The organism is Paraburkholderia pallida (assembly GCF_004524855.1).
GTDB classification, from domain to species: Bacteria; Pseudomonadota; Gammaproteobacteria; order Burkholderiales; family Burkholderiaceae; genus Paraburkholderia; species Paraburkholderia oxyphila.
In genome coordinates this window covers 1-230,686 of record NZ_CP038151.1, presented here as the reverse complement: position 1 = coordinate 230,686, position 230,686 = coordinate 1, and the positions used below count along the sequence as shown (strand labels likewise).

The 230,686-nt window shown below is 61.8% G+C and carries 184 protein-coding genes, 2 tRNA genes, 3 rRNA genes and 3 pseudogenes (1 of these 192 cut by a window edge); 97 read left to right on the top strand and 95 right to left on the bottom strand.

All coding sequences use genetic code 11. The annotated features are described in order from the left end of the window. Positions 1-114, bottom strand: the start of a protein-coding gene (locus E1956_RS35960; RefSeq protein ID WP_335930038.1) for a LysR substrate-binding domain-containing protein. It extends 801 nt beyond the left edge of the window; the window shows 114 of its 915 coding nt (coding positions 1-114); the start codon lies at positions 112-114; its stop codon lies beyond the left edge, outside the window. Between the two features lie 141 nt (positions 115-255). On the opposite strand from E1956_RS35960, the gene E1956_RS35955 reads away from it, so the two are divergent. The 3 genes from E1956_RS35955 (at position 256) to E1956_RS35945 (ending at position 2,227) form a co-directional block, all read left to right on the top strand. After that, the gene (locus E1956_RS35955) at positions 256-1,011 is read left to right on the top strand and encodes an isochorismatase family protein (RefSeq protein ID WP_134758141.1); all 756 of its coding nucleotides are present in this window, start codon (positions 256-258) and stop codon (positions 1,009-1,011) included. A gap of 141 nt (positions 1,012-1,152) precedes the next feature. Next, complete coding sequence (locus tag E1956_RS35950; RefSeq protein WP_134758140.1) at positions 1,153-1,773, top strand: isochorismatase family protein; 621 nt, start codon at positions 1,153-1,155, stop codon at positions 1,771-1,773. A 127-nt stretch (positions 1,774-1,900) separates the two neighbouring features. Continuing rightward, positions 1,901-2,227: a DoxX family protein gene (locus E1956_RS35945; RefSeq protein WP_134758139.1), complete on the top strand. Its 327-nt coding sequence runs from the start codon at positions 1,901-1,903 to the stop codon at positions 2,225-2,227. Between the two features lie 28 nt (positions 2,228-2,255). On the opposite strand, the gene E1956_RS35940 is transcribed toward E1956_RS35945, so the two are convergent. Then, positions 2,256-3,173 (bottom strand): LysR family transcriptional regulator, encoded by a 918-nt coding sequence (locus tag E1956_RS35940; protein WP_134758138.1) that lies wholly within the window; start codon positions 3,171-3,173, stop codon positions 2,256-2,258. A gap of 122 nt (positions 3,174-3,295) precedes the next feature. On the opposite strand from E1956_RS35940, the gene E1956_RS35935 reads away from it, so the two are divergent. Together E1956_RS35935 and fabV are read left to right on the top strand one after the other, a co-directional pair. Beyond that, on the top strand, positions 3,296-4,330 hold the full coding sequence (locus E1956_RS35935; RefSeq protein ID WP_134758137.1) for an NAD-dependent epimerase/dehydratase family protein: 1,035 nt from the start codon (positions 3,296-3,298) through the stop codon (positions 4,328-4,330). A 185-nt stretch (positions 4,331-4,515) separates the two neighbouring features. Then, positions 4,516-5,712 (top strand): enoyl-ACP reductase FabV, encoded by a 1,197-nt coding sequence (fabV, locus tag E1956_RS35930; RefSeq protein ID WP_134758136.1) that lies wholly within the window; start codon positions 4,516-4,518, stop codon positions 5,710-5,712. An 822-nt stretch (positions 5,713-6,534) separates the two neighbouring features. Here fabV and E1956_RS35925 read toward each other — a convergent pair. Then, positions 6,535-8,277, bottom strand: coding sequence for an IlvD/Edd family dehydratase (locus E1956_RS35925; RefSeq protein ID WP_134758135.1), 1,743 nt, complete (start codon positions 8,275-8,277; stop codon positions 6,535-6,537). A 296-nt stretch (positions 8,278-8,573) separates the two neighbouring features. On the opposite strand from E1956_RS35925, the gene E1956_RS35920 reads away from it, so the two are divergent. From E1956_RS35920 to yjfF, 4 genes are all read left to right on the top strand, one after another. Further along, positions 8,574-9,524: an ABC transporter substrate-binding protein gene (locus E1956_RS35920; RefSeq protein ID WP_418789364.1), complete on the top strand. Its 951-nt coding sequence runs from the start codon at positions 8,574-8,576 to the stop codon at positions 9,522-9,524. A gap of 22 nt (positions 9,525-9,546) precedes the next feature. Next, positions 9,547-11,094 carry a sugar ABC transporter ATP-binding protein gene (locus E1956_RS35915; RefSeq protein ID WP_134758133.1) on the top strand — a complete coding sequence of 516 codons (1,548 nt, stop codon included), beginning with the start codon at positions 9,547-9,549 and terminating at the stop codon, positions 11,092-11,094. Beyond that, the gene (locus tag E1956_RS35910) at positions 11,091-12,149 is read left to right on the top strand and encodes an ABC transporter permease (RefSeq protein ID WP_134758132.1); all 1,059 of its coding nucleotides are present in this window, start codon (positions 11,091-11,093) and stop codon (positions 12,147-12,149) included. The genes E1956_RS35915 and E1956_RS35910 overlap by 4 nt, the downstream gene beginning before the upstream one ends. A gap of 81 nt (positions 12,150-12,230) precedes the next feature. Further along, on the top strand, positions 12,231-13,316 hold the full coding sequence (gene yjfF, locus E1956_RS35905) for a galactofuranose ABC transporter, permease protein YjfF (RefSeq protein ID WP_232072412.1): 1,086 nt from the start codon (positions 12,231-12,233) through the stop codon (positions 13,314-13,316). Positions 13,317-13,414: 98 nt separating this feature from the next. On the opposite strand, the gene E1956_RS47445 is transcribed toward yjfF, so the two are convergent. After that, a complete protein-coding gene (locus E1956_RS47445; RefSeq protein WP_256377824.1) occupies positions 13,415-13,537 on the bottom strand; it encodes a hypothetical protein in 123 nt (40 codons plus the stop codon). Between the two features lie 56 nt (positions 13,538-13,593). Between E1956_RS47445 and E1956_RS35900 the strand changes: the two genes are divergently transcribed. From E1956_RS35900 to E1956_RS35885, 4 genes are all read left to right on the top strand, one after another. Continuing rightward, positions 13,594-14,706 (top strand): sugar ABC transporter substrate-binding protein, encoded by a 1,113-nt coding sequence (locus tag E1956_RS35900; protein WP_134758130.1) that lies wholly within the window; start codon positions 13,594-13,596, stop codon positions 14,704-14,706. Further along, the gene (locus tag E1956_RS35895) at positions 14,706-15,716 is read left to right on the top strand and encodes an ABC transporter permease (RefSeq protein WP_134758129.1); all 1,011 of its coding nucleotides are present in this window, start codon (positions 14,706-14,708) and stop codon (positions 15,714-15,716) included. Before E1956_RS35900 ends, E1956_RS35895 begins: the two co-directional genes overlap by 1 nt. Continuing rightward, a complete protein-coding gene (locus E1956_RS35890; protein WP_134758128.1) occupies positions 15,716-16,555 on the top strand; it encodes an ATP-binding cassette domain-containing protein in 840 nt (279 codons plus the stop codon). Before E1956_RS35895 ends, E1956_RS35890 begins: the two co-directional genes overlap by 1 nt. A gap of 97 nt (positions 16,556-16,652) precedes the next feature. Further along, complete coding sequence (locus tag E1956_RS35885; protein ID WP_134758127.1) at positions 16,653-17,378, top strand: FadR/GntR family transcriptional regulator; 726 nt, start codon at positions 16,653-16,655, stop codon at positions 17,376-17,378. Between the two features lie 689 nt (positions 17,379-18,067). Here the strand turns inward: E1956_RS35885 and E1956_RS35880 are convergent. Next, positions 18,068-18,997, bottom strand: a complete 930-nt coding sequence (locus E1956_RS35880; protein ID WP_134758126.1) for a Gfo/Idh/MocA family protein — start codon at positions 18,995-18,997, stop codon at positions 18,068-18,070. Between the two features lie 58 nt (positions 18,998-19,055). Next, positions 19,056-19,994, bottom strand: coding sequence for a dihydrodipicolinate synthase family protein (locus E1956_RS35875; RefSeq protein WP_134758125.1), 939 nt, complete (start codon positions 19,992-19,994; stop codon positions 19,056-19,058). Positions 19,995-20,291: 297 nt separating this feature from the next. On the opposite strand from E1956_RS35875, the gene E1956_RS35870 reads away from it, so the two are divergent. From E1956_RS35870 to E1956_RS35860, 3 genes are all read left to right on the top strand, one after another. Then, positions 20,292-21,149, top strand: a complete 858-nt coding sequence (locus E1956_RS35870) for a class I SAM-dependent methyltransferase (protein WP_134758124.1) — start codon at positions 20,292-20,294, stop codon at positions 21,147-21,149. A gap of 307 nt (positions 21,150-21,456) precedes the next feature. Further along, positions 21,457-22,110 carry a YqiJ family protein gene (locus E1956_RS35865; RefSeq protein WP_134758123.1) on the top strand — a complete coding sequence of 218 codons (654 nt, stop codon included), beginning with the start codon at positions 21,457-21,459 and terminating at the stop codon, positions 22,108-22,110. A 68-nt stretch (positions 22,111-22,178) separates the two neighbouring features. Further along, on the top strand, positions 22,179-23,852 hold the full coding sequence (locus E1956_RS35860; RefSeq protein ID WP_134758122.1) for a flotillin family protein: 1,674 nt from the start codon (positions 22,179-22,181) through the stop codon (positions 23,850-23,852). On the opposite strand, the gene E1956_RS35855 is transcribed toward E1956_RS35860, so the two are convergent. After that, positions 23,849-24,208 carry a glyoxalase superfamily protein gene (locus E1956_RS35855; protein ID WP_134758121.1) on the bottom strand — a complete coding sequence of 120 codons (360 nt, stop codon included), beginning with the start codon at positions 24,206-24,208 and terminating at the stop codon, positions 23,849-23,851. The genes E1956_RS35860 and E1956_RS35855 overlap by 4 nt on opposite strands. Positions 24,209-24,405: 197 nt before the next feature. Between E1956_RS35855 and E1956_RS35850 the strand changes: the two genes are divergently transcribed. Further along, positions 24,406-25,704, top strand: coding sequence for a tyrosine-type recombinase/integrase (locus E1956_RS35850; protein ID WP_134758120.1), 1,299 nt, complete (start codon positions 24,406-24,408; stop codon positions 25,702-25,704). A gap of 19 nt (positions 25,705-25,723) precedes the next feature. Here the strand turns inward: E1956_RS35850 and E1956_RS35845 are convergent, their stop codons facing one another. Continuing rightward, positions 25,724-26,596 carry a LysR family transcriptional regulator gene (locus E1956_RS35845; RefSeq protein ID WP_134758119.1) on the bottom strand — a complete coding sequence of 291 codons (873 nt, stop codon included), beginning with the start codon at positions 26,594-26,596 and terminating at the stop codon, positions 25,724-25,726. A gap of 265 nt (positions 26,597-26,861) precedes the next feature. Here E1956_RS35845 and E1956_RS35840 point away from each other — a divergent pair, with 265 nt between their 5' ends. Then, a complete protein-coding gene (locus E1956_RS35840; RefSeq protein WP_134758118.1) occupies positions 26,862-28,292 on the top strand; it encodes an MFS transporter in 1,431 nt (476 codons plus the stop codon). A gap of 230 nt (positions 28,293-28,522) precedes the next feature. Further along, positions 28,523-31,198, top strand: coding sequence for an ATP-binding protein (locus E1956_RS35835; RefSeq protein WP_134758117.1), 2,676 nt, complete (start codon positions 28,523-28,525; stop codon positions 31,196-31,198). Positions 31,199-31,254: 56 nt separating this feature from the next. Here the strand turns inward: E1956_RS35835 and E1956_RS46415 are convergent, their stop codons facing one another. The 4 genes from E1956_RS46415 to E1956_RS35820 form a co-directional block, all read right to left on the bottom strand. Continuing rightward, positions 31,255-31,425 carry a hypothetical protein gene (locus tag E1956_RS46415; protein WP_167760221.1) on the bottom strand — a complete coding sequence of 57 codons (171 nt, stop codon included), beginning with the start codon at positions 31,423-31,425 and terminating at the stop codon, positions 31,255-31,257. A 280-nt stretch (positions 31,426-31,705) separates the two neighbouring features. Beyond that, on the bottom strand, positions 31,706-31,948 hold the full coding sequence (locus E1956_RS35830; RefSeq protein WP_134758116.1) for a hypothetical protein: 243 nt from the start codon (positions 31,946-31,948) through the stop codon (positions 31,706-31,708). Between the two features lie 81 nt (positions 31,949-32,029). Continuing rightward, a complete protein-coding gene (locus E1956_RS35825) occupies positions 32,030-33,979 on the bottom strand; it encodes an AI-2E family transporter (protein ID WP_134758115.1) in 1,950 nt (649 codons plus the stop codon). 165 nt (positions 33,980-34,144) lie between these two features. Continuing rightward, positions 34,145-34,783 (bottom strand): MlaC/ttg2D family ABC transporter substrate-binding protein, encoded by a 639-nt coding sequence (locus E1956_RS35820; protein ID WP_134758114.1) that lies wholly within the window; start codon positions 34,781-34,783, stop codon positions 34,145-34,147. A gap of 296 nt (positions 34,784-35,079) precedes the next feature. Between E1956_RS35820 and E1956_RS35815 the strand changes: the two genes are divergently transcribed. The 4 genes from E1956_RS35815 (at position 35,080) to E1956_RS35800 (ending at position 40,577) form a co-directional block, all read left to right on the top strand. Continuing rightward, positions 35,080-36,222 (top strand): HPP family protein, encoded by a 1,143-nt coding sequence (locus E1956_RS35815; protein WP_134758113.1) that lies wholly within the window; start codon positions 35,080-35,082, stop codon positions 36,220-36,222. Positions 36,223-36,337: 115 nt separating this feature from the next. Continuing rightward, a complete protein-coding gene (locus E1956_RS35810; protein ID WP_028223355.1) occupies positions 36,338-36,751 on the top strand; it encodes a MarR family winged helix-turn-helix transcriptional regulator in 414 nt (137 codons plus the stop codon). Between the two features lie 5 nt (positions 36,752-36,756). Next, positions 36,757-38,559 (top strand): chloride channel protein, encoded by a 1,803-nt coding sequence (locus E1956_RS35805; RefSeq protein WP_134759532.1) that lies wholly within the window; start codon positions 36,757-36,759, stop codon positions 38,557-38,559. A gap of 437 nt (positions 38,560-38,996) precedes the next feature. Further along, positions 38,997-40,577 carry an isocitrate lyase gene (locus E1956_RS35800; RefSeq protein ID WP_134758112.1) on the top strand — a complete coding sequence of 527 codons (1,581 nt, stop codon included), beginning with the start codon at positions 38,997-38,999 and terminating at the stop codon, positions 40,575-40,577. 155 nt (positions 40,578-40,732) lie between these two features. Here the strand turns inward: E1956_RS35800 and E1956_RS35795 are convergent, their stop codons facing one another. Both E1956_RS35795 and E1956_RS47585 read right to left on the bottom strand, forming a co-directional pair. Beyond that, complete coding sequence (locus E1956_RS35795; protein ID WP_134758111.1) at positions 40,733-41,038, bottom strand: panthothenate synthetase; 306 nt, start codon at positions 41,036-41,038, stop codon at positions 40,733-40,735. 73 nt (positions 41,039-41,111) lie between these two features. Then, entirely contained in the window at positions 41,112-41,288 is a 177-nt protein-coding gene (locus E1956_RS47585) for a hypothetical protein (RefSeq protein ID WP_167760230.1), read from the bottom strand. Between the two features lie 285 nt (positions 41,289-41,573). Here E1956_RS47585 and E1956_RS35790 point away from each other — a divergent pair, with 285 nt between their 5' ends. Then, on the top strand, positions 41,574-42,278 hold the full coding sequence (locus tag E1956_RS35790; RefSeq protein WP_269467649.1) for a carbonic anhydrase: 705 nt from the start codon (positions 41,574-41,576) through the stop codon (positions 42,276-42,278). Then, on the top strand, positions 42,275-43,156 hold the full coding sequence (locus E1956_RS35785; RefSeq protein ID WP_134758110.1) for a bestrophin family protein: 882 nt from the start codon (positions 42,275-42,277) through the stop codon (positions 43,154-43,156). Before E1956_RS35790 ends, E1956_RS35785 begins: the two co-directional genes overlap by 4 nt. Before the next feature lie 88 nt (positions 43,157-43,244). Here the strand turns inward: E1956_RS35785 and fae are convergent, their stop codons facing one another. From fae to E1956_RS35750, 7 genes are all read right to left on the bottom strand, one after another. Continuing rightward, a complete protein-coding gene (gene fae, locus E1956_RS35780) occupies positions 43,245-43,778 on the bottom strand; it encodes a formaldehyde-activating enzyme (RefSeq protein ID WP_134758109.1) in 534 nt (177 codons plus the stop codon). Between the two features lie 225 nt (positions 43,779-44,003). Further along, complete coding sequence (locus tag E1956_RS35775; RefSeq protein ID WP_232072324.1) at positions 44,004-44,741, bottom strand: SDR family NAD(P)-dependent oxidoreductase; 738 nt, start codon at positions 44,739-44,741, stop codon at positions 44,004-44,006. 134 nt (positions 44,742-44,875) lie between these two features. After that, a complete protein-coding gene (locus E1956_RS35770) occupies positions 44,876-46,234 on the bottom strand; it encodes a purine-cytosine permease family protein (protein WP_134758107.1) in 1,359 nt (452 codons plus the stop codon). Between the two features lie 189 nt (positions 46,235-46,423). Further along, on the bottom strand, positions 46,424-47,509 hold the full coding sequence (locus E1956_RS35765; protein WP_134758106.1) for a porin: 1,086 nt from the start codon (positions 47,507-47,509) through the stop codon (positions 46,424-46,426). A 64-nt stretch (positions 47,510-47,573) separates the two neighbouring features. Then, positions 47,574-48,101, bottom strand: coding sequence for a bacteriohemerythrin (locus tag E1956_RS35760; RefSeq protein ID WP_232072322.1), 528 nt, complete (start codon positions 48,099-48,101; stop codon positions 47,574-47,576). A gap of 20 nt (positions 48,102-48,121) precedes the next feature. Next, positions 48,122-48,658 (bottom strand): cupin domain-containing protein, encoded by a 537-nt coding sequence (locus E1956_RS35755; RefSeq protein WP_134758105.1) that lies wholly within the window; start codon positions 48,656-48,658, stop codon positions 48,122-48,124. A 29-nt stretch (positions 48,659-48,687) separates the two neighbouring features. Then, on the bottom strand, positions 48,688-49,803 hold the full coding sequence (locus E1956_RS35750) for an alcohol dehydrogenase catalytic domain-containing protein (RefSeq protein ID WP_134758104.1): 1,116 nt from the start codon (positions 49,801-49,803) through the stop codon (positions 48,688-48,690). A gap of 379 nt (positions 49,804-50,182) precedes the next feature. Here E1956_RS35750 and E1956_RS35745 point away from each other — a divergent pair, with 379 nt between their 5' ends. Genes E1956_RS35745 through E1956_RS35730 form a run of 4 tightly spaced genes read left to right on the top strand, consistent with a single transcriptional unit; the run spans position 50,183 to position 55,356 of the window. Continuing rightward, on the top strand, positions 50,183-51,532 hold the full coding sequence (locus E1956_RS35745; RefSeq protein WP_134758103.1) for a Rieske 2Fe-2S domain-containing protein: 1,350 nt from the start codon (positions 50,183-50,185) through the stop codon (positions 51,530-51,532). A gap of 24 nt (positions 51,533-51,556) precedes the next feature. Then, positions 51,557-52,579: an FAD-binding oxidoreductase gene (locus E1956_RS35740; protein WP_134758102.1), complete on the top strand. Its 1,023-nt coding sequence runs from the start codon at positions 51,557-51,559 to the stop codon at positions 52,577-52,579. Positions 52,580-52,606: 27 nt separating this feature from the next. Continuing rightward, entirely contained in the window at positions 52,607-53,932 is a 1,326-nt protein-coding gene (locus E1956_RS35735) for a M20 family metallopeptidase (protein WP_134758101.1), read from the top strand. A 26-nt stretch (positions 53,933-53,958) separates the two neighbouring features. Then, entirely contained in the window at positions 53,959-55,356 is a 1,398-nt protein-coding gene (locus E1956_RS35730; RefSeq protein WP_134758100.1) for an amidase, read from the top strand. Between the two features lie 38 nt (positions 55,357-55,394). Here E1956_RS35730 and E1956_RS35725 read toward each other — a convergent pair whose 3' ends face one another. Beyond that, positions 55,395-55,988, bottom strand: a complete 594-nt coding sequence (locus tag E1956_RS35725; protein WP_134758099.1) for a winged helix DNA-binding protein — start codon at positions 55,986-55,988, stop codon at positions 55,395-55,397. Positions 55,989-56,330: 342 nt separating this feature from the next. Beyond that, entirely contained in the window at positions 56,331-57,263 is a 933-nt protein-coding gene (locus E1956_RS35720; protein WP_134758098.1) for a LysR family transcriptional regulator, read from the bottom strand. A 224-nt stretch (positions 57,264-57,487) separates the two neighbouring features. Between E1956_RS35720 and E1956_RS35715 the strand changes: the two genes are divergently transcribed. The 6 genes from E1956_RS35715 (at position 57,488) to E1956_RS35690 (ending at position 62,214) form a co-directional block, all read left to right on the top strand. Continuing rightward, positions 57,488-57,814 carry a DUF4148 domain-containing protein gene (locus tag E1956_RS35715; protein WP_134758097.1) on the top strand — a complete coding sequence of 109 codons (327 nt, stop codon included), beginning with the start codon at positions 57,488-57,490 and terminating at the stop codon, positions 57,812-57,814. A 129-nt stretch (positions 57,815-57,943) separates the two neighbouring features. After that, positions 57,944-58,810 carry an NmrA family NAD(P)-binding protein gene (locus E1956_RS35710; RefSeq protein ID WP_134758096.1) on the top strand — a complete coding sequence of 289 codons (867 nt, stop codon included), beginning with the start codon at positions 57,944-57,946 and terminating at the stop codon, positions 58,808-58,810. A 169-nt stretch (positions 58,811-58,979) separates the two neighbouring features. After that, positions 58,980-59,405: a nuclear transport factor 2 family protein gene (locus E1956_RS35705; RefSeq protein ID WP_134758095.1), complete on the top strand. Its 426-nt coding sequence runs from the start codon at positions 58,980-58,982 to the stop codon at positions 59,403-59,405. Between the two features lie 3 nt (positions 59,406-59,408). Next, entirely contained in the window at positions 59,409-60,266 is an 858-nt protein-coding gene (locus E1956_RS35700; RefSeq protein ID WP_134758094.1) for an SDR family NAD(P)-dependent oxidoreductase, read from the top strand. Positions 60,267-60,402: 136 nt separating this feature from the next. Beyond that, positions 60,403-61,239 carry an SDR family NAD(P)-dependent oxidoreductase gene (locus E1956_RS35695; protein WP_134758093.1) on the top strand — a complete coding sequence of 279 codons (837 nt, stop codon included), beginning with the start codon at positions 60,403-60,405 and terminating at the stop codon, positions 61,237-61,239. 66 nt (positions 61,240-61,305) lie between these two features. Next, complete coding sequence (locus E1956_RS35690; protein WP_134758092.1) at positions 61,306-62,214, top strand: NAD-dependent epimerase/dehydratase family protein; 909 nt, start codon at positions 61,306-61,308, stop codon at positions 62,212-62,214. A gap of 181 nt (positions 62,215-62,395) precedes the next feature. On the opposite strand, the gene E1956_RS35685 is transcribed toward E1956_RS35690, so the two are convergent. After that, positions 62,396-63,892 (bottom strand): FAD-dependent oxidoreductase, encoded by a 1,497-nt coding sequence (locus E1956_RS35685; RefSeq protein ID WP_134758091.1) that lies wholly within the window; start codon positions 63,890-63,892, stop codon positions 62,396-62,398. 204 nt (positions 63,893-64,096) lie between these two features. Further along, positions 64,097-64,609: a nuclear transport factor 2 family protein gene (locus E1956_RS35680; RefSeq protein WP_134758090.1), complete on the bottom strand. Its 513-nt coding sequence runs from the start codon at positions 64,607-64,609 to the stop codon at positions 64,097-64,099. Between the two features lie 128 nt (positions 64,610-64,737). Between E1956_RS35680 and E1956_RS35675 the strand changes: the two genes are divergently transcribed. From E1956_RS35675 to E1956_RS35665, 3 genes are read left to right on the top strand one after another with little or no spacing between them, the layout of a single operon-like run. After that, positions 64,738-65,211 carry a nuclear transport factor 2 family protein gene (locus tag E1956_RS35675; RefSeq protein ID WP_134758089.1) on the top strand — a complete coding sequence of 158 codons (474 nt, stop codon included), beginning with the start codon at positions 64,738-64,740 and terminating at the stop codon, positions 65,209-65,211. A gap of 37 nt (positions 65,212-65,248) precedes the next feature. Then, on the top strand, positions 65,249-65,965 hold the full coding sequence (locus E1956_RS35670) for an EthD domain-containing protein (RefSeq protein WP_134758088.1): 717 nt from the start codon (positions 65,249-65,251) through the stop codon (positions 65,963-65,965). Positions 65,966-65,981: 16 nt separating this feature from the next. Next, positions 65,982-67,364, top strand: coding sequence for a DUF1329 domain-containing protein (locus E1956_RS35665; protein ID WP_134758087.1), 1,383 nt, complete (start codon positions 65,982-65,984; stop codon positions 67,362-67,364). A 29-nt stretch (positions 67,365-67,393) separates the two neighbouring features. On the opposite strand, the gene E1956_RS35660 is transcribed toward E1956_RS35665, so the two are convergent. Beyond that, positions 67,394-68,584, bottom strand: a complete 1,191-nt coding sequence (locus E1956_RS35660; protein WP_418789352.1) for a helix-turn-helix transcriptional regulator — start codon at positions 68,582-68,584, stop codon at positions 67,394-67,396. 603 nt (positions 68,585-69,187) lie between these two features. On the opposite strand from E1956_RS35660, the gene E1956_RS35655 reads away from it, so the two are divergent. Further along, positions 69,188-69,772, top strand: a complete 585-nt coding sequence (locus E1956_RS35655; protein ID WP_134758085.1) for an ANTAR domain-containing response regulator — start codon at positions 69,188-69,190, stop codon at positions 69,770-69,772. Positions 69,773-69,843: 71 nt separating this feature from the next. Further along, complete coding sequence (locus tag E1956_RS35650) at positions 69,844-70,968, top strand: CmpA/NrtA family ABC transporter substrate-binding protein (protein WP_134758084.1); 1,125 nt, start codon at positions 69,844-69,846, stop codon at positions 70,966-70,968. A gap of 77 nt (positions 70,969-71,045) precedes the next feature. Here the strand turns inward: E1956_RS35650 and E1956_RS35645 are convergent, their stop codons facing one another. The 3 genes from E1956_RS35645 to E1956_RS35635 form a co-directional block, all read right to left on the bottom strand. Beyond that, positions 71,046-71,339 carry an antibiotic biosynthesis monooxygenase family protein gene (locus tag E1956_RS35645; protein ID WP_197733008.1) on the bottom strand — a complete coding sequence of 98 codons (294 nt, stop codon included), beginning with the start codon at positions 71,337-71,339 and terminating at the stop codon, positions 71,046-71,048. Positions 71,340-71,406: 67 nt separating this feature from the next. Then, on the bottom strand, positions 71,407-72,513 hold the full coding sequence (locus E1956_RS35640; RefSeq protein WP_134758083.1) for an NAD(P)/FAD-dependent oxidoreductase: 1,107 nt from the start codon (positions 72,511-72,513) through the stop codon (positions 71,407-71,409). 96 nt (positions 72,514-72,609) lie between these two features. Beyond that, a complete protein-coding gene (locus tag E1956_RS35635; protein WP_134758082.1) occupies positions 72,610-73,674 on the bottom strand; it encodes a lysozyme inhibitor LprI family protein in 1,065 nt (354 codons plus the stop codon). Positions 73,675-73,973: 299 nt separating this feature from the next. On the opposite strand from E1956_RS35635, the gene E1956_RS35630 reads away from it, so the two are divergent. From E1956_RS35630 to bcsR, 10 genes are all read left to right on the top strand, one after another. Further along, on the top strand, positions 73,974-75,245 hold the full coding sequence (locus tag E1956_RS35630) for a LysR family transcriptional regulator (RefSeq protein WP_134758081.1): 1,272 nt from the start codon (positions 73,974-73,976) through the stop codon (positions 75,243-75,245). Positions 75,246-75,545: 300 nt separating this feature from the next. After that, positions 75,546-77,993 carry a cellulose biosynthesis cyclic di-GMP-binding regulatory protein BcsB gene (bcsB, locus tag E1956_RS35625; protein ID WP_134758080.1) on the top strand — a complete coding sequence of 816 codons (2,448 nt, stop codon included), beginning with the start codon at positions 75,546-75,548 and terminating at the stop codon, positions 77,991-77,993. 2 nt (positions 77,994-77,995) lie between these two features. Beyond that, entirely contained in the window at positions 77,996-79,333 is a 1,338-nt protein-coding gene (gene bcsZ / locus E1956_RS35620) for a cellulose synthase complex periplasmic endoglucanase BcsZ (protein ID WP_134758079.1), read from the top strand. Further along, positions 79,303-83,319: a cellulose synthase subunit BcsC-related outer membrane protein gene (locus tag E1956_RS35615; RefSeq protein ID WP_232072320.1), complete on the top strand. Its 4,017-nt coding sequence runs from the start codon at positions 79,303-79,305 to the stop codon at positions 83,317-83,319. Before bcsZ ends, E1956_RS35615 begins: the two co-directional genes overlap by 31 nt. Before the next feature lie 49 nt (positions 83,320-83,368). Further along, complete coding sequence (gene bcsE, locus E1956_RS35610) at positions 83,369-85,327, top strand: cellulose biosynthesis protein BcsE (protein WP_134758078.1); 1,959 nt, start codon at positions 83,369-83,371, stop codon at positions 85,325-85,327. A gap of 47 nt (positions 85,328-85,374) precedes the next feature. After that, the gene (locus E1956_RS35605) at positions 85,375-85,641 is read left to right on the top strand and encodes a hypothetical protein (RefSeq protein WP_134758077.1); all 267 of its coding nucleotides are present in this window, start codon (positions 85,375-85,377) and stop codon (positions 85,639-85,641) included. Beyond that, entirely contained in the window at positions 85,638-86,447 is an 810-nt protein-coding gene (gene bcsQ / locus E1956_RS35600; protein ID WP_134758076.1) for a cellulose biosynthesis protein BcsQ, read from the top strand. Before E1956_RS35605 ends, bcsQ begins: the two co-directional genes overlap by 4 nt. Further along, positions 86,444-89,047 (top strand): UDP-forming cellulose synthase catalytic subunit, encoded by a 2,604-nt coding sequence (bcsA, locus tag E1956_RS35595; protein ID WP_335930037.1) that lies wholly within the window; start codon positions 86,444-86,446, stop codon positions 89,045-89,047. Before bcsQ ends, bcsA begins: the two co-directional genes overlap by 4 nt. A gap of 103 nt (positions 89,048-89,150) precedes the next feature. Further along, on the top strand, positions 89,151-90,740 hold the full coding sequence (gene bcsG, locus E1956_RS35590; protein WP_134758075.1) for a cellulose biosynthesis protein BcsG: 1,590 nt from the start codon (positions 89,151-89,153) through the stop codon (positions 90,738-90,740). Continuing rightward, a complete protein-coding gene (bcsR, locus tag E1956_RS35585; RefSeq protein ID WP_134758074.1) occupies positions 90,741-90,947 on the top strand; it encodes a BcsR/BcsP family cellulose biosynthesis protein in 207 nt (68 codons plus the stop codon). Positions 90,948-90,995: 48 nt separating this feature from the next. Here the strand turns inward: bcsR and E1956_RS35580 are convergent, their stop codons facing one another. The 3 genes and pseudogenes from E1956_RS35580 to E1956_RS35570 form a co-directional block, all read right to left on the bottom strand. After that, positions 90,996-91,862 (bottom strand): SAM-dependent methyltransferase, encoded by an 867-nt coding sequence (locus E1956_RS35580; protein ID WP_134758073.1) that lies wholly within the window; start codon positions 91,860-91,862, stop codon positions 90,996-90,998. 39 nt (positions 91,863-91,901) lie between these two features. Continuing rightward, entirely contained in the window at positions 91,902-92,159 is a 258-nt protein-coding gene (locus E1956_RS35575; protein WP_134758072.1) for a hypothetical protein, read from the bottom strand. 160 nt (positions 92,160-92,319) lie between these two features. Then, positions 92,320-93,249 (bottom strand): annotated as a pseudogene (locus E1956_RS35570) (hypothetical protein); the annotation flags it as partial. A gap of 79 nt (positions 93,250-93,328) precedes the next feature. Between E1956_RS35570 and E1956_RS35565 the strand changes: the two are divergent. The 4 genes from E1956_RS35565 to E1956_RS35550 all read left to right on the top strand — a co-directional run bounded on the left by E1956_RS35565 (position 93,329) and on the right by E1956_RS35550 (position 97,638). Beyond that, the gene (locus E1956_RS35565; RefSeq protein ID WP_028221778.1) at positions 93,329-93,664 is read left to right on the top strand and encodes a helix-turn-helix domain-containing protein; all 336 of its coding nucleotides are present in this window, start codon (positions 93,329-93,331) and stop codon (positions 93,662-93,664) included. Positions 93,665-94,005: 341 nt separating this feature from the next. Next, complete coding sequence (locus tag E1956_RS35560; RefSeq protein WP_134758071.1) at positions 94,006-94,434, top strand: GFA family protein; 429 nt, start codon at positions 94,006-94,008, stop codon at positions 94,432-94,434. A 528-nt stretch (positions 94,435-94,962) separates the two neighbouring features. Beyond that, positions 94,963-96,939 carry an RNA polymerase sigma factor RpoD gene (gene rpoD, locus E1956_RS35555; RefSeq protein WP_232072316.1) on the top strand — a complete coding sequence of 659 codons (1,977 nt, stop codon included), beginning with the start codon at positions 94,963-94,965 and terminating at the stop codon, positions 96,937-96,939. Positions 96,940-97,062: 123 nt separating this feature from the next. After that, positions 97,063-97,638 carry a plasmid pRiA4b ORF-3 family protein gene (locus tag E1956_RS35550; RefSeq protein WP_134758069.1) on the top strand — a complete coding sequence of 192 codons (576 nt, stop codon included), beginning with the start codon at positions 97,063-97,065 and terminating at the stop codon, positions 97,636-97,638. A gap of 180 nt (positions 97,639-97,818) precedes the next feature. On the opposite strand, the gene rrf is transcribed toward E1956_RS35550, so the two are convergent. From rrf to E1956_RS35515, 6 genes are all read right to left on the bottom strand, one after another. Beyond that, positions 97,819-97,932 (bottom strand): 5S ribosomal RNA (rrf, locus tag E1956_RS35545). A 193-nt stretch (positions 97,933-98,125) separates the two neighbouring features. Then, a 23S ribosomal RNA gene (locus tag E1956_RS35540) occupies positions 98,126-100,991 on the bottom strand. Between the two features lie 304 nt (positions 100,992-101,295). After that, positions 101,296-101,371 (bottom strand) — tRNA-Ala (locus E1956_RS35535). A 48-nt stretch (positions 101,372-101,419) separates the two neighbouring features. Next, positions 101,420-101,495: transfer RNA gene (locus tag E1956_RS35530), tRNA-Ile, on the bottom strand. A gap of 65 nt (positions 101,496-101,560) precedes the next feature. After that, a 16S ribosomal RNA gene (locus tag E1956_RS35525) occupies positions 101,561-103,087 on the bottom strand. The 16S, 23S and 5S rRNA genes sit together here with 2 tRNA genes alongside, the layout of an rRNA operon. A 218-nt stretch (positions 103,088-103,305) precedes the next feature. Next, positions 103,306-103,692 (bottom strand): hypothetical protein, encoded by a 387-nt coding sequence (locus E1956_RS35515; RefSeq protein WP_134758068.1) that lies wholly within the window; start codon positions 103,690-103,692, stop codon positions 103,306-103,308. On the opposite strand from E1956_RS35515, the gene E1956_RS35510 reads away from it, so the two are divergent. Both E1956_RS35510 and E1956_RS35505 read left to right on the top strand, forming a co-directional pair. Then, a complete protein-coding gene (locus E1956_RS35510; RefSeq protein WP_134758067.1) occupies positions 103,691-104,146 on the top strand; it encodes a hypothetical protein in 456 nt (151 codons plus the stop codon). The two genes, E1956_RS35515 and E1956_RS35510, sit on opposite strands and share 2 nt — an antisense overlap. Positions 104,147-104,325: 179 nt before the next feature. Next, the gene (locus E1956_RS35505) at positions 104,326-105,687 is read left to right on the top strand and encodes an MFS transporter (protein ID WP_028223642.1); all 1,362 of its coding nucleotides are present in this window, start codon (positions 104,326-104,328) and stop codon (positions 105,685-105,687) included. 134 nt (positions 105,688-105,821) lie between these two features. On the opposite strand, the gene E1956_RS35500 is transcribed toward E1956_RS35505, so the two are convergent. From E1956_RS35500 to E1956_RS35460, 9 genes are all read right to left on the bottom strand, one after another. Beyond that, positions 105,822-106,175 carry a DOPA 4,5-dioxygenase family protein gene (locus tag E1956_RS35500; RefSeq protein WP_134758066.1) on the bottom strand — a complete coding sequence of 118 codons (354 nt, stop codon included), beginning with the start codon at positions 106,173-106,175 and terminating at the stop codon, positions 105,822-105,824. Between the two features lie 91 nt (positions 106,176-106,266). Beyond that, positions 106,267-107,043 (bottom strand): ATP-binding cassette domain-containing protein, encoded by a 777-nt coding sequence (locus tag E1956_RS35495; protein ID WP_134758065.1) that lies wholly within the window; start codon positions 107,041-107,043, stop codon positions 106,267-106,269. Further along, positions 107,040-108,014, bottom strand: a complete 975-nt coding sequence (locus tag E1956_RS35490) for an ABC transporter permease subunit (RefSeq protein ID WP_134758064.1) — start codon at positions 108,012-108,014, stop codon at positions 107,040-107,042. Before E1956_RS35490 ends, E1956_RS35495 begins: the two co-directional genes overlap by 4 nt. A 30-nt stretch (positions 108,015-108,044) precedes the next feature. Next, entirely contained in the window at positions 108,045-109,034 is a 990-nt protein-coding gene (locus E1956_RS35485) for an ABC transporter substrate-binding protein (RefSeq protein WP_134758063.1), read from the bottom strand. 170 nt (positions 109,035-109,204) lie between these two features. Then, a complete protein-coding gene (gene ilvA / locus E1956_RS35480) occupies positions 109,205-110,728 on the bottom strand; it encodes a threonine ammonia-lyase, biosynthetic (protein ID WP_134759520.1) in 1,524 nt (507 codons plus the stop codon). Between the two features lie 607 nt (positions 110,729-111,335). After that, positions 111,336-112,367 carry a ParB/RepB/Spo0J family partition protein gene (locus E1956_RS35475; protein WP_134758062.1) on the bottom strand — a complete coding sequence of 344 codons (1,032 nt, stop codon included), beginning with the start codon at positions 112,365-112,367 and terminating at the stop codon, positions 111,336-111,338. Then, the gene (gene parA / locus E1956_RS35470) at positions 112,357-113,097 is read right to left on the bottom strand and encodes a ParA family partition ATPase (protein WP_232072313.1); all 741 of its coding nucleotides are present in this window, start codon (positions 113,095-113,097) and stop codon (positions 112,357-112,359) included. The genes E1956_RS35475 and parA overlap by 11 nt, the downstream gene beginning before the upstream one ends. Before the next feature lie 1,179 nt (positions 113,098-114,276). Next, positions 114,277-115,653, bottom strand: a complete 1,377-nt coding sequence (locus E1956_RS35465; protein WP_134758061.1) for a replication initiation protein — start codon at positions 115,651-115,653, stop codon at positions 114,277-114,279. Between the two features lie 1,484 nt (positions 115,654-117,137). Further along, positions 117,138-117,464, bottom strand: coding sequence for a DUF4148 domain-containing protein (locus E1956_RS35460; RefSeq protein WP_134758060.1), 327 nt, complete (start codon positions 117,462-117,464; stop codon positions 117,138-117,140). Here E1956_RS35460 and E1956_RS35455 point away from each other — a divergent pair. The 6 genes from E1956_RS35455 (at position 117,463) to E1956_RS35430 (ending at position 123,354) form a co-directional block, all read left to right on the top strand. Then, complete coding sequence (locus E1956_RS35455) at positions 117,463-117,795, top strand: hypothetical protein (protein WP_134758059.1); 333 nt, start codon at positions 117,463-117,465, stop codon at positions 117,793-117,795. The genes E1956_RS35460 and E1956_RS35455 overlap by 2 nt on opposite strands. A 245-nt stretch (positions 117,796-118,040) precedes the next feature. After that, a complete protein-coding gene (locus tag E1956_RS35450; RefSeq protein WP_134758058.1) occupies positions 118,041-119,594 on the top strand; it encodes a sensor histidine kinase in 1,554 nt (517 codons plus the stop codon). Further along, complete coding sequence (locus E1956_RS35445) at positions 119,591-120,280, top strand: response regulator transcription factor (protein ID WP_134758057.1); 690 nt, start codon at positions 119,591-119,593, stop codon at positions 120,278-120,280. The genes E1956_RS35450 and E1956_RS35445 overlap by 4 nt, the downstream gene beginning before the upstream one ends. A gap of 204 nt (positions 120,281-120,484) precedes the next feature. Then, the gene (locus tag E1956_RS35440; protein WP_028220534.1) at positions 120,485-121,159 is read left to right on the top strand and encodes a response regulator transcription factor; all 675 of its coding nucleotides are present in this window, start codon (positions 120,485-120,487) and stop codon (positions 121,157-121,159) included. Positions 121,160-121,165: 6 nt separating this feature from the next. After that, positions 121,166-122,614, top strand: coding sequence for a sensor histidine kinase (locus E1956_RS35435; protein WP_232072311.1), 1,449 nt, complete (start codon positions 121,166-121,168; stop codon positions 122,612-122,614). A 44-nt stretch (positions 122,615-122,658) separates the two neighbouring features. Beyond that, entirely contained in the window at positions 122,659-123,354 is a 696-nt protein-coding gene (locus E1956_RS35430; RefSeq protein ID WP_134758056.1) for a response regulator transcription factor, read from the top strand. A gap of 212 nt (positions 123,355-123,566) precedes the next feature. Here E1956_RS35430 and E1956_RS35425 read toward each other — a convergent pair whose 3' ends face one another. After that, positions 123,567-123,842, bottom strand: a complete 276-nt coding sequence (locus E1956_RS35425; RefSeq protein ID WP_232072309.1) for a DUF4148 domain-containing protein — start codon at positions 123,840-123,842, stop codon at positions 123,567-123,569. Positions 123,843-124,018: 176 nt separating this feature from the next. Continuing rightward, complete coding sequence (locus tag E1956_RS35420; RefSeq protein WP_134758055.1) at positions 124,019-124,429, bottom strand: Rap1a/Tai family immunity protein; 411 nt, start codon at positions 124,427-124,429, stop codon at positions 124,019-124,021. A gap of 250 nt (positions 124,430-124,679) precedes the next feature. Here E1956_RS35420 and E1956_RS35415 point away from each other — a divergent pair, with 250 nt between their 5' ends. Then, the gene (locus E1956_RS35415) at positions 124,680-125,639 is read left to right on the top strand and encodes a sulfonate ABC transporter substrate-binding protein (RefSeq protein WP_134758054.1); all 960 of its coding nucleotides are present in this window, start codon (positions 124,680-124,682) and stop codon (positions 125,637-125,639) included. Positions 125,640-125,708: 69 nt separating this feature from the next. On the opposite strand, the gene E1956_RS35410 is transcribed toward E1956_RS35415, so the two are convergent. From E1956_RS35410 to E1956_RS35380, 7 genes are all read right to left on the bottom strand, one after another. Beyond that, positions 125,709-127,394: a purple acid phosphatase family protein gene (locus tag E1956_RS35410; protein WP_134758053.1), complete on the bottom strand. Its 1,686-nt coding sequence runs from the start codon at positions 127,392-127,394 to the stop codon at positions 125,709-125,711. Between the two features lie 234 nt (positions 127,395-127,628). After that, positions 127,629-129,101: an efflux transporter outer membrane subunit gene (locus tag E1956_RS35405; protein ID WP_134759514.1), complete on the bottom strand. Its 1,473-nt coding sequence runs from the start codon at positions 129,099-129,101 to the stop codon at positions 127,629-127,631. A gap of 73 nt (positions 129,102-129,174) precedes the next feature. Further along, a complete protein-coding gene (locus E1956_RS35400; RefSeq protein ID WP_134758052.1) occupies positions 129,175-130,446 on the bottom strand; it encodes an efflux RND transporter periplasmic adaptor subunit in 1,272 nt (423 codons plus the stop codon). After that, a complete protein-coding gene (locus E1956_RS35395; protein ID WP_134758051.1) occupies positions 130,436-133,714 on the bottom strand; it encodes an efflux RND transporter permease subunit in 3,279 nt (1,092 codons plus the stop codon). The genes E1956_RS35400 and E1956_RS35395 overlap by 11 nt, the downstream gene beginning before the upstream one ends. 249 nt (positions 133,715-133,963) lie before the next feature. Then, positions 133,964-134,638: a response regulator transcription factor gene (locus E1956_RS35390; RefSeq protein WP_134758050.1), complete on the bottom strand. Its 675-nt coding sequence runs from the start codon at positions 134,636-134,638 to the stop codon at positions 133,964-133,966. 58 nt (positions 134,639-134,696) lie between these two features. After that, positions 134,697-135,644: a LysR family transcriptional regulator gene (locus tag E1956_RS35385; protein WP_134758049.1), complete on the bottom strand. Its 948-nt coding sequence runs from the start codon at positions 135,642-135,644 to the stop codon at positions 134,697-134,699. Positions 135,645-135,850: 206 nt separating this feature from the next. Continuing rightward, positions 135,851-136,243 carry a hypothetical protein gene (locus tag E1956_RS35380; RefSeq protein WP_134758048.1) on the bottom strand — a complete coding sequence of 131 codons (393 nt, stop codon included), beginning with the start codon at positions 136,241-136,243 and terminating at the stop codon, positions 135,851-135,853. Positions 136,244-136,774: 531 nt separating this feature from the next. Here E1956_RS35380 and E1956_RS35375 point away from each other — a divergent pair. After that, positions 136,775-137,881 carry an HPP family protein gene (locus tag E1956_RS35375; RefSeq protein ID WP_134758047.1) on the top strand — a complete coding sequence of 369 codons (1,107 nt, stop codon included), beginning with the start codon at positions 136,775-136,777 and terminating at the stop codon, positions 137,879-137,881. Positions 137,882-137,910: 29 nt separating this feature from the next. Here E1956_RS35375 and E1956_RS35370 read toward each other — a convergent pair whose 3' ends face one another. Together E1956_RS35370 and E1956_RS35365 are read right to left on the bottom strand one after the other, a co-directional pair. Further along, positions 137,911-138,906, bottom strand: coding sequence for an alpha/beta fold hydrolase (locus tag E1956_RS35370; protein ID WP_134758046.1), 996 nt, complete (start codon positions 138,904-138,906; stop codon positions 137,911-137,913). 97 nt (positions 138,907-139,003) lie between these two features. Continuing rightward, a complete protein-coding gene (locus E1956_RS35365; RefSeq protein WP_232072307.1) occupies positions 139,004-140,005 on the bottom strand; it encodes an alpha/beta hydrolase family protein in 1,002 nt (333 codons plus the stop codon). 132 nt (positions 140,006-140,137) lie between these two features. On the opposite strand from E1956_RS35365, the gene E1956_RS35360 reads away from it, so the two are divergent. From E1956_RS35360 to E1956_RS35345, 5 genes are all read left to right on the top strand, one after another. Continuing rightward, positions 140,138-141,070, top strand: coding sequence for a LysR substrate-binding domain-containing protein (locus tag E1956_RS35360; RefSeq protein ID WP_134758044.1), 933 nt, complete (start codon positions 140,138-140,140; stop codon positions 141,068-141,070). A 172-nt stretch (positions 141,071-141,242) separates the two neighbouring features. Then, entirely contained in the window at positions 141,243-142,472 is a 1,230-nt protein-coding gene (locus tag E1956_RS35355) for an MFS transporter (protein ID WP_134758043.1), read from the top strand. Beyond that, positions 142,469-142,645, top strand: coding sequence for a hypothetical protein (locus E1956_RS46405; protein WP_167760229.1), 177 nt, complete (start codon positions 142,469-142,471; stop codon positions 142,643-142,645). The genes E1956_RS35355 and E1956_RS46405 overlap by 4 nt, the downstream gene beginning before the upstream one ends. A 117-nt stretch (positions 142,646-142,762) precedes the next feature. Further along, a complete protein-coding gene (locus E1956_RS35350; RefSeq protein ID WP_232072305.1) occupies positions 142,763-143,293 on the top strand; it encodes a histidine phosphatase family protein in 531 nt (176 codons plus the stop codon). Between the two features lie 186 nt (positions 143,294-143,479). Next, positions 143,480-145,300, top strand: coding sequence for a phospholipase D-like domain-containing protein (locus tag E1956_RS35345; protein ID WP_134758042.1), 1,821 nt, complete (start codon positions 143,480-143,482; stop codon positions 145,298-145,300). Positions 145,301-145,334: 34 nt separating this feature from the next. Here the strand turns inward: E1956_RS35345 and E1956_RS35340 are convergent, their stop codons facing one another. From E1956_RS35340 to E1956_RS35325, 4 genes are all read right to left on the bottom strand, one after another. Beyond that, positions 145,335-146,738 (bottom strand): sensor histidine kinase, encoded by a 1,404-nt coding sequence (locus tag E1956_RS35340; RefSeq protein ID WP_134758041.1) that lies wholly within the window; start codon positions 146,736-146,738, stop codon positions 145,335-145,337. Beyond that, a complete protein-coding gene (locus E1956_RS35335; protein WP_134758040.1) occupies positions 146,719-147,396 on the bottom strand; it encodes a response regulator transcription factor in 678 nt (225 codons plus the stop codon). The genes E1956_RS35340 and E1956_RS35335 overlap by 20 nt, the downstream gene beginning before the upstream one ends. 40 nt (positions 147,397-147,436) lie before the next feature. Beyond that, positions 147,437-148,741, bottom strand: coding sequence for an MFS transporter (gene tcuC, locus E1956_RS35330; RefSeq protein WP_167760228.1), 1,305 nt, complete (start codon positions 148,739-148,741; stop codon positions 147,437-147,439). Between the two features lie 149 nt (positions 148,742-148,890). Continuing rightward, positions 148,891-149,910, bottom strand: coding sequence for an ABC transporter substrate-binding protein (locus E1956_RS35325; protein ID WP_134758038.1), 1,020 nt, complete (start codon positions 149,908-149,910; stop codon positions 148,891-148,893). A 239-nt stretch (positions 149,911-150,149) separates the two neighbouring features. On the opposite strand from E1956_RS35325, the gene E1956_RS35320 reads away from it, so the two are divergent. The 6 genes and pseudogenes from E1956_RS35320 (at position 150,150) to E1956_RS47110 (ending at position 159,963) form a co-directional block, all read left to right on the top strand. After that, positions 150,150-150,929, top strand: coding sequence for a DeoR/GlpR family DNA-binding transcription regulator (locus E1956_RS35320; RefSeq protein ID WP_134758037.1), 780 nt, complete (start codon positions 150,150-150,152; stop codon positions 150,927-150,929). Positions 150,930-153,135: 2,206 nt separating this feature from the next. Further along, positions 153,136-153,990, top strand: a complete 855-nt coding sequence (locus tag E1956_RS35315; RefSeq protein WP_134758036.1) for a hypothetical protein — start codon at positions 153,136-153,138, stop codon at positions 153,988-153,990. A 248-nt stretch (positions 153,991-154,238) separates the two neighbouring features. Beyond that, positions 154,239-157,283, top strand: a complete 3,045-nt coding sequence (locus E1956_RS35310; RefSeq protein WP_134758035.1) for a hypothetical protein — start codon at positions 154,239-154,241, stop codon at positions 157,281-157,283. Between the two features lie 116 nt (positions 157,284-157,399). Continuing rightward, entirely contained in the window at positions 157,400-158,599 is a 1,200-nt protein-coding gene (locus tag E1956_RS35305; protein WP_134758034.1) for a hypothetical protein, read from the top strand. An 8-nt stretch (positions 158,600-158,607) separates the two neighbouring features. After that, a pseudogene (locus E1956_RS47780) lies at positions 158,608-159,045 on the top strand (TniQ family protein); the annotation flags it as partial. Between the two features lie 198 nt (positions 159,046-159,243). Next, positions 159,244-159,963, top strand: a complete 720-nt coding sequence (locus tag E1956_RS47110; RefSeq protein ID WP_232072303.1) for a hypothetical protein — start codon at positions 159,244-159,246, stop codon at positions 159,961-159,963. Between the two features lie 270 nt (positions 159,964-160,233). On the opposite strand, the gene E1956_RS47775 is transcribed toward E1956_RS47110, so the two are convergent. Continuing rightward, the gene (locus E1956_RS47775; RefSeq protein ID WP_418789351.1) at positions 160,234-160,692 is read right to left on the bottom strand and encodes a DUF6471 domain-containing protein; all 459 of its coding nucleotides are present in this window, start codon (positions 160,690-160,692) and stop codon (positions 160,234-160,236) included. Between the two features lie 543 nt (positions 160,693-161,235). On the opposite strand from E1956_RS47775, the gene E1956_RS35295 reads away from it, so the two are divergent. From E1956_RS35295 to E1956_RS46400, 4 genes are all read left to right on the top strand, one after another. Then, positions 161,236-161,982 (top strand): metallophosphoesterase family protein, encoded by a 747-nt coding sequence (locus E1956_RS35295; RefSeq protein WP_134758032.1) that lies wholly within the window; start codon positions 161,236-161,238, stop codon positions 161,980-161,982. Between the two features lie 23 nt (positions 161,983-162,005). Then, positions 162,006-163,325 carry a TniQ family protein gene (locus E1956_RS35290; protein ID WP_134758031.1) on the top strand — a complete coding sequence of 440 codons (1,320 nt, stop codon included), beginning with the start codon at positions 162,006-162,008 and terminating at the stop codon, positions 163,323-163,325. A 5-nt stretch (positions 163,326-163,330) separates the two neighbouring features. After that, the gene (locus tag E1956_RS35285) at positions 163,331-163,693 is read left to right on the top strand and encodes a hypothetical protein (protein ID WP_134758030.1); all 363 of its coding nucleotides are present in this window, start codon (positions 163,331-163,333) and stop codon (positions 163,691-163,693) included. A gap of 2,520 nt (positions 163,694-166,213) precedes the next feature. After that, positions 166,214-166,492 (top strand): excisionase family DNA-binding protein, encoded by a 279-nt coding sequence (locus E1956_RS46400; RefSeq protein WP_167760227.1) that lies wholly within the window; start codon positions 166,214-166,216, stop codon positions 166,490-166,492. Positions 166,493-167,304: 812 nt separating this feature from the next. Here E1956_RS46400 and E1956_RS35270 read toward each other — a convergent pair. Continuing rightward, positions 167,305-168,114, bottom strand: coding sequence for an H-NS family nucleoid-associated regulatory protein (locus tag E1956_RS35270; RefSeq protein WP_134758028.1), 810 nt, complete (start codon positions 168,112-168,114; stop codon positions 167,305-167,307). A gap of 319 nt (positions 168,115-168,433) precedes the next feature. On the opposite strand from E1956_RS35270, the pseudogene E1956_RS47770 reads away from it, so the two are divergent. After that, positions 168,434-168,658 (top strand): annotated as a pseudogene (locus E1956_RS47770) (nuclear transport factor 2 family protein); the annotation flags it as partial. A gap of 208 nt (positions 168,659-168,866) precedes the next feature. On the opposite strand, the gene E1956_RS35260 reads toward E1956_RS47770, so the two are convergent. From E1956_RS35260 to E1956_RS47765, 14 genes are all read right to left on the bottom strand, one after another. Next, a complete protein-coding gene (locus tag E1956_RS35260) occupies positions 168,867-170,273 on the bottom strand; it encodes a CBASS cGAMP synthase (protein WP_134758026.1) in 1,407 nt (468 codons plus the stop codon). Next, positions 170,273-171,271, bottom strand: coding sequence for a CBASS cGAMP-activated phospholipase (locus E1956_RS35255; protein ID WP_134758025.1), 999 nt, complete (start codon positions 171,269-171,271; stop codon positions 170,273-170,275). The genes E1956_RS35260 and E1956_RS35255 overlap by 1 nt, the downstream gene beginning before the upstream one ends. 34 nt (positions 171,272-171,305) lie before the next feature. Next, positions 171,306-171,785: a Mov34/MPN/PAD-1 family protein gene (locus E1956_RS35250; RefSeq protein WP_134758024.1), complete on the bottom strand. Its 480-nt coding sequence runs from the start codon at positions 171,783-171,785 to the stop codon at positions 171,306-171,308. Then, positions 171,770-173,464 (bottom strand): ThiF family adenylyltransferase, encoded by a 1,695-nt coding sequence (locus E1956_RS35245; protein WP_232072301.1) that lies wholly within the window; start codon positions 173,462-173,464, stop codon positions 171,770-171,772. Before E1956_RS35245 ends, E1956_RS35250 begins: the two co-directional genes overlap by 16 nt. After that, a complete protein-coding gene (locus tag E1956_RS35240) occupies positions 173,461-174,624 on the bottom strand; it encodes a CBASS cGAMP synthase (protein ID WP_134758023.1) in 1,164 nt (387 codons plus the stop codon). The genes E1956_RS35245 and E1956_RS35240 overlap by 4 nt, the downstream gene beginning before the upstream one ends. After that, entirely contained in the window at positions 174,624-175,649 is a 1,026-nt protein-coding gene (locus E1956_RS35235; protein WP_134758022.1) for a CBASS cGAMP-activated phospholipase, read from the bottom strand. Before E1956_RS35235 ends, E1956_RS35240 begins: the two co-directional genes overlap by 1 nt. A gap of 517 nt (positions 175,650-176,166) precedes the next feature. Then, positions 176,167-177,534, bottom strand: a complete 1,368-nt coding sequence (locus tag E1956_RS35230) for a thiamine biosynthesis protein ThiF (protein ID WP_134758021.1) — start codon at positions 177,532-177,534, stop codon at positions 176,167-176,169. A 5-nt stretch (positions 177,535-177,539) separates the two neighbouring features. Then, positions 177,540-178,055, bottom strand: a complete 516-nt coding sequence (locus tag E1956_RS35225; RefSeq protein ID WP_134758020.1) for a hypothetical protein — start codon at positions 178,053-178,055, stop codon at positions 177,540-177,542. Next, the gene (locus E1956_RS35220; RefSeq protein ID WP_134758019.1) at positions 178,009-178,494 is read right to left on the bottom strand and encodes a DUF7665 family protein; all 486 of its coding nucleotides are present in this window, start codon (positions 178,492-178,494) and stop codon (positions 178,009-178,011) included. Before E1956_RS35220 ends, E1956_RS35225 begins: the two co-directional genes overlap by 47 nt. Before the next feature lie 3 nt (positions 178,495-178,497). Continuing rightward, positions 178,498-178,977 (bottom strand): hypothetical protein, encoded by a 480-nt coding sequence (locus tag E1956_RS35215; RefSeq protein WP_134758018.1) that lies wholly within the window; start codon positions 178,975-178,977, stop codon positions 178,498-178,500. Between the two features lie 102 nt (positions 178,978-179,079). After that, entirely contained in the window at positions 179,080-182,511 is a 3,432-nt protein-coding gene (locus tag E1956_RS35210; protein ID WP_134758017.1) for a UvrD-helicase domain-containing protein, read from the bottom strand. An 8-nt stretch (positions 182,512-182,519) separates the two neighbouring features. Next, positions 182,520-183,158, bottom strand: coding sequence for a hypothetical protein (locus E1956_RS35205; protein ID WP_134758016.1), 639 nt, complete (start codon positions 183,156-183,158; stop codon positions 182,520-182,522). After that, complete coding sequence (locus E1956_RS35200) at positions 183,155-183,916, bottom strand: RNA polymerase sigma factor (RefSeq protein WP_134758015.1); 762 nt, start codon at positions 183,914-183,916, stop codon at positions 183,155-183,157. The genes E1956_RS35205 and E1956_RS35200 overlap by 4 nt, the downstream gene beginning before the upstream one ends. 898 nt (positions 183,917-184,814) lie before the next feature. Continuing rightward, positions 184,815-185,216, bottom strand: coding sequence for an alkaline phosphatase family protein (locus E1956_RS47765; RefSeq protein WP_134758014.1), 402 nt, complete (start codon positions 185,214-185,216; stop codon positions 184,815-184,817). 400 nt (positions 185,217-185,616) lie between these two features. Between E1956_RS47765 and istA the strand changes: the two genes are divergently transcribed. Beyond that, entirely contained in the window at positions 185,617-187,158 is a 1,542-nt protein-coding gene (gene istA / locus E1956_RS35185; protein WP_134759508.1) for an IS21 family transposase, read from the top strand. Positions 187,159-187,173: 15 nt separating this feature from the next. Beyond that, positions 187,174-187,932, top strand: coding sequence for an IS21-like element helper ATPase IstB (gene istB / locus E1956_RS35180; RefSeq protein WP_134758013.1), 759 nt, complete (start codon positions 187,174-187,176; stop codon positions 187,930-187,932). A 562-nt stretch (positions 187,933-188,494) separates the two neighbouring features. On the opposite strand, the gene E1956_RS35175 is transcribed toward istB, so the two are convergent. From E1956_RS35175 to E1956_RS35160, 4 genes are all read right to left on the bottom strand, one after another. Then, positions 188,495-188,797, bottom strand: a complete 303-nt coding sequence (locus E1956_RS35175; RefSeq protein WP_134758012.1) for a hypothetical protein — start codon at positions 188,795-188,797, stop codon at positions 188,495-188,497. A gap of 922 nt (positions 188,798-189,719) precedes the next feature. Then, positions 189,720-189,950 carry a tetratricopeptide repeat protein gene (locus E1956_RS35170; RefSeq protein WP_134758011.1) on the bottom strand — a complete coding sequence of 77 codons (231 nt, stop codon included), beginning with the start codon at positions 189,948-189,950 and terminating at the stop codon, positions 189,720-189,722. Positions 189,951-190,037: 87 nt separating this feature from the next. Beyond that, complete coding sequence (locus tag E1956_RS35165; RefSeq protein WP_134758010.1) at positions 190,038-190,310, bottom strand: DUF1488 family protein; 273 nt, start codon at positions 190,308-190,310, stop codon at positions 190,038-190,040. Positions 190,311-190,668: 358 nt separating this feature from the next. Continuing rightward, positions 190,669-191,142, bottom strand: coding sequence for a hypothetical protein (locus tag E1956_RS35160; RefSeq protein WP_134758009.1), 474 nt, complete (start codon positions 191,140-191,142; stop codon positions 190,669-190,671). A 162-nt stretch (positions 191,143-191,304) separates the two neighbouring features. On the opposite strand from E1956_RS35160, the gene E1956_RS35155 reads away from it, so the two are divergent. After that, positions 191,305-191,520, top strand: coding sequence for an AbrB/MazE/SpoVT family DNA-binding domain-containing protein (locus E1956_RS35155; RefSeq protein WP_134758008.1), 216 nt, complete (start codon positions 191,305-191,307; stop codon positions 191,518-191,520). Positions 191,521-191,600: 80 nt separating this feature from the next. Here E1956_RS35155 and E1956_RS35150 read toward each other — a convergent pair whose 3' ends face one another. Both E1956_RS35150 and E1956_RS35145 read right to left on the bottom strand, forming a co-directional pair. Then, complete coding sequence (locus E1956_RS35150) at positions 191,601-191,942, bottom strand: H-NS histone family protein (protein WP_134758007.1); 342 nt, start codon at positions 191,940-191,942, stop codon at positions 191,601-191,603. A 114-nt stretch (positions 191,943-192,056) separates the two neighbouring features. Continuing rightward, complete coding sequence (locus E1956_RS35145) at positions 192,057-193,037, bottom strand: RNA-guided endonuclease InsQ/TnpB family protein (protein WP_335930036.1); 981 nt, start codon at positions 193,035-193,037, stop codon at positions 192,057-192,059. A 342-nt stretch (positions 193,038-193,379) separates the two neighbouring features. Here E1956_RS35145 and dcm point away from each other — a divergent pair, with 342 nt between their 5' ends. Both dcm and E1956_RS35135 read left to right on the top strand, forming a co-directional pair. Further along, positions 193,380-194,741, top strand: a complete 1,362-nt coding sequence (gene dcm / locus E1956_RS35140) for a DNA (cytosine-5-)-methyltransferase (protein ID WP_134758006.1) — start codon at positions 193,380-193,382, stop codon at positions 194,739-194,741. Between the two features lie 439 nt (positions 194,742-195,180). Further along, positions 195,181-195,618, top strand: a complete 438-nt coding sequence (locus E1956_RS35135) for a hypothetical protein (RefSeq protein WP_134758005.1) — start codon at positions 195,181-195,183, stop codon at positions 195,616-195,618. A 251-nt stretch (positions 195,619-195,869) separates the two neighbouring features. Here E1956_RS35135 and E1956_RS35130 read toward each other — a convergent pair whose 3' ends face one another. Both E1956_RS35130 and E1956_RS35125 read right to left on the bottom strand, forming a co-directional pair. After that, positions 195,870-196,766 carry a GIY-YIG nuclease family protein gene (locus tag E1956_RS35130; protein ID WP_134758004.1) on the bottom strand — a complete coding sequence of 299 codons (897 nt, stop codon included), beginning with the start codon at positions 196,764-196,766 and terminating at the stop codon, positions 195,870-195,872. Positions 196,767-196,868: 102 nt separating this feature from the next. Then, a complete protein-coding gene (locus E1956_RS35125; RefSeq protein WP_134758003.1) occupies positions 196,869-197,459 on the bottom strand; it encodes a hypothetical protein in 591 nt (196 codons plus the stop codon). Positions 197,460-197,869: 410 nt separating this feature from the next. Between E1956_RS35125 and E1956_RS35120 the strand changes: the two genes are divergently transcribed. Then, complete coding sequence (locus E1956_RS35120; protein WP_134759506.1) at positions 197,870-199,048, top strand: DNA cytosine methyltransferase; 1,179 nt, start codon at positions 197,870-197,872, stop codon at positions 199,046-199,048. Between the two features lie 68 nt (positions 199,049-199,116). Here the strand turns inward: E1956_RS35120 and E1956_RS35115 are convergent, their stop codons facing one another. Further along, on the bottom strand, positions 199,117-199,932 hold the full coding sequence (locus E1956_RS35115) for an RNA-guided endonuclease InsQ/TnpB family protein (RefSeq protein ID WP_232072299.1): 816 nt from the start codon (positions 199,930-199,932) through the stop codon (positions 199,117-199,119). Between the two features lie 600 nt (positions 199,933-200,532). Here E1956_RS35115 and E1956_RS35110 point away from each other — a divergent pair. Next, on the top strand, positions 200,533-202,017 hold the full coding sequence (locus tag E1956_RS35110) for a hypothetical protein (RefSeq protein ID WP_197733007.1): 1,485 nt from the start codon (positions 200,533-200,535) through the stop codon (positions 202,015-202,017). Between the two features lie 128 nt (positions 202,018-202,145). On the opposite strand, the gene E1956_RS35105 is transcribed toward E1956_RS35110, so the two are convergent. After that, positions 202,146-202,622 carry an RNA-guided endonuclease InsQ/TnpB family protein gene (locus tag E1956_RS35105; RefSeq protein ID WP_232072297.1) on the bottom strand — a complete coding sequence of 159 codons (477 nt, stop codon included), beginning with the start codon at positions 202,620-202,622 and terminating at the stop codon, positions 202,146-202,148. A 305-nt stretch (positions 202,623-202,927) separates the two neighbouring features. On the opposite strand from E1956_RS35105, the gene E1956_RS35100 reads away from it, so the two are divergent. The 7 genes from E1956_RS35100 (at position 202,928) to E1956_RS35070 (ending at position 212,504) form a co-directional block, all read left to right on the top strand. Then, positions 202,928-203,920 carry a helix-turn-helix transcriptional regulator gene (locus E1956_RS35100; RefSeq protein WP_232072295.1) on the top strand — a complete coding sequence of 331 codons (993 nt, stop codon included), beginning with the start codon at positions 202,928-202,930 and terminating at the stop codon, positions 203,918-203,920. Positions 203,921-203,993: 73 nt separating this feature from the next. After that, the gene (locus tag E1956_RS35095; RefSeq protein ID WP_167760225.1) at positions 203,994-204,272 is read left to right on the top strand and encodes a hypothetical protein; all 279 of its coding nucleotides are present in this window, start codon (positions 203,994-203,996) and stop codon (positions 204,270-204,272) included. 20 nt (positions 204,273-204,292) lie between these two features. Then, entirely contained in the window at positions 204,293-204,472 is a 180-nt protein-coding gene (locus E1956_RS35090; RefSeq protein WP_134758000.1) for a hypothetical protein, read from the top strand. A gap of 436 nt (positions 204,473-204,908) precedes the next feature. Further along, positions 204,909-206,384 (top strand): hypothetical protein, encoded by a 1,476-nt coding sequence (locus tag E1956_RS35085; RefSeq protein WP_134757999.1) that lies wholly within the window; start codon positions 204,909-204,911, stop codon positions 206,382-206,384. After that, positions 206,371-207,111 (top strand): hypothetical protein, encoded by a 741-nt coding sequence (locus tag E1956_RS35080; RefSeq protein ID WP_134757998.1) that lies wholly within the window; start codon positions 206,371-206,373, stop codon positions 207,109-207,111. Before E1956_RS35085 ends, E1956_RS35080 begins: the two co-directional genes overlap by 14 nt. After that, positions 207,104-211,471, top strand: a complete 4,368-nt coding sequence (locus tag E1956_RS35075; protein ID WP_134757997.1) for a coiled-coil domain-containing protein — start codon at positions 207,104-207,106, stop codon at positions 211,469-211,471. Before E1956_RS35080 ends, E1956_RS35075 begins: the two co-directional genes overlap by 8 nt. After that, positions 211,464-212,504: a hypothetical protein gene (locus E1956_RS35070; protein WP_134757996.1), complete on the top strand. Its 1,041-nt coding sequence runs from the start codon at positions 211,464-211,466 to the stop codon at positions 212,502-212,504. The genes E1956_RS35075 and E1956_RS35070 overlap by 8 nt, the downstream gene beginning before the upstream one ends. 162 nt (positions 212,505-212,666) lie before the next feature. On the opposite strand, the gene E1956_RS35065 is transcribed toward E1956_RS35070, so the two are convergent. The 4 genes from E1956_RS35065 to E1956_RS35050 all read right to left on the bottom strand — a co-directional run bounded on the left by E1956_RS35065 (position 212,667) and on the right by E1956_RS35050 (position 221,292). Further along, complete coding sequence (locus E1956_RS35065; RefSeq protein ID WP_232072293.1) at positions 212,667-215,357, bottom strand: AAA family ATPase; 2,691 nt, start codon at positions 215,355-215,357, stop codon at positions 212,667-212,669. A gap of 186 nt (positions 215,358-215,543) precedes the next feature. Beyond that, positions 215,544-217,751, bottom strand: a complete 2,208-nt coding sequence (locus tag E1956_RS35060) for a DNA recombination protein RmuC (protein ID WP_134757995.1) — start codon at positions 217,749-217,751, stop codon at positions 215,544-215,546. Between the two features lie 1,904 nt (positions 217,752-219,655). Further along, positions 219,656-220,465, bottom strand: a complete 810-nt coding sequence (locus tag E1956_RS35055; protein ID WP_134757994.1) for a hypothetical protein — start codon at positions 220,463-220,465, stop codon at positions 219,656-219,658. Then, a complete protein-coding gene (locus E1956_RS35050) occupies positions 220,462-221,292 on the bottom strand; it encodes a nucleotidyl transferase AbiEii/AbiGii toxin family protein (protein ID WP_134757993.1) in 831 nt (276 codons plus the stop codon). Before E1956_RS35050 ends, E1956_RS35055 begins: the two co-directional genes overlap by 4 nt. Positions 221,293-222,513: 1,221 nt before the next feature. Here E1956_RS35050 and E1956_RS35040 point away from each other — a divergent pair. The 3 genes from E1956_RS35040 to E1956_RS35030 all read left to right on the top strand — a co-directional run bounded on the left by E1956_RS35040 (position 222,514) and on the right by E1956_RS35030 (position 226,816). Then, positions 222,514-224,808, top strand: a complete 2,295-nt coding sequence (locus E1956_RS35040) for a patatin-like phospholipase family protein (RefSeq protein ID WP_134757992.1) — start codon at positions 222,514-222,516, stop codon at positions 224,806-224,808. 269 nt (positions 224,809-225,077) lie between these two features. Beyond that, positions 225,078-225,557, top strand: a complete 480-nt coding sequence (locus tag E1956_RS47575; RefSeq protein ID WP_134757991.1) for a transposase DNA-binding-containing protein — start codon at positions 225,078-225,080, stop codon at positions 225,555-225,557. A 437-nt stretch (positions 225,558-225,994) separates the two neighbouring features. Further along, on the top strand, positions 225,995-226,816 hold the full coding sequence (locus E1956_RS35030) for a hypothetical protein (RefSeq protein ID WP_134757990.1): 822 nt from the start codon (positions 225,995-225,997) through the stop codon (positions 226,814-226,816). A gap of 127 nt (positions 226,817-226,943) precedes the next feature. On the opposite strand, the gene E1956_RS35025 is transcribed toward E1956_RS35030, so the two are convergent. From E1956_RS35025 to E1956_RS35015, 3 genes are read right to left on the bottom strand one after another with little or no spacing between them, the layout of a single operon-like run. Beyond that, a complete protein-coding gene (locus E1956_RS35025) occupies positions 226,944-227,348 on the bottom strand; it encodes a hypothetical protein (RefSeq protein WP_134757989.1) in 405 nt (134 codons plus the stop codon). A gap of 7 nt (positions 227,349-227,355) precedes the next feature. Continuing rightward, a complete protein-coding gene (locus E1956_RS35020; RefSeq protein WP_167760223.1) occupies positions 227,356-228,879 on the bottom strand; it encodes a UvrD-helicase domain-containing protein in 1,524 nt (507 codons plus the stop codon). Then, entirely contained in the window at positions 228,872-230,422 is a 1,551-nt protein-coding gene (locus tag E1956_RS35015) for an ATP-dependent nuclease (protein WP_335930047.1), read from the bottom strand. Before E1956_RS35015 ends, E1956_RS35020 begins: the two co-directional genes overlap by 8 nt. Positions 230,423-230,686 lie beyond the last annotated feature (264 nt).

Sequence of the window (230,686 nt, the reverse complement as noted above, 5' to 3'; positions counted from 1 at the left end):
GATGCGACGGCTCAAACTCGACTTGGGCACATCGAGCGCATGGGCCGCCGCGGTGATGCCTTTGTGTTCGACCACTTGCACAAAGTAGTAGACATCGTTCAGATCGAGCATCATCCCCCCTTTTAGGCACAAAGTCTCATGGATGGGATGATAAGTCCATTTTTCCTGGATTGTTCGGGGTTTGTCCCATGGCTATAGTCCATTCAAGCCCGAGACGTTGATCGACCGACCACGTGGACGGGCACGGAGCCCATCATGGATCGACGCCAATTCCTGAATCAGTCGAACGCCGCTGTCGCAGCCACCGTGCTCGCCGCGGGCACGAGCCTCTTCGGCGCAACGCAAGCCGCAGCCGCAACCCAACCTTCCAGCGGAAACAAGATCATGAACTCGACCTCATCTCACGTCCTCGAACGCCTGACCCGCGATAACGCAGTCCTGCTTCTCGTCGATCATCAGGTGGGCCTCTACACTGGCGTGCGCGACATCGAAACCCTGCAGCTCAAGCACAATGTCGTCGGGCTCGCGAAGGCGGCCCTCGCGCTGAAAGTGCCGGTGATCGTCACCACCACGACGGAAAAGATGTGGGGGCCGCTGATCCCCGAGCTGGCCGCGGCGCTGCCGGGCATCCGGCATATTGAACGGACCACCGTGAATGCCTGGGACGACCGCCGTGTGGTCGAAGCGATCAAAGCGACCGGCCGCAAGAAGCTCATCATCACCGGCATCTCCACGGACGTCTGTCTCGCGTTCCCGGCGATCTCGGCAGTCGCCGACGGTTATGCGAGTTACGCCGTCATCGACGCATCGGGTGGCTTCAGCCAGACGCAAGTCGATATGGGCGTGCTGCGCATGCAGCAAGCGGGCGTGATACCGGTTGGCTATTCGAATGTGGCCGTCGAGATGCTTGCCGACAATGCGGCGCCCGAAGCACAAGCCGTCTACGCCGCACTGGGAATCCCGTTCGCGGGTCTCGTCTTCGATCTGAAGCAGGCCTTTTCCAAAGGCTAAACGTGGTCGTCATGCACGGATGTGTCCGCATCGTTTGTCCATGAGCCGGGAGTCTGAATCCAGCACGCCAGACGACAAAAACACCGTCGAGTCCAAGCCGTAGTGTCAGAATAGATTTCCCGACAACTGACGGAGTGTGAAATGACCAGACCGCTCTCCTCCGAGGAAAGGCTCACCAGGCACAACGCAGTTTTGTTTCATGTAGACCATCAAGAAGGCCTCTACACCGGGGTGCGAGACATCGCCACGCTTGAACTGAAGCACAACGTGACCGGCCTCACCAAGGCGGCGCTCGCGCTCGGCATTCCTGTCGTGGTGACCACCACTACGGAAGGCATGTGGGGGCCCATGATCCCTGAACTGGCTGCTGTGCTGCCAACGCACAAAGTCATCGAACGAACGACCGTCAATGCCTGGGACGACCCACGGGTCGTCGAGGCCATACACGCGACGGGCCGAAAACACCTCATCGTGACCGGCATCTCAACTGACGTCTGCCTGGCTTTTCCCGCCATTGCGGCGCTGCGAGATGGCTATACGTCGTACGCGGTCATCGACGCCTCGGGAGGGTTCTCGCAAACTCAGGTGGACCTTGGCGTCGCCCGTATGGTGCAGGCCGGCGTGATCCCGGTAGGCTATTCGACCGTTGCCGTCGAACTGCTTGCCGAGAATGCGGCGCCCGAGGCGCAAGCCGTGTACGAAGGCCTCGGTATCCCGTTCAGCAATATGGTGTTTGGTCTGAAGCAATACTGGCAATCGTAAGCCCCAGTCCACCTGGCAGCCGATGGACACTGGCATTACACCGGCGAGCTTTTTGTGCAATGCGCTCGCCGGCTTCCTTTATCGCTCGTATTCGGCGCCCAATGCCGGCATGCGCTCGTTTTGAAACATGAAATACGTCAATCTGATTATCGTCTGTGCTTTCTTTTCCGCGGGAATCGTGAATCTGGCCGGACCTTCATTCATCCGCGCCGAATTTGCAAAATGGGGCTACCCGAACGGGTTCAGAGTCGCCATCGCGATCATCGAGTTGATCGGGTCGCTTGCCCTCCTCTTCGCAACGACGCGAATCGCCGGCGCTTCCATTCTGCTTGTGGTTATTTTGGGCGTGCTGGCTTCATTCTCCCGCTCGAGAGAATGGATGAAGATGCAGTATCCGCTCGTATTGCTCCTGCTTTTGATTGTCACTCTGAGCCAAACTTTTCCGTTGGGCTGACTGGCTCAGCTTCAATGCTTGCGAGGCGCTAACTTTCGGTTTCCTGACTGACGCCGCCCTCTATATAAGCTTTGAGTCCCGAAGCCAGCGCCGCAAACGTCACGGCGCAGCGAGCGCTCCCGCGCAAATCTTCATGCATGGCGACCCAAGTGTCCATCGTGAATGAAAACTCACTCGCGAGAATCCGGACCAGCCTCGGATCTTTTGCCGCCAGCGGCGCCTGGCACGCACCAACACCAAATCCAGCGCGAATCGCGCCCAACTGAGCCAGGTCGCTATCGGCTCGAAATGCAAAGCGGCTCCGCGAAAAATCTTTGACTTTCCCCTGGACCGAACGAATAAATGCGGTCTCCTTATCGAATCCAATGATCGTGTGGCGAGACAACTCGCTCATCGACTTCGGCACACCCTGTTGCGCCAGATACCGTTCATGGGCGTGCAGACCGACTTCGATCGCGCCGACGCGCTGCGCAACCAGCGCCTCCTGGACGGGCCGGAACATGCGTACCGCAATGTCCGCCTCACGAAGCAGAAGGTCCTCCACCTTGTTCGACAGAACAAGTTCAATGCTCAGCTCCGGCTGCTCGTTGCGCAGTGCGGCCAGTATCGGCGGCAGAACCTCGACGCCGATCACCTCGCTCGCCGTCACCCGCACCGTGCCGCGGACCCCGGTTCCGTGACCGCTCGCCACCCGGCGCAATGCGGCCGTTGTCGCAGCAAGACCGACGGCATAGGGCCTCAGCTCGTTGGCCGCATCGGTTGGCGAAAACCCGTCGAACGAGCGCGTAAACAGCTTGAGTCCCAGCGCCGCTTCGAGACTTTCGATGTGGCGGCCGACGGTGGGCTGCGTGAGGCCCAGCGCGCGCCCGGCTGCCGATAACGAACCCGTTTCCAGCACTTGCAGAAAACTCCGGTACCACTCCCAGTTCGGCTCGGTTTCGCTCATGATCCCGTTCAGATTTGATGCCATACATAAATGTATAGCCGGTACGCGCTTTTCGCCAATTTTTTATGCTCCGCGAGACGCGCAGAATGACGCCATCGACACCTTTGAAGCGGAGAATGGACATGGCGACGAGAACTCTCGAAACGGGCCGCACGGCGCTCGTGCTGGGCGTGGGCGGCGGCATAGGCGGTGAGGTTGCACGGCAGTTGGCAGGCGCTGGCTGGCGCGTTCGCGCGCTGCAGCGCGGGGTTGGCGCGGCGGCGGCAACAGACGCGACGGCCACCGCGAGCGCGGAGCGCGCCATCGAACGGCTGCGGGGCGACGCCATGGACCGCGAGGCCGTGCTGCGCGCCGCCGAGGGCTGCGACGTGATCCTGCATGCGGTCAACCCGCCGGGCTACCGACGCTGGGCCGATCTCGTGCTGCCGATGATCGACAACACGGTCGCCGCGGCCCAGGCCGTGGGCGCGACCGTGGTGCTGCCGGGCACCGTCTACAACTTCGGTCCGGAGACGCTGCCGCTCGTCGGCGAGGATGCGCCGCAGCGGCCGCGCACGCGCAAGGGCGCGATCCGCGTGGCGCTGGAGCAGCGTCTGGAAACCGCCTCGGCCCGTGGGGTGCGTTCGATCATCGTGCGCGCTGGCGACTTCTTCGGCCCGCGCGTGGGCAATAGCTGGCTCGCGCAGGGCCTCGTGAAGGCCGGACAGCCGGTGCGTACGGTACGCGAACCGGGCCAGCGCGGGGTGGGCCACACGTGGGCTTATGTGCCCGACGTCGCCCGCGCGATACGCGAGCTGATCGAGATGCGCGCCACGCTTGCGCCCTTCGCGCGCTTTCATATGACTGGCCATTGGGACGCGGACGGCACGCAAATGGCCGCCGCCATCTGCCGCGTGGCGCAGCGCCATGGCCTGCACGCGCAACGCAAGCCGTTCCCGTGGCCGCTGATCTACGCGTTGGCGCCGTTCGCCACGACGCCGCGCGAGATGCTGGAGATGCGCTATCTGTGGCGCGAGGCGCTCCAGCTCGACAACGCGAGGCTCGTGGCGACGCTCGGCCGCGAGCCGCATACGCCGCTCGATACGGCCCTCGAGGCGACGCTGGCCGGTCTCGGCTGCCTTGGCGAGACCCCGCATGGACTGGCCGCCGCGCAATGACGCTCGCGAAACAAGCGGCCGCGCGCCGCGTGGATCACCCATTCGCGACGCTCCATACCCATACTGCAAGCAGGCATACGCCCCTTGAGCCGACCGGGCAAAACCGGGCGGCATGGCCTGGATTATTGGCTCGCGCTAAAATGCGGCCCGTTCCTGCATGCATCTGCGAAATACGGAGAAGTCTGATGATTATCGAACCGCGCGTCCGCGGCTTCATTTGCGTGACGGCCCATCCCGTGGGATGTGAAGCCAACGTTGCGCAGCAAATCGAATACGTCAACGCGCAAGGCGCGATTGCCAATGGCCCGAAGCGCGTGCTGGTGCTGGGCGCGTCCACGGGCTACGGCCTTGCCGCGCGCATTTCGGCGGCGTTCGGCTCGGGCGCGGACACGCTGGGCGTTGCTTTCGAGCGCGCCGGCACCGACACCCGCCCCGCCACCGCGGGCTGGTACAACACCGCCGCGTTCGAGAAGTTCGCAGCGCAAAAGGGGCTCTACGCGAAGACCATCAATGGCGACGCGTTCTCTGACGCCGTGAAGCGCGAGACGATCGACACCATCAAGCGCGATCTGGGCCAGGTCGACCTCGTGGTCTACAGCCTTGCTGCGCCGCGCCGGACGCATCCGGTAACGGGCGAGGTGCACACGTCCACGCTCAAGCCCGTGGGCAAGACGCTGCGCATGCGCGGCATCGACACCGACAAGGAAACCATCAAGGAAACGGTGCTCGAAGCGGCAACGCAGAGCGAGATTGACGGCACGGTGGCCGTGATGGGCGGTGAAGACTGGCAGATGTGGGTTGATGCGCTGCTCGAAGCAGGCGTGCTGGCCGATGGCGCGAAGACGACGGCGTTCACTTATCTTGGCGCGGAAATTACGCACGATATCTACTGGAACGGTTCTATTGGCGCGGCCAAGAAGGATCTTGATCAGAAGGTGTTGGGTATACGCGCGAAGCTCGCGGAGCGTGGTGGCGATGCGCGTGTGGCGGTGCTCAAGGCCGTGGTCACGCAGGCTAGTTCGGCTATTCCCATCATGCCGCTGTATCTTGCACTGCTTTTCAAGGCGATGAAGGAAAACGGCACGCATGAGGGCTGTATCGAGCAGGTTTATGGGCTCTATCGTGATTCGCTCTACGGCGCAGCGCCGGTGCTCGATGAGGAAGGGCGTCTGCGCGCCGATTATAAGGAGCTTGCGCCGGAGATTCAGGCGCGTGTGAAGGCGGCCTGGGATCAGGTCACTGAAGAGAATCTTTATGCCACTACGGATTTCGTGGGGTATAAGGCAGAGTTTCTGCGTCTTTTTGGGTTCGGGGTCGAAGGTGTCGACTATGGCGCCGATGTTAATCCGAATGTTGCGATTCCGGGTATTGTGGAGATTTGAATTTTGGCGCTCGAGGCGCCTGATTTTGGTTGGTATGGCAACTAGTTAGGTCGGCGCGTTGGCTACGTTGGCCTTAACTTGTTTTCGCGGCGGGCCGCGGGCGTTGCCCCTGTGCGGGGCGGCACCTACTTTTCTTTGCAGCCGCAAAGAAAAGTAGGCAAAAGAAAGCGGCTCACACCGCTAGTGTGACGCAGGCCCCCACTGCCCTTCCAATCGGAGCGGCTCCGGGGCATCCGTCGCCTCGCACACTCCGCCTTAGTGACAAAGGACTCATTCTTCCCGCCGCGCGCTACGCGCGGGCGGAAGGGTATGCAAGAAAAACCGGGCGGGCTTGCCGGCGAATGCACTGAGGGTGCCGTCCGGTAAGTGCGCGGAGGTGCGGACCGGTAAATGCGCGGGAGTGCTGATCGGTAAATGCGCTGGGGTTCTCCCGGTAAATGCATTGGGGTGCTGACTAGTGAATGCACAGGCGTGATGGCTTGCGAATGCATGGGCGATCCGCCGATTGAATACGTTGGAGTCCTACGAATACGCGTGCATCCCACTGGTTTTGGTTATGCCCAACGGCGCGCGCAGCGCCGCCGGATGAATGAGCCCTTAGTCACTCCGCTATACGTCGCGTGATGGCAAACGCTCCGGAGCCGCTCCGATATACAGGGCAGTGGGGGACTGCGTCACACTGGCGGTTTGAGCGGCTTTCTTTTGCCTACTTTTCTTTGCCGCGGCAAAGAAAAGTAGGTGCCGCCCCGCACAGGGGCGACGCTTGCGGCCCGCCGCGAATACAAGTTAAGGCCAACGAGCCAGAATCGCGCCCCCGCACTATCAATGCGAATGCCTGGGCACCTCGGCTCCCCGGCAGCCGACCAGAAAATCGAAATCGCACCCTTCATCGGCTTGCAACACATGCTCGACATAGAGCTTGCGATAGCCGCTCGCATCAGCCGGCACAGCCTTGCTCGAAGCAGCCCAAGCATCGAGCCGCACACCAATCTCCGCATCGCTAATATCCACGCGCAGCGTACCCTTATCGCAATCGAGCTCGATCCAGTCGCCGTTGCGCACGATCGCAAGCGGCCCGCCCGCGCGCGCCTCGGGCGCCACGTGCAGCACCACCGTGCCGTAAGCCGTCCCGCTCATGCGCGCATCCGAAACGCGCACCATGTCCGTCACGCCCTGCGCGAGCAGCTTCGGCGGCAGGCCCATATTGCCCACCTCGGCCATCCCAGGATAACCCTTCGGCCCGCAGTTCTTCATCACGAGCACCGAGTCGGCCGTGACATCAAGCGCCGGGTCGCCAATGCGCGCCTTGTAGTCGTCGAAGTCCTCGAACACCACAGCGGGGCCGCGATGCTTGAGCAGCTTAGGCGAGGCCGCCGAAGGCTTGAGCACCGCGCCGTTCGGCGCAAGGTTGCCGCGTAGCACGCACAAGCCGCCATCGTGCACGAGCGGATTGCCGAGCGGACGGATCACTTCGTCGTTGTAGTTCGGCGCTTCACGCACGTTCTCCCAGATCGTGTGCCCGTTTGCAGTGAGCGCGTCGGGATGCGGCAGCAGCTTCGCTTCGCCCAGTTGCCTCAGCACCGCCGGCAGGCCGCCCGCGTAATAAAACTCCTCCATCAGGTAACGGCCCGAGGGCTGCAAATCGACGATGGTCGGCGTGTTGCGGCCTATGCGCGTCCAGTCGTCGAGCTCCAGCTTCACGCCAATGCGCCCCGCAATCGCCTTCAGGTGGATCGCCGCATTGGTCGACCCGCCAATCGCGGCGTTCGTGCGGATGGCGTTCTCGAACGCCTCGCGCGTGAGCAGCTTCGAGAGCTTGAGGTCTTCGAGCGCCATCTCGACAATTCGCATTCCTGATAAATGCGCGATCACGTAGCGGCGCGCGTCCACGGCGGGAATCGCGGCGTTGTGCGGCAGCGTCACGCCCAGCGCTTCGGCCATGCACGCCATCGTCGAAGCCGTGCCCATGGTGTTGCAGGTGCCCGCCGAGCGCGACATGCCCGCCTCCGCCGACATGAACTCGTGCATCGAGATCTTGCCTGCCTTCACCTGCTCGCTCAATTGCCATACCACCGTGCCCGAGCCGATGTCGCGCCCCGCGTGCTTGCCGTTGAGCATCGGCCCGCCGCTCACGACGATCGCGGGCACGTCGCAGCTCGCCGCGCCCATCAGCAACGCCGGTGTGGTCTTGTCGCAGCCGCACAGCAGCACGACAGCGTCCACGGGGTTGCCGCGGATGGCCTCCTCCACGTCCATCGACGCAAGGTTGCGCGTGAACATCGCCGTGGGACGCAGGTTCGATTCGCCGTTGGAGAACACCGGGAATTCGACGGGAAAACCGCCCGCCTCGTACACACCGCGCTTCACGTGCTCGGCCAGCTTGCGAAAGTGCGCGTTGCAGGGCGTGAGCTCCGACCAGGTGTTGCAGATGCCGATGATCGGCTTGCCCGCGAACTCGTGCTCGGGGATCCCCTGGTTCTTCATCCAGCTCCGGTACATGAAGCCGTTCTTGTCCGTGGTGCCGAACCACGCGGCCGAGCGGAGGCTGGTTTTGCGAGTGTTCATGGCGTTGCCCACTTAGTGAGAAAAACCCATAAATAACATGACTATATTAGCGTCGATGATCGGGAAAACGCTAATAAAAACGGCCCATACCGTTGCATATAGTTTGGCTATTCAAGCTTGCAAGGTGAGTGGCCGGCGGATTTAACCATAGCGGATAAACGCTGGCCTGGGATGGCGCGACCGACTCGCGTCACGGTCCGGCCTGTCCGGACCGGAGGGACGCGGGCGCAAGCGTCATGAATTAAACGAAGAACTACTAAGCGACATCGGAGACTCGCATGAAACTGGCTACTCGCATGGCAAGCGGCTTGATTGCCGCTGCCGCGGCTTTTTCGTTTGCGGCGGGCGTCGCGCACGCCGAGGACAAGCAAATCACGCTGGGCTTCGCCCAGGTGGGCGCGGAAAGCGCCTGGCGCACCGCCAACACCGTTTCGATCAAGGCCGCCGCGAAAGACGCCGGCATCAACCTGAAATTCTCGGACGCCCAGCAGAAGCAGGAAAACCAGATCAAGGCGATCCGCTCGTACATCGCGCAAAAGGTCGACGTGATCGCGTTCTCGCCCGTCGTGGAGTCGGGCTGGGAGCCGGTGCTCCAGGAAGCGAAGCGCGCGAAGATTCCCGTGATCCTCACCGACCGCAACATCGACGTGAAGGACCAGTCGCTCTATGTGACGATGATCGGCTCGGACTTCATGGAGGAAGGCCGCCGCGCCGGCAAGTGGCTCGAGGACCATTACAAGAACAATCCGGGCCCCATCAATATCGTCGAATTGCAGGGCACGGTGGGCTCCGCGCCCGCGAACGACCGTCACGCGGGCCTCATCGAGGTGATCAAGAACGATCCGAAGTTCAAGATCATCGCTTCGCAAAGCGGCGACTTCACACTCGCGGGCGGCAAGCAGGTGATGGAGGCGTTTGCCAAGACGTATGGCAACAAGATCAACGTGGTCTACGCGCATAACGACGACATGGCGCTCGGCGCGATCCAGGCCATGGAGGAAGCGGGCATGAAGCCGGGCACCGATGTGAGCGTGGTCTCGTTCGACGCCACCAAGGGCGGCTTCCAGGCGATGATCGCCGGCAAGATGAACGTGGATGTGGAATGCAGCCCGCTGCTCGGGCCGCAACTCATGAGCGCCGTGAAGGACGTGGTGGCGGGCAAGCCCTTGCCCAAGCGCATCGTCACGAACGAAACGGTGTTCCCGGAGAATGTGGCGGCGCAGGTGCTGCCGTCGCGCAAGTACTAACCGCAAGCAGGCGCCAGCACGCATGAGCCCCACGCCGTTGCTTGAAACCGTCGGCCTCACGCGCACGTTTCCTGGCGTGCGCGCGCTCGACGGCGTCGATTTCCGCCTCTTCCCCGGCGAGATCCACACGCTGATGGGCCAGAACGGCGCGGGCAAGTCCACGCTCATCAACGTGCTCACCGGCGTGCACGAGCCCGAGGCCGGCGAGATCCGCCTCGCCGGCCAGCCGGTGCGCTTCGCGACGCCGCAGGAAGCCGAGGCCGCGGGCATCCAGACGCTCTATCAGGAAGTCAATCTCTGCCCGAACCTCTCGGTGGCGGAGAATATTTTCGCAGGCCGCCAGCCGCGCAAGCGCGGCCTGATCGACTGGAAGACGATCCACCGGCGCGCGGCGGAGGCGCTCGCCGGGCTCAATCTCTCGCTCGACGTCACGCAGTCGCTCGACACCTACCCTATCGCCATGCAGCAGATGGTGGCGATCGCGCGCGCCGTTTCCGTCGATGCGCGCATTCTGATTCTCGACGAACCGACGTCGAGCCTCGACGAAGGCGAGGTCGCGCGCCTCTTCGGCGTGCTGCGCAAGCTGAAGGCGTCGGGCATCGCGATTCTGTTCGTCACGCATTTTCTTGAGCAGACCTACGCGATCTCCGACCGTATCACCGTGATGCGCAATGGCGAGCGCGAGGGCGAGTATCTCGCCGCCGATTTGCCGGTGCAGACGCTGGTCGCCAGGATGGTGGGCGTGAGCCATGCCGATGAGCGGCTCACCCACGGCGACGCGCCACCGCGCGAGCCCGGCACGCCGGAGGCGCACGCACAGGACGCCGCCGCGCGCACCGGCGAGCCGTATCTCGCCGCCGAGGGCATCGCGCGCCGCGGCGTGCTCAATGCGCTCGATCTCGAAGTGCGGCCTGGCCAGATTCTTGGCCTTGCGGGCCTGCTGGGCTCGGGACGCACGGAGACCGCGCGCCTCCTGTTCGGTGCGGAGCGCGCCGACGCGGGCGCCGTGCGCATCCACGGCAAGACCGTGAAGCTCGCCTCGCCGCGCGACGCGGTCCGTCACGGCATGGCGTATTGCCCCGAGGACCGCAAGAAGGAAGGCATCGTCGCCGATCTCTCGATCCGCGAGAACATCGTGCTCGCGCTGCAAGCGCGGCGCGGCTGGTGGCGCATGATCGGGCGCGCACGGCAGCGCGAGCTGGCCAATGCCTATATCGCACAGCTCGGCATCAAGGCGCGCGATGCGGAGCAGCCCATCGGCCTGCTCTCGGGAGGCAATCAGCAAAAGGTGCTGCTCGCGCGCTGGCTGGCGACCGAGCCGCGCCTCCTGATTCTCGACGAACCCACGCGCGGCATCGACGTGGCCGCCAAGTTCGAGATCATGGACCGCGTGCGCGCGCTCTGCGCGAAGGGCCTCGGCATTCTCTTCATCTCCTCGGAGATCAGCGAGGTAGTGCGCGTGAGCGACCGCATCGCCGTGCTGCGCGACCGGCGCAAGGTGGCCGAGTTATCCGGTGAGGCGCGCTCGGAGCGCGAGGTCTACGGCCTCATCGCTGGAGATCGCAAATGAATGTGCGCCCGCCTTCCGCGCTGCCGTCCGGTCTGCCCGCGTGGCTCGCGCTCGTGCTCAAGCATCCGCTCGTCTGGCCCGCGCTCACGCTCGTGGCCTTGTTTGCCGTCGACGTCGCGCATCGCGCGAACTTCCTCGCCATCACGCTGCTGGGCGGGCATCTGTTCGGCGCACCCGTCGACATCCTCATGCGCGCCGCGCCGCTCGTCGTGGTCTCGCTCGGCATGACGCTCGTGATCGCCACGCGCGGCATCGACATTTCGGTGGGCGCCGTGGTCGCGATCGCCGGCGCGGCGGCGGCCACCGTGCTCGCCGACGACCCCTCGCGCGTGGCCGCCGCGTTCGGCGCGGCGCTCGCCGTGGGCCTGCTCGCGGGCATGTGGAACGGGATGTTGGTGGCCTTCGTCGGCATGCAGCCGATCATCGCGACACTGATCCTCATGGTGGCCGGGCGCGGCGTCGCACAATTGCTCACGGGCGGCCAGATCATCCCGATCGGCGCGAAAGGCTATTTGTACGCGGGCGGCGGCTACTTCGCGCTGGTGCCCTGCGCCGTGTGGATCGCCATCGCCGTGACCGTGCTCACCGTGCTCATCGTGAACCGCACGGCGCTCGGGCTCTTCATCCGCTCGATTGGCGTGAATCCCGTAGCCGCGCGGCTCGCGGGGCTTTCTTCGCAGGCCGTCGTGTTTGGCACCTATGCGTTTTGCGGCGTGACGGCGGCCATTGCCGGCATCCTCATCAGCTCGAACGTGCGCAGCGCCGATGGCAACAACGCGGGCCTCCTGCTCGAACTCGATGCGATCCTCGCCGTGACACTAGGCGGCACCGCGCTCTCGGGCGGACGCTTCAGCCTCGCGGGCACGGTGCTGGGCGCGCTCATCATCCAGACGCTCACCTACACCACTTATTCGATCGGCGTGCCGCCCGAGGCCACGCTCGTCGTCAAGGCCGTGGTGGTGCTGTGCGTGTGCGTGATCCAGTCGCCCGCCGCGCGCGCGTTCGCCGCCCAGCAACTCAAGCGCATCGCGTTCGCGCGGCGCGCGCGGGCCTGAATAACGACTTCGGGACAACCGAGCATGAACCGCCCACCGCCCGCCAACGCCCCCCAAGCCCATGCAGGCACGCTCGCCGCGTTGCGGCGCGGCGTCTCGCGCTTCGTCGATCCGCGCGTGCTGCCCATCTTCGTCACCGTGCTGCTGTTCGTGGCGCTGTTCGGCTTCGGCTCCGTGATGTACACCGGCTTCTTCTCGCTACAGGTTTTGTTCGGACTCCTCGTCGACAATGCGTTCCTGCTGATCGTGGCCATCGGCATGACGTTCGTGATCATCTCGGGCGGCATCGATCTTTCCGTTGGCGCCGTGGTCGCGCTCACCACCATCCTGTGCGCCGTGGGCACCGAGAAACTACACTGGTCCGTGGCCGTGGTCGTGCCGCTCGTGCTGCTGTTCGGCGCCCTCTACGGCGCGGCAATGGGCGCGCTCATCCACTGCTTCCGGCTGCAGCCCTTCATCATCACGCTGGCCGGCATGTTCCTCGCGCGCGGCACCTGCTTTCTCATCACGACCGAGTCCATCCAGATCAGCGACCCCGGCTTTCACGCACTCTCGGAGTTCAGCATCCCCGTGGGCAGCGGCTCGCTCACCACGGGTTCGCTCACCGCGCTCGCCATGCTCGCGGCGGGCATCGTCATCGCGCATTTCACGCGCTTCGGGCGCAACGTCTATGCGATCGGCGGCAACGAGCGCTCGGCGCTGCTCATGGGCCTGCCCGTCGCGCGCACCAAGATTGCCGTCTACGCGCTCTCGGGTTTCTGCTCCGCGCTCGGCGGCGTGGTATTCACGCTCTACGTGCTCTCGGGCTACGGCCTGCAGGCCCAGGGCATGGAACTCGACGCCATCGCCGCGACCGTGATCGGCGGCACGCTGCTTACGGGCGGCGTGGGCTACGTGATCGGCTCGGTGTTCGGCGTGGGCATCCTCGGCACGATCCAGACCCTCATCACCTTCGACGGCACGCTCAGCTCATGGTGGACGCGCATCGTGATCGGCGCCCTGCTCTGCGCGTTCTGTCTGCTGCAGCGCGCCACCGAGCGCCACGCCGCGCGCCGCAAGTCCACCGGCGGCGGCAAGGGCACGGCGCATGCGCCCCGCGAGCGCGTGCAACCAACAGCGCCGCTCGATCAAACCAGGCTCACCGCCGCGCCGCCACGCGAGGCGTGAAGCCCAGCAAGCAGCGTCGTAAGCGCTTTGTTACCCATGCGCCCAATAGTCCGACTAGTTAGGGGTATACATGGATTAGGAGGCGCAACCGCGCTGCACTACCATTTTTGCGGTACCGCACGGCGCGTATCGAGCGCTTCCGGATCGGGGTTGCACATCGTCACGCCATAGCCCCATGCTGCGCCGCCCGGCGCACTCCCGGTGCCGTCCAGCATCTGCACGCGATCGACTCAACGTCGACCACATCGACCAACGAAGAAGAGAGCCGGAGGAAGACATGGCACAGCAACGGGATGACGACAAGGCAGGCAACAACAACGGATTGAACGCCGCGCGGCGGGGGCTGATGCAGGGCGCCGGGCTAGGCGCGGCGCTCTCTCTCATGAGTGCGCTCGGAGGCGGCGCGGGCGGCCTGATTTCGCAGGCGCAAGCGGCGGAAATGGCGTTTCCCTCGCACAAGAAATGGAAGATCGTGTTCGTCAATCACGTCACCACGAACCCGTTCTTCGTGCCCACGCAATACGGCATTCAGGATGCCTGCTCATTGCTCGGCATGGACTACCAGTGGACCGGCTCGGCCACCTCGGACGCGGGCGAAATGGTGCGCGCCGTGAATTCGGCGATTGCCGCTAAGGCCGACGCCATCGCCGTGCCGATCGTCGACCCAGGCGCCTTCGACAAGCCCATCCAGGCCGCGCTCGACGCCGGCATTCCGGTGTTCGCCTATAACGCCGACGCGCCGCGCGGCAAGCATAATCCGCGCCTCGCCTATATCGGCCAGGACCTGTATCTCTCGGGCTACCAGATGGGCGAGCGCATCGTGAGCCTCATCGACAGCGGCATGGTCGCGCTCTTCATCGCGACGCCGGGGCAGCTCAATATCCAGCCGCGTCTCGATGGCGCGAGCGACGCCATCAAGAAGTCCGGCAAGAAGATCGATATCCAGACCGTGGCCACGGGCGCGACCGTCAACGAGGAGCTTTCGAAGATCAAGTCGTTCTATCTGGGCCACCAGGACCTGAAGGGCATGTTCGCCGTGGACGCGGGCAGCACGCAGGGCGTGGCGCAGGTGATGAAGGAATCGAACCTGCCTTCGAAAGGCGTGCACGGCGGCGGCTTCGACTTGCTGCCGACCACGATCGAGCTGATCCACGAAGGCTTCCTCGACTTCACCATCGACCAGCAGCCCTACGTGCAGGGGTTCTATACGGTGATGGAGGCATTCGTGTTTCTCGCCTCGGGCGGCCTCGTCGGTCCGGCCGACATCAACACGGGCCTGAAATTCGTGACGAAGGCGACCGTCGATCCGTATCTGAACACGTCGACGCGCTATGAAGGCAAGACCACCAAGCCGCAAATCGTCCCGATGAACGGCGCAATCAAGTCGTGATGGATACAGTGAACGAATCAGGCAAGATCGAAGCGGTCCGCGCGCCCCGGCGCGCGGGCGTTTCATTCGCATCGCAATGGGCGCCCGAGCTGCGCATCCTGCTCGTGGCCGTGCTGCTGGCCGCCTATTTCGAATTCGCGAACCACGATTTCCTCCTCACCAACGCGAGCCTCGTCAACCTCTCGCAGTTCATCGCGCCGGTGGCGATCATCGCGTTCGGCGAGATCATGCTGATGATCGGCGGCGACATCGATCTTTCGGCGGGCATGGTGTTTGCGTTCGCGCCGTTCATGATGGTGTTCGCGAACGATGCGGGCGCGCCCATGTGGCTCGCCGTGATGGCGGGGCTCGTGGCCGCCGCGGTCATCGGCTTCGTGAACGGCGCTGTGACCGTATGGCTGCGGCTGCCCTCGTTCGTCACCACGCTCGGCACGCTCTTTCTCATCAACGGTATCACGCTCACGGTCTCGCGCGGCACGCCCGCCGCCACGCCGGGCTCGCCCACGTTCTCCGGCTTCATGGGCGCGTGGGGGTATAGCGAGATCCTCTGGACCGTGGCCATCGCGTTCGCGATGCACGTGCTCTTGCGGCACACCCGCTGGGGCCTGCACACGCAGGCGGCGGGCGCGAACCCGCTTGGCGCGAGCGAGGCCGGCATTCATGTGAACCGGCTGCGCCTTGGCAATTTCATCCTCGCCGCGGTGCTCGCGGGCTTCACCGGCATGCTCGAAGCCTTTCGCATCACCTCCATCGACCCGCAGGCCGGCGGCAACCAGATCATGTTCCTCGCCGTGGCCGCCGCCGTGATCGGCGGCACGCCGCTCACGGGCGGCTCGGGCACCATCGTGGGCGGACTCATCGGCGCGGCGGTGCTCGGCATCCTCAACGACGGCTTCACGCTCATCGGCATCAACGCGTTCACGTTCAACATCATCCTGGGCGCCGCGATTCTGGCCGCCATGATCTTCAACATCCACGTCGGACGCATTCGCCGCAAGGGAGGACGCTGATGGACGAGTCTCAAGCCGCCTCTTCCGGAACCGGCGCAGCCCCCGGTGCTACCGGTGGCACCAGCGCCCCGGACGCGCCGCTCGCGGTGCGCGGCGAGCGCCTCGTGAAGCGCTTTGGCGCGGTAACGGCGCTCGACGGCGTCTCGCTCACGCTCGGCCGTGGCGAGATTCTGGGCATCCTCGGCGACAACGGCGCGGGCAAGTCCACGCTCGTGAAGATTCTCACGGGCTTTCATCAGCAGACGGCCGGCACGCTCCATATCGACGGTCAGGAGACGCTGCTGCGCTCGGTCGATCATGCGCGCTCGCTCGGCATCGAATGCGTCTATCAGGATCTCGCGCTCGCGAATTCGCTGAGCATTTACCACAACATGTTCCTGAACCGCGAGATCGTGCGGCGCGGGCCGTTCAGGCTGCTCGACCACAAGCAGATGCGCGAGCGCGCCGCGCAGTGCCTCGACGACATCGGCGTGCATGTGCCTTCGGTGGACTTGCCTGTCGAACGCCTTTCGGGCGGTCAGCGCCAGGCCATTGCCGTGGCGCGCGCCGTGCATTCGAACGCGAAGATCCTGCTGCTGGACGAGCCGCTCGCCGCCATGGGCGCGCGCGAGGCGGGGCTCATCATCGACCTCGTGATGCGGTTGAAGGAAAAAGGCGGCCTATCCATTATCATGATCATGCACAATTATGCGCAGACGCTCGATATCGCGGATCGCATCATGTTGATGCAGCGAGGCCGCGTGACCTACGAACAGAAAAGTGCGCTCACGTCGGTGGCGGAGCTCATGGACATCGTGCGGCGGGAATACCGGGCCATGCGCGCCAACAGTACACACTGAGCGCACCGGGTCCGTTGATCCTATTGAGCGCACCGGGCCTACACAACAGGGGGAGTCGGAGCGTGCTGCCCACACCGGGCGCTCCGGCGGGACAAACATGGATTACCGCAATCTAGAGAAACGCAAGAGCATGCACGGACGCATCGTGCAGGAGCTCGGCATGCAGATCGTGAGCGGCAAGCTCGCTCCGGGGCAGCGCCTGCCCGCCGAGCCCACGTTGTGCGAGACCTATGGCGTGAGCCGCCCGGTGCTGCGCGAGGCCACGCGCGTGCTGGTGGCCAAGGGCCTCGTGGTGTCCAAGCCGCGCGTGGGCAGCGTGGTGCGCAAGCGCGAAGAGTGGCACATGCTGGACCCCGACGTGCTGTATTGGACCGTGAACAGCATTCCCGAAGGCGAATTCTTCCGCTCGCTCATGACGGTGCGGCAGATCATCGAGCCTGCGGCGGCCGCGCTTGCCGCCATTTCCGCCAACGATGAAGACCGCGTGCGGATTGCCGCTGCCTATGCACGCATGGAGCAGGCCAAGACGGCGGCCGATCTGCTCGAGCCCGATCTCGAGTTTCACCGCGCGGTCATGGCAGCCACTCATAACGATATGCTTGCGTATATCGGGAACATGCTGTCGCTTGCGCTGACCGAGTCGATCAAGCTCACGAGCCGGCATCCTAATACGCATGCGCTTTCGTTGCCGAGGCATAAGGCGATACTCACGGCGATCGAGAACCGCGACGCACTCGCGGCCAGGCAGGCGAGTGTCGTGCAGCTCGATAATGCTCGGGCAGATGCCAATATCATCTTGGGTGGCGCTGCGCTGGAGACCTGAGTGAGTGCTATCGTGGATTTTTTTTGGCGCGTTGGCCTTAACTTGTATTCGCGGCGGGCCGCAGGCGTTGCCCCTGTGCGGGGCGGCACCTACTTTTCTTTGCCGCGGCAAAGAAAAGTAGGCAAAAGAAAGCGGCTCACACCGCCAGTGTGACGCCGTCCCCCACTGCCCTTCCAATCGGAGCGGCTCCGGGGCATCCGTCTCCTCGCACACTCCGCCTTAGTGACAAGGGGCTCATCCTTCCCGCCGCGCGCTACGCGCGGGCGGAAGGGTATGCAAGGAAAACCGGGCGTCTTGCCAAGCGAATGCGCGGGAGTTCTGCAGTCTAATATGTTGGAGTCCTACCGATAGCAGCGGTTGCTTCCTTCAGGTGAATACGTTCGAGTCCTACGAATATGCGTATATCCCAATGGTTTTTGTTATGCCCCACGGCGCGCGCAGCGCCGCCGGATGGATGAGCCCTTAGTCACTCCGCTATACGCCGCGTGGTGACAGACGCTCCGGAGCCGCTCCGAAGGACAGGGCAGTGGTGAACTGCGTCACACTGGCGGTTTGAGCGGCTTTCTTTTGCCTACTTTTCTTTGCCGCGGCAAAGAAAAGTAGGTGCCGCCCCGCACAGGGGCAACGCCTGCGGCCCGCCGCGAATACAAGTTAAGGCCAACGCCACAAGGCACCACACCAAATCCCACTCAGCGACCGAACGCCTCGACTTCAACAAGCCGCCCAAGCAGAAATGCATCACCCACAAGCCGCAGCGGCCGCACATCCACATCTTCAGCCCCATGTGCGATAAGCCAGTAAAAGCGCTCATAGAGCGCCGCATATTCGCGCTCCGCCTCCAACTCGACCGGTTCACCGGCAACAACAAGGCGCTTGCCGCCTTCCACAATCGAGAGCAGCCCGTCCGTGGTTTCCACATCGATTTCCCATTGCTCGAACGGGCCGTGACGCCAGTCGAACTCGGCGCGCACCGGCACGCCGTCGGTATCAACGCAGTCGAGCTCAGCGGCAATAGGCGTCGCGCAATCGCCAGGCACATGCAGCGTCGCGCCGCGCAACACCACTTCGCGCGGCAAAATGCGCGTGACGATGGAAAGCGCATTAATACCGGGATCGAACACGCCGAGGCCACCCGGCTCCCAGATCCATTGCTGGCCCGGGTGCCAGCGCCGCACGTCTTCTCTCCAGCGCACGTGCACGGCGCGGATCGTACGTTGCGCAAGCCACGCACGCGCCGGCTCGACGGCGCGCGCGCAGCGCGAATGCCACGTGGCGAATAGCGTGCGGTTGTGCTGGCGCGCCAGCTCGCGCAGCGCTTCCACTTCGCTCACGCTCGCACCGGGCGGCTTTTCGAGCATCACATGCTTGCCCGCTTCGAGCGCGGCGCGCGCCTGCTCGTAGCGCACCTGCGGTGGCGCACAGAGCGAGACGGCGTCGAGCCCGGACTCGGCCGCGAGCAGCGCACCGATATCGGTGTAGTTGCGCACGTGCTCGACCTGCGCGTTGCGGCTCGCGCTCGCCACGAGCTCGAAGCCGGGATTGCCCGCGATGGCAGGCAAATGCTGGTCGCGTGCGATCTTGCCGACGCCGACGATGGCCAAACTATAGGACGCGTTCATGACGAGTCTTGCCTCTCTATCGAAATCATCCATTAAATTAATCTCGATGCCGAATCTATTATTTCCCCCAGCGCAGCACGAGCGGATCGAGCCGCCGTGCAATGGCGATCAGTTCGGCGCGCGCTTCGGGATGCATCGCTGGCAACGGATGGCGCGGCAGCTCGCATGCGATCACGCCCCCCTCCTTCATAAGCGCCTTGCAGGCCAGCAGCCCCGCCTGGCGGTTCTCGTGATTGATGAGCGGCAGCCACTTCTGATAGAGCGTGAAGGCTTCGTCAAGGCGGCCCGCGCGATGCGCCTCGATGATCGGGCGGATGCCGTCCGGGAAACCGCCGCCCGTCATCGAACCGGTCGCCCCGGCATTGAGATCCGCCAGCAGCGTGATGCCTTCTTCGCCGTCCCACGGCCCCTCGGCCGCTTCGCCCGCGAGGCGGATCAGCTCGCGCAGCTTGTTCGCCGCGCCCGGCGTCTCGATCTTGAAGTACGCCACCTGCTCGATCTCGCTCGCCATGCGCGCGAGAAACGCCGCGGAGAGCACTGTGCCGCTAGCGGGTGCGTCCTGAATCATGATGGGGATGTCAATGGCGTCCGACACGCGCGCGTAGAACTCATAGATCTGCTGCTCGGGCACGCGAAAGGTCGCGCCGTGATACGGCGGCATCAGCATGACCATCGCCGCGCCCTGCTCGTGCGCGCGCCTGCTGCGCGCCGCGCACACGTTGCTGCCGTAGTGCGTGGTGGTGACGATCACCGGCACGCGGCCCGCCACGTGCTCGAGCACCGTGCGTGTGATGGTTTCGCGCTCATCGTCCGATAGCGAGAACTGCTCGGAGAAGTTCGCGAGTATGCACAGGCCGTCCGAGCCCGCGTCGATCATGAAGTCGACGGCGCGCTTCTGGCTCTCCAGATCGAGCTCGCCGGTCTCGGTGAAGGTGGTCGGGACCACCGGGAAGATGCCGCGGTAGCGCGGCTCGATGCTTGAAAGACTCGTATTCATATCGTCAGTCCTGCCAGAAGGAATGCATGGGCTGTGGGATCGCTCACGCCGAACGCCTTGATAATGGTAGGCAACCAGAGCGACAAACCCTTCGATTTCAGCATTGGTATAAACACTGAAAACTATTTGGGATGGCAGGCGAAACAGGCTCGATTCGAGCCCCTGGTACGTGCGCACGCGGCTCAAGACGCGGCAATCGAGCGCCCGAGCCGGATACACTTGTCCGGCGTTGCGCCAGGCGGGCGGCTGATTACGCCCAATAGCACGCCGCGTTGCCCGCGAAACCGGAGAACCCTCATGCAAGACCCGAAAACGGCCACACCCGATTCCAGCGCCATCCGCGTCGCGCTCTGGCGCGCGCTGCATCTGGAAGTCGATGCCGAACCACACGTGCTCAACGACGCAATCGGCATGCAGCTTGCCGCGCCGGACGCGAACTGGCGCAATCGCCCCGACATGCATCCCGATGGCACGCGCGGCTATCGCGCATCCATCGTAGGCCGGGCGCGGTTCATCGAGGATCTCGTCGCCGCGCAGGCCGATGCAGGCGTCGCGCAATACGTGATTCTGGGCGCGGGCCTCGACACGTTCGCGCAACGTCGGCCGGAGATTGCGTCGCGGCTCCATGTGTATGAAGTGGATCAGCCCGGCACGCAGGCGTGGAAGCGCCAGCGGCTCGCCGAACTCGGTTATCGCGAGCAGGCGTGGCTGCGCTTCGTGCCCGTGGATTTCGAGGCAGGCGAATCGTGGTGGACGTTGCTGGCAAACGCAGGGTTCGATGCGAAAGCGCGCGCCGTGGTGGCGTCCACGGGCGTGTCGATGTACCTCACGCGCGAGGCGAATCTCGCCACGCTGCGCCAGATCGCGCAGCTCGCGCCGGGATCGATGCTCGCCATGACCTTCACGCTGCCGCTCGATCTCGTCGACGCTGCGGAGCGCGCGCAACACGAGGTCGTTTATGAACGCGCGCGCGCCGCGGGGACGCCGTTTCTCAGTTTCTTTCGTCCCGAGGAAATGCTTGCGCTTGCGCAGGAGGCCGGTTTTTCGAAGGCCGAGCATGTGAGCACCGCTGATATCGTTGCAAGGTATTTTGCGGGACGTAGTGATGGGTTGCGGCCGTCTACGGGCGAGTCGTTTTTGGTGGCGACGGTTTAAGGCGAAGCTAATCCGCCATATCGAGCATGAGAAAACCAACTTGCCGGAGCGAATATAGGCATTTGCGCCGGCTTGCCAACATGGCATTCGATCTTCGAAATAGATTTCCACTCTCAAGTTTCAAGATAAAATCTCTACGCGACAAGTGTTGCCATTCTTTGACAATCTTCCTCGCTTAATCCAATACATTTTCGATTCCCAAGCTCCCAAGGCATCCACACATCGAGTGTGCACCTGAAACATCCCGCATAATTCATGGAATCGATATAGACTCGAACCTGAATATCGCAGAGACAGAAAACAACTCATGACCTCATTGCTGCAACCGGGATATGCGCCATTCATAATGGCAATCGGGATAATGATCGCAGTCGGCGTGCTGGAAGGCCTCACGCTGTTGTTCGGATTCAGCGTAACCGGGCACGCAGGCAATTTCATTGAACACCACTTCGAGATCGATCACACGGGAGCTGGTGCCGAAACTGGCGTCGTCGCGCAGTTTCTGGGCTGGCTGCATATCGGCCGGGTGCCGTTTCTGATCCTGCTCGTTCTCTTCCTCACGGGTTTCGCGGTTACAGGCCTGTTGCTGCAATCGATCATGCAGGCGCTGTTCCACTTCATGCTGCCGCCCTGGCTCGCCGCCTGCCTGGCACTGCCCCTGTCCTTGCTGTTCGTGCGCAAGATGGGCAAGCCGATCGGCCGTCTCGTGCCGCAGGAAGAATCGAGCGCGCTATCGGAAATCGACTTTATCGGCCGGGCGGTGCGCATTGTCACAGGGCAAGCCTCGCAAGGCAATCCGGCCGAGGCGCGTTTCGTCGATGAATTCGGTCAGGCGCATTACGTTCGCATCGAGCCGGACGATGCAGGGCAGGTATTTGTACGCGGGCAAACGGTATTGATCGTCGCCCGCGTCTCGGGATCGTTGTTTCGGGCCATCAAGAGTCCGCGTCACGATGGATGAAGCGCGGCCGGCGGCGTATGCACGCCGGATTTCGTTGTTGCCATTTACGTTGAGAGTCGAATAAAGCAATGGATACGATCATATTCTGGGGGGCCATCGGATTGGCGGTGGTTGTCGGGCTGTGCCTGATCGGGCTGATCTTCGCGCGCCTTTATGTGCGGGCGTCGGCCGAGCGGGCGTTTGTGCGCACGGGCCTGGGCGGCCAGCGGGTCATCATGAGCGGCGGCGCCGTGGTGCTGCCGGTGTTCCATGAGGTCATTCCGATCAACATGAACACGCTGAAGCTGGAAGTCAGCCGCGCCTCGCGTGACAGCCTGATCACGAAAGACCGCATGCGCGTCGACGTCGTGGTCGCGTTCTTCGTGCGCGTCAAGCCCACGGCGGAAGGCGTGTCCACCGCGGCGCAAACGCTGGGCCAACGCACGCTCGCGCCCGAGAATCTGCGCGCGCTCGTCGACGACAAGTTCGTGGATGCGCTGCGTTCGACCGCCGCGCAAATGACGATGCAGGATCTGCAGGATGCTCGCGAAAAATTCGTGCAAGGCGTGCAGAACACGGTCGCCGAGGATCTCACCAAGAACGGGCTGGAACTCGAAAGCGTTTCGCTCACCAACTTCAACCAGACCTCCAAGGAGTATTTCGATCCGAACAACGCGTTCGACGCGGAAGGTCTCACGAAGCTCACGCAGGAAACCGAGCGCCGCCGCAAGGAGCGCAACGAGGTCGAGCAGGATACCGAAGTTTCCGTGCGTGAAAAGAATCGCGATGCGCTTTCCAAACGGCTCGAGATCGAGCAGCAGGAAGCCTTTATGAAGCTCGATCAGGAGCAGCAAGTGAAAACGCGCGCTGCAGAGCAGAGCGCGCGCATTACCGCCTTCGAGGCGGAGCGCCACCAGGAAGCCGAGCAAAGCCGCATTGTCGCGGAGCGTCAGGTGCAGGAATCGGAGATCGAGCGCGAGCAGGCGGTGCGTTCGCGCAAGGTGGAAGCCGAGCGTGAAGTTCGCGTGAAGGAAATCGAGCAGGCCAAGGTCACGCAGATCGCCGAGCAGGAAAAGGCGATCATCATCGCGCAGAAGTCCGAGGCGCAGTCTCAGGCCCAGGCGCGCGCCAACGAATCGCTTGCCGAGGCCGTGAAAGCGGAGCAGTTCGTCGAAACCACGCGCCGCACGGCGGAAGCCGACCGCACCAAGCAGGTCGCCCTGATTGAAGCGGCGCAGGAAGCCGAGACGAATGCCGTGCACATCACGACCAAGGCGCGGGCCGAACGCGAGGCGGCGCAGATGCAGGCCACCGCGATCGTCGAGTTGGCAGAGGCCCAGCGCAAGAAGGGGCTGGCCGAGGCCGAAGCGCAGCGCGCGCTGAACGACGCGATCAATACGCTGTCGTCGGATCAGACCAGCCTGAAGTTCAAACTGGCGTTGTTGCAGGCGCTGCCGGCGATCATCGAGCAAACGGTCGAGCCGATGAAGTCGATCGACGGCATCAAGATCATCCAGGTCGACGGGCTGAACCGTCAGGGTGCATCGTCTGCCGATGGCACGCCAGGCGCAGGCGGCGGGGCCGGCGCCGGCAATCTCGCCGAGCAGGCGATGTCGGCTGCGCTGTCGTATCGAGCGCACGCGCCGCTCGTTGATTCACTGCTCAAGGAAATCGGCCTGGCGGGAGATTCGCTGCAGTCGATGCTGCCGGGTGTGACGGGTGCACCGTCCGTTTCTTCGGCCCGCGACGCGCTCGACACCTAACTCAGCTCGCAAAACCGCAGCATATTCCCGAACGGATCGGCGATCTGCATCTGGCGGCCCCATGGCATCTCCTCGATGCCGGGCCGCGCGTAAGCGTACTGCTTCGCGGAAAGCTCGCGATGAAACTCGCCAATATCCTCGACTGGCAAGAAGAGCGCCGTGCCCGGCGTGCCGTCACCGTGATGCTCGCTCAGATGCAGGACCAGTGCGTCGCGATGGACCTGCACGTAAAGCGGCAAGTCCGGCTCGAAGCGATGCTCCCAATCGGCCTTGAAGCCCAGAAAGTCGATATAGAACGCATACGCTTTCTCCACCGAGAACATGCGCAGGATCGGAATGGGGGCAAGCAGTTTCATCGCGAAGCGCCATAGGGTGAGATCAAGCCCGCGCCGGGCGGCGCGGGTCTGCGCGATTATCGCCGTTGACGGCATTTCGCGGCGCGCGGTTGCCGCGCTATAGTCCCCACCTGAAGCGCACGTGCACTTCGCCGCCGCATCGACACACCCGCGCTTGAGCGCATCGCCGCTCGATCGCACCGCCGCACTGACTGCCCATGCAAACCGCTCTCCTCGCTCCGCGCCCGCTGGACGCGCTCGAACTTCCCGCCGATCTCGACGGCCGTGACGGCGCGAACCGCGCGCACGGACGCATGCAGATCGCAGCGGCGAACGACCTCGACGCCATCCGCGCATGGCTCGCGCGCGTCGCGGACTCGAAGGCGACCTTCGAGACCTATCGCAAGGAGTCGGAGCGGCTGCTCCTCTGGGCGATCGTGCAGCTCGGCAAAGCGCTTTCGTCGCTCACGCACGAGGATCTGGTCGCGTATCAGCACTTTCTCGCCGATCCCCAGCCCGCCGCGCGCTGGGTCGCGGGCGGCGGGCGCAAGCACGCGCGCGACGACGCGCGCTGGCGGCCCTTCTACGGCCCGCTCTCGGCGGCCAGCCAGCGCCAGGCCATGGTGATCCTCAACGCGCTGTTCTCCTGGCTCGTGAGCGCCGGCTATCTCGCGGGCAATCCGCTATCGCTCTCGCGTCAGCGTTCGCGCCGCGCGCAGCCGCGCATCACGCGCTATCTCGAACGCGAGCTGTGGGAGGACGTGAAGGCCTACGTCGAAAGCCTGCCGCGCGAAAGCGAGCGACAGCGCGAACGCCACGCTCGCACGCGTTGGCTCCTCACGCTGCTTTATCTGGGCGGCCTGCGCATTTCCGAAGTGGGCACGAACACGATGGGCGACTTCTTCGCGCGCCGCGACGGCGCGGGCGCGCAGCGCTGGTGGCTGGACGTGCTCGGCAAAGGCGAGAAACGGCGGCTCGTGCCCGCCACCGCCGAGATGATGGCGGAGCTCGCGCGCTATCGCCGCGAACGCGGTCTGCCCGCACTGCCCGCGCCGCAGGAAACGACGCCGCTCGTGCTGCCGCTCGGCAAGTCGACAAAGCCGCTCACGCGCGCGGCGCTGCATACCATCGTCAAGGAGATCTTCGCGGGGGCGGCGCAACGTCTGCGCGAGGCTGCTGCGCGCGAAGCGCAGGCCGATGGAGCGGCCGACGCGGAACACGCGATGCAACCGGCCAATGGCGTAGCCGATCCGGAACGTGCAACGCAAGCGGCCAAGCGAGCGCAAGCGTCAACCCGTGCCGCCGCCAGCGCGGCGCGCGCGGCGCGGCTCGAAAGCGCGTCGGCGCACTGGCTGCGGCACAGCGCGGGTTCGCACATGGCGGACGGCGACGTCGACCTGCGGCTCGTGCGCGACAACCTTGGCCATGCCTCGCTCAGCACGACGAGCCTTTATCTGCACAGCGACGACGACCATCGTCATCGCGAAACCGAAGAGAAGCACCGCATCGAGTGGTGAGCGCGCGGCCGCGCGTGCTTCAGACCAGCAACTGCCGCGAGAGCACCTCGCGCGCCTGGCTGACCGTCTCTCGCTCGCCCGGCAGCGGCGGCGTGAGCGAGAACACCGCCTCCGGCAGCGCGGGCAAGCGGTGCCGCGCGCCCAGCTTGACGAGCCCGTCCGTGATCGCCGACGCGCACAGGCAGCCCACGCCCAGCCCCGCCGCGAGCATCGACTGCAGGCCCGCCACGCCCGAGGCGCTATGCACCATCACATACGCGCGGCCCTGTTCTTCGAGCGAGCGCACGGCCACCTGATGCAGCATGCAGTCGCCCGGCAGCAGCACGAGCGGCAGCGGATCGGGCAGCGCTTCGGCAAGCGCGGGCGACGCAACCCATTGAAGCGGCTCGCGGCGCAAAACCCAGCGCACCTCGCCTTGCACCGGCCGGAACGGCCCGAGCGACATGTTCATCACCACGCCCAGATCGATCTGGCACCTCGCGTGCGCCAGCTCGATCTCGGTGCTCTTCATCGTGCTCACGTGCAGGCTCAGCTGCGGATAGCACTCGCGCAGGCGCGCGAGCATGCCCGCCACTTCGTTGGTGCGGAAGTAATCGGTGATGGCCACGCGCAGCTCGCCCTTGATCGCCTGGCCGCGCACTTCGTCGAAGGCGGCCTCGTTGAGCGCCACGATGCGCCGCGCGTGCTCCAGCAAGCGCGTGCCGGCAGGCGTGGGCTCCACGCCGCGCTTGCTGCGCACGAATAGCGGCACGCCCGCGCGCGCCTCGAGCTTGCGCATCTGCTCGCTAACGGTGGACTGAGAGAGGTGCAGCGACGGCGCGGCCGCCGTGAGGCTGCCTGCCTCGGCCACCACCGTGAAAGTCCGCAACTGGTCGAGTTCGAAGCCGCGCATGGTGCTCACCTATCCATCGAATAACTCGATGGATAGTACCACCTATTCCCGCTTTTCCGCTTGACGCGCCGGGCAGACAATGACGCTTCGAATGGTGCGGTGCGTCACCTGCAATCCGCTCCGCCGCTCTGTGCATGGCGCTGCGATTTAGCCCTCTTTTTCACAGGTCCATCATGACTGACGACACTCTCGCCGCCGAGCCGCGCGTTCTGTCTCCCGCGGCTACTGCGTCTCCCCCGCCGCCCCCGGCTCAGACCGGGGCCAGATTCCTGGCGCGCCCACGCGTGCCGATGCGCGCCGTCATGGCGGCTGGGCGCTCGTGGTCCTGCTGATCGGCGCGATCCTGCCGCCACTCGACTACTTCATCGTGAATCTCGCGCTGCCCGCGATCCACGAAGGCCTCGCGGCCAGTTCCTCGCAGCTCGAAATGGTGGTCTCCGCCTATGCATGCGCCAACGCCGTGGCACAGATCACGGGCGGGCGCCTCGGCGATCTCTACGGCCGCAAGCGCATGTTCATGATCGGCATGGCGGGCTTCGTGCTCGCCTCCACGCTCTGCGGGCTCGCAGCGAGCGGCACGATGCTGGTGGCGGGGCGCATCCTCCAGGGCCTCTTCGCGGCAGTGCTGGCGCCCCAGGTGCTGGCGACGATCCGCAGCGTCTATACGCCCCACGAGCAGGTGCGCGTGATGGGCCTCTACGGCTTCGTGTTCGGCGTCGCGGCGGTCGTCGGCCAGCTCGGCGGCGGCGCGCTCATCAGCCTGCATCCGTTCGGCCTCGGCTGGCGCGCGATCTTCCTCGTCAATTTGCCGATCGGCGTGCTCGCCCTCCTTGGCAGCTGGCGCTTCATTCCAGAGAGCCGCCCGCCGCGCGGCGCGCGGATCGACGTGCCGGGTACGCTCCTGCTCTCGCTGTTCCTGCTGATGCTCGTCTATCCGCTCACGCGCGGACGCGAAGAGGGTTGGCCCGCCTGGATGCTGCTGTGCCTCGCGGCCGCGCTGCCCATGCTCGGACTTCTGCTGCGCGTGGAAACGCGCAGCCTCGCGGCCGGCCGCGATCCGCTGCTCGACGTGCGGCTCCTGCGCAATCCGGTCGTGGCGCTAGGTCTCGCGCTCGCGTTCCTGTTCTATATGCTGAGTGCGTTCTTCCTCACTTACGGCATCTATTTGCAAAGCGGTCTGCAGTGGTCGCCGCTGGCCTCGGGGTTCGCAATCCTGCCGTTCGGGCTCGGCTTTCTGTCGAGCCCGCTCATCACGCCGCGTCTCGTTTTCCGCCTCGGCGGCTACCGCGTACTGACGCTCGGCTTCGCGCTCATCGCGCTCGGTCTTGGAACGGCGGCGGCGCTCGCGAACAGTGTGGCGCCGGGGCCGGGCTTCTACCTCGGACTCGCGGCGATGGGGATCGGCCAGGGGCTCGTGCTGCCCTCCGTGGTGCGCATCGTCCTGGCGGAAGTCGATCCCGCGCGTGCGGGCGTGGCCTCCGGCATGGTGACGGCGACGCTGCAGATTGGCGCGGCGGTGGGTGCCGCGACGCTCGGCGGCGTGTTCTTCGCGCGGCTCGGCCTGCATCCCGGTGCGGCCGATTACGTCGCCGGGTTCAGGACCACGATGTTCGCGCTCGTTGCGATTCTTTGCGCTTGCGTCGCGCTCTCGCTGGCGCTCGGGCCGATGCACCGGCGCTTGCATGGAATCGGGTAGCGGGCGCTGGCGGCATGCCATCCGGAAGTGGCATCCGCGGCCCAGGGCGGCAGGTCCGCTGCATCCGATATGTGCGCTAGCGCACATATCGCTCGTATGACGCGAGGATCAAATGTGAAACTGGAACCTCCCTGAACCGCGTTTTCGCACGTGCGGCTTCTGGCTGCGGCACGGCGAAAAACTTGCGCGACCACCCCGGTGGCTGGGCCATGTCGCATTCGAGGTCTGAAATGATGGACGAAGACTTATCCGGATTCGTCGATGAGCATGGCAAGACTCACGACCTCGAAGAACATATCGATGATCTCAAGAAAATCGATGGATTCAGACAGGAAAGCGCCCTGTTCCGTGCGAAAGGCAACGACGCGCTGAAGGACCTGATAGACGAGAAGGTGAAAATCAGTGACCCGACTCGCTACGAGCAAGCCAAAGCGGTGAGGGTCGCCCTTCAGGTCTCCCGTGCATTTGAGGAGCCTCCCCCATTTCTCAAGAAACTGACCTGGGTCGACGACTTCGTCACGTTAAGCAAAGACAGCCGGTCTGTACTGGTCGCGGCAGAATCGATGCGAGCGTTTGTCGCGACCAATGAACATACCTTGTCGAAACCCGTGATGCGCTGCTGGTACTGGATCGTGCGCGAGCTATTCACCGCTGCCGAACCTGACTGGGCAGTGGGCGGTGCAAGAGCAGGAGAAGGAGCAAAACAAGAAGCAAAAAAAGAAGAAAAAGAAGAAGAAAAAGCGAGTGCAAAAGCAGAAGAAAAAAAAGTCCCTGACGGGATAGTGACCGGTTATACGACTGCGCACTGCGTCTACGCGGTCATGGAATTATCGAACTCGCTGATGGCAACCTATGAAGTGTGCCGTTACCTGTCGGACGTTTCAAAGAAACTGAAAGACATCGCGGCGTCGAACGTTCCCCCTCAGTGGCAGGCCATCGAGAAGCAAAGGATCGCCGTGTCGTGCGAGAACACCTTGAAGCGGCAAGTGCCCTTTCTCGCTTTCAAGCTGGTCAAGTTCGATGATGGTAAAGGCAAGGAATCACTCACTGGCGAAACCGTTGCGCACTACGTTGACACGACCCTAAAGACTCACGTTGTACAGGCCTTGACCGATGTTCAAGAGGAACTCAAAGCGTTGGTGTGCGAGATCGAGAACTATCGGCAATCCGAAGGGAAACAGCAAAGCCGCGCGCAATCCGAATTGGGACATAGCATGGCTTTTGCGGGCATTCGCAATGCGGCGATCCGGGCAACCAAGGCGGTACGGGCGCTGAATGCGTGTGACAACCAGTGGGCCGTTGCGGGGGAGCAGTTCAGACTCGCAGGCCGCGCGCTAAAGGATCAATTGTCCGCGGCGAAGAAGTACCTTTCAGGCGTCATCGATCAACAGCTGGCCGCGAGCGCCCTGGGCGACGGCAGTCAATGGGAGCCTGCGGAGCTTGCGTTCGCAGCCCATGCCTATGTCGTTTTGACAAAGGATGAGCCGACACGTGACGATGAGCGGCTCCACAAGGCAGCGGCACTTCTGCAGCGCAGCTTCGCCGCCGACGGGACAGTCATGATCCGGCGGAGTTACCACTTCAACGGAACCACGGGCTTCCGGCCAGCCAATAGTGCCGTTGTAGCCGCCGCCGCGGACCTCCTGCGGGAGGTGAATTTTCCGCTCGATGTCAAGTTCGTCCCTCGCCTTTCGCGCTCGCTCATTCCACGTGCGACAACGACGAACGACGCCATTGACGGTTGGCGAGGTCGAGGCGGCAGGCTCGACATGCTCGAAACGGCATCCGCCGTCGAAGCGCTCGCATCGGTCAACCGCCTGCTTGACGACGGCATCAATCAAATCATCCTCGATCACTTTTCGGTGAAGTATCCGCAGCAAGCGGGATTGAAACTGGACGATTTGTTCTATCCGGATTACGGCCTCGCTTGCGACGCGCCCGAGGGCGCTCCCGTCAGCCCATTGGTCCGCCCGAGTTGCGCAATCGTGTTTCAGCAGATGCACGCCCATGTCAATCGCACGGGCAACAAGTCGCTGCACTCGCTCGTTTTACACGGCCCTGCGGGAACCGGAAAAACCACGCTCGTTGAAGCGCTTGCGCAGACCTGTGGTGTGCCCATGGTCGAGGTCACGCCTAGCGATCTGGCCAAAGGTGGCGAAGCGAAACTCGAACGGCGAGCGCGAACCGTTTTTGAGGCGCTTTCATTGCTGACCCATGTTGTCGTTCTCTTTGACGAATTCGATCCAATCTTGCGTCGACGAGATCCAACCGGGAAAGAGAAGTTCACCTACTTCTCTTTCCTTACGCCGGGCATGCTGCCGAAACTCAAGAACCTCAGTGAAAAGGGGAAAAAGCAGTCAGTCGCCTATGTATTGATTACGAATTTGCTGGGCACGCTCGATGAGGCGGCCGTCAGGAAGGGCCGCTTTGAGGAGAAGCTGGCGGTCTTTTCGCCGGATCCGCTCTCCCGGCTGGGCCGATTGACAATCCTGACCAACCAGCTGGCGGCCGCCAATGCCAAAGCTGCGCCTTTGCCGAACGAGATCAGATTGCGGGAAGTCGTCTACAAGACCGGAGGGCTTGGAATGCCCGCTTTGACCGAGGCTGGCTGGTACGTAAAACCTCGCAAAGGCAATACCGAAGACAGGTGTCCAATCAATTACATATTCGGGCACATCGACAAAATCGATCGATTACGTCTGGATACCACGGAGCCGGAAGACCGGTTTACCGGCGCGTTGCGGGGCGAGGGCAAGGCAGCCGAGCGCGAACGCGACCAGTGGCAATGGCTGCACGATTGGGACGTGGCCGTCGAGAAACTATCACCGGAGAAGGATCACGACGTTTTGGAGGAGAGGCCCACAAAGCTCACGCCTCCGGTGCGCTCAAAGGAAGACGGGAGATAGGCCATTGCCGCGGTGCGCGCCTGATCCAGGACGAGGCCAAACGACTCCGCCGCCGCTCAGCCCTGCTCGCGGGCCAGCGCCGACCCAATCTTCTCGCGATCTTCCGCGGTTGCCGGGTTGTAGACAACCATGCTGAGGTCCGGCCACCCATCCACTGCAAACGCCGAGTATTCGAACGAAAGCGGGCCCAGATGCAGCAGCGATGCCGTATCTTTCGCGGCCAACATTTGCATCCAGGGTTGCCGAGAACGGGTTTGTCCGCATTCAACGCGGCGCGCGGGCGGCCGTTAATCAGGTCATGGAGCAACGCAGCGGGTCAGATGACTTGCGGTCCCGCTCGCCGAGCACCATACCCTGTCCCCGTTCATTCTGGGACCATGCAGAGTCGAAGTTATGCGCGCCGGCGGGCAACTGTCGGCGCATTTTTTTTGCGCGGCGGGGTGTGCGGCACGGATGGCCCAGCCCGGCCCGGCTAGGCCTGGCCGTCAAAGAACGTCGGCGTGCGCCTCAATGCGCGTCGCAGCTGCCCATGTCCTCGTGCGCGAAATAAGGGGGCTCGACGCGTCCGAGCGCGTCCAGCAGCGAGCGTCCCGCCATCGTGAGCGACGGCAGGCGGTGGCCTTCGCCGCGCTGGACGAGCGCGACGAGCTGGCGTTCAAGCAAGATGTCGAGTTCGTGGCGGTTCATGTCGATCTGCTCCGGCGCGTGGCGGATCAGCATCAGCGTTGCAAACTCGTGAGGGCTCAGCACTTCATGTCTCCTGGCAATGCCGCAACCAGAGGGGCATAGGGCCGCATATGATCGTGCCTCAATGTGACATCCGCGTGACTGTCACATTCTCACATCCGCCTGCATTTGTGCGTGCATCTCCGGCCGTGCGGCGAGCGCCGCGCCGCATTCCTCCACGAGGTCGCGCAGCGTGGCGGCGTAGTGCGTGCCGGGATCGTCGGAGAGGCTCGGACCCTCTTCGCGCCGCACCGCCCTCACGCCCACGATGATCGGCACGGCAGGCGCGCGCTCGCGCAAGCGCCGCACGAGATTGCGCAGGTACGGCGGCGACTCCTGGGCGTCGAGCGACACCACGCAGATCGCGTGCGTCGCCTGCGCGTCCAGCATGGCCCCGCGCGTCGCGCGCATCTCCTCGTAAGTCGTCGCCGTGCAGGGGACGTTGCTGCGCGCGAGCAATTGGCAGACGATCGCCACCACCACTTCGTCGAAGGTGCCGCGCCCCGGCACGCACAGCACGATGCGGCCGTCTTTGGGAATCACCATGGGCGCCTCGTCGCCGCCATCGGCGGACGGGTGCCCGCTCGCGTCGCCGCCGGCGGCATGGCGCGAGTCGTCCACCGCTTCCAGATCCTCCACGATGTCGAGCAGCGCCTGATTGATGCGCGCGAGCTGCTCGGCGGGCAGCACGCCGCGCAGCACGTCGTTGCGCGCGAAGCGCAGGCCCTCGAACACCACCTGCTCGTAATAGTCGATGAGCGGCATCTCCACGAGCAGGCGGTCGGCCTGCACCAGCGCCTCGTGCGGGTCGTCGGCGAGCAGGCGCTGGTAGCAGGTCTGTGCGGGCGTGAGCGCCGGCTGGTCGCCGAGCAGGATGGTCAGGAAGTTCAGGCGGTCCACGTAGCGGCCGAGCGTGACGATGCACAGCGTGAGCGGCGTGGACAGGACCAGCCCGACCGGGCCCCAGAGCCAGGCCCAGAAGATCGCCGCCACCACCACCGCGAGCGGCGAAAGGCCCGCGCGGCGGCCGTAGAGCATCGGCTCGGCGAACTGCCCCGCCACTACGTCGACGACGATGAAGAAGATCAGCGTCGACACCGCCATGGTCCACTGCGGCTGAATTGCGGCGCCCAGCAGCGTCGCCAGGACCGCGGCGATCCAGATGCCGATGTAGGGCACGAAGCGCAGGAGCGCCGCGAGCGCCCCGAACAGCAGCGCGCCCGGCACGCCGATGCCCGCGAGCCCGATCGCGATCACGCCCCCCACCGAGACGTTCACCCCCAGTTGCGCGACGAAGTAGCGCGAGAGCCGTTCGGAGGCGTCGTTGATGGCCGTGGTGGTGCGGTGCAGGTCGTCGGAGCCGAACACGCTGATGAGCCGGTCGCGCAGGTCCTCGCGCTGGAACAGGATGAAGATGGTCACCACGAGCACGATGAAGCCCGTTTCGAGCGGCGCGATGGCCGGCGCGAACGCCCGGCGCGCGAGCTGCAGCGGCGTGGGCGCGGGCGTGTGGACCTCGACGGGCATCGGCTGCTGCGGCTGGTTGCGCGCGGCGCGCCCGCGCGGCTGCGGCGGCGCGGGCGGCGGCGTGGGCGTGATGCGCTGGAGCGCGGTGGCCGCGCGCGTCATCAGCGAGTCGGCGCGGCCCACGGTCTTTTCCTGCACCGTTTCCGCCTTCTCCATGATGGCTTCCTGGTACTGCGGCAGGTCGGCCGCAAGCTGCACGACCTGCGCGGCGATCAGCGCGCCCACGCCCGCCAGCGCGAGCACGGTGGCGAGCACCGCGATCATGATCGAGAGGAACTGCGGGATGTGCAGCCGGCGCAGCGCGTTCACGAGCGGCGCGAGCAGGAAGCTCAGCAGCACCGAGAGCGTGATCGGGATGAGCATGGGGCGCCCGAAGTAGAGGCCGGACACCACCACCACCCCCGTGACGAGCGCGGCGAGCGTGTGCAGCGTGGGCGTGCTCGACGCGAAGACGCGGTTGCGGCGGCCCGGCGTCAGTCCGTTCGACTGCTCGGGGTATGGCCTCTCAGGCGGGCTCTGGAAATTCATGGCGAAGCGTTGGCTGGTCCGGCGATCAGGTCAGACGCGCATCGGGCGCGCCTGAGTTCAGGGTAGTGCGTGCGGCGCCAGTCGGGCGAAAACTGGGCAACAGCAGACAAATAAATGCGGGCGAGTAGCGTAGCGCAGACGCGGCCCTGCTGAAAGGGGCCACGTTCAAGGCTTGCCGGCCTCCAGTTCCTGATTGTGCGAGGTGAGGAACTGGATCAGCCCATCGATGCCCGATTCCTGAATCTTGTCGTTGAACTGCACGCGATAGGTCTGGATCAACCATGCGCCCAGCACGTTCAGGTCGTAGAGCCGCCAGCCCTGGGGCGTCTTGTACAGCCGGTAGTCGATCTCGACCGGCTTGTCGCTCGTCTGCGCGAGCGTGCGCACGACCACGTCGGTGTCGCCCGGCGCGTTGCGCATCGGCGGGTACTCGATCTGCTGGTCAGGCTTGAGTTGCGCGAGCGCGCCCGCGTACAGGTGGATCAGCAGCAGCTGAAACTGCTCGGCGATCTGTTGCTGCTGCGCCGGCGTGGCGGTGCGCCAGTGCCGCCCCATCGAGAGCTGCGTGGTGCGGCGGAAATCGACATAGGGCAGGATGTCCCGGTCGACGATGCTGCGAATGCGCGGGATGTCGTCCGGCGCGATGGCCTTCGTGCGCACTTCGTCCAGCACCTGCTGCGTGGCCGTCTTGATGAGGGCCTGGGGGTCCGACTGGTCGACGCCCTGCGCGAACGCGCCCGCGCTGAAGGTGAACCCCACGGTGAACCATGCGAACAGCGCGCCCAGCAAAAAGAGCTTCTTCATGCGATTTCTCGTCCGTGTCGATTTTTGGGAGGCGGTGCTGCCGTGCGAGGCGCGCGCACGCCTGCGCGTCATGCCGGCCGACACTCAGTCTAATGCGTTGGCGCGCGCAAGGTGACGAAGCCGGAACAGGACGGGCCCGCAAGGATCAAGCCCCAAATTGCGGGTATCAGCGAAGATGCGTCGCAATATATATCACGTTGCGATACAATCCCGATCTCGAAAAATCCCCGGCACCTCGCCAGGGACGCAGATTCGCCCCTCCTTTTATCGCCATTTCAGCCGTGTCACGCTTCAGTATGCTTCGCTGGCTTATGCGTTTCGTCCCGTCTCCCGTTACCCTGCGCTGGCGTGAGCGCCTGCGCTCCGGCCTGGGCGCGCTGGTCGGCATCGCGGTCACCGGTGTCGTTTCGCACTCCCTGCTCGGCAACGCCTCGACCATCCCCTTCCTGATCGCACCGATGGGCGCCTCGGCCGTGCTGCTGTTCGGCGTGCCCGCGAGTCCGCTCGCGCAGCCGTGGTCGATCATCGGGGGCAATCTCGTTTCGGCCACCGTGGGCGTGACCTGCGCGATGTTCATTCATGATCCGGTGGAGGCGGCCGCCGTCGCCATCGGCGTGGCGGTCTGCGCGATGTTCACGCTGCGCTGCGTGCATCCGCCCTCGGGCGCCGTCGCCCTGACCGCCGTGCTCGGCGGCCCGGCCGTGCACGCGCTCGGCTACGAGTTCGTGCTCGAGCCGGTCGCGCTGCAATCCTTCACGCTGCTCGCCTCCGCGCTCGTCTATCACACGGCCACCGGCCACCGCTATCCGCACGCGGCGATGCAGCCCAAGGCCGCGCAGCCCGCGACCGCAGCGGGCGGCTTCTCGCGCGCCGATCTCGAAGCCGTGCTGCGCGAGCGCGACGAGCTGCTCGACATCGACACCGACGACCTCGAGGCGCTGCTGCGCGAAACGGAGATCCGCTCCTATGCCCGCAGCTTCGGCGAGCTCAATTGCGCCGATGTCATGACGCGCGATGTGGTCAGCATCACGCCGGCGACGACGGCGGGCGTTGCGCGCACGCTGCTCAAGCGGCACGACATCAAGGCGCTGCCCGTCGTGGATGCACACGGCCACGTGAAAGGCATCGTCACGCGCGCGGACCTCGCGGAAGAAGGCCTCGGCCGCCACCCGCTGCGCGCCCTGCTGCATACGCTCCGAAGCGGCTTCGCCGCGCATCCCGCCGATTGCGCGCTCGTGAGCACGATCATGAGCACGCACGTTCGCACCATTTCTGGCGCGACCCCGATCGTCGAGCTGCTTGGCGTCTTCGCGGGCCGGGGCCACCACCATGTGCCCGTGGTGGATGGCGAGCGGCGTCTCGTGGGCATCGTCACGCAGGCGGACCTGATCTCGGGTCTGTACCGGCAGGCCCAACCGCTGCAACGTCAGAGCGCCTGAGCCTCACGCAACCCGCAACGCGGTTACGCGTTGCGCAAGGCCCTCGGATGAGTCCGGCCACAAATATCACGTTGTGATATATTCGCATCTCGAATCGTAACGAGTTGAATTTCCAATGAAAAACCCATCGCGCAGTCTGACCAAGACCGATTTCGAGCAACTGTCCGAGTTCCGCTATCAGATGCGCCGTTTCGAGCGCTTCTCGGAACAGGCCGCCCAGGGCGAAGGCATCACACCGCTGCAATATCTGCTGCTGCTGCACGTGAAGGGCTATCCTGGCCGCACGTGGGCGACCATCGGCGAGATTGCCGAGCGGCTGCAGGCGCAGCATCACGGCGTGGTGGCGCTCGTCTCGCGCTGCGAGGCACTCGAACTGGTCGAGCGGCGCGTGAGCGAGCGCGATCGCCGCCAGGTGGAAGTGCATCTGCTCGACGCCGGCGAAAAGCTGCTCGCGCGCCTCGCCGAACTCCACCGCGCGGAGCTGCAATCGCTCGACGGCACCTTCACCGTTCCGCAAATCGATCTTTGACGACCATGCATCTCGACGATTCCCACAAGCGCGACTTCTCGACCAACGCGCGCCTGCCCGGCATCAGCGCGCTCGCCGCCTTTATCGGCGCACTGGCCACGCTCGCCGCGTTCGTGCTCCTGAGCCTCATCCACTGGTTCACGAATCTGTTCTTCTACGGCCGCTTCTCGTTCGCCGATCACTCGCCCGCGCTGAACACGCTTGGGGCCTGGGTCATCGTCGTGCCGGCGGTGGGCGGGCTGATCGTCGGGATGATGGCGCGCTTCGGCTCCGACAAGATCCGGGGCCACGGCATTCCCGAAGCCATCGAGGCCATCCTGTTCGGCAAGAGCAAGATGTCGCCGAAAGTGGCCGTGCTCAAGCCGCTTTCGTCGGGCATCGTGATCGGCAGCGGCGGGCCGTTCGGCGCCGAAGGCCCGATCATCATGACGGGCGGCGCGATTGGCTCGCTGCTCGCGCAGTGCGTGCGGCTCACCTCCGCCGAACGCAAGACGCTGCTCGTCGCGGGCGCCGCCGCGGGCATGACGGCCGTGTTCGGCACGCCGGTCGCCGCCGTGCTGCTCGCGGTCGAGCTGCTGCTGTTCGAATGGCGCCCGCGCAGCTTCCTGCCGGTCGCGCTCGCCTGCGCCGTGGCGGGCTTCGCGCGCGCCGCGTTCTTCGGCACCGAGCCGCTCTTCGCGATGCAGACCCCGACGCCGCATGCGCTCGCGCTGTTCTCGTGCGTGATCGCGGGGCTGCTCTCGGGCGCGCTCGCCTCGGGGCTTTCCGCCGCGCTCTACAAGGTCGAGGACCTGTTCGCGCACCTGCCGCTGCACTGGTCCTGGTGGCCCGCGATCGGCGGCATCGTGGTGGGCATCGGCGGCTTCATCGAGCCGCGCGCGCTGGGCGTGGGTTACGACGTGATCGGTGACCTGCTCCATCAGCACATCGTCCTGCAGGTGGCTATCGCCATCCTCGTGGTGAAGGCCGTGATCTGGGTCGTCGCGCTCGGCTCGGGCACCTCGGGCGGCGTGCTCGCGCCGCTGCTCATGCTGGGCGCGGGCCTCGGCTGTGTGCTGAGCCACGTGCTGCCCGGCAGCGACCCCGCGCTCTGGCCGCTCGTGTGCATGGCGGCGACGCTCGGCGCCACGCTCGGCGCACCGCTCACGGCCATCGTGTTCGCCTTCGGCCTCACGCACGACACCAACGCACTGTTGCCGCTGCTCACGGCCACGCTGTTCGCGCACGGATTCGCCACGGTCGTCATGAAGCGCTCGATCATGACCGAGAAGATCGCGCGGCGCGGCTATCACATCTATCGCGAGTACGGCGTCGATCCGCTCGAGCGCCATTACGTCGATGAAGTCATGACGCGCAGCGTCGAGACGATCGACGCCGCCGTGAGCGTGCGCGATGCGCTCGCGCAGCACTTCGGCCCCGCGCAGAAGCGCCGCGCCTGGCCGGTGGTGCGCGATGGCGCCGTGCTGGGCATGGTGGACCGCGCGATGCTAGAAGCGGTGCGCGCGGGCGATGCCGGCGACGCGCTCGACCAGCCGCTCGGCACGCTGCTCGCGCTGCGCGCGCCGGACGTGGCGCTGCCCGAGGAAACCTGCCGCCGGATCGCCGCGCGTCTCGCGGTGCATGGGCTCGAACGCCTGCCCGTGGTGTCCGATCGCGAATCGATGCGGCTCGTGGGGATCGTTTCGACCGCTGACCTCGTGAAGGTCTCGCTGTCGCATTTCGAGGAAGAGACCAAGAAGGAACGCTTCCGCCGCATCAGCATCGGCAACGCCAAGCGGCGCTTTCCGCCCGTGCGAAAGGCGGGTTGAGTGTTGGTAGATTCTTCGCGCCGGCGATGTCGGCGCGAATGAGATGGCCAGCCTGACCGAAACGGCCCGATCGGCTTACGCTGATCGGGCCGTTTCCTTTTTCGGGCGGTCATTGTGAGTCCACCGCGCTGCGCATCCCGCCAGCCGGCGTCGCTCAAGCCGCCCGTGCCTCGCCTGCCTCCGGCCTCCGAAAACGCTTTTCACATTACGGAATTCGCTGCGAATTTTCGCCGCAGAACTTTTCCGCCCCTTGAAAACATGTTTTACATGGCAAAATTTTACGCGCATCTCATTGAAAAATAAGCATAAATTGCGTCTTATGTCTTATATAAGACATAGCGCGAACGGCGCTACTATTTAGTCATGCAGTTCGCTTCGACAAGCGTGGCGGCACGCTCAACCTTCTATCAAACGCGCTTTGCTCCCAGGAGAGACACATGGCCCAGTATCAAGACGACATCAAGGCAGTTGCCGGTTTGAAAGAGAACCACGGCAGCGCCTGGAACGCGATCAATCCCGAGTACGCCGCCCGCATGCGCGCCCAGAACAAGTTCAAGACGGGCCTCGACATCGCGAAGTACACGGCGAAGATCATGCGCGCCGACATGGCCGCCTACGATGCCGACCCGTCGAAGTACACCCAGTCGCTGGGCTGCTGGCACGGCTTCATCGGTCAGCAGAAGATGATCTCCATCAAGAAGCACTTCAACAGCACCGAGCGCCGCTACCTGTACCTCTCCGGCTGGATGGTGGCCGCGCTGCGCTCCGAGTTCGGCCCGCTGCCGGACCAGTCGATGCACGAAAAGACCTCGGTGAGCGCGCTGATCCGCGAGCTGTACACCTTCCTGCGCCAGGCCGACGCCCGTGAGCTGGGCGGCCTGTTCCGCCAGCTGGACGCCGCCGCTGGCCCGGCCAAGGCCGCCATCCAGGAAAAGATCGACAACCACGTCACGCACGTGGTGCCGATCATCGCCGACATCGACGCGGGTTTCGGCAACGCCGAAGCGACCTACCTGCTGGCCAAGCAGTTCATCGAAGCGGGCGCCTGCTGCATCCAGATCGAAAACCAGGTGTCCGACGAGAAGCAGTGCGGCCACCAGGACGGCAAGGTCACCGTGCCGCACGAGGACTTCCTCGCCAAGATCCGCGCCATCCGCTACGCGTTCCTGGAACTGGGCGTGGACGACGGCATCATCGTGGCCCGTACCGACTCGCTGGGCGCAGGCCTGACCAAGCAGATCGCCGTGACCCACGCAGCGGGCGACCTGGGCGACCAATACAATTCGTTCCTCGACTGCGACGAAATTTCGGCCGACGCGCTGGGCAACGGTGACGTCGTCATCAAGCGCGACGGCAAGCTGCTGCGTCCCAAGCGCCTGCCGAGCAACCTGTTCCAGTTCCGCGCCGGCTCGGGCGAAGCGCGTTGCGTGCTCGATTGCATCACCGCACTGCAAAACGGCGCCGACCTGCTGTGGATCGAAACCGAAAAGCCGCATATCGGCCAGATCGGCGGCATGGTCAGCGAGATCCGCAAGGTCATTCCGAACGCCAAGCTGGTGTACAACAACAGCCCGTCGTTCAACTGGACGCTGAACTTCCGCCAGCAGGTGTATGACGCGATGAAGGCCGCGGGCAAGGACGTGTCGGCATACGACCGCAACCAGCTGATGAGCGCGGAATACGATCAGACCGAACTGGCGATCGCCGCCGACGAGAAGATCCGCACCTTCCAGGCCGATGCGGCGCGCGAAGCCGGTATCTTCCATCACCTGATTACGCTGCCGACGTACCACACCGCCGCGCTGTCGACGGACAACCTCGCCAAGGAATACTTCGGCGACCAGGGCATGCTCGGTTATGTGGCTGGCGTGCAGCGCAAGGAAATCCGCCAGGGCATCGCCTGCGTCAAGCACCAGAACATGTCCGGCTCGGACATCGGCGACGACCACAAGGAGTATTTCAGCGGCGACGCGGCCCTGAAAGCGGCGGGCAAAGACAATACGATGAATCAGTTCTGATACCCGCAGCACCGCAGGCAAAACGCCAACCTGGAAAGGTTGGCGTTTTTTTTTACCCGGTGAGGTGGCTTGCGGGGTTTGGATCGAAAATGGTCGGCGCTATCCCTGTTTCCAGACCCATGCCGCAGCCCGGCTGCCGCGGCGTGCAGCTTGTGTTATTTCCACTTTGAACCGATTGCCTCCAGCCCGGCCTTCTGCAGGTCTTCCGGCCCCATCACGACGCGAAACTCACAGTCGGCATTGAACGTGAGAAACCACGGCTCCGCGAAGGCGGGAATCTGGGACGGATCATCCAGGTTGATCACGAGGATGGCTCCGCGTCCTCCGCTTTGCTCAGTGAAATAGGCCGCTTCCGGTTTCGCTTCTTCAAGTATTTTCGCCATCACGGCCCCGATGGTGCCGTCGCGCACGAAAGCATTGAATGGCTCGTGGGGAATTCGTATGTTCAGAAGCATGCGCATGGACAGTCTCCTGGTTTGAGGTACGGAGAAGAGCCTTTCGAGCCTAAGCGATCCCGGCCATACCTTCAGTGGCTTAGGCAACACTCCTCACGCATTGCTGTGCAATGTGCGGCGCGCTGCGCCAGTGATCGCGGTCCTTGTACCAGGGGTGTCCGCGATAGTACCGACCCCAATAGGCTTCGATCGTGAACACCACGACCGGAACGCCGATCACCACGCTATAGCCGGGCAGGGGCTGGGTTCGTGACATTACACGACATAAATCGTCGATAGCGTTTATGCAGCGTCACCACGATACTCACATCCGTGGTACGGAAAACCATCCGTCGACGGGATAGCAGACTCGTCGCAAGACACCACAAGCTGCCGCGAAGCGATGGGCCGATGCGCGTGCCGACCAGATCCATACGGTAAGTAGTACCAACCATTGAATTCCGGAGTGGCGCGCTGACTGAGCCGTTAAGCGGCAGACGATAGCCGGAACGGATGCGCAGTCGGCAAATTTTCATCCATATCATTTAATCAGGAATACAAAGTGAAATCGGAAGACATATCGAATACGTTGCGTGCTTATGTTCGGCGCGACCTGCCGCAGCTCCTCTCAGGCGTCGAACGCTTTCGCCGCGACGTTTTTCCGTCGAGTCAGGCGCTGTTCGAGCAACTCGCACAGGGACAGGCGCCGCATACGCTCTTCATCACCTGCGCGGATTCGCGCATCTCGCCGGAGACGATCACGCAGAGCCAGCCGGGCGAGCTTTTTGTCTGCCGGAATATCGGCAACATCGTGCCGCCCTATGGCGAGACGCTCGGCGCCGTTTCCGCGGTGATCGAGTACGCCGTGCTTTCACTCAACGTGCAGCAGATCGTCGTCTGCGGCCATACCGATTGCGGTGCGATGAAAAGTCTGGCGGCAGAGGCTGCTCCATGCTGCCAGATGCCGAACGTGCACGCATGGCTGCGCAACGCCGAGGCCGCGCGCAGCATCGTCCGCACGAGGAGCAAGAGTGTCAGGCAGACGATCCGGGATATGGCCGAGGAGAACGTCCGGCTCCAGATTGCGCATCTGCGCACGCACCCCGCCGTCGCCGCACGACTCGCCCAACAACGCCTCGCCCTGCAGGGGTGGGTCTACGACATCGGTCATGGCGATATTGCGGTCCTCGACGCGCAGTCCGACCGCTTCATGGCGCTCGACGAGGCGCGCGAGCGCCTGGTGCGCAAGCAAAAGGTGGCGGCGTGATTATCCCGGGCCGCGCGTGTGTCGGGCAGCTCGTCCGCTATGTCGGACGGCCACTTGCGCTGTTGTGCATGTGGGATGTCGTCGTGACTGTCGCTTATCTCTGTGCGCCGGAATGGATCACGTTCCCGGCGTTGCCGCTGTCGCTGTTCGGCTCGGCGATCGTGGTCTATCTGAGTTTTCGCAATAGCGCCGCCTATGCGCGATGGTGGGAGGCTCGCACGCTCCTCGGCGCGATCGTCAACTACTCGCGCAGCTTCGCGCGAGAGCTCGGCGTCGTGCTCCCGGCACATGCGCATGCGCTGCGCAATACGTTGATCCTGCGTCAGGTCGCTTACGTGCACGCGCTCAGGATGCATTTGCGTCGCGAGCCGCCATGGAATGAGCTCAAAACACGGCTGCCCGCCGCCGAGGTCGAACGTTTGCTCGGTGTGGCCAATGTACCGCATGCCATCCTCTCGGAGACTGCGCGGATCATTGCGCACGATCTGGCGCTAGACGCCATGAGGCTTTCGATCATCGAGCACACGCTGCGCGAGCTGTCGAACGCACAAGGCGGCATGGAGCGCATCAGAAATACGCCGATTCCGCAGCAGTATGCGACCTATCCCACGTTGTTCACGCACGCGTTCTGCCTGTTGCTGCCGCTTGGGCTCGTTCAGACGCTCGGTGTGTTTACGCCAATCGGCTCAACGGGGCTCGGCTTTCTGTTGCTCGCATTGCTGCGCATCGGCGACGACATCGCCGAGCCATTTTCGAAGACGGTGAACGACGTGCCGCTCACGGCCGTGACCCGCACGATCGAAATCGATCTGCTCGACAGCCTCGGTGATGACCATGGCTTGAAGTCTCTGCATCCCGAAGACGGTGTGCTGTGGTAGCGCCTGCTGAGCATGAATGGGCAAATCTTGATCGGCCATTCAAGCGGCCGCGCCACCCAAAGTACGGACCTTCATGCCGTGTCGCCGTTCAACTCCAGTCGTCCATATCGTGCTTGATGGTGTGCCGGTTCGCGACGAGTGCGTCGACGCTCGGCTCGTTGTTCATCGCACGCTGAATGGCGAGTTTGGTCGCCTCATAGTTCGTGCGATACATGTCCTTCTTGTCGAGGTTCGTCTCGGTGGCACAGCGCGGATCGATCCATACGAGACTGACGATGCATAGCTCGTTGGCCTGGTCTTTTGGCAAGATGCCCTCGATCAGGCAATCGACGATCGCATCCGCCGTCGCCGATTGCACGACGCCACCGAATAGTTCGATGGTCGCCATGTCCTTGAGCGTCACCTTGGGAACGACAATCGTGGCCGGGCGCACCATCTGATTGCAGGCGCGGATCGCAAACATGGCCGTGTGCCCCTTGCTCTGCGCCATCATGTTGGCGAACGCATGACCGACGGGGCCATCGACACGCCCGATCAGGATTTCGGGCATGGCGTCAGTCACCTGGCCTGGCGCTGCGAAGACAGTGGCTTCACCAGCACGGAACGTCAAATCGAGACTCATCGTCAATTTTCCTGGAGTTGGAGATGGAAAATTTTTGGCATGCAAGGACGATGCCACTCGATTCAACGCGGTTAAACGTCGATAGCGATGCGCAATATGTATCGTCTTCGTGACAAAGTGACAAACGTGGATCCACAACCCGCGCTCGCCGGTAATTTGCTACGTGGCGATTACGACTGCGTTCTGGATTTGCCCGTCAACGTTCTGTTTCACCACCCATCCGGCTCAGGCTGTCATTCCTCCATCCACGGACAGCGTGGTGCCCGTGACGTAGGCCGAACTCCCCGACAACAGATAGACGACTGCCTTGGCCATCTCCTCCGGACGACCGATCCGGCGCATCGGAATCATGTCGTCGAGCAGATGCACGTCACCGCCCGCCACACGCATATAGTTGGGCGTCTCGGTGGCGCCCGGACAGATTGCGTTGACGCGGATATTCCGGTCCGCGTACTCCTTGGCGACCGCGCGTGTCAGACCGACCACCGCGTGCTTGGCCGCCACATAGTGTGCGATCCCGTTCATGCCGCGCAAGCCGAAAATAGAGGCGTTGTTCACGATCGCACCGCCACCCGAGCGCAGCATGGCCTGGACCTGATACTTGACGCCGTAATAGACGCCCTTGAAATTCAGATCGATGACCCACTCCGCCTCCTCTTCCGGGGTTGCATCGATCGGCTTGAAATCGGCGTGTCCTCCCGCGTTGTTGAATGCGAAATCGAGGCCGCCGAATCGCTTCTCGACAAACTCCACGAGCGCCTGCTGATCCTCGCGTCGCGCCGCATCCATGACCTTGATCTCGGCCCGTCCACCGATCGCTGCGATCTCGCTCCTGACGGCGATCAGTTTGTCTTCGCTACGACCGGCCAGCACCACGGTCGCGCCTGCTTCGGCAAGCGCCAGCGCGGCCGCGCGCCCCATTCCCGAACCACCGCCCGTCACCAGGCCGACCTGCCCCTTCATCAACATAGGTTTCCTTGCCATATCACTCGGTCACGGTTGCGCGTTCCACCTGCATTTCAGATAACCACGCGCATTCCGAATACGCCGCCCGCAGACAGGCCACGCCTGCGCGGGCGACACCTGTTTCAACTCACTCAGGCACGGGTAGCCGACGACATGCGCCCCGGGCTGCGGGCAAGCAGACAGTAGGTGAACGCGGAGACGACGAAGGTCATGATCGACGAGAACGAACTGTATGGGGCAGACAGGTTCATGACGATCATCCCGACCACCACACCAAACAGCCACGCGACCAGTCCACCAACGTTGAAGGCCGGCACACGTTCGAGCGCGGTGTCGATCTCGCTATCGCCGAACGATTCGGGCCGCTCCGACAGGATATGAGCGAGCGCGACGGCGACCCAAGCCACCACGAATACGCCCTGATAGGCCAACGCCTGCAACAGCCTCTCGAAAACGCCCGCCAGCATCAGTACGTACACCACCGCGCCAACCACGATCGTCCATGCGAATTTTGGCAGTTTCAGGCCAGCGGCCTTTTCGAACAGGGCCTGCGCGTTGACGGTCGCCAAATAGTAGTTGGCGGTATTGATACGCGTCTGGGTGACCACGAGGAATGCGAACCCCCACCAGCCCATCAACTTCAGAATTGCCAGAACGACCGAGATTTCGGACAAGGCGCCCGCATCGTGAATGGTGCTGACCAGATAGACACCCGCCAGACCATTGATACCGAAGATCACCGTCCAGAACGGCGCACCAAAGTTAAAGCGGCTGTGATACTCGATATCCCGCTTTCCACCGAAACGCGCAAAGTCGAAGGCCGCCATCATGAACACCCATACGCCCATGTAATACACGAAGCAGTTCCACCAGCCGCTCGTCGAAATGCCGCTCTGTGGCGGGCCGAAATGCAGCCACGCGTCGCTGTAGCCGAAGGTACGGGTAGCCAGCACGATAGCCGCGATCATGCCGATCAAGTAGAACGGCAGCAACACGCCGTTCAGCTTGTCGAGCCACTTCTGCACGCTACCGAATACGAGCGGCACGCTATAGATCACCACGAGCAGCGAAGCGAGCGGATACGAGATCGATGGCACCAGGCTGTGCAGCGCCACAGCGATCACCGAACTCTCGAACACCGCGTAATAGATCACGGTCGCCGCGAACACCAGTGTTGCCAGGGCTGCGCCTGCACTGCCGAACAACAGACGCGAAAACAAGGATACCGACAAACCGGTACGCAGCGCATAGCGCGTGAGCACGTAGTTCACGGCGGAATACACCAGCACCGAAAGCCCCATCCCGATCGCGGCGTTCGCAGTGCCGTAGTAAAGCGCGAGTGTGGCACCAATGATCAGATACACCATCGCACTGCATAGCGCCCACCACGCCATGGTGAGCGCGAACTTGGGCATGCGCGCCTGCTCGGGCAGGCGGACAGTCGACACATCCAGTTCGGCATTGCCGACCGGGTCAAGCGCTCCAGCCATCACTGTCTCCTATTCGGTCTTTGATAGACCAATTATTTCGTCATACGAACTAATTTGATGAAAACAACCCCAAAGGGCTCGAGCAATACAATTGCTATTTCGATTCACCGGGACTGCTGCGGGAAAACGTCAGCAGCCCAAGGGAGGCGCAAGGTCGCCCAGGGTTCCGGCCTTATGCGGCCGGATCAGTCAGAACACGTGGTGGATACCGACGTCGACACCGACAGTCGTGCCGGACGGTGCGTACAGTGAACTCGGCGTGTTGCCGCCATCGCCGATTTCAAGGCCGAGATTCTGGCCGCCCGTGTTGTTGACCACACCGACCTGCACATAGAGCCCAGTGGCCTTCGACAGGCTGTAGTTGACCCCGAGCGCACCCATCAGCGACTTGCTGGACATATCATCGCGGTTGACCATGTACCAGACGCCGCCATTCACGTCGATCGTGGGCGTAGCCTGATAGTCGAGACCGCCGTTCCACACGTCGTTGTTGATCCCGCTTCCAGCCATCTTGTAGTTCGTAAACGAGCCCTTGGCCGTCACCGAGCCGAACGTATAGCTGGCGCCGAGGGTGCGGCCGATCATGCCCAGCGTCGAGGGCAACGGCGATACGGAGGGCCCCTCATTCCCGTTGTAGTAGGCTGCAAATACACCGAGGCCATTCCAGTGGTACGACAGGTTGGCCGAATACACGCGCCCCGCCTGGAAGTCCCCCGCTACCCCGCCCAGCGCATACATCAGGCTGCCTTGAAATCCTGCCAGAACCGGACTCGTGTAGGTCACCGCGTTGGCGCTGAAGATGCCAGTGACGACCGTATTGTTGATGAACGGCACCAGGGAGCTACCCAGCTGTGACATATTGCGCGGATCGAGCGCGTATATCGCATCGAAGAACGGTGAATACTGCAGACCCGCGCGCACCGTACCGAAGTTGCCTCGCAGACCGACCCATGCCTGACGTCCGAAGAAGTTTCCGTTCGAATCGTTGAAACCACCGTTGGCGATGTTGATGCCGCTTTCCAGTTTGAACTCGGCATGCAAACCGCCGCCGAGATCCTCATCTCCCTTCAGGCCAAACAGCGATGGCATCTGGCCACTGTCGGTAAAACCGAAGAATTTGCCGCCATTGCCGCCCGTGGCATCCCGGGTCTTGCTCAGATACAGCACGCCGGCGTCGACGATACCGTACAGCGTCACACTACTCTGTGCTTGCGCCGCGACGGCGAAGCACAGGACCGAACCAGCCAGCGCCGTTTTCACAAGCTTCTTTTGCATATTCAACTTTTGTCTCCGTGTTTCATCTATATCTAAAAACTGCGCGGGTATGGATGTCCCGCCTTTAGAGCGTGGCGGCCGGCGTTTCGACCCGTAGATCACGACGTAGCACGACAGGCGCACCGCCATGCAACTTCTTGTTGACCCACGCCGATAATGCGGAATCCATATAGTCCGCATGCCCCGGGAACCAGTCGATCAATGCCTGAGCAAGTCGCCTGACGTCCGTTAATCCCACGTCGCCGACCGCCGCCAATGCATTCACCTGCTGCACCGCATCGAGCACCTTTTGATGCTCGTCCAGATGGCACTCCATGGCCGGGAAGTCGGTCTTCTTCATCCACTCGTGCTCGGTCGCGAAGTGGGACAGCAGATGTGCCTCCACGGCCTGCAGGCGGACCCATGCAGTCTGCTGGGTGCATTCCCGCAAGGCCATGACCACTTCGACGAATTCCTCATGGGCGTCGTCGATCGGCGCGTGACCAAGCAGCATCGCACTGCTCCATTCCAGCTTGTCGACTACGGCGCGCGGCGGGTTCCGCGCAGGGTGTGGACGGTGTTCGGCCGGTTGACTCATCGTTTGCGTTCCCACTTCATTTCTCCTGCCGAGCCTTACTTGCGGTCAGCGCCAATCAGGATCGCGGCCATCACGGCCGGCTGCTCGCTGCTATTTCGCCATGCATGACGGGTACCGTTCTGGATCACGATATCGCCCGCCTTCAGATGGCGTACCTGACCATCGTCCAGTTCGAGCGTCAGTTCTCCGGCCAGGAGGATGTCGTAGTCCACCGAGGTGGTGCGATGGAAGCCCGAGCCATCGGGCTCGAAGCATTCAGCCAGGCCTGGCAGATTTGCCGCGTACTCGGCACCCGCAGCAGCCGGATCGAAATCCGGCGTGGTCATCACGCTGTCGGGCGGAAATTGCACGATCATGAAGCGCGTGCCGTGCGGGTCGGGAATCACCGAATCCAGGCTGACCACAGGATCGCCGCCGGCATGCGGCAGCGAAGCGACACCATGAAGGGTCGCCCACACTTGCGTGGTCTCGAAACCCGGGACCGCCGCATAGGCATGCCGCGTTTCCGCTTGACCATCTGATAGGATTACTGATTTACCATTTTTCTCTCCGGTCACGATACGTCTCACCACGGTGTTCTCCTTGATATTCGTGCAATGGGTTATTGGCAGATCACGACGTTGACAAAGCCGCCCGAGCGCTTTTCCGCATCCGACAATGCTTCATTGGCCTGATCCAGCGGGTAGCGGTGGTGCTCAAACATGTCGAGATCAAGCGTGCCGGCCGCGATCATGTTCGCGAGATCCTGCCCCTCCCCCACCGTGAACCAGACAGAGCCAATCAGGCTGATCGCCGAGCACATCATCTCGTGCATATTGATCGGCAACGGATCCGTCATCGAACCGATCTCGACCAGTTTTCCGCCACGACGCAACGTGCCGATCGCGTCGCGCGTGACCTGGTGCGGCGAGCCCGGCCCAATGGCGTCGATCACGACATCGACACCCATGCCGTCTGTTTCCTGGTGAGCCCATTCAGCCATCGATCCTGTTCCATAGGAGAACGTACGGATGCGACGAGGATCGAGTGCCTTAACACGAGCCAGCAGCGCTTCGTTGCGCGCCACGCACAAGACGCGGGTCGCCCCCATGGCACGCGCAATCTGCGTGGCGCCGAGTCCCAGCGTGCCGGTTGCCCCGACGATCAGCACCGTGCGTCCCGCACCGGCACCGCCCTTGCGCAAACCGGCGTACGCAGTGCCGAGGTAGCCGAATCGCGCAGCCGTCTCAAAGCTCACCGCTTCGGGCAGCTTGACCAGACCATCGGCGGGCGCCGTCGCGTACTCGCAAAAGCCGCCATATGGATATTGCTCGTAGATCTTTTTCGATTTCGGGCCAAAGCCGAAGTAGCCCTGGAACGTATACGCCTCGCAATGGATCGGCTCTCCGACACGGCATGCATGGCACGAACCGCACGAACGTCCCGGATTGATATAGACGCGATCGCCCGGCGTCAGCCCTGTCACCGCACTGCCGACCTCCGCCACGACACCGGCAGTGTCCAGGCCATAGATTGCCGGCAGGTCCGGCACCGTGAGATAGGCGCGATCGCCGTAATGGCTCATCACGTTGCGCAGATTCGGCACCACGCCGGATGCTTTCACCTGAACCAGCACATCGGTCGGGCGCAGCAGCCTGGGACGGGGAATCGTGTCAAGGACAAAACGTCCGCTTGAATCATGAACGCGCATGGCGCGCATGGATTGGGTCGTGCTCATTGGGTGTCTCCTGTTGTTTGATTGGGGTAAATCCTCATCGGTGCCGGGTGCTCCGACCCGCCCAGAGTCTTCACATGCCCTCGGGATAAACCCCGACGCCACTTGTGCCCCTGCTTGCGGAAGAACCTCACCGCGTCGCTGCCAACGCCGTCCAGCAAGGCTTTTCGACGAGCGTATTTTGTATGATCAATAGATTTCTCATTGAACATGCATCGCAGATTGATTGAACACAAATTGACTGTCAATTTATTTTTTCGTAGTCTTCGCCACAGCCTCGAACATGCACCGCGTCAGCGGACGTGTTCAGCTATCCGGAAACAGGCGCTCGTCGCCAGCTACGAAGCGCCGCCCAATCGAGAAAAGTGAGGAGATACACGTCATGAGCGATACGCCCATCGTCCGCCGTCGCAGCAGCGGCCCGCGTCTGAACGACATCAGTGATTCACGCGTCAACGACGCCAAGGTCCAAAGTCAGTACCAGCCCTACAAGGACGCCGCCTGGGGTTTCGTCAACCACTGGTATCCGGCGCTGTTCAGCAACGAACTCGCCGAGGATGCCGTCGAAGGCATCCAGATTTGTGGCATCCCCATCGTGCTGCGCCGTGTCGACGGCAAGATCTATGCACTGAAGGACCAGTGCGTGCACCGCGGCGTGCGTATGTCAGCCAAGCCGATGTGCCTGACGAAGGACACCATCAGCTGCTGGTATCACGGCTTCACGTTCGACCTCAAGGACGGCAAGCTCTCGACCATCGCTGGCAATCCCGATGACAAGCTGATCGGCACCACCGGCGTGACGACCTACCCGGTTGAGGAAGTGGCCGGCATGATCTTCGTGTTCGTGCGCGAAGACGACTTCCCGCTCGACGATGTGCCGCCGCTCTCCGAAGACCTGCCGATCCGCTTTCCGGACAACGACGAGCGCTTCCCGCACCCGCTGTGGCCTTCGGCCCCGAGCCTGCTCGACAAGGACGTGGTCGTGCGCGGCATGCACCGCACCGGCTTCGCCAACTGGCGAATCGCCTGCGAGAACGGCTTCGATAACGCCCACATCCTCGTCCACAAGGACAACGCGATCATTCACGCCAAGGACTGGGTGCTGCCGCTCGGCATCGTGCCGACCGCGGACGACTGCATTGCCACCGTCGAGGACGAGAGCGGACCGAAGGGTCTCGTGCAGTGGCTGTTCACCGAGAAGTGGAACCCCGTTCTCAAGAACGAGAAGGTCGGCCTCGAGATCGACAACCCGGTGGCCCGTCCGTACCGCACCTCGGTGTTCCTGCCGGGCGTGCTGATGGTTGAGAACTGGCCGGAAGAGCATGTCGTGCAGTACGAGTGGTACGTGCCGATCACCGACGACACCTACGAATACTGGGAAGTGCTGGTGCGCGTGTGCCCGACCGAAAAGGAGCGCAAGGCGTTCGACTACCGCTTCGAACACTTCTACAAGCCGCTGTGCCTGCACGGCTTCAACGACTGCGACCTGTATGCGCGCGAAGCCATGCACGACTTTTACGCCGATGGAACGGGCTGGGACAACGAGCAGCTGGTCGCCACCGATGTTTCGCCGATCACGTGGCGCAAAGTGGCCTCACGCTGGAACCGCGGCATCGCCAAGCCGGGCCGTGGCGTCGACGGCGCGATCAAGGCGGGCAGCATCCGCATGAAGCGCACTGCCGAAGGCAAGGCGCCGGCCTACTTCGTCGAGAAGATCGAAGAAGAGAATTAATCCAGCTTGTACTAAGGACTCCGTATGTCATCCATTCATCATGTCACTCTGAAGTTCCGCGACGGACAGGAGACATCGGTTCCCGTACAGCAGGGCGAGAGCGTGCTCGATGCCGCTCTCGCCGCCGGAGTTCCGGTCCTCCACCAGTGCCGCTCGGGCTCGTGCTCGAGCTGCACGGGCCATCTGGTGGAAGGCCGGGCCGGCATGCGCGCCGGTGCGAGTTCGACCTTGCTGAAGAGCGAATTCGACGCCGGCGAGCGCCTGTTGTGCCTGACCGAACCTCAAACCGACTGCACGATATCGCTCAACTACGAGAGCGATGTCGGCGCGACCAGCGCTGTCAAGGCGCATGCCTTCGTCGATCGCATCGAGAAGATCGCCACCAATGTCGTGCGCGTCACCCTCGAACTGGCCGAAGGCGCGTGGCTCGACTTCCGTCCGGGCCAGTTCATTCAGGTTCGCGTGCCGGGCACCGACGTGACGCGCAGCTACTCGCCGTCCAGCACTTCGGCCGATCTGCCGAAAATCGAGCTGATGGTGCGCCTGCTCGAGGACGGCGTGATGTCGTCGTGGCTCGAGAACGAGGCACAGCCCGACAACGTGCTCGAGATCGAAGGCCCGTTCGGCAACTTCTATCTGCGCGAAAAAGTGCCTGCGCCGCACATCATGGTGGCCGGCGGCACCGGCCTCGCACCGATCCTGTCGATGATCGACACGATCCGCCGCAAGCCGGGACGCAAACCACCTGTAATCCTAAGTTTTGGTTGCGCGACAGCCGACCAGTTGTTCGGCATCGACGAGATCGAACTGCGCAAGCATTGGCTGCCTCAGCTCGATGCGCGCATTTCGGTCGACCGCGGTGAGGGCAGCGAATACCTGATCGGCAATCCGGTCGACGCGCTGCGCGCCGACGACGTGCTGCATGCCGATGCCGTCGCCTATCTGTGCGGCCCGCCGCGGATGATCGAAGCGGCCACGCACCGGCTCACCGAACTCGGCCTGCGACCGGAAAACATTTACGCCGAACAGTTTTCGCCGTCGAACTGACCGCGATCCCGACTCCTGAGACTAGCCGTGCTGACAACGACACCATTACCCTTCTCCGCAGAACAGCAGACCTGGTACGAGCGTGCCTGCGCAAAGCTCGATCCGCGTCGCCTGCAACAGCTGCTCTACGAACTGACCAACATCCACAGTCCAACCGGCGCGGCCCGCGAGGCCAGCGAATTCATGTCCCGCCATCTTGGCAATATCGGCATGAACGCCAGCTACCGCCGCATGAACGAGCGCACTGGCAACGTGGTCGGTGAAAAGCGCGGCAGCGGCGGCGGCGCCTCGCTGATGCTGTATGCGCCGATCGATACCCACCTTGAAGGCGACGAGAGCGATAGTCCCTGGGTCGGGCCCACCGACCCGGTCGATCTGAAACCCAGGGCACGCATGGACGGCGACTGGGTGTTCGGACTTGGCGCGTCGAATCCGAAGGGCATGATCGCCACACTGACCGAGGTCGCGAACGCGCTGATCGAAGCCGATGTGCCGCTGACGGGCGACCTGCTGGTCGCGATGGCCGACGGCGGCATGCCGGTCGACGTGGCGGCGCGCGATCAGGCGGGCATGTCGTCCGGTGTCACGCATCTGCTGAGCCGCGGTGTGGCGCCGGACTTCGCAATCGTGATGAAACCGTGGAACTGGGTTTATCACGAGGAGCCGGGCATGGGCTGGTTCAAGGTCAAGGTCAAGGGCACGCTGGGCTATGCCGGTGTGCCGCGCGGCACACCGGGCTTCCGCAGCTCGGTGGTGCCGGCCGCGCAGGTCGTTCTTGAACTCGAGCAGTGGCTGATCGAGTACGCCGAACGCAATACCTCCGGCGTAGTCAAGCCACATGGCTGGATCGCGGGTGTCCAGGGCGGCTGGCCCGAGCGGCCGGCCTTCCCGTCGGCGGTCACGGAAATTTTCTTCGATGTGCGTATCAATCCGCGCACGAGCCCGGGCGAGGTCAAGGCACAGTTCGCAACGTTCATGGAGGGACTGCAGGCGCGCCACCCCGATTTCGATCTGGATTGGGAAATGTACGGCTCGGTACCGGGCGGCACCACCTCGCCCGACAACTGGATCATCCAGTCTGCGCGACGCGGCTGGGAGCACATCGAACAGCGCATGCATCCCACGCCCGACTATCTGGGCGGCCAGACCGACGGCGCCGCGCTGCGACGCTTCGGCATCCCGACCGCGCGGATCGGCTGGCCGTGGCCCGCCGAGGGTTCGCCCGAGCCGCTCGCCGAAGGCCTGGGCGGCATGGGCGCCACCTATATCCCGGATCTGATGCCATGTGCCCGAAAGATCATGTACGCGGTGATCGACACGCTGACCCGTCCGCGCGCGGAACTCGGCCTTTAACCTTCAGTCCGGAGTCTCATCCGATCATGTCAAATTCTGATCTGCACTATCTGGACATCGGCACGCTCGCGCAGATGATTCGCACTCGAGACGTTTCGCCGGTCGAAGTCACCCAGGCGATGCTCGAACGCATCGAGCGTCTCGATCCGATGCTGCACAGCTATGCGCGAGTGATGCGCGAGCAGGCGCTGGCCGACGCCAGAGCTGCCGAGCGCAAGGTCATGGCGGGCGAGGCGGTCGGCCCGCTGCACGGCATCCCGCTCGGCATCAAGGATTTATTCTGGGTGGCCGGTGCGCCCACCGCAGCAGGCACCACCATTCATAAAGACTTCGTCCCGACAGAGGACGCGACTGTGGTCCGGCGGTTGCGCGAAGCCGGCGCCATCGTGCTGGGCAAGCTGCAGATGACCGAGGGCGCATTTGCTACGCACCACCCGAGCATCGTGGAACCGGTCAACCCGTGGGGGGCGAACCACTGGGCCGGCGCCTCGTCGAGCGGCTCGGGCGTGGCCACGGCCGCCGGCCTTTGCTACGGCGCGCTCGGCACCGATAGCGGCGGCTCGATCCGTTTTCCGTCGGCCGCCAGCGGCCTGACCGGCATCAAACCGACCTGGGGACGAGTCAGCCGTCATGGCGCCTTCGAACTGGGCGCCAGCCTCGATCACGTTGGGCCCATGGCGCGCAATGCCGCCGATGCCGCGCTGATGCTCGGCGTAATCGCGGGCTACGATGCGCTCGACCCGACCTCACTGCCGCAAGAGCACCTCGCATTGCCCGAACCGGCCGGGGACCTGCGCGGCCTGCGCATTGGCATCGATCCGGCCTGGAATACCGAGGGCACCGATACGATCATCGTCGAGGCACTCGAGCGCGTGCTCAAGGTGCTTCTGGATCTCGGCGCCGAGATTCGCGAGGTGCGCTTCCCGGCGGTCCGCACGGTGGTGGACGAATGGCAGGAAGATTGCGGCGTACAGGTCGCGCTCGCGCACGCCGACACCTTTCCGCGCCTGGCCTCGGAGTACGGTCCGGCGTTGACCCGCCTGATCGAGTTAGGGCACGAGACCAGCGCCGCGCGGTATCAGCGGGTACTGTTGAATCGTGCAGCGCTGCGTGGCAGGGTCAACAAGGTGATGAGCGAGATCGATCTGCTGGTCGCACCCGTGCAGCCGTTTGCGGCGCCGACGCACGAGCAACTCGGGGCGCTGGCACAGGACCCGGATCTCAATGCACGCCTGATCCAGTTCACCGCGCCGTTCAATTCGACGGGACACCCGAGCATGGCGCTGCCGTGCGGCCTGACCTCCACAGACATGCCGATCGGCTTCCAGTTCATCGCGCCACACGGCGGCGAAGCCGCGCTGTGCCGCGCAGGCATGGCGTTTCAGCGCGCCACCCAGTGGCACAACGCCCATCCGGACATCTGAGCTGCAGCCGGAGGACTCGGCGCCGCAGACAACGCGCGTCAGTCCTCCGCTGCCTTGCGCGTCTTGCGAGCGGGCTTGGGTTTAGGTTTGGGAGCCGTTTCGATGATCTGCGGCGTGATGGTCGCTGAATCTCGCGCCGCCTCTTCGTAGATACCCGTGAGCAGCGACATGAAGCGCGCGCCTTTTTCGAACTTCTCCTCGACATCGGCAATTTCCTCGAGGCGCTTAACGAGGATTTCCTGGCGGACCTTGTAATACTCGTCGGTCAGCTTGACACCCAGTTCGCTCGCCACGTACGAGTAGGTTTTGCCGTTGTTGTCCTTGTGCTTTTCGATCAGGCCGGCCGATTCGAGCTTTCTGAGGCTGTACTGGATGTTGGGGATGTCATCCCGGTTCATGAGACGCGCGATCGTTGCGCTGTTCTTGGGCCGCTCCTGCATGCGAATGACGTGCAGGATGACGTGCTCCTGATACTTGATGTCGACGTCTGCCGCGATCGTGATCATGCCCGTCGTTAGCACGAAGCGGGAAAACGCCTCGTAAAAGCGTATCAGCGACCACTCGAATTCGGTCGCCTGGTACTCCATGTCCGACTTTGCGAGATGCCACCCGCGATAGAATTTTGGTTCCATTCCTCGATCCGAATAACGATACGTCCCACCTGCCCGGTCACCGCCTATCCGATGGATATGGCTTTCACGCCCATCAGTAGTGTCTGCTTGAGCAGAAACCGTCAGGCAATATTAAATCGATCATCCACTGATTTGCGATCGATAGTTTATCAATCATTCGGTCTCGGGGCGCGGTTTCAGCAACAATCGCGTATTGCATCAGGTCCGGGCTCATTCGCCTCTTTGGCCGCGGCGACCAAGGGCCGACCGTTCGCGTCCGGATTTACAGGAAATTATGCCAACACCATCATTATGGCCATCACATGATTTTCCCCGTCGCCTCGGCAGTTCGCCGCAGCAGCACTAGCTTGTGCCGACGCGCTGGTTATTGCCCGCCAGCTCGACAACGAAGTCCAGAAAAGCCCGCGTCTTTGCCGGCACATGATGCCGCGATGGGTAGTAGGCGTATAAGGGATACCGCTCGTCCGCCCACTCGGGAAACAGATTGATCAATCGGCCGTCGGCAATCAGAGGCTCGGCGCCGAGAAGGAGCATCTGCGCAATCCCGGAGCCGGCGAGGCATGCGTTCAGCAGCGCACTGGGATCGTTGACCGTGAGGCGTCCCCGGGTTTCAACCACAACGCGCTTTCGCTTGCGATGGAATTCCCAGGGAAACGGCTTGCCCGTCTCCGGATTGCGGAATTCCAGGCATTTGTGGCTTCCGCCTTCGAGGTCCTCGGGTTTTGCCGGGCGTCCCCAACGCGCGACATATGAGGGCGCAGCAACCGTAACAACCGCGGTATCGAGCAGCTTTCGCGCAATCAGGGTGGAGGCTTTGGGCTCGCCGAATCGCACGGCGAGGTCAAAGCCGTCCATGACGAGATCGCCAAGATTGTCTCGCGCGATGAACTCGATTTCGAGGTCGGGGTGCGCGTCCATGAACCCATCGAGTTGCTGCCCGAGGATGGTCCGGTAGAAGACGGGATCCAGATTGATTCTCAGCTTGCCGCGCACAGCCGACGCGCCACCTGCCGCTGCAGCAGCGGCTTCTTCCAGCCCGGCGAGGTGCGGCATGACCTGCTCGTAAAAGCGACGGCCCTCCTCCGTCAGCGAGACGGAGCGCGTCGTCCGGTTGAAGAGCCGGATCTTCAGCTTCTTTTCCAGCCTCGCAATCGCCCGGCTGACGCCCGGCGGCGACATGCCGATCACTTCCGAAGCGGCCGCAAACGTCCCCGCATCGACTACGGCGGCGAACACGCTAATGCTGCCGGACAGCTTCTCGCTACTGGGTCTCATGGGCGCGCGGGTGAATAAGGGTGACGGGTCGCAATCGATCCATTGAAGGCCAATGCAGCCAGGCTCCAGCGGTCAGCGGCACCCGGCCATCTGCGTCCATCTTGCCGCATTGGTGACTCGTTGTCATTTATCTAGTGCCATCCATGTCATTTTGTTTCGACTGACGCTTGTCCAGAATGCCTCTCAACGAGACATTCCGTCCCGCCGATCGAAAGGAGATTGCCATGCATAGCCGCATTTTCATCGTTGCCATCGCGACCGCCATTGTGCTTCCGGCCGCCGCCCATGCGCAGAGTGACGCTTCGCGCGTGACGCGCGAGCAGGTCCGCCAGGAACTCGTGCAACTCGAGCGCGCCGGGTATCGACCGGGGCGCGCCAACGACCCCCATTACCCGGACGACCTCCTCGCTGCCGAGGCGCGGATTCGCACGGCTGCCAGTACCGACCCGTACGCCGTTGGCGCCGTAGGCGGCGTGACGAATGATCGGTCCGCTTCAGGAAGCCGCGTGGGCGTGAATGGCGCACAGAACGCATTGTTCGCGCATCACTGAGGCCCGTGCCGTGAATCTCTGCGGGCAATTCGAGCTTGCGCTCCATGACGGTCTTCAGCGCGCCTGAGTGCCCGGGAGCCGCTAATTCGATGCGGCGCCACTTTATTTACCATGTAAGGAAAACGAACTATGTATGCAATCACAGGAATCACAGGCAAGGTCGGCGGCACACTAGCCCGCCACCTTCTGGCGGCAGGTCAGCCGGTGCGTGCGGTCGTGCGCGACGTCGCACGGGCAAGCTCGTGGGCCGAGCGCGGCTGCGAACTCGCGACGGCCCGGATGGAAGACGCCTCGTCGCTCGCCGCCGCGTTCGAAGGCGCGGCGGGTGTCTTCATCCTGCCCCCCTCGGAGTTCGATCCTGAGCCGGGCTTTCCCGAAGCGCATGCGGTGATCGATGCCGTGTCCACGGCACTGTTGAAGGCGAAGCCCGAGAAGGTGGTTTGTCTGTCGACGATCGGCGCACAGTCCAGTGAGAGCAATCTCCTCACTCAACGCACGCTGATGGAGCAAGCTTTGCGCGAGATGCCGATGCCGGTGACCTTCCTGCGGCCCGGCTGGTTCATGGAAAACGCCGCATGGGATATTGCGTCCGCGCGTGACGAAGGTGTCATCGCCAGCTACCTGCAGCCGCTCGACAAGCCCGTGCCGATGGTTGCCACCGCCGACGTAGGGCGCGTCGCCGCCGAACTGCTCCAGCAGACGTGGAGCGGCGTGCGCGTCGTCGAGCTCGAAGGTCCGCGCCGGGTGAGCCCCAGCGACCTCGCGGCGGGCTTCGCACGCGTGCTGGGCCGCCCCGTCCGTGCCGGGGTTGTCGACAGGCAGACCTGGGAAGAACTATTCCGCTCGCAAGGCATGAAGCATCCGGTGCCACGCATGCGCATGCTGGATGGATTCAACGAAGGCTGGATCGATTTCGAAAGGCATCCTGACGAAATCATCCGCGGTCAGGTCGAGCTGGACACGGTTCTGGGCGAGCTGGTGTCGCGCCCGGTCTGAGCCGAACCGGTTGGGCGCGGCGGGCAACTGCGCATCGCCCCACCATTTTCCGCATGCTCCGTATGGATGATTTGCCCCGCCGCGTTCGATGCGAACCTGCGTGTAGCAGGACTGCCGCGCCCGCCTGGCGGCGCGGCCGCCCTCCTCCATCCTTTCACTGGAGCACCGCATGACCGATCCCAATCCCCGTCACGCGTTGTACGAGCTCGCGTGCCGCTACGCGCAGGCCGTCGACCGGCGCGACTGGCCGCAGCTCGCCACCCTCTTCACTCCCAACGCGCAACTGAGCGGCCCCGCTTTCTCGTTCGACAGCCGCGACGCGATCATCGCCGGGATGGGTGCGCTCGCGCATTACGAGCTCACCCAGCATCACGTCCACAACCAGCTCGTGACGCTCGACGCCGGCGAGGCGTCGGTCGAGACCTACGGCATCGCGTCCCACATCTACGTGCGAGACGGCCAGAAACGCAAGCTCGACTGGGGCCTGCGCTATCACGACCGCTGCGTGTTCGACGATGGCGACGACGGCACGTGGCGCTTCGCGTCACGCACGCTGCTCGTCGACTGGACGCAAGACCTGCCGCTGGAGGGCTGACTCATGCGCACATCGCTCCCCCTCGAAGGCCGGACCGCGCTCGTGACAGGCAGTTCCGCCGGCATCGGCGCCGCGTGCGCCCAGGCGCTGCTCGCAGACGGCGCGACGGTCGTGCTGATGGGCCGCCGCCCCGACGCACTCGAACGCGCACGCCAGCAACTCACCGACGCAGTGCCGGGCGGCCGCGTAGAGGCCCACATCGGCGACGCCTGCGTCGCGGCCGACATCCAGAGCGCGCTGCAATTCGCGTGGTCGTTGCACGAGCGTCTCGACATCGTCGTGCCGACGGTCGGCGGCGCCGCGTTCCGGCCGCTGCTGATGCACGACGCCGACAGCTTCCGCGCAGACCTCGACCTGAACATCACGAGCGCGTTCCTCGCGATCCGCCACGCGGCGCCGCTGCTCGCGGCGAGTGGCGGCGGCTCGATCGTCTGCATCTCGTCGACCGCCGCGCGCATCAATTTCCGCTGGCTGTCCGGCTATTGCACCGCGAAGGCGGGACTCGAGGCGCTGGTCCGCGCAGCAGCCGAGGAGCTCGCCGGCGCGAAGATCCGCGTGAACTCGGTGCGCCCCGGTCTCACGCGCTCGGAAGCGACCGGGCCGCTGTTCGACAACCCCGCGATGCTGGAGGGCTTTCTCGAGCAGGTGCCGCTAGGCGTGCTCGGCGAGCCGGACTACATCGCGCGGGCGGTCCGTTATCTCGCCGGTCCGGAATCGGGCTGGGTGACGGGTCAGAGCTTCGCTGTCGACGGCGGCCACGAGCTGCGCAAGAACCCCTGTGTCGACGACGCGATCGGTCAAATGTTCGGCATGGCCGCGCTCGAAGCCGTGAAGGCTGGCCGCGCGCCGAGCGACACCTGAACCGCTCGGCGGCGCCTTCTTCGCGCCGGACGAGTCGCGCTTCGTCAACGGCGCCCCGAGCTGCGGATCGACCACGCGCAGCGGGTTGCGTCGCTTCGACGAAGCGTCAACGCTTATCACCCACTGGAGGACATCGATGATTTCATTGACTGGCAAGAACGTGCTGATCACGGGCGGCGGCGCGGGCATCGGCCGCGCGTGCGCGACGGCGTTCGGCGCGGCGGGCGCGCGCGTCGTCGTCGCGGAAATCGACGCGGCGCGCGCGCAGGACGCGCGGCAGGCGTTGGAGGCGGCGGGCGTCGAGGCGCTCGTCGAGATCGTGGACGTGACGCGCACCGATCAAGTGAGCGCGCTCGCGCGCACGATCGACGCACGTTTTGGCGGGCTCGATGTGCTCATCAACAACGTCGGCGATTTCCTGCAGATCGCGAAGCCGTTCGACGACCACACCGACGACGACATCGCCCGCCTCTTCGACGTGAACCTGCGCCAGGTGTTCGTCGTCACGCGCGCGATGCTGCCGCTGCTGCGGCGTCGCGGTGCGGGCGGCAGCATCGTCAGCGTGTCGTCGATTGAGGGGTTTCGCGGGATCCCGAACTGCTCGGTCTATGCGTCGTTCAAGGCGGCGCTCAGCGGATTCACGAAGAGCCTCGCGCTCGAGCTGGGGCCCGCCGGCATCCGCGTGAACCAGATCGCGCCCGAAACGACCGAGACGCCGCAGGTGCCGGTCAGCGCGATGATCGCGGCCGAGCATCATCCGCACATCGAGCGCTGGATTCCGCTTGGCCGCTTTGGCGAAGCCGGCGACATCGCCGGCGCGGCGCTGTTCCTCGCCAGCCCGCTCGCCGCGTGGGTCACCGGCACGACGCTGCACGTCGACGGCGGCGCGCTCGCGGCGGCCGGCTGGTATCGCGACCCGAACGGCTTCTGGACCAACATCCCGGTCGTGACCGGCAACGGCTTCAATGCCTGAGCGGCCGCGTGCCGGCTGGACTTCATTTCAATTTCAGGCGGTCCACGAACCGCCAACGGAGACTTCATGAACATCCTCGTCATCGGCGGCACCGGCCTTATCGGCGGCCATGCTGCGCTGTACCTGCACGCGCAGGGCAACACCGTCACGCTTGCGGCCCGCAAGCCGCCCGCGCCGGGCTCCGCGCTCGCGCAATTCGACGTGCTGGTGCGCGACTACGTCGCCGGTAACTTCACCCGCGAGGACCTCGCCCGCTTCGACGCGGTCGTATTCGCAGCAGGCAACGACATCCGCCACCTGCCGACCGACACCGACGAGGCAGCGCACTGGGAGCGCGCGAACGTCGAGGCCGTGCCGCGCTTCTTTGCGCTCGCGCGCGAGGCGGGCATCAAACGGGCCGTGCTCGTCGGCAGCTTCTATCCTCAGGTGGCGCCGCACCTCATCGATACGATCCCCTACGTGCGTTCGCGCCATCTCGCCGACGAGCGCGTGCGCGCACTCGCGACGCCGGCGTTTTCGGTGTGCAGCGTGAATGCGCCGTTCGTCGTGGGCTCGGTGCCGGGGCTGCGCAACGACATGTTCGCGGCCTATACGGGCTACGCGCAAGGCAAGCTGGCCGGTCTGCCGGTCTTCGGTCCCGCGGGCGGCAGCAATTTCATCTCGACGCAATCGCTGTCGGAAGCGATCTGGGGCGCGCTGCAAGCGGGAGAGGCGGGTAAGGCCTATCTCGTCGGCGACGAGAACCTGAGCTTCGCCGACTATTTCGCGACGTTCTTCCGCGCGGCGGGCAATCCGCAGCCGGTCCCCGCGCTCGACCAGGAGCACCCTCTACTGCCGGACATCGCGATCTACACGGGGCGCGGCAACGTCGTGTCATACGAGCCGGATGCGGCCGATCTCGCGTTGCTCGGGTATCGGCGCGGCGACGTGCAGCGCGCGGTCAATGAAGTGGTCGCACACTGCCTCGCGCAGTAAGTAGCAGTAGCAGGCAGTGAAGGCGCGTCGGGTAACCCTACCCGACGCGCGCGGTTCGCGCCGCTTCAAAGCCGGCGTGCAATCAGAAGAGATTAGTAATGCTGACGAGCAAACCATCGAATGTGGGCAGGTCGAACATATAGTCGCCTGCGCCCCCGCATGCGTTGAAAGTCGCCGCCGGTCAGTCGGTATTGGATGGCAAATTCAACGCATTCGACGCGGCGTGCCGCCCGGCCTGACGCCCAAAAAACGTCGCATCCGCCAGCGAAAGCCCCGAGCTATAACCGGCGCCCCAACGCGGCAAGCCGCAAGCCGTGCGGCCGGCAGCAAACAGTCCCGGCACCGGCTCGCGCATTTCGTTCACGACCTGCCCGCTCGGCAGCGTGTCCAGTCCGCCCAGCGTGAAGTGCGGATAGAACGCGTAGTCGATCCGGCAATCGAGCGCGACGAACGGCGGCTCATCCAGCGGCTTCAGCCATTTCGCCGCTTTGTGGAAGGCCGGATCGCTGCCTTGTGCCGCGTGGCGGTTATAGCTCTGCACGGTCGCGCTGAGCGAGCCCTCCGGCATGCCCAGTTCCTGTTCGACTTCCTCCCAGCTTTCTCCCGCAGCCGCGATACCGATGCGCGTGAATTCAGGTGGCGGCGCATAGGCCGCGTTGTCGACCAGCAGAAAGATCCGCTCGCCCGCCTGCTGGAGCGCATGCCATCCCGTGCGGCCGTGATAGCCATCTTCGTTGATGAAGCGCTGGCCGCGCTCGTTCACGAAGATGCCCTTGATCAGCGATTCGGGTGCATAGAACGGCAGGCTCACGAAGCCCTGATCCATATGGATCGCGGCGGCGCCCACGCTCTGGCCCAACAGGATGCCCGTGCCGTCGTCGCCGGGATTGCCGATCGGATCGGCCGAACGCAGCAGCATGGGCGCGTGACGGCGCACCATCTCGCGGTTCATCGCGAAGCCGCCTGCGCAGAGGATCACGCCGCGTCGCGCACGCACGTACGTGTCCGCGCCGCACGAACGCAGCACCACGCCGCATACCGCGCCCGCTTCGTCGACGATCAGCGCCTGCGCGCGCGTGTCGTAGCGCACGGCCACGCCTGACGCCTCCACGCGCGCGGCCAGCACGCTCATCAGCATCTGGCCGCCGCCCCAGCCCGGCCATTGCGGCGTGTGCCCGCGCGGGCACGGCTTCGCCGCGGCGCTGAACGGCCAGGCCTCCTCGCTGCCGGACCAGATCAGGCAATCGTCGGTCTCGGGCTCGACCATGCGCTCGGACAGGAACGTGTTCTTGTATTGCAGCCCCTGCGCAACGAGCCAGTCGTGGTGCGCGAGGCTGTGCTCCGCGTAGAGGCGCACTTTCGCTTCGTCGGCATCGCGGCCGCCAGCGAGCATCAGATAGCGGTACAGGTCGGCGGTTTCGTCGCTGAAGCCCGCCGCGCGCTGCGCGGGCGTGCCGCCGTTGCCGCCGAGATAGATCTCACCGCCCGAGAGCGCGCTCGAGCCACCATAGCCTGACGCGCGCTCGACGACGAGCGTATCGGCGCCGGCCGCGACCGCTTCGATCGCGGCGCACGCGCCCGAAGCGCCGAAGCCGACGATCACGACATCATGTTCGGCGTCCCAGCGAGGCACGGCGCGCGAGGGTAAAGGACGGTTCACTGAGCAGTTTGACGACATGTGAGAAGCAGGACAGAGGTTGGGCGCGGATAGGCCATGACCGGGCCACACGACGCGGCCCAGATCGAGATAGCTCCAAAGGTAGCGTCTCGCGGCGCGCGTACCCTCATCCGTTTGGACCAGGTGCAAACACTCACAGGCGCCGCATAGGCGCCCATCATCGAGGCGGACGGTGTCCTGTTGTACGTGCTGTGAACCGCGCGCTCAGGCGCCAGCCTGCGGCGCATCGGCCGGGCGCCCGCCGAAGCGCACGCCCGGCGTGGCCCCGGTGTAATGCCCGACGAGCATGGAGGTCACGACGCAGCGCGTCGAAGCAATCTTCCATTGGCCGTCGATCTTGCGGTACGTGTCGTCGTAGTACGCGCCGAGTTGCGTGAAGGCACCCTCGCGCGTATCGAGCATCTGGTAGTGCAAGCCCCAGCTGCCGCGCGCATGGTGACTGTCGAGCACCTCGATTTGCGGATTGACGCCGTGATGCATCTCCACGATATGGGGATGGCAGCCCAGCCGCCCGAACACCTCAACCAGTGCGTCACGATCGTCGAACACACCGATCGCGCCATAGTCGATGCGCACGCGGCCGGGCGCGAAGCAGTCGCGCATGCCCTCGGTGTCCTTCATATCGCAGCAGGCGAAATAACGCGCTTTCAGGCTGCGGATTGCGTCGGCGTCTTCGAGCGCGCGCAGGCGCGCTTCGAGTTGATCGATCGGGTTCATCGGGTCTCCTTTGCGGTTGTCCGGTCGTTACGGTACAAGCGCCGCCGCGTCGCCTCATCATCCAGTCGGATGATGTGCGCGGGCGGTTCGCTTTCTACGATCCGGTATCACCAAGGAGACACTGGACCATGGAAGACGCCACCCGCACGCTCTGGGCATTCGAAGAGATCCGGCAGCTCAAATACCGCTACTTCCGCGCGGTCGACACCCACGACTGGGCGCTGCTCGCGCAATGCCTGAGCGAGGATTGCCGCGCGCGCCTGAACGGCGGCCAGTACGCCTTCGACGGCCGCGACGCCTATGTCACGACCCTGCAAGCGCTGCTCGACCGGCCGACCTTCCTGACGATGCATCACGGCCATCACCCCGAACTCGAACTGCTCGCCGCCGATTACGCGCGCGGGACCTGGTATCTGGAAGACCACGCGATCGACCTCGAACACAACACGCTGCTGCACGGCGCCGCCTTCTACGAGGACGAGTACGTGAAGCGCGACGGTGTCTGGCTCATCGCGGCCACGTCCCACGAGCGCCTGTTCGAAACCGTCACCTCGCCGATTCCCGCCTCGTTCAGGCTCACGGCGAACCGCTTTCAGACGTAACCGCACTGCTCAACGCTTTCAACCCGGAGACAAGTCGATGGAAAAAGTGATTTACGTGCTGTGGCGCGATGCGCAGACATCGCCCGACGCATGGCGTCAAACCTTACGCGCGGCGCTCGCCGACAAGCTGCTCTCGCTCGGCGCCCATGGCGTGCAGGTCAATGTCGCGGACAGCGATGTCGAACCGGCGACCGCGCTGCGCCAGCAGAACACGCAGCCCGGCATCGCGGGCACCGTGTCGGTGTGGATCGACAGCGCGGTCGCCATGCTGCGCCAGCCGTTCGACGACGCCGTGCGCGCCGTGGCCCCGCATCTCGCGGCGTATCTGGTGACCGAATCGCAACCGATCCGCAATACGCGCTTCGTGCCGAGAGCCGGCGAACGCACAGCCGGATTCTCGCAACTGGCGTTTCTCACGCGCCCGCCGCGCCTCACGCCCGAGGCCTGGCTCGACGTGTGGCACAACCACCATACGCGCGTCGCGATCGATACGCAGGACAACTTCCTTTACGTGCAGAACGTCGTCGTGCGGGCGTTGACGCACGCGGCGCCGCGCTACGACGCGATCGTCGAGGAGTGCTTCCCCGCCGCCGCGATGACCGACCCGCTCGCGTTCTTCGACGCGGTGGGCGATGAGGAAAAATTCCAGCGCAACCTGCAGGCAATGATGGAAAGCTGCGCGCGCTTCATCGACTTCGACAAGATCGACGTGCTGCCGACGAGCCAGTACATCGTGAAAGCGGTGCACGACTAACAACAAGAGGATAGTCATGAAGCGAATTCATCTCCCCTTCCTGCGCGTATCGGCGCTGACCGCGTGCGCAATCGCCACGACGGCGGCGTTCTCGATGGTCTCTCAGGACGACCTGACTGCGCTCGACACCACCCTGACGCCCATGGGCGCGCAGCGTGCCGCGAGCAAGGACGGCGCCGTGCCCGCCTGGGGCGGTAAGTGGCTCGGCACGCCGCCGGACCTGAGCTACAAGCGCGGCGAGCGCTATCGCGATCCGTATGCGGACGAGAAGCCGCTCTTCGTCATCACGGCGCAGAACATGGAGCAGTACGCGGACCATCTGACCGAAGGCCAGAAGGCGCTGTTCAAGCACTATCCGGCCACGTTCAAGATACCGGTCTATCCGAGCCATCGCGACTTCCGCTATGACGAATCGGTGTACAAGGCGATCCGCGCCTACGCGCCCGACTCCACGCTGACCACCGACGAGAACGGCCTCACCAACGCGCCGCCGCAGGTGCCCTTCCCGATTCCGAAGACGGCCGCGCAACTGCTGTGGAACCAGCGCATGTCGTCGGCGATCGGCACGGAGCAGGCGACCTACGATCAGGGCGTGGTCTACCCGGACGGCAACATCGCGTGGGGCAAGGTGCGCTACGACATCTACTCGCCGCGCAACGACGGCAAGTACGACGTCAAGGACGACCTGAACAACCGCTCGTACTACCGGATCGCCACGGAACTGCCGCTGAGCGACCGCGGCACGTTGACCGTCGGCTACACGAACTGGGACAAGGCCGGCGCCGACAACTCGTCGCGCACCTGGGTCTACAACCCGGGCACGCGCCGCGTGCGCCAGGCACCCGAATTCGGCTACGACCAGCCGTTCGGCGCCGGGGGCTTTCGCACCGTCGACGACGATCGTCTCTACAACGGCCCCGGCGATCGCTACGACTGGAAGATTCTCGGCAAGCGCGAGATCTACGTGCCGTACGACAACTACAAGCTGATGGACGGCTCGGTCAAGTACAGCGACCTGCTGGCGAAGAACCACGAGAATCCGGCCTACATGCGCTACGAGTTGCATCGCGTCTGGGTCCTGCAGGCGACGCTCAAGAACGGCTACCGCCACGAGTACGCGAAGCGCGTGCTGTACCTCGACGAGGATTCGTGGATCACGCTGCTCGCGGACAACTACGACGCGCGCGGCGAGCTCTGGCGCACCAACATCGCCACGACGGTCTATGCGTACGACGCGAAGACGTTCTATCCGGCCGCGGTGTTCTATCACGACCTGATCTCGGGCGCGTACCTCGCGGACCGTCTGACGAACGAGGAGCCGATGCCGAAGCTCGACAGCAGCCCGCAGTTCAACGAAGCGTATTTCTCGCCGGACGCGATCCGCAGCTCGGGCAACTGAGCTTCCGGTCGATTCGTCGATTGCGACGCTCAGCCCATTGGCACGACGCTGCCGAGCAGAATGCGCACGAGCGTCGCCTGGCGCGCCACGCCAGTCTTCGAGAAGATCGCGCGCAAATGCGTGCGCGCGGTGTTCTTGCTGATGCCCGACTCTTCGGCCGCCTCGTCGAGCGTGAGCCCGTTGGTGAGCATGAGCGCGAGCGACGCCTCGGCGGGCGTGAGGTCGAAGAGCTTGCGGATGATCTCCTGCGCGCCCTGCGGCTTGCGGTCGGGATCGCGCAGGAAGAGCGCGACGGCAGCGCGCCGCTTGTTGTCCTCCGACCAGTCCGAGAGCAGGATCGTGCGCACCAGCAGCCCGAGGCGCGGCTTGTCGTAACTGCGCGTGATGGGGATCGCCTCGACGATCGGCGCTGCCGTGCCGAGGTGCCCCATCACCGCCTGCCGGATCAGCCGCTGGAGCGTACGGTTCTCGGCCGCATTGCTCGCCTCGACGGTGCCGCGCGCGATGCACAGGCCGTTGTTCTGCGCGAGGATCTCGTTGGCGACGCCGTTCGCGTCGATGATGACGCCGTTCATGTCGAGCGTGATCGTGCCGACCTGCATCCGGTTGATGGCGTTCGCGTACATCGAGCGCTCGACCTCGACCGTGTCGAGCCGCGAATGCAGTTCGACCGCGCGCTTCAGATGCGGCAGCAGCAACGTGCAGAACGCCTTGTCGGCCGACGAAAAGGGCTTTTCCGCGTGACCGCGGCACACGCGCAGACGGCACTCGACGCCCGACTGCGTACGCAGATCCGCGCCGAGAATATGGCGCACGTCGGAGGGTTTGAGGAACTGCTTGTAGAACTCGCTCGAGAGCCAGCCCGTGTCGCCGAACACCTCGTCCACGGTGACGACGCGATCGGCGGGCAGGCCCACGAACGGGTCGATCGAATAGTAGTAGTCGTTATACGAGGCCGCGTCGGGCACCTCGGGGCCGAACTCCGACGCGTGCACCGAAAGCGGCGAGCGGCGGTCATTGCCCGCGACGCGCAGGATCAGCGTCACATAGTTGGCGCGCAGGCGCCGCCGTATCAGGTCCAGCGCGCCCGTCCACGGCCGCGTCTCCAGCGGCCCCTGATAGATGCGGTCCGCCAGCTCGCTGAACTCCGCCACGCAGACGCCTGCCTCCTCGCTCATCAACTGGCTCTCGTGCTGAGCCCATTTTGTCTCCATCAGCATGCTCCGGCCTCCATCCGGCTTCCCCCGTCTGGGCGAGGCACCCAGCTTAAGGAACGCGCCGGACGCTGCCATCGGGATCTTCACCAAACGAAGAGCCTGCTCGATTCAGGTGCGCAAACCATCGTCCATGTGGATGATGCGCGCACCGCTGCGGTGCGCTGCAAACCCCTTTACGTGGCTGCATGGGCGCTTGCGGCGGCCAGGGAAAACACGAACGCGGGTATACCTGCCGCGCCGGTGTTGAGGAACGGCCCCGTTTCGTCATCTCGTGCGTCTGTTTGGAGAGGGTTGGCGGGCTGGGCTGTTAGTTGCAAATTAAGCCTTGAAGCGTCATGGCTGCCATATCGCTTGCGTAGCGGCGTTGCGCCAGTTGAGTGCGGCCAGTGGCACAGCGCACTGCTGAAGTGCACCACGCCGCCATCCACGTACGCCCGTCGATCGGTGGCTGCGGGCGCCCCGCATTGTTCGAGTGCAACTTCAAAACTGGCACATCATTTGCTTGAACGATGCATGTTCGCACGCACCGTCAAATCGCGGCTTACTCTTAAAAAGAATCGACCGATCACCCGTCGAAGTTTTCATGCCGCCGACCACCGAAACATCATGCTGCGTGTCCTGCTCGTAACCGATACCGACAAGCCCATCGGCGATCTGCGCGACGCGCTCGCGCGGCTCGGCTACGAGATGCTCGCCAATCCCGCGACGCCGCAGGCGCTGCATCGCGCCGTCGAGCTCGAGCGGCCCGACGTGATCATCGTCGACACCGAATCGCCGTCGCGCGACACGCTCGAGCAGCTCGCCGTGATGAACGCCACGGCGCCGCGCCCCGTGCTGATGTTCAGCAACGACGCGAACCAGCAGCTCATTCGCTCGGCCGTGCAGGCGGGCGTGACCGCGTATCTCGTGGAAGGGCTCGCGGGCGAGCGCATTGCGCCCATTCTCGAAGTCGCGCTCGCGCGCTTCGCGCAAGAGGCGCAATTGCGCGAGCGGCTGACCCAGGCCGAGAACGAGCTGGCCGAGCGCAAGCTGATCGACCGTGCGAAGCGCATCCTGATGGAGCAGCAGAAGATGTCCGAGCCCGCCGCCTATGCGACGCTGCGCAAACGCGCGATGAACCAGAGCCTGAAGCTCGCCGAGGTCGCGCGCCAGATCGTCGCGACGTTCGAGCCGCCGGAACCCCGCAAATGACCGATGCAGATCACCGCGACGGTTCGCACCAGCCAGATTGAGCACGAACGAGCACGAATGAAGCGCCGACCATGAACGCCACCTCCCCCCCGCCCGCCGCGCCAGAGAAGACGCACCTGAAGATAGGCTTCGTGCCGCTCGCCGACGCGGCACCGCTCGTCGCCGCGAAGCTGCTCGAATTCGGCCACGCGCACGGTCTCACGCTGGAGCTTTCGCGCCAGCCCTCGTGGGCCGCGCTGCGCGACAAGCTGCTTGCGGGCGAGCTCGATGCCGCGCATACGCTCTACGGTCTCGTGTACGGGGTGCAGCTCGGCATTGGCGGACCGCAGCAGGACATGGGCGTGCTGATGGTGCTCAACCGCAATGGCCAGGCAATCACGCTATCGAACCGCCTTGCCGACGCGCTGGCCGAACACGGCACGCTGCCGCGCGCGCTCGCGACGCTCGAGCGCAAGCCCGTGTTCGCGCAGACCTTTCCGACCGGCACACACGCGATGTGGCTGTACTACTGGCTCGCCGCGCAGGGCGTGCATCCGCTGCGCGACATCGAGAGCGTGGTGATTCCGCCGCCCCAGATGGTGGCCGCGCTGACCGAAGAGCGGCTCGACGGCCTGTGCGTGGGCGAGCCGTGGTCCGCGCTGGCGCAGCAGCGCGGCGTGGGGCGCACCGTGATCCGCAGCGGCGAAATCTGGCCCGCTCATCCCGAGAAAGTGCTCGCATGCCGGCGCGATTTCGTTACGCGCTACCCGAATACGGCGCGTGCGCTCGTGCAGACGATGCTGGAGGCGTGCCGATGGCTCGATGGCGCGGGACATCGCAGGGAAATCGCGCAATGGCTCGCGCGGCCGGAAATGCTGGGCGTGGATTCGGCGTTGATCGCGGAGCAGCTCGAGGGCGCTGGCGTTCCGGATGGGATGCGCATGAAGTTCTTCGAGGACGGCGCGGTGAACGATCCGTTGGAGTCCGAAGGAGTCTGGTTCCTGACCCAGTTCGAGCGCTGGGGGATGATGGCGCGGCGCGACGATTATCGGGAGATCGCGCAGGGGGTGAATCAGACGGCGCTGTATCGGGAGGCGGCGCGGGCGATGGGAGTTGAGGTATTTGAGGCCTTGCGCAAGCCGGCTTTCGTCGATGGGAAAGTTTGGGATGGAATGAATCCCGCGGCTTATGTGGAGGGGTTTGGGGTGAGAGTTTGAGCAGGTGCCGATCCCTCACCCCAGAGGCATGCAAGCGTCGTGCGCCACGGCAAGCGCGCGCGCAACTCGCTCGCCGCTTACTTCACCACCACCTGCGTATGCCCCACAACCGGCGGCTTCTCGAAGTACGGACCCACGAGGCTCCGCCACACCTGGAAGTCGGCCGACTCGCGAAAGTGGACCATATGGTCTTCCACAGTGTCCCATTGCACGACGAGCACGTACTGATTCGGCTCCTCCACACTGCGCTGCAATTCGACACCGGTGCAGCCGCGCGCGCGATGGAATAGCGGCAGGGCTTGCCCCACGGCAGCTTCAAATTCGGCGTTCTTGCCGGCCAGCACGGAGATGTGCGCCATTTCGTAGACCACGTTCTGCTCCTTTCTCTTCGTTCTTTTGCTTCATGAATGCGCGCACAGTTGCGGCACGCGCCTAACGTTACCACGCCTCGCCGTTCAATCGCGCGACCACTTCTTCCGCAATCGCGAGCGAGGCCGTCAATCCCGGCGATTCGATGCCGTAAAGATTCACGAGCCCGCGCACGCCATGCTCGCGCGCATCCTGAATCAGAAAGTCACTGGCGCCCGCCAGCTTCGGGCGGATGCCCGCATAGCCCGGCTGCAACGCGCCATCGGGCAAGTCGGGCCAGTAGCTGCGGATCGCCTCGTAGAATTTCGCCGAACGGCTGGGATCGACGGTGTAGTCGATCGTGTCGATCCACTCGACGTCGGGGCCGAAGCGCGCCTGGTGACCAAGATCGATCGTCAGGTGGACGCCCAGGCCGCCCTCTTCGGGAATGGGATAAATAAGGCGCGAGAACGGCGAGGCACCCGAAAGCGAATAGTAATTGCCCTTCGCGTAGCGCCCCGGTGCAATCGAGCCAACCGGGATGCCGTCGATCGACGCCGCCACCTGTTGCGCGTAAAGCCCTGCGCTATTGATCACACGCCGCGCGCACAGCTCCATCGGTTCTTCGCCGCCCACCTTCAGCAGAATCGGCTGCCCGGCTTGCGTCACGCCGCCCGTCACCGGCGAGCAGAACGCGAGCATGCCGCCGGCCGCCTCAAAATCGCCTTGCAGCGCGAGCATGAGGCCATGGCTGTCCACGATGCCCGTTGAGGGCGACTCGAGCGCCGCCACGCAATGGAGCGCGCGCTCGCGCGCCTGCGCTTCGCCGCGTTCGAGCCAGCGCAGGTCGTCCACGCCGTTGGCCTCGGCGGCGGCGCGTATTGCTCGCAGCGCATCGAGCTGCCCTTCGTGCGTCGCGACGATGAACTTGCCGCAGCGCTCGTACGGCACGCCCTTCTCGTCGCAATACGCGTAGAGGCGCTGCTTGCCCTGCACGCATAGCCGCGCCTTGAGCGAGCCCTGCGGATAATAGATGCCCGCGTGAATCACCTCGCTATTGCGTGAGCTGGTGCCCGTGCCGATGGCGTTCTCAGCCTCGACGAGCACGGTCTCCCAGCCTTGCAGCGCGCACGCTCGTGCGATCGCCAGGCCAACCACCCCCGCACCGATCACGACGCAATCGACCGTGTCAGTCATCGAAATTCACTCCTCTTCACGCGAACGCTTTAAAGGTGGCGTTATTGTGCCTGTTTCGCGCCCACGTCCGCGCGCGAGCGTGGGCGACGTGCCGTATCACGGCATCATCCGCACGACCTCCCGCTCCGAGGGGCACACCTGGTTGCGTTGCGCGTCGATCGGCTTCGGCAGCGCCTTTTTGTCGGCGGCCACGTTGGTGTAGTACTTCAGCTCCGTGATGCTCGTGCCGTCCTTGCCCGCTTGCGCCTGCGGCGACCACAGCGCGATCCAGTAGTGGCCGCTCGCGTCGTACATCACGATCGATTTCGTATCGCACGCGATGCCGCGCACGAAGGTGCTGACCACCGTGACGCCCGGCATGCCGGCAGCGGCGCCGTCGTCGCTCACGGAGCCGGCTGTAGCGAGCAGCGCATCGTAGTCGCGGCCCAGCAACTTGCGGATGCCGTCGTCCTGCGCGGACGTCTTCACGACACCGAGGGTGAGCAGATCCGCCTTCGCGTTCGGGTCCTGTGCGGCGCTCACGTAAGTGCCATCGAAGAGCACGCCCGCACCCGCGCCGCAGTCCCCCGAATCGCCCTTCTGCGCGACCTCGATGCGGTTGATCTTGCGCCTGAAGGTCAGCTCGCAGTTTTGCGTGAAGTCCTTCGCGTTGCCCGTGTAATGCGCCGCCTGGTCCTTGCCGAATGCCGCGCTGCCTTCGAGCGCGCCCGAGTTGGCGCCCGCATACGCGTCGAATCCGAACTGCAAGCCATGCGGCGAAACATGCTTGATGGTGAGCGCGGAGCCATAGTGGCCGCTCGCATCCACGCGCCACCACTTGCCTTGCCAGTGGAACGGACCCGCGCCGTTCGCTAGCACGACGAGGCGCTCGCTATACGCCTGGGCGAGGCAGGCCGCGTCGCCGCATTGATCGCGCTCGCGCAACCACGCGCGTTGATCGTCGCGCCATGCCGCCGCGTCCGCGCCGGCGGCGCGCTTCTGATAGAGCACGGTGAGTTGCGTATCCATGCTGCTGAGGCGCGGCGAAGCGCAGATGCGCTTTTCGGTCGCCGAAGCCGCCTTGCTGCAATCGAAGCTGGCCGCCGCCGCGAGGCCTGGTGCGAGTAGTGCTCCGGCCAATGCAAGCGCGCCCAATACGGTATGCAAAATAAATCGATTCATCGCGTTTTGCCTGGAAGAGTTGTTCTGGACGGTCCGCTCACTTGCCGTGCTTCGCCCATATTGAAGGCCGCCGCCGTGACACACGCGGGCGTACGGTCCGACAAAGTGCGATGGAGGATACAGGAAGGCGGAGCGTGACGGCCGGTCTCTGCCTGTATGGCCCGCTTACAGACGCCAATTGCGGAAGCAGCGCAGAATCACGCAGTCAGCGTGGAGACCCGCATGAAAGAGCACACCCCCAACTCGAAGGAGCGTCTCGATCTACCGGCCGATCATGCGTATTGGATTGCGGGGACCGCATGAATCCCGTCGATCTGCTCAACCTCGCGCATCTGCACGCGTTCCGTCTCGTCGCCGAAACGGGCAGCGCCACGCGCGCCGCCGCCTCGCTCTACCGTGCGCAATCGGCCGTCACGCGCTCGGTGCAGGAACTCGAAACGGCGCTCGGCGAGCCGCTCTTCGAGCGCAGGGCCTCCGGCATGCTGCCCACCGCCGCGGGGCGCGTCGCGCTTGATCGTTGCGCGCGCATCTTTATCGAGCTCGAAACGCTTGCGCAATGGTGCAAGTCGCGCCAGACGCACCGCCGCGCCCTGCCCGAAGGCACCCTGCCGCCGTGGCTGCTCAATACGCGGCGCCTGCAACTCTTCGTGGCGCTCGCGCGCCACCGTCACATGCCGAGCACGGCCGGCGCGTTCGGCATCAGCCAGCCCGCTGTGAGCAGCGCCATGCGCGTGCTCGAGAGCGGCTCGGGCATCACGCTGTTTCACCGCAGCCCGCTCGGCTTGCAGCTCACGCCCGAGGGCGAGATTTTCCTTCTGCACGTGCGGCGCGCGCTGAACGAACTGCGCCATGTGCCCGACGATATCGCCGCGCTGCACGGCAGCATTCAGGGCACGGCAACGGTGGGCGCGCTGCCGCTCGGCCGCACGCTGATGCTTCCCGGCGCCATTGCGCGCATGAGCGCGCTGCATCCCGGCGTGCGCGTGGTCACGGACGAAAGCGCCTATGACGTGCTGGTGGCGCGCCTGCATGCGGGGGACATCGATTTCATGCTCGGCGCGCTGCGCGAAGACGATGCGGCGAGCGGGTTAGCCAATGAGCGCCTTGTCGCCGAAGACATGGTCGTGCTCGCACGCAGCGGCCATCCGCTCGTGCGGCAGAAAGGCATGAGCCTGAGCGACCTGCGCGATGCGCAATGGATCGCCCCGCGCATGCATTCGCCCGCGCACGCGCTCTTCGAAGCGCAGTTCAGGCGCCTGAAGCTCAAGCCGCCGATGCCGAGCGTCGAGACCGCCGACCTCGCGGTGATTCGAGGCGTGCTGATGGGCACGGACATGGTCGCCGCGGTCTGCGCGCAACAGTTGCACTACGAGATCGCGTCGGGCCAGCTCGCGGTGCTCGACGTGCCGCTCTCGAGCACGCGGCGCGAGATCGGCCTCACCTTGCGCGCTGATAGCGCGCCTTCACCGGCCGCGCGCGCATTGATCGATGCGATCCGGCTCGCGGCCACCGATGCCCAACCCTCCACACGCGGGGCGGAAGGCCGCATTGGCAAACTGGCCGCGCGATGAAAATGCGCGCCGTGCACGCGGCGCGCATTCGCAACGCATAACGCTGCACGAGGGTCCCAGCAATACGAAAGCGGGGCTGCCGTCAATACTTATCTGTCACGTAACAATAATTAACGATTAGGTTGCAATAAACGGTGAGCAATCATCTGCCGCGATTGATGAGAGTCAGATAAACTCCGACGAATTTCGAGATGTGTCAGCGCAGTGCCCGGCGGGCGACGCTAGACCGCCAATATCACCAGACGGCTGACTGTGCAGATCGGAGGTAGCCGTCGCGAACAAGACAAGGGGCCGTTTGCGATGCGAGTTTCCGTACCTGTCCGCCTTGGCGCGTTGACGGCTGGCCTGCTGTTGACGTCCAGCCTCCTTGCAGCCGACAAGCCGGCTGCCAAAGCGACTCCCGGCGCGGCATCCGCCGCGGCGCCCGTCGCGCCGCCTTTCGTCGCCTCGGGTGCCACGACCGGCTCCCCCGATGCTTCGCTGGGCGGCGTGCCCGGCACCATCGCGACCACCGCGGACGGCAGCGGCCCCGCCGTCATCCAGACCGCGCCCGGCACGATCGCGATGCCCGCCGCCAATCCCGCGTCCGCCCCGATGGGCCTGCCGCGCACGCACGTCTTCACGCTGCGTCAACTGGGTTCCTACGGCCCGCTGCAACTGCGCGGGCTCGACCCCACGGGCTACATGAATGTCGAGGTGCGCACCGACGAGGTCGTCACCGGCGCAAAGCTGCGGCTCATCTATACGTACTCGCCGTCGCTCATCTATCCGCTGTCGCATCTGAAAGTGTTCGTGAACGGCGAAGTGGTCGCCACCATTCCGCTCGTGAAGGAAACGGCCGGCCAGCTCGTGACGAGCGAGATCAATCTCGATCCGCGTCTCTTCACCGACTTCAACCGCATCAACGTGCAGATGATCGCGCATTACACGCTCGATCACTGCGAAGACCCGTATCACTCGGCGCTGTGGGCCGACGTCGCGCCCGAAAGCACGCTCACGCTCAATACGGCGGCCATCGACCTGCCCAACAGTCTCGGGCTGCTGCCCGCGCCGTTCTTCGACAAGCACGACCAAAGCCTCCTGCGCCTGCCGTTCGTGCTCGCGGCCAACGCGGGCGTGCCCACGCTGCGCGCGGCGGGCGTGGTCGCGTCGTGGTTCGGCGCGCTCGCGAGCTATCGCGGCGCACGTTTTCCTGTCTCGCGCACCGTCCCCGCCGACGCCAATGCCATCGCGCTCGCGCTGCCGGGCCAGGTGCCCGAGGGCATCACGCTGCCCGAGATCAAGGGTCCGACGATCACGGTGATGAACAATCCCGCCGCCGATCCGCAATCGGGCCGCAAGCTGCTCGTGGTCGCGGGCCGCACGCCCGAGGAGCTCGAGAAGGCCGCCGACGCGCTCGTGCTCGGTCAGGCCGGCATGGCGGGCAGCAGCGTGGTGGTGCAGTCCGTGGATCTCGGCCCGGCGCGCAAGCCCTATGACGCGCCCAACTGGGTGCCCACCGACCGCCCCGTGATGCTGCGCGAACTCGTGAGCGACCCGCAGCAGCTGCAGGTCTCGGGCTACAACCCGCCCGCGATCCGCGTGAACATGCGCGTGCCGGCCGACCTCTACGCGTGGGCGCACAGCAACGTGCCGCTCGACATCCGCTATCGCTACACGGCGCCGTCCACGTGGAACGACTCGATCCTCAACGTGAGCATCAACGAGCAGCTCGTGCGCTCGCAGCGCCTGAAGCCGATCACGCGCGCCTCCGACGAGACGCGCATCGCCGTGCCGCTGCTCTCGGGCACCGATGCGCGCGCCACGAGCAACCTCGAGATTCCGGCGTTCCGCGTGGGCTCGAACAACCAGTTCCAGTTCCAGTTCCATATCGACTCGCAGAAGGCGGGCCTGTGCTCGTCGACGGCCGCCGACATCGCGCGCGCCGCCGTCGACCCCGACTCGGTAGTCGACTTCAGCGGCTTCGCGCACTACACGGCGCTGCCGAACCTCGCCTACTTCGCCAACAGCGGCTATCCGTTCACGCGCATGGCGGACCTCTCGGACACGGCCGTGGTGATTCCCGACGCGCCCGACGTGAAGGATCAGGAGGCCGTGCTCACGATGCTCGGCCACATGGGCCAATGGACCGGCCTGCCCACGCTGCGCGTGAAGCTCACGCCCGCCAGCCAGATCGACAGCGTGAGCGGCGACGACCTGCTCGTGATTGGCTCGGGCTCGGCCGCGAATCTGCTCTCCAAGTGGGGCAAGGACCTGCCGCTGCTCATCGAGCAGGGCAAGACCGAAGTGGCGACGCGCGACCAGAAGGGCGGCTGGCCGGGCTGGCTCGGCGGCACCGAGGACGACGACGATGAAGCCACGCCCAAGGGCCGCTCGATCGTCTCGCTCGGCGGGCCGATGGCCGCGCTGATTGGCTTCGAGTCGCCGCTCACGTCGGACCGCAGCGTCGTGGCGCTCACCAGCACGTCCTCGGCGCAGCTCGGCGACGTGCTCGACGCCCTGGAGGACAGCACCAAGATCGCGCTCGTGCACGGCGACCTGAGCGTCGTGCGGCACGGCGAGGTGGAAGGCCTGCGCGTGGGCGAGCGCTACTTCGTCGGCGACCTGCCGTGGTATGCGCGCCTGTGGGTGCACATCTCGCGCTATCCGTCGCTGATGGCGCTCGCGGGCATCCTGGCGGGTCTCATCGTCGCATTCACGGTGTTCTGGGCGCTGGGCCGCATGGCCTTGCGCCGCACCGGAGACTGATCATGCGTCGCGCATCGTCCAGCCTCGCGCGCTGGCTCGCGGCCAGCGCCTGCGTGCTCGCGCCGCTGTTGCCGACGCTGTTGCCTCTCGAGGCGGCCCATGCGGCCGGCACGGCGGCGGCGGCGGGCACGGGCGGCGCGGCGCAAGCGCCGTCTGCGCCGGCGGCCGCCTGTGCATGGCCCGACTGGAACACCTTCAAGCACGACCTCATCAGCGCCGACGGCCGCGTCATCGACGCGAGCACGCCGCGCCAGGTCACCGTGTCGGAGGGCCAGTCCTACGCGCTGTTCTTCGCGCTCGTCGCGAACGACCGCGCGAGCTTCGACAAGGTCCTCACATGGACCGAGAACAACCTCGCCCAGGGCGATCTCGCGACCCACCTGCCCGCGTGGATCTGGGGGCGCACCGATATCGGCGAGGATGGCGCGGCGCTGCCCGCCTCCGCAGCATCGAGCGCCGCGGCGAGCGACGCGGGTGGTGCGCATGCGCAAAAGCCCGCGTGGGGCGTGATCGACGCGAACTCCGCCAGCGACGCGGACCTCTGGATCGCCTACACGCTGCTCGAAGCGGGACGTCTCTGGAACGAGCGCCGCTACACCGCGCTCGGCACGCTGATGGCGCGCAACATCGTGCGCCAGGAGAGCGCCGAGTTGCCGGGCCTCGGCCGCACCGTGCTGCCCGGGCCGGTGGGCTTCAAGCTCGACAAGAACACATGGCGGCTCAATCCGAGCTATGTGCCGCTGCAACTGATGCGGCGCTTCGCGCTCGCGCTGCAGGCCGCGCCGGAAGCGCCTGAATGGAAGGCGATGCTCGACAGTTCGACGAAGCTCGTCAACGGCACCGCGCCGCACGGCTACTCGCCGGACTGGGTGGAATATCGCGCCCAGAGCGGCGGCAAGGGCACCTTCGCCCCCGACGCGCAGACCCACGCCGAAAGCGCCTACAACGCGATCCGCGTCTACCTGTGGGCGGGCATGCTCGCTTACGACGATCCGTTGCGCAGCGCCACGCTCGCGACTTTCGCGCCGCTCTCGAGCTTCGTGGCGGCGCACGGCTTCCCGCCCGAGCGCGTGGACACGCAAACCGGCACGCCGGGCCCGAACGAAGGCAACGGCGGATTCTCGGCGGCGGTCGCCCCGTATCTTTCGGCGCTGGGCCGCACCGACCTCGCCGACGCGCAGATCCAGCGCAGCCGCGCGCTCGCGCAGAAGTCGCCGCCCGGCTACTACAGCAGCGTGCTGATGCTGTTCGGCCTCGGCTATCTGCAAGGCCTCTACCATTTCGACGCGCAAGGCCGCGTCGCGCCCGCATGGACGACCCGATGCCCGGCACCGCGCTGACCCTCCGCGCGAGGCCGCCGCGCCGCGCGCCCTCGCTCACGCCGCTGCTAGCGCTGCTGATCGCGGCGCTGCCCTGCGGCGCGCGTGCGCAAAACGCAGCGGGCGCACCGGGCGCACCGTCCGCGCAAAACGCCCCGCAACCGGCCGCGAACGCCGCCGCGCCCTCGGCGCAGGCCGCGCAGCTGCTGTCGGCGGCGCGTATGTGGATGACGAAGAACCGCCCCGACGTCGCGCGCGGTCTCGTGCAGAAGGCCCTGCTGTTCGATCCGCAACAGGCCGACGCGCTCGCGCTGATGGGTCAGATCGAGTTGCGCCTGAACCACACGGCCGAGGCGGCGAAGATCCTCGCGCAACTGAAAAAGACCGCGCCGAACGCGAGCGCGACCCAGGAGCTCGCCGACGCCTACCGCCTCGCCACGACCGACAAGAACGAGCTTGCACAGATCCGTCTGCTCGCGAACGCGGGCAAGGGCGAGGAAGCCGCGGCGCGCATGCGCAAGCTGTTCCCGAACGGCGCGCCCAAGGGCGATATCGAGCGGGACTACTACCGCATCATCGCGGGCTCGGCCGACGGCCGCGTGCAAGCGATCAACGAGCTGCGCGCGCGGATCAAGCAGAACCCGAACGATACGGTCGCTGCGCTGACCCTCGGCGACCTGCTCACCGACCGCCCCAACACGCGCATGGAAGGCCTGAACCTGATCTATGGCGTGTACCAGCGTCAGGACAGCAACCGCGCGCGCGCACTCGACTACTGGCGTGCCGCGCTCAACAGCGCGGGCCGCGACGATCCGGCCTACTACGTCTGGTATCAGCGCTATTTGCAGGAAGTGCCCGACGACACCGACGCCCGGCAGACCGTGGCCGACCTCGCGCTGAAGCTCGGGCCGAAGGGCGTCGCGCAGGCCAACGCGGCAGCGGCGAGCGGCAAGGGCTACGTGCCGCCGGCGAGCATCGAGGCGGGCAACACGTCGGGCGGCGCATCGACCGCCGCGCGCGCGCGTCCGGCGGGTCCCGGCGCGGCGGCGCGCGAGCGTGGCCTCGCGCAATTGCAGCGCGGCGATCTCAAGGATGCCGAAGCCTCGCTGCAGACGGCCCAGCGCGCGGACCCGAACGACGGCGCGACGCTGGGCGCGCTCGGCCTCGTGCGCCTGCGCGAAGGCCGCCACGACGAAGCGCGTGAACTGTTCGCGCGCGCGCTGAAGCTCGACCCCGACAATGCCGGCAAGTGGCGCAGCCTCGAAAAGACGGCCACGATCTGGGGCACCATTGCCAAGGCGCGCGCGGCCAACTCGCAAGGCCAGCCCGAGCAGGGCGAGGCCCTCGCCCGCGAGGCGCTCAAGCTCGATCCGGGCAACACCGACGCCGAGCACATCCTCGCCGACTCGCTCATCGCGCAGAAGAAGTGGACCGAGGCCGAAGCCGTGCTGCGTCCGCTCGTCGACGCGAAAACGCCCGACATGGACGCGCTGCGCAGCCTCGTGACGGTGCTGCGCGCCACCCATCGCGACAACGAGATCGGCCCGCTCATCACGGCGACGACGCCGCGCCTCACGGGCTCCACAGCGGAGCTCAAGCGCCTGCACGCCGAGCTGCTCGCGATCCAGGCCGACCAGTTGCTGGCCGAGAACCTCAAGAGCCCGGCCATCGCCAAACTCGAGGACGCCGTGCGACTCACGCCCGACGACGCCTGGCTGCGCTTCACGCTCGCGCGCCAGTACCGCGATCTCGGGCTGCCCGCGCTCGGCCGCACGGTGATGGAGGACGGCCTGAAGGTCTCGCAGTCGCCCGACATGCACTACGCCACGGCGCTCTATCTGAATTCGGTGGACGACGTGGACGGCGCCATCGCGCAGCTCGACGCCGTGCCGGCCGCCGAGCGCAGCGACAGCATGCGCAGCCTGATGGGCAACCTCGCGGCACAGAAGAAGCTCGCGCAGGCCCGCCAGCTGATCGCGCAGGGCAAGGAAGACGAGGCGCGCGCCGTGCTCGATTCGGCCGCCGCCGACGCCAACGCCACCAACGACCCGCAAATGCTGGCCTCGGTGGGGCGCGAATGGATCGCCATCGGCGAAACGGACAAGGGCCTCGCGCTCGTGCAGGACTGGCTGGCGGCGCACCCCGACGACCCGGCGGCCAACGGCGCGCGCGTGCGCTACGGCGAGCTGCTCGCCGCCGCCAATCGCGACGACGACTGGGCCAAGTGGATCGACGCCACGCGCGCGCGGCCCGGACTCACCGACGAGCAGCGCGCCGACCTCGACGACCAGGAGCTGCGCCTAGCGGTACGCGCGACCGACCGTCTGATCGAAAGCGGCAACTTGAGGAGCGCGCAGCGCACGCTCGACGCCGTGCCCGAACGGCTCAAGTCGAGCCGCCGCTGGCTGCTGGAGCAGGCCGACCTGCTCGAGGCGAAGGGCGACTACAAGGGCGCGATGGCGTCCGCGCAACAGGTGCTGGCGCAACAGCCCGGCGATGCCGATGCGCGTCTGACGGTTGCGCGCATGCTGGAGCGCATGGGCCGCGACCGGGAGGCCGCCGAGATGGTGCGCGGCGTATTGGCCGACACCCCCGCCGACGACGTCGATACGCGCCTGGCCATCGCGCGGCGCTTCACGGCGCAGGGGCTCGACCAGGAAGCGCAGGACGTGATCGACCCGCTGCGCGCGCGCTACCCCGACCGCTCGGACGTCACCACCCAGGCCGGGCGCGTGGCGCAGTCGCGCGGCGACTACAACGAGGCCGCGAGCCTCTACCGCAACTCGCTCACGCAGGAGCAGGCCGAAGGCGAGCAGCCCGGCCCCGACGGCCTCACGTCCGCGGGCCGCGCGCTGCAAGGGCTGGAGGACCGCCGCCAGGGGCAGGTCGCAACCGAGTGGTATCAGTCGAACCTCTCGGGCGACCCCGGCATCTCGGAGCTGCACGCCACGGAAATTCCGCTCTACGTGCGCATTCCGGACGGCTACACGGGCCACTATTTCTTCCACGCCGACACGGTCTATCTGAACGCCGGCGCGCTGCCCGCGGGCAGCCTCGGGTCCTACGACTACGGCACGGTTCCGGCCGTCGACGCCGCGACCAGGAACAGGATTCCGTCGATCAACGAGACCGCCACGGGCGTCGCGCTCGCGGCGGGCTACGAGTACAACCGCGCGAACACCAACTGGCGTGCCGATATCGGCTCCACGCCGCTCGGCTTCCCGATCTCGAGCGTGCTGGGCGGCTTGTCGTACCGCTACGACTTCTCGCGCGCGTCGGTGTCCGTCGACGTCTCTCGCCGCGCCATGACGAGCAGCCTCGTGTCGTACGCGGGCGGCCGCGACCCGGTCACCGGCGAGACCTGGGGCGGAGTCGTGCGCAATGGCTTCACGGTGCGCGGCGCGCACGACTTCGGCCCCGGCACGCTGTTCACGAGCCTCGGCTTCGGCCTCCTGACCGGCTCCAACGTGCCGACCAACCAGGAGTTCAAGGTGCGCAGTGGCTACGACTGGACGGTCTGGAAACGGCCCGACCAGGACGTCTCGAGCGGCCTCACGATCAACTACTGGCAGTACTCGAAAAACGAGCACTTCTACACGTTCGGCAACGGCGGCTATTACAGCCCGCAGAGCTACCTCTCGTTCGGCATCCCGCTCGACTGGAAAGGCCGCTACCAGAAGCTCTCGTGGGAGATCGACGGCTCCGTCGGCGTCTCGTTCACGAACGAGGACCGCTCGCCGTACTTCCCCACGAATCCGGCGTTGCAGGCCGCGGCCGGCAATCCGTACTTCGGCGGCGGCTCGGGCGGCGGCTTCAGCTATGCCGTGGAGGCGGCGCTCGAGTACCGCATCACCCCGCATTTCGTGGCGGGCGGGCGCTTCCGGCTCGACCGCTCGCGCGACTACGCGCCGAATGTGGGGCTCGTGTATCTGCGCTATTTCTTCTCGCCACAGCATGGCCCGGTACCTTACCCACCGACGCCAGTGAGGCCATACTCAGATTATTGAGACGTCGTATGAAGATTTCGATGCAAACCGCGCTGCCGGAGACACGACGATGAACGAGCCCGCACGCGACTCCGCCTCTGAACCGGCGCCGTCCGCACGGCCGCCCGCTGGCGCCCACGCGTCCGCGGCGGGCGCTGCTGCGCCCGGCGTGGCGACGCCCGCCACGGGCGCTGGCCGCGAGCCGCACCCGTCACTGCTCGCGCGCCTCTCGCGGCGCGAGCCGCTCGCCATCGAGGGCCTGCCGCCCGCGCTCGCCGCGCTGGGCCCGGGCCAGGTGCACGTCGTCTATGCCAGCGCCTCGCCGGCGCGCGACGCGCTGTTCTGGCAGACCGCCGCCGCCGCGCTCGAAGGCCCCGCGACAGTGCTCTCCACGCGCGACGGCGCGAGCATCGCGGCCACGCTGCGCGATCACGGCATCGACATCGACCGGCCCGGCGCGACCCATCACTGGGCCAACGTCTGCTCGCTCGTCCCGCTCGCGGACCGCGATGGCGCACAGGTGCTGATCGAGGCGCTCGACGCCCTCGCCAACCAGTGCGCGGCGCCCGCGAGTCATTTCTACATCGAGGGCGCCGAAGCCTTCTTCGCCTGGCACGACGCCGCCACGCTCGCGCGCCAGGGCGCGCAGCTCGCGAACTGGTGCACCCAGCACCGCCACGGTGTGCTGCTGGTGGCCGAGCCGCCGGGCCTTGGCGATGAAGAGGCCCACCCCGAGCTCGCCGCCTTCCAGGCGCGCTTCGCCGGTGCCGCGCAACTGCTGCAGACGCAAGGCCAGTTCCATTGGGAAGTGGCGTTCTGGCGCGCCGGCGAAACGGTGCTCGGCAGCCAGTCGCTGCCGCTGCGCTTCGCGGCGGTCGATCACCGGCTCATGGTCACGAGCACGAGCGGCACGGTCGAGCGCTCGATGGACGTGGTGGGTCTGCTCGCGCCCGACGAGGGCCGCGTGATCACCTCGCGCGACGCCGTGCTCAACGAGCGCGTGCTGCCGTCTAGCTGGCAAGTGGTCGACGACAACGAAGCCGCGCTTGCCGCCGCGCGCACCGCCGTCGCCGCCACCGTGATCCTCGACTTCGGCGCGAGCCGCCAGCTCGAATCGCTCGCCGAGCAGGTCCACACGCTGCGGCTGCAATGCGGCAACGCGCTCAAGATCATCGTGCGCGAGGAAGCCGTGGCGATGCGCTACGAATCGCTGATGCTCAACCTGGGCGCGAACCGCGTGGTGCCGCGCCACACGACGCTCTCCCAGGTGGAGGCGATCGTCGAGAGCCTGCAGGGCCAGGTGTATTCGCGGCCCGTGCCCGCCGACTACCGCCAGGCGCTCGCCGGCGTGATGCACGGCGAGGAGACCGGCTACGTGGGCGCGACGCGCTTCGTCGAGCTCGTGGGCGCCGCCGTGGAGCGCAGCCGCGTGATCCAGCTGCCGAGCGTGCTGATCCGGCTCGCGCTGATGCCCGAAGTGGCCCACGTGGACGCGCTCAAGGCCTGCGTGCTGCGGCGCGCGGGCGACATCGTGACGGCGGCGGGCGACAGCCTCTATGTGTTCTTCTTCGCCTGCCGCCTCGGCGACGCCGACGCGGTGCTCCAGCGCGTGTTCAAGCGGGCGCTCGCCGAGCTCTTCCAGGGCGAGCAGCGCTGCGGCGACCCGAAATCGATCGCGGCGCTGCTCGAAACGCTGACCGACGAGATCGAGACGCAGACGCCTCCCGATTATTCGGGCTGGCTCGCCCTGAATGCGCCGGACGCGCCGCAGGCGTTGGCGGGCGAACAGGCGGCGGCACGCGCACCGGATGGAAGCGCCGCTGGCGCCCGTGCTACCGCTAACGCTGTCGCCGCGACCGGCAACGGTGCCACGCCCGATGCGCCCCAAGCCGGCGGCCTGTTGCCGACGCTGCCCGCATTCGCCACTGCCGTGCCGGCACCCAGCACATGGCAATCGGACGGCAGCGACGCGCCGCGCGCCGAGCCGCGCCCGGTATCGCTGCCGCTCAAAGCCCAGGGACGCCGCTGATATGAAGACCTCACGCTCACTGCGTTCGCTGCCCGGCGGAGACTGACATGAACATCTTCCTCGGTTATTTCGTCTGGGGGCTGATTCTCGCCGCGCCGCTCTGGTGGCTCGCGTGGCGGCTGCGCCTCGGACGCTTCGTGCCCAATTGGGCCAAGCCCGTGCGCTCGCGGCCGCTCGAATTGCCGCCGCAGTTGGGCGCCCTCGTGATTCGCGGCAAGCGCCGCACCGATGTCGTGGTGCGCCGGCCTTCGTCCGTGCCCCCCGCTGCGGCCACCCCGGCCGTAGCGGCCAACCTTGCGGAGCCTCGCTCATGAGAACTGTCGCGATCGTCTCCGCCGTGGGCGGCGCGGGCCGCACGACGCTCACCGCCGCGCTCGCGAGCCTGCTTGCCGCGCGCTCGCACGCGACGCTCGCCGTCGAATGCGATCCCCGCAACGTGCTGGCGCTGCATTTCGGCCTGCGCGAAAGCGCGCGCGAAGGCCTCGTCACGAATCTGCGCGGGACGAATCCGGCCGGCGACGGCTGGGCCCGCGCCGCGCTGCAAAGCGACGACGGCGTGCTCGTGCTCCCCTGGGGCAGCGCGCCACAAGACGACGACGACGACGGCGCCGCCCACCTCGACAGCCACCGCACCTGGCTGCGCGAGCGCCTCGCGCGCGTGGACCTGCCGGCGAACGGCATCGCGGTCATCGACGCCGCGCCCTGGCCTTCACCGCACGCGCGCCAGGCGATCGACGCCGCCGATCTCGTGCTCGGCGTGCTCACGCCCGACGCCACCGCTTGCGCGACGCTGCCGCGTTTCACCGCGGCGCTCGCGCGCGCGGGCAAACGCGCAGCGTTCGTTGCGAATGCGGTCGTCCCCGCGCGGCCGCTGCACACCGATCTCGTCGTGCTGCTGCGCGCGCGCCTCGGTGCGGCCATGCTGCCGTATCTCGTGCACGCCGATACCGGTGTGCCCGCCGCGCTCGCGGGCGGCGCCAACTTCTGCCGCAGCGCACCCGCCTCGCAAGCCGCGCATGACCTGAACGGCATTGCCTCGTGGATTTCGCACTGGGCGACGAACGCGCGCGCCGAAACGCCGGAGAACGTGCCCGAAGGCGCAACGGGGGCCGGCCGATGATGCGCGCGCAGGCGATCGGGCTATGGACGTCGTTCTGGGCGCGCCTGCGCCGGGTGGGCGCGCGCGAACTGAGCGTCGCCGCCGACGCCGCGTTCGGCCTGTGGCTGCTGCGCCTGTTCTTCCGGCCGCCGCGCCCCGGCAAGCGCGACTGGCCCGCGCTCGCGTTCGCGGCGCTGGGACGCGAGATCGCCGACCAGCTCGACGTGGGCGACGACCGCAGCAAGGGCGCGTGGCTCCTGCGCCTGTTCCTGCGCCCGCGCCGCGCGCGCCGACGCCTCGCCGCCGACCTGCGCAAGCAGCACACCGACCCGCATCCGCACCGCATCGCGCTGCGCGTGTGGCTCGACAAGCGTCTCGAGCCCGTCTACCGGCGCGTCGCCAAAGGCCACGCGGCACTGACGGCACGGCTGCCCGCCATCGACTGGGACAGCGTCCGCGCGCGCCTCGAACGGGGCTCCGCCGCGCTCGACCGCGTGCCCTTCCTGCGCCAGTGCCTGCTGTGGCTCGCATTCGTCGCGGCGATCGCGATCTGCACGACCCCGCTGCCGCTCGGCAGCCAGATCCTGCTGTTCTTCCTCGTGTGGCTCATGGTCATGGTCGCGCGCCGCATCCCGGGGCATCTCGCCACCATGCTCATGGTGATGCTCTCGATCCTGATGACGGGCCGCTACGTCTGGTGGCGCAGCACCCAGACGCTGCATCTGGCGAGCCCCGCCGAAGCCATCGTCGGCTACGTGCTGTTCGCCGCCGAGCTCTATACGTGGGTCGTGCTCGTGTTCGGCTACGTGCAGACGGCGTGGCCGCTGCGCCGCAAGCCGAGCGCGCTGCCCGACGATCCCGCCGACTGGCCGACGGTCGACATCTACATTCCGACCTATAACGAACCGCTTTCGGTCGTGCGTCCGACCGTATTCGCGGCGAGCACGATCGACTGGCCGCGCGACAAGCTGCGCGTCTACCTCCTCGACGACGGCGACCGCGACGAATTCCGCGACTTTGCCGCGCAGGTGGGCGTGGGCTACATCCGCCGCGAAGAGCACACGCACGCCAAGGCCGGCAACATCAATCACGCGCTGCCGCTCACCGATGGCGAGCTGATCGCCATCTTCGACTGCGATCACATCCCCACGCGCTCGTTCCTGCAGACCACGGTGGGCACGTTCCTCGCCGATCCGAAATGCGCGGTGGTGCAGACGCCGCACCACTTCTTCTCGCCCGATCCGTTCGAGCGCAACTTCGACACGTTCCATCGCGTGCCCAACGAAGGCAGCCTGTTCTACGGCCTGATCCAGGACGGCAACGACTTCTGGGACGCCACCTTCTTCTGCGGCTCGTGCGCGATCATCAAGCGCAAGCCGCTCGAGTCGATCGGCGGGATTGCCGTGGAGACCGTCACCGAGGACGCGCATACCTCGCTGCGCCTGCACCGCGAGGGCTACACCTCGGCGTACCTGCGCACCGTGCAGGCCGCGGGCCTCGCGACCGAGAGCCTCGCGGGGCATATCGGCCAGCGCATCCGCTGGGCGCGCGGCATGACGCAGATCTTCCGCGTCGACAACCCGTGGTTCGGCAAGGGGCTCTCGTTCTTCCAGCGCCTGTGCTACAGCAACGCGATGCTGCACTTCTTCTACGGCATCCCGCGCCTGATCTTCCTCGTGATGCCGTGCGCGTTCCTGTTTTTCGGGCTGCACGTGATCAACACGGCTGCGCCCGTGATCCTCGCCTACGTGCTGCCCTACCTGCTGATTTCCGCCATCGCCAACTCGCGCATCCAGGGCCACTATCGCCATTCGTTCTGGGCCGAAGCCTACGAGAGCGTGCTCGCCTGGTACATCGTGCTGCCGACCACGATGGCGTTCATCAACCCGAAGCTCGGCAAGTTCAACGTGACCTCCAAGGGCGGCCACATCGAGCGCGACTATCTCGACTGGACCATTTCCACGCCCTATCTCGTGCTGCTCGGCCTCAACGCGATCGGCATCCTGGTAGGCATCGGGCGGCTCACGATCTGGCAAAGCGACGAGCCCGCCACGGTGTTCATGAACCTGTTCTGGGCCTTCGTGAACCTCACGGTGCTCGGCCTCGCCGTAGGCGTGGCGAAGGAAGCGCGCCAGGTGCGCGTCGCGCACCGCATCCCGCTGCGCGTGCCCGCCATGCTCACGCTGCCCGACGGCCGCACGCTCGCCTGCAAGACCGAGAACTATTCGATGGGGGGCCTCGGCCTCGTGCTGCCGCCCGAAGCGGCCGCGGAAACGCTCGCGACCGGCGAGCGCGTGAGCGTGTGTCTCTCGCGCGGCACGCTCGAGCACGACTTCCCGGCCGTGGTCGCGCGTCTGGTCGACGGGCACCTGGGCGTACGCTTCGAAGACCTGACGATCGAGCGCGAGCGGCGGCTCGTCGAGTGCACCTTCGGCCGCGCCGACGCCTGGCTCGAATGGGAAGACGTGCCACGCGAGGACGCCCCGCTCAACGGCCTCGTCGAACTGATCACGCTGAGCTGGCAGGGCTATCTGCGTCTCGTCGATGCGTTCTTCGACGCGCTCGAGAACCTCTTCACGCGGCGCCGGCCCGAGCGGGGCGACCCGGCACGCCAGCCGTGAGCGAGACGACGCAACGACAACACGGCTGGCACGCTGCGCGCGACGCACACACAATGCACGCACACCATAACGACACGGAATTCACGCTGGAACGCGACTGAACATGGGCCTCTGGAATCTCTACTTCTTAGCCAAGCTGTACCTCTTCTCGGCCGGCAAGCTCACGGCGGACTGGGTGCTGAACATCCTGTTCGCGTTCGCGCTGCTCATACCGGTGAAGCAGCGCTGGCTACGCATCGTGCGCAACGTGCTGGCGATCGTCGCGGGCATCGCGCTCGTCTACCACGAGTCGGGCATGCCGCCCATCGAGCGCGCGATCTCGCAGATCCCCGTGCTGTTCACCTTCCAGGCCTCATACATGCTGGAGCTGATCGGCCGCGTGGTGTCGCTGTCGATGGTCGTGAGCGCGGCGCTCGCCCTGCTGCTCTACTTCCTCATCAATCGCTGGATCCGCGTGACGACGCTCGTGCTGATCGCGCTCATCGCGGTGCCGCTGTGGCAGGGCGCGGGCACGCTGATCGCGAACGCCACCACCGCGCTCGCCCAGAACGGCGACCAGGGCGACAACACCAGCAGCAACGAACCGCGCAACGATCAGGTGGGCGACTACGACCAGCAGCTCGCTGCGTTCCGCTCCAACGAGGAAGGCCGCCATGTGAACTTCACGCCGCTCACGAGCGACGCCAGCGCGCAGTTCGACATCATCGTCGTGCATATCTGCTCGCTCTCGTGGGACGATATGGACGTCGTGAAGATGCGCAACAACCCGCTCTTCTCGCGCTTCGACTACATCTTCACGAACTTCAGCTCCGGCGCGAGCTATAGCGGTCCGGCGGCCATCCGCGTGCTGCGCGCGACCTGCGGGCAAGAGCCGCACAAGGCGCTTTACGACCCGGCGCCGCCCGAATGCCATCTGTTCGCGCAGCTCGCGCAGGCGGGCTACACGCCGAACGCGCTGCTCAACCACAATGGCCGCTTCGACGACTTCCGCGGCACCGTGCTCAAGGAAATCGGCTTGCCGGGCGTGACGATCCCCCCGAACGACGGCCTGCCCGTGGTCATGAAGGAGTTCGACGGCTCGCCGCTCGTGGGCGACTACGACGTGCTTTCGCGCTGGTACAAGCAGCGCGTCGCCGCTGGCGGCGGCCCGGTCGCGCTCTACTACAACACCGTGACGATGCACGACGGCAACCGCCTGCCCGGCGCCAACGCCAATCTCACGAGCCTGCGTTCGTATCCGATCCGCCTGCAGTCGCTGCTCGGCGACGTCGACAAGCTGATCGACCTCGTCGCGCAGTCGGGCCGCAAGGCCGTGATCGTGTTCGTGCCCGAGCATGGCGCGGCGCTGCGCGGCGAAGACAACCAGATCGCCGGCATGCGCGAGATCCCCACGCCGAACATCGTGCACGTGCCGGTGGGCGTCAAAGTGGTGGGCCTGCGCGCGGGCACGGAACGCGCGGGCGGGCCGGTCACGGTCGATACGCCCACGAGCTATCTCGCGCTCGCGCAACTGCTCTCGAACCTCGTTGCGAGCAGCCCGTTCCTGCCGGGCGCCCAGCCGCTCGCGCAATATGCGACGAACCTGCCGCAAACGCGCATGGTGGGCGAGAACGAGGGCACCGTGATGATGACCACGCCCACCGGCTACGTGATCCATACGCCGGACGGCGTCTGGGTGCAAGGAGGCAAGTAAATGGCGCTGGGACGCTGGCTGAACGGGCGGCGCGCGCGCAACGTGGCGCGCCTGCCTGGCGATATCGACGCGCTCGCGCGACTCGTCGAGGGCGTGGATGCCGAGCGCTATTTCGACGTGCAGGCCGAGGACGCCTGGCAGGAAGCCGCCGGGCGCTGGCCGCTCGTCGCGCAACTGCTCGATCTCAAGGCGGAGCCGCGCAAATAGTCGCGGCGCGTGCCGCGGTGCCAGCGGGGCCCAGAGTGCGTAGAGGGGCTAGACGCGCTCGGCATAGACCGTGCGCTCGATCGGCATGCAGGTGAGCGGGCGGCCGGTGGGCGCGATGTATCGGCGTGCGAGCGCCTCGGGTTCGGGCTGCTCGATCGCACGCCAGCCGTAAGGCGCGAGAAACGCGCGCACCGCTTCGGGATCGAGGCCGAAGCGCCAGATCGCCTGCCGCGAGACAAAGCGCTCATGCAGCGCTTCCTGGCCGGGCGGCACATGTCCTTCGAGAAAATCCTTGCTCACGTACGTGAACGCGAGACGGCTGCCGGGCGCGGCCCGTGCCAGCATCTCGAGCGTGGCGCGCACGGTCGCCTCGTCGAGGTATTGCGTGACGCCCTCCCAGACGAAGAAGGTGCGCCGGCTGCGCGTATAGCCTTGCGCGGCCAGCACGGCATCGAGCGCGAGATGCTCGAAATCGACCGCCACGAGCGTCGCGAATGACGGTATCGCGCCGAAGCGCTTCGCGAGGCGCTTGCGTTTGGCCGCGATATTGACCGGCTGATCCAGCTCCCACGCATGCACGGAGGTGCCGCGCAGCAGCCGGTAGGCGCGCGTATCGAAGCCCGCGCCGAGGTTCACGAACGCTTCCATCTGCGGGAGCGCTTCGAGCAGCTTTTCGTCGATATAGCGCTTGCGGCACAGCATGCCGCCCCACAGGCCCGGGTACTTGCGCTCGGCCATCGCGGCCATGTGCGCCGCCGTGCGCTGGCCCATCAACGCGATGAGCCAGCGGGCGGGAGCGGGCAGCAGCGCGGCGGCGAGATCGTCTTCAACGATGCGCCGATGAGGCGCGAGCCGTTGCTCGACGGCCACCAGCGCCATGGAGCCCACGCCGGTTTGCGCGGCCTCGCGCGTCATTTCGGCATGTCAGTCATGGGAGCCGCCTGGCGCGATCTTTCAGGCATCCATCCCACCCCGGACGCGCCGCCGCCCCTGCACGCGCGCGACCGAGTCGAACAACGCCTGCGCGCGAGCCAGCTCGTCCAACGCGAAGTCCAGACGCGACTGGGCCTCGCCGCAAGCCAGCGTGAGGTCTGAGTCATCGGCTTCATCGTGTACTGCGCGCATGGCGCGGAATGCCTGATCGACGTTGCGGCTGGCCTCAAGAAAGCGTCGGGCGGCCTCGGCCTCGCTTGAACGGGTGTTGATCGCCATGGATGAGTTCCATTGTTAATTGCGTCCAGTCTGTGCCGCGTAGCAAATCCCCTTGGGGGATGCAGTGCAGCAAGTCCCCCTGCACCCCAAAAGTGCTCCCCTTGGGGGACGCCCCGAATGACGCGCCCCTGGCGCGAGCGCCACCACCTCGCCGCGCGGGCGCCGTGCGCTCCGCCGGCGCCATATCGAAGAGGTCGCGCGCAAAGAGCTCGCGCGTGACACCGCACGCCGGCAGCGCCGAAGTCTCACCGCAGCGGCTGCGCGCCCGCTCGGGATAGGCGTCGAAGTCGATGTCGCGCGCAATCGAGCGCATCGCGGCAAGGTCGCGCGCCTTCGCCAGCAGGTCGAAGAGATCGCTCGTCACGCCGCGCGCGTGCTGCGCCGGCGCTTCGCTGCGCAGACGTTTCGTGAGCTCCAGATACGCCTCGAAGTCGGCATTGCGCACCGCCTCGTGGAGCGCCGCCATGTCGCGCGCCTTTACGCGCGTGGGCTGGGCAAGACGCACGAAATACGGCGCCTCGAGCTCCACGCCGAACGCGACGGGATACCCCTTCGCGCCGAATTCCGCACCCGCCTTTGGCGCCGCGCGCTCGATGCGGTCCACCACCACCGTGCCCTGCGACGCACACGGCGCCTTTGCCGTGCTCACGCTGCGCAGGCGCTCGGGCTGCACGCGCAGGCTGCTGCCGATGCTGAGCTCCGTGGGCGACGCGCACACGAGCGCGTAGTGATGATCGCGCGGCTTGCCCGAAGGAAAGCGCGTGCGGCTCGTGACGAAAACATGCTGCGGCAGCGGCCGAACCTGGCCGCTCGCGTCCACCCACGCGTTCCAGACGAGCGCGTCCTCACGCTTGACGTCGGCAGCCCGCGGACGGCTGGCCGCCGGCGAAAACAGCGCGAGGAGCGAGCCCGTGCGCAGTGCGGCGACCTGCGCGCTGCTGCCGAGCGACTGGTTGATGCTCCACAGAAACCGCCCGCCCCCCAACCGGCGCTCCCATTCCTTGCGAAGGACGATCGTGGGGAGATCTTCTCCCGTCTCCGATCCGATCCTGGACCAGCAAAACGTGGGCGGTAGGTGTTTCAGTGCCATCGACTTCCTCGGAATGCAGCGCGCCCGCCAGTCCGGCGAACAATTCAATAAACGTTACTGTATAGGTATAATGCATGACATGGAAGCCCCAGACACTGATTTTCCCGTGCAGGAACTGCTGCGCCGGCTATCGGCCGACGCACGCTCGTCCAGCGAAATTGCGCGGCTTTCCGGGGTCAGCCAGCCAACGGTCTCACGGCTTCGGCTGTCGAACGGCCGCAGGCTGCGCCGGAGTGCATCATTCAATAAGCTATGCAGTTTCTACGGTGTGAAGCCCGCCTCGCGGCACGCGGCCGCCTATAACGAGCTGCTGCGCAACGCCATCGTCGACGTGTGGGACGGCTCGGAGGAGCACGGCCGCGCTTTGCTCGTCGTGATCAAGGGATTGAAGGAGTTGAGAGAACGGCCGGGATAAGCGCGGCCGTTGCGGTTGGCTGGTCCGGCCATCGCCGTGAATGGCTGTGAGTGAGGTAACCGGATTTGGGACCGGGCGCAGCGCGATGGGTCCCAATTGATGAGCGCCAACAGACTAAAAAGCGCGCTGGATGGGGTTTGAGGGGCTTCTATGGGCCTTGCAGGGCGGTCGCAGCGCGCGGCAAGCCAGTTGGCGGGGTGCAAAATCCCATAAGCGGTTACCTTTCGCCGCGCACGGACTGCTGCACAACGAGGCACGCCTTTTCGCGACGCCCGTCTATAAACAAGACGGCAACGCGCAATACGGCGCATTGGTAACGTTTCGTTTGCTTTCTGGCTCCCATGAGTTCAACGCCGGCTGAAAATACCCACGCCACGCTGCGCAGCCAGTGCCTGTGCGGCGCCGTGCGCTACCGCGTCGCGGACGCATTCGGCTACGCGTTCAATTGCCATTGCTCGCAGTGCCGGCGCGCCACGGGCTCGGCGTTCAAGCCGTTCGCGGGCATCGAGCGCGGGAGCCTGCGCCTGGAACAAGGCGAGGGCAATCTGCTCGTCTACGGCGATCCGGACGCCGCGCACGATGTTCATTGCCGCCACTGCGGCTCGCTGCTGTATTCCGTGGTTCGAGAAGGGGCGTTCGTCCACGTCACGATGGGGACGCTCATCGACACACCATCCATCCGGCCTCAGGGACACATCTTTGTCGGCTCCAGGGCGCCATGGCACGAGATTGCCGATGCGCTGCCGCAATACGCCGAATTTCCGCCATAACGCGCAGGAGGGGGCACGACGGTCAACCCAGACGCCTGTCCGGGCGTTCTACTTATATTGCGGCGCACTGCAATCGGCACAGCGGGGATCGATCGCAGCGCGTCTCGTGCACCCAGGCGTCACTTTGGCGCAATTCCAGGCAGCGCGGCCGTCTTATCCGGCGATATGAAACGTGCGAACCATCGTCCTGGAATTGGGTCTAATCTGCCGCGTGGAAAGCCGCGAAGCACCCAAAAACGCCACTTTGACGACCTTTCAATTACGTTTCGACCCCGGGCAACGCCGCCAGGTGCGCCGAAGCGACGATTACGGTTGCCTCACGTGGCGGAACGCACTACCATACGCGATCTTTCTGCATTGCACGAAAATCCAGGCCGCCACGCCATTGTGCGTTTGGCGCTTGCTCGGCGGGACCGGCATTCGCCCCCGCCCATTCCCCTGCATTTTTTCGTCATCGCCAGGACGCCACGCCGCTGGCGCGTGACCCTTTTTTGCCCTCGCTGGGCAAATCCTTTCGAGGAGATTGTATTGACAAGCCATGACCGGGAAGACGCGCTGCCCTCGTCTGCCCGCCCCGCCCGCCGCGCAGCCAAGGACAAGACCGGCGACACGACTCAGATGGACGGTGGCTCGCAACTCGAAAAGCGCCAGCATCAAATGCGCGCGCTCATCAAGCTCGGCCGCGAACGCGGCTATCTGACGCACGCCGACATCAACGACCACCTGCCCGACAACTTCGCGCAGACGGCCGCGCTGGAAACCATCGTCGCGACGTTCAACGACATGGGCGTGCAGGTCTACGAGCAGGCGCCCGACGCCGACACGCTGCTGCTGAACGAAGATACGCGCGCAGACTCGCAGGCTGACGACGAAGCCGACGAGGAAGTCGAAGTCGCGCTCTCGACGGTCGACTCGGAATTCGGCCGCACGACCGACCCCGTGCGCATGTACATGCGCGAAATGGGTTCGAGCGAGCTGCTCACGCGCGCCGGCGAAATCGAAGTCGCCAAGCGCATCGAAGACGGCCTCCAGGAAATGATCCAGGCGATCGCGGCTTGCCCGTCGATCGTCGCGACGATTCTCGCCGACGCCGACCGCGTCGCGGCCGAGGAAATGCGCATCGACGAGCTCGTCGACGGCATTGGCGGCGATGAAGCCGCTCAGGAGCCCGCCGCGGCCGACGCCGACGCCGATGAAGAGATCGAAGCGCAGTCCTCGGAGGAAGAAGAGTCAGACGACTCGGACGGCGACGACGACGATGGCGACAACAGCAAGGCCAATGAAGCCCTGCTCGCGCAGCTGAAGGCCGACAGCCTGGCCATCTTCGCCCGTGTGCGCACGCTCTTCGAACAGATGTCGTGCACGACGGACTCCAACGCACGCGCGTCGGCCGCCGAAATGCAGATCTGCGCGGACATCCAGACCGAGCTTGCACCGATCCGCTTCACGGCCCGCACCATCGACCGTCTGTGCACGCTGCTGCACGAGCAGGTTGCGCAGATCCGCGCGATCGAGCGCAACGTGCTGGCGATCGTCGTGGACCGCTGCGGCATGCCGCGCGAAGCCTTCGTCGAGCAGTTCCCGGGCCACGAGACGGACCTCGATTGGGGCGTGCGCGCCGCCGCTGCCTCGAGCAAGTACGGCCCCGCCATCGAGCGCAGCCTGCCGGCCATCCACGCCGAACAGCGCAAGCTCGCCGAGATCGAAGCAGCCGCGTCGCTCTCGCTGCAGCAGATCAAGGCGATCAACCGCCGCATGACGGCCGCCGAAGCGAAGATGCGTCAGGCGAAGGGCGAGATGGTCAAGGCCAACCTGCGTCTCGTGATCTCGATCGCGAAGAAGTACGTGAACCGCGGCATGCAGTTCCTCGACCTGATCCAGGAAGGCAACATCGGCCTGATGAAGGCCGTGGACAAGTTCGAATATCGCCGCGGCTGGAAGTTCTCGACGTATGCCACGTGGTGGGTGCGTCAGGCCGTGACGCGTGCGCTCGCCGACCAGGCGCGCACGATCCGCGTGCCGGTGCACATGATCGAAACGATCAACAAGCTGAACCGCATCTCGCGCGAGATCCTGCAGCAGACCGGCATGGAAGCGCATCCGGCCGATCTCGCCGCGCGCATGGGCATGACCGAAGAAAAGGTCCGCGGCATCCTCAAGATCGCCAAGCAACCAGTCTCGCTCGAAAGCCCGGTGGGCGACGATGGCGACGCGACGCTCGGCGACATGATCGAAGACGCGGGCTCGGCATCGCCGGCCGATGCGGCGATCCACGCGAACATGCGCGCCGCGATCGACGAGGCGCTCAAGGCACTCTCGCCGCGCGAAGCGAAGGTGCTGCGCATGCGCTACGGCATCGACACGACCTCGGATCACACGCTCGAGGAAGTGGGCAAGCAGTTCGACGTCACGCGCGAGCGTATCCGCCAGATCGAAAGCAAGGCGATGCGCAAGCTCATGCACCCGAGCCGCGCCGACAAGCTGCGTCCGTTCCTGGAGCGCTAAGCGGTTTTATCGCTGAAATTTGGCGATAAAATAAGAAAGCCCGTCACTCGCGTGACGGGCTTTTTGTTTTGTCGGTTCCCCGGAATATCGAAATGCAACCCGTCCTGCAAGAGGCCGCGTGAGATGACTGCACGAAAAACCATCTCCCGTTCGTCGCGACAACTGCTGCAACTGAAGATCGAGCTGTCGGGAATCAAGCCGCTGATCTGGCGGCGAGTTCTGGTACCAGAGACGATCACGCTCGCCAAATTACATCGGGTCATACAAGCCGCGATGGGCTGGTACGACTACCATCTGCATGAGTTCGAAATCGCCGGAGAGCGCTATGGCATCCCCGATCCGGAGTTCGACGACAAATCGGTAGTCTCTGAAGTAAGAGTGAAGCTGAGCAAGAGCCTGGGCGGTGCCGCTTCATTGCGATACGTCTACGACTTCGGCGACGATTGGGAGCACAAGATCAAGGTGGAAAAGGTCTTGCCGGCGGATGCCTGCCCGACTCCCGTATACCTCGGCGGCGCCAATGCTTGCCCACCCGAAGATGTAGGTGGCCCATATGGCTACGCTGGGTTCCTCGAGGCGATTGCCGATTCCGCCCACCCGGAGCACGAACGCATGATCGACTGGTACGGCGGAACGTTCGACCCCACCGCAATCGACCACGATCTGATTCAGGCAGAGCTTCAACGCATCAAGCTCTGAGCATCAAGACGGCCGGAGTTGGACGGATATGCGGACTGCACACCGCACGAGATCTGCTTGCGTGGCTGCAAGCAGACGAGGGCTAGAAATCTCTCTTGGGGGTCTCGTTTCGGCCGCGTAAACGCCAGAACCCCGGTGCTCTTTCGGAGCCACCGGGGTTCTGGACGTACTGCATAAGGAGCCTGACGATTACCTACTTTCACACGGGCAATCCGCACTATCATCGGCGTAGAGTCGTTTCACGGTCCTGTTCGGGATGGGAAGGGGTGGGACCGACTCGCTATGGTCATCAGGCTTGACGGGTTGCTGCGTCGCCTTATGGGCGCCACAGCCAATCTGGAAGAAGCGTAAAGAGGTTTTGCTGAATTGGGGTTGTGTTGTTTCCGGCACAACACGCGATCTCTCAACCTGTGTATTTCGTGCCCCCTTCGGGGGTTGCACTGAGTAAGCGCTGAAGCGCTAACTCATTGCGAAACACACCTGTTATAGGATCAAGCCTTACGGGCAATTAGTATCAGTTAGCTTAACGCATTACTGCGCTTCCACACCTGACCTATCAACGTCCTGGTCTCGAACGACCCTTCAAGGGAATCTGGTTCCCGGGGAAGTCTCATCTTGAGGCGAGTTTCCCGCTTAGATGCTTTCAGCGGTTATCTCTTCCGAACATAGCTACCCGGCGATGCGACTGGCGTCACAACCGGTACACCAGAGGTTCGTCCACTCCGGTCCTCTCGTACTAGGAGCAGGCCCCCTCAAACTTCCAGCGCCCACGGCAGATAGGGACCAAACTGTCTCACGACGTTTTAAACCCAGCTCACGTACCTCTTTAAATGGCGAACAGCCATACCCTTGGGACCGGCTACAGCCCGGGATGAGATGAGCCGACATCGAGGTGCCAAACACCGCCGTCGATATGAACTCTTGGGCGGTATCAGCCTGTTATCCCCAGAGTACCTTTTATCCGTTGAGCGATGGCCCTTCCATACAGAACCACCGGATCACTATGACCTGCTTTCGCACCTGCTCGACTTGTCAGTCTCGCAGTCAAGCACGCTTATGCCATTGCACTATCAGCACGATTTCCGACCGTACCTAGCGTACCTTCGTACTCCTCCGTTACCCTTTGGGAGGAGACCGCCCCAGTCAAACTGCCTGCCATGCACTGTCCCCGATCCGGATAACGGACCAAGGTTAGAACCTCAAACAGATCAGGGTGGTATTTCAAGGACGGCTCCATGCAGACTAGCGTCCACACTTCATAGCCTCCCACCTATCCTACACAAACCGGTTCAAAGTCCAATGCAAAGCTGCAGTAAAGGTTCATGGGGTCTTTCCGTCTAGCCGCGGGGAGATTGCATCATCACAAACACTTCAACTTCGCTGAGTCTCGGGAGGAGACAGTGTGGCCATCGTTACGCCATTCGTGCAGGTCGGAACTTACCCGACAAGGAATTTCGCTACCTTAGGACCGTTATAGTTACGGCCGCCGTTTACCGGGACTTCAATCAAGAGCTTGCACCCCATCATTTAATCTTCCGGCACCGGGCAGGCGTCACACCCTATACGTCCACTTTCGTGTTTGCAGAGTGCTGTGTTTTTATTAAACAGTCGCAGCCACCAGTTTATTGCAACCCCTTCACCCTTCTGGCGCGAGCCAGTCAAGCTACCAGGGCGTACCTTATCCCGAAGTTACGGTACCAATTTGCCGAGTTCCTTCTCCCGAGTTCTCTCAAGCGCCTTAGAATACTCATCTCGCCCACCTGTGTCGGTTTGCGGTACGGTCACTGTTGAACTGAAGCTTAGAGGCTTTTCTTGGAACCACTTCCAGTTGCTTCTCCACCTAGGTGGATGGCCTCGCACCCTTGAATTCCGCGCCCGGATTTGCCAAAGCGCCTTCTCCAATGCAAGGACCGGGACTTCCAACACCCGGACAACCTTCCGCGATCCGTCCCCCCATCGCATTCAACAATGGTGCAGGAATATTGACCTGCTTCCCATCAGCTACGCATTTCTGCCTCGCCTTAGGGGCCGACTCACCCTACGCCGATGAACGTTGCGTAGGAAACCTTGCTTACGGCGAGGGGCCTTTCACCCCCTTTATCGCTACTCATGTCAGCATTCGCACTTCTGATACCTCCAGCACACCTTCCGATGCACCTTCGCAGGCTTACAGAACGCTCTCCTACCATGCGAGACTAGCTCGCATCCGCAGCTTCGGTATATGACTTAGCCCCGTTACATCTTCCGCGCAGGACGACTCGATCAGTGAGCTATTACGCTTTCTTTAAAGGGTGGCTGCTTCTAAGCCAACCTCCTGACTGTTTTAGCCTTCCCACTTCGTTTCCCACTTAGTCATATTTGGGGACCTTAGCTGGCGGTCTGGGTTGTTTCCCTCTTGACACCGGACGTTAGCACCCGATGTCTGTCTCCCGTGATTGCACTCTTCGGTATTCGGAGTTTGCTATGGCGAAGTAATCCGCAATGGACCCTTCAACCATGACAGTGCTCTACCCCCGAAGGTGATACACGAGGCACTACCTAAATAGTTTTCGGAGAGAACCAGCTATTTCCAGGTTTGTTTAGCCTTTCACCCCTATCCACAGCTCATCCCCTAACTTTTCAACGTTAGTGGGTTCGGTCCTCCAGCACGTGTTACCGTGCCTTCAACATGGATAGATCACCGGTTTCGGGTCTACACCCAGCGACTGAACGCCCTGTTCGGACTCGCTTTCGCTACGCCTGCCCTATTCGGTTAAGCTTGCCACTGAATGTAAGTCGCTGACCCATTATACAAAAGGTACGCCGTCACCTTGCGAGGCTCCGACTGTTTGTATGCATGCGGTTTCAGGATCTATTTCACTCCCCTCCCGGGGTTCTTTTCGCCTTTCCCTCACGGTACTGGTTCACTATCGGTCGATCACGAGTATTTAGCCTTGGAGGATGGTCCCCATCTTCAGACAGGATTTCACGTGTCCCGCCCTACTTGTCGTACACCCAGTTCTTCCATACTGCCTTCGCCTACGGGGCTATCACCCACTATGGCCGCACTTTCCAGAGCGTTCGGCTGACAATACAGATAAAGAGTACAGGCTGGTCCCATTTCGCTCGCCACTACTCTGGGAATCTCGGTTGATTTCTTTTCCTGCGGCTACTTAGATGTTTCAGTTCGCCGCGTTCGCTTCACATGGCCTATGTATTCAGCCATGGATACTCCATACGGAGTGGGTTTCCCCATTCGGACATCTACGGATCAAAGCTTGTTTGCCAGCTCCCCGTAGCTTTTCGCAGGCTACCGCGTCCTTCATCGCCTGTGATCGCCAAGGCATCCACCACATGCACTTGTTCGCTTGACCCTATAACGGGTGTGTCTTGCGGCGATTGCTCGCGTCGGACCACTCATTACAGGTTGAGTATTCGTGTTGCGCCGTATTTCAAGGCAATCTTTCGATCACTTAAAAATACATTGATACAATCACAACCCTGATTCATCTACTCGACGGTCATCTCTGCCCGCTTTCGAATGAATCTCTTTACTACTTCTTCCTGATTGTTAAAGAACGACAGCCGATATGGTTTTACTCACATCGCTCTGACTGGCTCAATCGCCAATGCGTAATACCCGGTTTGTGTTTCTACCGGACACTAGGCATTGAGGATTGGTGGAGGATGACGGGATCGAACCGACGACCCCCTGCTTGCAAAGCAGGTGCTCTCCCAGCTGAGCTAATCCCCCAGTCATGCAACTTCAGGGGTTTTGATCAGTCAGCCACCGCAGACAAATTGGTGGGTCTGGATGGATTCGAACCATCGACCCCGCCTTATCAAGACGGTGCTCTAACCGACTGAGCTACAGACCCTGAGTCTGTCTTTTCTACAGCCGACAAGTGTGAGCGCTTTAACAAGCTTAAGCGATGAGCTCTGGAAAGGAGGTGATCCAGCCGCACCTTCCGATACGGCTACCTTGTTACGACTTCACCCCAGTCATGAATCCTGCCGTGGTGACCGTCCTCCTTGCGGTTAGACTAGCCACTTCTGGCAAAACCCACTCCCATGGTGTGACGGGCGGTGTGTACAAGACCCGGGAACGTATTCACCGCGGCATGCTGATCCGCGATTACTAGCGATTCCAGCTTCACGCAGTCGAGTTGCAGACTGCGATCCGGACTACGATCGGTTTTCTGGGATTGGCTCCACCTCGCGGCTTGCAACCCTCTGTTCCGACCATTGTATGACGTGTGAAGCCCTACCCATAAGGGCCATGAGGACTTGACGTCATCCCCACCTTCCTCCGGTTTGTCACCGGCAGTCTCCCTGGAGTGCTCTTGCGTAGCAACTAGGGACAAGGGTTGCGCTCGTTGCGGGACTTAACCCAACATCTCACGACACGAGCTGACGACAGCCATGCAGCACCTGTGTTACGGCTCCCTTTCGGGCACTCCCACCTCTCAGCAGGATTCCGTACATGTCAAGGGTAGGTAAGGTTTTTCGCGTTGCATCGAATTAATCCACATCATCCACCGCTTGTGCGGGTCCCCGTCAATTCCTTTGAGTTTTAATCTTGCGACCGTACTCCCCAGGCGGTCAACTTCACGCGTTAGCTACGTTACCAAGCCAATGAAGGCCCGACAACCAGTTGACATCGTTTAGGGCGTGGACTACCAGGGTATCTAATCCTGTTTGCTCCCCACGCTTTCGTGCATGAGCGTCAGTATTGGCCCAGGGGGCTGCCTTCGCCATCGGTATTCCTCCACATCTCTACGCATTTCACTGCTACACGTGGAATTCTACCCCCCTCTGCCATACTCCAGCGATGCAGTCACCAATGCAGTTCCCGAGTTAAGCCGGGGATTTCACATCGGTCTTACATCACCGCCTGCGCACGCTTTACGCCCAGTAATTCCGATTAACGCTCGCACCCTACGTATTACCGCGGCTGCTGGCACGTAGTTAGCCGGTGCTTATTCTTCCGGTACCGTCATCCCTCTCGGTATTATCGAAAGGATTTCTTTCCGGACAAAAGTGCTTTACAACCCGAAGGCCTTCTTCACACACGCGGCATTGCTGGATCAGGGTTGCCCCCATTGTCCAAAATTCCCCACTGCTGCCTCCCGTAGGAGTCTGGGCCGTGTCTCAGTCCCAGTGTGGCTGGTCGTCCTCTCAGACCAGCTACGGATCGTCGCCTTGGTAGGCCTTTACCCCACCAACTAGCTAATCCGCCATCGGCCGCCCCTATAGCGCGAGGTCTTGCGATCCCCCGCTTTCATCCGTAGATCGTATGCGGTATTAATCCGGCTTTCGCCGGGCTATCCCCCACTACAGGACACGTTCCGATGTATTACTCACCCGTTCGCCACTCGCCGCCAGGATTGCTCCCGCGCTGCCGTTCGACTTGCATGTGTAAGGCATGCCGCCAGCGTTCAATCTGAGCCAGGATCAAACTCTTCAGTTCAAACCTGTTACTGTTTTCGGTTCTTTCGAACCGGTCGCTCACTCAAAGCTGACAGGAATTTGAATAAATTCAAAAACCTGACTTACTTTAGTGTGAGACTCTTGATACTTTCGCTACTCCTGTCCGGCTCCGAAGAACCAGTCAGGCCGCTGAAACTCATCAAGCGCCCACACTTATCGGCTGTAAATTTTTAAAGATCAATCGCGAAACTCACCGGCTTACTGCGTTACTGCCCGGCGTTTTCTGCGTTTCTGCGTCAGCAGCAGAGAAACGAGATTATGCAGACTCTTTCGCGCTTCGTCAACATCTTTTTTAACGTCACCGTTTAAAAACTGTCGACTCCCCGCACCCCGCCGTTTCTCGCGGCGGCCTTCGCTGCCGGTACCGCAGGAAGCGAAGGGGGCGAATCTTAGCGCGCACACCCCTGCTTGTGCAAGCGAGAAATCGCGGTCGGCTAAAAGAGCCTCTTTCTTCAGCTCAAAGTCCTCTTTGGCAGCCAGTTCCCAGGATGCGGCTCCGCCCGGATCGCTCCCGGCATGTCGTTTGCGGCACATGTCCGTCGATCGCCCTATGAGGCGCTGCGGCAATCGCAGCGATTCAATCATGAGACCAGAGATCGCCCGGATCGTGATTCGTGCGTCGGCTTGCTTCGCCGCCACGCTCTCACTCTTCGCGCCGCTTGCCGCCCACGCGGACGACAGCGCAAGCCCCTGTGCCGCGCTCAAGCGCATAGTCGCGGCGGCGCCGCAGCACTTCGCGTCGCTGAGTCCCGAGGACGGGCGGGCCGTTGCCCAGCCCTACGGAGACGATGCCCAGTGCGCGACGAATCGCGGCAGCTATCAATGCACATGGAGCACGCGTGACGCCCAGACCGGTTCGGGCACAGACGCCCTCGAAGGCGTAGGCGCCGATATCGCCGCCTGCCTGCCCGCCGCCACCCACGATGGCAATTCGCCAGGCCGCCAACACTTCTATCTAGGCGAGCGTGGCAGCCGCATCGAGATCACCGCACAGACAGTCGGCGCGAACCGTGTGAAATTGACGATCGCGCCGCAATAGGCGGCGCCCACGCAAAGGCGAGCGCTCGAAGGGCGCTGCGCGCCACCCTCGATAATGTCCCCGATATCCGCCGCAACCGCACGCGCGTACGATTCGTGTGCGGAATTCAAAGCATAAGAATCGCGAGCCACCCTGGGCGCACTGCCCACACGCGCCCGCGCAACGTCAGGAGACATTCCATGAGCCGCAGTTCAGCTGTCGACGTCCAGACGTTCATCAACGAGCATCCGTTCTCGCCGTTTCAGGGGTTCATCTTCCTGCTCTGCTTCGCCATCGTCCTGCTCGATGGCTTCGACACGGCGGCCATCGGCTTCATCGCGCCCTCGCTGCTCGGCGAGTGGGGCCTCAGCAAGCCCGCCCTCGCGCCGGTGTTGAGCGCCGCGCTCTTCGGCCTCGCCTGCGGTGCGCTTGTCTCGGGTCCGCTTTCCGACCGGCTCGGCCGCCGCACCATGCTGCTCGGCGCGGTGCTCGTGTTCGGCGCGGCGTGCCTCACGTCGGCGTTCGCCTCGAGTATCGACCACCTCGTCTGGCTTCGCTTCGTTACAGGCGTGGGCCTCGGTGCGGCCATGCCGAACGCCGTCACGATGATGGGCGAATACTGCCCCGACGCCCGCCGCGCGACGATCATTAATCTGATGTTCTGCGGCTTTCCGCTGGGCGCAGCGCTCGGCGGGTTTCTCGCCGCGTGGATGATTCCGCACCTCGGCTGGCGCAGCGTACTCCTGCTCGGCGGCGTCACGCCGCTCGTGCTCGCCATTCCGCTCGCGCTGCGCATGCCGGAGTCGGTGCGCTACATGGTGGCGAACCAGCGGCCCGCCGAGCGTATCCGGGCCGCGCTCGCCCGCATTTCCGCCGACGCGCAAACCGCGCAGTCGTTCACCATGACCGAGAGCGCGCCACACGCCGACGGCAAGGGCCTCGGCGTGGTGCTCTCGGGCCGCTATGCGATCGGGTCCGTGATGCTGTGGATCGCCTATTTCATGGGCCTCGTGATCTTCTACGCGTCGATCAACTGGATGCCGCTGCTGCTCAAGGACGCCGGCCTGCCGCCCGCCCGCGCGACGCTGATCTCGGCGCTGTTTCCGCTCGGCGGCATCGGCGCCGTGCTGTGCGGCGTGCTGATGGACCGTTTCAACGCCAACCGCATCATCGCCGCGTGCTACGCGCTGACCGCGCTCTCCGTCTGGCTCATCGGCCAGGCCGTGGGCAATGTAGGCGCGCTCGTGATGGCCGTGTTCGCGGCGGGCGTGCTCATGAACACCGCGCAATCGTCGATGCCCGCGCTCGCGGCCGCCTTCTACCCGACTCAAGGCCGCGGCACCGGCGTCGCGTGGATGCTCGGGATCGGCCGCTTCGGCGGCATCGCCGGGTCGTTTCTCGTGGCTGAGCTGGCGCGCCGGCATTTCTCGTTCGCGGGAATCTTCGCGACGATTGCCGTGGCCGGTCTCGTGGCCTGTGCGGCATTGCTCGTGAAGCAGGTCGCGCGGCCGCACGTCATGCAAGCCGGGCCGGGCGCCGAGAAGGAGTCGTTCGGCCACTGAGCGCGAGACTGAGCGCTGCCGCGTGACGGCGCGTCGAGTACGGTGCCTCAAACAATACGGGCCGCAAAATCGAATTGCGGCCCGCTCATCTTGTGTATCGGGCCGATTCAGCGATCAAAACTTCGGCAGCGGGCTCAGCCGCCAAGCACGGCAAGGTTGAGCGTGTGTGAATGGCCGATCCATACAGCGGCATCGCGATGATCGCGCAACGCATCGTCGGTATTGGGATGCACGAACACGTCGAGCGCGCCGTGATTGAGCACGAGCCACGCGAATACCGCGGCAAAGCGCTCGTCCGGAATGGCGAGCTGGTACGACCACATCGGATGCGGGCCGACCGGACGCTCGTGAAAACGCCCGATCTCCACGGCGTCGCCCAGTTGCGCCGCGATGGTTTCGCGCAACGCCCACGCAGCGTCGCGCGCGCTGGCGTCGAAATAGATATGGGCGTGCCAGCCCGAGATATCGGCAGGATCGAGATGCGTCATGGCAGTGCGGTTGAAAAACAGAAAGATGGCTGAGGCTGATATTGTGCCGCGAAATCCACCGTGGCATGCGCCTGCCACATGCACGCCGGCATCAGCGCGCGCCGTTCGCGTAGCTATCGCCCACCATGAGCCTCACGATCTCGTCGCCGTTCGTATACTGAATCTGGCGCTCGCCGGCCACCTCGCCCCTGCGCAGCACGACGATGCGGTCGGAGACCGCAAAAATATCGTGCAGGTTGTGTGAAATGAGCAAGACCGCCACCCCCTGTGCCTTGAGCGAACCAATCAGCGCCATCACCTTGCGCTGCTCCGGCACGCCGAGCGCGGCCGTGGGTTCGTCCATGATGAGCACGCGCGCATTCCAGTAAATGGCACGGCCAATGGCGATAGCCTGGCGCTGGCCGCCCGAGAGCATCTTCACGGGGCCGCCGAGCTTGCGCGGCGGAATCACGATATCGAGCCGCTCCAGCACTTCGCGCGCGACCTGCGCCATGCGCGGCCGATCGATCACCTGAAAGCCCAGCTTGCGGCGGGTGGGTTCGCGGCCGAGAAAGATATTGCTGCCCACGTCGAGATTGTCGGCAAGCGCGAGGTCCTGATAAATCGTTTCGATGCCCTGGGCGCGCGCATCCTGAGGATCGCGCAGTTGCATCGCACGGCCGTCGAAGTGCAGCTCTCCCGAGTCGGCACGATAGACACCCGAGAGAATCTTGATGAGCGTGGATTTGCCCGCACCGTTGTCGCCCGCGAGCGCGAGCACTTCGCCAGGCATCAGGCGCAGCGAGACACGCTTGAGCGCCTCGACGCCGCCAAAGCGAATCGAAATGTCACGCGCCTCGAGCACTGGCGTTGCGGGCGCAGGGCTCATTGCGCGCCTCCGAGCCGTTCCTTGTACTGATCGATCAGCACCGACACGATGATCACGATCCCCACCACGATGAACTGCCAGAACGCGTTGACGTCGATAAAAACGAGGCCGAATTCGATGACGGCGATGATGAGCGAGCCGATCAACGTGCCGACCACCGTGCCCGTGCCGCCAAAGAGGCTCGCGCCGCCGATCACGACCGCCGCGATCGAGTCGAGCAGCATCGGCTCGCCCGCGTTCGCGGCGCCGGCCGCGAAGCGCGCGGTATAGACGATGCCCCCGATCGCGGCGAAGGCGGCCGCGATCAGATAGATCGCGAACAGATGGCGGCGCACGTTGATGCCCGCGCGCACGGCCGATTGCGGGTTGCCGCCGATTGCATAGGTGTACTGCCCAAACTTCGTTTGCGAGAGCACGAAGTGCATGAAGGCGAGCAGCACGGCTGTGAGGACCACAGGCGCCCAGCCCTGGCCGAGCCATGCGAGGCCGGCATTGTCGACGGCCACGGTCATGCCGCTGCCAGCCGCGAGAAACCCCGCGCCGCGCGCCACGCCGTACATGCCGAGCGTGCCGATGAACGCGGGCACGCCAAGGCGCGCGATCAGCACGCCGTTGACGAAGCCGGGAATCAGGCAGACAAGGATCGTAAGCGGAATCGACAACAGCAGCACCCACGGCGAGCCGCCGCCCGGAATGGTGAACTGCGCCACGCACACTGCGGCGAGTCCCATGACGAATCCCACCGAGAGGTCGATGCCCGCGGTCACGATCACGAAAGTCTGACCGATGGCGAGCAGCAGCGGCGCGCTGGCCGCGAGGCCGATCGATTGCAGGTTATAGGCGTTGAAGACGAACGAACGATGCGCCGAGATGCGCGCCCATATTTCGAAGAAGACGAGCAGCGCACCCAGGAACAGCCACGGCCAGACCTTGCTGACGAGCGCGAGGCGATCGAGCCGCTTGTCGTTCATGGCGCGGGTCCGTCCCGTCGGTCGGCCCGATCAGTTCGAGTAGATGTAGACCTTCATTTCCGGCATGTCGATGTTCGACTTGTCGAGCACCACGAAACCGGTGCCCCGGTAGACAGGAATCTTCTTGCCGTGGATTGCGTCGACGGCCGACTTCACCGCGTAGTAGCCCATGTCGTACGGACGTTGCGCAATGGCGATCGAGACGAGGCCGCTACTGATCTTGTCGTCGATGCCCGGCACGGCGTCGAAGACCACGACCTTGACCTGGCCTTGCTTGCCAGCGGTCTTCACGCCTTGCGCGGCACCGCTGCCCGAGAAGGTGTTCGCTCCGAACACGCCCGCGAGATCGGGATTGCGTGCGAGCACGGCAGCCACGTGCGCAGCGGCACGATTGGCGTCGTCCTCGTTGTATTGCGTTTCGAGCACCTTGATGTTCGGATGCTTTTTCATCTCGTCCATGAAGCCCTGCACGCGCGCGTCGGTGCTGGAGATGCCCGGCTTGTTGTCCTCGCAGTAGACCGTGCCTTGGTCGCCGATGGCTTTCGCAAGCGCACGCGCCGCCACGCGGCCGCCTTCCAGGTTGTCCGAAGCAATATAGGCAAGCGGGAAATCAGCGTCGCCCTTGCCGGTCTGGTAGTGACCGTCGCCGATATAGGTATCCACGGTGATGACCTTGATGCCGGCGTCGGCGGCTTCCTTGAGCGGGGCAATCATCTGCTGCTTGTCGACCGGCGAGACGAGCAGCACATCGGGATGCTTCGCGATCAGGGCCTTGAGAATCGGCACCTGCTCGGTCGTATTCCAGGCCTTCGGAACCTGGAACAGCAACTGCACATGCTCTTCCTTCGCCGCACGCTCGGCGCCGCGATACATCGTGAAGTAGAAAGGATCGGTCACGCCGGGCAGCAGCGCGACCACGGGATGCGCGGCGTCGGCATGCGCCAGGCCGGGTAATGCACCGAGCGCAGCCAGGGCGATCGTGGAAAGAGCCATCAGACGGCCAAGTACGATGCGCAGCATATTCGTCATCCTCCAGGTGAGTCCGACGCACGGCGCCCAATCTTCCTGAGGCGACGACGCCCGGCAGCAGTGGCTCAGTATACTGACGAGCACTCTGGCCGGGCCTGGTGTTTTCCAGCAGTTTTATCGCGCCATGCCTCGCGCGAGCCGTGCGGATGGGTGCATACGCATCATTGCAGGAACAACCGATAGGCCGGATTCTGCGTCTCTTCCCAATGCGGATAGCCAAGCGTCGCGAGGAAACGGCGGAACTCCGCGTCCTCGGCCGACGGCACCTGAATGCCCACGAGGATCGAGCTGTAGTCCGCGCCCTGGTTGCGGTAGTGGAACAGGCTGATGTTCCAGTTCGGCGCCATCGACGAGAGGAACCGCATCAGCGCGCCCGGGCGCTCCGGGAACTCGAAGCGGAACAGGCGCTCGTCGTGCGCGAGCGGCGAGCGCCCGCCCACCATGTAGCGGATGTGCTGCTTGGAGAGTTCGTCGCCGGTGAGATCGACGCACGGGAAGCCGTGATCGACGAAGGCCTGCGCGATGGTCTGGGACTCGCCGCGGTTGCGGATCTGCACGCCCACGAAGATATGCGCGCGCTCGGCGTCGTCGATGCGGTAGTTGAATTCGGTCACGCTGCGCGTGCCCACCAGCTCGCAAAAACGCTTGAAGCTGCCGCGCTCCTCGGGGATCGTCACCGCGAACACCGCCTCGCGTGCCTCGCCCACCTCCGCGCGCTCGGCCACGAAGCGCATGCGGTCGAAGTTCATGTTCGCGCCCGAGGTGACCGCCACCAGCGTCTTGCCCTCGATGCCTTCGCGCTCTGCGTACTGCTTCGCGCCCGCCACGGCCAGCGCGCCCGCCGGCTCCAGCACGCTGCGCGTGTCCTGGAAGACGTCCTTGATCGCGGCGCACAGCGCGTCGGTGTCGACCGTGAGCACGTCGTCCAGATACTGCTGGCACAGGCGGAAAGTTTCCTCGCCCACGAGCTTGACCGCCGTGCCGTCCGAGAACAGGCCGACTTCGCTCAGCTCGACGCGCTGGCCCGCCTGCATCGACTGCGCCATCGCGCACGAATCATCGGTCTGCACGCCGATCACGCGGATCTCGGGGCGCACCGCCTTCACGTAGGCGGCCACGCCCGCCGCGAGGCCACCGCCGCCGATCGGCACGAAGATCGCGTGAATGGGGGCCTGATGCTTGCTGAGCACCTCCATCGCCACCGTGCCCTGGCCGGCGATCACGTGCGGATCGTCGAACGGATGCACGAAGGTCAGTCCGCGCTCCTCCTGCAGGCGCACGGCGTGCGCGTAGGCGTCGCTATAGGATTCGCCGGCCTGCACGACCTCGACGGTGGGGCCGCCATGGGCGCGCACGGCATCGACCTTGACCTGGGGCGTGGTGATGGGCACGCAGATCACGGCCTTCACACCGAGCTTCGCCGCCGACAGCGCCACACCCTGGGCGTGATTGCCGGCCGAGGCGGTGATCACGCCGCGCTCGAGCTGCTCGGGCGTCAGGTGCGCCATCTTGTTGTAGGCGCCGCGCAGCTTGAAGGAGAACACGGGCTGGTTGTCCTCGCGCTTGAGCAGGACGGTGTTGCGCAGGCGTGCTGAGAGGTTCGGCGCGCGCTCCAGCTCGGTCTCGCGGGCCACGTCGTAGACGCGGGCGGTGAGGACCAGGCGCAGGTAATCGGTCTGCGGCATGTTGCCTGGCTGGCCTCTGACCGGAGCAGCATTGGCGGTGTTGGCTTCGACTACGGTACTGCTCGATTCGACCTGCATGACAGCTCCTGTGCTTTCTCTTTGCTCTTGTTTGCCAGGAGGCGGAAACAAAAAACCCGCCTCGTGGGGCGGGTTGTTGTCGCTATTGCCAGACGTACGCTAACCCACCATTCGATGAATGGTGCGAATAATCAGCGTAATCGGGCAGTGGCGGTAATTCATTCGCACAAGCATGGCGTAGGCGGCGGCGATTGTCAATCCGTCTCGGGATCTGTTGAAATGTTCCAATAACTACGAATTACATTTCATACGATACGTTTTGAGTCGGAAAATGTTCCTGGCACCGCAATTGAGGTGGCAAGCATCATTTAGCCCCCAATCAAATACACCTAACCGTGAAACATTCTATGAATTGTCGCACATCTCTTTGATTTGAAAGCCGATTTTTGTCGCGGCGACAATTCTGGCGGTGTTTCACGGTTTCGACCCTAGCTGCGTTCATGAGCGACCAGGCCCAATTTCGGAGCCCCAAAAGCAAAGGGCAGGCGCCCTTCCGGCCCTGCCCTTTCCGACTTTCAGATGCGTGATCTCAATTTGTCTCAGCAACCGTATCCATCTCGGCCGCCCATTCGTCGATCACGGCCTTCATTCGCTCGGCCAAACGCTGCTGATCTGCCGCTGCGATGCCCTTCAGGCTGAGCTCCGCGCGACCGTCGCCAAAAAGCTTCAGTTCGCCGAGCGCAATACCATCCGGACGGCTGAATTGCACACGTGACTGATAGTGCGTGCGGCGCGGTCCGATACGGCGTGCGCCCGCCTCCGCCGACGCAGCCGCCTCGAGCTTGCGCACACTCGCCTTGCCTTCGATGACCTGCCCGAGCCAATGCTCGGCAACGCTCGCGCCAGCACGATCGAAGATCAGCTTGATGTTGTAGGCGTGGCCGAGGCCTATGTCCTTGCGATGCTGCGCCATGCGCTGCAGCAGATACGGCGGCAGCGACGTGAGCGAAATCACCTTGCTGATGTGCTTCGGATCCTCACCTACCGCAACGCCCAATTCGACCTGATCGACATAAACGCCATCGTCGAGCAACTTCTTCCAGGCCAGCGCGTCGTCGAAGACCGTCTGCTCCTCGCGCTCCTTGTTGGCGTGGTAGGCACGCAAGTAGAGGTTCTGGTTATCGAGACCGTCGCGGACATCGGCATCGATATGTTTGTCGCCACGCGAGCGCGCCGCCCTGATACGGCGCTCACCGTCAACGATCACGTACTTGCCAGGAAACTCGGGCAAGCGCGTGACGAGAATCGGCGTGATCTGGCCTTGCTTGGCAAAACTTTCCGCAAGTTCGTCGATTGTCTCCGCACTGTAAAACGCGCGCGGATTGTACGGATTCGAGACGACGTCCTCGACCGGGATCTTCGTCACCGCGTGAACGTCGAGCGCAACGGGTTCCACCGGTGCTACGGGTGCTACCGGTGCCACTTCGGCGAGCGTAACCACCGATGCGTCGCGCTGCGCAATGCCGACAACGTCGCCATCGGCAAGACGCTCGCCTGCGGACACGCGCTCCACCGCCATGCCCGCCCTGACCTTGCTGGTGAAATTGAGCTTAGTTGCCATCGACGATCTCCTCTTCTTCCTGAACGAGCGCAATGATTTCGCTGTAGACCGCTGAGATTTCGTCCTTCGCGACCTTCGCACCACGCACGCCCTTTACGTCGAAGACCGTTCGGCCAAGCGCCGCCGCCTGACGATACAGTTCGCGTTGCTTGACGGTGGATGCGAGCACGCGGACATTGCTCTCGGCGAGAATCGCGCTCATCTGTGTGTGGAGGAGCGTCTTGGAATTCGATTTATTCAGCAAAATTGCGAATTTTCCCGCGGGATTGGCTACTCGCGTGCGCTCGACCAACTCCATCATCCCTTCGCTACTCCAGATGTCGATCGGCGATGCGTCGGTCGGGATGATGGTTGCGTCGGCAACGGCGAGGACGCGGGCGGTGGTCAAATCGTTGATATTCGGCGGGCAGTCGACAATGACGACGTCGTAGTCGTTCGCGAGCGCGGCAATCTCCGGCCCAATCATCTTCTCGAGCTTGTTGATGCTACCGACGCGGAATGGAAGCGGTGTTTCCGGCCCGGCCGCCGCGCACCAGCTCATGCACGATTGCTGGCCGTCGGCGTCTGCGACGTAGACCTTATAGCCTTCGGACTGAAACGCACCCGCCAGATTCATGCTGGTCGTGGTTTTGCCCACCCCGCCCTTTTGGTTTGCTACCGCTATGACCAGTCCCATTCGGTTCTCCATGCAATGTTCAACGCCGGCACCCGCTTCACGCGCGATCTCCACGTGGAGACTCTCCAGCGAGTCAGTTGGCAGTCTAGCGGCAAGTTAAAGTAAATTCTAGCTTCAGCGCCGAAATCGTTGTCAGCTCACAACCAAACTGGCCATTTGGACAAGAGATTCGATGTGACGAGCCGTTATAAAGAGACAACTACAGAAAATCTGTGATGGGACGATGGCAGTCCCGGAGGTGTGATCTCCACGTGGAGACTTCATCGGGACTGAGTATGGCAATTCAAACCCACCCGGTTTCAAAGATTTTGTGGACGTCCTCAATCCCGCTCCGGATGTGGACATAGATTCGATTCAGGAATCGGGCGATAGGGAGAGCATCCCAAAGGCGGCGCGATTGAAGTGATGGCTCGAACCGCTATGACTAGCCAATACGCGATCTCCACGTGGAGATCGTGACATCTGATCAGCTCAGAGCAATCTGCCCTGATTCAGCCGCGTTCAGACAGCATGCCGTTGCTCACGAACGGTCTTATCTCCGCGTGGAGAGACATTCCTATAGGAGCGGGTTGCGTGGTCATGCCTGTAGATCACTCCTTTGTGCTGCCACTCCGTGAGTCTCTCCGCAAGAAGACAGGTGTGCTCCTGAGTTGCTACGTCTCTAGCATCTTCAGTCTCTGTGGCATCAGGGGCGTTGGCCTAGTCTCCACGTGGAGATCCTCGACTATTGAAGCAGGTAAGAAGGCTCACTCTGTTGTCGATGACCAAGGCTTCTGCACAAGCGTTTGTCCGTTGCTTCTAGCAAGGTGCCTGACATAGAAGCATTACTCACTACGGCAGCAATGGTTACGCTATCGGCGCTACATCAAGGTTTGCTTGATCGCTGCAAATCCAGCTGTGTCCCAGCAAGAGACAACTAATTCGGACGCGCGTGTGTAGACCTGTGGCTCACTGGGCCACAATCGACATTCATCAATCCGCTTAACACTATGTCTGCACCACCAGCACGCGCAGCTACGCGATCTCCACGTGGAGACTACGAAACAATGAAGAGGTGAATGAATCGAGCCAGTCCGGTACTCACTGGCAGTGGAGAAAACAACACCGCTGAGTCCCGCGCCGAACATCAATAGTTCGGCGCTGCATCGATGTTTGAGGAAAACTGGGGAAGCGAAATTTATCTACTATAAAAAGATAGGTAAATTTCGCCAAATTGTCAGAGAGGCCGCGCAATCACTCAGCGCGCGTCTTCAACGCAAGCTCGACATCGCCCATGGCCTGGAGATCGCCAGCGGCCGGCGCCTGTTGTCCGCTCAGCAGGAATTCGAGCAGATCGGCGGCAGTGGGTTGGCCCCATGTGTCGAGAACCACCCAGCGGAAGAAGTTCGTCGACGCCATCTTGCTCGGCACCTTGGCCGTCGAGACCTTGAGCTTGTCCATGCCGACCGTTTCGTTGTACCGCTTGATCAGCGCCGTCTGATCGTCGTACTCGAGCTCGTTGAAGTAGGCCCGCGCCTCGGCGATCTTCGCCGCGATATACCGGTCCTTCACCTGATCCTGGCTCTCGCGCGCCTTGCCCGTATCGGTGCTCGGACTGCCTGCCGCGTTGGCACCCGGCAGTTGATAACCCTGCATCAGCGCCTTGCGGAAATAGGCCGCCACATTCGCAAGCGGCGCCGCATTTTTCTGGGCGACGCGCGCGGCCGTATAGGCCACCGCCGTGCGAATCTTTTCCTCGCCGTACTGCTTCAAAAGCCGTCGCGCCTCCGAGACCGGCACGCTGAATTTCGACATCTCGCCGATGAGCACGGTCTCGTTCGCACGCAGCTCCTGGGACGGATCCGTCTCCGGCTTGCGCGTCACGCGAAACTGCAGGGCAACCACCGAGCGGCCCACCTTGTGCTCGATGAGCTCGAAGTTATGGTCCGAGATCTCGTTGACTTCCTTGATGCAGGGAATCAGCACGCGGCTCTTGAACTGCTTGTAGAGCTTGTACGACTGCGCCGAGGTATCCTGGCCGAGAATCAGGTCGCGCAGCGTCGCAAGGGGAAAACGCGCCGTTACGCCAACCGCTTCGTAGCGCACGACGTTTTCCCACAGGGCGAGCGAATGTGCTTTCCTGAATTGACGCGTGATCCGCATGTCGATCATCGCGTAGATTTCGGGATTCAGGAGTTCGCCGCGAATCTGCTCGGAGAACGTATAGCGCAGCACCGAGCGTTCGAGTTCGGCGCCGGCGAGCAAGCCCGACGCCTTCCAGATACTGCGTTTGTCCTGCGTGAGATAGTCCCAGTTGACGACCGTGCTGATCAGCGAGTTGATCGTCTCCTTGACGTACTCTGTATTGTTGCTGTTCAGATCGACGTCCTGCGAGAGGGCGGAGATCGTGATCTCGAACGAAGAGCGGCCGGCTTCGAGAGAATCCTGGCGGATCGCGTTCTTGATCAGCGAACTGAACATCTTGCGCTGCTGGAGGCTGATCGATCCGGATTTCGGCGCGATGTGAATCGCGGGAACCGCCTTGCGGAAGAGATCAGGCGGCTGGCCTTGTTGGAATACGAGTGCACCTTGCTTGTCGGCATCGCCGGCATCGGCCTTTTTTCTTGCCATATGAGCCACGTTAAAAGGGAACCTGGTCGGTTGGTAACTGTATACCAACCCATCAGGTGACTCAAGGCTACGCCGCGCGCGTATGCGGGAGCACGACACCGCACGCAGGAAAAGTTGACAGCCCGTGCTTTTGGCCGCGGTGCCGGGCATCCAGTGCCCATCGAAGCACGTTCCGGCGGGCCAGGTGCGATCCCATATTCGGTAACCATTGCGCCTCGACACTCCGAATTAGCTCCCATAACACGTTACCTGAAGCTAACAAGTGAGTACTCACTCTCGATCAGGTTACCCACAGGTACCTGTTTATGGGGGATTTCAGTGAACCGCCGCTTCGTGGACTTTGGCCAAGCAGCATGGAAAAAATGTCCCATTACCGGTGACCTGTTGGCTATCCCATAAATGGCCACCTGAAATAGCCCGCAATATGCACATCCGGGGGCGATGGCCGCGAGAAAACTCCCATAACCGGGTACTCTCGATTGATCCCATAGCGCGTTACCTGAGCGTCGTGATCAGAGTCCCGGCCAAGCATTCGCAGGGGTCTCCTATCCAATCGCGAATGGTTACCTCCAGAACGCCTTGCAGCGACGCCCCATAACCGGTTACCTCCAAAATTCCCCATAAATGGCGACCTTTTGGCAGCGCAAATGGCCTTCAGATCAGGCAGAAGCGGTCTTCGCGTCCCATAGAGCGCTACCTATCTGTGTTCCCATAGAGGGTGACCTCAGTGGGTTTCGGCAATTTCTCCCATACAGAGCGACCTTTTCCCCATATCCACAGACCCGAATCCCCATGCGAAGCTACCGAACCCCCATATCCACAACCCCGAGCTCCCATAGCCGGGTCCCCGGGTCCCATAAGTTGCCACCAAATCGCCCGCAAACCCTTGCCAGATAAGGCTTTGCGACGCCTAAAGGTTTACTAAAGATTCTAAAGCGTAAAAGGTAAACACTGAAACAGGCGTCCGATGAGAAAGACGTCTCCCAAAACCGGGACCCTATAGAGATGTAAGTGGTCACCAACCCATGCTGTCCCAAACCCGGTGACCTATTGGACAAAGCGCACGAAAACGGCTCCCAAAACACGGAACCTATCCACCAAATCTTGAGAATTGACATTGAGTGTGTACCTTAACCCAATGATTTTTATAATAATAACACTCAAGGGTGTCTGGCTATGGGACAAGCCAAAGCTAAAAGGTAACCGTCTCTGGGATCCGAATGCAGCCTGAGGGGCTCGTTGCTTTGCTAGACGCCTGGCGTCCGAAAAACCGCAATCCGTCTGCCCTGTCCTCGCTGCCCCGCGACTGTATGACCTTCGAGGGCATTTAGCGAAAGGTCCCCACCTCCCATATCGGGTTACCTACAGCAGGTCGCCAAATATGGGAACCGAGCGCGTAAGTCACCTTCACGTTCCTGGCCAGTGCGCCAAGGTGCATTGCAACATTGCACACTGGGGACCTTTACGCACGCGCGTCACGGTCGTCACTCAGCCTGCGCCTGTGTCTGCGTAGCCTGCTGTGCCGGGGACGCCGTAGGTGATCCAAGGCAGTCGTGACGATAGAGGCTGCTGAGCCGTTCCTGAGCCGCCTGGAGGTCGGACGGGTAATCGTTGTCCACCGCATGCTCCTGGTAGCCAACCAGCGAGAGGTCCTTCAGTTCCTGCATGAGTTCACGGTGCGTCACCTCGTGGCTGGGCCGCACGAACGGATAGCTGTGACACGCGTGCGGCGTGAGCTGGGGTGCAGCGAACGCGCTTGCGCTTGCGACGCCAAGGAAAGGGATCAATGCGAACTTGAGCCAACGCTTCATGGTGACCTCCGACTGTCTATGGACGAATGCGTCGGCACAGGTGCCGACGAACCAGCGACATGCCGGCGACGCGAAACGACATCGCACGCATGGCATGCCAACGAGCGTCGAGCATAAGCAGCGGGGAGATCTGGAAAGCGCTCAAGAGGATGAAACAACTTTCATCGATGCAACGGGCCCGGTGAACGAGATGGGTCCGATGGTTCGCGCGGTCGTCAGAGGCATGCGATGGTGGCTCGCTTCAATCCCGCGCCGCGCCATTCCGAGCCTCTTCGCGTTGGCCCGAATTGACAAACTGACAGCCAGCCGTCATCAGCCGGTAAGAACATGACCCGCTCTTCATCGTGCTGATGCCGTTGCAGCGCATCACCCCCCCTATCATGGCGAGGCGCGCGTATTGGTCCATCGTGGGTCCTCAATGGGTCGTCGCTGCGCGCATCGTTCATCGTCGGCGGGGTTAGCCATCGGGAGAGTCATGTCAGTCAGCGAAATCACGGCGCACCTGCATCAAACTTCGCCGCGGCGCGTGTGCGGCATGGCGCCTTGCGCCCTGCCGCAGCCGGTGCGAGGCGCACAATGAACCTGCCAGGCTGGGTGGCGGGCCGCACAGGCGCGTTCGTGCCTGAGGCGCCGCGGGTGCGGGCGCAGGCGGGCGATATTGGCCACGACCGCTGGCAGACCACGACCTTCCGGTGGTTCGCCGCCTACGCGGCGATCTTTTCGGTGTCGTTCATGGTGCTGCTGGGCTTCATCCAGTATTCGGTGACCCACGCGATGATCCGCGAGACCGACAGCGGCCTGCGCTGGCAACTGCGTTACTTCGACTCGCGCAGTGACGCGTCGCTCGGCGCCGCCATCGACGCGCGGCTGCGTCGCGAAAACCGGCGCCAGAACTTCTACGGCCTGTTTTCCGCCGATGGCCACTGGATCGCCGGCGATATCCATGCCATGCCGGCCGAACTCGCGCTCGACCCCTGGGGCCGCTCGCACGAGCACATGCGCGGGCAAACCATGATGCTCGACATCGGCCCTGCGCAGCCTCCGCTACGCGCGATGGGCGAAGTGCGCGCGGACGGTTCGCGCCTCGTCGTGGCGCGCACGCTGTCCGATGTGCGTCACGTGCACGGCGAGCTGTTGAAGGCGCTATACGGCGGCGGCCTGTTGTGCCTGTGCGGGAGCCTCTGCGCCGGGCTGCTGCTGAGCATGAGGCAGATCCGTCGCGTGGCGGAGATTCGCCGCGCGACCGGCCGCATCGCCGGCGGCGATCTCGGCGAGCGGCTGCCCGTTGCCGGCCGCGACGAGCTCGATATGCTGGCCCATCTCGTCAACCGCATGCTCGACGAAGTCGAGCGGCTGATGGGCGAGGTCAAGAGCGCGTGCGATGGCATCGCGCACGACCTGCGCACGCCGCTCACGCGGCTGCGCCTGCGCCTTTCACACGCGGCCGACGCACTCGAGCGGCGCGGCGAGCCCGCGATGGCCGCTGTGCTCGTGAGCGCGCGCGAGGAAGCCGACACCGTGCTCGAACGTTTCTCTGCACTCCTGCGCATCTCCGAGATTGGCGCAATCAAACGGCGCAGCGCGTTCGCGCCGCTGGCGCTTGCCGATCTCGTCACGGAGCTGTGCGAGCTGTACGCCCCGCTCGCCGAAGAAAAGGCCATCGAGCTAAGCATCGCGCTGGCTGACGTTGCCCCTGTTGACGCCGACCGTGCGCTGCTCTTCGAAGCCTTCAGCAATCTGCTCGATAACGCGATCAAGTTCGCGCCTCACGGCGGCGCGGTGTGCGTCGCGCTGCACGCGACCTATGCGGGCGCGCAATTCAGCGTCACCGACAACGGCCCCGGCATCGCGCCCGAAGAGCGCGATGCGGTGCTCGGCCGCTACTACCGCAGCGACGCAGCCCGCCATGTGCCGGGTACGGGCCTCGGACTCGGGATCGTCGCCGCGGTCCTGCGGCTGCACGACTACCGGCTCGCCATCGGCGCGGCGGTGCCCGACTTCGCGGCCGCCTTGGTACCCGAGTTCGCTCATGGCGCCGCGCCAGGCTCAGCCGGGCATGCGAGCACAGGCACGACCGTCACCATCGACTGCTGGCCTGCTCATCCCTGGCACAACACGCGTTATCAATGAGAGTCCTGCTGTGCTCCTCCTCCGACGCGGAGCGGAGCTATCTATACAAGGCGCTGAGCGAGAGCCTCAATAGCGTCGAGGTTGCCGACAACCTTCAATACGCCGTCTACCTCGCCTCCCAGGAGTCGTTCGACACGGTGATCCTGTGCACCAGTGGCGCGACCGCGCACGATGGTTTCATCGATGTGCTCGGCTCCATCACGCGTCTGCCTGATGCGCCGGCGATCGTCGTCGCGCTCACGCGCGCGACCCCCGCCGACTGCGCGCAACTGTTGCGCGCGGGCGCTGACGCCTGCTTCGTGCAGCCCTGGTCGATTCTCGAGATCCAGGAGCGCATGCTCGCGCTACGGCGCACCGCGCTCGTCCAGGCGGGGCCGTGCGCGGCGCGGCTCGATCCGCTCACGCGTGACCTGGTCGTCGATGAGCGGCGCATCTCGCTCACCACGCGCGAATATCTGCTGGTGGAATGCCTGCTGCGCCACGCGAATGCGCCGGTCGCGCGCGAGCAGCTGATCCGCTATGCGTGGCCTGAGAAAGGCGATGTCGAGCCTTCGAGCGTCAATCTGGTGGTGTCGCGGCTGCGCCGCAAGTTCATCACGCACGGCGCGCGCGCGCAGATCGAGACCATCAACCGCTACGGCTACCAGCTCGATTTGCGTGCCGGTCCCGCTCGCAGTGCCGAATGACGATGCCAGGCGCCGCCGCGCCAGGCTGCGGCCCGCAAGATAACTGAAAGCATGCGGTGCATGGCCAAAGCGTTGGCAGGCGTTTGCAAACCTAAATTTAATTTCATGAAAGCAAGCGCGGCACGGCGGCCTTACGACGGTAAACTTGCACTTCGAAAGAGGCCGCGCATGTGACGCGCGGCGGAGTGCGAGGAAATGAGCCAGGTGCGCGTATTGACGGTGGAAGACGATGCCGTCACAGCCAATGAAATCGTCAGCGAACTGACGCAACGCGGCTTTGCCGTCGATTGGGTCGACAACGGCCGCGACGGCATGGCGCGCGCGATGAGCGACGAATACGACGCCATCACGCTCGACCGCATGCTGCCGGGCGTCGATGGCCTGTCGATCCTCACGGCCATGCGCACGGTCGGCATCCAGACGCCGGTGCTGATGCTGAGCGCGCTCGGCGACGTCGACGAGCGCGTGCGCGGCCTGCGTGCGGGCGGCGACGACTACCTCACGAAGCCTTTCGACCCCGAGGAGCTCACCGCGCGCCTCGAGGTGCTGCTGCGCCGCCGCCAGGGCGCGAGCGTCGCGCGCGAGACCGCGCTGCGCGTCGGGCCGCTCGAGCTCGACCTCATCTCCCGCAAGGTGCGCCGCGACGGCGAAGAAGTCGCGCTCCTGCCCACCGAATACCGCGTGCTCGAATTCATGATGCGCCACGCGGGCAAGACCATCACGCGCACCATGCTGTTCGAGGCAGTCTGGGGCTACCACTTCGATCCGGGCACCAACCTGATCGACGTGCACATGGGCCGCCTGCGCAAGAAAATCGATCCGCCGGGCGTGCCGCCGCTGATCCAGACGGTGCGTGGCTCCGGCTACATTCTCGGATAATCCCGCGTGACGAGCCGTCTCTCCTCCTCCGCGCCCGCGATCCCGCGCCGGCGCTGGCACACCACGACGTTTCGCTGGTTGTGCGCCTACACCGCGCTGTTCGGCGTGTTCCTCACGCTGCTGGTCGGCTCCATCGCGTGGGTCGCGACCACTTCGATCGAGCGCGACGCCGACACCATCATGGGCTGGCAGCTCATCTACTTCGACTCGATTCCCGATGCGCAACTGCCCGCCGCGATCTATCAACGGCTCGAGCACGAGCGCATGCACGTGAACTATTACGGCCTCTTCACGAACGACGGCCGCTACGTGGCCGGCGACATCCTCGAGGCGCCGCCGAACCTGACCTATGACCGCGTGGGCTCGACGCTCAAGCATGTCCTGAAGCCCGACGATCAATCGCAGTCGCCGATCGTGCGCATCGTGGGCGAGCTGCGCCCCAATGGCATGCACCTGGTCGTCGCGCGCGACATGACGAGCGTGCTGCGCATCCGCGAGATCGTGGTGCGCGCGCTGTCGCTCGGGGCGGTGCTCGCGCTGTGCGCCGCGCTCGCGGGTGGTCTCGTGCTCGGCATGCGGCAAATCCGGCGCGTGCGCGAGATCCGCCGCGTCACGCAGTGCATCGCGCGCGGCGACCTGGACCGGCGCCTGCCTGTGGGCGGCGACGACGAGCTCGACATGCTCGCGCATCTCGTGAACCACATGCTCGACGAAGTCGAGCGCCTGATGGGCGAGGTCAAGGGCGCGTGCGATGGCATTGCGCACGACCTGCGCACGCCGCTCGTGCATCTGCATACGCTGCTCGCGCGCGTGGCCGAACGCGAGAGCCTGCGTGGCGACGAAGCGGGTGCGGACCTCGTCGAGCGCGCGCGCGCCGAGACGGGCCAGTTGCTCGAGCGTTTCCGCGCGATGCTGCGCATCTCCGAGATTGGCACGCTGCACCGTCGCGGCGGCTTTGCGACCGTCGACCTGCAGGCGCTCGTGCAGGAACTGGCCGAACTCTACGAACCGCTTGCCGAAAGCCGCGAGATCGAATGGCGTGTGAACACCGCGCCGGTTAGCGAGATTCATGGCGACCGTGCGCTGCTCTTCGAAGCCTTCAGCAACCTCATCGACAACGCCATCAAGTTCGCGCCCGAGCATGACGGGATCGTCAGCGTGACCTTGCGCGGCACGGCGCTCGGGCCGCTGCTCGAAGTGGCCGACAACGGCCCGGGCATCGCGCCGGGCGAGCGCGCCGCCGTGCTGCAACGCTTCTATCGGGGCGACGCCGTGCGCCATACCGCAGGCTCGGGTCTGGGCCTGAGCGTCGTGGCGGCGGTCATGCGCGTGCACGACTTCACGCTGCGCATGGACGACGCATGCGATCTCACGAAGACCGCGAACGAAACGAATCAAGCGGGCGGGCCAGGCACGCGCATGAGCGTCGAATGCTGGCCGCGCGCACTCACCTGACCAGAACCCACTGAGGCAAATCGAGCCAACCGACACAAGAGCCTATGCGCATACTCCTCATCTCGCCCTGCCATGCCGAAGGCGCATGGTTGCAAAAGGCCCTGCAGGAAAGCGCCCACAGCCTGCAACGCGCGCACGAGCTGCGCGACGGCGTCTATCTCGCGGGCGAAGAGCCTTTCGATGCGGTGATCGCCGTCGCGCTCGACGGCGCCTTGCTGCCCGAACTGCTGGCCTTGCTGCCTGGCCTCGCCAAGGCGACGAACGGCGCGACCATTATCGCGGTGCTCGGCATTGAAGCCGGCGCGCACGAGCGCTCGGAGTTGCTGCGCGCGGGCGCCGATGCGTGCTTTCGCTATCCGTTCTCGTTCATCGAAATGCACGAGCGCATGCTCGCGCTGCTGCGCACCGGCGCGACTGTCGCGCCGCCACCCGAGCAAGGCGCCGCCGCCGCGCCGCTGCTCGACGCGAGCACGCGCGAGATCGTGGAAGGCGCGCGACGCGCGGAACTCACGCGCCGCGAATACCTGCTCATCGAATGCCTGCTGCGCCAGGCCAACATGCCCGTGCCGCGCGACCAGATGATCCGCTACGCGTGGCCCGAGAAAGACGATATCGATCCGTCGACCGTGAACCTCGTTGTCTCGCGGTTGCGCCGCAAGCTCGAGCGCGAGGCTATCGAAGTGCGCATCGAGACCATCAGCCGTTACGGCTATCAAATCACGCTGCCCAAGTCGGCTTGAATGTCACGTGAGTGTCACCTGAGCGAGCGTCACACGCAGCGCTCAGGTCACGCGTCATGCGCTGCGCGCCGAAGGTAACCGTTTGTGGGATTTCAGGTCACATGCGCGGCAACGCGCGTGTACCTGTCGCGCCAAAAACAGCAACGGCACGCGCATGGCGTGCCGTTCTCCTGTGACCTGCTTGCAGGCTGCGCGCCAGGCGCAGCAAGGCTTCAGTGTGCGTAGAGGGTGGAATTCAGGTACGCGAGTTGACCGTCCTGCTCCGCCTGCACGAGTTCGTGATAGACCTGCGCGCGCGTCTTCGGGGCGACCTGCACACCATCGGGCGCTACCCAACCGCCTTGCTGGAAAGCCGTGGCCGTGTTGTTCATGGCGACCGTCGTGGTGTTGGCCGGGTAGGTGTTTTGCGCGGGCGCCGTGGTTTGAGCGAAAGCGGACGTGGTGACAACGGCGCCGGCGAGAGCTGCAACGATCATGAGCGACTTCATGGAACTATCCTCCAGAGAACATATTTGGTTGGCCGGTTAGCGAATGCGATAAATCGCATCCCGGTATTGAGAGAATAGTTAGGTCAGCCTATCGAACCCGATGCAGGAATATGAAGAAATGTTTATCGAGGCGCGAGATTTCGTTGAATGAAGAACGTCGTCTCGCGCCGCCGCGCCTAGCGGCAGGGGAACGTGCCGATCAGCGCCTTGTAGATGACCGCGCCGGTGGGTTCGAGAACGTATTGAAGGTGACCTTTCATCCAGGTCACGATCGCGCTGAGCTGTTCCTTGCGCGGGAGATTGGACGGGACGCAGTAGCGCGGCGGCTGCTTGTCGATCAGGGTCTGAACCAGCGCGCCGTTGGTGTAGCCCGCGAGATACATGACGCAGGCGTCGTGATTTTCCGGCTGTTGGCAGACGCTCAGAAACACATCGGCCTGGTCGATCGAACGGGCCGGAGCGGCTGGGGCCGTCTGCGCTGCTTGCGCGGGGCGAGTGGTCTGGACGGGCTGAGTGCTCTGAGCGGCCGCATGGCCGGCGCCAAGCATGGCAACGAGTGCCAGCCCGGCAAGAAGAGGTTTGTTCATTTGAGCGTGGGTGGAGAGGTTCTGTAGGAGGAGCTCGGACGCCGCATCTGCACAGCGTGGTACACATGCGCGCCGGCCGTAAGCTTAGCGGCCGGGCGGTCTCATAATTTGCTTTGCATCAAATGGGGTAAGGGCCGCCCACGCCCTTAGTCCTGTAACTGATTTGAATCCGAAAACTCCATCGTTCTGATTTGCCTGGGCGCTTCGTAGAATCGGTTGAACTTTCCGCCACGACCGTTGATACGAACCTATGAGCACACGCCGCGCATTTCTCAAACTTTCGCTGGGTGCGGCTGCCGTCGCGCTGCCCGCCCTGAGCGCGCCTCGCGCCTTTGCGGCGAACGCCGCGCGCACCCTGCGTATTGGTAACCAGAAGGGCGCGCTGAGCCTCCTGAAGGGCCGTGGCACGCTCGAGCAGCGGCTTGCGCCGCTGGGCGTCAAGGTCACCTGGACGGAGTTCAACGCGGGCCCTGTGCAGCTGGAGGCGCTCAACGTGGGCTCGATCGATTTCGGCGACGTGGGCGAGGCGCCGCCCATCTTCGCGCAGGCCGCGGGCGCGCCGCTCGCCTATGTGGCGGCCACGCTGCCGCGGCCGCAATCGGAGGCGGTGCTCGTGCCGCGCAACTCGCCGCTGCGCGAGGTCGCCGATCTGAAGGGCAAGCGCGTCGCGTTCAACCGGGGCAGCAACGTCCACTATTTCCTCGTGCAACTGCTGCGCAAGCACGGGCTCGATTACCGCGACGTGCATCCGGTGTTCCTCGCGCCGGCGGATGCGCGCGCGGCGTTCGAGAATGGCTCCATCGACGCCTGGGTGATCTGGGACCCGTTCTTCGCGGCCGCGCAGTCAAGCTTCGGCGCGCGCGTGCTCGCCGATGCGAGCGGCGTGGTGGTCAATCGGGGCTTTTACTTTTCGTCGCGCGACTACGCGAGCCAGAACCCCGACGTGATTCGCGTGGTGATCGAGGAGGTCGCCAAAACGGACGAGTGGGGCAAGAACAATCGCGCGTCGTATGCCGCCGAGCTTGCGAAGCTCTGGGGGCTGCCCGCGCCCGTGGTCGCGCAGGCGGTCGACCGCACGGCGTTCGGCACGGTGCCGATCACGAAGACCATCCTCGGCGAACAGCAGAAGATCGCCGATACCTTCCTCGATCTCGGCCTCGTGCCCAAGCGCGTGGACGTCCTGCAAGCGGCGGCGCCAGGGCTTGCCTGAACGCCGCCAGTCATCAGGGTCACCAGAGTCACCAGGCCGAGGCGCTTGTAGCCGCACCTCGCCAGGCGCTCATTTGCGCGACTTCGCGAGCGTGACCGTCTCGAAGAGCTCGTAGTTCGGCGTGGGCGTCTGATCGGCGCCCGGCGCGTGATAGTAGTTCATCGTGATGGTCATCTTGCCGCCGTGCTCGCCCGGGTCCACGTCGAACACGGCGATCCCATAACCGGTACCCGTATCGCGCTGCGCGGACCAGATCGCGTCCTCGAGCGCATCGGCGCCCGCGCGCACAAAAGTCCCCCCCGTCGTGCCAGGCACGGGCCGGTTCGGCTTCGTGAACACCTTCGCCTGCGGATTGCCGTTGCCGACGTCCACGCCGTAGACGTCAAGCGGCGCGCTCGTGCCGCCGCCGCCCAGGATCAGATGAATCGTGCCGTGGCTCGTGTCGAACGTGTTGGTGCCCGCTTGCGCGTTCGCCGAAGGCTTCGGCTGCAGCGTATCGACGGGCGTGCCCGTGGCCGCATCCACGCCCGCGTGATGATTGCAGCCGCGCACCGGGTAGCTGCGCTCGTAGTCGTGGTCGTGTCCGCACACCACGAGGTCCACGCCGTAGCGGTCGAACAGCGGCAGCCAGGCCTCGCGGATGCCCTTGTCCGAGCCATTGCCCGTCTTCGAGGAGCTCAGCGCGTCCTGATGCATCTGCACGACGATCCAGTCGATGTCGTCGTCGTGCGAGGCGTGGTGCAGCGTCTTTTCGAGCCAGCGCGTCTGCTCGCCGTTGCTGTAGCCGCGCACATAGAACGACGAGCCCGCCGCGATGGGCGCGTTGCCCGTGCTGGCCGCGGGCACGAGCGGCGCGGGGCCGGCCACGAAGGCGGCGGCGTCCTGGTACACGACGTCGTCGGCGTCGAGCGAGACGAACAGCACGTTGCTCACGCGGAAGCTGTACCAGCGGCCCGCAAAGCGCGTGCCGTTCTCGGGCAGCGTATAGCGCGTGAGATACGACTCGAGCCCCTGCGGGCCGTTGTAGAACTCGATTTCATGGTTGCCGGGGCAGGGCATCCACGGACGGTTCGACGACGAGCTCTGGTTGTTGTTCGCGAAGTCGCGCCACACGTCGGTCTGATGCGCGGGATTCAGGTTCGCGTAGCAGAGGTCGCCGTTGAGCAAATGGAACAGCGGCTGGAAGCGCTCGACGGCCTCCACGGCGAAGCGGCTTTGCGGCGACGAAAGCACCCAGCCGGTATTGGGCGTGGCGAGGTCGCCGTAGCTCGTGAAGCGAAACGGCTTGCGTCCGTGCGGCGCGGTGGTGAAGCTCGCGCTGAACGGGCTGCCCGCGTGGCTGTCGTTATCGGCGGTCACTTCGTAGCGATAGGTCGTGTCGGCGTGCAGGCCGGAGAGGCGCGCGTGATACGTGAACACGACGACGCCCGTGAGGCCGTCCGTATAGGTGCGCTGAACCGCGTTCACGACTTCGCGGCGGCCACGGTCTGCGGCGTACGTGACGCGCGGATGCGTGGCGGCCGCGAGCGATGCCCACGAGACCACGACTTCGCTGCGCGGGTCCGCGCCCCAGGTGAGGTGGATCTGCTCGGGCGTGCCGTCGGGCGTGGTCGTGCCGGCCTTCGCCACGCCGGTGAGCGCAGCGGCCGCGCCTGCCGCGCCCGCGAAGCCGGAGGCGCCAGCGAGCTTGAGGAAGCCGCGGCGCGAGACGCCGGCGGCGGTGTCGTTGGTGTCGGGAGTGTTCTTCTTCGTCATGTCGAATCGCCTCGTGACTGCCTGGCATGCGCAAGCGCGCACGGCTTGCCGCAAGCGTTGCAGGATGGGTGTAGGCGAAACGATGGCTTCCTTACATGACCCTGCGATGACATGGATGCCGCAAGCCTGGCCTCCGAAAATACACGCGAAGAACGGCGCCCGGCACGCGCGTAATGCGTGTGCCGGGCGCCGTGCGAGGCGATTCAGGTACGCCATCGTGGCGCGCAGGTTACCTTATGACGTTGCCGCTGCCTTTGTGCTTGTCGCTGCGGTGTCCGTTTGCGGTGCTGCCGTGGCTCCTGCGGCCTTTGTAGCCGATGCCGTGTCGTCCCCGAGCTGCCGGGTGCTCCAGCCGCCGCCGATCGCCTGGATGAGGCCCACGGTGGCGTCGAGGCGCCGCGTGTCCAGCTCCAGCGACGAGATCTGCGTGGAGAGCTCGGTGGTCTGCGCGGTCACCACGTCGAGATAGCTGACCACGCCGTCGCGATACTGCGACATCGAGAGCGTGAGCGTGCGCTGCGCCGCCGTGAGCGCCTCGTCCTCTCGCTGTGCCTCGTCGCCCAGGTGATGCAGGAGCGCGAGGTTGTCCTCCACCTGCTGGAACGCGTTGAGCACGGTGGCCTTGTAGTCGGCGCCATTCTCGGCGAGCTTCGCGCGCGCGCCGCGCACGATCGCCTCGCGGCGGCCGCCGTCGAAGATCGTCATCATCAGTTCGGGGCCGATCGACCACATCTCGTTGGGCGCTGCAATCCATGGCGAGAACGTGTCGCTCTGGTAGCCGCCGTCCAGACCCAATGAGAGGTCCGGGAAGAACGCGGCCTTCGCCACGCCGATTTCCGAGTTGGCGGCGGCCACGCGGCGCTCGGCAGCGGCGATGTCGGGACGCCGCTGCAGCAGCGCGGAGGGCAGCCCCGCAGGCAGGTTCGGCAGATGCGGGCGGATCGTGTCGGGCGCGACGTTGAATTCCGACGCGGGCACGCCGACGAGCGTGGCGATCGCGTGCTCGTAGAGTGCGCGGCGCGCGCTCACATCGTCATAAGAGGCCTGTGCGGCGGCGAGCTGGTTCTGCGCGCGCGAGACGTCGAGCGACGAGGCGATGCCGCCGCGATGGCGGCTCTCGGTCAGTTCGAGCGCGCGCTTGTAGGTGGCAATCGTGTCGGACAACAGTTTGGATTGCTGATCGAGTCCGAGCAGGTTGAACCAGGTGGTCGCGAGCTTTGCCTGCAGGCTCAGTTGCAGCGAGGCGAGATCGGCTTCGCTCGCTACGCTCGACGCCTCGTTCGCCTTCACCTCGTTGCGTACCTTGCCCCACAAGTCGAGGTCGTAGCCGATCCCCACGTCGAGCGTGTTCGAGTCGTACACGTTGGGCTGGCCGCTGCCACGCAGCGGACGCAACGCCGATTGCCGCTCGCGGTCGACCTGGGCGTCGACGCCCACGGTGGGTAGCAGCGCGGAGCGGGCTCGCGCGGTGAGCGCATCGGCTTCGTCGTGACGCGCGAGCGCGGCAGCGACGTTCGGATTGGCCTTGGCCACCTGGGGCTCGAGCTGGTCGAGCACCGGATCCTTGAACACCTTCCACCAGCCGTCGCGCGGCAACTGATCGGCCGGACGCGCGAGCTGCCAGTCGCCGGCCTCCTTGAAGTGCGTGGGGATGGCCGCAGCCGGTGCGTGATACGTGGGCGCGAACGAGCAGGCGTTGAGCAGCATGGCGGCGGCGATCGCCGTGAGGCCTACGCGCACACGCCACCGCCCGCCCGCGCGTGAACGTTGAGCAAACCGCTTACCCATGCGCACGCTCCGGATTTTGCGCGGGACTGGCCGAGGCCGTTTTCGTTGCCGTGTGCGTGGGCGTGCTTGCTGACGCGTTGGCCACCCCCGCGCGGGGCGCGTTCGTTGCGGCGGTGGCCGCGAGCCGGATCACATCGCCGTTCGTGAGCGAATCGGGCGGATTGTCGATCACGGGCTCGCCCGCTTTCAGGCCTTCGGTGATCTCCACGCGCGTGCCGAGATCGGTGCCGATCGTCACGTCGTGCAACTGCACGCGATGGTCGGGACCGGCCACCGCGACCTGCATGCCGTGCGAGCGGAAGATCAGTGCGCTCGCGGGCACGAAGAGCGCGTGCGCGTCGCCGGGCATGTCGAGATGCACCTCCGTGTACTCGCCGGGGAACAGCAGCCCCGCCTTGTTGTCGACGGCGAGCTGCACGAGCATCGTGCCCGAGGCCTGCGAAATCGACTGGTCGGTGTCCACGAGCTTCGCGTCGAACGTCATGCCAGGCCGCTCGGGCACCGTGAGCGTGGCGTGCATGCCGGGCTTGATCGAGGCGGCGTCGCTTTGCGGCACGCTCACGTAGACGCGCAACTGGCTCGCGTCGGAGACCGTGAAGAGCTCGGGGCCGCTGCCGCTGCCCGCGTCGATGAGCGCGCCCACATCGGTCTTGCGCGCCGTGACCACGCCGTCGAACGGCGCCGTGAGGCGCTTGAACGATTCGAGCGCTTCGAGGCGGCGCACGTTCGCCTCGTTGGCCTCCATGGTCGCCTGCTTGGCGATCAGGTCCGAGGTCTTTTCGTCGGCGTCCTGCTGCGAGACCGAATCCTGCTTGAGCATCTCGGTCCAGCGCTTCGCGGTGGTGGCCGCGAGCTTCTCGTTGGCAATCGAGTTCTGCAGATCGGCGCGCGCCTGCTGCAATTGCTGGTCGAGATCGGGTGTGTCGATCACGGCGAGCAGCTGGCCCGCTTTCACATGCGTGCCGATATCGGCATACCACGCATGCAGATAGCCGGAGACGCGCGCGTAAATGGGCGCGTTGATATAGGCGGCGAGGTGCCCCGGCAGCACGAGCGGCTGCGAGGCCGGCGTGGGCTCGGGCATGACCGTGACGACGGTGGGCACGGCCTGGGCGTCGGTCCAGGACGTGAGCTCCTGATGCGCATGCACGCGGCTGAAGAGACCGCCGGAGACGATGCCGGTGGCGACCAGCAGCGCCACGGCGGCGACGGCCTTCAGGTGGCGAAGCGCTTGCGGCGGGGCGATGTCGACTTCAGTAGACATGGGATTCTTCCTCAAGGGCAAGTTGATCCGGATGATGGGAATCGCTGGGCGTGGCATGGCCGTCGGCGTCGTCTTGACCGCCACGGCTGTCGCGGCGATGCACGAGGCTGAACACCACGGGCACGAACAGGAGCGTGGCGCAGGTCGCGCAGATCAGGCCGCCGATCACGGCGCGGCCAAGCGGGGCGTTCTGCTCGCCGCCGTCGCCGAGACCGAGCGCCATCGGCGCCATGCCGATGATCATGGCGAGCGCGGTCATGAGCACCGGGCGAAAGCGCGTGAAGCCCGCTTCGAGCGCGGCGCGCATGGCGTCGCCGGTGACGGCGAGGCGCTCTCTCGCGAACGACACCACCAGAATGGCGTTCGCGGTCGCCACGCCCATGCAGAGAATCGCGCCGGTGAGCGCCGGCACCGAGAGCGGCGTGTGCGTGGTGAACAGCATCCATACGATGCCCGCGAGCGCGGCGGGCAGCGCGCAGACGATCACGAACGCGTCGGCCCACGAGTGGAAGTTCACGACGATCAGCAGATAGATGAGCAGCACCGCACCCGCGAGACCGAGCAGCAAGCCCGTGAACGCGGTGTTCATGGTCTGCACCTGGCCGCGCATCGTGACCGTGGAGCCCTTGGGCACGTCCTTCGCGGTGGCGTGGATGGCCTTCTGGATCTGCGAGGAGACCGAACCGAGGTCGGCGCCTTGCGTGGTCGCGTAGATGTCGAAGAGCGGTTCGATGTTGTAGTGCGAGATCACGGCGTCGCTTACGCCGCGCGTGATGGTGGCGATGCCGCCGAGAATCTGCGAGGCGCCGCTCTTGTCCGTGACCGGCAGGTTCTGCAGGTCGGAGAGCGTGGACATGCGGTACTGCGGCGTCTGGGCGACGATCGGATACGAGACGCCATTCTTCGGATTGAGCCAGAACGTGGGCGACACCTGGCTCGTGCCCGAGAGCGTGGCCACCACGGAGTTGGTGACGTCCTGCTCGGTAATGCCGAGCTCGTCGGCGCGCGAGCGGTCCACGGCCACGGAGAACTGCGGATACGTCGAGGCCTGCTGGATGCGCGGATCGGCAATGCCCGGAATCTTGCTCACGCGGTGCAGCAGTTCGTTGGCGTACCGCTGGTTCGCGCGCATGTTCGGGCCGCTCACCTGCACGTCGATGGGCGCGGGGGCGCCGAAGTTCAGGATCTGGCTCACGATGTCGGCCGGCAGGAACGAGAACGTCGTGCCCGGGAACAGACGCGGGAGTTGCGTGCGCAGTGCCTTCACGTACTGCGCCGTGGGTGCGTGGTCCTTCGCGAGCGAAATCATGATGTCGCCGTCTTGAGGCCCGATCGTGCCGCTGTTGTTGTACGTGAGGTTGATGCCGCTATTGGGCAGGCCGATGTTGTCGATGATGCTCGTGAGCTGATCGGCGGGAATCGCCTCGCGCACGGTGTCTTCGATATGGTCGAACAGGTCGGCGGTATCCTCCACGCGCGTGCCAATGGGCGCGCGCACGTGAATCTCGATCTCGCCCGAATCGATATTCGGGAAAAAGTTGCGGCCAAGGAAGGGCACGAGCGCGAACGACGCCATCACGATGATGAGGAAGCCCACGATAAAGCGCTTGCGATGCATGAGCGCGAGGCCGAGCACGGCGCGATAGCCGGCACGCACGCGCTCGAAGCGCGCCTCGAAGCCGCGTTGAAAGCGCACGAGCGGGTTGCGCGAACGCACGACGTGGTCGTGTGCGCCATGCGGCGCCATGATGGCGGCGAGCTCGCCCGACGCATGCCCTTGCGAGGCGTGCGGCTTGAGCAGGTAGCCCGCCATCATCGGCACGAAGGTGCGCGAGAGAATGAACGAGGCGATCATCGCGAAGATCACGGATTCGGCCATCGGCACGAACAGGTAGCGCGCGATGCCGTCGAGCAACAGCATCGGCACGAACACGATGCAGATACAGAGCAGCGAAACCAGCGCGGGCATGACGATCTGCGCGGCGCCGTCGAGAATCGCGCTTCTCACGTCCTTGCCCTGCTCGAGGTGCCAGTTGATGTTTTCGATGGTGACGGTCGCGTCGTCGACGAGGATACCCACGGCCAGCGCGAGGCCGCCCAGGGTCATCACGTTCAAGGTCTCGCCACACGCGGCCAGCCCCGCAATGGCTGCGAGCACGGCGAGCGGAATCGAAGCCGCGATGATGAGCGTCGAACGCCAGCTGCCGAGAAACAGCAGGATCATGGCCGAGGTGAGCGCGGCGGCGATGATGCCTTCGCGCGCGACGCCGCTCACGGCCGCTTTCACGAACACCGATTGATCGGAGAGCGGCACGAGCTTCAGGCTCGGCGGCAGCGATTGCTCGATGAGCGGCAGCTTGGCTTTCACGCCCGAGACGATGTCGAGCGTGGAGGCCGAGCCGTTCTTCAGGATCGACATGAGCACAGCGCGATGGCCGTCCACGCGCACGATGTTCGTTTGCGGCGGATTGCCGTCGCGCACGTGGGCAACGTCGCGCATATAGATCACGGCGCCGTTCACGGTCTTGATCGGCAGATCGTTGATGGCATTGATCGAGAGCGGGCTGTTGTTCAGCGTGATGTTGTATTCGAAGCGGCCGATCTTCTGCGTGCCCGCCGGAATGATCTGGTTCTGCTGCGCGAGCGCATCCGCGACGTCCTGCGGCGAGAGCTTTTTCGCCTGCAACGCCTGCGGGTCGAGGTCGATCTGCACCTCGCGCACCTTGCCGCCGTACGGCGTGGGAATGGCGACGCCCGGCACCGAAAGCAGTTGCGGACGGATGAAGTTGGCCGCGTAGTCGTCAAGCTGTTGCTCGTTGAGCTTGTTGCTCGTGAGCGCGAGCTGCAGCACCGGCACCGTGGACGCGTTGTAGTTGAGAATCTGCGGCGGCGTGGTGCCGGGCGGCATCTGCTTGAGCACGGTCTGCGAGACCGAGGTCACCTGCGCCGTGGCCGTGCGGATATCCACGTCCGGCTGGAAAAAGATCTTCACGATGCCGTAGCCGCGGAACGACTGCGACTCGATATGGGCAACGTCGTTGACGGTCGTGCCGAGCGTGCGCTCGTAATAGGTGACGATACGGCCCGACATATCATCGGGCGAAAGATTCGCGTAGTTCCAGACGACGCTGATAACGGGAATGCGGATATCTGGAAAGATATCGGTGGGCGTGCGTAACGCAGCGAGCGGGCCCGCGATCAGGATCAGGAGGGCCAGCACGATGAACGTGTACGGACGGTTCAAGGCCAGCCGGACGATTTTCAACATCAGAAGGGGCTCCGTTCAGAACATCGGCGCCGGTTCCCGCGGCGTACTGGCGCGCCGGCGTGGCGCGAAAATAAGGCCTGAAAAGTACGGGAGAACATTCGGGAAACCGACGCCGGTATTGTGGCCGGCGCGGTCTAACGTCCAGCAACCAGGCAGATGAAACAAGTTTTAGTCTGCAGCGGGATTTTTTAACAAAAAGGACTACGAAGTTACAAAGCGGCAACTTTGCTTGCAATCGTCGTGGCTATGTCAGCCGAGCAGATAGCCCGAACCGCGTATCGTGCGGATCAGCGACGGCTGGCCCGGCGTATCGACGCGGTTGCGCAAGCGCCCCACATGCACGTCCACAAGGTTGGTGCCGGGGTCGAACCGGCCGCCCCAGACGCCTTCGAAAATCATCGTGCGCGTGAGCACCTGGCCCGCGTGGCGCATCATGAATTCCAGCACGCGCAACTCGGTGGGCCGCAGTCGCAAGACCGCATCGCGGCAGGTGAGCTTGCGCTTGACGAGGTCGAGTTCGAGCGGCCCCACGCGCAGCACGGTTTCCGCGGCCACGGGGCGCGTGCGGCGACGCACGAGCGCCTCGACGCGTGCCGACATTTCGTCGATGGAAAACGGCCGTGTGAGATAGTCGTCGCAGCCGGCGCGCAGGCCCTGGATGCGCTCTTCCACGCCGGTGGTCGAGCTCATGACGATCACGGGCGTTTCGATGCCCACGCCGCGCATGGTGGTGACGATGGTGAGGCCGTCGAGATCGGGCAGGCGCCGCTCGAGCGCAACGACGTCATAGTCGCCGGCCATCACCATGGCGATGCCTTCGCGGCCGGAGCGGGCAACGTCCACGGTAAAGCCGGTCGAGGCGAGCGTGGGGACGACGCTTTGCTCCGTGGCGGCGTCGTCTTCGATGGTCAGTATTCTGGGCATGGCCTTCCAGGGGTCTTGACGGTGAAACAAAGATCTAGCGTGTCATGCGACATGCGCGTTATGCAACGGCGCGCAGCGCGACCGGCGCGCTGTGTGCGCCATTGACCGCATGCGCGGAATGCGTGCGGAACTGCTCGACGGCGAAGTCGATGAAGCTGCGCACTTTCATCGTGAGGTAGTTGCGGCCGGAATACACGATCGAGACGTGCTGCATGCCGCCGTTCACGTCGAAGGTGTTGAGCACGGGCAGCAAGGTGCCGCGCGCGATGTCGTCGGCCACGAGTGGCAGCGGCAGGAGCGCGATGCCCATGTCGGCGAGCGCCGCGGCGCGCACGGTGGCGTAGCCGCTCGCGGTGAGCGGGCCGTTCGCGTTGACGCGCTGCAGGCCTTCGGCGTTGGCGAATTCCCAGTTGCGCGGCGAGTCGGAGACGGCAAGCAAATCGTGCTGCGCGAGATCGGCGGGCGTGCGCGGCACGCCTTTGCGCGCGAGGTAGCCCGGCGCGGCCACGACGATCTCCTTCACCGATGTGAGCTTGCGGCTCACGAGCGAAGCGTTGACCTGCTGGCGGTCGGTGGCGAAGCACACGTCGAAGCCGCCCTCGATCATGTCGATATGGCTGTCGTAGGCGGTGACGTCGAAGTCCACGCGCGGGTTCACGTCGCGGTACGCGCCCAGCAACGCGGTGAGCGCGCCGCTCGCGAAAACCGAAGGCGCCGCGATCCGCAGCACGCCGCTCGGGTCGCGCGTGGCGCGCACGAGTTCGGACTCCACTTCGTCGAGCTTCTCGATCACGGCCCGGCAGCCGTCCAGATAAAGACGGCCCGCCTCGGTTAGCGAGAGGCTGCGCGTGGAACGGTTCAACAGGCGCATGTTCAGATGCGCTTCGAGCATGCCGACGCTGCGCGTGACGGCCGCGGCGGACATGCCGAGCTGCTTGCCCGCGAGGCTGAAGCTGCTCAGGTCGACGACGCGCGTGAAGACGCGCATGGCTTGTAGCTGGTTCATGTGAGGAGTCCGTGCCGGTGAGGGCGAAAAGCTCAGGGCCGCGCGCAAGACGCCCTGAAGGGAAGGGACGAGCGGGCGCGGCGCACGCTTTTCGCGTGACGCGCTGGCCCGCTCCGCGCTTGCGCGCGAGCCTGAATTCACGGGTGAGGCGTGGGTTGCACGCCTGGCGCCGGGTGCCGGCGCTTCAAGTGGTCGGGTTCGGTGGCCTAGTTGGGCAACGCGTGCACCGGCAGATGGTGCGCCTCGCGTTTCGCGGCGGCTTCATGCGCGCTCAACGCTTCCTTGAGGCGATGCATGCTCTCGGTGGGAATCGCGAAGCCGGCCCAGCCGAGGCCGGTATGGCGCAGGAATACCACTGCGCCGTCGAACAGCGGATTGCGCTCGGTGTACCAGCACGGGTCGATTTCGAGCACATATTGATGCGTGCGCAGGGGCTGCTCGGGCACGGCGGGGCGCATGGTTGCGCGCAGCTTGCCGAGCTCTTCGATGAGCGCGTCCACCTCGGGCGCGTCGAGCAGTGCGGCGTGCCCCTCGACGTTCACGCGCACCGCGTGCTCGCCATATTCGTTGATGAGTTCGACCGACATCGGCTTGTGCATATTACGTTCCTCGCAATGCTGAAACTGGAGGGAATTATCGGTTCCGGACCGGCATCGGTGTTTTAAGTTGGCGCTCACTCAACATGAAAACTAATTTAGAAAATCGCGAGGCGCGTGTGCATTTGCGTGACAAGCTGCGAGGCGGGGCTTCTGTAACAGGCCAGGTGTACGCGTTGTTTCATGACATCGATGTCATGTGCCAGTCCCACGCATCGCGTGGATTGCCAATGGCTGACAAATCGGTTTCATTGCTGGAATTGAATAACTCGCCGGCCGATTATTGCTCGGACGGTCGAGAGTGCAAATAAATCAGGAATGCAAATTAAAATATCGGAGCCAGGATACCTTGCTCAAGGGAAGGGTGCCACTAAAGATGCATAGAGAATGAATTATATATGAGCGAAGAATTCTCAATTGTTGTTCCTGGAAGCGCCTGGGTAACCTCAACGGACGCAAATCGCCAGAGGCGCTGCGCGGGCCTGCAGCAAAGGCTCGCGCGGCGCACAGTCCACCCCAGACGCGCCGACGCCCATGCCCCGCCTCGCACTCCACGACTGGTTGACGAATTTCATCCCACATCCCGGCGCTCCCGAGTGGCGCGAGCGCGTGCGCCGCGCCGGGGGCGCTTTGCTTGGCATCGCGTTCACGGGGATCGCCACGCATCTGCTGTTCGGCAGTGCGGGCGACATTCCGATGCTCGTCGCGCCCATGGGGGCCTCGGCCGTGCTGTTGTTCGGCGCATCGGAAAGCCCGCTCGCGCAGCCGTGGTCCATCGTGGGGGGCAATCTCGTTTCGGCGCTAGTCGGTGTGGCCTGCGCGCAGTGGATCTCGACGCCGGTGCTCTCCGCTGCCGTGGCGGTCGCGCTTGCCATCAGCGCGATGTTCCTGTGCCGCTGCGTGCATCCGCCTTCGGGCGCCGTCGCGTTGACCGCCGTGCTCGGCGGGCCGGCGGTGCATGCGCTCGGCTATCGCTTCGTGGCGGTGCCCATCGTGTTCCAGTCGTTTGCCTTGCTGAGCGCGGCGCTGGTGTTCCATGCGCTCACGGGGCACCGGTATCCGCGCGCCGCCTGGCGATCGGCTGCGCAGGCGAGCGCATCGGGTGCACCGGTGCGGCCGGCGCAACAGTTGAACGCGGGTGACGACCCGCAGCGCTTGTCGTCCGACGCATTCGATGCGCTCACGTGCGAGGAATTCATGTCGAGCGCGGATCACGCCGTGCCGTTTACGATGGGCAGGCATGCCGCGTGGGAGACGCTGCGCCGTCACGGCGTCCATGCGTTGCCGGTGGTGGACGGCGCGCATCGCCTCGTGGGCACGGTGACGCATCACGAACTGGCGAACGGCCGGCGTGCGGGGTTCGCGCGCAGGCTATGGCGCGGGTTGTGGCGCAAGACCGTGCAAGTGGAGGAGACGGTCGAAGCCGTCATGGCATCGGGCGTTCAGGCGGTGCACCGCGCCACGCCGCTCGCCCACCTCGCATCGATCTTTGCCGATCACGCGTGCTACGAAATTCCGGTCTTTGACGACGCACGGCGGCTGATCGGTGTGGTGAAGCACTCGGACATGATCCGCTGGCTTCACCAGCATGCGGGTGCCGCATACCGGGATGCAGCCCGGCCGCTAGCCGACGCGCGCTGACTGCGCCCGGTCCGCGATTCAAGGCCGATTCAAGCGCTGTCGCGCTGCACGGCCGGATCGCGGAGGAACTCGAGCAGCAGCGTGTTCACTTCGTCCGGCCGCTCCTGTTGGATCCAGTGCCCGGCCTCGGGTATGAGCACCTTCTTCGTGAGACGCGGCACATTGCTCTCCAGACGCTCGTAGGCCTTCGCCGTCATATGGATGACGCCGTCGACTTCACCCGCGACGAACAGCGTGGGCTGCAGGATGCGCGCGCCGTCCAGAAATGGCGTGAGCGCCCAGTTGCGGTCGAGATTGCGATACCAGTCGACCGTGCCGCGAAACCCGCTCTTCGCAAACTGCGCGGCAAAAACGTCGAGATCGGCCGCCGGCAGCCACGCCGGCAGCGTGTCGGGATACGCGAGGCTATCGACAAAGCGCGCGTTCTTGTCGAAGCCGATGAAACCCTGGTGCCGATGTTCAGGATGCCGCCGGCTTTCACCTCCCGCCGTGTAGTAAATGCCGAGCAGCGAGCGGCGGATATCTTCTTCCAGCTCGCGTTCGACCCGGCCCGGCTGCTGGAAGTACTCCTGATAAAAATGCTTGTCGACGGCGCTAGTCTGCAGATGCACTGCGGGGCGAATGCGCCCGCGCGGCAAGTACGGCACGCTGAGGAGCGCCAGCGCGCGGAACATGTCTGGCCGCAGCAACGCGGCCGTGGCCGCGACGATCGAGCCCCAGTCGTGTCCGACGAGAATCGCCTGCGTTTCGCCGAGCGCGTTGACGAGTCCGACCAGGTCGCCCGTCAGGTTCGCGATGTCGTACGAAGCCGTTTCGAGCGGCGCTTCCGTGTCCGCGTAGCCGCGCTGGTCGGGGGCGACCACGCGGTAGCCGGCGGCGGCGATTGCTTCGATCTGATGGCGCCATGAGTACCACGACTCCGGCCAGCCATGACAGAGCAAGACGAGCGGCCCCTCGCCATACTCGACGTAGTGCATGCGAATGCCGTTGGTGTAGGCGTAGCGGTGCTCGAATGAGGTGTTCATGGGGTCCTCGGAGGGCGCGGGATCGACGTGAGCCGGTGACTTGCGAGTATAGGCGGATCGGGCACGCGGGGTCGTCCGTCCGCGAGAGTGCGGTGCCTCAGCCGGGCGCGCCGCGCGAAGAAACGATGGCGCCGGGTGTCGACGGCTCGAGTTGGCCTGTGCGCAGCCAGCCGAGCGCGATCGGCCACAGGCTGGTTTCGAAGCGGCTGTGGAAGAACGCGAAATGGCCGATGCTTTCGGCGCCGATCGCCGCGGGCGCGATCCGCAGATGGAGGGTGTCGCTGTGGGTGAAATAGCCGAGCAGCCGCTCGATGGCGGCAACCGTGCCGAATGCGTCGTCGGTCACGCTTGCGGCGAGGATCGGTGCGCGCAGCGCCGCGAAGCGGCTCGCGAGCGCTTGCCGTTGTGCGTGCCCGCGCGCGATGGGCGCATGCCGGTACGTCTCCTCGAAGCGTGCGCGGCTGCGGCTCCACGCAATCGCGACGCCGCGCGGCGTGTCCTCCATCCAGCCCAGCCGGCCGGCGGGAAAGTAGCCGTAGAGCCTCGTGAGCGCAGGCATGACCACGTGCCATTTCCATAGCATCGCGGCCCTGCTGCGCCGCGCGTAGTCGCGCCAGTGCGCATACTGCGCCCCCATTGTGAACACGCGGCGGACGAGGGCGTTCGACGGCGCGAGGCCGATCACGAAGCCGCCGATGCTGTGCCCGACCACGTCGATCGGCTGTCCCGCGAAGGCCTTGTGCGCATAGCGCAGCACCGCCTCGAAATCGCGCTCGCCCCAGTCGAGCCAACTGGCGTCGAGCGCCGAGAGATTCTCGGGCCGCGATTCACCGATGCCGCGATAGTCGTAGACGATCGCATCCCAGCCGTGCCGATGCAGCCAGGCGGCGAAGCGGAAGTAGTAGCGGCAGCGTACCGAGGTCGCCGCGTTGACGATAACGACAGGGCGTGGCGCCCCGTGAGCAGGCGGCTCTCGATGGCGCCAGACGAAGCCGCCGAGGGGATAGCCATCGTCGGCCCTTAGCGTGACCGGCTGGGGCTCCGATGGTTCGCAGCCCTGGGCGGCAGCCGGGGGCTGTTCGGCAGTGTGCGTATGCATAGGTCTCATCAGTGGATTGCGCCCTGCGCAGAGCGCCGTAAGTCGTTCGCGCGATGGCTCCGCACTGCATTTCACTTGACCTTGGCGATGGGCTCAATCAATCTTCTTGCATTGCTCGCATGAGGAAGGCGCATGTCAGTCCCGCTCGTCAAACTTCCGTCGCTCGATTTCATTCGCGGCTTCGTCGCGGTCGGGCGCCGCATGAGCATCACGCTCGCCGCCGATGACCTGTGCCTTACGCAGTCCGCCGTCAGCCGCCAGATCAACGCCCTTGAGACGATGCTGGGCGTGCGTCTGCTCAATCGCGGCTACCGTTCGATCTCGTTCACGCCCGAAGGCGAGCGCCTCTTTCGCGCCGCCGAAGGCGCCGTCCAGCAGTTGCAGGAAGTGGTGGACACGCTGATGCAGCCCGGTGCGCGCCAGCCCGTGACCATCACGGCGAGTCTCGGCGTGGCGGGGCTGTGGCTGCTGCCGCGCCTGGGCGCCCTGCAGCAGCGGCACCCCGACATCGACCTGCGCGTGGCGGCGACCGACAAGGTGCTCGACCTGCGCGCCGAAGGCATCGATCTCGCGGTGCGCTACGCGAGTGCGAGCGGCGCGCCGCCCATGGCGCACCGGCTCTACGAGGAATTCGTCGTCCCCGTGGCGCATCCGTCGCTCGGCATCGCCGCGCTCGACGCCGCCACGCTCGCGCGTCACGTGCTCCTCGAATTCGACGGCCCGCGACGCCCGATGCTGCGCTGGCCCGATCATCTGCACGAACTCGGCCTCGAGGAACAGCAGGCGCGCGGTGTTCTGCGTTTCAACCACTACGACCAGGTGATCCAGGCAGCGCTGGCGGGGCGCGGCATCGCACTCGGCCGCCTCGCGCTCGTCGGACCGATGCTGGCGGACGGCCGTCTCGTCGCGGTTGGCGAGACGGGGCCGCGGCGCCCGACCGGCTACGCCTACTGGCTGTGCCAGGCCGACGAGGCGCCGCGTGCGGACGTGGCCGCGGTCGTCGAATGGATGCTGGACGAAGCGCGTTCGGACGCCGCCGGCATGACTTCGTCCGTCACTGCCTGAGCCGCCCAGGTTGCCGCTGTGGGTCACTCGCATGCGTGTGGCGCATGCGAAGGCTGCCAAAAACTCACTTGAGCGTTGCTGGCCGCTCGCGCTTTACTGCGCACATGGCGGCTCAGTTTGGCAGGCGTGCGCGGCACGCTGGACGAGCCGCGCCCGACAAAGGAGTGCGGCGGTGACATCAACCGATGAGGCATGGCGGCGGCGCTGGCTGCTGGTGATCGCGGGCGGCATCGTGATGGGGGCGGCACTGGGTGTGCGCAACGTGCAGGGACTTTTCCTGTTGCCGGTGACGCTCGACAGGGGCTGGTCGCGCGAAACGTTCGGTTTCGCGCTCGCGTTGCAGAACTTGCTGTGGGGCTTCGCCCAGCCGCTCACCGGCATGATTGCCGACCGCTATGGCTCGGCGCGCGTGATCTTTGCGGGCATCGTGCTCTATGCACTCGGCCTCGCCATCATGGCGCACGCGGCTACGGTCGGCGTTTATACGCTCGGCGTAGGCGTGCTGGTGGGCATTGCGCTTTCGGGCACGGCGTTCGGCGCCGTCTATGGCGCGCTCTCGCGCCTGTTTCCGGCCGAGCGGAGAAGTTGGGCGCTGGGGATGGCGGGCATGATCGGCGGATTCGGGCAGTTCTGCATGGTGCCGTTCGCGCAAGACATGATTGGCTCGATTGGCTGGGCGGCAGCCATTGGCGTGCTTGCCGCCGTGATGCTCGCGATCGCGCCGCTCGCGGCATGGCTGCGCGACCGGCCGGCAGCGCACGGCAGTGAGGCCGGCGCAAACGAAACCGTGCGCGCCGCCGTGAAAGAGGCGCTCTCGCATCGTGGCTTCTGGCTCCTCAATCTCGGCTTCTTTTCGTGCGGATTCCAGCTCGCCTTCATCGGCACGCACATGCCCGCGTGGCTGCTCGATAGAGGCATGAGCGCGCGTCAGGCCAGCATGGCGCTCGCGATCATCGCGCTGGCCAATACGGTCGGCACCTTCCTGTGCGGCTATGCGGGCGGATTCCTGCGCCGCAAATATCTGCTCTCCGGCATTTACTTCGTGCGCGCCGGCGCGATGGCGCTGTTCGTGACGTTGCCGCTCACGCCCGCGAGTCTGTATGTTTTTGCGTTCGTCATGGGGCTCACCTGGCTCGGCACCGTGCCGCTCACGAACGGGCTGGTTTCGCAGGTGTTTGGCGTGCGCTACATCGCGACGCTGTTCGGCTTCGTGTTCTTCGGACACCAGCTCGGTGGGTTTTTCGGTGTGTGGCTCGGTGCAGTGGTATACGACGCTACGCATTCCTATGCAATGCTCTGGAACGGGTCTATCATGCTCGGCGTGATCTCGGGGCTGCTGCACTTGCCGATCGACGACCGGCGTGTCGATCGCGTTGCCATCCAGGGCGTGCAGGCCGCATGAGCGCGAATCGGCAGCATGGCCGCGCGGGCGCACGGCACGTACGCGCGGTGCGCACGATCGCCGCGACGGCGGCATGCGCAGCTCTCGCGGCGCTGGCGATGCTCGCGTTTGCGGGGTATCTCACGCCCTCCGCGTTGCTGGCCTTGCTTTCCGGCCTGACGTTTTGCGGGTGAACGGCGCCAGGCATCCGAAACCCTCGACGCCCAAACGGGTCAAACACGGACGTTGACGCCGGGCATGACCATTGCACCCGTGCGCGCGCACAAAGGATGCCATCCGAGAGGGCGAGAATGAACGGAAGAACGTACCCGAAAACCATCTTCATCATCCGGCACGCGGAAAAGCCCGGCAGTCCCGCTTTGGATTCGCAGCACGACGGTATCCATCTTTCGACGCACGGCTACGAGCGGGCAGCGGCGCTGGCGCCATATTTCCTCGCCACGTTTCCCCGGCCGCACGCGCTGTTCGCGGCCGCCACTTCGAAGCACAGCGACCGTCCAGTCGAAACGATTACACCGCTTGCTCAAGCGTTGAAGCTGGATATCAAGGCCGATATCGCGGATGCGGACTATGCCGCGCTCGCCGACAAGATCCTTTCAGACGGCAAATATGAGGGAAAGGTGTTGCTGGTCTGTTGGCATCACGGCCATATTCCCGCGCTCACGCAGAGTCTCGGTGGCCAGCCGCCGCAGGATCCCTGGCCCGCTCAGGCTTTCGATCGCGTCTGGCAACTGGATTATCCCGCCGGCAGCACGCAAGCCTCGGGTCTGCCAGTCCGCAACATTGCGCAGCAACTGATGTTCGGCGATCAGCCGGATTGACCAGGGGCTCATGCCCGCACGAGTCGCGTACCGCCTTGCTGTGACGATGGCGTGACATTCGTCTCATTGCGCGACCTTGAAACACAACGCAAACCCGCGCGGCGCCGTGCCGATCATGCATGCGATCATGTGAGCGCAAAGCCCGGCGACGTGCCGCGCATTGGACTATCTCGAGGAGCGAAACCGATGACGATCGAGTTGCGATGCCATGCCAACTGCAACGACGTATTTCTGGCGTGGCAGGTGACGAGCCCAGCAGACGGCGAGATAGCGGGTTGCCTGGGATTCGCAATCGAAGTGAAGGACGCCACCGGCAAGATCGAGGCCATTTCGAATCTCAAGGGTTTCGAGCAGGACAAGCCGACGACCGGCGAAACCAAGCCCAGCACCGAATGGCCGCTGCAGACCTACACGTGGACCGCGCATTCGATTCTGGTCGGCACGCGGGTCTCGTTCCGCGTTACGGCAATGACAGGCTCGCCCGGCGCGCTACAGCGCGGCGATTCGAGCGGCTGGTCGGATTGGGTGGTGCTCTCGCCGCAGGCGGATGCGGGCACGGCGGCCTTCTTCAATCGCGGCATGATCTTGTCGCAGTTCGTCGCGCGGTACGCGAAGGAACACAATCTCACCACGGTGCCCGAGCTCAAGCGCAACTTGACGAGCGTCGTCGGCGGGCCGCTCATGCAGTTCCTGACCGGCGAATTGGGCAAGGCCATTCGCGGCATCCTGCAGCGTGCGCAACAGGACACGTCCATCGAGCTGTATTGCGCGCTCTTCGAGCTGGATCTCGACGACCTGATCGAAGGGTTGATTGCTGTCGGCGAGCGTGCGCATGTCATTCTTGCTAACGGCTCGGTCAAGCACGCCGGCGAAGACGAGAACCAGGCCGCGGCGGCCCGGCTCGCGGGCAAGGTCGACTTGCACCGGCGCATGAAGGCCCCCGAGGCGCTGGCTCACAACAAGTTCGTCGTGGTCTGCGAGAACGGCAAGCCGACGGGCGTCTGGACGGGCAGCACGAACTGGACGCTCACGGGCCTGCATACGCAGGTCAACAACGGCATCGCCGTGCAGAATGCTGCGCTAGCCGCGTTCTATTTCGACCACTGGCACGAGCTGGCCGCGGCGGGAAATACCTTCCCGGCTTCGCTCGTGAGCGGTGACGCCACAGTGCGCGGGCCAATCCCGCTCGCCGGTGCGGACAACGGTTCAGACAGCGGTGCGGATCACGGCGCGGCCACTGGCGCGAAGCAACGTGCGAACCTCGCGAGCGCACCGGCCGCGCGTGTCTGGTTTACGCCCATCAAATCGCAGAAGGGCGGCTCGGGCGGCCCCGACATTGCCAATCTGATCGATCTCGTGAACGCCGCCCAGCAAGGCATTCTCTTCGTGATGTTCATGCCGGGCCAGGAGCCGCTCGATTCGATCATCAAGATGCAGAAGAAGGGGATTTACGTTCGCGGCGTCGTCAGCACGCTGCCTCTGGGCAAGCAGAACGACCGCTCAGCGACATTCCAGCTGCTCACATCGTCGGATTTCAAGCAGTACTCCTACGATATCGTTCAACCGCAGGGCGTGAGTCCCGTGGGCGATTTTCTCGCGACGTTCACGCGGCAGGAGTTTCTGAGCGGCATGGGGTATGCGATCACGCATTCGAAAGTGATCGTGATCGATCCGTTTGGCGCGCGGCCGGTGGTGGTGACGGGCTCGCACAATCTCTCCGCCACGGCGAGCCGCAAGAACGACGAGAATCTGCTGATCGTCGAGAACTGTCCGGAGCTTGCCCGCGCCTATGCGGTGAACTGCATGAGCGTCTACGCGCACTATCGCTGGCCGGCGTATCAGCACGACATGGCCACGCGGGCCGCAGCGGGCAAGCAGGGGAGCAAGCAAGCGGGCACGGCGGGCGACTGGCTCGATACCACGGGCGCGTGGCAGGCGCGGCGCGAGCAGGCGTCCACGCAGGCCGACCTCAAGTTCTGGCTCGAGGACTCAGGGTCAGCGCAATGACGAAGGGCAGAAAGGAACGCCAACACCGAACGCGTCATGCGGGCGCGAACTGAACCACCGCCACCGTACCGCGCCCATCCACGCCATTCGCGAGCCTCACCTCGGCCCGATGCGCACGCGCGATCTCGCGCACGATCGCGAGCCCGAGGCCGCTTCCAGGCTGCGTCGATGCCCTGAAAAACGGCTCGAAAACCTTGTCGCGCAACTCGTGGGCGATACCCGCGCCCTCATCGGCCACGCTCAACATGACGCCCCCCGCCGCCACGGCGAGCGTCACCATGACCACACCGCCCTCGGGCGAGTAGCGGATGGCGTTATCGACGAGATTGAACACGAGCACCGAGAGCAACTGTTCGTTGCCCATGACTTCGGCGTGCTCGGCGAGCGTGGCCACGATCTCCACGCGCCTGCGCTGCGCGAGCAGCGCGAGTTGCTCGATCACGCCCGTCGCCACCGCGCGCATGTCCACGCTCACGCCTTCGAATTGCGTGTAGTCCGCCGCTTCGGCTTGCGCGAGCGTCAACAACTGATTGGTGAGCCCCACGAGCGAGCGATTGCTCTGATGCATGGCCTTGAGCGTCTCGTGAAGCAGCGCGGGATCTTGCTGGCGGCGCGCATATTGGAGCTGCGTGCCGAGCAGCGTGAGCGGCGTGCGCAACTGATGCGCGGCGTCGGCGACAAAGCGCCGTTGCATCGCGGTCTGCCGCTCGATGATGTCGAGGCACTCGTTGAACGCGCTCACGATCGGGCGCAGCTCGCTGCGCAGCGGCTCGACGTCGATGCGCACCGAAGACGTGCGCACCCGTTGCGGCAGCCCGCGCGCGAGCCGCGTGAGCGGCCGCAATTCGAGCGTGAGCGCGATGCACACGAGCACGACGGCCACCGTGACGATGGCCGCGAAATAGAACATCTGGGGCCGCCAGAGCGCGGCGACCATGGCGTCGCGCTCGTGCAGCGTGCGGCCCACCGAGACGATCACGCGGCGCGTCGCGCCCGCGTCGTACATTTCGCGGATCAGCGAGACCGCGCGAATGGGCATGCCGCTCACCTGGGCGTCGTACCACTGGGGGGAAGTCTCGGGAATGTGCTGCGGAAAGTCGGAGGTGCCCGCGATGATGGGGCCGCCGATCTCCTGGATGCGAAAGAACACCTGGTCGCGGTGAGGCGTGCGCAGGATCTCGATGGCGCTCGGCGAGACCGATGCGCTCAGGTCGTTGCCTTCCCAGCCGATGTCGCCCGCCATCACGTGCGCCGCCGAGAGCAGCGCATCGTCCTGGAGCAGGTTCGCGGTGCGCCATGCGTTGCCCCGCGTGATGAACCCTGCCGCCGCGATGAATACCGTCATCGGCAGCACGAGCCAGAGGAGAAGCCGGACGCGCAGGCTGTTGGTCGGCCAGCGCCTCGGCTTGTCAGTCGGGCTATTCTTCGGCTTCGGCATCTTCGAGCAGGTAGCCCAGCCCTCTGAGCGTGATGATGGTTGCCGTGCTCTTCTCGAGTTTCTTGCGCAGCCGGGAGACGTAGATCTCGATGGCGTCTTCGCTGGTGGGCGCGTCGGCATCGCTCACGGATTCCGCGAGCGTCGCTTTGGACACGGTCTTCTTCGCGCGCAGGATCAGCGTCTCCAGCACGGTGTGCTCGCGCGGCGTGAGCGTGAGCGGCTCCTCGTCCACGTAAAAGCGCAGCGTATCCATGTCGTAGAGCAGGTTGCCGCAGCGCACGCGGTTCGTGCGCGAGGGTGCCTGGCGGCGCGCCAGCACCTTCACGCGCGCCACCAGCTCGCGCGCGTCGAAGGGCTTGACGATGTAGTCGTCGGCACCGGCGCCCAGGCACACGACCTTTTCGTCGATGGCGCCGGTGGCCGTGAGGATCAGCACAGGCGTGGCGTCGCCGCGCGAGCGCATGCGGCGCAGCAGCGCCTTGCCCGACATGCGCGGCAGATTCAGGTCGAGCAGCACGACGTCGTAGGGCGAGGCGCGCAGCGCGTCTTCGGCCGCTTCGCCGTCGCCTACGTGGTCGAGCATGAAACCGTCGTCGGTCAACGTGCGGATGAGCCAATGCGCGAGTTGTTCGTTGTCTTCGACGAGCAGCAGTCTCATGCCTTTTCCAGTCCGGTCAGCCGGCCTTGCAATTGCACTATCAGGCGGTCTTGTACTGTTCGCGTGCGACGCGCGTGCGGTACAGGAACAGGGTCGCCACGAGGCCGCACGCGGCGGCGATGCTCAGCCATGCGCCCGGCGCGGCCTTGTCGCCGGTGACGTGAATGAGCCACGTGGAGATCGCCGGCGTGAAGCCGCCCACGAGCGTGGCGAGGCTGTAGGCCATCGAAAAGCCCGTGGTGCGCACGTGCACCGGCATCAGCTCGGTCAGCGCGACGACCATCGCACCGTTGTACCACGCATAGAGCGTCGAAAGCCACAGTTCCACGACCAGCAGCGTCGCGAACGAGGGCGCGCCCACGAGCCAGCGCATGGCCGGATACGCGCTGAGGATGGCGAGCACGGTGCAGGCGATCAGCACGGGCGCGCGGCCGACGCGGTCCGACACGGCGCCCGCGATCGGCAGCCAGATGAAGTTCGAGACGCCCACGCAGACGGTCACGAGCAGCGCGTCGAGCGACGAGAGGTTCAGCTCGACCTTGCCGAAGGTGGGGGTGTAGGCGGTGATCAGGTAGAACGAGGTCGTCGTCATGATCACGAGGCCCATGCCCGCGAGCACGATGCCGTAGTTGCTCGCGATGGCGCGCGTGATTTCGCCGAGGCTCGGGTGATGGCGGCGCGCCGTGAACTCTTCGGTTTCGCGCAGCGTGCGGCGGATATAGAACAGGAAGGGCACGATCATGCAGCCGATCACGAACGGCACGCGCCAGCCCCAGTCCTTCATTTCCGGGGCGGGCAGGAGGCTGTGCAGCACCACGCCAAGCGCCGCGGCGAACACCACGGCCACCTGCTGGCTGCCCGACTGCCACGAGCAGTAGAAGCCGCGGTTGCCCTTGGTGGCGATTTCCGCGAGATAGACGGACACGCCGCCGAGTTCCGCGCCGGCCGAGAAGCCTTGCAGCAGACGGCCGACCAGGATGATGAGGGGGGCGGCCAGGCCGATGGTGGCGTAGCCAGGCACGAAGGCCACGCACATCGTGCCCACCGCCATCAGCCAGAGCGAGAGAATCAGGCCCTTGCGGCGGCCATGACGGTCCATGTACGCGCCGAGCACGATGGCGCCGAGCGGGCGCATCAGGAAGCCCGCGCCGAACACGGAGAGCGCGAGCATCAGCGAGGCGAATTCGTTGCCGGCGGGAAAGAACGTGCTGGCGATGGCGGCGGCGTAATAGCCGTACACCATGAAGTCGTACATTTCCAGAAAGTTGCCGCTGACCGCGCGAAACACGGTGCGGGCTTTCGATTCTCCCGGTGCGGCGGAGATGGCTGAAGTCATGTTGGACATCCTTGCATGTTGGACGAGCGCACCCCGGCGGCCGTGTGGGCTGCCATGCTGCTCGCCGTGGCTTGATCCGTGGGTGAAAACGCTGTTGAAAACGCGGTTTAAAACGCAGTTCGAAAATAAGCGGCTGTTACTGATCGGGGCGCGCTTCGCTACTGCAAGCCCTTCACGAATTCGTTTGTGTAGGTCTTCGAAAGATCGACATGCCGGGCCGTGAGTCCCGAGCCTGCCGTCATCAACACCTTCAGCACGGTTTGCGGCGCGCCGTCGGGCATCAGGCCGTCCTGCGAGAACCCGCCCTGTGCCGAGGCCAGCGCGCGCACGTAACCCGCGCGATCGTTGCCAACGACCTCGGGCGGCAGCACGGCGGCGATCTGCTCGGCCGAATGCGTGCCGATGAAGCGCAGCGCGCGCGTGAGCGCCTGCACCATCTGCCCGGTCTCGCGCCGGTGCTCGAGCATCCAGCTGCGCCGCAGATAGAGGCACGCGCCGGCATACGGGCCGCCCAGCCAGTGCTGCGTCTGCTCGACCGTGCGCATGTCGACCACCACCCTGGCGGCGCCGCTCGTCAACAGACGCGTGGCCGTGGGTTCCTCGACCATGCCCGCGTCGATCGTGCCTTGCTCGAAGGCCTCGACGAAGCGCGTGTCGGACGCGAGCGGCACGACCGTGTAGTCGCCGGGCGCAACGCCCGCGCGGGCGAGCAGGAAGCGCGTGATCATCCACGTGGAGGCGCCAAATCCCGTCACGCCGAGGCGCTTGCCGCGCGCCGCGTTCATCGCGGCTGCGCTGGCCAGTTCGCGGCCGCCTTCCGCGCGCGTCGAGGCGAGCTCGGCAAGTCCCGTCGCGCGCTGCAAAACCACCACCGAGAGCACGTCCTGACCGCGGCTTTGCAAGTCGAGCGTGTGGTCGTAGAAGCCCACCGCGCCTTCGATCGCGCCGGCGATCAGCTCCGTCGAGGTATCGATGCCCGCGGGCCCCGAGACCACCTGCACGTCGAGCCCCTCGTCCTTGAAGTAGCCCAGTTGCGAGGCGAGCACGGCTGGCAGATAGACGATCTTCGACATGCCTCCCATCATCAGCCGGATCGGCTCCGCGCGCGCCACCGGGGCGGCCCCGAGCGCGATGCAGAGCAGTAGAGCGCGGCCGAGATGCTGGGCGCCGGAAAGCATGTCTGCGTGACTCCTCGTGACCGGCGGGTTGCCGGAATGGGTGGAAGTATAAGAAAGCGTGGCCTTCTGATTGCTTTCCGGCCTGAAGGGATTTTCTCCGTATTTACCCCCGTACGACCGTTCGGTGGGCGGTGCGAACGAGGCGCGGCGGCCGCGGACGGCCACTGCCGGGGCGCACGATACCCGGCGCGACACCCCTTACAATAGTGCCAGTCCTCATCCGCACCCATTACGAGACCATGACACGAGACCCCCGCCTCACCCTCAACGCGCGCCAGCAGGAGTTGCTCGAATGGGTGCAGCGCGACGGCTTCGTGACCGTGGACGATCTCGCCGCGCACTTTGGCGTCACGCCGCAGACGATCCGCCGCGACGTCAACTGGCTCGCCGACATGAACCTCCTGCGCCGCTACCACGGCGGCGCGAGCCTGCCCACGAGCGCGGAAAACGTCTCCTACAGCGCGCGGCAGCAGATGTTCCATGAGGAGAAGCGGCGCATCGGGGCGCTCGCCGCCTCGCACATCCCCGATCAGGCCTCGCTCTTCATCAACCTCGGCACCACGACCGAGGAGGTCGCGCGCGCGCTCAATCACCATCGCGGCCTGCGTGTCATCACGAACAACCTGAACGTGGCGAGCATGATGAGCGGCTACCCCGAATGCGAGGTGCTGATTACGGGCGGCATCGTGCGGCCCTGGGACAAGGGCATCGTGGGCGAGCTCACGATCGACTTTATCCGCCAGTTCAAGGTGGACTACGCGATCGTCGGAACCTCGGCGATCGAGCTCGACGGCACGCTGCGCGACTTCGACACGCGCGAGGTGCGCGTGGCCGAAGCGATCATCGAGCACGCGCGCACCGTTTATCTGGTGACGGATCATTCGAAATTCGGCCGGCCCGCGCTCGTGCGCCAGGGGCACTTGAGCCAGATCCACGCCCTCTTCACCGACAAGCCGCTGCCCGCCGAAATGAGCGACACGGTTACGCAGGCGGGGACGGCCGTGTACGTGGCGGACTAGGCACGCTTCACCCTTTCGCTCGCATTTCAGTCCCTGGCTGGCGTTCCCGGGTGCTCGCCGAATCGGCATGTGCCGATACCGCTCGAGCATCGGGTGAAGCGGTTCGCGCGCCAAAACGAAAACGATACGAACATCATTCGAAGATTTCCGTGTTCGTTTCTGCCTCTTCGGGCCGCCCGCCGACGCCCCTCCCTACCTGAGTTCCTGCTCTAAACTTCGGGAAAACCCCCTTTACTTCGGGCGTTTTCGCTCCGAAATGACCCTCTTTCGGACTTGCTGAGGGAAGCTTGATTTGAATTGACGCGGCAAGTTGATTTGATCTCATTTCGCAAAAACTGGCCATTTCTCCGAAAAAATGCCCGCCTTGGGTCAGTTGATTTGATCTCGTTTTATTGGGGGTTAGATCATTTGTGCAAGTGCGCTTCCCTTCAGTTGGTGATAATCGTTTGCAAACGATTTCCCTGCGTGCTGCAATGTTGGGAGCCTTTGTTGAGGCCAGTACTAGTTAGCAGGGCGGTGCGCTGGTTCTTCTTACGAAGCGAGAATATCCGCATGACTCCCTTGATGCGGGTAAGGGACATCAAGGCAATGCTTCGAACGCTACCGATGGCAACCCTGTTTTCCCATGCGTGGCGGTCGGGTACCAAAACGGCGTCCAAAATGTCATGACGCTTGCTCGTAGCAGTTTTGGAACGCGACCGGGTGGCGATTTGTCGACGCTCGCAGATGATTTCATAACCGACGACACAGCCTCTGTGCGACAGCCGGGTGGCATGCCCTCAGGGATCGGGACCCGTGAGAAGGTCAAATGTCGCGTGACGAAGTGCTCGCTATAGATCATGACCTTCCCGTTGAAGTATCCCAATGTAAGGCTAGGGGTGAAGCCGCAGGAGAAACTTGGCATTGAATAAATCGCGATTCAGTGTGGAACAGATGGATTTGAGCTCATGTCTGCAAAAAAATCGCCAGTTCTCTCATATGAGTCACACCCGTGATCAACCAACTTGCTCTCGCCTTATTGGGGTTCGATCATATATAAATCTCCACCTCTATCTCCACCTCTATCTCCACCTCCGCATCTCTCTGCTCCCGGGTCGGCTACAATCGTTTGCAAACAATTTTCCTACTTTCTTGGCTTTGCGATTCGTTGTTGACCTTCATGATTTATGTTTGTATATTTGTTCCAGCATCAGGGGTGCTGGATGCCGCTGATGGCAAGGGTCGAATTCCTTAGCTGAGAGGCGAATCGGAGTGCGGCAATGAAAAGAGGAAGCAACGCCTTAGTAGTTAGGATTGCAGATCAGCGCCGAGGCGGGCCGTTTTGTCTCGCAAAGTGCGTTCGAAATCGACCGTTTTCGGATGTACTTCCGATGCCGGTGAAGGGTCTCGGGGCAAAGCTTCGACGGCTACCGACTGCAATCTATATGGGTGCGCTCGCCTTTAGTTTAGATATCGAGACTCGCGTTCCGATCTCGCAAAGGAGTGAGCATCCCCCCTCACGACGCCCGGGTCTATCGGTGTGTTGCTGTATTCCTGCGAACCGGCTATCCGGACTGAGCAAAGCGGGCATGGCGGTTCCATCGCCGAGAGCGTGGCAGCCTCCGTTCCCAGGTATGGCCACGTGGATTGCAATGGTGCACGCGTGGAGCCGGCGCGGTTGCCAATGACGAGAATGGGCAATGTATGCAGGGAGTGACCGCACCGTTCCAACGCCTCAATTGCAGATACTCCGGGTCTCTGTCGACCGTTGACCGGTATGCCGAGTGCGCCACGAGGCGAGATATTCGCTCCATTGCAGTGCTGTTGAAGTGTGCTGCAAATGCGATCAAAAGTAGTTCACTGGAAGAATCATCTAAGCAAGGCTCGCGTAGAGTGCACGACGAATACCGTCGTACACCAACTCGTCAATAGAGGGGGGTATTGCGACGGCGCCGGGCTCAAGTGAGTCCATAGCCGAACTCTTCGGGGCTTGCCAACTTACTGATGCGTTGAGACATAGCAGGTTCTACGCATCTGCCATTTGCTGGCCAATGCGAAGCGGCTAAGTCGTTGTCCAGATGGGGAATTTAGGAGGGGCGGAACTTCGTCGAGGTATGAAATGTGCGCTAGAGAATTGCACGCCTACTTATTTGGTATTCAATTAGGACTATAAATTAAATATCGTGCGTAACTCACCCAATGTCAGCGCAAGGAGAGGGCTCGTACCATGGATGACGATCAAACGCTTGCCGAACTTCTGTCTGTAGAGGGGGCTGATGAGTTCGCTTACGACTCAGGTGTGCCGTATGACCGTCTCAACGATGAGTCGATTGCCGTCGTCGCAGCCCGCTCGGGCCTGCCCGAAATCGGCAAGGCGCTAGTCAACGACATCAGGAACTCACCACCTGTGTTTGGGCCCAAGGCCTCGCTGGAACTGTGGCACATCGTCGGCTGGCTTCCGCCTCGAACTATGCGGCTAATTATGCGGTTTGCTAGCCTTGGTGTTCAGTACCTCATTTTTCTCCACCCCGACAGTCCCATTTCTAATCGACACGTTCACGAGATATGGAATAGCGCATACATCTACGACGTCGAATACCAACAGACCATAGTTCGCCATCGCGTTCATGCATTGGTTGTCGAACCGGATGCGTTCGTCTTTTTCGAGTATCGCACCGTAGAAGAATTACTAAGGAAACCAGAGCTGTATGTCAAAGTTGATGATCATTGGGACGCACCGAAGCTCAGGGAGGCCGCCACACGATACGGTATTGGCTATCGTTTGGTCACAGACGATGATATCGGACAGGTCGCACTCGCTAATCTGACAGATTTGCAGAGTTGTTACCGGTCAAACTATCAGATGCCACCGAAAACAGCGCTCGCCTATATCGCGAAGCGAGTGAAAAGCGAACGTGTTGTAAGTTGGCGTTCTCTGAATGATGCTGGAATATCTGGCGAAGCGATAAAGTGCGCGATAGCGCTTGGCCTAATCTGGTATCCAATTCGTGATTGGGACATGTCGCTGGAATGGTATTCACCTACGCTGATGAAGATACATATCGGCAGCAGCGACATCTGATGCAATGGTCCGTCGTATCAAGGCGAAGATTGAATTAGCTAGGACACTCGGTGTCTCTCCGCTTAAGACGCTTGCGCGGAATCATAAATCTGTGGGCTCAGTACGAAAACACGATGTCGTTGGTTCCTTGGGTCGCACAGGCCGAAGCGGGAGACGCAGGAGGACGAGCAATTTTCATTGAGCAGGGCTCGAATAGTTCATTCGCAGCATGAGTCGTGCTGCATTAGCGCAAGGAGACGATTCGAACCATGGCTGACGATCAAAAGCTTGCTGAACTCAGGTCTATAGAGGGGGCCGAAGAGTTCTCCTATGACACGAGCGTGCCTTATGATCGTCTCAATGATGAGTCTATTGCCGTCATTGCAGCCCGCTCGGTGCTGCCCGAAGTCGGCACGGCGCTAGTCAATGACGTCAGGAACTCACCACCTGCGTTTGGGCCGAAGGCCTCGCGGGAACTGGGGAACATTGTCGGCTGGTTTCCGTCTCGAACTATGCGGCTAATTATGCAGTTCGCCAGCCTTGGTGTTCAATACCTCGCTCTCCTGTTCCTTGATAGCCCAATATACAATCGACGCGTTCTGGAGATATGGAATAACGTATTAATCTTCGACGTCGAATATGAAAAAACTACGACTACCCATCGCGCTCACGCGTTGATTGTCGAACCGGACGCGTTTCTCTATTTTGAGTATCGCACCGTAGAGGAGATGTTAAAGAAGCCGGGGCTGTATCACATAGTCGACGGTCGCTGGGATGCACCAAAACTTAGAGTTGCCGCCGCTCGATATGGCATTGGCTATCGCCTGGTTACCGACGACGATATTGGGCAGGTCGCGCTAGGAAATCTGAAGGATCTGCAGAGATGCTACTGGCCGAACTATCGGGCCCCATCTGAGTCAACGCTTGCCTATATTGCCCAACGTGTCGAGGCAGAGCGTGTTGTAAGTTGGCGTTCTCTGAACGATGAGGGAATATCCGGCGACGCGATAAAGTGCGCGATTGCGCTGGGCTTGGTCTGGTACCCAATTCGCGATTGGGATATGTCGCTGGAAATTGCGTTCATCTACGCCGATGAAGATGCATATCGTCAGCATCGCGAGGAGCGTAGAAATCTTGATGCTTTGACGGCTATTCCCGTACCGAAGCTGCTTCCCGCTGTCGGGGATGAAGTGGAAGTTGATGGAGCCACTTACACCGTCGTTCGAGCAGACGCGGTATTTCGACTTGTCTGCCTAGGGCTGGACGACAAATATGCGACGAGGCAGCAGGCAGAAGAAGAGTGTCGCAGTCTCCGATGGATATTTAAGGACCAGGCCGCCGGGTTAATCTACCAATTGTCCAAAAAGCAAATCTGGGAGGGCACGCTTACTCTTGCAGAATTCTCGCAGAATCGGGAAATATATCGTTGGCGGTTTGGCGTCAAGGAAGGCTCGATCATGTCTGACGCAACTGTGCGTCGGATCAAAGCAAAAATTGAATTAGCTAAGCTGCTCGGAATCTCTCCACTTGTGACACTCGCTCGAAATCATGGCGGTAACCCCGGGGCTCGCTCATTTGGAGAGGGCTTTGCATGGCGGAAGGTGCTGTACAACATCTTCCTTACAGCTACAGCCCCGACGGTATCGAATATAAAGAGGCCGTATGAGATCGAATGCGAAAAGCAAGGGCAGAAGCCGGTCTCATTGCGAACGCTTAGAAATCGTTTAAAGATACTCGGAGAATACAACGTCGTCGTTCTCCGAAAAGGTGAGTTCGCGGCGTACAAGTACGGCGCGTTCGTTCCGGGGGAGCGGGTCTGTCTTCTGGTCAAAGGGCGGTATCCGGGAGAGGTCGGTCATATCGATTCAACTCCTTTCCCTAATGTGGCGATTGATCCATTTACACAGGAGCCGGCCACCCGTCGACTGTCTTTGACGATTATGGTTGACGCCAACACTGATGATGTCGTGGGATTCGTCCTTTATTATGGATCTCCTTCGTACCGCGCAATATATCGTCTTCTGCGGCAGATTGTGAATAAGACTGGGCAACTACCTGAGTTTATCGTTGTCGACCGTGGTCCGGAGCATCTGGCGAAACAATTGCAAGTTAATCTTGCGCGCTTTCGTGTCATCACACTTCTGCGACCTGTGAAAAAGGCTCGCGCTGGGCAGACGGTTGAGGGAAAATTCAGTGCTTTGATCAGAGGTCTCCTCAAAAATTTACCAGGATTTCGCGATCCGAATGATAATTATCGGGAGATTCCTGCGTCCTTCACGCCGAAGAGTCAAGCGAGGCTGACTCTGACTGAGTTCAGACATAAGATTGCGTCTTTTTTTCGTCTCGCTCGGACCAAGCCATCAGCAAAAACCGGGAGCGAATCTATCGAACGCTTCGCGGCGCGCCGGGAGTTCGAGAAAGGGCCTCATTGGATCGCGATCGACGATATCAACGAGTTTCTCTTCACGATGATGCCGTTGGTCGAGGATGGTGGCAAACGTAAAGTCTATGAGGGTTGCATACGCAATCAGTACGTCACCTACAGCCATGAAATTTTTCTAGACCCGCGAGTTGACGGGCAGGATGTCTCTGTCCGTGAGGATCCGGACAATATCGGGCACGTGATTGTCGATCTCGACGTCGATAAGTTGAACGTGCCCGGATCGGACCTGCCCCCGTTGCCGAGCCGAGTCATCGCGAAATGTGCATGGTACGAGCGTTACAGCGTTTTCACGGTTGAAGAGCGGGAAGAGTACTTCGAGCACAGGAGAAAGACTACGCAGCTCAGCGACAGGACTGTGGCGATGTCGCAAGATTTCGAATTGCTCTTGGAGCTCGAAGCTCGTCGGCGAACGCCAGCCGGCGCCCAAGCGTATGCGATAGCCCTGCAAAACCGGGAAATCGACGTTAGCCGACAATCTCTCGTCAAGCTTGGCATTCTCAGGCCGGACGGCACAGTGAACCCTGACTTTGTCGTGCCTCCCTTCGATTCCTCCGCAGCGGCAGGATTCGCATCGGCAGCGGATCCTGATGGCAGCGCAAACTTCACCGAACCGCCAACAGCAACCGCCCCTGTCGAGCAGAGTGTCAGGCAACCAGAACAAGTTGCGACGTCGAAAGAAGAAGAGGTCGTCAATGGCTCGCGCAAACAACGCACTCAAGGTGCTGCGACGAAGGAGACCGCTCGGCCCCGGGCCACGCCTGCGACAACACCGGTGCCGACGGATTTGGGTGCGCAGGAAGTCGAGCCCAATACTCCGGCCGAGCCGCCGGCGAAGCCCACGTCCGAGCCACGGATCTTGGACGATATTTGAACGAATATTTCGGCGTTCCTCGATCCAAAAGCGCGACTTGAGGGGGACGATGGGCGTGAGAAACGTATCCGCGTTCAGATGGCTCAACATGTTCCACTAGATAGTTGGAGGGAGTGATGCGCGATATCAGCACATTGTTGGATTCGAGCTTCTGCCTCGAGCAGGGCGACCGCGAGATCTTGGCTCATGTCAGATATGACTGGCGTAGCGGCCATCGAAATTACAAGCAGGCGCTGGGCGAACTCAACGCCCGCACGCTCCTGCCGTTTGGGCGTACACCTATAACCATAATTGGGCCCACCGGAGTCGGTAAGACCTGCGTAATGAAAGACCAAGACGCTTTGCTCGTTTCCCAATCTATCAAAGAGGGGATTCCCGTTCGGGGATCAGGCTATTCCCCCTTGGGGGCGCCGGTCGCTGGCAAGATGGATGTCTCAACCATTTACTCCGACATCGTGCGGCATGCACTTGAGCCTCTTGTCGGCTACAAAATTGCCTATCCTCCTGCTAAGGAGGGAGCACCGGAGGCACGTCTGTCGAGGACAGTAGCCCAAACGCGTGCCGCGAATTTGCAAGTTATCGAGAAGATGGCAAACAGCGGGCACTATAAGGCTCTTTTTCTTGATGACGCGGGCCCGAGCGCGACACTTTTAAAGGCAAACCGCGCCTTGGAGGCGCCGACTGTATTCAAGGAAATCTGTGACCGGGCACGGAAATGCACGGTCGTATTATCAGGCGGCCCGGAGATTTATAGCTTCTTGAGGCAAAACGACCAGCAGTCTGCGCGATTTAAGATTATTTGGATGCCCCCGTATTACTTGAGAGAAACCGAGGATGTGGAAGAGTTCAAGTCATTCCTCCGTACGCTTGAAGAAAAGAAACTTGGCAAACGGTTGATCGTACCGGGTACCCTGACGGACCACAGCTTTGAAGTGATGGCGTTCTGTTACGGGACTGTTGGAATGACGGTGGACATGGTCATCTCCTGCACGATCTTGGCAAGGATGGAGGAACGTGCGCTAGATTGGAAGTTGCTTCGGGAGCATTTGGAGAACAACGCGAACCATTGCGGGGAAATGATGGCACTTGGGCAGAGATTCTTTGATGCGGCGCGGGAGAGGAGAATGGATGAGTACCAGATGCTTTTTAGCTTCTTTGCCAAACGCGAGAAGGAGGGACACGATGTGCGTAAAGTACCTTCTCCATCAGATCAAAAAGCGACAGCCGGGGAGGCGGGTTCTGCCGAACCGAAGGGCAAGAACTCCCCCAAAGGTCGAAATCGCTCGAAAGCTAAGCCGACACGTGAAACCATGTGAGGGTGCAAATGGACGTCATTCGTTGTCCGAAGCCACAAAGGCGAGGCACATGGGAGCGCGAGTCGCTCAGCAGTTACTACTTGCGGTGGGCCGAAGATTTGAACCTGTCGGTCACGGTGCTGTTGTCGCATATCATTCGCCCTGCCATCGCTGATTGTGTCGTCCCAACTTCTCCGAATACGAGACCGATGGTTGACCGGCCGCACTCAATCAATGCGCACTGGATTCGGGCAACTGAGCGTATAACCGGTCGTGACGATATTGAGGACATGTCGTTGTGGGGAGTATCCAATTTCTTTACACGCTCGCCCGTACGGCAACACTATGCATGGTGCCCGTATTGTCTTGAGGAGTTCGCAGACATGGCGCATTGCGACGTCGATAGCCCCAATCAGATGGCGTTTTCTCCGCTCGTATGGAGGCTACCTGACTACACAATCTGCATCCGGCATGAGACGCCAATGGTCGTCAAATGTTCCGAGTGCGGACAAGGACGACAACGCCTGCTTTGGGCGGGTGCTCGTGTCGGATGTTGCTCGCATTGTCGACGCTGGATGGGGAGACCTTTCAGTGAGTCCGAGCCGGTTGCAGACCTAGATGGCCTTGCGCTCTCTGTCTGTACGGCAGAGACTCTCGAACTGCCCATGTTATATCCGGACTGTGTTAAGCAACTCGATGGACTAATTCGCGAACTCGTCGTAGACCGCGTCATCGACCGCGATGTCTTGCGCCAAATCCTCGGACTTTCATCTTGCTCGATAGACTTCAGGGTACGACGAATGCGTCGACCTTCTGTTCAAGACGTCGTTCGTTTGGCAGTTGCAGGCAACCTGAGCGTATACGATCTATGCCTTCTGCGCCCGTTTCCGGCGCAACTGAGAGAACGGTTCGTTTCGGTAAGCTTGGATTCGCTCACCTCAAACAAGCGTGCCCAGCAGCGGCACATGGTTAAAGGTGCGATAGCGAAGCGGCTGGGCGAGAGCATCTCAGAGGCGGACGTTGCATCTTCGACATCCTTTTGCGCGGATATTGGCGTACATCCGCAAATTGCTCAGAGGGCTGACCCGGAGGGTATGGCATTGCTCTCGAGGAGATATCACGACAAATTGAAAAAACGCAGCTCCTTTTTCCAGCGTCTTTCCGAAGCGATGGATAGACTCATACTTTCTGGATGTTTTCCGACCTCTGTTCGATTGTGGGAGCAAGAGAGGATCTCTTTGATATCAGATGAGGCGAAGCAGAGATTTAAAGAAGAGCGCAGCCGACGTGGGCTTCCGATCAATATTTCGGCCGACCCTGTTGCGAAAGAGAGAGCAATGAGCGCTGAAATCGAAAGACTCAGAGCGCTCAAGAAAGCGAGCTAGTCTCGTGCGGTAAGCTCGACTTGACCGTAGGTCTTGGAAGTTCAGCTTCTGTATTGACGGCGTACCTGAGCAATACCCTGAAATTTTTGCAAGCCGTCAATGCGGGGCCGAAGGGCCGTCCAACCGTTCTTGACGACCGCCGGCGAAAGGTCGAATCGTGAGGGAGCACGGCACAGCTAGGGCGTTGGTGGGGCCGACACGATGCGGTGCTCCCGCCTGCGTATCGCGACGTCATCGCGCGGTATGGGGAATGGTCTGGGTAGGTGAGCGTCAGTTGCCCTTCTTTTGACGGCGGCTATTCGTGGGGGCCGGCGGGGCTATATCGGTGGTCTCCCCGGTGCTGGCCGCTCTAGGCCGGCCTCTAGGGCGCCGTGGAGTTCCTGGTTCTGCATTCCGGCGTCCCAAGGCTCCCGACGCCTTCCGGCGACGATCAAGTGCTAGCTTATTTTCGTCGATTGAAGTCTTTGCTGTTTCGAAGGACGGAAGCTCTAGCTCGACGCGCCGGGCATCCTCGGAGTTCACGCCCCCCTTCATGCGTATGGCGGATAGGCACTGGAGGAAAAAGGCTGCCTGAAACGTCCCCCGCCAAATCTTCTGGTAGAGGCAAGCTTGATTTTCCTTCAAGCCAAAATGCATTAGAAGGTCAGACAGTTCACCAAAGGTGACACCCTGACTCTCCATCTCTCTGCGAATGATGGCTCGAGCCTCATCATGGAAATCGGTGGCCACGTCAATCCTCGCAATGCAATCAGTCAGTAGACATAATCCGTTGGAGCGTTCGCCCCGATTTATACCGCAGTGAGACAGTTCTACACAATCCCTCTCACGGCCGCCGCGAATTCGTGTAAATATTACAAAACTAGGTTCATAGCTCAGCCAAATCAATCTCGGGATGAATTAGTTCGGCTATATCGATTTGATAACACCTGTTTGCGTCAGACCGCAGTTATCAATCACGCGGAGAGACTGAGGAACGTCGTCATTTGCCCCCGCAGACTCATGCTGCACAACGTGCCAAGAGGAAGGGCGGAGGGTGTTTTCAATAAATTTATCTATGCATTTGATAACACGTCCTTCTGTATTGTCAATAGTCACTGGGAATACCGGATTCGTTACGGTAAAAGGGGCCTGATATATCAGTGGAGCCTGGCCCTTTGCCGCATGTGCTAGTTTTATAGTACGGGTTAACCTGCCTTGATGGCTGCGAGTTTTATAGTACGTTTACTCGTGCGAGCAGTCGACTGAGTTTCGGACCTCAAGGATGGAGCTATCATGAAATTGCACATCGCGTCAGACATGCATATGCACACCAACCGTTCAGCGGGACCGGACGAACGTGTTCAGCCCGTGGACGCTGATGCCCTCATTCTTGCCGGAGACATCGACTGTGTAGAACGTGTCGGCGAGAGATATGCTGATTGGCCATACGAGGTGCTCTACGTTCGGGGCAATCACGACACATATCTGCGCTGCTATGAGCAGTCGATTGCACAGGCGGTACTCAACTGCGCTACGGGCCGGGTCAGATTCCTCGAACGGAGCTGTATCTCATACCCTGGCGTACGTGTGCTCGGATGTTGCCTCTGGACTGATTTCGAACTCATCCATAGGCAGCACGACGCTATGATTCTTGCTGGCTTCTCCGGACGAGACTATCGGCTGAATTTTCGAGCCGATGGGAAACGCTTGGCGCCAGCCGATACTTTGACTGAGCATCGGTTGTCGGTCGAGTGGCTCGAGCGCGAATTGAAGGCAAAGTTTCGCGGTACCACGGTTGTGGTAACGCACCACGCTCCTCACGTGCGCTCACTCGACCCGTCGTACGGGGTGAATAGCTACAGTACGGTGTTCGCTAGTGACCTGACGAGGTTGCTACGCCATACATCACTATGGATTCATGGTCATACCCACTTTTCGTCTGCCTATAAAGTTAAGCACTGCAGAGTTATATGCAACCCTGCCGGATCAATATCGAGGCCAAATCCCGATTTCGTTCCCGATCTTCTTGTTGAAATCTAACCGTAGAAAGCTCGGAGAACGTTATGTCACGGATTAACATCGGTGGGTTCGGGACTGGGAATGTCGAACAGGCGTCAAGCTTGGCTATACGGTACGCCGAAGCCCTTAACGTGAGGTTCATCGACTTCTACCGCTATGCAATCTTCCCTCAATCAGGGCGTCATGCGAAAACTGCGTACATGCAGATACCTCGACGGCTGTACACAGAGGGCATGACAACCACAGCCTTGGAGTGGGTGTTGGCATTGGCAACGCTCATGAGGACCTCCGACGTCCAATACTGCACGACGTTGCCGCTGCAGGGCGCAATTTCTGGACGCGGACTGAATACAGATGAGCGGAGATGGTGCCCGCAATGCCTCGATGAGATGGCGGATAGCGGCGAGGTTATTTACGAACCGCTGGTCTGGCGCATGTGCGACGCGTGCTGCACTGTCCATGCCACGGCATTGGCTAGCGTGTGTCCCTTATGCAAGCGCGGAGCGCAGACATTCCTCGTGCCCAACGCTCGTGTTGGCTGCTGTCGGCACTGTGGTGCATGGCTTGGACATCCCAAGGCTGCGATGGAACGCGCGGTTGACGAAAGGCAGATCAGCGCTTCGCGCCTATGCAGTGAACTTGTGCTTCTTCCACAGCTTCTCGGTGAACACGAGGCATTGGTTCCATCAAAGGTCGCCGTACAGGCACTCTGGAGCCACTTCTTTGATGCGAGCAGCGAGCGCATGGGCCAGGCAATTGGCGAAACGGCGGCACGCATCCGCTGTTATTTGCGTGGGGACCTCACAGCACCGCTATCGGTGATAGTACGCTTGGCGTTGGTAACTCAAACGACAATGCGGCAAATCTTCGTTACCCAAGAATTTCTTGACTCAGGTAGTGGCGTTACGGTCGAGCCGTCGGTTGTTTCGTCCCTACACGTGCTGGAGTCACCGAGTGCCGGACGCCTCGTGTCTGACGCGCGTAATGTTGACGACGGAACGCAGGGTAACCCTCCGTCCTCGGGTGACAGTTCCACGAGCCGAAAGATTTGGCGCTGGCGTCGTCGGAATGCTCTGGGTGAGCAGGCACAAGTACGTGCAAGGAACGCCGCGCGGCAAGCCGTTGAGAAGAAGGTCTCATTCGCCCATAAAGTGAAAGTGATCGTTGCTGATTTGAAGACCTCTGGTGCGCCTCAGCCTTCAATAAAGGCCGTAAAGCAACTGATTAGTAGTCGCGGGCCACTGCTCAATCCTTGGGAGCGAATGATTATCGCGAGCAGAATTTCGCAGGTTTACTCGGTGGGGGAAAGCGCTATATCGGATGGGCCGTCGGGTGATTCATATGTTCAACACGTCAATGGGTGAGAAGAATGGCCACGCACGATAACTGCTTTAGCCTCGCGGAGGCTGCGCGAATTCTTCAATGTGACGACAAGTACATTGAGGCAATGGCCACGCTTGGGCGAATAAGAACCCACGCTTCACCGAATGGCGACCTCCACATCAATGCCGACGCGATAGCCGCATTCCGCGACGAGACTTGGGACGGAATCAGAGACATGATGCTGGGGCTTCTTGATACCCTTCAGGAGCAGCATATCGACATGATCAACGAAAGTCTGCAATCCGCCGTAGCCGAGAGGAGCAAGCGGAGCGCTCGTCGGACCACTGCAGGTTGTGAGCGCTTCACACTGCCGCTATCGTTGGTCGATGTGCAGAAGCGGCGAAGATGAAGACGGACGGGTCCAGTCCTCAAAACCTTGCTTTTGGCTCGTAGATCGAGCGGCGCAATCAATACGGGACACTTCTACAACGAGGCAGTGGCGTTGCGTTAATTCAAGCAATACCTCCGTTTCGAGGGGTAAGACGAAAGCGACGTGCGAGCCCTGGTTGCAACCTCATGCGCTAGTTGCTCGCCGTTGGCTCCGGAGAACGTTTCCATGAATGCGCGTGAGCTACCTCGACGCTTAAGTTCTGCGGAACTCGAGGCTGAGGTTCCTTTTTTCCAAATGTATGGCGACCCGTCTGAGGGAGAGGCGCTAGGAGCGTTAATTGTCCCGGCCATCCCTTGGGTGCGAGAGTGAAGCAGCAATCCGGACGAGCCCTGTGAGGTCTGCGTCGTCGCGCGCGAGAGGCGCAGGATGCGAAACACTAGTTTGTGACGCGAGAGCCGGTCAAAGTTGTTCCCTTTGGCCCAGAGCTCGGGAATTACAGGATTGCCCTTAGCGTGGAGCACCCTTGAGGATAGCCCTTCACGTTTTCTTCGGTGGGCCGGACAACGAGCAAAGAAGGCAATGCGTATTCATTGCGGTCAGCGGAGGGCGTGATGTCTATCTACAAAAGTGCGCCGGTGGAAGAAGTACCTGACGTGATTCTGTCGTGTTGGTCAATCCGTGAGGACAGCGCGGGTCTACGGTATTTTGTGGGCTTCAACGAGAACAGCGGCGACGGTCGGGTAAGCACGCCAATCCAAATACTTGATGCCGAACAGCGTATCGGCTTCACGACGAGCGGGCGACGATACATCCTTGTTGGATGCGGAGGTTCGCATCGGGATTCGGAGTACGTCTGGAACCTGGTGGTCTACGTCCGGAGTTTGGGGCTATGGCGCGACGTGACCGCCGAACTTGTGCCCGATTGGCGTACATCAATACGAAGTACGACCCTCTTACGGGCCGCCGCATCAGAAAGCGCACCTATGCCAATCTTCTGGTCTGCACGTGCATATGGATTGGCTACGGAGGGCGCACCGGCGAAGCTGCAACTTTTGTCTGAAGTGCGTGGAGAATGCTCACATCCACCCCTGAAGATAAAAGGCAGCACATCCGAAACTTATCTCTGCGCTGCTCGCGCGACGCTACGCTCAGTGGAGAGTCGAGAAGTGAGTATTGACCCCCAAGCTCGTCTTCCGGGGCATTTGAAAATCTGGGTCACCGCGCTCGGCACGTTCGAAGAAAGGCTAGGGCGGCCAGTCGCTCGCCTTGACGCCTACTGTGGCCCTCAGTGGGTGAACGCGACGGTTCGTTCGACGGACTGGAGCGGTCACAAGATTAGGCCGTTTGAGCTAGCGCCCACTGATGGAGTCTGGGAGGTATTCCTGCGAGCAATTGCGGCTCACGAGCGATCACGGCAATGACCCGTCGACCACAATCGCGCAGCACGGTGCTTTGATGGAAGATGGCCTCGAATTACCTGACCGGTCATGCGTTGTTATCTGACATGCCCGGCAGACAGGAGCACGCGTTTGGCTCTCTATCGATGACAGGGCACATGGGGTTCCGTCGGAATACGAGTGCCATTTCCTTACGACCAATCCGCAAGAAGGGTCGGGCGCGAAACTCAAAGGGCACTGAGATATGGCTCGCAAAGAACGGCGCGTGAGCACCGCTGACCGGTCAAGCTCTGCATCGACGCGAGCCGGGCATATCGTACAGCCTCGGACAGAGGGTGGTGGACGAGTGGAGCGAAACGTCGATGCGAACATCAGTCCTGCCGTGGACGTGGCTCTCCGCTACATGGCACAACATATGAGTAGTCTGGCGCCCAGACATATTGTAGATATCCTGACGAGCCCGAGTTGGGAAATCGGGCATATGGTCAAGGCAGCGCTTCTCGAAGCTGCATATCACAGAAAGACTGGCTTTCTACCAGACGTGCCGCTGACACCCGCGAATCAACATGGCGTCCAGACCCACCGGCGAAGGGGGCCTGACATGGTATGACCGCTCGTTGAGGAACGAAGTTACCGATGCCTACTTTCATACCCGACAAACGTCAGCGCCGAATCTTCGAAGAGGCCCTGGCAGCACACCGCGAGGCGCAGGTGCTCGGCGCGCCGCTCCGGGTGGGCTCGTCGAAAAGTGGAGCAGCGAAGTGGGAATCGTAGGACCTGAAGGCTGGAAGTTCAGAGATAAAAGGAAGAGCAGGATGACTAAGCGATGAGCAACCCGGAGGCTTCATGACAGTATCAGAATTGCTAGAGGCGCTCGCCCGGGTCGACCCCAGGAGTCACGTCTTATATATGTCACAAACCGCTGATGCCGATGAGGCCGATGAGGTGCTTGAACTGCAGGCCTACCAGGCGTGGACCTATGAACGGGGTTGCTACGGGAGACACCCGTACAGCGTTTGGTATCCCTTCGAGCCTGAACCACGGAAAGAGGGCTATCACAGCGTCGTCTACCAATCGGTATCAGTTGTTGTCCTCTCGGATGGCCAAACGAACCTCAGATTTCCCCTTAACGGAGGGCCAGATGGTGATCAAAGAAGATAACGATGTGTTCATCTCGATTGCTGCCGCCGCAGAACTGCTGTTTGTATCTCGTCAGCATGTGGCCAAGTTGATTGAAGAGGGGACGCTCCCGCTTCACCATGTCACCGGCCAAAACCGGTTGTTACGAAAGGCTGATGTGCTCGAGTACAAGGCTAAGATCGAGACTGAGGCGAAGGCCTTTTTCGAAACTCAGACAGAGGACAAGAATCCCCCCGGCCTATGCTCTTTCAACAGGGGCGCCTCGACAAGCCGGACATAACCCAATGTACGAGCGCATGGCCTGAGTGCATCATTGGTCAAGGAATTTTCCGGCCCAGTTCGGCGAGACGTAATCCCAGCGTTGCTGGAACTCCTCTTTGAGCAGATAGGCGCGTCCGCTACGTAGATTGTCCTGAGGCAAATCCCCTGGGCGAACACGTTGCTTGGCGTCGCGAAAGGCGCGTTTGCGCTGCCCGACCTCGACAAGAACAATGACGATATGCTCGGCATTTGGTATGGACGCGCGCTCAATCGATGCACCCTAGAATGGTATGGAATCGTCCCAAGGTCCATCGTATCGCGGCTCCGGTTTCGGGCCAGCTCCGAGCGGCATCGGGAGGATTTGTCTGATAAGCTGGTCTTCTCTGCCAATTGAGTTCGCTGCCGAATCGGAAGCGTAGTCGTCTTCGATTTCGCGAGCTTCTTTCAGGTACCGGTTGCCGTTCGCCATCATGCTCCATTCATACTCAATGAGCAAAGGCTCGTTATCCAATAGATAGATGACCGGGATGAACCTTCGGAAGAGCCTAAGCGTTGACAGATTTTCGAGGAACGGTATTGCGGGCGCGCCCTCCAGAGGCGGATAGAGAACCCCGCATACGACGGCTACCCAAAGGGTGGCCGTCGGTCTTTCTGGCGTCGCCTCTCGAATATTCTCGGGTAGATCAAAGATTAGTTAAATGAGGCGCGCCGGGCACATCTCCTTGAACCTGTTCGGCACATTCGAATTGAAATCGGCCACTGCGACGGAAAGCTCCGATATACGCTTTGCGAAGCAGCGGCCGATTGCCTGCCTATTGTGTCAAAGACTGTTCACTCTCCCGTTGGCGCGGCCGCCGCGCCATCGATGTGCTCAACGACAGCCGTCGGTGCTGCGATGTCCGTTTCAGCGGTCTTTGCCCGAGCATTCTTGGTGGTCCCCTTCTTGGCGGATATCTTCTTTGCAGCCGCCTTCGTCGAGACCGCCTTTTTCGCCGTCACCTTCTTGGAGGCTGCACCAGCGCGAACCGCCTTCTTTGCCGTAGGCGCAGACTTTGTTGCCGTGTTCTTCGTCGCTGCTTTCTTGGCTGCAACCTTCTTTGCCGAGGCTTTACCTGACGAAGTAGACGAGGTTGTCGAATCACCAGTTTCTGAAATCAAGAACTTGGTGCGGTCCTTCACACTCGCGATCCACGCCGGCGCTCGTCCACGGCCACTCCAGGTCGCGCCTGTCTTCGGGTCGCGGTACAGGGCGGGTTGGGGCCCTCGGACATAGTTTCCGGCCTTAGCTGTCGCCTTCACCGTCGTGACGGAGGTGCTAGACATGTCCGCAATCGCAAACTTGGTTCGGTCCTTGGCATTAGCAATCCATGCTGGTGCGCGCCCGCGCCCCGACCAGGTTGCGCCCGTCTTCGGGTCGCGATATTTAGCCGCGACGGCGCCGAGCACATTGGTGGATTGGACGCTCGCCTTGCGACCGCGCTTCTTGCCAAAGTGTGTCTCAATGTCAGCAATCACAAGACCGTGTTTTTCCATCAAGTCGCGGATCTTCTCTAGAACCCCAGAACTTTTCTTTGCAGCTACCGATGCTGCTTGGGCTTGCAGTTTTGCGATTCGCGCTTGAATGGTTTCGAGGGTCGCCATATTTATCTCTTTAAGGAAAGTTGGTGGCACTATGCCACACTCCCTGCGAGGTGTGGTGGTTCTATGCTCAATCTTATATCGACTATTCAAAAAAAACTGGGCGTTCTACGCATTACAAATTGTTCCACCGCGAGCGGACAACATACCTGACTGGATAGGTGATTCAATACGGCCAGGCACCTCATGGAGTTAAGAAACCACTTACTCACGTGGTAGGGTTCGTCGGGCGATTGTTCTAGCACCAGAGACGCGTCGCAGCTGCTGACAGAACCATTGACGTCCTCCCCGCCCTCAGCCTTCGGCTGCCGCATACGAGGCCTCCACCCACTTCTTGGGACAGAGCACGATATTTACGCTAGCAGACGACAAAGCGACTGGCGAAGCTTACTGTCTCGCGCTTCACGTTACAGTTGATAGCGGCAAGCGCCACTCGATGATCGTGTCACTCCGTTACCTCGACACATTCATCAAGCAAGACCGTGCCTGGCTCTTTGCGGAACGCCGACTCTACGTGGATTGGACGGAAGAACGCGGCATGTCATGACTGACTAGCTCGAACACTCTGCGATGGGAGGCAAGGCCCTACGTTTGGCGGCACAGCTTCACGAGATTTCATAGCGGATACGCTGCATTCAATGCCAGCGTACCGTAGGCGTACTATCTGACCTCGTTTGACAGAAGATTGTCGATCTTGGCATGGGCCGGCCAGATCAACTTGACTTCGCCTCATGCGTCCAGACGATAAAAGCCGTTCACTTGCGTCGACCTCGCCGTGTGCGAAGTTTCATCCACGCACGACTTTGCTGCGCTATCTGTCGTTGTTGATTCGGTCGGATATTGACGAGGATGCGACGCACGGCGTAAATCGATCCATTGAGGCGTACAACACAGTCCATGAAATGACGGCCTACGTACGCAGTGGATTCCTCAACGCTGAACATGCCTATGCCACGCCGGGTGTGTCCAAGGTCACCAACTCCATCTGATTCTTCTCCTTCGTTGCGTACAGTCCAGCTGATATCAGCGAAGCCGGGAAGGATATGGGGATTGACTATCGAAAACTTCAACGAGCGCCCCTTGGATACCGTCGGTACTTCGTTGCGGTACGTTTGAAGCAACGTCCCATCGTTATCGTAGACGCTGATATCAACCTCAGGAACCTGCATAATCGCCCTGTCAGTGGATGCGTCGACGAATTCTACTTCATCGGTTTCGGGAAGAGGCATGAGAAACGAAAACGCTTCTTCCCACGCCAAGGCGGCAGAACTTTCGTCTTCCGCTGACTTGGCTGACTGCGCCGCGTCGTGAAGCAGCGTCAGACGAGTCAGAAAGGTCTCCCATGCGTCGTCGGGAATCCGGTTGATATCTTCCACTGTATCCACAGGATTGAAAACGCGACGATCTTTCGTCAGTCGAATGTAGGCTTTCTCGACGATTGCAATGAGTGCGTCATCATCGGCGATACCAGAAAAGCGTTGCAGCCACATTCCTTCAAAGGCCTCAGCGGCGACCACCGTCAGGAAGATGGACGACGGGCGGGCAGCTGGAGTGTCAACGAATGCAACTGCCGACCATCCTTTGAGATAGCGAACAAGCCTTCGTAGCTGCTCGCGATCGTCAGATCCGACAACCTCCTTGAACCATTTGTAGATTTTCTTGGGATCGCTGTCTTCCCACTTCCCTGAAAGACACGCGAGTCGCCGCCGTTCTCTGGCGCGATCAAGATGATACGTGGGTGTGTCGATATGGAATTGCTGTGCGTAAATCGCTCGTGAACAACGTTCCTTGGCTGGTTGCTCTACCTCCTGAAGTTCAGGTGTAGTGCTCGCGTATTCGATGAGGTGTCGTTGCACCCAATCTCGTAGCTGTGACGGCGTCGGAGCGGCATTGGTTTCCTTCGGATCCCACTCGAAGTAAATGCCTACGTCAACGTCATATTCTTCGCCCTTGTGGACCGGCTTGATCAGCGTTCCATACTTATATGACCCTTGCAGCCATGTCGATACGGTGTATCCGTAATTCGCGAGTTCCGACTTCAGATAGTCGGCAAGTTTGTTCCATTGCTGCTGCAGGAATTGACGTTGATCTTCCGTCGGTGTGACACGTGAGCGGAGTGTTTGGTCGGCGTTTCCGTTGAATAAGCGTGCGGCTTTCCCCATTATTCGCCTCGGTGAATTTTGAGTTGTGGTGTATGAGTCAGGTATGTGCGCAGACTTGTCCCGAGCACGTCGGTGACCGCCTTCGAAGCGAGGGCGCTTAGTGTTTTGCGAGCTGCCTCGGTCGCAATATCCAGGCCGAGATCCTTTGCCTGCTCGTCGGACGGAATTCTATCGATGCGCAGGTAGTTGTCGCCTAACCTGTGTTTCACGATCTGTTCCACAAACTGCTGTTGCGATGAGATCATGACGTTAAAGAGTCGCTGCTCGGCGATCCAGTCTGATATCCCGAACCTTCGACTAACGCCGTGAGAGATCGAGTAAGTCTTCGTTGTCGTGCCTATGCTGAGTAAACGGCAGGCCTCCCGAGGAACATCAAAGTAATGGTCGGCTTCATGGAGTGCGATGAGGTCGGGAGCGTTGGCAAACAGGCCACCATCGACGTAAAGATGGTTGTCAACTTCAGCTAGTTCAAAAAACGTCGGCGCGGCCGCAGTAGCAAGAGCAACATCGACCACCTTATACTTCCAGTCCCGGTTCCACTCCGGCTTATGGCGCGTTTTGAAGACCTGAGGCTTTCCTTCCGTTACGTTGACGGCGGGGATTGCAACCGGATGCAAAGCATCGCCGAGGCTCGCGTCAGCCGGAATCAGGGACGTAATCACTTTGCGCAACACGGCTGCCTCGTATCGCGGCACAGCCTGGTAGGCTAAAAGGTCTAGCAGCTTTGCGTACCAGCGTTTTGGCTTCGCCCTGACAGGGAAAATAGAGGTTCCGTATTTCGCGAAGGTATCGACAACCGTCTTCATCGGGACTTCGAAGGCAGCAGCGAGTGCAATGATGCCGCCAATGGAGGTTCCCGTAATGAGGTCGAATCGCTTGGCAATTCGCTCATTGGTCGCTTCCTCCATTTCAGCAAGCGCGTGTGCGGTAAAGACGCCGCGGTATCCGCCTCCGGTCAGTGCTAAGGCTTGGAATGGTTGCTCTTTGGTCCAACTCATGCGTATCCCTGTTGCTTGTTCTTCACGCGGCCGACTAGCAGTTCAGGTCGATTGTTCGACCTTTTACATCATTTCCAAATCCGCAACCGAGCCAGAGTGACGAACTGTTTCCCAAGATTAGGAAGAGCATGTGTGCAGGCCGTTCAACGCAGATTCGTCGCCATTCCGATATATCGATTCCCGATGGCGCTGGCTTTGTTTCGGGATGGGTGTGCCATTCTCCAAGGTAATCGCCGGTATGGTCAAAGCGATGCCAATGTTCGTGGGCAAGGCGTTGATGTAGCTTCTCCGAACGAGCAAAGCTATATCTTGATTGCCTATCGCATGGCTGAGGCGTCGTTGCGGCTGTTACATGCAGATGGGGGCCACGACGGAAACCGAGCAACACGCCTCCAGCCTCAGGTGCAGTAGTGCTGGTCTGGCGGAACGTGCGAAGTAGCGAGAGGACTGCTTGCTCGACGAGTACAGAGCCTTCCTTTTCGAATGGGTGCGGGATGGTCAGTTCGGGTGACATGCGGGGCACGCGCGAGTAGGGCTAAGGTTCTGGTTTTTAACTGTCCTCGCTTTGCCGTTTTCGACGTAACGCGTCCGAAAGCGTGGCGCTACGTCACCTTTCAGCCAGTCGATGATTACGTCAATGGTCAATGCAGTTGCAGACAGCGGCGATGAGACCGAGTATGGTGTGAACGATCGGCAACCGAGAAAACGCGTGTTCGGGGGGCCATCAATCACAGGGAAGCGTTCTTCCCGATAGTTGGGGCCGGGCGCCTGCCTCATGCAACGATAGCAAGCGAATTTCTCATTGGCATCGACCCATAGCGTCTGTACGCACTCGCCGTTTCCACGGATCCACGCATAGAGAACGGGGCATCGACGACTTCTCATGTGGCGCGAGTTGATTTTCTCGCTAACGGCTTCGTCACCGGTGCAGTCGATGACGAGATCTGTCGCGAAGAATTCATCCGTCAACGCGGGTTCATTGGTGTGTGCTTCGATGCACGCGTACGGAAACTGCCGCAGAAGTTCCTCTCGCAGTCCGAGTGCCTTGTTTTGATACAAAGCGGCAAAACCGAGCGTGTGCCGTCCGAGGTTATCTGGTTCCAACTCGCCGATGTCGTAAAGCTTTAGAACTCCGTTCGAGCCAGTGCCGGCCCCAAGGCGCACGAGGGCCGACGCGAGATACCCCCCGATCGCGCCACATCCGATGAGCGAAATACGGTGCTCTGCGAGGCTAGGATAGTCATCGAGATTGCGCGTGTGGATATACTCGGGGCTGATGTCGTCTAGCTTCAGTCGCGTAATCGCTGTCGTGCCTCCGCGTTTGTGCAGAAAGTCACGGTAGTGCTTCGGCGAGTTGGAATAGCCTTGTCGCCGTATCATGTCGTGTTTGAACCTGACGCCAATACCGCCAGAAGGAGTTGCGATCGCGATGACGCATCCCGACCGCTTCAGATAGTCCTTGCTAGATCCCAATCGTGCTTGCACTTCTTTCGCGAGCGCAGGATCCCATTTTCGAACAAAGCTGAAAAATTCATGAATCGTTGCTGGAAGTGGATCGGAACCGATTCTGGGGGCAACGGCCGTCCGGAAGTAGAGGCACGCGAAGGCCCCTTTTTCGATGCTCTCGATATCGATGCTATGAACGAGCCTTCTCGCGGACGTGACATCCTTGGCAATCAATCCTCGCGAGGGCTTTCCGTGCTCCGTAAGGAAATAGTAGAAGGACTTTTCATCGTCTTTCGGCTGCGAGTCGACGAGAACAGGCCAAGCTGATGGATTTTGGCCCAAGGTCCAATAAGCGGCAAACTCGTTCACAATCTCCTCGCCTCGGTTGCGACCATCGACGATGTCGTCAATCAGCGCGATCGCGGCATCGAGGCACTGTTGAATGGCGTCGTCAGGACGATATCGATCGAGAATGATCGATTGAGGGGCGAAGTAGCAAAGACCGCCGTCGGCATCGACGTGTGCAAGCAGCGCAGGCAATTCCGGAGGACGTTCAAGTATCGTGATGCTGGGATACCGGGTGAAATCCCAGTCGTCGATTTCGAAGTGGACGGGAACACTCGTGCGCGTACACTTCAACACACCCCGGAAAGCCTTTGCCCCGTTACGCGCGCGAAACGGCCGCAGTCCGTACTGGCGCAGCAGGGCGTACGCTCGCCCTCGCGCGTGCACATCGAAATCGCTCATCCTGCCTTCGATGCACCGACTCTGGGCGGAGCAACTTTGGTCGCCAGCATATTCCGGATTTCGTCGCCGGTTGAGTCCGTTTGGATCCAATCTGGGCGATTCGGAATCCGATCGCCGAGATGCGAGCGCAACGCTGTGATGGCATCGTGGCGCTGCGAGAAATTGAGGTCGCGTGCGGTATTGATTGCCTGGGAAAGGCGACTGGCGCGCGCTGAGGCATCACGCCGACCGTCATTATTCAGCCGCGCGTTAAAGTCTTCGTCTCCTCCGCCGATGCCCGGCTCGAGCAGGTCATCGGCCAAGGCCAGTGAAAGCTCGTGCGCAGCACGTTGCAAAACGATGTCATCGCGATTCGAAATGCCCTGGAATGCTCTCGCAACGGCGATCATGATCGAGACTGATGTCGGACCATCGCTCTTCCAATGGAAGTCGCGCCACGCCTTCAGATACCGGCAGACGCGTCGCAACTGCCCATCATGCGGCCCCGCTTCAACCAGACGATCCTCGAACCATAACGCAACGTCGTTCGGATCAGAAGGTTTCCAGTATCCACCGCGTGTTGCTAGATAAACATCGTCCAGTTCTACCCATGTCTGGCGTTCTGCCGAGTCGGCGGCAGCCTCCATCACGACACCGCCGAGCGCCTTTGCCAATCGCTTGGGTTCGACGACTTTGGCGAATTCTTCGGCCGGTGCGCCGTAGAGAGGGATGTCCATATGCGCCCAGCTTGTGACAAGAATCCGGCTGCATGTGGGCTTGTTCGTTGCAAGAGTCCACCGTTCCTCGAGGCAAAGCTCACCCAGCATTGTCTCGACCAGATCGAAATAGGCTTTTGCCATCTGCTCCGGCGGACCATTTTCCTGCCAGACATCAAAGGGGAGGTACACACCGTAGTCCCAGTCCATCTCTTGCGGCGGATGCTGGTAGGGCTGGACGCACGTATCGTAATTCCAGGAGCCTTGCGTGCGGAATCTCGGAAATACCGGTTCTCGCATTCCAAGCACACTTTTGGTTGCTGCAGATATGCGCGGATGCAGATAGTCGCGCACCTTGTCACGACATTCACGAAAGAACATAGCCTGTTCCCGGTCGGGCGTAATACGGGAGCAAAACTCGTCGGAATGCGCCTGAGCGTACAGAAGACGGTTGAGATTCAGCATCAGACAGTTTCCTTCGCAATGCTGTTGGGGCCATAGAAGAATACGGGCGCAGCGGGTCGGTGCCGCATGAAGGCAGTGAACTTCGCGTTGCCGACAAGATTCTTTGACTCTTCGGAGGCAGATCCCAGCAAAACTTCACGAGCAGCTGCGTCTACCCGATCAAGTGCGACGGCTCGCGCGCGCTCATCTGTCAGCACATCGTCCACGTGTAGGTAGTTTTCCGGAGGGAGCAGATGCCCGAGCATGAAGTTGGCCATCGACTCTTGTGCAGAGATACTGAGCCCAAAAAGCCGCTCGGGCGTCGCCGCTGGATTCAAACCACCCCAATCGAGAAGGCCGCCTTGCCTGTTGCGGTTCGGGTCCACCGTGAATTTCGAGGACATCGTGCCGATCGAGAGCAGCTTCACGTTCTGATGCGCACCGAGAAAGCCAAAGAACTTCTGCGCCTCGTGTAGCCCAAGGAGGCCTGGAGCGTTAGCAAACAGGCCGCCGTCGACGTACTGACAGTTCTCAAAAACGTAGCGAGGGAAAAACGTGGGCGCCGCGCTGGTCGCCATCCCGACATCGACTATGCGATAGCGATGGTCACGCTTGAATGTCTCGTGATGAGGCGTCTTGAAGAGAACTGGCTGGCCGCGTGTGTAGTTGATTGCGGGGATGATGACCGGGTGCAGACAATCACCGAGCACTTTTTGAGCAAAAAGGTCCTCACGCTGCAGGAGTTGCGCGAGATAGTCGCTGCTGTATTTCGCTCGCAGAATGCTGCGCATGGTGAAGCGAGGCTTGAAGATTCGCTCACCGTGTTCGACGAAAAGGTCAACCATCGTGCTTGCGGGGATCTCAAGCGCTAAAGCCAGCGCAAGGATCCCGCCAATCGAGGTGCCCGCAATCAGGTCGAACCGGCGTGCAATGGGCTCGCCAATCTCGCGTTCGACGTCCGCGAGGATTTTCGCTGTGAACAGCCCACGATATCCTCCACCGGACAAGGCGAGAATCTGAAATTGTTGTTCGATAGGCGAATCCATTCTGCCCTCATAAACCTGTACTGGCGACATAGCATAGCTCAGGCAAGTCTTGTGCACAATATATGCCATCAAAAATGCTAATCTGCACAACATATTGTGCTATCAAGTATAATTTTCCAATCAATATTTGCTATTGAAGTGGCGTGATTCTGGCTTCAAACTTCGGCCGTAGGGCGGATTTGCAGCATCCCGACGCTGTGCTCGGGTAATAGCCGGTGCGGACTCGTCAGGCGGTGGAGCCGCCCGGTAGTACGAGGAGGCGCTGCTCCGGGCGCCGGAAAGAAAGACGATGGTGGAGTGGGTGCACTTCGCCGCCGCGAAATCGAAGGCGACTCCGGGTGCGTTGCAGAGCAGGCAACATCTGCGGCGATCTCGCCTTGCTGACGCAGTCGGCGAGAAATGGGGGAGGCGGACGGGAGGGCGCAACCGGGGCAAGTGCAAGAAGGGATGAGGAGTAAGGTGATGGTGATGCTCATTAATATATGCCGGCAAACAGACCTAATAGAGGTTTGCGCTCTTAGCGCCTCGCGTATACGAACCCCGGATTGAACGAGGAAAGGTCGAGAGGGTTCCTCACCATAAGGCGGTGATCGATAGCGCGAAGATCGAGGTCGATCGACTCATGCAGTGGTCCACCTTGCAGGAAACGCAGCACTTCAGACACCGCGAGCGCCGCAGCACTGCAACCGACGAATGCCGCACCGACTGCCTTTCCTGCGAGCAGTGCCATGCCACACTGGTCCAGCACGCCGGCTTCCTTGAGCCGCCGATATTCATCGGCGATGTCATCGATATCTGTCTGAGGCACGTCCTTCCAGACTTCGTCAGCCGTGCGTCGGCCGGGCAGCGTGTGTAGACGGAGCGATCGAAAATCATCATGCCTGCTGCCCAGTCCGGCTTCGATAACAAGTCCGAACCCGACCTTGTCCAGCGCGCGGCGCCCCGGAAGATTGTCGAGTCCGCACATTGCAACACACGGATCTGTTTCGGAGATGCGAAACGCAGCGTCGAAGCGTCTTTCGATGATTGACGCCTGAAAGCCTCTCTGCTCGGCCCAAGTAGCCATTTCGCGCGTTTTGTGGTGGCCAACCATCGATCTTGACGACAGGATGGACGTACTGGGCGTCGACCGGCCGATCTTGTCTACGTCTTGCAGCACAAGCTGCAATGGCGCGGACGGCTCGTAGGGAAGTAGACCAAGGCACCACAGGTAGGCCTGGCCGATGTGCCCGAGCCCGATTAGCCAGAGCTTCGACGGAAGAATCGAAAGCGTTGGCGCATCGTCATCGGTCGTGAGCCAGTCGAGGCGATGCGGCGCCCATAAAGACAGTCCTGTCGGGAATTGCCCCGCCATCGGCGACGCGCTCCTCACATGCTCAAATGCCTCGGCGATTGCCAGCGAAGCCCCGAGAACAGGCGCCATGGGCATTGCAGGAGGCCGGGCAACATCCGACAGGTCGTCGGGGAAATCGGCGGGGACCACGCCAGCGCGCCAGCCTGCGAAGAGGACACGAACGTGGAAGCGTCCGCCGCGATTGCATGCGCCTCCGATGCTGATTCGAGGAGCATCCTCCGGGGCGGCATCGAGCCTGCCGCCGCAGTTCAGGACGGCGTCCACGATAGTTGATCCAAAGGGTAGTCGCGCGAGCAGCGGGTGGCCATCACATCCGACAACATAAACGCCGCCGTTGAACACACGGACTGCGAGCCTTACAAGCGTGATCAACGCAATCTGCGCGTCTTCGCGGTCAAGATGTGTGCGGTCGACCTCGATAACGAGTCTGTATCCAGCGAAAATGGCGTATGCCTGTTCAACGGTGGCTTCGCCGCTGTCGACGAGCTGCTTGATGGTTCGGTCAAGTGTTTCGGGTCCGATGTCGAGCATGGGTCTCACCATCCAATATGGAGGAAGCGCTTCCGATTGCAAGCACTGATTGAATTCCAGCCACCGTCGTGCCGGTACTCGTAAATGCCGATGTCGTCCCGACTCACTGGCGCACGTGCGAAGTTTGGGATGATCAGCGACACGTGGCCCGCCACAGAGATCATCGGATGTTCGCTGTCAGACTGGCTCTGATGCGACGAACCGGGGTGCGTATGGACATCGGCCACAACGCCTCGACGAAGCTCGCGACAGATAGTCCAGAGCTTCCCGTAATACTGTCCGTCCAGCGTCACGATGCCCGTGTCAAGGCTGTGCGGGTCGAGGTCATCGTAAAGAACGTAATGCATGATGTGCCTGCGATTGCCGTCGGTTGTGCCGAGGAGGAATGCGCCGCTTTCTCGACGATTTCCACCCCGTTCACGCAAGTCAGCGAGTAGGCGGTTCCAGAGATGACTTGCACACGACAGACGATGATCAGGCGCCAGCAGGCGGCGCATAGTCCGGGCAATTGAGAAGCTCATGTACCAGTTCCAGATAGTGTGTGATGCCGACCGATGGCTGCCAGCGCTTGGACGGCATCTGTTGCAGCCAGGACTCGTGTCCAGCCAGGGCAGTGCGGTCACACGGAAGGTAGAGCGCCGTGCCATTCATCCAGTCCGTGCGGAAAACGTCTTTCACGCGCCCACTCCCGGTTATGCTTCTGGGAAACAGCCCGGGAGCGAGTGCTGCATTCTCGACTCTGCTCCACAGACGGGCAGTCGGTGGAGCGGCAGGATAGTTCGTGAGATCAAACCGCAGGCGGTACGGAAGCCCGTCGCGTGCGGTGACATCGATCAGCGCATTTGGCCATTCGAGTGATTCAAGCTTCCAGCGCCCTTCAAGCTCGCCGAGCATGAAGGGCGCCTTCCGCAGATCACCGCGAAACGCCCTCTCATCGGGCGTCATTACGCCGGTCGCCATCGCTTAGCCTTGAATGCGATGGCTGGGCAGCAGGTCGAAGACCACCGAACACTCGCGGCCATGCGTGAGCGCACCGAGATGCGTGGTTAGGACCGGTCGGTCACTGGTTCCAGCCAACTGCAGTTGCAAGTGACCGGCCTCGGACTCCGAGATCTTGAATTTGTCCTCGGCCCAGCGCAGAACCTTGCCGACCGTTGTCGACGGCGAGAAGTGATGCTTTGCCGTGTGCACGTTATAGTTAACGGTGACTTCGATGTGCCGGCAGTGATGTGCGTGCAGCTTGTGGTGCTGGGCGCCAGCAAGCGTGATCTCGAGCGTTTCGGCAGTCAACGGTTCATCACCGTCTTCGACAAAGATCAGCACATCTTCGATAGTGGTGACGTCGGCGCTCATCGCGGCCTTGAGTGTACCGAGCTTGAGCTCGACCGTTTCGTCGAGGGCTCGATAGTCGCGCTGACCTGCGCATTGGTAAAAGATTGCCATAGCGTGGTTTCCCATGGAGTGGGAGCCGTCTAGCGCAACATGTGCTACTGCGCCCCCTTATCATGTAAACCACCTGGTCACTTTGAAACCGGCAAGCCGGATTCAGGTATCTTTCGGGTCAATCTCCCCGCCGGGCGTCGCATCGCAGATGAAGAAATGCGGACACCGGGGACAGCGCATATCATCTGGATTGACAGGAAACTCGCAACGACGCATCGCGTAGAGCATCTGCTTGCATTTGTCGGCCCGTGTTTGCAGCTTCCTGTCCGTAGTCTCGAGGACCCTTCGCTCTGCCGTGGTCAGCGACACCACTTCGAGGGCGTAGTTGCTGCCAAATTGCTGACGCCCGGCGAGGTGGTACATAGTTGCATTGAGTTCCTCGTCTTCCTTCTTCGGAATGCGCCCCGTCATGACGTACCGGATAGTCCTTGGCCCGCCTCCGACCTGTGTGAGGTCGTGCCCCTTCACGCGGATACTGGTTGCTGAGCTTGCGAAAGGAACATTAACATGCGGCGCAGCCGATATCGCGGCGCTCGCCTTGAAGGCAAGGAGCTGCTGCGCCATGCGATACGCAAGGGCGCTATAGCGGTCTGCATAGGCGTGCCCGGCCGGTCCGCGCTCATTCCACAGCCGTTCAAACTCGTCCGCGACAGCTGCCTCGTCTGCTGGGCCAATTTCGGGGTGCTCACCGATCCAGTTAATCAGGCGGTGGACACAGTCATGCGTTCGTGTGAATGCGCTGTTTCGCTGCGCAGTCAGAATGCCGACGACGTAGCTGTAAAAGAACCGACGGGGGCATTTATTGTATGAGTGTAACCATGTCTGGCTTACGGTCAGCTGGGCGGGCCAACGAACACGAGGTTGGCTCGATTGTTCGGTTGCAATCGCCGATGCGAATGGTTCGGCGACCGCTGGCTTGATCTTGCTACCAAGGCGGGTGAGGTAGTGAGAAGGTGACCGAGGTTGCGTTTTCTGTGTCTCCGAGCGATACAGATGGAGACGCTGGCGAGCTCGAGAGAGCGCAACAAAGAACAGACACTCCTCCTCATCGGTGTGCGACACGTCTCGAGCCTCCTTCGCCGTCAACCCGGCGTAGCCGCTGATCATCCCGTCAGGCGGAGGGCATCTGTCTGGGCGCTTGTTTGAAGGTACGCTGGAAGTGGAGAGTCCTGGAAGGTGCACCACGTCAAACTCCAGGCCTTTGCTTCCGTGGACAGTCAGGAGACGCACTGCATCGAGATGGGCCGCTTCATCGGGAACGGTACGGAGATCGCGTTCTTCCGTCAACAGAATCAGCCGCCTGATGCGGTCGAGCAATTGCTGCACAGGATGTCCTGCTTTTTTTGGTGCCGGCTGGTTGAGAAATTCGAGGAACTGCCAGACGGCCACTGCTCGCATGCGGTCTGGAGCCGTCTGCGAGGTTGCCAGGTCGCTGGCGATGTTCGACCTTTCAAGCAGATAGCCGCTCAGAAATTCCCATGGTGACTCGAACGGAAGACTATCGAGGTCCTGCCGCAACGTAGCCAGCGCAGCCAGGCCTTCTGGAGAGAGTGAGTCAATCGATGTATCGGGTCGTAGCCACCCGAGCGGTGGCAAGTCGTTCTGCTGTGCATGCCGGATAACAGCAGTGACATCCTCAAGCGACATCTGATATCTCGGCATGGTCGCGACACGAATCAGGCCGCCGGCGTATCTTTCGACCACGAGACTCATCAGCGAAAGCAGGTCGCGAATCTCGCTACGCTCAAAGAGGCTACCGAGATAGAGGACGGGAATCCCTCGAGCTTCGAGGCCATTTGCGATCAAGGCCAGCCTCGAATTTGTTCGGCAGAGCACAGCCTGCTGCGAGAAACTGTAGCCGTCCTTGTGCCGGGCGAGAATGTTCGAAGCGATGGCATCAACTTCTGCTTCGAGCGTGGGCGCCGTCGTCAGATAGATCGGCCTATTGCTGTCACCCGTGTTGGCTTCGAGCGCGAGTGGCAAGATGCCCCGCGAGGCGCCCATCGAGCTGGCAAAGTTCACAAAAGCGTCCACGATTTCTGTCGTGGAGCGGTAGTTGACTTCGAGCCGCGACTGTTCCGCTTTCGTGAAGTCAGCGTTGAAGTTCGACATGTTGGCCGGCGCAGCGCCACGAAACCGGTAAATCGACTGACGCGGATCGCCGACTACCCAAAGCCGGTTTCCGACGCCAGCGATGCCCTTCAGCAACTGCACACTGGCGTAATTCACGTCCTGGTATTCATCGACCAGCACATGGCGATGGCGCTCCTGAACTTGTTGACGGACTTCGGCATCGTTGGCTAGGAGGCGGGCGGGGTGCATGACGAGGTCACCAAAATCGACCGCGCCGTGGCTCCTCAGCATCTTCTGGTATTCGTCATAGATGGTCGCTACTTCGAGACTCTTGTCGGCTGCTTCCGCTGCTGCCGGATCCGCAGACGCAAATGCGGCACTTCGCATCTGTTCGCCCAGCTGTCGATATGCCTGCGGGTCAATGAGCTCATCCTTCGCTCGCGAAATGGCGACAAGCACATCCTTTAACACTTTTGCGGGATCTGACAGGCTGTAGTAGTGCTGTAGAGGCAGCACCGGGAGCAGTTCCTCAAGCGCGTCGATGGAGTCGCTCCGGTCATAGATCGGCGGATCTGGGGGCAGGTCCAGCCGGTCGTAGTAGCGCCGTACCAGGTCAAGCCCGAAGGAATGGAAGGTCCCGACCCAAACCTTCCGCGCATTTTCCCCAAGCGCTTCCTGCAACCGATCCATGATTTCGCCTGCAGCCTTGTTCGAGAAGGTAAGCACGAGAATTGACTCTGGGAGCTCACCATCCGCGACGAGGCCGAGGATACGTGCAATGAGAGTTCGGGTTTTGCCGGTACCGGGACCAGCAATCAACTGGAAGGGTGTCGAGCGGTGTGCAACGGCCGCCTCCTGGGACGGGTCAAGGCCCACGGCATTCATCGCTTGTGGTGCACCTGAAGGATTGGGGTGGGGTGGAAGCAGAAGCGCATCAAGCAACTGCTGCTTGATCAGCCTGCCAGGTAGTCCGGTCGCAGTGCAAATGTCTGCGACACTCATTCCTTGCTCGAGATACAAACGCCGGCAAAATTCACGAGGTAGCAGCAGTTCTCGAGCAAACACATTTGCCTCGAGTTCACGTCGCTCGTGCGGACCATAATCTCCAAGCTTGCCGGCTCTGGACGAGCCTGGATGAGCAGTCGCGCCTGCCGTATCAGCCTCAGTACAGAAAAGATGCTCGACATGCAGGCATGCATGCCCAACCTCGTGAGCCGCTATCGCAGCCCTTTCTATGGCTGACGGTCCTTCCTCGACGTAGATATCGCCACTTTGCGGGTCAAGGACACCCTTTGCGCCCTTAAGCTGTTTGTGTCCAGCAGGAAGAAGAACAATCTCAAGTTGACAGTCCTTCGTTGCGGCTTCCGCCAGGGCCGTGATATCAAGGGGATCTACGCCACCCGCGACTAACTTTTCGTGCAGATCGGCAGCTCGTTGTCTTGCTCCACGAAACGAATTCATTGTCGTCCTCAGTCGAGAAGGGACCTGATTTGTTCTTCACTCATCCCGGAGTTCTTCAAAGCTTGTTCGAAGCTTTCCTTTGTCTCGCTACGTGGCTTGTCGTTAGCCTTGAAACTTGCCATCGGCGATATGACCGGCGGCAAGTTGAGAAATCTTAGAATCGCTTCTACGCTTGAATGCATTTCGCATGCAAATCGCTGGACAAAGCGCTGGGGGATTGTTTTGGCGTCTATCTCCCGGTCACGCAATTGATTAAGGACGAGCGTGTTTATGCAAAGTTTGGACGCAAGATTCCTATAGGCTTGCTTTGCAAGCGAACCTAATCTATTTTCGATTGTTGTGGCATCTTCCTCAGATTGCCCAAAGATACGTCCAGTTTCCTCAAAGAATCGAGTCTGGAATAAGCTCACTGCTAACGCTGCTTCCTCGATATCGTGCGAGTCAATGTTGTTCTTCTCATCTTCGCATGCGTCTGTGCTCAGACTATCATCCATTAGCTGTGACGCCAGACTCTTCAGTTGATGCTCAAATTGAGGATACTTCTCGACATAGAAGTCGAGAAGCCTCCGGTCCGGTATGTCCTGTTCAACGGAAAATTGCATTAATACTTCGCGCAGTACAGGAGACGATTTTTTAATGAGACTCATGGACGCTCCTTGAATTTCGACAGCTTTTTGATGGCACTCGTGAGGCGGTTGCGGACAGTACGCTCGCTGAGGTTGAGCTTTTTTGGGATTGTTTGCTCACCTTCGTCGTTTGAACTTGTTTTCATCCCGTCCAGGTAGCGTAGCGCCACCACCGCACGCTCCTCATCCGTCAGGGCGTGGAACACGCGATCGATTTGCATGGCAAAAGCGGCCCTCTCCGGGCCGGTAAGCTCATGGCTGTCGTCCACGGCAGTGACATCGAAGTGATCGCCGTCCTCGGAAGGGTCCTCTTCAGTCTGATGTTTCGAATACCAGCGCTGGTTTTTCTCGAGGTGGCTGAGTACTAGAAATTTCAGCGCATTTCCGAAACGGACCTCGAAGAAATCCAGTGTGTCGTCGGTCGCGTTGGCAGCATCTTCAGCCAACTGAGCCGCGAGTTCCGAGCTGGTTTCCTCGACCAATTCGTCGAGATTGGGATGCTGCGCGAACAGTTGTCGTATCAACAACTTGACACGCACCATAAACACGGGGAAGAGCGCATAGTAGTCTTTGCCTCGCTCGTTCTTCCCGGCTGCGCGCAGCATGCTGAGAAGGACCTCGTTCTTGATGTAATCGCCGGCACGATGATTGAGATTGCGTGCCGCACTTGCGACCACCTCTACGGCGACCACCTCCCAACGGGCGATATCATCGTCGACAGTAGAAAGGCGATCGAAAGATTCGCCTTTAGAATTTTTTCGTGTTAAAGGCTTTGGCAAGATGTCCTCCACTGACGAGCGCCCTAACGGTAAACCGACCAGGCACCCTAAAACCGGCAAATTTTTTTCGACCCGCCCACCAGGCGCCCACGCGCCTCATTCGAGCGTCGTTTGATTTCGTCCTCCGAGAGCCCCGACTCACGCGCAACCGTCAAGAAACGACTAGCCTCAGCCGTAACTGCGGGCTTCGAGTCAGAGGAAACATGCCGAGCTGGCAGCACCGGGGGGGAAGGCAGGTACTCCCGCGATACGCTGACCGCCACTCGCAACCCGGACGTGAGCCTATCCAGAAAAGGGGCCGGATTTTCGGCAAACTGCATTTTGCGGTCTCTGTCTGACTTCTAGCTTGAGGTGCGCTCACTGGGAGTCAAGTGCCGCAGGCACACTGCCGCCGTCCGTGGACGGCGGACGGCACGCATAACAGTTCTCCCGCCAAACGCCATAGCTAACATATTGTGAACTGTTGAGCAGATAAGGATCATGAGTTCTCGAAGAAAAAGTGTTTTTAATATGGAGTAGCCACCGAATTTATTCTCGGCCATGAGCCAACCGGCATTCCGGCGGTCGGGGATAAGCGGTGTTGGGAACACCTGTGAGATTTGAATGCGATCCGAATCGCATAATTTTTGTGCGGTGACGAGCAATACGTGGTGCTGCCTGTCGGGCTACAATTTTCATCCGTTTACCCGGGGCAGGCACGGCGGGACTGGGCCGACACTCCCAGACCCTCCAGGCCATCGGCGAAGAATGCGCCGTGCGTCACATCAATGCAGCAGTGAACATTCTGGCGGCGGGACGTCGCCGTCTTGCAGAATGAATTCCCGTCCTTCCCGCGCCGTGCGCGGCAGCCGCAGGCTGAGGGCGGGGAGGACGTCAACACTAAGTCAAAGTGCGTGTTCTAGTGATGAGCGTACAGGGGAAGGAACGGGTCCTTTGCCCGAGGGGCGCCTTCACTCGACGGTCTCGAGTCATTACTCACAGCGAGAGGTGAAGGGCATGGTGGAATCTCGAGTCGAGGGGTAGGCAGGCTTAACATCTTCGAAAAGTCATTGGCAGCATTCACACGCGCCGTCAGGTTCAGCGATCCGTGGAGTCCGAGAAGCTGATCTGTGGTTTTCAGTATCGAGGTATGGTCGTATAGCGAATGGTCGATGGTGCCAGCCCGCACGAAGGGAGAAACGACGATCCCAGGTACACGTACCCCCAGCCTGTCAAATGCAAAGCCGTGTGTCTTCAGCCGCGCGTTCTCGGTGGGTCCCGGAGGCTGCGCACGATGCGAACCAGTTGTCGCACACGCCATACTGTCGCGCCAGAAAGTTCAGTACCGGAAGCTGGTGTCCCTGCCGATGCCAGCGACGCAGGGTACTTACCGCAACATCCAGTTCTGCCGCCGTCTCGCCAATTGATAAGAGTCGCATCCGATATCTCCTGTGTGATATCGGGTGTAGCCACCTTTTTAAAACGCGATGATCAGGTTTGTGCGGACTCAACGGTTACTGCTGGAAACCCTCCACCTGTGTGCGTATTCGACGCCAAACCGAACGCTGATTCCACGGGAAACCGAGCACGGATTCCACAGCAAAGCGAGCGCCAATTCCACGGCAAACCGAGCAGGGATTCCACGCGTAACCGAGCAGTAAGCTGGAGGAACGGCGACGCGGATAACCATGGCACGCTCGACGATTTTGTCCGGCGGGCGAATGTCGAATAAAAGGTTATCCATGCGTCAAATCAGGGAAGTGCTGCGCCTGCGTTTCGTGTGCGAACGTAGCCAGCGCGAGATCGCGACAACTATCGGCGCTTCGAGCGCGACGGTCTGGGACTACCTGGATCGCGCCCGGCGTGCACAACTGGACTTCGGGAAGGCCATGTCGATGGACGACGCGGCGCTCGAGGCGCTGCTGTTTCCGCCGCCACCGTCGTTGAGCCGGACACGCCCGCTACCCAACTGGCCGCTGGTGCATCGTGAGCTTGGCAGGCGAGGCGTAACACTCGACCTGCTCTGGAACGAGTACAAGGCCCAGGAGCCCGAAGGTTACGGCTACAGCTGGTTCTGCAAGCACTACGAGCGCTGGGCGGCGGCCCTGCCGGTCACACTGCGCCAGACACACACGCCCGGCGAGAAGCTGTTCATCGACTACTCGGGTAACAGGCTCGGTATCGTTGATCCGCACACCGGCGAGATCCGCGAGGCGGAGTTGTTCGTCGCGACTCTCGGCGCATCGAACTACACATATGCCGAAGTCACCTGGACCCAGCAGCTTGAGGACTGGATCGGCTCGCATGTGCGCGCGTTGAACTACATCGGCGGATGTGTCGAGATCCTGGTGCCCGACAACCTGAAGTCCGGCGTACACAAGGCCGACTTCTACGATCCGGTTCTGAACCGGACCTACGGCGAGATGGCTGCCCATTACTCGATGGCGATCATCCCGGCACGCAAACGTCGGCCCCGCGACAAGGCGAAGGTCGAGCAGTCGGTGCTCCTGGCACAGCGCTGGATTCTGGCCCGACTGCGCAACCAGCGGTTGTTCAGCCTCGACGAAGCCAATCGCGCAATCGCCGCGCTGCTCGTCGAACTGAACAACAGGCCATTCAAGAAGCTGTCCGGCTGCCGCCGCAGCGCCTTCGAGGAACTCGATCGCCCGGCACTTCGGCCACTGCCAGAAAGGCCTTATCAGTATGCACAGTGGAAGGTGGCGCGTGTCGGCATCGACTACCACGTCGAGCTCGATGAACACTATTACTCGGTCTCGTACTGCCACGCCCGCGAGCAGGTCGACGTGCGTCATACGAAGACAACGGTCGAGATCTTCCTGCGCGGTCAGCGTATAGCCGCGCATGCGAAGAGCGAGCGCAGTGGCCATCACACCACGATCGCTGCACATATGCCGCCGAATCATCGGGCCGCCACCACGGAGTGGAATCCGCAACGGCTGATCATCTGGGCCACCGACATCGGTCCGCACACCGCTGCAGTCATCGAACACCTGCTCGGCGGTCGCCAACATCCGCAGCAGGCTTACCGCGCCTGCCTGGGCGTGCTGCGCATGGGCAAGGACTACGGCCGCGCGCGGCTGGAAGCCGCCTGCCGGCGCGCCATTGATCTGAAAGCGCCGAACTACCACTTCATCGCCTCAACGTTGAAGAATGGTCTGGAGAGCAAGGCCGATGCGCCCGTCGCCCAGACCGAACTGCCACTCGTGCACGCCAACGTGCGCGGGCCGTCCTACTACCATTGAAAGGAGAGCATTGACATGCTGCATCACCCGACCGTTGAGCGGCTGCACGAGCTGCGCCTGTTCGGCATGGCTGCGGCGCTGGCCGAACAGCAATCCCAGAACAGCATCGATCAGCTCGGCTTCGAGGAGCGCCTCGGACTGCTCGTCGAACGCGAAGCAAGTGAACGTCAGTCACGACTTCTTACGGCGCGGCTGCGCCGCGCGAAGCTGCGCTTCCCTGACGCGGTACCGGAAGACATCAACTACCGCGAGCCCCGCGGCCTCGACCGCACTTTACTCGCCCGACTGCTCACTGGCGAATGGATACGGGCGCACCAGAACGTCATTCTGGTCGCGCCGACCGGCCTTGGCAAAAGCTGGCTTGCATGCGCGCTGGTCAACCAGGCATGCCGTCAGGGCTTCTCAGCCTGCTATCTACGCATGCCGAAGTTCAACGAGGAGATGGCCATCGCGCACGGTAGCGGCGGTTACGCGAAGCTGCTCGCGCAATGGGCAAAGACCGACATCCTCGTCATGGATGATCTCGCCATGGCGCCGCTGTCGGATCCGGCGCGGCGCGATCTGCTCGAAGTGCTCGACGACCGGCACGGCCGGCATTCGACGATCGTCACCAGCCAGATCCCGGTCGACAGCTGGCATGCCGCCATCGGCGATCCAACGCTTGCCGACGCGATTCTCGACCGACTGGTTCACAACGCGCATCGACTCACGCTATCGGGCGAATCGATGCGCAAGCGCCGAAATGGTTTGACCATCGAAGACGAGAAGGAGTAAAAGAACTCACCCCGCGTCGCCACGTCCGCAGCGCTCGCTTTGCTGTGGAATCTCCGCTCGACTTCGCGTGGAATGCCTGCTCGCTTTGCCGTGGTATGGCTGCTCGATTTGCGTGGAATACGCAACCTGTGCGCCCAAACGGGTCTGCTGCACTGAGCCGAGCGGTGCGCTACCGTCTTTCAGTTGACCGTAATCGGCAGGTACGTCTCATCCATTGACAGGCGCAACTGTCGTCTTTCCGGGACGTCATTTTCGCGGAACGCGATAACTGTATCGGCATTTCGCGAGTGTTGCTCCCCTACGTCTTCTGAACGTTTTCGCGGTCTGCGTCTGGTTAGTGGCGCGGTTGGGCACTATGCCGGCCATCATGCCGTCGCTGGCGCAGGTGGCGGCTGCATCGTGGGTCACCAACTTGGGATGAAGGGCGCTGAAGAACTGGCAGCGGAACGACGTCGGGACACGCGCTCGCTGAGGACACCTGCCGGCGGCCCATTGTGATAGTTGGCGGTCGCTCGGTGCCGAGGCGACTCCGCGCGGCGTGCCTACGTCGAAAGGTGGACAGTTAATGTATCGAGTATCTGTCCAGCAGTGCATGGACGTCGACCTGCTCGCCCGCCCGCATGAGAAGGCGCGCACGGAGAACGAGGTTCTCGAGCATCAGCACCGCTGTCGTCAATAGGTAGGTCGTATTGACGTTTACGGCCGACATGCCGCTGCCTCGCAGCGCCTCGTGCTTTGCCACGAGTGTGCTTAACACAAGCCGGCACAATTCCGGCTCCTCGAACTTCAAATCACCGTAGTCAATTGGGTCGATGCGCAAGAGGTCGGCGAGAACTTCAGTCATGGTGTCGACAGTCGGGCGCATGGCGTCTCCGTGCGAGGTTCCAAAAGATATCGCTAAGGCGCGAAGGCGTCCAGCAACAGCATGTCATAGGTTAGCGCCGGTAGCACGAGACCAAAAAAACTTGGGGAGCAATTGGAAGCGCCTCAACGCGCGCAAAAGACCGCCGGCGTGTACGCGGCGGCAGTCAAGCCACCATCGCATTTTCACGACGGCAAATCCGGCACCGGGCGTGCAGTGGCGTCGAGGAGCTATTGCTGCTCGGCACGCTGAGCATAGGGCGGAGGCATGTCGGGCGGCGGGACATGTGCGACCATCCAGAAACTTAAGCTATAGCCAAGCGCAGCCGTGCTGACGCTTGTGCTCAGCAGGGGAGCAATGACTGAAGCTAGCAGGTACACGATTCGCTTCACTTCCGGCCTCTCCGATTGCCAGTCTTATATAAGACCTAGGCTGCAGTCTAGCTGCTTGAGGGCGGCTGGGTGAGGTATCGACCGGCAATTCACCGTTGCAATTCTGCGACCAATAGTGTCGCGCGCACTTTAATCGCAAACGGAGGCCCACACAGGAAGGCCGCTGTGAGGCCGTCACTGCGGCGACATGGTCAGCGCCGATGCTTCGGCCGCCGGCGTATAGGCCACGATATGAAGAAAGTCCCGCCATGGCCATTTGTTCAATAGCCACATCAGGCGCTTCACGTGCCTTTTTAAATTCCTGCGTTTGAATGCATCGCTGCGGATTGGGCCGTTGCGGGCGTATCGCCTGGCGCGACGTCGCGGCTCGTGAGGCGTTCACGTTCTGCCAGTTGCGGCCGACGAAACATGTGCGGCTGGCTCAACCGTAGCGAAGCCGACCGCTGTCGGCGCTCGCGAGCGAATGTCTGGGACCCGAGGCGCGAAGGCTGCAAAAGTCTTGCGCGAGGTCCATCGCAGACGGGAGGCGTCCTTTAGCGCGATGGCGGGTCTCTCTGCTCGACCAATGTATCGAAAGCTTCTCGCGCCTCCTTCAGCTCCTGCATGGCAGCAGCAAACCGCGCCAGTTCGAGTGTCGACGGTTGTTCATCGGGGGCCTGCGCGTAGTGCGCTTTTAACCGCTGGGACGCCGCCTGTGCTTCCCGCGCAGCGCTCACCACACGTTCGAGGGCAGATGCTTCCGCCGAGACCTTCTTTCCCGTCATATGGGCTCCTGCGAACAAGCACACCGCAAACCTACGCTGAGTTCAGTCACTCCACAACCTTGCGGGTCGTGTGCCGCGACGGCTACGTCATTGCCTCGCAAATTCTGCTGTGTTCAATGCTATTGGGGCGCCAGATGACTTGAGCATCCGCCGTTCGGCCGCCGCCGTAATGCGCTGCCGCCCGTCGGCGAATGCCTTCAATGTGCGCGCGTCGTTCGCGCCGGCCGGCAACCAGAAATGTTGCTCAAGAGCCTCGCGGCTGATTGAACATTGCACCGACTGGTTATGCGCAGATATGAAGAAAAGGACAAGCTTTCCATCTGCGGAAAGGCTGACGTCGGCGGCGAAGGTGGAGTCCATGGTTAGTGCGCTTTAAGTGTGCGGGCATGGCGGCCGCAAACAATCAAATGTGTCGTGTCGCATCTGCTGAATACATCTAATCATAACGCGCGAGGGCAGTAGCAGGTGATATGAGCGGTGGACCCGAAACTGACGAAGCGCTCAGAACCTGCGCTATCAGGTCGAGCGCCCACGCGTTGCTCGTCAACCTAAAGGAACCGCATGATTCGAGAAGAATGGTAGTCTGGGTGCCGCGCGTGTCGACTCGCGGCCCGCTGCGTAGGCAGATGAGCGCTGCGAGCGTTGCATGCAGTGCGCGGGAGGCTCACTGCGAATAGCGTTGTTTCTGTTGAGGCAACTGCTGTCGGACGAACGGCAGTCACGGCGTGACTTCTGCAGCAGCGGTTCTTTGCTTGGTCTTGAGCAAGCCTTCCACCATCCGCGCTTCAGCCTTGGCAATACCATCAAGAGACGCCACGGAAAGCTGGCGACCGAAGAGGTTGAACGCTATGCATACCCAAGCGTAGTCACCGTCACCCATCACCCAGACGCCGTTTTCCTTCTCGCCAGCGTCGATATGCATCATCGCCGCGCGGGCTTCTTGGATGTCCGCAATTTCGTCTGGATAGTATCCGAGCCGACATAGCTCCTCTGCAATCAAAAGTTGTCGCTCCAAAGTCGTGAAGAGTTCGCGCGAGCCACGCCCTCGCCGAAAGGCGTCCAGGCCCGTGTAACACTGAAGCAGCATGGCTTGGGTTATGGGCTCATGTGCAGCCCGACTGAAAGTAAGTGCGCGCAGCAACGGTGACATCGCCGGCCGGGCATGTTTACGGGTTCGTGATTTACCAGGCATGTTGATTTCAATGTCGAACAGTAACTCTCAGGCCCGCCACCGACGCGACGCTCGCTGGAAAAATTCACGGCCGATACGCTGGCGGCGAGACAGTGGACCGTGGACGTGTATGCGACAATGATGGGCGCCCACAATTAAGACAGGCTTAAGGGGAGGATTGCGGTGGAATCGACAATTAACTCAAGGGGCCAGACTACCGTGCCGGTTGCAGTCAGAAAGGCCCTACGTGCGAAGCCCGGTACACGACTGAATTGGGTCCTGCTGCCAGACGGATGTATCTTGGTGCGGGCGAAATCGAGGTCCGTTCTCGAACTGGCGGGAATGCTGGAGTCGAGTGAAACAGTCAATATCGAAGAGATGAATCCATGGCGCGACTAAAAGATGGTTATCGCGATGACGAGCGCTCTTCGTTGACGATGGCGGTAATGCCCACAATCCGCGCATACGGGAGGCAAATCTCAGGCAGCTCCGACGCGTTCGTTGCTGATCGTCGCCAGTCTGGTGCCAGCAAACGGGTCATTACGCCAATCAACACGGGTGCGCTTCCCTGACTCTGGTTGCGGCGTCCCGCTGATTGCAAAATGTTCGAGTGATTGGCCAGCGCTGGTCGCTTGCACCAGCCATTGAGGCGCAGCACCTTTGCCGTCCCAAGTGTGTCCGGCGGCGTCCCTGTAGCGAACTGCTCGGAGCCGCTCTTGGTCAGCTGCAATAGAGATGGCGACGTCTTCCGGCTTAATTCCGAATTCGGCCATCCGTCGCCGCAGGTAGGCGACAATACTTTCACGTTTTCTCTCGTCCATCTAAGTATGCTCCACTCGACATGCATTTCGTAGGCAGAAAAACGCAGGTCGCATACCACCAGAATAACACATCAGCACCCAGCACCTTAGCCGTGGTTGACGTCCTCCCCGCCCTCAGCCTTCGGCTGCCGCGCTTAGCGCGGGAAGGACGGGGATTCCTACTGCTAGACGGCGACGTCCCGCCGCGAGAATGTTCACTGCTGCATTGATGTCGCGATGATGATACGCGCCACATTCGAAGCAGGCCCATTCCCTTATTCCAAGACCTTCCCGGCCCTTCGGGCCAGTGCGCCTGTTACAGCAGCTGCAGGTCTGGGTTGAATATCTTTCATCGACCTCATCGAACCACACGCCCGCGTCATCGCACTTGTACTGCAGCATGGTCCGGAACAGACTCCAGCCTGCGTCGAGCACGGATTTCGCCATCCGTGTCCTTGCAAGCGCTGAAGCGTTCACGTTGCCGATGAAGATGGCGCCGTATTGCTGGACGAGCGCCGTGGAAAGCTTGTGCAACTGGTCTTTCCGGGAGTTTTTGATCTTCGCATGAAGTGCGCGTACACGCGCCTTCTTCCGGGCGCGCTGGGCCTTCGCCAGTTCCGCCTCGAGCTTGCGATAGTGCCGGTCCAGCGTGATGACTCTCGCGTCACTCGTCGCGGCAAAGTCTTTCAGGCCGAGATCAATGCCCACGGAACGTTCGACCTCGCCGGTGGCGGGCTTCGGCGTCTTTTCCACCTTGATGGTCACGTTCAGGTACCACCGGCCGCGTGCATCCTCGCTGAAGTTCCCGGCACCAAGCTCGTACCGGGAGAGACCGTAGCTGTCCCACAGAGACAGCGGCGTGCCTGCGAAGAACACCTGTCCGTTGCGATACCGGATGGCACTCGCCTTGAACGGAATCCAGCCGAGCGAGCGGCGGGGTCCGCCCGACGCGCGCCAGCGCAGCCGGGTCTTGCCGGCCTGTTTCCGACGCACCGCATACTCTTCGCCGATGGCCTGGAGAGTCTGCGAGTGCAGGTGCAGTCCGGCCTTGCCCGCGCCCCGGGTGAACGGATGGAAATCGTAGCCCGACAGGAAGCGCTGCTCGGGAGAGCTCATTGCAGTAGTTCCACACGAAGTTGACCTCGCGCGCGAGTACACGCAACAGCTTTGCATGTTTGTCTTTGAGTCTGAAGCGCAGGACGCGGGTGGTGAGGGACATGTGCCAATACGGTTGTTTCTCCGTATAGGCACGTCGCCGTTTCCCCGTTGAAAATCACGCGATTCCTGCTTCGCTGTCTACACCAGCCTTTCATCCCCGGCCTGAAGGCCAAGGTCTTCAGGCCCAATGGCGGATAAATCTTTGGACAGTGCTTCGTGACTCGAGCTTTCGCAGTGGGCGCGGGACCCGGATAAAACTGATCGCAATACCTGTTTCCTTTAACAAACGTAGGAAACAGGATGTCTCAAGGTAACACCCCCAAACTGCATGTCGTTGACCTTTTTGCTGGTGTCGGAGGATTCCGTCTGGCGCTTGAAGGAGTTCATGGTGCGCCGTTTGACTTTACTCTTAGCTGCCAATACGAGCCATCGACACGCGTGCAGCATGCGAGCATGGTCTATCAGAAACACTGGAGTGAAGGTACGCATCTGAATGAAGACATCCAATCGGTTCTCTCATCCGAAGGGGGGCGTGCACGGGTGCGAGACGCCGAGATTGACCTCATTTGTGCGGGCTTCCCGTGTCAGGATTACTCAGTAGCAAGGCCTTTGTCACAGTCACAAGGACTCGCCGGCAAGAAAGGCGCGCTGTGGTGGTCCATTGCGCAACTTCTGCAGCAGCGCAACAATGCCAATCGACCCGCAAAGTACTTGATGCTCGAAAACGTCGACCGTCTGATTTCGAGCCCTGTTGGTAGTCGAGGTAGAGATTTTGCAGTCATTCTGTCAACGCTCAGGGCGCTGGGCTACGCGGCCGAATGGCGTGTCCTCAATTCAGCCGAATATGGGCATGCGCAACGTCGCAAGCGAATTTATATCGTCGCCTACCATGAGACTACGGGAATCTATCGAAGGTTGTGCGGTGCAGCGTCGGAGATAGGGAAAACACCGCTCACGCAAACTTTGTTGTACAACGCGTTCCCGTGTACCTTGACGAACCCTCTGGACGCAGTGCAGGCCGCGTTATCGGTTCTCCCGGAACCACTGAACGAACAGTTGGCGTATCGGTCTCTTTCGAACGGGCGCTCGCGCTTCGGCAATATTGGTCTGATGCTCGGTGGGGATGTTTATACGTGCACGGCGAAGGCTGCTGTCATCAAGGACTTCACGCTTTTCTCAGGACGACCAGAGGCGTTGACGCTGGGCGATATCGTCCGGCAGACCGGCCTTGTCCCATCCGAGTTCTACATCAGGCCGGAAGAGGAGGCTCGTTGGCTTCAGGCAAAAGCGGCAAAATCGACTCCGCGCGATGCGAATGGCTTCCAATACAACTATTCGGAGGGTGCGATGGCATTCCCCGATGCGCTTGACCGACCGAGCCGTACAATCATCACCTCAGAAGGCGGGACCACTCCGTCGCGAACGAAACATGCAATCCGCGATGCGTCTGGACGCCTCAGACGTCTCACGCCGGAGGAACTGGAAAGTCTCAACGGATTCCCCCGCGCCTTCACGGAACTCGAAGGTATCAGTGACGTTACACGCGCACGGTTGATGGGAAATGCGTTGGTGGTCCCCATGATTCGCCGTATCGGCGAAGCTCTGTTTGCCGAGCATCAGAGGTGCATCGAGGCCTCACTTCCGGCGGACATCATGTCCTAAGCAAGGTCGGGAACTCCGTGAGTGCTTGTGCCGAGCCGGCGCATTCCATCCGGGGCCGAGAAGTGACATCTGTTCTCGGCTCACTGGTAAGCGTTTGAAATGGACGGTCGTCCACAACGTGTCACCGTTCGGTGCGCGTCGGCCGTCGAGACTGTTCGACAGCGGCCTTGACTAGCCATTTAAGCCACAAACTGCGACTACCTTGCGCCGCTGTGTGCTGGTGAAACGGCGTCGCATCAGGGAGCGGCGAGCTGCGTGTAGGTAGATTTGCGGCGCTCGGCCGGTAAAGTTGCATAGGCTATACAGTTGCTACACAACATAACAGTTGCCAGCTTCGAAACGCCCGTTCTACTATGGTCTGGCGTTGTTCCGTAGCATGCCGACAACGAATGCGCCTCTATTTGAATCAAAGGCTTGCGTCCTGCGCATGGAGAAATGAATGCTTCGGATTACGGTGGAGCTCTGGCCCGGGGGGCGGCAAAGCGGCAAACGTCTTGTTGCGAGCGGCGACATCTGCAGGATTCGCTCGGGAGAACTGGCGGATTACGAGGTGCGCCTGCAAGAAGAACTACTCGGTGATGTCGGTGACATAGCACACGTATGTAGTTATCCGCGATGGTCCGCCTCGGTGTGGCACTTGGTAGCGCGCGGCGTCTCTGCCGCGTTAAATGACGGCAAAGAGGAGCTCCCGCAGCGCCCGACGCTGCCCGTTGTGACCGTGCATGTGCGCGATGATGGCGTGCGATATGTGCTGCTAGATGAAATACCAGAGCCCGCACGAACCTTCCTCAGGCACAACCTCGCCGGGTCCGCAATTCCCGGACACGGCCGCGCATATGCGCATGACTGGGCAGATTTTTTACTCGGCTATCGCTAATGCCTGACCTGGCTCAACGCGTGAAGGACACGGCGACTTTTGGGACGTGTGCGTCGCGGGGATGTATTCGTACCGGTGGCTGTCGCACGCTGTCATCGGAAAACGGTCGGTCTGTCGGGATAGTCAGCTCGACCATCCGGTATATCTGGCGAACGACCTTCATGCCCACACGAATGCAGCCGACGCCAGCGAAGAACTTAATGGCGTCCATTGTCGCGTCGCTGCATCACTTGGGGAGCGCACCAAATTTGCTAAGCGGCCGCTCGAAGAATGCGGGCGGCTTGGTCGATTTCATCCTTGCGCTTAAGCTCGTGCAAGGTGATGCCGCGCTGGTCCTTCCAATCAAGCCAGCCGTTGCACGCAGTCCCACAGACGACTGCGGAGGCCCCGCTCGGTGACGTGAACAAGACGTCCTGGTCAAAGACCAAGACGCCATCCTGGATTGAGATTTTCTTTTGCTGTAACAATTCATCGCGCAGCCTCGCGAACGAATGACTTTGAAATCCCTTCCCGATTTCAGCTTTGCCAATCGAACCGCGTAGCACCACGAATCCCTCGTCCGTATAGTAGCCTGATGCGGCAGTGTTTGAGCGCTTGCAGAACAGCAGTGCCTGGGCCTTCTCGACCGACTCGCGGTTGCCGAGCCGCTCAAACAACGGTACGCCTAACGAAGCAACGAGCGTGCGACCGGTATCGAAAATCTCGAGGCAGTCGGCGGCCAGCGGAGCAGGTGCGTGTGGTCTGGTGCCACCGTTGCAGTTGTCCGTGCGATACCGGCCGGCGTTTTTCGCTTCCTGAATCAGGAGATTCTCAAGGAACAGCGCATGCGTTTGGGTAAGGCTCTCCGTTCGAGTTGAGAGCACGAGCGCACGTTGCCAGAAGTCCTTTTCGTTATTGTGTGCCGCGAGCCGCTTCCGTAGGTCACCGCTTTGCCCAATGTAGGCGAGATTTCCCGAGCCGTCGTCAGCCTCTCCGACGAGAATATACAGAGAGAGGCGTTCGCTTTCGCGCATTTCGAGGAATTCCGAGATGCGGCTTCTCGGGACATCGATGGCTTGCACGATACGGGTGGTAATTTCGGCGACGCGAATGCCGCGTGGATCGCCGCTCGGGAGAAAAATCTGAATCGTCTGCGGTCTGAAGGTCATTGTTCTAACAGTGTTCGTCTGGTTCGTCTTGGGCCCGCTCGCGCGGACTGGGGCATTGGAAGGTTGTCGCGCGCTAGTGAAGAGCCGGCGACAGCGAAGTCGTTAATCGTCCTCAGCCTCAACGGCGTCGAAGGGCCGGTCAACGATGAATGCGTGGCTGGTCACGATGGCTTCCTGCATCAACTCGGTCATGAACGGGCGACCTTTCTTGGCGGCAAGCTGTGCCTCGACGAGTTCGAGCGCAGCACGCGGCCCCATCGCTTTGTCCGCAATCAGGTCTTTAGCCCGCTCGACTTCGCCGCGAGCCACAAGCTGAAGGGTTAGGTATTTGAAGGGATTTTTACGTTTGGCGGGAGGGGCGGCGAGCAAAATCTCTGCGTTCAGCTCGTCCCGAAAGCGGAAGTCGAGAATACGGTCAATCCGGTCGACGAGGATTTCGTAAGCGTTTTCTTCAACGAACGAGAGAGAGTTTTTGAATCCCGGAGCATAGCTCTCAAGTGCACGCAAAACGGTCGCACGATCCAGTGCGCGCCAGAAGACAAGTTGTGGCTTGTACGACGCCTCGAGCGCGAGCTGCACCAGACGAGGATTGATGAAGGAGGCGGGAATTTCGCAAACCTTCAAATATGAGATCACGTCACTGATTACAGACTGCTGAATTTTAATCGTGTGGTTATCGTTTCTGCGTTCCATATTGATGAATATTTTAAATGGCTAATCAGGATTGTCGGCGCGCGACATGGGTTGATTGAGAAGATATTATGTCAATTTGCTTTGTGCAACGTATAAGTTGAATTTGTATAAATGATTATATTTTTCTCGAAAAAATCCATTTATTTATATTTCGCGTGTCCGCAACAGAAGGCGGAAGGCAGTGCCGGTTTGCGATTGCACCGAGTCGGACGTGAGATGTATTCGATAGTCAATTGACTGATAGGGGGCGCTCGGCGGTCTCATGAAGTAGCCATCTGGCTCGTCGCGCGGCATCGAACTGGGCAGTTGTCGCATTGGTTCACATGCGCTTGGGTTCGTTGCGTCAACGTGGTCGGCTAACGGAATAAATACAGCTTCTACACGAGCTTTCGACAAAGAAGGCTCGTGTGATGTGTTTTGCTGATTCGCAATTTCTTTCCGGCTTGCAAAAGACGTCCTCCGAGGAAGGACTGTTAGCACCAGCGAATGTCAATGTCCCTACGTGCGGCGAATTGTTTGCCGGCTGTGGAGGGATGGCGATTGGTCTCGAGCAAGCCGGGTTCCGACATGAATGGATGGTTGAGTTCAATCCTGTCGCCTGCCAGACCCTTCGCAGCCGCTTTCATGGTTCTTGGTATGAACAGCCTCTGTCAGTAATTGAAGCGGACGTTCGGACCGTCGATTGGAGCCGGATGGACGCAGTCGACATCGTCGCCGGCGGTCCGCCGTGCCAACCATTCTCGAGGGGCGGACGCGCGGGCGGGGAGAATGACCCCCGCGATATGTGGCCCGAAGCCCTCCGGGCAGTTAGGGAGATTCGGCCGCGCGGCTTTTTGTTCGAGAACGTCAAGGGCCTGCTTAGACCTGCTTTTGGCGAGTATCTCGCACGCATACTCAGTGACCTAAGACGCGGTGGTGAGACTGAATCCAATGCACCGGACAGGTATGAAGTGGCTGTAATTTCAGTCAACGCAGCAGACTACGGTGCCGCCCAGAAGCGGGAGCGAGTGCTCATTGCCGGCGTTCGCGCAGACTGTGGCGTGCTGACTCCTTTTCCTCGTCGAACCCATAGTGTCGAACGCCTAGTTTGGGAAAAATGGGTCTCCGGACAGTACTGGGAGAAGCACGGTATGCTGCGGCCGGATTGCGGCCCAACATCGCGGGTTGAACTGGCCGTTCTTCATAAACTGGAGCGAACGGGCCTCGAGCCGCGAGAGCTTCCTTGGCTGACCTGCCGCGATGCCTTCGTTGGGCTAGGTGAGCCGACAGGTGGGACCAGCATTTCATTGCACGAATTTCGCACAGGCGCAAGGATTTATCCCGGCCATGAAGGAAGCCCCATTGACGAACCAGCCAAAGCGGTCAAAGCCGGAAGTCATGGAGTACCGGGTGGCGAGAATATGCTAGTCGACTGTACCGGTGCGCCTCGGTACTTTACGGTGCGTGAGGTCGCCCGGCTACAGGGCATGCCGGATACGTTCGAGCCTGCGGGCTCCTGGAGTCAGGCCATGCGGCAGCTCGGCAATGCGGTGCCTGCACAACTGGCAGTGGTTGCTGGCCGGTGCATTCAGGAGTGCATTCACGCCTGATTCGCCAGCATACTTAAAGGGCATTGACGAGTGGAATCGTAGTTTTGGAATTGACGTCCTCCCCGCCCTCAGCCTGCGGCTGCCGCGCAACGCGCGGAAAGGGCGGGGATTCCTACTGCTAGACGGCGACGTCCCGCCGCGAGAATGTTCTCTGCCGCATTGATGTCGCGATGATGATACGTGCCACACTCGAGGCAGGCCCATTCCCTTATTCCAAGACCTTCCAGACCCCTCGGGCCCGTGCGCCTGTTACAGCAGCTGCAAGTCTGGGTTGAGTATTTTTCATCGACCTCATCGAACCATACGCCCGCGTCATCGCTCTTGTATTGCAGCATGGTCCGGAACAGGCTCCAGCCTGCGTCGAGCACGGATTTCGCCATCCGTGTCCTTGCAAGCGCTGAAGCGTTCACGTTGCCGACGAAGATGGCGCCGTACTCCTGTACGAGCGCCGTGGAAAGCTTGTGCAACTGGTCTTTCCGTGAGTTTTTAATCTTTGCGTGAAGCGCACGTACCCGTGCCTTCTTGCGGGCGCGTTGCGCCTTTGTGACCTCTTTCTCGAAGTTACGGTAGTGCCTCTCGAGGGTTATGACATGGCCGCCGCTGGTCGCCGTGAAGTCCTTCAGGCCCAGGTCAATTCCGACCGGCTTCCCGATCTCACCGGCCGCCGGCCTGGGCGTCTTCTCGACCTTGATGGTCACGTTCAGGTACCAGCGACCACGTGCGTCCTCGCTGAGGTTCCCGGCACCGAGCTCATACTTCGACAGGCCGTAGCTGTCCCACAGCGAGAGCGCCTTGCCGGCGAAGAATACCTGCCCAATCCGGTAGCGCAAGGCACTGGCCTTGAACGGGATCCAGCCCAGCGAGCGACGGGAGCCGAACGCCAAGACACATTGCCAGAGCCGACGACTGCGATATCATCCAGGATGATGACCTTTGCATGCAAATTTCCGACGCTGGTCATTTGAACCCCGCCATCCAGATACCTTTCAAGGCTCTTTGCATCCGTACGGCCGCTCGATATTGCGGAATCTGATGCATCTACTATTAGCAAGTCATCCTGACCGCGGGGGAGTAGGCTATCTTCGGTTGCATATGCGACGGCAGCGCGCCGACGACTGGCTGTCGATGCAATCTCTTGGATAGTTGGCCAGAGGTCGTTGCTTACAAATTGGATCATTTTTTTGTTTCTCCGCGTTTGTAGCTACCATTGTGCGTATTCAGGTTATCTTAGCGTACCGTACATGCCGCGCTACAGAATCATGCGGTTCTAGATTCGGTTCGCTGCCAGCCGGCCTTGTTCACCGGTATGTGCGGCGACCGTGCAGCAACCGCAATGCGAGTAAACGGGAGGTGCAGGTTGCTCGCAAGGATTCGATTCGTAATCGACCGAGACAAGCTGTTGAAATCAGAAGTCGGAGAAGAACATTAAGACTGCGTGGGAAATGGCAGCTGAGGCGCAAGGCACGACCGATTCGGAGCGTGTCTTGGCTCGGCTCGCCCGCAAGGCGTTTCTGAGTCTTTGGAGCTATGCGAACGTGTACAGCGACGAAGGGCAGCGGGGAGGCAAGGGGGACGGCAAGGAGCTGACGGACCTGCTGGTGGTCTTCGGCAATGACGTGTTGCTGTTCTCCGACAAGCACTGCGCATTTCAGTCGGCGGAGCGTATCGGGGTTGCCTGGCAGCGGTGGTACAAGCGGGCTATCGAGAAGTCAGCGAAGCAGCTTGCAGGGGCCGAAAATTTCCTGCGCCGGTTCCCGAATCGCGTGTTCGTTGACAAGGCATGTCAGACGAGGTTGCCTGTCGCTCTTCCTGGGCCAAGTGAAGCCCGCTATTTTCTGGTTGCCGTCACACGAGGTGGGCATGAGGCTGCGGCCCGGTACTTCGGCGGCGGCAGCAGCGGCAGCGTGATGCTCAATAGCATGCTTGAGGGCCAAGAGCATTACCAACACCCATTCGAAGTAGGTTTCCCGCTAAAGGGACGTCGTTTTGTCCACGTCCTCGATGAAGTGACGGTAGATGCGCTATTGGACGAACTTGACACTGTTCCTGACCTTGTCGACTACCTAGCCTGTAAGGAGCGCTATTTCAGTACCAACGGCGTTCTTATGCACGTTGCTGGTGAGGAAGAGTTGCTGGCTCGCTACATGTGCACGCTGGATAACGGACGCCACGCCTTGCCCGAGGTGCCGCCCGGCACTGATTCAGTCACCATCCTAGAGGGGGATTGGCGATTCTATCAGTTGAGCCCTCAACGAGCGGCCAAGCGTGATGCTGACCAGGGCAGCTACATGTGGGACGCGCTCATAGAGTACCAGGCGTCTTTCGTTCGCGCGGGGACAGCGATTGGTCTCCCCGAGACGCCACCGGCGACCATCGACCACGAGCGAATTCTGCGGGCTCTCGCGGCAGAGTCGCGATTGGCAAGGCGCGAGCTTGCAATGAACTTTCGCTTCGCGCTCTCGAAGAGCGAGCCCGGAAAGAAGTTCGCGCGCGTCACCCTGAGCGGCGACAACATGTCTCGCGCGTATGTGTTTCTGACCGCTCCCAAGCCGCCGGATGTAACCTACCAGGCTTACAGAGAGATGCGGACGGCCACATTGTTTGCCTATTGCCACGGCGTCAAAACGCGCTTTCCACACGTGACCGAAGCGGTTGGCATTGCATCTGAGCCATTCTCCGAGAAGGTGGCTTCTCATGACTTCCTGTACGTCGATCTTACTGGACCGATGAGCCCCGAGGAGTCCGCTATTTGGAAGGGCGCGATGGAGGAACTCGATGTGCTTCAAACGCCGGCCACGGATGTTCTGTACTTCGGTAAGAAAGCTCACGAGTTCCCGATGCCTTTCCAGTTTGGCGGTCCGAAATTCTATGACTTCGAATCAGGCTCCCCGATGAATCGGGCGGCACGACGCAGGATGGCGCAAGAGGCTCGAAAAGAGGACAAGAAGAGGAAAAAGCAGAAGCGTTAGGTGATGCCCTCAGCAAACGCTGGTATGTGACAGTGCAGCCGGGTGTGGTCGTCGCTTGGGAATCAAGTGCCGAAGACACTGCACGCCGCCTGGAAAGACACACTTCTGCTTTGAGGTCCTCCCCGCCCTCAGCCTGCGGCTGCCGCGCAAGGCGCAGGTCGGACGGGGATTCCTACTGCTAGACGGCGACATCCCGCCGCGCAAATGTTCTCTGCCGCATTGATGTCGCGATGATGATACGCGCCACACTCGAGGCAGGCCCACTCTCTCGTTCCAAGACCTTCCAGGCCGTTCGGGCCGGTGCGCCTGTTACACCGGCTGCAGGTCCGGGTTGAATAGGCTTCATCGACCTCATCGAACCATACGCTTACGACATCGCTCTTGTATTGCAGCATGGTCCGGAACAGGCTCCAGCCCGCGTCGAGCACGGACTCGGCCATCCGTATTCTCGTGAGTGCCGAAGCGTTCTCGTTGCCGATGAAGATGGCGCCGTACTCCTCGACGAGCGCCGTGGAAAGGTTGTGCAACTGGTCTTTCCGTGAATTCTTGACCTTTGCGTGGAGCGCCCGTACGCGTTCCGTCTTCCGGGCGCGTTGCGCAACCAATGGTTTTCATGGCGGTAGGGGGGGCAACGCTGCAATGCGCGTCACAGCGATTCTTGCATATAGGATACAGTTTGGCTGTCGGCTGTTTTCGGGCCACGGGAAGGTACGGGGTCGTGCTGGGTTCATTTCCTCGTCCTCAACGCCGATTTTGATTTGGTCTTGCTGACGGGGTGGGGTGGCTAGCCGGCCGGACGGATCAGTAGGGGCGGCTCCTGATGAATTATTTCGGGGCAAAACAACAGGGTGGCCACACCGTGTTCGGATGATCGGCCTAGTACATTTTGCCAATACGCGGAGTGGGGCGAGTGTCAAAAGAAAACGCCGAACGAATTCACAAGATTGTGCAGCGTATCCGGAAGCGCGGAGCGGTCACGATTGAGGAGCTGATGCTCGACCTCGAGGTGTCGCGGGCGACGCTGAAAAGGGACTTCGATGTTCTGCGGGATCGCCTCGGCTGCCCCCTCGAATGGGATACGCACAAACGTGGGTATGTAATCAAGGATGCCCAACTGCCGGGTGGTGGTCCGTTCGAGCTCCCGGGCCTCTGGTTCAGTTCATCTGAGGTTCTCGCGCTGCTCACGATGCTACATCTTCTGCAGGGCGTGCAGCCTGGCCTGCTTGAAGAGCACATCGGGCCGCTCCGGGCGCGTCTTCGCGAGATGCTCGGCCAAGGTGCGTACTCTGCTAAATCAATCGACCGGCGAGTCAAGCTCATCCACTTCGCGAGCCGAAAGGTGGACGCCCGAAATTTTCAGCTACTGGCTAGTGCCGTTCTTGACCGGAAGCGCCTTTGCATCCGGTACTGGAATCGGGAAAAGCATGAAGTGAGTGAACGTGAGATTTCGCCGATCCAACTCGTGCACTACCGGGAAAACTGGCTGCTGGACGCGTGGTGTCATATGCGCGCTGCCCTCAGGTCATTTTCGTTGGAGTCGATTGAGTCGGCGTATGTCGTTGACAAAGCTGCAATCGAGGTTGACGAGTCGGCGATGGCGGAGCATTTCCAGGGAGGGTACGGAATCTTCGCCGGGAAGGCGGAGCATACCGCGACACTGAAATTTACCGCTCAACGGGCGCAGTGGGTGTCACAGGAAGTGTGGCACGAAAACCAGACCAGCATGTGGCTGGACGACGGTAGCTACCTGCTGGAGGTGCCGTATTCTAGCGACCAGGAGCTCTTGATGGACCTCCTTCGCCACGGCGATCAGGTTGAAGTGCTCGGGCCACCCGAACTCCGGAACAGGATGCACGCGATTTTGTGCGCCGCAGCAGAAAAATACCGTACGGACGCGAGTTAGTGGCTCAGTCCGTGAGCTACTAGCCTCGATACCATGTCTTTCACGCTGGGACAGGCCTGGCAGGGAGATACGGATGCGAATCAATTTTGCGCACCTGCGTGAGCGTGCACAGAACGGCGGATGGATTAACTTTGCTGTATTTGATGCCCGCTCGAGCTCAGGTTCTGAGTCGGACAACGCAATCCTCCTGTCGCAGTTGACTGCTCAGGCTCGCGCCAATTCATTAAAGATCGATCAATCTGCGCTGGCTTATTCTTCGGGCAGTAAAGTCATGTTCTATGGCAACCCTTCGCTGGTCGAATTCCTGTCGAAAAGTGGTCTTCCGCGCTGGACTCACCACATGGATGTCTAACCCGATTTGGGAGCTCAGCAATGGCAAAAAATCCACCAATTGGTGACAACGCGCGCCGTGGAGCGGTTCGTGGCAGGTCACAGGTGTTCAACCCGGTGACAGAGAACTGGACGAAGCGCGACCGAGAAACAGGGCGCTTCATGGACCAGAAGAAGGACGGCGAACCGTTCAAAGGGGTACGCAAGGAGCCGCGAAAGTAGGCACTATGGCTAGCCAAAACGGGCGCCACGCTGCGCACGGTTCACGTGCGTAGATGGGTTGGTGTCGCACATTCCAGTGGCGGTCTGTAGGAAATGCGAGGCGCGCCGTAATTGTGAATCGATTTCTTGCAGCTGTGATTCAGGACGTGCCGTTCATGAGGTTATGCTGGCCGCTTTGATTAACGATGCAACGCTACAGGGGCTGTGGCAGAGCGCCGAGTGCGGCATTGGCCGGTGTGTGCCGATCTACAAGGTGACGCAAAAGACATCCTGTGTTGCGTACCGCTGACTGTTCGAGTTCTTACTGCGAGCAGATAATCGGCATAGAAGTCCAGATGCATGTGCCGTTGTGTGAGCAATCAGGCCGATTGTTATGCAACACTTCCGGTCTGGGACCTCCGGTCAGTTTCCAACCTCTGTGCGAACAGGTTTCAGTATGGATGTAGTTCTTTCGGATGCAACTAACGACCCGGTACCTGAAAGCGTGAACGAATCGCTACTGGCGGGTCCGTTGGACCTCGGCCGGCAGACACGGAACCTGCTGCTTGCACGTCCGTTGCACGAACTGGCGGCAAAGGTCCGTCGTGCAGATTATGGCGATGGTGAATTCCAGGATATCGACACCCATTATCTAGCGCTGGCGATGTTCGATTTCATCATGGAAGGCAGCGTGTTCGGGCTGGGGCGGTTACGAGAGGAAGTGACCAGCTACCTCGCTGAGGTTGTCCGCCAGATGAAACCAGCGCTGGGTGAAGACCGTTGCAATCAGCTTGCACTGGAAATCCTCAACAGTCTGCATAACACCGACAACCGAAACGAACAGTTTGACTTTCCATACTACGACGTCGCTTCTGCGACCACGCGCAGCTACCGGTTCAGCCTGCTAACTTTTGAACGCCAGGACGACAACCAGTACAAGTATCGACTGACAGAGGCGGCCATTCTGCTTTACGTCGGGCAGCTGGACATCGGCGCGGAGCAGATGCAGACCTTGCTTGACCGGATGACGGCCGAACTGGTCAAGCGTGGGCGGGTCAACGAGGCGCTCGACGTGTCACGGCAGGCGTACCTGCAGGCAGTCAGGTATCAGGACAGCATCCGGACGCGTCTTGACCGCGCGCAACGGGTGCCGGACGCCATCTCATGGAAACAGGACCTTGAGCCGTTCATCGAAGAGTCCCGGGAACATATCGACGAGCGGGGCAAGGAAGAGCGTTCGCTCCTTGGGCTGGTGAAGGAAAAGATTAACAACACGTCGGACCGCATCACGCGAGAACGGCTCGTGCGGCTATGCGAGACGGTGGAGCGCGAGGCAGACATCCATCTGCACCTGTTGCGGCTCGTCGCCCAAGCAGGTGAAAAGTACCTCGAAGCAAGCCGTACCATGTTTCGCGCGCGTCAGCGCCATCGACTTCCGGATATGGAGGACCGCGTACTTCCCCAGTTGCTGAAGCTGCCGCAGGCGAGTCTAACGCAGGTGGCCCAGCGGGGCTGGCACGTGCTGTTGCCCCCGAATGTCGAGCGGGTGTTTAACCTGCGGCAGGTCATCGAACTGCTCACGGAACCTCAGGCCGAGCCGCCGGTGAGGTCGGACGATCCTGACATCATCAAGCCGATTCCAGAAGAAGTTCCGCACTTCGGGCCCGAGGTTGTCCGCGAAGGCAACCGATACCTGAAGCTGACGTTTGGGGCAGGGCGACCCGTATTTATTGACGAGGTGCTGGAGAAGGCTGAAGCCGATGGTCTTGACGCCGTCGTGCGCGACTATCTCGTCTTCATGATGTACCAGTCATTTTCTCGGGAAGAGGACATCTTCGGGGTCGATGCCCAACCTCAGGGGCGCTTCAACCTTCCGCGAGTAGAAGGGTCCAGACTACTTTTCACGCCACGGGATACGCATGACGAACAGTGAATTTTCGCCGGACGCCTACGCTGCGGCCCTGCTCATCAACAAGGGTTTGCAACCCCGCCTCACGCCTGTCAACGACAGGGACTATCGCTCCATTCTCGCGCTGTACGATGCGACGCCGGCATTTCGCGCACTGCTACAGGATGTGGCGGCAGGTCTCGGCCTTTCGGTTCTTTCGGTCACCCGTGATGGGGCATTTTTTGCACCGGACAGCCCGGATAGTATCTTTGCGTTTCGGCTCGGCGACATGCCGGGTTTGCCTAACGCGGAAAGCCGGGCACTGGCGGTGTTGATTCACGTCGCAATTGGTGCGCTGTTTTACCCGACGGCGGAAAAGCTCAACGACGAGACCTATAACGCGCCGCCCGTTAGCGAGGCCATGGCGCTCTCGTCGCTCAAGTCGATCTGCACAGAACTCGCCGCACGTGAAGACCGTGCGCAACTCGAAGGCATTCCAAAGGAGCTTGAACCTGGTTGGCAGAGCGTTCTCGTCAAGCCGGAATCTCGGCCGGAACAGCAGCGCCGCAATAGCTATACGCTCGAAGGGCTGGTTTCAACCGTTTTCAAGCAATTGCGTGAGAAGGGGCTGCTCAGCCAGTTGCCTGGACCCGGTGAGGTACTGTACACAGCCAACCGCCGGTACACCGTTCAGCTGCGCGAAGTGCTCGTAGAGCGAATCTTTGCAATCGGTCGCGAGGTTGTTTCGGACGAGAGGGGAGATAATGTATAAGGTCACGCGTATTTTTATGGGTTCTGTGGGACACGTCCTTGCGTGGTACCCGGGCATCGACGTGCCGCTGACCGACCTTGACGGTCGCCCGACACATACAATTTTCAACCTTATCAATCAGGGCGGGAAAAGTACGTTCCTGTCGATGTTCTTCACCATCTTCGATCCAGACAAGAGCCGCTTCCTGCAGCACCTGCGAAACAATGCGCAGCGCTTTGAACAGTATTTTGACAAGGACGGACAGCCAGGGCTTGTCGCCGTCGAATGGATGATGCCTGGCGACCTTGCATCCGAGCGCAAGCTTGTGACTGGCCTGATTGTGGTCATGAAAAAATCGGGCGAGCTTTTCGAACCGGACAGGTTTTTCTTTGCTTTTGAAAATGCCCCGGGGCTAAGCTACGACGACCTTCCGACTGAGCAGTTGGGTGACGGAGCAAACGGCCCGCTTTCGAGCCGCGAGGATGCCTTGCGATGGCTTCAGCAGATGGAAACGCAACACGAAGGAAACTTCCAGCGTTTCAGCAACCAGAATGAATGGCGTGCGTGTCTTGAGAGTCGTGGCATTGACGTCGAGATGCTGCGCCGTCAGGTCGAGTTCAACCGCACAGAAGGCGGCATGGGTGAGGCGTTCCTTGATTTCAGGACGGAGTACGACTTCATTCGGAAGTTCATGACACTTACGCTGAATCCTCAAACAGCAGAGCAGACACACGCCACCATCTCGACGCTCTGCAAGCGAATGGGTCGACGTCCGAAACTCATTGAAGCGCAGAAGCAGCTTGAACGTTTCTCTCAGCTTTTCGACCCGTTTGCGCGAGCCGCCGGAGAATTTCATGAAGCGCAGAAGGCGCTCACAGAGATAGAGACAGCCGTTTCCCACGCGTATGCGACGTTTGGTTACCATGCCGCAGCAAGTATGCGGTCGGCTGAAGTCGCCAAACGGAATGTTCTTGAATTTCGAGCCGAGGCCCGTAAGGCAGAACAGCTCTGGAAGGAAAATGAGGGTATGGCTGAGGCCTATCAGCACACCTACATGCGACGGATGAAGGTGGTGGCCGAGGCCAGGGAGACAACAGCGACGGCAGTGATGGGCGCGCTTTCCCACGAGGAAAAGCTGCTCTATGCAGCGCAGCTGCGAGCAGAGATAAACGAGTGCTTGGCAAGGGTTGATTCAATTCAGCATAACATTGACCAGGTGACGAGCAAACAGATTGCACCTCTGAAGATGCAACGTGACCGGCAGGCGACTTTACTTCATTACCTGGTCGAGCTTGAACTGGAGGAAACTGCCCAAAAGGTCGAGGGGCTTGAAAAGCGCTTGGACGAACTCGGTGATGCCCGGGACGACGTGAAGCGGGAGAGCGCCGAGCTTAGGACGCAACGCGAAGCGGCGCTAAAAGAACTGAATCAGGTCAATGGCTTGATGGAGGGCGCGCAGAAATCGCTTAAGCGACTTCGCGAGTCGGGTGTTATCCAGGAATTCGAAACCTGCGACGACGCAAAGACGCGTCTAACTTCTTCGCTCGATGAGATGCTTGCCCGGGTTGAGGACCTGGAGCGTCAGGTGGAAGATGCTCAGGGTTCCGTGGTCGAGTTGAACGGACGTCGCTCGCATCGTGAGGCTGAGCTCAAGGTCAATGGGCACAAGATTGACGTCCTTCGGGACAAAATCGCTACCGGCGATGCCCAGCGCGAGAGGCTTTCCCATACGCAAGTCCTGTGTCGCGCGGCCGGTGCGGAAGTGGCGGACGTTGATTCGGAGGTGCTCCCGTCGCGCCTGCGTGAATTTATCCGCAATGCGATGGACGACCTTGCAACCAAGCAGCTCAGGGTAGCCCGGTTGAGCGAGGATAAAGACAGCATCCTTGAGACCCAGCTGGCGGGCCGGGACCCTGATGTGTCAGCTGTCGTTCAGTTCCTTGCGAGTGCGGGCGTCAAAGGTGCTCGGGCTTTTCCCCAATATCTGGCTGAGGTGTTGCCAGACGCGACGGCAGCACGCGACACGGTTCTGAGCAATCCCGCACGCTTTCTGGGCGTCACGGTACCCGTTGAGGGGATTGAACAGGCGCAAGCCGCAATCGAAAATTCGGCACTCAAGCTCATTCGACCTGTTGTGGTATCTGCGTATGCGGTAGACCCCGAGCTCGCACAACAGGGTCAGTTTACCGTTCCCAGTGGTGACGATAGCGCCTACAACCATGTGGCTGCCCGTCGGCGTGCGCAAACGCTGGAGGCGGAAATCACTGTGGCCGCAGGTAAGCAGAAGGACGCTTTCCAGTTGTATGAAGATGGTCGGTCGGCGCTGAAGGACCTCGACGCCTACAGCCGAAGCTTCGGCAATGGTCAGCTTGATGCGCTCAAGGCCGACGAGGAGCGGCTGCTCGAGAGCAATGAGGCGTTGAGAACGGAAATTGAGGGCGTCGGTGCGCAGCTGGAAGCAACACGTCAACGATTGCTTGTGCTGGGGGCGCAGAAAAAGGACGCCGAAGGCAAGATTGGCAATCTGAGGTCGGAGTTAAACAGTCTGCAGGACCATCTCAGCCTCTATGAAGCTTTTATCCCAGAGTGGGAAGCTACCCAGGCACGAGCGACGACCGAGGCACAGCGGTGCGAGGCGGCAGTGGCAAACCTGGATACCCAGTCCGATGTCCTTGAAAAACAGCGCCAGGACACATGGAACAGGAAAAACAATCTGCAAATGCATATTGACCGGTGGCGCCCGATCCTTGAAACCCTCGTTCCTCTGCTTGATCTCTCCGTCAATGCGCAGGCTGAGCTTGCTGCCAATCCTCGGACTCTTGCTGCTGTCCAAGTTGACTACGATCAAGCATACATCGCAGTCGAATCGGCTGAGCGTGAGACCACGGGAGCGCTTACGTTGGAGCTCAATTCTGCCAAGCGGGATGCGACCGGCAAGGAGGCCGAGTATGGCAGACGATACCCCGAAGCCAGCTTTGCGCGTGAAGCCGTCGAGGCTTTAATCAACAAGGATATTCCGACGCTGTTTGCCGAGTTGGGGCAAAGACAGGCAGTCGCGGCTGACGAGGAACGGGACGCCATCCAGCAGGCGTCGAACACTCGCGCCGACTATAGCGTGTTTGTCCGGCAACGAAAGCACGCGGAAATCATCATTGTCGGTATCGAGACGCTGGATGCGGAAACGCTTGATGTTCGGGGCCGGGAACACGCGGACCTGGCGAACAGTCAGAAAGCCGCTTCTGCGAGCGCAAACGAAATGGCGAGCGAATCTGAGACTGAGGAGCGCAAGTTCAATCAGCTTGCGGCCGATTTCGAGCAGCAGCGTGAAGTGGTTCGGGCACTTGATATCGACCTGTCCGGCGGCCTTGTCGTTCCAGAGTTGCTTCAGGAGCCTGGCAAAGCCCGCGCGTTTGTGCGGGAGCACGAGCTTAAGCTGCGACAGACGCGCGGCAGTCTCACAGCGGCTCGCACACAATGTGGGAATCTTCACGAGAAGATTGCATCACTCGCCCGTGACGAGGAGTTTGCCAAGGTCGATGTCGAACTCGCAATGATTCTCCGGGAGAACACTGTTGAAGCAACCATCAACGACTACCAGCGACTGGCGCGCGCGGCGCAGAACAGACGGGATACCATCGACAACGAGGTCGCGAGTATGGAAGGGGACATGGTGCGCGGCACTGATGCGCTCCTCGCTCTGACGACCGATGGCTTGCGTATTCTCACCCGCGCGGCCGATACACTCAGGCTTCCCGATTCGGTGCCCGTTTACGGCGGCAAGGCAGTCATCAAGATGAACGGCTCTGTCGGCCGTCTCACAAGCGACCAACGGCGCGAGGCATTGTCCATCTACATGGACGAGCTTTGCAAGGATGGAAACATTCCGGAATCGGGCGCTGCGCTCACCGCTGCGTGTATTCATCGCCTCGCGCCGAACCGGCGCCTGGACATGAAAGTACTTAAACTCGTTTCTCTGGAAACACAGCAGTACGTGCCGGTTGACGGTCTTTCGAACTCTGGTGCGGAGAAGATATCGATGGCGCTGTTCCTATATTTCATTATCGCCAAACTGCGGTATGAGCAGCGTGCCGACGGCCGGCTCTCCGAAGGCGGAGTCCTGGTTTTGGACAACCCATTTTCGACAGCGACGGCGCGCAGTATCTGGGAGAGCATCATCGGGCTTGCTGACGCGATGAGAATCCAGCTACTGCTCGTGACGGGCATCAAGGAATACGACGTGTTGTCTGTGTTCAAGCGGTTCGTGCGGCTGAAGAAAATCGGCCATAACACGACCAAAGGGCGTATTCATGTCGGCATTGTCGACTATCAGTTCAAGCCTGGTTCAGAAGTTGACTGGGATCAGGAGGCGGTGAATGCTTGAACGATATTCGGCGTGGTTGCGCAACCAGTGCAAGACAGTTGTTGAGCAGAAACAACTGGTTGCCGGATATGTGCAGGTGTTTCCGGAATTTCGTGCGGACGGGAATCTGCGCGTCAGGGTCAAGGAAGCTCTTGATGAGCTCGCTCAGTCCGGCGTTGTACGCCTGCCAGTCGGCAAGGGTGGGTGGGACGTGTACGGCGCGCCCCGCCTTCCGCTGTGGGTCAGTGTCGTGCGCGAGAAGGTGGTGAAACCGGACTACAGTGGCGTCAACTGGCTTCCGGAGTTGTCGTTCGCGACGAAAGTGCTTCGCGGCGCTCAACTGGAAAAGCTGAAAGTCCTCAATCAGTTTCTGATCGAAAACCGTAGGAGTCTGATGGTCGTGGTGCCTTATCGGGAACGGGCGCTTGAAATATTTGGCGACGAGAAGGCGTTTGATGGAGCTGTAAAGGGCGACATGCTCTACGGCAAGATTCCGCTTTCGGTTATCTGCGCATGCAATCCTGAGCCACCTCTAGCCCGCGAGGATTTTGATGGGGCGCACGGGCCGTTGCTCGTTCTGGAAAATCACCACACATTCTGGTCGATGCTGCAGTGGAACCGGGTGGCCTTACGATACCGTTCTATTGGTTATGGAAGCGGAAACACGATTCTCAAGTCTGCAAGAGCGATTCTCGACGCGATCGAGCGCAGCGGTGCTACATACGCCGAATATTTTGGCGACCTTGATCCGGCAGGCGTCAATATTGCCGCGACCCTGAGCAAGAGTCTTCAGGCAGCAGGCGGCACGGGACTCAAACCTGCCACCACCTTCTACCAGTGGATGCTGCGGAACGGTCTTCGCAAACAGTTGGGGGAGGACAAGCGGGCGCTGGTCGAGACGTCCATTGACTGGTTCGAACCGCCTCTCGGGGAAGACGTCCGACTCCTATTCGCGGACCAGAAATGGATAGCACAGGAAAGCCTGTCACTGAAAGTGCTGCACACTCAGGACTTCGCCTATTGTCAGGACTTGGACCCTTTCTCGCAGCTCTGAAGTATCTGAAGCGACCGACCACGCTTACCGTGAGTCGGCCGTTGTCGAGCGGCAATGTCTGCGGATCATACGTGCTTCACGCTTGAACGTGCATTGGCAACCATGACTTTTGTTTGACTTCGCGAGGATTCGCCTCTGCCGCCGCGTAAGAAATCGCTTTCCTTACTTTACTGGACGCCCTGAGAACTCCTTGATCCACACAATCAGTTTGTCAACGTCGCGCTCGAGGACTTCCGGGTCTGGACACTCGGCCGGCAACTCGCTCGACTGTGAATGCTCGAAAACAGAGTACCGCGTCATAAGGTCGTCAATCATTGTGCAGTCTTCGGACTGTATCTTCGCCAGCTTTCCAATGACATTCTGCGTTGTGATGCTTCGACGGAATCGGAGCAGCACGCTGTTGAGCAATATCGTCTCGACACATCGCTCGACCAGAATTCGAATGTCGCTGCACACGCTCTTCGCCCGTTGTTCGTACTCTTCGACTTCAGCTGCGTCGTGTAGCTTTCTTAGCTGCACAATTGCTTCATTGCGGATCTTATTAAGTGCCTTGTCGGGTTTGGCGTCTCTGACGCTCATGTCGGCGACCAACCCGACGTTTTGTCCGAGGCGCCGCAGAGATATCGTAGCGAGCTCGACAGGGGCGGGCTGCTTCTCGAGTTCAGCCAGGTCGCGAAGCTTCCTGACTGTGGACTCTACCTGGGCCAACAAGGAAAGTCGATGAGTGAAGATAATGACTTGGCGCTCTTGAGCTAACGCCACAAGGCGTTCGACGACGTGTTCTTCAAAATCCTGGTCAAGAGAGGAAATCGGATCGTCGAACACGAAGGGAGTGGGTTGGCCTGAGCCTGAGATGTCGGCAAGAAACGATGCCAGTGCAATAATTCGACGTTCGCCCTCGCTCAAGATTGATTCCGCTTTCACGTCGTCTCCGGCTTCCTTCACGGAGAGCGAGAACGTAACCTTTCCTTTGCCTTGTTGTTTGCTCTTGGGCTCGACCGGAAGACGGGCACCATTGAGCGCTTTGAGTTCCTTGGAAAATCGCTCCTGATAGCCGCCTCTCAGCTCTTGCTCTGCGAGTTCCGTGTTCTTTTTGGTCAGGGCCGTTGTTTGAGTGAGGGAGATTGCCTTGGTAAGAGTCGCGACCATTTCCAAGCGTTGCGCTTCGACTCGAATAGCATCCTGTTCCCGATTCAACCATTGACATGCAACCAGTTCCTGCACTCGTGCAGCGAGCTGTTTTCGCTTTCCATCCTGCAGAAGTTCAGTCAATGCCTTCTTCTCCGCGAGGAGCGTATCCGAAACGGCCGCGATAGGCGTTTCCAGTGTTGTCCAATCGACGGCCGGTATCTGGTCGGCTTGGATCGCAGTGTTGGCGGCGAGGCGGCGCGCGACTAGGGCACTGAGCCAATCGGCGGCGGTCTGCTCCTCAAGCTTAATGGGATTGGTGCTCGCAACCCAAGCTTTCGCGTCGGGAAGGGTGGGCAATACCTTCTCCAGCTTACCGAGTGCTCTTTCTGCGTCTGCCGCGTCTTTCTCTAACTCGCCCCGAACGAATTTTTCGAATTGCACGAGGCGGATCTTGGCTTCATCGGCTAGCGGTTGCTGACAAAGGACACATTTGACGTCTCCAGCGATATTCGGGAATTCAGCGTGCTTGTATGCGTGAGAAACGGAAAATTCGCGAGCCTTTTCCCATAGCTCGCGCCACGAATCCTGACCGACTCCTTCAAGCGGCGAGCCGGCGAAAACCTTCTCGGCGTCCTCGCTCGCAGCTTTTCGCTTTTTGATCGCGTTCGCGCGCGCGGTCGCGAGATTCGCTAGATTTTCGTTGCCTAAGACGTCCTTCCAGCCCTGGACCATCGTCTTGACAATGTTAAGTGCTGAGATCTCGCGGTCAATTACTTTCAATCTGCCAGGAATGTCCTTCTCGGCGAGCGAGGCTTCCCCCGAGATGCGCTCCAGGTCCATCTCCTTCGTGTAACTGCAGGCCGTTGTAATGGCATCTGAAGACAGGCCAGCTCTCATCGTCGTGAGGAATTTCGCGGATGAAGTTCCAGCCAGATCGTCCGGGAGTTTTGGTAGCTTTGACAGCAGCTTGCTTTTCCGGTCGGTCAGTTCCCCGGAGACCAGGTCGCAAATCTTGATCAGGGATGAAACGAAGCGCATGCGCGAGGGCTCGTACGTCGCTTCGTTCTTCGTACCGAAGTAGAGAGTGGCCACACTCGAATCGAACACGTGGACATGGCGAAGTTGCGGCACCGGGCCGCCCGAGAGTTTCCAGGTGCCGTCCTTCTCGGCATCGCCAACCGTGACGTGAATGCGCGCGGACGGCTCAGGGCGCTCCTTGCTGAAAACGTTTCCTAACAGTTCTTCCTTGGCGCGGGACCCACAGATTTGTTTGATAAGCCGGGAATATCCGCTTTTCCCGGAGCCATTTGCCCCATAGATGACAAACAGGCCGGCGGTGCCGAAGTCGAGCGTCGCGCCGTCCTTGATTGCGTTAATCCCTATTACCTCGCTGATCTTGCGGAGGCGAATCGAGGGTTGACCCGTGGACTGAGCAAGAGTATCAGCCGCTACGCGCTCGAATTGATCGCTTTCCTGCTTCGACGCTTCCAATATGCACAGATCTGCAAGGTTGCTTACCGCCTTTGCGTCAGGCAACGCCCGTGCTTTGATCATCCTTGCCGCCGCTGTTTGGATCCACTTGTGCCGTTCTGTGAGCCATTGCTCGAAAGGATGCAGTGCGATTTCTGTGGTGCCCTCGTTTTCTCTCTTCATCGAAATCTCCCGTTCTATTGTTTCTTCGGCCAGGTGCATCAGAAGCTGAATATTTTCTGGCTTCGTCAAGTCACGTACCTATTGATGCGGTTCCAATCCGTTGAATCTCGAGCGCTGCCCTAATCGATCGTCGGTGCCTGGCTCATCTTGAACGTCATGTCAAAGCTGTCCTAGTTCGTTTTTACATTGAGAAACTCACCTGCACATGGCCACTAAACGACGCCAATTGTTGTGCTCGCCGACCGATTGGTGGAATTAGGGCGATGGCGTTGACTCTTGACCGGATATCGGGACTTCACTGGTTAATAATGCGGCAGATGCGTCTTGTCTATCGCTGGCTTCCGGAAGTGCGCCGACAACGACTATGGGGTGCTCGTTTGTGGTCGCTAGTTCTACGAGCGGCTGTGGCAATGATTTGGACGGTTTGACCCCGAGATCGCGTAGCATTTCGGCCTGGCGAATGACGTTGCCCTTCCCGGATACAAGCTTGCTTTGCGCCGTGTCGTAGGCTTGTTGAGCTTGCTTGATGCGATTGCCAAGTGTCTCAATGTCGGCCACGAACCCACATAGCTTGTCATAGAGTTCTGCTCCGCGACGCGCTATTTCCTGAGCGTTCCGGTTTTGAGCCTCTTGCCGCCAGAGATGAGCGACTGTGCGAACGACGAAGAGCAGGGTAGAGGGGCTAACGAGAAGCACGTTGCGACGCCAGGCTTCCATGAAAAGGTCTTTGTCATTCGTAATTGCCAACATGAAAGCTGGCTCGATAGGGACAAAGGCAAGGACGAAATCGAGTGACTTGCCGTACAGCGCATGATATTGCTTGTCCGAGAGGGACCGGATGTGGCTACGGATGGAGTCGACGTGCTGGCGAATGGCGATGGAACGCTCTTCATCAGAGTCTGTGGAAGCGTACGTCTCATACGCAACAAGGGAAACCTTAGAGTCGACAACGAGCTTTCTGTCTTCCGGCAAGTTGATTACGACATCTGGTTGCGCGCGCGACCCATCTTCGCGGGTCTGGCTATCCTGTACAACGTATTCGTCGCCTTTTCGGAGGCCAGAAGCCTCGAGGACGCGCTCAAGAATCAGTTCTCCCCAGTTCCCCTGCGTTTTGGACGAACCTTTCAGCGCGGAAGTGAGGTTTTTCGCGTCTTCGCTCAGTGCCTGATTCAATGCTAGGAGTTGCTTGACCTGCTCAGCCAGCGCAGTACGGTCCTTTCCTTCCTGGACATACACTTCCTCTACCTTCCCTTGGAATTCCTGCAAACGCGTCTTGAGCGGTTCCAATAGCTGTCCGATATTGGTCTGGTTCTGCTCCGTAAAACGCTTGGACTTCTCTTCCAGGATTTCGGTTGCAAGAGACTTGAACTGAGCGCTGAGTTCCTCCTTCGCCTGCGTGAGCAGTTGTAGTTTTTCGTCGGCGTGCTTCCGCTCTGCCTCAAACTGAGTGCGAAGCTCCGTTAATTCAGCTGTCAGCTGCGCTACCTCGGATTCCGCAGCGGTCCGCTTGTCGACCTCGGTGCCGAGTTGCCCGCGTATGAGTTTATGAGCCTGCTGCTCGGCTGAAAGTTCAGCCGCAAGCCTCCCATTTTCGCGACCACTCGATTCTTTGAGCTCAGTCAACTGGTTGTTGATCTCGGTTAGTCGCTCCTCTGTCGCGGCCAGTTTCCGCTCCAGGTGGGGGATCCGTGCAACCTGCTCTTCCAGCGAAGCCTTGCGCTCGTTTGCCTCCTGCAGCTCACGCGACGCTACCTTCAATCTTTCTTCGACTGCGCGATGCTCGATGCCCGATTGTTCCGCGTTTGACTTGAGGGATTCCGCAAGCTGCCGTTGCTGGGCTTCGTTCGACGATATCCGTCGTAGCTCTTCCTCGGTTTTGCGGAGCTGCTCGGTCAGGCCATTGATGTTGTTTTCCAAAGCGGGAATACGTGTTGCCTGTTCCTCCAACGCTGCTTTTCGCTCGTTGGTTTCCCGCAGCGCATCCGTAGACGCAGCAATTTTTGCGGTCAAGGCCCGAGCCTCACTTTCTAGCTCACTTGCTTGGCTGGTCAAGGACGACACCAGTTGTTGCTTCTGCGCTTCGCTTGTCGCGAAAACCCGAAGCTCGTCGCCTTGCTGTTGAATCCGTTCGGTGAGCTTCTTGATTTCACCTTCGAGACTTGGCACTCGCGAGGACCGCTCCTCGAGGCGAGCCTGATCATCCCGGCTCCGGTCGAGTTCCGCGCGTAAGTCGCTGTACTGGAGATTCGCGTTGTCTCGCGCATTTCGAAGCGTGGCGAGCTCTTCCGTAGCGGCGCGAAGTCGTTCTTCCTTCTGGGCATAGTCTATTTGAGACGTTGCTTTTGTTTGACTAAGCGCTGCGTGAAGTTGCAGCTGGGCACGTCCCCGAGCGAGTAGCCATGCAATGATGCTGCCTAAAAACAGGCCGATCAGGAGGATTACGCTACCTACAAGAAGGTCCATCTCTGCCCCCGGTTTGAATATTTGAAGTCGCGCCCATCAACCGGGAGTCATCGACTCCCGGGCTACTCCCGGAGGGAGGAGGCGAAGCTGGAGCGGATCGGGTGGGCTCTCGTGCGGTGCACTCACTGGGAGTCAAGTGCCGCAGGCACACTGCCGCCGTCCGTGGACGGCGGATGGCATGGATAACAGTTCTCCCGCCAAACGCCATAGCTAACATATTGTGAACTGTTGAACGAAAAAAGTCTTGAGTTCTCGGAGAAAGATTGTTTTTAATATGGAATAGCGACCGAATTTATTCCCACCAGGGCTTGTGGATCGGCCAGCACGACGGCGGTCGGGGATAAGCTGTGCCGGGTGCGCCTGTGAGATTTGAACGCGATTCAAATTGCATAATTTCTGTATGGTGACAAGCAATACTTTTGGGAGAACTTTCCCCGCATGGCAAGGATTGACCGCCAGAAATAACTGGCGAGAGGGCAGACGGATCCCAAAGCCCTCAAGACCGGTTCAAACGCGCCGTAAACGCCAATGAGACTATATGTTTGTACGAGGCAACATTGGCAACAGGTACTCGCAAGACGAGGCGCCCATTAAACAAATGCGCGAGCTGCGGTCGAACGTGGTATCCGCGCGGTAGCAATCTGTCAAGCCGCTGTCCCAGCTGCGGGAGTAGCAAGACGAAGCTTGCCGGTCTTGGCATCGTCGGTACTATCGGTGGGCTCATGCTGATGGTACTAATGGGCGGCCATCTGGGGAATAACGCTGGCACAGCGAATTCCGCTCCTGCGGCAAGCTCAGCATCAGTTGACACCGAACCATCGCAGTCGGTGCCGTCGCTAGCTGCGAGTAGCGTTGACAGCAGCAACAATCTGGTGGCATTGCCCCAAGCACAACCTTATGACCCTGAAGGGCGCCCGAATCAGGCATCGTCTCCGAGCTCGAACACCTTTGCGGCCGATGTGGCAGCAAGTTCAGGCACGTCGGAGGATGCGTCACGCGTTCCGACGAGCGCAAGCGAGAGCGGTAACGCAACGATTTTTGTGCACCACTAGGTCGACAGCTTCGACATCGTCATTGCGAGGCGCCTATGACCAAAGAATTCCGCTCGGCGAGCCCAGTGTCAGGCGGCTGCGACACAACTTGCTTGCAATGATATTGGTACAGATCAAATATTCGAATCGAGAACCATGAGTTTGCGTCCCCAGAATCAGTGCAACAGATGTGCGTATACGTGGTATCCGCGAGGAAAGCATCTGTCATTGCGTTGCCCAGGCTGCGGGAGCCGGGATATCGAGGTAGTCCAACCGCCCGCGCGCTCATCGTCAGGTTGTGGACCGGTGGTCCTGATTGGAATCGCGGTGATTGTCGGAATCATCTGGATTGCAGGGCGGTCGGGAAATTCTTCATCGTCCTCTTCGTCGTCAGAACCAGTCGCTGCGAGCGCTGCAGACGCGAGTACTCCCGCAGTAGCGCAAGAGGCGTCTGGCTTGGACGCAGCTTCTAACGTGCCCCCTGACAATGCGGTATCAGCAACAGGGGTGGTAACGCCCCCAGCCCTTCACTTAACGTGTTGATGGTTGGGTGCCGATTGTCTAAGATGCCCCGTATGCCATGGACTTACGGGGCATCTTCGTGTCCGAAGATTTTTCTGCCGGGCTAGCGGTGGATTCTGCCTCCGCTCCCAAGCCTCCGCGCATCCCTCCTGGGGTCGACGGCATTCAGGTCAACTTCTACCCAATTCGCCGATGTGGCGGACCTTCGGTCACGCTGCGTTTGAGAAGCGTCCATATCGGCGCAAAGGCACGCCGACGGTGGAAGGTGACTGCAGCGTCACCGGCTTGGATAAAGACGACCCAGGACTCCAGTGCGGGCTCTACGAGAGATTGCGCCGCGCATCTGGGGGCTCAGGTAGTGTTGGGCTTGCGCCTTGCCATGAGCCGCTGACGCGCTGCAAGGCCGCGCTGCCGATGTGCTTCCGAGACCGGAGCGATTGTCTGAGAGGGCTCTTGAATGTCGCCAGCCAGGTTAATCTGCTCTTTCCATTCCTCGAGCGCATGTGAGAGTTCCCACCGCCATGCGAGGTCCCTGAGAAGCTCGGCATCCAAAACACTGAAATCCACATCCTGCGGCGGCATCCGCATCGAGCTGCGGGGCGACAAAGCCAGATGCAACCAGTGCAAAGCTGCTACCTCAGGTCTAACCACCGGACAGTGGCGACCGGCTTGGAGCAGCAGGCGCGTCTCCTCCTGGGAGGACGGGAAGAATCGAGGTGGCAGGGCGTTGAATCGAAGCACCTGTCCGCCACTGGTCTTGACGGAACCAACACGGGGGACGGAGTCGGGGCGTTGCGGCACCACAGCCGTCACAATAGCTGGCGGGTTATTTAGAAAACCGCACTCTCCAAGCACCGATTCGAGTGAGACAACGGCACGTTGTCGAATATGCTGTGCAGCTTCGGCTACTTCAACAGCAGGCCGACTGCGACGATTCAAATAGAGCCCGCGACTTACCTTTTGCAGGGCACCCGCCTTCATCAGGCCGCCAATAGCATTGTGGACTGTATCGGCGTTGGCGCGCGGCCGTACGCGACGAACCAGACGCGCCAGCTCTTCCGTAGTGCAAACGCGAGGTGCTTCGTTTGACTCGAGAAGCCCCAGGAGTTCATATCTCCACTCAGTGCGAGCAGGTTCGTAATCGAAACCTATATCCATCATTTGGCTCCCGGTCGTTCCGGCTTGACGTCCGCAACCCCTTCTTCTTTCTGGAGCTCGCGCGCGTCCTCTAGCCATTGTTCAACGTTCGTACCAACGTTGACCTGCATTTCTTCGTAGACTTCTTCGGTTACCGCTGCTGCTGTCTCTGGCGGCAGGTACGGCATTACGTCCGTTTTGAAGCGCTCGTAGTCCATGCTTTCGACTTTTGCCCACAGTTCGGTAAGTGCCTGCTCGAGCCGGTCGGGAGATTGACTGGCCAGCAGCTGAGCCGGGGCATCGAGCTCTGTCTCGAGCAACACACTCAAGTCGAAGAGGTCACGTGGTGCATCGCGTTTGGGGTCTGTCAGAGCGAGCACTTTGCACACAGCCAGGGCCTGCGCATCGAGCGTCAGCACGCGTCCTCGCGCCGCACCTCCGGCGAATTCCTTGTTCAGCTCAAGCTGTTCTGTGCGAAATGGTGCGACCCATTCGCGGCGGGATACTTCGACCGTCAAAGAAAGAGGGCGTGCTGTTCCCGGCGCGCGGCCATTGACCTTCCACCGCAGGGTTGTCTCTGTCTGCTTGGGCTCAGAAACCTGAGGGTCCTCGATTAGACCATGCTGCTTGACAACTCTGTCAATGGAGCGGCGAACGATGCCCTGAATTCGGCTGACGGAGGCCGGCATCACCGCGTCCAGGTCAATGTCGGCCGTATACCGGGTGCTCCCGAGCACAGCTCGCATGGCCAAGCCGCCCTTGAGCACAAGCTCGTTCTGAATCGCTTGGCTCATGAGCTCGATAAGAAGCTTGGCTTGAAGCAACTCCCGACTGTAGGCGACCTCATCCATGTAGTACCTTAATCACAGTAACTCGCGACTACGGAACTATGTGAATAGTCCGTTAGTCACTCGAATGCATGACTAACATTCTATATTTAAAGGGAGGCACGGTCAATTGCCGAAGGAAGAGCACCCGCTGGCGTCCTACTGGAATTCGCGCCGGGATGTAATGCCGCGCAAACGGAACATGCACACGGCTACGGCGAGAAGACGCCTTGCGATGCAGCTCGGCCTGCCGAAAGCGGCCATCGACCCGCATGAAATTCTGTATTTTTGTCAGGTTTCAGACCCCAAAATATAAAAAACGCGGCGAATCTCTCGCCGCGCTCGAATGAACCCTTATCCCACAAGGCCCTGCATCAACACGTTAAGTGAAGGGCTGGGGTAACGCCCGCATCGGAACCCAGCGAAACCACACCCTCACAAAGCAGCGCAAGTGCTGACGAAGGTGCCGACGCTGCAAGTTCGGTCGCCGCTACAGCTAGTCAGCCTCAAACCTTCGTGACTAGCTTCGACTGCACAAAGGCGTCGGACGACGATGAAATCGCAATCTGTGGTGACCCCAGTTTGGCGGCAATGGACCGGCAATTGAGCCAACTCTACCAGTCGGCGCTTCAGACGATATCCGACCCGAAAGCACTGGCTCAAAGCGAGTCGGATTGGGTGATTACCCGACACATGTGCAACAAGGACTTGGACTGCCTTCGTCACGCGTACGGCGAACGCATTGGGCAATTCATGGGGTCTCTTGGCGCGAAGCCGTTAATTTCGTCTGATGCCGTAACCGTTAAACCTTAGAGGCAGTGGTGAAGGCAAACGACATTCAGAGCGTTGTAGATACAGTCAAGCGTGTTCGATTGGGACAATGATCTCGCGCCGACGTACCGCAATCTGGCGCGGTAATATCCACTGCGTACTTCATGCAAATCGCATCGGGGCGTGGGCGTCAGCACTCGGGACGAGGAGGTGACCGGAGGTCAGATCTTCGTCGCGTGCTCAGTATGCGATTGGAGTGTTTAGGGTTGCGCAGTGCGAGTTGGCGCGTTGTAGCGGAAGGTCTGAGGTTGGAATCAGGTCTATTCGGATCCACTTTGAGCGTCTAGTTAAGCGACTGCTAAAGAAACGGTGGGGCGTGTCGTTAACGCGCTGTAGAGTGCCTCGCGTATCGCGCGCAATTTCCTGCCCGCATCCGTCGATGACCCATAGAGTTCAACGCATCTTCACTACGCAATGAAAAAATTGTTCCGAAATTTGGCTTACGGGGTAGCCTTGCTTGGCCCCTTGATGCTTCTTGTATATATCCCCAACGTCATCCTCGAGACTGGGCAAGGAAGCGAGCTTCTCACAAATGTCAGCGTCGTTCGGCCAGTAGCATTCCTAGCGCTCGTAGGCGTCCCATATCTCTTCACTATGTTTTACGGGGCATCTCAAATGGTGCTTCGTGCCGTCCCGCGTCTTCAGTTTTCTGCTGGATTGAGTTCTTGGCTAACGCGAGAGCGAACGCTTGTTTCGAGCGGTATTGGAGCGCTGGCAACGTTGCTTGCACTTTTACCGTTTTATACGTATCAGCGTGCGGACGCAATAGCAAATGCATTCAATCATGGATTTGTAGATCGTTGGCTGTATAAAGCCGGCGTCCTGCTTATTTTTTTGGCCTGCTTTATGCCACTGAGCCAGCGCCTGACAAAATCTAATCCTCGCAAGGGGCATCGGCTCAGAACCTACGGCTCTCGTGCCTTGTATTTGGCATGCGTATATTTTCTCTATTTCATGTCGGGTGACGGGGTCATCCCAGGCGATAAGATTGCTACGGCGGCTGCAATAGCAAGTTTCGTCATCGCAGCGCTGGTAGTTTCTCTGATGCTGCCATCAGCCTCAGACGTCCTCCACGACATTGGAACGTGCGGAGACGCCAGCGGCCCGCAGACGAGCGCGGCTCATGGCCCCACCATGAACCTGCATCTAGCAATAGCAGTTGCAGTGCTACTGGTATTTGGAATATTTCCGTCTGCAGCGGGGCTGTGGCTTGGATCCTTGCTGATATTTATTGCGGGTATCGGCGCTTGGGCTGTGCTGTTGTGCTTCGCGTGGTCCTTGCTATTGAGACATCGCAGTCGATTTGCCGTCGGTGTACTCGCGATATCAATTATGGCTTTCGCGGCACTGTACACCGACCATCGTCCGAAGTCGGATGACGTGAATACGCTCGCTGCTCTTAGGGGCTCGACCAAAGCAAAAGCAGCGACAATGGTTGCCGTGTCTGAAGATTTTAAGAGCTGGAACTCTTCGCACGCGAGCTCACCGGTCATCATTGTCCTTGCGGAGGGCGGCGGAATCAGGGGGGCCTACTGGACCGCAGACGCTTTGGCAACTCTGGGATCGCCGCGAGTGAATCTTCTCGATCGGACTTACGCTGTCATTGGAGTATCGGGCGGAGCGTTGGGTGCCGCTGCGTACTCGGCAAACTACGCTGCCATCCAAGGTATAAATGAGACAGACCCTGAAGCATTCAAAGGAATTCCAAACTTTTCTGGAATGGCCGGCAATTGGGCGGAGGGTGCGCTAACGAGCGATTTCATAGGCCCGTGGCTCGCGCGTGTCATGTCAACGGAAGTGCCTCAAAAATTAATACCATGGCGTTTTGCTCCGTCGAAAGGCGATACTCTACAGGATAGCTGGTCCAAAGCACTGGCATGCCAGTCGGAAAGTTTTAGATCTTATCGGTCGAATCCTATTAAGGAGATGTGCGGTCGCGTACGATCCATTCTTGCTGCGCCTTTAGCTGATTTTCCGAAGACGGTCAACGATCACCCGTTCCCACGTCTCGTATTTGTTTCAACTCACGTTGAAACGGGGGATCGTATTCTATTTTCGTCCGTCAACTATGATGGAAGTGCTTTCTCAAACGCTGTCACAATGGAATCCATTTCGCCGTCTAGCGTGGATATGATTTCCGCTGTACACGCTAGCGCACGATTTCCATTGGTAAGTCCTCCGGGAAGCATCTATAACAGGAAGGGGCAATCGATAGGTCATGTAGTTGACGGGGGATACGTTGACGCCTCGGGTGCGCAGACAGCGCTTGAAATTGTTCGCAGCATTGAATCGAAAAACACAAATTTTCGGCCAATAATTATTGATCTAAATAATGATCCAGATGACAAACCTAATGAATTGTTGTCAGGATCGAAGGAACACAACGTCGGAGAGTTCGAAACAATTTTCGCTGCGGTGGGAAGCGCAAACCAGAACCGGCGCTACTTTGCCAAGAGACAACTTCTAGATGAAGTATGTCATCTTAACGGTGGGTATATCTCGCTCAAAGTCGACAAGCAAAACGATGGCCCAATCGGTCTCGGTTGGACGCTATCGCGAGATGCAGCGTCGATTCTGGGCAAGGCTATGCATCGTGAGTCGAAGCAGTTCGTTTCGGACCGTACCGGTGCGCCATCTTCCGATGAGTCGATGGAGATGCTCGAAACGAAGAGTGCGGAAAGCTGTAAAGCGGGAGCGCAGCCGTTCTAACGGAGTACCCTCCATCAATGCGGCCTGGATTTTTCGTCCTGTAGCGTGCTTTCGCGACGCCTGGGAGCATAGGAAGTCTCACGTCGAAAAGTGCAGGCGGCTAGCAACGTAAGACCGATGAGTGGGATGCAGAGCGAAATTGGTGGCTGCGCTATGGCGGCTAATAGTTTGCCAATTTGACTCATCGGGTCCTCCATTGTCGCGAAAAACATGGCAAGAATGATTCCGGAAACGACATAAAGAAGAAATATCAGGGCTACGCTTGACGAATGTACGGATTTTTCTGGAGGGGGCGGTTTGCTATCCATCTCTGTGAGCAGAAAGTTAATATGCTCTGTGTAGAAATTGAATTTTATCCTTGCTGGGAACGCGCCGCAGTTAAATGCATCGTCTTATACACAAGTCGACCCTCCGCAACCGTAGGCCGGAACAAACCGCGGCCGAGCAATGAGATGGACCGGGCTTGTAAACCTTCGGCGCGTTGCGTTTACTCTCGCTTTTTCGTGAACGCCTTGGCTCTGGAAGCACCCGGCTGGAGGGAAACCGAATTTGCCGACCTTGACCTTGGCGACGCGCGCTTGAACAGGCGAGCGAGGACATTGATGGAACGTCGTCAATTGGTGGGCTGGATCACCTCTGCGCGCAGGCACCGTGCGTCCTTATCTACGGGCAGTCGCTGCCGAGCATCACGAACGTTACTGACCGGGCACGCTATTACTCGTTCTATCCGTGGGTCATCTGGTCGTTGAATAAACGTTTTCCGGACGACGTCGACGAGGCTGCCTTTGTCGAGCGCTTTCACCGCGCCGACTGTCTGTTCGCGCTAATTGCCGAACATCACGCCAAATGTACTGACCTGATAAGCGAACGACATGGCGCAGCGATGGTGGGAAGGCAGAAACTGGTTGGCGCTGTGCAACGACTTACGACAGCGAAACGTTGGCTCTAACTACGTCTGGATATGCGAGAGTTCGCTGATGCGAGCGATGCGGATAGCCCGGTCCGGCGAGCGGTGCGCCGCCTGAGGCTAAGGTGGATATCGCTGGTCTGTGAGCGGGGTCTGGAAACGACGGCGCATCACCACAAACGTCGTTCGTGAGACAGGGGAGTACGAATTCTGCGGGGATATTTCACGAGCGAAGAGAGTTCACAGGAAAGCCGATCGTAATCGGTAAAGGGAAATACAATGACACGCATGCAGCGCTACAAAAAATTCAAGCAGTTTTACGACAAGGCAAAAGACGTTTTTGGAGACCTTCATCGCAATGATGATCGCTCTGTCGAGATGGGAAACCTTTATTCTTTTCATGCTGCGCCTGGCGGCTCGAACGGAGGTGCGGACGAACGACTGGTCGAGGTGTTTTTTGGCAATCGGGCTATCGCCGCGGTTAGAACAATGGCGTCGTCCGGACACCCGGTACGCGGGCTCAGCACAATTACTCTTTCGGAGACCGGTGCGAGTCTTGAATACACAAGAACGGACGCCGGCGGTGTTCTAGTGACTCTTAGTCCGGCGAGGACGGAGACACTGAAGCCCCGCGAAGACTTCATTGTCCTGGGCTGGCCAAGGAACCCGGACTTGCTTCTATCGGAAAGGGTTCAACGCAAACATTGGCGCATTTTTATGTCCTACATGCAATGCACAAGTATCGATGGCACACCAACCGTTGTTGACCGTTTGCGGATAGGATGGATTCGCTTCACTCGCGTGATGTCGGTTCGAAAGGAGATGGAGGCTAGAAGAGTACTGGTCGTCTCCTCGAAGATACTAGGCTATGTGCTTACTATCGGCTTGAGCGGATTTCTTCTGACGGTATTGACGCTTTGGCAAGCTCGAGGACAAGATGCAGAAAATCAGAGGCAGCACGACCTCTTGGTTAGCGAGTTGGCGGAGTCACACGCAACGGTTCGGTTGCAGAACGCCCGTCTAGTTGCGCTGGAGTCGCGATTCGATGCTTTGCAGCAACAAACTTTAGCTAAGGCGTCCGCGTTGCCACGAAAGCGGTAGAAGTACAGATAGGCTTTCGCGGTTCCCCATGGATTCCGCGCGGCGCCGGCTAGGCGGGAGTTGCACAGCCGGCTAAGGTATATTATCCGCGATTGGCCTGAAAACCTTGGCCTGAAGGCCGAGGTTTTCAGGCCAATCGCGGATAAACGTAGTCATTCCGGTTGCGTACCAGGAAGTCTGGCGTAGGGGATTTTCCCGTCGGAACACCGGAGACCTTGCTACCGAACGCATCCATTAATGCACCGTAGGCCCGGATTTCACCCAGTGCCGATGCGGCATCCGCAAAGTTTTGTGCCATCAGGCGCTCAATCAATCTGGGGGATAGCCATGCTTTGTCCGACTTGCTGAAAGACCGCAATGCCTGTTCAATCGAATGGGAGGTTCGAACCTGGTCGACTGGTTGCCCTTGTCCGTCCTCAGCATGGAGGATCGCAGACCATGACGGATGCTGCTCGCCAACCTCTGTCGCGAGTCCGGAGATTGTGGAAGCTGCGTCTTCGCCAATCAGATTACGTAGAAACACTGAAGTCATGTCGAACCTATAGCTGGAGAAGAGGAGAAGGGTTGGCCTCAGGGACCACAAGCGTAAGTTTCTCGCAAGACCGGCTGAGGGCAACATATAGAAGACAGCGGTTCTTCTGATTAGCAGCGAGACTATTGGCATCGCATGGGATCAGGATTGCTCTGTCGCATTCAAGCCCCTTGGACTTGTGAATGGTGCTGATCGCCTGAGATGGCACCTGGTCGTTTCGCCTTCCGCGCTGGTGCGATAAACCGGCAAGCACGGTGCTAATCTCGGGATGTGCCTGGATCCGTCGTGCCTCAGCAAACTCCTTTCGTAGATGGACGCGAGTGTCACGGAAGTTTTCGCTATCGTTCATCAGATGGTGGACTCGATCGATTGCTTCGCCGACGCCGATATGATTGGGGCGCTGTAAGATCAACTGGGCTACCGACTGAATCTCAGCTGGCTTGCCGCGGCTCGGCTTGGCACAATTCGTCTCCAGTTCCTGAATAAGCCGGTTGCCGAAGGCTGTCGCCGAGAAGCCTTTCCCTACGGCCTCGAGGAAGGTGCACACTGACCTGCCGAGAGCTACCGGATCGCCAGTTCTGATGCGGCAGGCGGCGAGAAGGTCTCCCAAGGCGCTCCTTGTATAGCCCTCCCAGATCGGGATACGGGCTCCCCAGAAAGCATTGAGACCGAAGACCATTTGGTTGTGAGCGGTCAAGACCAGCAGATTTGGACTGTTTCGGACCAATGTATCGATTGGACGTCGTTCAGCCGGGGTCACTTGGAACCCGCCGAAGCGTGGCGAACGATTGTCTGCGCGTAATAGGCGTAGCCCATGAGGCAACCCATGCCGGAGGTCGACCCTGCCGCCGGTACGCAGATGCTCCCTCTGTTCGAGCACCCATGCGCCCAGTGCGGGAGAGCCAGTGGCCCAACGGTGTGCGGTGTCCAGTCTCTCGAACGCGTTGGCGGTCGCCAGGAGCTCGCGCCATTGCAGCTCTCGCGCTTCCCGTTCCCGTCCAGTGTTGAAGATCGCCTGCATCGGGTCGCCGAAGAACCTCACTTGTGCACCAGCCTGTGCAAGCGTTTCGACGATGTCGTGTTGGTCGCTGCTGGCATCCTGATGTTCGTCGCAGATCACTATTGGGTGCCGCTCTGCTACCGCGCCAGCGACACTGGGCGAACGGACGAGCAGAAGTCGCACCTTCTGTGCGAGCTCGGCGTAACAGTCGGGGCCACGGTTGATTGACCATGCGTGAATGTCAGACGGCAGGTCGATAGCCCGGTGGTAAATCTTCGCAATCGTTGCCACGAGCGAATCGATGGTCCCGATCCGCAACCGTCCGCCCAGATCGGCAGTTCTCGACGAAAAGACGTCGCAGGCGGAATGGGTGTGCGCTAGTATCAGCACCCGCTGGCCTTTACGCAGGCCAGCTGTTGCGTCCCGAGCATAGCTTGCGGCCTGGTAGGTCTTGCCCGTGCCCGCAGGCGCTTCGACGACGACACGTTGTACTTCCGCGCGCAGTGCCTCGGCGGTAGATGCGTCACTCACGGTTTCGCCTTTGAACGGCAGCCGGAACTGGATCAGCTTGTGTGCGGATAACCGCGTCGACAAACGGACGCAGCAAGGCGCCGAGTCGCCCATCCCAAACACCGGAGTTGTAGACCTTTGTGGCGAGCTCGTGGCCGCCTTCGATGCTCTTGAACCAGGCCGTCGCATGTCCTTTGAAGGGATTGCGCTGCGCGGCAGGCGCGTCGTGCAATGCGTCGGGCACCTTACCTGTCGCGGCCGCGACGATCCAGGGAACCAGCGGATGAACCTGGTGCCCGGCGTTCTCTCGACGGCGCCCTAACGCGAGCGCACTCAACGCCTCAAAGGACGCATCGACTGTCTCCATCCGGTCCGCGAGAGTACGCAACCGCAGTCCGGTCTTTTCGTCTGCCGGATCGGCTATGAGCGCTTGGATCTGTTCTACCGGGAACAGCGGAATCACGTTCTCCTCTATGTTCCCAACGTTCCACTGGAACAGAAGCGTGCCGACGCGGTTTACCACTGCGCGCCATCGCCCCGCGTTTCGATTTTCGTTGTCAACAAAGCCGGCGAACTTCACGCCGCCGACCGACAGCGCCTCCAGCAGCGTCAGGGTGTCGTCATTGCCGCCTCCGTCCGCTATATACACACCTCGATCCCTCCATCCGGGGAGTTCGCGATCGAAGAGTTCCCGAAGGAATCCGACCTCCGTTGCTCCTTCGGCGACAACGGTCAGTCGTGCCAGAAATGCCTCCGGGTCCCGCGCGAGGTGGCGGGAAACCTTTTCACGCGGAAGCGCGCCAACCTGACCGCCAGTATCCACATACCAGACCGAAGCGTCAGTTGCAGTGGTCACGACTGAGGCGCTATGCGTGGTGATGAAGGTTTGTCCCTGCCCGGCTGCTATATCTCGAACGAGCTGACGCTGGCGATAAGGTTCAAGACCTCGCTCAAGTTCGTCAACGAGAGTAATCGGATGCCCGTCCTGCAACGAGTCTGCGATGGCCAAAGCAGCCAGACGACGGGTGCCGGAGCCCCAGGTAGAAAGGGGTAACACGACATCGTCTTTAACTGCGGTGAGACCTATGAGTGAGTTAATGGACTGACCGGCGCCGCCGGTAAAAGCCAGACCGAGTTGGTTTGGGAGCTGACGCTCAGCGAAGTCCTGATCGAGCTGTTCGAGGCGAGTGCGTGACTCATCTTCCAGATGCTGATCGACAGAATCGGCGGCGAACTCACGCCCAAGCCGAGCGCGCAAGCCACGGTCATTGATCAGCCGGTCGAGATTGGATCCAACAACCAGTCGTAGATCGCGATCGCTGCGGTCATCGCCTAACAATCGCACGAGTCCAATCTCCCGGCGTAATCCTACTGAAAACGCAGTGACACTGTCGTTCGGCTGAACAATTTCGTAGACCAGCTCGAGGTCAGCTGTGCCTCGGACGCGGACCTTGTAGACAGTAGGCCGGGCTTGCTGATGAGCCTGTGCTGTCGCTGCGTCTTCTGGTTCCCCGGCCACCGCGAGCACAGCGTCCTGGCCGTCCCATTCCCAGGGCCACGCCATGCTGGCCTGGCGATTGACGTCTCCAGGAAGGCTCATGACCGCTTCAATGAGAAATTCATCTTCTACAAGACGGCCTAAGTAGTCCGAGTCCAACAGTGTGTAGCTCGTGGTCGGACTGAGTAGAAGACCAATGGCCTCAAGGATTGTTGTCTTACCGACGTTGCCTCCACCGAGCAACAGATTAAGACGCGGTTGGGGGTGCCATGTCAGCTCCCGAATTCCGCGAAATCGCTCGATGTGAAGACGTTTAATCTCTGATTTCAT

Coding starts and splice junctions, on each gene's coding strand:
- E1956_RS35955 (WP_134758141.1), top strand. CDS start 256: ATGGATCGACGCCAATTCCTGAATCAGTCGAACGCCGCTGTCGCAGCC.
- E1956_RS35950 (WP_134758140.1), top strand. CDS start 1,153: ATGACCAGACCGCTCTCCTCCGAGGAAAGGCTCACCAGGCACAACGCA.
- E1956_RS35945 (WP_134758139.1), top strand. CDS start 1,901: ATGAAATACGTCAATCTGATTATCGTCTGTGCTTTCTTTTCCGCGGGA.
- E1956_RS35940 (WP_134758138.1), bottom strand. CDS start 3,173: ATGAGCGAAACCGAGCCGAACTGGGAGTGGTACCGGAGTTTTCTGCAA.
- E1956_RS35935 (WP_134758137.1), top strand. CDS start 3,296: ATGGCGACGAGAACTCTCGAAACGGGCCGCACGGCGCTCGTGCTGGGC.
- fabV (WP_134758136.1), top strand. CDS start 4,516: ATGATTATCGAACCGCGCGTCCGCGGCTTCATTTGCGTGACGGCCCAT.
- E1956_RS35925 (WP_134758135.1), bottom strand. CDS start 8,277: ATGAACACTCGCAAAACCAGCCTCCGCTCGGCCGCGTGGTTCGGCACC.
- E1956_RS35920 (WP_418789364.1), top strand. CDS start 8,574: ATGGCAAGCGGCTTGATTGCCGCTGCCGCGGCTTTTTCGTTTGCGGCG.
- E1956_RS35915 (WP_134758133.1), top strand. CDS start 9,547: ATGAGCCCCACGCCGTTGCTTGAAACCGTCGGCCTCACGCGCACGTTT.
- E1956_RS35910 (WP_134758132.1), top strand. CDS start 11,091: ATGAATGTGCGCCCGCCTTCCGCGCTGCCGTCCGGTCTGCCCGCGTGG.
- E1956_RS35900 (WP_134758130.1), top strand. CDS start 13,594: ATGGCACAGCAACGGGATGACGACAAGGCAGGCAACAACAACGGATTG.
- E1956_RS35895 (WP_134758129.1), top strand. CDS start 14,706: ATGGATACAGTGAACGAATCAGGCAAGATCGAAGCGGTCCGCGCGCCC.
- E1956_RS35890 (WP_134758128.1), top strand. CDS start 15,716: ATGGACGAGTCTCAAGCCGCCTCTTCCGGAACCGGCGCAGCCCCCGGT.
- E1956_RS35885 (WP_134758127.1), top strand. CDS start 16,653: ATGGATTACCGCAATCTAGAGAAACGCAAGAGCATGCACGGACGCATC.
- E1956_RS35880 (WP_134758126.1), bottom strand. CDS start 18,997: ATGAACGCGTCCTATAGTTTGGCCATCGTCGGCGTCGGCAAGATCGCA.
- E1956_RS35875 (WP_134758125.1), bottom strand. CDS start 19,994: ATGAATACGAGTCTTTCAAGCATCGAGCCGCGCTACCGCGGCATCTTC.
- E1956_RS35870 (WP_134758124.1), top strand. CDS start 20,292: ATGCAAGACCCGAAAACGGCCACACCCGATTCCAGCGCCATCCGCGTC.
- E1956_RS35865 (WP_134758123.1), top strand. CDS start 21,457: ATGACCTCATTGCTGCAACCGGGATATGCGCCATTCATAATGGCAATC.
- E1956_RS35860 (WP_134758122.1), top strand. CDS start 22,179: ATGGATACGATCATATTCTGGGGGGCCATCGGATTGGCGGTGGTTGTC.
- E1956_RS35855 (WP_134758121.1), bottom strand. CDS start 24,208: ATGAAACTGCTTGCCCCCATTCCGATCCTGCGCATGTTCTCGGTGGAG.
- E1956_RS35850 (WP_134758120.1), top strand. CDS start 24,406: ATGCAAACCGCTCTCCTCGCTCCGCGCCCGCTGGACGCGCTCGAACTT.
- E1956_RS35845 (WP_134758119.1), bottom strand. CDS start 26,596: ATGCGCGGCTTCGAACTCGACCAGTTGCGGACTTTCACGGTGGTGGCC.
- E1956_RS35835 (WP_134758117.1), top strand. CDS start 28,523: ATGATGGACGAAGACTTATCCGGATTCGTCGATGAGCATGGCAAGACT.
- E1956_RS46415 (WP_167760221.1), bottom strand. CDS start 31,425: ATGTTGGCCGCGAAAGATACGGCATCGCTGCTGCATCTGGGCCCGCTT.
- E1956_RS35825 (WP_134758115.1), bottom strand. CDS start 33,979: ATGAATTTCCAGAGCCCGCCTGAGAGGCCATACCCCGAGCAGTCGAAC.
- E1956_RS35820 (WP_134758114.1), bottom strand. CDS start 34,783: ATGAAGAAGCTCTTTTTGCTGGGCGCGCTGTTCGCATGGTTCACCGTG.
- E1956_RS35815 (WP_134758113.1), top strand. CDS start 35,080: ATGCTTCGCTGGCTTATGCGTTTCGTCCCGTCTCCCGTTACCCTGCGC.
- E1956_RS35810 (WP_028223355.1), top strand. CDS start 36,338: ATGAAAAACCCATCGCGCAGTCTGACCAAGACCGATTTCGAGCAACTG.
- E1956_RS35805 (WP_134759532.1), top strand. CDS start 36,757: ATGCATCTCGACGATTCCCACAAGCGCGACTTCTCGACCAACGCGCGC.
- E1956_RS35800 (WP_134758112.1), top strand. CDS start 38,997: ATGGCCCAGTATCAAGACGACATCAAGGCAGTTGCCGGTTTGAAAGAG.
- E1956_RS35795 (WP_134758111.1), bottom strand. CDS start 41,038: ATGCGCATGCTTCTGAACATACGAATTCCCCACGAGCCATTCAATGCT.
- E1956_RS47585 (WP_167760230.1), bottom strand. CDS start 41,288: ATGTCACGAACCCAGCCCCTGCCCGGCTATAGCGTGGTGATCGGCGTT.
- fae (WP_134758109.1), bottom strand. CDS start 43,778: ATGAGTCTCGATTTGACGTTCCGTGCTGGTGAAGCCACTGTCTTCGCA.
- E1956_RS35775 (WP_232072324.1), bottom strand. CDS start 44,741: ATGAAGGGGCAGGTCGGCCTGGTGACGGGCGGTGGTTCGGGAATGGGG.
- E1956_RS35770 (WP_134758107.1), bottom strand. CDS start 46,234: ATGGCTGGAGCGCTTGACCCGGTCGGCAATGCCGAACTGGATGTGTCG.
- E1956_RS35765 (WP_134758106.1), bottom strand. CDS start 47,509: ATGCAAAAGAAGCTTGTGAAAACGGCGCTGGCTGGTTCGGTCCTGTGC.
- E1956_RS35750 (WP_134758104.1), bottom strand. CDS start 49,803: ATGAGCACGACCCAATCCATGCGCGCCATGCGCGTTCATGATTCAAGC.
- E1956_RS35745 (WP_134758103.1), top strand. CDS start 50,183: ATGAGCGATACGCCCATCGTCCGCCGTCGCAGCAGCGGCCCGCGTCTG.
- E1956_RS35740 (WP_134758102.1), top strand. CDS start 51,557: ATGTCATCCATTCATCATGTCACTCTGAAGTTCCGCGACGGACAGGAG.
- E1956_RS35730 (WP_134758100.1), top strand. CDS start 53,959: ATGTCAAATTCTGATCTGCACTATCTGGACATCGGCACGCTCGCGCAG.
- E1956_RS35725 (WP_134758099.1), bottom strand. CDS start 55,988: ATGGAACCAAAATTCTATCGCGGGTGGCATCTCGCAAAGTCGGACATG.
- E1956_RS35720 (WP_134758098.1), bottom strand. CDS start 57,263: ATGAGACCCAGTAGCGAGAAGCTGTCCGGCAGCATTAGCGTGTTCGCC.
- E1956_RS35715 (WP_134758097.1), top strand. CDS start 57,488: ATGCATAGCCGCATTTTCATCGTTGCCATCGCGACCGCCATTGTGCTT.
- E1956_RS35710 (WP_134758096.1), top strand. CDS start 57,944: ATGTATGCAATCACAGGAATCACAGGCAAGGTCGGCGGCACACTAGCC.
- E1956_RS35705 (WP_134758095.1), top strand. CDS start 58,980: ATGACCGATCCCAATCCCCGTCACGCGTTGTACGAGCTCGCGTGCCGC.
- E1956_RS35700 (WP_134758094.1), top strand. CDS start 59,409: ATGCGCACATCGCTCCCCCTCGAAGGCCGGACCGCGCTCGTGACAGGC.
- E1956_RS35695 (WP_134758093.1), top strand. CDS start 60,403: ATGATTTCATTGACTGGCAAGAACGTGCTGATCACGGGCGGCGGCGCG.
- E1956_RS35690 (WP_134758092.1), top strand. CDS start 61,306: ATGAACATCCTCGTCATCGGCGGCACCGGCCTTATCGGCGGCCATGCT.
- E1956_RS35685 (WP_134758091.1), bottom strand. CDS start 63,892: ATGTCGTCAAACTGCTCAGTGAACCGTCCTTTACCCTCGCGCGCCGTG.
- E1956_RS35680 (WP_134758090.1), bottom strand. CDS start 64,609: ATGAACCCGATCGATCAACTCGAAGCGCGCCTGCGCGCGCTCGAAGAC.
- E1956_RS35675 (WP_134758089.1), top strand. CDS start 64,738: ATGGAAGACGCCACCCGCACGCTCTGGGCATTCGAAGAGATCCGGCAG.
- E1956_RS35670 (WP_134758088.1), top strand. CDS start 65,249: ATGGAAAAAGTGATTTACGTGCTGTGGCGCGATGCGCAGACATCGCCC.
- E1956_RS35665 (WP_134758087.1), top strand. CDS start 65,982: ATGAAGCGAATTCATCTCCCCTTCCTGCGCGTATCGGCGCTGACCGCG.
- E1956_RS35660 (WP_418789352.1), bottom strand. CDS start 68,584: ATGCTGATGGAGACAAAATGGGCTCAGCACGAGAGCCAGTTGATGAGC.
- E1956_RS35655 (WP_134758085.1), top strand. CDS start 69,188: ATGCTGCGTGTCCTGCTCGTAACCGATACCGACAAGCCCATCGGCGAT.
- E1956_RS35650 (WP_134758084.1), top strand. CDS start 69,844: ATGAACGCCACCTCCCCCCCGCCCGCCGCGCCAGAGAAGACGCACCTG.
- E1956_RS35640 (WP_134758083.1), bottom strand. CDS start 72,513: ATGACTGACACGGTCGATTGCGTCGTGATCGGTGCGGGGGTGGTTGGC.
- E1956_RS35635 (WP_134758082.1), bottom strand. CDS start 73,674: ATGAATCGATTTATTTTGCATACCGTATTGGGCGCGCTTGCATTGGCC.
- E1956_RS35630 (WP_134758081.1), top strand. CDS start 73,974: ATGAATCCCGTCGATCTGCTCAACCTCGCGCATCTGCACGCGTTCCGT.
- bcsB (WP_134758080.1), top strand. CDS start 75,546: ATGCGAGTTTCCGTACCTGTCCGCCTTGGCGCGTTGACGGCTGGCCTG.
- bcsZ (WP_134758079.1), top strand. CDS start 77,996: ATGCGTCGCGCATCGTCCAGCCTCGCGCGCTGGCTCGCGGCCAGCGCC.
- E1956_RS35615 (WP_232072320.1), top strand. CDS start 79,303: ATGGACGACCCGATGCCCGGCACCGCGCTGACCCTCCGCGCGAGGCCG.
- bcsE (WP_134758078.1), top strand. CDS start 83,369: ATGAACGAGCCCGCACGCGACTCCGCCTCTGAACCGGCGCCGTCCGCA.
- E1956_RS35605 (WP_134758077.1), top strand. CDS start 85,375: ATGAACATCTTCCTCGGTTATTTCGTCTGGGGGCTGATTCTCGCCGCG.
- bcsQ (WP_134758076.1), top strand. CDS start 85,638: ATGAGAACTGTCGCGATCGTCTCCGCCGTGGGCGGCGCGGGCCGCACG.
- bcsA (WP_335930037.1), top strand. CDS start 86,444: ATGATGCGCGCGCAGGCGATCGGGCTATGGACGTCGTTCTGGGCGCGC.
- bcsG (WP_134758075.1), top strand. CDS start 89,151: ATGGGCCTCTGGAATCTCTACTTCTTAGCCAAGCTGTACCTCTTCTCG.
- bcsR (WP_134758074.1), top strand. CDS start 90,741: ATGGCGCTGGGACGCTGGCTGAACGGGCGGCGCGCGCGCAACGTGGCG.
- E1956_RS35580 (WP_134758073.1), bottom strand. CDS start 91,862: ATGACGCGCGAGGCCGCGCAAACCGGCGTGGGCTCCATGGCGCTGGTG.
- E1956_RS35575 (WP_134758072.1), bottom strand. CDS start 92,159: ATGGCGATCAACACCCGTTCAAGCGAGGCCGAGGCCGCCCGACGCTTT.
- E1956_RS35565 (WP_028221778.1), top strand. CDS start 93,329: ATGGAAGCCCCAGACACTGATTTTCCCGTGCAGGAACTGCTGCGCCGG.
- E1956_RS35560 (WP_134758071.1), top strand. CDS start 94,006: ATGAGTTCAACGCCGGCTGAAAATACCCACGCCACGCTGCGCAGCCAG.
- E1956_RS35550 (WP_134758069.1), top strand. CDS start 97,063: ATGACTGCACGAAAAACCATCTCCCGTTCGTCGCGACAACTGCTGCAA.
- E1956_RS35510 (WP_134758067.1), top strand. CDS start 103,691: ATGAGACCAGAGATCGCCCGGATCGTGATTCGTGCGTCGGCTTGCTTC.
- E1956_RS35515 (WP_134758068.1), bottom strand. CDS start 103,692: ATGATTGAATCGCTGCGATTGCCGCAGCGCCTCATAGGGCGATCGACG.
- E1956_RS35505 (WP_028223642.1), top strand. CDS start 104,326: ATGAGCCGCAGTTCAGCTGTCGACGTCCAGACGTTCATCAACGAGCAT.
- E1956_RS35500 (WP_134758066.1), bottom strand. CDS start 106,175: ATGACGCATCTCGATCCTGCCGATATCTCGGGCTGGCACGCCCATATC.
- E1956_RS35495 (WP_134758065.1), bottom strand. CDS start 107,043: ATGAGCCCTGCGCCCGCAACGCCAGTGCTCGAGGCGCGTGACATTTCG.
- E1956_RS35490 (WP_134758064.1), bottom strand. CDS start 108,014: ATGAACGACAAGCGGCTCGATCGCCTCGCGCTCGTCAGCAAGGTCTGG.
- E1956_RS35485 (WP_134758063.1), bottom strand. CDS start 109,034: ATGCTGCGCATCGTACTTGGCCGTCTGATGGCTCTTTCCACGATCGCC.
- ilvA (WP_134759520.1), bottom strand. CDS start 110,728: ATGCCGCAGACCGATTACCTGCGCCTGGTCCTCACCGCCCGCGTCTAC.
- E1956_RS35475 (WP_134758062.1), bottom strand. CDS start 112,367: ATGGCAACTAAGCTCAATTTCACCAGCAAGGTCAGGGCGGGCATGGCG.
- E1956_RS35465 (WP_134758061.1), bottom strand. CDS start 115,653: ATGGCAAGAAAAAAGGCCGATGCCGGCGATGCCGACAAGCAAGGTGCA.
- E1956_RS35455 (WP_134758059.1), top strand. CDS start 117,463: ATGGTGACCTCCGACTGTCTATGGACGAATGCGTCGGCACAGGTGCCG.
- E1956_RS35460 (WP_134758060.1), bottom strand. CDS start 117,464: ATGAAGCGTTGGCTCAAGTTCGCATTGATCCCTTTCCTTGGCGTCGCA.
- E1956_RS35450 (WP_134758058.1), top strand. CDS start 118,041: ATGAACCTGCCAGGCTGGGTGGCGGGCCGCACAGGCGCGTTCGTGCCT.
- E1956_RS35445 (WP_134758057.1), top strand. CDS start 119,591: ATGAGAGTCCTGCTGTGCTCCTCCTCCGACGCGGAGCGGAGCTATCTA.
- E1956_RS35430 (WP_134758056.1), top strand. CDS start 122,659: ATGCGCATACTCCTCATCTCGCCCTGCCATGCCGAAGGCGCATGGTTG.
- E1956_RS35425 (WP_232072309.1), bottom strand. CDS start 123,842: ATGAAGTCGCTCATGATCGTTGCAGCTCTCGCCGGCGCCGTTGTCACC.
- E1956_RS35420 (WP_134758055.1), bottom strand. CDS start 124,429: ATGAACAAACCTCTTCTTGCCGGGCTGGCACTCGTTGCCATGCTTGGC.
- E1956_RS35415 (WP_134758054.1), top strand. CDS start 124,680: ATGAGCACACGCCGCGCATTTCTCAAACTTTCGCTGGGTGCGGCTGCC.
- E1956_RS35410 (WP_134758053.1), bottom strand. CDS start 127,394: ATGACGAAGAAGAACACTCCCGACACCAACGACACCGCCGCCGGCGTC.
- E1956_RS35405 (WP_134759514.1), bottom strand. CDS start 129,101: ATGCTGCTCAACGCCTGCTCGTTCGCGCCCACGTATCACGCACCGGCT.
- E1956_RS35400 (WP_134758052.1), bottom strand. CDS start 130,446: ATGTCTACTGAAGTCGACATCGCCCCGCCGCAAGCGCTTCGCCACCTG.
- E1956_RS35395 (WP_134758051.1), bottom strand. CDS start 133,714: ATGTTGAAAATCGTCCGGCTGGCCTTGAACCGTCCGTACACGTTCATC.
- E1956_RS35390 (WP_134758050.1), bottom strand. CDS start 134,638: ATGCCCAGAATACTGACCATCGAAGACGACGCCGCCACGGAGCAAAGC.
- E1956_RS35385 (WP_134758049.1), bottom strand. CDS start 135,644: ATGAACCAGCTACAAGCCATGCGCGTCTTCACGCGCGTCGTCGACCTG.
- E1956_RS35380 (WP_134758048.1), bottom strand. CDS start 136,243: ATGCACAAGCCGATGTCGGTCGAACTCATCAACGAATATGGCGAGCAC.
- E1956_RS35375 (WP_134758047.1), top strand. CDS start 136,775: ATGCCCCGCCTCGCACTCCACGACTGGTTGACGAATTTCATCCCACAT.
- E1956_RS35370 (WP_134758046.1), bottom strand. CDS start 138,906: ATGAACACCTCATTCGAGCACCGCTACGCCTACACCAACGGCATTCGC.
- E1956_RS35365 (WP_232072307.1), bottom strand. CDS start 140,005: ATGCATACGCACACTGCCGAACAGCCCCCGGCTGCCGCCCAGGGCTGC.
- E1956_RS35360 (WP_134758044.1), top strand. CDS start 140,138: ATGTCAGTCCCGCTCGTCAAACTTCCGTCGCTCGATTTCATTCGCGGC.
- E1956_RS46405 (WP_167760229.1), top strand. CDS start 142,469: ATGAGCGCGAATCGGCAGCATGGCCGCGCGGGCGCACGGCACGTACGC.
- E1956_RS35350 (WP_232072305.1), top strand. CDS start 142,763: ATGAACGGAAGAACGTACCCGAAAACCATCTTCATCATCCGGCACGCG.
- E1956_RS35345 (WP_134758042.1), top strand. CDS start 143,480: ATGACGATCGAGTTGCGATGCCATGCCAACTGCAACGACGTATTTCTG.
- E1956_RS35340 (WP_134758041.1), bottom strand. CDS start 146,738: ATGCCGAAGCCGAAGAATAGCCCGACTGACAAGCCGAGGCGCTGGCCG.
- E1956_RS35335 (WP_134758040.1), bottom strand. CDS start 147,396: ATGAGACTGCTGCTCGTCGAAGACAACGAACAACTCGCGCATTGGCTC.
- tcuC (WP_167760228.1), bottom strand. CDS start 148,741: ATGTCCAACATGACTTCAGCCATCTCCGCCGCACCGGGAGAATCGAAA.
- E1956_RS35325 (WP_134758038.1), bottom strand. CDS start 149,910: ATGCTTTCCGGCGCCCAGCATCTCGGCCGCGCTCTACTGCTCTGCATC.
- E1956_RS35320 (WP_134758037.1), top strand. CDS start 150,150: ATGACACGAGACCCCCGCCTCACCCTCAACGCGCGCCAGCAGGAGTTG.
- E1956_RS35315 (WP_134758036.1), top strand. CDS start 153,136: ATGGATGACGATCAAACGCTTGCCGAACTTCTGTCTGTAGAGGGGGCT.
- E1956_RS35310 (WP_134758035.1), top strand. CDS start 154,239: ATGGCTGACGATCAAAAGCTTGCTGAACTCAGGTCTATAGAGGGGGCC.
- E1956_RS35305 (WP_134758034.1), top strand. CDS start 157,400: ATGCGCGATATCAGCACATTGTTGGATTCGAGCTTCTGCCTCGAGCAG.
- E1956_RS47110 (WP_232072303.1), top strand. CDS start 159,244: ATGTTATATCCGGACTGTGTTAAGCAACTCGATGGACTAATTCGCGAA.
- E1956_RS35295 (WP_134758032.1), top strand. CDS start 161,236: ATGAAATTGCACATCGCGTCAGACATGCATATGCACACCAACCGTTCA.
- E1956_RS35290 (WP_134758031.1), top strand. CDS start 162,006: ATGTCACGGATTAACATCGGTGGGTTCGGGACTGGGAATGTCGAACAG.
- E1956_RS35285 (WP_134758030.1), top strand. CDS start 163,331: ATGGCCACGCACGATAACTGCTTTAGCCTCGCGGAGGCTGCGCGAATT.
- E1956_RS46400 (WP_167760227.1), top strand. CDS start 166,214: ATGGTGATCAAAGAAGATAACGATGTGTTCATCTCGATTGCTGCCGCC.
- E1956_RS35270 (WP_134758028.1), bottom strand. CDS start 168,114: ATGGCGACCCTCGAAACCATTCAAGCGCGAATCGCAAAACTGCAAGCC.
- E1956_RS35260 (WP_134758026.1), bottom strand. CDS start 170,273: ATGGGGAAAGCCGCACGCTTATTCAACGGAAACGCCGACCAAACACTC.
- E1956_RS35255 (WP_134758025.1), bottom strand. CDS start 171,271: ATGAGTTGGACCAAAGAGCAACCATTCCAAGCCTTAGCACTGACCGGA.
- E1956_RS35250 (WP_134758024.1), bottom strand. CDS start 171,785: ATGTCACCCGAACTGACCATCCCGCACCCATTCGAAAAGGAAGGCTCT.
- E1956_RS35245 (WP_232072301.1), bottom strand. CDS start 173,464: ATGAGCGATTTCGATGTGCACGCGCGAGGGCGAGCGTACGCCCTGCTG.
- E1956_RS35240 (WP_134758023.1), bottom strand. CDS start 174,624: ATGCTGAATCTCAACCGTCTTCTGTACGCTCAGGCGCATTCCGACGAG.
- E1956_RS35235 (WP_134758022.1), bottom strand. CDS start 175,649: ATGGATTCGCCTATCGAACAACAATTTCAGATTCTCGCCTTGTCCGGT.
- E1956_RS35230 (WP_134758021.1), bottom strand. CDS start 177,534: ATGCTCGACATCGGACCCGAAACACTTGACCGAACCATCAAGCAGCTC.
- E1956_RS35225 (WP_134758020.1), bottom strand. CDS start 178,055: ATGAGCTTCTCAATTGCCCGGACTATGCGCCGCCTGCTGGCGCCTGAT.
- E1956_RS35220 (WP_134758019.1), bottom strand. CDS start 178,494: ATGGCGACCGGCGTAATGACGCCCGATGAGAGGGCGTTTCGCGGTGAT.
- E1956_RS35215 (WP_134758018.1), bottom strand. CDS start 178,977: ATGGCAATCTTTTACCAATGCGCAGGTCAGCGCGACTATCGAGCCCTC.
- E1956_RS35210 (WP_134758017.1), bottom strand. CDS start 182,511: ATGAATTCGTTTCGTGGAGCAAGACAACGAGCTGCCGATCTGCACGAA.
- E1956_RS35205 (WP_134758016.1), bottom strand. CDS start 183,158: ATGAGTCTCATTAAAAAATCGTCTCCTGTACTGCGCGAAGTATTAATG.
- E1956_RS47765 (WP_134758014.1), bottom strand. CDS start 185,216: ATGGCGTGTGCGACAACTGGTTCGCATCGTGCGCAGCCTCCGGGACCC.
- istA (WP_134759508.1), top strand. CDS start 185,617: ATGTCGAATAAAAGGTTATCCATGCGTCAAATCAGGGAAGTGCTGCGC.
- istB (WP_134758013.1), top strand. CDS start 187,174: ATGCTGCATCACCCGACCGTTGAGCGGCTGCACGAGCTGCGCCTGTTC.
- E1956_RS35175 (WP_134758012.1), bottom strand. CDS start 188,797: ATGCGCCCGACTGTCGACACCATGACTGAAGTTCTCGCCGACCTCTTG.
- E1956_RS35170 (WP_134758011.1), bottom strand. CDS start 189,950: ATGACGGGAAAGAAGGTCTCGGCGGAAGCATCTGCCCTCGAACGTGTG.
- E1956_RS35165 (WP_134758010.1), bottom strand. CDS start 190,310: ATGGACTCCACCTTCGCCGCCGACGTCAGCCTTTCCGCAGATGGAAAG.
- E1956_RS35160 (WP_134758009.1), bottom strand. CDS start 191,142: ATGCCTGGTAAATCACGAACCCGTAAACATGCCCGGCCGGCGATGTCA.
- E1956_RS35150 (WP_134758007.1), bottom strand. CDS start 191,942: ATGGACGAGAGAAAACGTGAAAGTATTGTCGCCTACCTGCGGCGACGG.
- E1956_RS35145 (WP_335930036.1), bottom strand. CDS start 193,037: ATGAGCTCTCCCGAGCAGCGCTTCCTGTCGGGCTACGATTTCCATCCG.
- dcm (WP_134758006.1), top strand. CDS start 193,380: ATGTCTCAAGGTAACACCCCCAAACTGCATGTCGTTGACCTTTTTGCT.
- E1956_RS35135 (WP_134758005.1), top strand. CDS start 195,181: ATGCTTCGGATTACGGTGGAGCTCTGGCCCGGGGGGCGGCAAAGCGGC.
- E1956_RS35130 (WP_134758004.1), bottom strand. CDS start 196,766: ATGACCTTCAGACCGCAGACGATTCAGATTTTTCTCCCGAGCGGCGAT.
- E1956_RS35125 (WP_134758003.1), bottom strand. CDS start 197,459: ATGGAACGCAGAAACGATAACCACACGATTAAAATTCAGCAGTCTGTA.
- E1956_RS35120 (WP_134759506.1), top strand. CDS start 197,870: ATGTGTTTTGCTGATTCGCAATTTCTTTCCGGCTTGCAAAAGACGTCC.
- E1956_RS35095 (WP_167760225.1), top strand. CDS start 203,994: ATGCGAATCAATTTTGCGCACCTGCGTGAGCGTGCACAGAACGGCGGA.
- E1956_RS35090 (WP_134758000.1), top strand. CDS start 204,293: ATGGCAAAAAATCCACCAATTGGTGACAACGCGCGCCGTGGAGCGGTT.
- E1956_RS35085 (WP_134757999.1), top strand. CDS start 204,909: ATGGATGTAGTTCTTTCGGATGCAACTAACGACCCGGTACCTGAAAGC.
- E1956_RS35080 (WP_134757998.1), top strand. CDS start 206,371: ATGACGAACAGTGAATTTTCGCCGGACGCCTACGCTGCGGCCCTGCTC.
- E1956_RS35075 (WP_134757997.1), top strand. CDS start 207,104: ATGTATAAGGTCACGCGTATTTTTATGGGTTCTGTGGGACACGTCCTT.
- E1956_RS35070 (WP_134757996.1), top strand. CDS start 211,464: ATGCTTGAACGATATTCGGCGTGGTTGCGCAACCAGTGCAAGACAGTT.
- E1956_RS35060 (WP_134757995.1), bottom strand. CDS start 217,751: ATGGACCTTCTTGTAGGTAGCGTAATCCTCCTGATCGGCCTGTTTTTA.
- E1956_RS35055 (WP_134757994.1), bottom strand. CDS start 220,465: ATGATGGATATAGGTTTCGATTACGAACCTGCTCGCACTGAGTGGAGA.
- E1956_RS35050 (WP_134757993.1), bottom strand. CDS start 221,292: ATGGATGAGGTCGCCTACAGTCGGGAGTTGCTTCAAGCCAAGCTTCTT.
- E1956_RS35040 (WP_134757992.1), top strand. CDS start 222,514: ATGAAAAAATTGTTCCGAAATTTGGCTTACGGGGTAGCCTTGCTTGGC.
- E1956_RS47575 (WP_134757991.1), top strand. CDS start 225,078: ATGTACGGATTTTTCTGGAGGGGGCGGTTTGCTATCCATCTCTGTGAG.
- E1956_RS35030 (WP_134757990.1), top strand. CDS start 225,995: ATGACACGCATGCAGCGCTACAAAAAATTCAAGCAGTTTTACGACAAG.
- E1956_RS35025 (WP_134757989.1), bottom strand. CDS start 227,348: ATGACTTCAGTGTTTCTACGTAATCTGATTGGCGAAGACGCAGCTTCC.
- E1956_RS35015 (WP_335930047.1), bottom strand. CDS start 230,422: ATGGCGTGGCCCTGGGAATGGGACGGCCAGGACGCTGTGCTCGCGGTG.